Annotated in this window: 216 protein-coding genes, 3 tRNA genes and 16 pseudogenes (1 of these 235 cut by a window edge); 125 read left to right on the plus strand and 110 right to left on the minus strand. The window is 63.0% G+C overall.

The features are described from left to right. Positions 1-180 precede the first annotated feature (180 nt). Complete coding sequence (locus LK440_RS15010; RefSeq protein ID WP_005017983.1) at positions 181-957, minus strand: enoyl-CoA hydratase; 777 nt, start codon at positions 955-957, stop codon at positions 181-183. A 35-nt stretch (positions 958-992) separates the two neighbouring features. Here LK440_RS15010 and LK440_RS15015 point away from each other — a divergent pair, with 35 nt between their 5' ends. After that, the gene (locus tag LK440_RS15015; RefSeq protein WP_025341308.1) at positions 993-2,753 is read left to right on the plus strand and encodes a M61 family metallopeptidase; all 1,761 of its coding nucleotides are present in this window, start codon (positions 993-995) and stop codon (positions 2,751-2,753) included. Positions 2,754-2,763: 10 nt separating this feature from the next. Here LK440_RS15015 and LK440_RS15020 read toward each other — a convergent pair whose 3' ends face one another. Next, positions 2,764-3,651, minus strand: a complete 888-nt coding sequence (locus LK440_RS15020; RefSeq protein WP_005017980.1) for an NAD(P)/FAD-dependent oxidoreductase — start codon at positions 3,649-3,651, stop codon at positions 2,764-2,766. A 107-nt stretch (positions 3,652-3,758) separates the two neighbouring features. Here LK440_RS15020 and folB point away from each other — a divergent pair, with 107 nt between their 5' ends. Together folB and ttcA are read left to right on the plus strand one after the other, a co-directional pair. Next, entirely contained in the window at positions 3,759-4,118 is a 360-nt protein-coding gene (gene folB, locus LK440_RS15025; RefSeq protein WP_005017978.1) for a dihydroneopterin aldolase, read from the plus strand. A gap of 3 nt (positions 4,119-4,121) precedes the next feature. Next, positions 4,122-5,072, plus strand: coding sequence for a tRNA 2-thiocytidine(32) synthetase TtcA (gene ttcA, locus LK440_RS15030; RefSeq protein WP_005017976.1), 951 nt, complete (start codon positions 4,122-4,124; stop codon positions 5,070-5,072). A 38-nt stretch (positions 5,073-5,110) separates the two neighbouring features. Here the strand turns inward: ttcA and LK440_RS15035 are convergent, their stop codons facing one another. From LK440_RS15035 to apaG, 5 genes are read right to left on the minus strand one after another with little or no spacing between them, the layout of a single operon-like run. Then, positions 5,111-6,064 carry a D-2-hydroxyacid dehydrogenase family protein gene (locus tag LK440_RS15035; RefSeq protein ID WP_005017975.1) on the minus strand — a complete coding sequence of 318 codons (954 nt, stop codon included), beginning with the start codon at positions 6,062-6,064 and terminating at the stop codon, positions 5,111-5,113. 23 nt (positions 6,065-6,087) lie between these two features. Next, positions 6,088-6,867: a DsbC family protein gene (locus LK440_RS15040; protein WP_005017974.1), complete on the minus strand. Its 780-nt coding sequence runs from the start codon at positions 6,865-6,867 to the stop codon at positions 6,088-6,090. Between the two features lie 40 nt (positions 6,868-6,907). Continuing rightward, a complete protein-coding gene (locus LK440_RS15045; protein WP_005017972.1) occupies positions 6,908-8,077 on the minus strand; it encodes a UbiH/UbiF family hydroxylase in 1,170 nt (389 codons plus the stop codon). Next, positions 8,074-9,363 carry a murein transglycosylase A gene (mltA, locus tag LK440_RS15050; RefSeq protein ID WP_025341307.1) on the minus strand — a complete coding sequence of 430 codons (1,290 nt, stop codon included), beginning with the start codon at positions 9,361-9,363 and terminating at the stop codon, positions 8,074-8,076. Before mltA ends, LK440_RS15045 begins: the two co-directional genes overlap by 4 nt. 19 nt (positions 9,364-9,382) lie before the next feature. After that, complete coding sequence (gene apaG, locus LK440_RS15055; protein ID WP_005017968.1) at positions 9,383-9,757, minus strand: Co2+/Mg2+ efflux protein ApaG; 375 nt, start codon at positions 9,755-9,757, stop codon at positions 9,383-9,385. Positions 9,758-9,862: 105 nt separating this feature from the next. On the opposite strand from apaG, the gene rpe reads away from it, so the two are divergent. From rpe to trpC, 6 genes are all read left to right on the plus strand, one after another. Continuing rightward, a complete protein-coding gene (gene rpe / locus LK440_RS15060; RefSeq protein ID WP_005017965.1) occupies positions 9,863-10,588 on the plus strand; it encodes a ribulose-phosphate 3-epimerase in 726 nt (241 codons plus the stop codon). Between the two features lie 15 nt (positions 10,589-10,603). After that, positions 10,604-11,299: a phosphoglycolate phosphatase gene (locus tag LK440_RS15065; RefSeq protein WP_005017962.1), complete on the plus strand. Its 696-nt coding sequence runs from the start codon at positions 10,604-10,606 to the stop codon at positions 11,297-11,299. 233 nt (positions 11,300-11,532) lie between these two features. Further along, positions 11,533-13,053 carry an anthranilate synthase component I family protein gene (locus tag LK440_RS15070; protein ID WP_005017960.1) on the plus strand — a complete coding sequence of 507 codons (1,521 nt, stop codon included), beginning with the start codon at positions 11,533-11,535 and terminating at the stop codon, positions 13,051-13,053. A gap of 81 nt (positions 13,054-13,134) precedes the next feature. Continuing rightward, the gene (locus LK440_RS15075) at positions 13,135-13,698 is read left to right on the plus strand and encodes an anthranilate synthase component II (RefSeq protein WP_005017958.1); all 564 of its coding nucleotides are present in this window, start codon (positions 13,135-13,137) and stop codon (positions 13,696-13,698) included. A gap of 16 nt (positions 13,699-13,714) precedes the next feature. Then, positions 13,715-14,746, plus strand: coding sequence for an anthranilate phosphoribosyltransferase (trpD, locus tag LK440_RS15080; RefSeq protein ID WP_005017955.1), 1,032 nt, complete (start codon positions 13,715-13,717; stop codon positions 14,744-14,746). Continuing rightward, a complete protein-coding gene (gene trpC / locus LK440_RS15085) occupies positions 14,743-15,531 on the plus strand; it encodes an indole-3-glycerol phosphate synthase TrpC (RefSeq protein WP_005017953.1) in 789 nt (262 codons plus the stop codon). The genes trpD and trpC overlap by 4 nt, the downstream gene beginning before the upstream one ends. Before the next feature lie 177 nt (positions 15,532-15,708). Here trpC and LK440_RS15090 read toward each other — a convergent pair whose 3' ends face one another. From LK440_RS15090 to LK440_RS15100, 3 genes are read right to left on the minus strand one after another with little or no spacing between them, the layout of a single operon-like run. Next, entirely contained in the window at positions 15,709-15,867 is a 159-nt protein-coding gene (locus tag LK440_RS15090; RefSeq protein WP_005017952.1) for a hypothetical protein, read from the minus strand. Further along, the gene (locus LK440_RS15095) at positions 15,867-16,082 is read right to left on the minus strand and encodes a Rossmann-fold NAD(P)-binding domain-containing protein (RefSeq protein ID WP_005017950.1); all 216 of its coding nucleotides are present in this window, start codon (positions 16,080-16,082) and stop codon (positions 15,867-15,869) included. The genes LK440_RS15090 and LK440_RS15095 overlap by 1 nt, the downstream gene beginning before the upstream one ends. After that, positions 16,079-16,621, minus strand: coding sequence for a 2-hydroxychromene-2-carboxylate isomerase (locus LK440_RS15100; protein WP_005017947.1), 543 nt, complete (start codon positions 16,619-16,621; stop codon positions 16,079-16,081). Before LK440_RS15100 ends, LK440_RS15095 begins: the two co-directional genes overlap by 4 nt. Positions 16,622-16,831: 210 nt before the next feature. Between LK440_RS15100 and LK440_RS15105 the strand changes: the two are divergent. Beyond that, a pseudogene (locus LK440_RS15105) lies at positions 16,832-17,726 on the plus strand (LysR substrate-binding domain-containing protein). Positions 17,727-17,752: 26 nt separating this feature from the next. Here LK440_RS15105 and selD read toward each other — a convergent pair. The 9 genes from selD to LK440_RS15150 all read right to left on the minus strand — a co-directional run bounded on the left by selD (position 17,753) and on the right by LK440_RS15150 (position 28,260). After that, the gene (gene selD / locus LK440_RS15110; RefSeq protein ID WP_005017944.1) at positions 17,753-18,802 is read right to left on the minus strand and encodes a selenide, water dikinase SelD; all 1,050 of its coding nucleotides are present in this window, start codon (positions 18,800-18,802) and stop codon (positions 17,753-17,755) included. A gap of 58 nt (positions 18,803-18,860) precedes the next feature. After that, positions 18,861-18,956, minus strand: a tRNA-Sec gene (locus LK440_RS15115). 14 nt (positions 18,957-18,970) lie between these two features. After that, entirely contained in the window at positions 18,971-20,899 is a 1,929-nt protein-coding gene (selB, locus tag LK440_RS15120) for a selenocysteine-specific translation elongation factor (RefSeq protein WP_005017943.1), read from the minus strand. Continuing rightward, on the minus strand, positions 20,896-22,311 hold the full coding sequence (selA, locus tag LK440_RS15125; RefSeq protein ID WP_005017942.1) for an L-seryl-tRNA(Sec) selenium transferase: 1,416 nt from the start codon (positions 22,309-22,311) through the stop codon (positions 20,896-20,898). The genes selB and selA overlap by 4 nt, the downstream gene beginning before the upstream one ends. Then, complete coding sequence (gene fdhE, locus LK440_RS15130; RefSeq protein WP_005020364.1) at positions 22,308-23,243, minus strand: formate dehydrogenase accessory protein FdhE; 936 nt, start codon at positions 23,241-23,243, stop codon at positions 22,308-22,310. Before fdhE ends, selA begins: the two co-directional genes overlap by 4 nt. Before the next feature lie 99 nt (positions 23,244-23,342). After that, positions 23,343-23,990 carry a formate dehydrogenase subunit gamma gene (locus LK440_RS15135; RefSeq protein ID WP_005017935.1) on the minus strand — a complete coding sequence of 216 codons (648 nt, stop codon included), beginning with the start codon at positions 23,988-23,990 and terminating at the stop codon, positions 23,343-23,345. Continuing rightward, a complete protein-coding gene (gene fdxH / locus LK440_RS15140) occupies positions 23,983-24,882 on the minus strand; it encodes a formate dehydrogenase subunit beta (RefSeq protein WP_005017933.1) in 900 nt (299 codons plus the stop codon). Before fdxH ends, LK440_RS15135 begins: the two co-directional genes overlap by 8 nt. A 10-nt stretch (positions 24,883-24,892) precedes the next feature. Then, entirely contained in the window at positions 24,893-27,961 is a 3,069-nt protein-coding gene (gene fdnG / locus LK440_RS15145) for a formate dehydrogenase-N subunit alpha (RefSeq protein WP_145913103.1), read from the minus strand. Positions 27,962-28,068: 107 nt separating this feature from the next. After that, positions 28,069-28,260 carry a hypothetical protein gene (locus tag LK440_RS15150; RefSeq protein WP_161635720.1) on the minus strand — a complete coding sequence of 64 codons (192 nt, stop codon included), beginning with the start codon at positions 28,258-28,260 and terminating at the stop codon, positions 28,069-28,071. On the opposite strand from LK440_RS15150, the gene LK440_RS15155 reads away from it, so the two are divergent. From LK440_RS15155 to LK440_RS15165, 3 genes are read left to right on the plus strand one after another with little or no spacing between them, the layout of a single operon-like run. After that, on the plus strand, positions 28,259-29,089 hold the full coding sequence (locus tag LK440_RS15155) for a DUF1254 domain-containing protein (RefSeq protein WP_161635721.1): 831 nt from the start codon (positions 28,259-28,261) through the stop codon (positions 29,087-29,089). The two genes, LK440_RS15150 and LK440_RS15155, sit on opposite strands and share 2 nt — an antisense overlap. After that, complete coding sequence (locus tag LK440_RS15160; RefSeq protein WP_038543721.1) at positions 29,056-29,646, plus strand: DUF1214 domain-containing protein; 591 nt, start codon at positions 29,056-29,058, stop codon at positions 29,644-29,646. The genes LK440_RS15155 and LK440_RS15160 overlap by 34 nt, the downstream gene beginning before the upstream one ends. A gap of 38 nt (positions 29,647-29,684) precedes the next feature. Further along, positions 29,685-30,191, plus strand: coding sequence for an acyl-CoA thioesterase (locus LK440_RS15165; protein ID WP_005017915.1), 507 nt, complete (start codon positions 29,685-29,687; stop codon positions 30,189-30,191). Here the strand turns inward: LK440_RS15165 and LK440_RS15170 are convergent. The 3 genes from LK440_RS15170 to LK440_RS15180 are packed head-to-tail and all read right to left on the minus strand — an operon-like array spanning position 30,154 to position 32,938. After that, complete coding sequence (locus tag LK440_RS15170; RefSeq protein ID WP_005017913.1) at positions 30,154-31,149, minus strand: sterol desaturase family protein; 996 nt, start codon at positions 31,147-31,149, stop codon at positions 30,154-30,156. The two genes, LK440_RS15165 and LK440_RS15170, sit on opposite strands and share 38 nt — an antisense overlap. 6 nt (positions 31,150-31,155) lie before the next feature. After that, the gene (locus LK440_RS15175) at positions 31,156-31,959 is read right to left on the minus strand and encodes a polysaccharide deacetylase family protein (RefSeq protein WP_005017911.1); all 804 of its coding nucleotides are present in this window, start codon (positions 31,957-31,959) and stop codon (positions 31,156-31,158) included. Beyond that, entirely contained in the window at positions 31,943-32,938 is a 996-nt protein-coding gene (locus LK440_RS15180) for a YVTN family beta-propeller repeat protein (protein WP_025341305.1), read from the minus strand. The genes LK440_RS15175 and LK440_RS15180 overlap by 17 nt, the downstream gene beginning before the upstream one ends. 294 nt (positions 32,939-33,232) lie before the next feature. Here LK440_RS15180 and LK440_RS15185 point away from each other — a divergent pair, with 294 nt between their 5' ends. From LK440_RS15185 to LK440_RS15215, 7 genes and pseudogenes are all read left to right on the plus strand, one after another. After that, entirely contained in the window at positions 33,233-33,751 is a 519-nt protein-coding gene (locus tag LK440_RS15185) for a sigma-70 family RNA polymerase sigma factor (RefSeq protein WP_005017907.1), read from the plus strand. Continuing rightward, on the plus strand, positions 33,748-34,680 hold the full coding sequence (locus tag LK440_RS15190) for a FecR domain-containing protein (RefSeq protein ID WP_005017904.1): 933 nt from the start codon (positions 33,748-33,750) through the stop codon (positions 34,678-34,680). Before LK440_RS15185 ends, LK440_RS15190 begins: the two co-directional genes overlap by 4 nt. A gap of 96 nt (positions 34,681-34,776) precedes the next feature. Beyond that, a pseudogene (locus tag LK440_RS15195) lies at positions 34,777-37,349 on the plus strand (TonB-dependent hemoglobin/transferrin/lactoferrin family receptor). A 55-nt stretch (positions 37,350-37,404) separates the two neighbouring features. Continuing rightward, positions 37,405-38,451, plus strand: a complete 1,047-nt coding sequence (locus tag LK440_RS15200) for a hemin-degrading factor (RefSeq protein WP_005017902.1) — start codon at positions 37,405-37,407, stop codon at positions 38,449-38,451. A 7-nt stretch (positions 38,452-38,458) separates the two neighbouring features. Continuing rightward, the gene (locus LK440_RS15205; protein WP_005017899.1) at positions 38,459-39,292 is read left to right on the plus strand and encodes a heme/hemin ABC transporter substrate-binding protein; all 834 of its coding nucleotides are present in this window, start codon (positions 38,459-38,461) and stop codon (positions 39,290-39,292) included. Continuing rightward, positions 39,276-40,280, plus strand: coding sequence for a FecCD family ABC transporter permease (locus tag LK440_RS15210; RefSeq protein WP_005017895.1), 1,005 nt, complete (start codon positions 39,276-39,278; stop codon positions 40,278-40,280). The genes LK440_RS15205 and LK440_RS15210 overlap by 17 nt, the downstream gene beginning before the upstream one ends. Continuing rightward, positions 40,280-41,065, plus strand: a complete 786-nt coding sequence (locus LK440_RS15215) for a heme ABC transporter ATP-binding protein (protein WP_005017894.1) — start codon at positions 40,280-40,282, stop codon at positions 41,063-41,065. Before LK440_RS15210 ends, LK440_RS15215 begins: the two co-directional genes overlap by 1 nt. A gap of 6 nt (positions 41,066-41,071) precedes the next feature. Here the strand turns inward: LK440_RS15215 and LK440_RS15220 are convergent, their stop codons facing one another. From LK440_RS15220 to LK440_RS15240, 5 genes are all read right to left on the minus strand, one after another. Next, complete coding sequence (locus LK440_RS15220; protein ID WP_005017892.1) at positions 41,072-41,539, minus strand: MarR family winged helix-turn-helix transcriptional regulator; 468 nt, start codon at positions 41,537-41,539, stop codon at positions 41,072-41,074. Between the two features lie 47 nt (positions 41,540-41,586). Next, the gene (locus LK440_RS15225) at positions 41,587-42,561 is read right to left on the minus strand and encodes a Bug family tripartite tricarboxylate transporter substrate binding protein (protein ID WP_005017889.1); all 975 of its coding nucleotides are present in this window, start codon (positions 42,559-42,561) and stop codon (positions 41,587-41,589) included. A gap of 44 nt (positions 42,562-42,605) precedes the next feature. After that, positions 42,606-42,779, minus strand: a complete 174-nt coding sequence (locus LK440_RS15230) for a hypothetical protein (RefSeq protein ID WP_005017887.1) — start codon at positions 42,777-42,779, stop codon at positions 42,606-42,608. After that, positions 42,776-44,341, minus strand: a complete 1,566-nt coding sequence (locus LK440_RS15235; RefSeq protein ID WP_025341303.1) for an FAD-dependent oxidoreductase — start codon at positions 44,339-44,341, stop codon at positions 42,776-42,778. The genes LK440_RS15230 and LK440_RS15235 overlap by 4 nt, the downstream gene beginning before the upstream one ends. Before the next feature lie 120 nt (positions 44,342-44,461). After that, positions 44,462-44,953, minus strand: coding sequence for a DUF523 domain-containing protein (locus tag LK440_RS15240; RefSeq protein WP_005017873.1), 492 nt, complete (start codon positions 44,951-44,953; stop codon positions 44,462-44,464). A gap of 245 nt (positions 44,954-45,198) precedes the next feature. Between LK440_RS15240 and LK440_RS15245 the strand changes: the two genes are divergently transcribed. The 4 genes from LK440_RS15245 (at position 45,199) to LK440_RS15260 (ending at position 48,250) form a co-directional block, all read left to right on the plus strand. Further along, the gene (locus tag LK440_RS15245) at positions 45,199-45,927 is read left to right on the plus strand and encodes a 2OG-Fe(II) oxygenase (protein ID WP_005020357.1); all 729 of its coding nucleotides are present in this window, start codon (positions 45,199-45,201) and stop codon (positions 45,925-45,927) included. A 1-nt stretch (position 45,928) separates the two neighbouring features. Continuing rightward, positions 45,929-46,579 carry a DNA oxidative demethylase AlkB gene (gene alkB / locus LK440_RS15250; protein ID WP_005020356.1) on the plus strand — a complete coding sequence of 217 codons (651 nt, stop codon included), beginning with the start codon at positions 45,929-45,931 and terminating at the stop codon, positions 46,577-46,579. A 94-nt stretch (positions 46,580-46,673) separates the two neighbouring features. Next, positions 46,674-47,717, plus strand: a complete 1,044-nt coding sequence (gene ada, locus LK440_RS15255) for a bifunctional DNA-binding transcriptional regulator/O6-methylguanine-DNA methyltransferase Ada (RefSeq protein WP_005017870.1) — start codon at positions 46,674-46,676, stop codon at positions 47,715-47,717. A 2-nt stretch (positions 47,718-47,719) separates the two neighbouring features. Further along, a complete protein-coding gene (locus tag LK440_RS15260) occupies positions 47,720-48,250 on the plus strand; it encodes a 2OG-Fe(II) oxygenase (RefSeq protein WP_005017869.1) in 531 nt (176 codons plus the stop codon). Positions 48,251-48,559: 309 nt separating this feature from the next. Here LK440_RS15260 and LK440_RS15265 read toward each other — a convergent pair whose 3' ends face one another. Then, positions 48,560-49,780: an ISL3 family transposase gene (locus LK440_RS15265; protein ID WP_005011985.1), complete on the minus strand. Its 1,221-nt coding sequence runs from the start codon at positions 49,778-49,780 to the stop codon at positions 48,560-48,562. Positions 49,781-49,797: 17 nt separating this feature from the next. On the opposite strand from LK440_RS15265, the gene LK440_RS15270 reads away from it, so the two are divergent. After that, on the plus strand, positions 49,798-50,808 hold the full coding sequence (locus LK440_RS15270) for a GGDEF domain-containing protein (protein ID WP_005017865.1): 1,011 nt from the start codon (positions 49,798-49,800) through the stop codon (positions 50,806-50,808). Between the two features lie 165 nt (positions 50,809-50,973). After that, positions 50,974-52,215 (plus strand): Hsp70 family protein, encoded by a 1,242-nt coding sequence (locus LK440_RS15275; protein ID WP_005017848.1) that lies wholly within the window; start codon positions 50,974-50,976, stop codon positions 52,213-52,215. A 4-nt stretch (positions 52,216-52,219) separates the two neighbouring features. On the opposite strand, the gene panB is transcribed toward LK440_RS15275, so the two are convergent. Further along, positions 52,220-53,086, minus strand: coding sequence for a 3-methyl-2-oxobutanoate hydroxymethyltransferase (panB, locus tag LK440_RS15280; RefSeq protein ID WP_005017843.1), 867 nt, complete (start codon positions 53,084-53,086; stop codon positions 52,220-52,222). Between the two features lie 240 nt (positions 53,087-53,326). On the opposite strand from panB, the gene LK440_RS15285 reads away from it, so the two are divergent. Next, the gene (locus LK440_RS15285; RefSeq protein ID WP_005011985.1) at positions 53,327-54,547 is read left to right on the plus strand and encodes an ISL3 family transposase; all 1,221 of its coding nucleotides are present in this window, start codon (positions 53,327-53,329) and stop codon (positions 54,545-54,547) included. A gap of 175 nt (positions 54,548-54,722) precedes the next feature. Beyond that, the gene (locus tag LK440_RS15290; RefSeq protein ID WP_005017842.1) at positions 54,723-55,832 is read left to right on the plus strand and encodes a porin; all 1,110 of its coding nucleotides are present in this window, start codon (positions 54,723-54,725) and stop codon (positions 55,830-55,832) included. 60 nt (positions 55,833-55,892) lie between these two features. Here LK440_RS15290 and LK440_RS15295 read toward each other — a convergent pair whose 3' ends face one another. The 7 genes and pseudogenes from LK440_RS15295 to LK440_RS15325 all read right to left on the minus strand — a co-directional run bounded on the left by LK440_RS15295 (position 55,893) and on the right by LK440_RS15325 (position 63,094). Then, a complete protein-coding gene (locus LK440_RS15295; protein ID WP_005020352.1) occupies positions 55,893-56,372 on the minus strand; it encodes a YaiI/YqxD family protein in 480 nt (159 codons plus the stop codon). 5 nt (positions 56,373-56,377) lie between these two features. Beyond that, the gene (locus LK440_RS15300; RefSeq protein ID WP_005017839.1) at positions 56,378-56,641 is read right to left on the minus strand and encodes a hypothetical protein; all 264 of its coding nucleotides are present in this window, start codon (positions 56,639-56,641) and stop codon (positions 56,378-56,380) included. Positions 56,642-56,822: 181 nt separating this feature from the next. Next, positions 56,823-58,031: an NAD(P)/FAD-dependent oxidoreductase gene (locus LK440_RS15305; protein ID WP_005020346.1), complete on the minus strand. Its 1,209-nt coding sequence runs from the start codon at positions 58,029-58,031 to the stop codon at positions 56,823-56,825. A gap of 283 nt (positions 58,032-58,314) precedes the next feature. Then, on the minus strand, positions 58,315-59,217 hold the full coding sequence (locus LK440_RS15310; protein ID WP_005017831.1) for an NAD(P)-dependent oxidoreductase: 903 nt from the start codon (positions 59,215-59,217) through the stop codon (positions 58,315-58,317). Beyond that, positions 59,214-60,959 carry a dihydroxy-acid dehydratase gene (ilvD, locus tag LK440_RS15315; protein WP_005017829.1) on the minus strand — a complete coding sequence of 582 codons (1,746 nt, stop codon included), beginning with the start codon at positions 60,957-60,959 and terminating at the stop codon, positions 59,214-59,216. The genes LK440_RS15310 and ilvD overlap by 4 nt, the downstream gene beginning before the upstream one ends. Positions 60,960-60,989: 30 nt before the next feature. Further along, a complete protein-coding gene (locus tag LK440_RS15320; protein ID WP_005017827.1) occupies positions 60,990-61,769 on the minus strand; it encodes an SDR family NAD(P)-dependent oxidoreductase in 780 nt (259 codons plus the stop codon). Beyond that, a pseudogene (locus LK440_RS15325) lies at positions 61,766-63,094 on the minus strand (MFS transporter). The gene LK440_RS15320 and the pseudogene LK440_RS15325 overlap by 4 nt, the downstream one beginning before the upstream one ends. Before the next feature lie 257 nt (positions 63,095-63,351). Here LK440_RS15325 and LK440_RS15330 point away from each other — a divergent pair. Beyond that, a complete protein-coding gene (locus LK440_RS15330; RefSeq protein WP_017685835.1) occupies positions 63,352-64,308 on the plus strand; it encodes a LysR family transcriptional regulator in 957 nt (318 codons plus the stop codon). 208 nt (positions 64,309-64,516) lie between these two features. Here LK440_RS15330 and LK440_RS15335 read toward each other — a convergent pair whose 3' ends face one another. From LK440_RS15335 to LK440_RS15345, 3 genes are read right to left on the minus strand one after another with little or no spacing between them, the layout of a single operon-like run. Beyond that, on the minus strand, positions 64,517-65,485 hold the full coding sequence (locus LK440_RS15335) for a Bug family tripartite tricarboxylate transporter substrate binding protein (protein ID WP_005017824.1): 969 nt from the start codon (positions 65,483-65,485) through the stop codon (positions 64,517-64,519). Positions 65,486-65,513: 28 nt separating this feature from the next. Beyond that, entirely contained in the window at positions 65,514-66,395 is an 882-nt protein-coding gene (mmsB, locus tag LK440_RS15340) for a 3-hydroxyisobutyrate dehydrogenase (RefSeq protein WP_005017823.1), read from the minus strand. 1 nt (position 66,396) lies between these two features. Continuing rightward, on the minus strand, positions 66,397-66,786 hold the full coding sequence (locus LK440_RS15345; RefSeq protein WP_005017820.1) for a carboxymuconolactone decarboxylase family protein: 390 nt from the start codon (positions 66,784-66,786) through the stop codon (positions 66,397-66,399). A gap of 126 nt (positions 66,787-66,912) precedes the next feature. Between LK440_RS15345 and LK440_RS15350 the strand changes: the two genes are divergently transcribed. Beyond that, positions 66,913-67,815 (plus strand): LysR substrate-binding domain-containing protein, encoded by a 903-nt coding sequence (locus LK440_RS15350; RefSeq protein ID WP_005017817.1) that lies wholly within the window; start codon positions 66,913-66,915, stop codon positions 67,813-67,815. A gap of 48 nt (positions 67,816-67,863) precedes the next feature. Here the strand turns inward: LK440_RS15350 and LK440_RS15355 are convergent, their stop codons facing one another. From LK440_RS15355 to LK440_RS15385, 7 genes are read right to left on the minus strand one after another with little or no spacing between them, the layout of a single operon-like run. Beyond that, complete coding sequence (locus LK440_RS15355; protein WP_005017816.1) at positions 67,864-68,478, minus strand: TetR/AcrR family transcriptional regulator; 615 nt, start codon at positions 68,476-68,478, stop codon at positions 67,864-67,866. A gap of 27 nt (positions 68,479-68,505) precedes the next feature. After that, positions 68,506-69,288, minus strand: coding sequence for an AMP-binding protein (locus tag LK440_RS17910; protein WP_250637137.1), 783 nt, complete (start codon positions 69,286-69,288; stop codon positions 68,506-68,508). Continuing rightward, positions 69,230-70,291: an AMP-binding protein gene (locus tag LK440_RS15365; RefSeq protein WP_269465417.1), complete on the minus strand. Its 1,062-nt coding sequence runs from the start codon at positions 70,289-70,291 to the stop codon at positions 69,230-69,232. Before LK440_RS15365 ends, LK440_RS17910 begins: the two co-directional genes overlap by 59 nt. Continuing rightward, complete coding sequence (locus tag LK440_RS15370) at positions 70,288-71,430, minus strand: CaiB/BaiF CoA transferase family protein (RefSeq protein WP_005017814.1); 1,143 nt, start codon at positions 71,428-71,430, stop codon at positions 70,288-70,290. Before LK440_RS15370 ends, LK440_RS15365 begins: the two co-directional genes overlap by 4 nt. A 12-nt stretch (positions 71,431-71,442) precedes the next feature. Further along, positions 71,443-72,573: an acyl-CoA dehydrogenase family protein gene (locus LK440_RS15375; protein WP_005017813.1), complete on the minus strand. Its 1,131-nt coding sequence runs from the start codon at positions 72,571-72,573 to the stop codon at positions 71,443-71,445. Between the two features lie 28 nt (positions 72,574-72,601). Beyond that, on the minus strand, positions 72,602-73,786 hold the full coding sequence (locus tag LK440_RS15380) for a CaiB/BaiF CoA transferase family protein (RefSeq protein ID WP_005017812.1): 1,185 nt from the start codon (positions 73,784-73,786) through the stop codon (positions 72,602-72,604). A 2-nt stretch (positions 73,787-73,788) separates the two neighbouring features. Continuing rightward, positions 73,789-74,838, minus strand: a complete 1,050-nt coding sequence (locus LK440_RS15385; protein ID WP_005017809.1) for a glycoside hydrolase family 88 protein — start codon at positions 74,836-74,838, stop codon at positions 73,789-73,791. Positions 74,839-74,974: 136 nt separating this feature from the next. Between LK440_RS15385 and LK440_RS15390 the strand changes: the two genes are divergently transcribed. Beyond that, complete coding sequence (locus LK440_RS15390) at positions 74,975-76,543, plus strand: acetolactate synthase large subunit (RefSeq protein WP_005017795.1); 1,569 nt, start codon at positions 74,975-74,977, stop codon at positions 76,541-76,543. 71 nt (positions 76,544-76,614) lie between these two features. Beyond that, a complete protein-coding gene (locus tag LK440_RS15395) occupies positions 76,615-77,619 on the plus strand; it encodes a Bug family tripartite tricarboxylate transporter substrate binding protein (RefSeq protein WP_005017793.1) in 1,005 nt (334 codons plus the stop codon). 76 nt (positions 77,620-77,695) lie between these two features. Here the strand turns inward: LK440_RS15395 and LK440_RS15400 are convergent. The 3 genes and pseudogenes from LK440_RS15400 to LK440_RS15410 all read right to left on the minus strand — a co-directional run. Then, a pseudogene (locus LK440_RS15400) lies at positions 77,696-78,166 on the minus strand (integrase core domain-containing protein); the annotation flags it as partial. 5 nt (positions 78,167-78,171) lie between these two features. Further along, positions 78,172-79,122, minus strand: coding sequence for an IS481-like element IS481 family transposase (locus LK440_RS15405; RefSeq protein ID WP_005013747.1), 951 nt, complete (start codon positions 79,120-79,122; stop codon positions 78,172-78,174). A gap of 211 nt (positions 79,123-79,333) precedes the next feature. Beyond that, entirely contained in the window at positions 79,334-80,104 is a 771-nt protein-coding gene (locus LK440_RS15410) for an IclR family transcriptional regulator (protein ID WP_005017780.1), read from the minus strand. Between the two features lie 115 nt (positions 80,105-80,219). Between LK440_RS15410 and LK440_RS15415 the strand changes: the two are divergent. From LK440_RS15415 to LK440_RS15425, 3 genes and pseudogenes are all read left to right on the plus strand, one after another. Further along, positions 80,220-81,632 (plus strand): annotated as a pseudogene (locus tag LK440_RS15415) (amidase). A 50-nt stretch (positions 81,633-81,682) separates the two neighbouring features. Next, positions 81,683-82,654, plus strand: coding sequence for a Bug family tripartite tricarboxylate transporter substrate binding protein (locus tag LK440_RS15420; protein ID WP_005017777.1), 972 nt, complete (start codon positions 81,683-81,685; stop codon positions 82,652-82,654). Positions 82,655-82,775: 121 nt separating this feature from the next. Then, a complete protein-coding gene (locus LK440_RS15425) occupies positions 82,776-83,414 on the plus strand; it encodes a TetR/AcrR family transcriptional regulator (RefSeq protein WP_005017775.1) in 639 nt (212 codons plus the stop codon). Between the two features lie 23 nt (positions 83,415-83,437). Here LK440_RS15425 and LK440_RS15430 read toward each other — a convergent pair whose 3' ends face one another. After that, a complete protein-coding gene (locus LK440_RS15430) occupies positions 83,438-83,722 on the minus strand; it encodes an acylphosphatase (protein ID WP_005017772.1) in 285 nt (94 codons plus the stop codon). Positions 83,723-83,890: 168 nt separating this feature from the next. On the opposite strand from LK440_RS15430, the gene LK440_RS15435 reads away from it, so the two are divergent. Both LK440_RS15435 and LK440_RS15440 read left to right on the plus strand, forming a co-directional pair. Continuing rightward, the gene (locus LK440_RS15435; RefSeq protein WP_005017769.1) at positions 83,891-85,054 is read left to right on the plus strand and encodes an alpha-hydroxy acid oxidase; all 1,164 of its coding nucleotides are present in this window, start codon (positions 83,891-83,893) and stop codon (positions 85,052-85,054) included. 85 nt (positions 85,055-85,139) lie between these two features. Continuing rightward, on the plus strand, positions 85,140-85,706 hold the full coding sequence (locus tag LK440_RS15440; protein WP_005017766.1) for a cysteine dioxygenase family protein: 567 nt from the start codon (positions 85,140-85,142) through the stop codon (positions 85,704-85,706). 54 nt (positions 85,707-85,760) lie between these two features. Here the strand turns inward: LK440_RS15440 and LK440_RS15445 are convergent, their stop codons facing one another. Next, entirely contained in the window at positions 85,761-87,038 is a 1,278-nt protein-coding gene (locus LK440_RS15445; protein ID WP_005017765.1) for an amidohydrolase family protein, read from the minus strand. Positions 87,039-87,053: 15 nt separating this feature from the next. Next, positions 87,054-87,575: pseudogene (locus LK440_RS15450) on the minus strand (ABC transporter permease); the annotation flags it as partial. 117 nt (positions 87,576-87,692) lie between these two features. Here LK440_RS15450 and LK440_RS15455 point away from each other — a divergent pair. Beyond that, on the plus strand, positions 87,693-88,913 hold the full coding sequence (locus LK440_RS15455) for an ISL3 family transposase (protein ID WP_005011985.1): 1,221 nt from the start codon (positions 87,693-87,695) through the stop codon (positions 88,911-88,913). Between the two features lie 3 nt (positions 88,914-88,916). Here the strand turns inward: LK440_RS15455 and LK440_RS15460 are convergent. The 10 genes and pseudogenes from LK440_RS15460 to LK440_RS15505 all read right to left on the minus strand — a co-directional run. After that, a pseudogene (locus LK440_RS15460) lies at positions 88,917-89,258 on the minus strand (ABC transporter permease subunit); the annotation flags it as partial. Positions 89,259-89,286: 28 nt separating this feature from the next. Then, a pseudogene (locus tag LK440_RS15465) lies at positions 89,287-90,140 on the minus strand (IS3 family transposase). A gap of 23 nt (positions 90,141-90,163) precedes the next feature. Then, positions 90,164-90,643 (minus strand): SMP-30/gluconolactonase/LRE family protein, encoded by a 480-nt coding sequence (locus LK440_RS15470; RefSeq protein WP_005017743.1) that lies wholly within the window; start codon positions 90,641-90,643, stop codon positions 90,164-90,166. Positions 90,644-90,656: 13 nt separating this feature from the next. Beyond that, positions 90,657-91,427 (minus strand): cytochrome b561 domain-containing protein, encoded by a 771-nt coding sequence (locus tag LK440_RS15475; protein WP_005017740.1) that lies wholly within the window; start codon positions 91,425-91,427, stop codon positions 90,657-90,659. Between the two features lie 13 nt (positions 91,428-91,440). Then, positions 91,441-92,865, minus strand: a complete 1,425-nt coding sequence (locus LK440_RS15480; RefSeq protein WP_230580955.1) for a sulfatase-like hydrolase/transferase — start codon at positions 92,863-92,865, stop codon at positions 91,441-91,443. 35 nt (positions 92,866-92,900) lie between these two features. Further along, positions 92,901-93,701: a Bug family tripartite tricarboxylate transporter substrate binding protein gene (locus LK440_RS15485; protein ID WP_232826579.1), complete on the minus strand. Its 801-nt coding sequence runs from the start codon at positions 93,699-93,701 to the stop codon at positions 92,901-92,903. A gap of 48 nt (positions 93,702-93,749) precedes the next feature. After that, the gene (locus tag LK440_RS15490; protein WP_005017733.1) at positions 93,750-93,902 is read right to left on the minus strand and encodes a hypothetical protein; all 153 of its coding nucleotides are present in this window, start codon (positions 93,900-93,902) and stop codon (positions 93,750-93,752) included. 62 nt (positions 93,903-93,964) lie between these two features. After that, the gene (locus LK440_RS15495) at positions 93,965-94,894 is read right to left on the minus strand and encodes a dihydrodipicolinate synthase family protein (RefSeq protein WP_005017731.1); all 930 of its coding nucleotides are present in this window, start codon (positions 94,892-94,894) and stop codon (positions 93,965-93,967) included. 5 nt (positions 94,895-94,899) lie between these two features. After that, positions 94,900-96,072, minus strand: a complete 1,173-nt coding sequence (locus tag LK440_RS15500) for an L-rhamnonate dehydratase (protein ID WP_005017728.1) — start codon at positions 96,070-96,072, stop codon at positions 94,900-94,902. A gap of 29 nt (positions 96,073-96,101) precedes the next feature. Next, entirely contained in the window at positions 96,102-97,136 is a 1,035-nt protein-coding gene (locus LK440_RS15505) for a 4-hydroxythreonine-4-phosphate dehydrogenase PdxA (RefSeq protein WP_005017725.1), read from the minus strand. A gap of 143 nt (positions 97,137-97,279) precedes the next feature. Between LK440_RS15505 and LK440_RS15510 the strand changes: the two genes are divergently transcribed. After that, on the plus strand, positions 97,280-98,197 hold the full coding sequence (locus LK440_RS15510) for a LysR family transcriptional regulator (protein ID WP_005017721.1): 918 nt from the start codon (positions 97,280-97,282) through the stop codon (positions 98,195-98,197). Positions 98,198-98,592: 395 nt separating this feature from the next. Here LK440_RS15510 and LK440_RS18140 read toward each other — a convergent pair. After that, positions 98,593-98,685: pseudogene (locus LK440_RS18140) on the minus strand (diacylglycerol kinase); the annotation flags it as partial. 64 nt (positions 98,686-98,749) lie between these two features. On the opposite strand from LK440_RS18140, the gene LK440_RS15515 reads away from it, so the two are divergent. The 6 genes from LK440_RS15515 (at position 98,750) to LK440_RS15540 (ending at position 104,838) form a co-directional block, all read left to right on the plus strand. Continuing rightward, positions 98,750-99,340, plus strand: coding sequence for a sigma-70 family RNA polymerase sigma factor (locus tag LK440_RS15515; RefSeq protein WP_005017713.1), 591 nt, complete (start codon positions 98,750-98,752; stop codon positions 99,338-99,340). A gap of 73 nt (positions 99,341-99,413) precedes the next feature. Continuing rightward, the gene (locus tag LK440_RS15520; RefSeq protein ID WP_005017711.1) at positions 99,414-100,445 is read left to right on the plus strand and encodes a FecR family protein; all 1,032 of its coding nucleotides are present in this window, start codon (positions 99,414-99,416) and stop codon (positions 100,443-100,445) included. Positions 100,446-100,572: 127 nt separating this feature from the next. Continuing rightward, on the plus strand, positions 100,573-102,054 hold the full coding sequence (locus tag LK440_RS15525; protein WP_005017709.1) for a PepSY-associated TM helix domain-containing protein: 1,482 nt from the start codon (positions 100,573-100,575) through the stop codon (positions 102,052-102,054). Next, positions 102,051-102,341 carry a hypothetical protein gene (locus LK440_RS15530; protein WP_005017706.1) on the plus strand — a complete coding sequence of 97 codons (291 nt, stop codon included), beginning with the start codon at positions 102,051-102,053 and terminating at the stop codon, positions 102,339-102,341. The genes LK440_RS15525 and LK440_RS15530 overlap by 4 nt, the downstream gene beginning before the upstream one ends. Before the next feature lie 92 nt (positions 102,342-102,433). Then, positions 102,434-104,002, plus strand: coding sequence for a TonB-dependent siderophore receptor (locus LK440_RS15535; RefSeq protein ID WP_227944741.1), 1,569 nt, complete (start codon positions 102,434-102,436; stop codon positions 104,000-104,002). After that, positions 103,912-104,838, plus strand: a complete 927-nt coding sequence (locus LK440_RS15540; RefSeq protein WP_227944742.1) for a TonB-dependent siderophore receptor — start codon at positions 103,912-103,914, stop codon at positions 104,836-104,838. The genes LK440_RS15535 and LK440_RS15540 overlap by 91 nt, the downstream gene beginning before the upstream one ends. A gap of 78 nt (positions 104,839-104,916) precedes the next feature. On the opposite strand, the pseudogene LK440_RS17990 reads toward LK440_RS15540, so the two are convergent. Both LK440_RS17990 and glmS read right to left on the minus strand, forming a co-directional pair. Next, positions 104,917-105,114, minus strand: a pseudogene (locus LK440_RS17990) (hypothetical protein); the annotation flags it as partial. Between the two features lie 166 nt (positions 105,115-105,280). After that, on the minus strand, positions 105,281-107,113 hold the full coding sequence (gene glmS / locus LK440_RS15550) for a glutamine--fructose-6-phosphate transaminase (isomerizing) (RefSeq protein WP_005017701.1): 1,833 nt from the start codon (positions 107,111-107,113) through the stop codon (positions 105,281-105,283). Between the two features lie 147 nt (positions 107,114-107,260). On the opposite strand from glmS, the gene LK440_RS15555 reads away from it, so the two are divergent. Beyond that, positions 107,261-107,782: an Lrp/AsnC family transcriptional regulator gene (locus LK440_RS15555; RefSeq protein WP_005017681.1), complete on the plus strand. Its 522-nt coding sequence runs from the start codon at positions 107,261-107,263 to the stop codon at positions 107,780-107,782. On the opposite strand, the gene LK440_RS15560 is transcribed toward LK440_RS15555, so the two are convergent. The 6 genes and pseudogenes from LK440_RS15560 to LK440_RS15585 form a co-directional block, all read right to left on the minus strand. After that, on the minus strand, positions 107,783-108,838 hold the full coding sequence (locus LK440_RS15560; protein WP_005017679.1) for a glycosyltransferase family 4 protein: 1,056 nt from the start codon (positions 108,836-108,838) through the stop codon (positions 107,783-107,785). It abuts the gene before it with no gap. Continuing rightward, a complete protein-coding gene (locus tag LK440_RS15565) occupies positions 108,835-110,157 on the minus strand; it encodes a UDP-glucose dehydrogenase family protein (RefSeq protein WP_005017677.1) in 1,323 nt (440 codons plus the stop codon). Before LK440_RS15565 ends, LK440_RS15560 begins: the two co-directional genes overlap by 4 nt. Before the next feature lie 91 nt (positions 110,158-110,248). After that, positions 110,249-111,643 (minus strand): MFS transporter, encoded by a 1,395-nt coding sequence (locus tag LK440_RS15570; protein WP_005017673.1) that lies wholly within the window; start codon positions 111,641-111,643, stop codon positions 110,249-110,251. Continuing rightward, entirely contained in the window at positions 111,640-113,013 is a 1,374-nt protein-coding gene (glmU, locus tag LK440_RS15575) for a bifunctional UDP-N-acetylglucosamine diphosphorylase/glucosamine-1-phosphate N-acetyltransferase GlmU (RefSeq protein ID WP_005017671.1), read from the minus strand. Before glmU ends, LK440_RS15570 begins: the two co-directional genes overlap by 4 nt. A 65-nt stretch (positions 113,014-113,078) precedes the next feature. After that, on the minus strand, positions 113,079-113,843 hold the full coding sequence (locus LK440_RS15580; protein ID WP_005017669.1) for a PhaM family polyhydroxyalkanoate granule multifunctional regulatory protein: 765 nt from the start codon (positions 113,841-113,843) through the stop codon (positions 113,079-113,081). An 11-nt stretch (positions 113,844-113,854) separates the two neighbouring features. Further along, a pseudogene (locus LK440_RS15585) lies at positions 113,855-114,428 on the minus strand (glycine zipper 2TM domain-containing protein). A 126-nt stretch (positions 114,429-114,554) separates the two neighbouring features. On the opposite strand from LK440_RS15585, the gene LK440_RS15590 reads away from it, so the two are divergent. Beyond that, positions 114,555-114,782, plus strand: a complete 228-nt coding sequence (locus LK440_RS15590; protein WP_005017666.1) for a DUF3717 domain-containing protein — start codon at positions 114,555-114,557, stop codon at positions 114,780-114,782. 12 nt (positions 114,783-114,794) lie between these two features. On the opposite strand, the gene LK440_RS15595 is transcribed toward LK440_RS15590, so the two are convergent. The 5 genes from LK440_RS15595 to LK440_RS15615 are packed head-to-tail and all read right to left on the minus strand — an operon-like array spanning position 114,795 to position 118,726. Next, a complete protein-coding gene (locus LK440_RS15595) occupies positions 114,795-115,403 on the minus strand; it encodes an SCO family protein (protein WP_005017663.1) in 609 nt (202 codons plus the stop codon). 23 nt (positions 115,404-115,426) lie between these two features. Further along, entirely contained in the window at positions 115,427-116,323 is an 897-nt protein-coding gene (cyoE, locus tag LK440_RS15600) for a heme o synthase (protein ID WP_005017660.1), read from the minus strand. Positions 116,324-116,350: 27 nt separating this feature from the next. Further along, positions 116,351-117,364, minus strand: a complete 1,014-nt coding sequence (locus LK440_RS15605) for a COX15/CtaA family protein (protein ID WP_025341295.1) — start codon at positions 117,362-117,364, stop codon at positions 116,351-116,353. 4 nt (positions 117,365-117,368) lie between these two features. Beyond that, the gene (locus LK440_RS15610; RefSeq protein WP_032826675.1) at positions 117,369-117,959 is read right to left on the minus strand and encodes an SCO family protein; all 591 of its coding nucleotides are present in this window, start codon (positions 117,957-117,959) and stop codon (positions 117,369-117,371) included. A gap of 8 nt (positions 117,960-117,967) precedes the next feature. After that, positions 117,968-118,726: an SURF1 family protein gene (locus LK440_RS15615; protein ID WP_005017655.1), complete on the minus strand. Its 759-nt coding sequence runs from the start codon at positions 118,724-118,726 to the stop codon at positions 117,968-117,970. Between the two features lie 34 nt (positions 118,727-118,760). Between LK440_RS15615 and LK440_RS15620 the strand changes: the two genes are divergently transcribed. Next, positions 118,761-118,961: a twin transmembrane helix small protein gene (locus tag LK440_RS15620; protein ID WP_005017654.1), complete on the plus strand. Its 201-nt coding sequence runs from the start codon at positions 118,761-118,763 to the stop codon at positions 118,959-118,961. 52 nt (positions 118,962-119,013) lie between these two features. Here the strand turns inward: LK440_RS15620 and LK440_RS15625 are convergent, their stop codons facing one another. The 6 genes and pseudogenes from LK440_RS15625 to LK440_RS15650 all read right to left on the minus strand — a co-directional run bounded on the left by LK440_RS15625 (position 119,014) and on the right by LK440_RS15650 (position 124,726). After that, positions 119,014-119,889, minus strand: a complete 876-nt coding sequence (locus LK440_RS15625; RefSeq protein WP_005017653.1) for a cytochrome c oxidase subunit 3 — start codon at positions 119,887-119,889, stop codon at positions 119,014-119,016. 33 nt (positions 119,890-119,922) lie between these two features. Beyond that, positions 119,923-120,147 (minus strand): DUF2970 domain-containing protein, encoded by a 225-nt coding sequence (locus LK440_RS15630; RefSeq protein ID WP_005017652.1) that lies wholly within the window; start codon positions 120,145-120,147, stop codon positions 119,923-119,925. Positions 120,148-120,212: 65 nt separating this feature from the next. Continuing rightward, positions 120,213-121,829 (minus strand): cytochrome c oxidase subunit I, encoded by a 1,617-nt coding sequence (gene ctaD, locus LK440_RS15635; RefSeq protein ID WP_005017651.1) that lies wholly within the window; start codon positions 121,827-121,829, stop codon positions 120,213-120,215. A 101-nt stretch (positions 121,830-121,930) separates the two neighbouring features. Beyond that, on the minus strand, positions 121,931-122,881 hold the full coding sequence (locus tag LK440_RS15640; RefSeq protein WP_005017650.1) for an IS481-like element IS481 family transposase: 951 nt from the start codon (positions 122,879-122,881) through the stop codon (positions 121,931-121,933). A 98-nt stretch (positions 122,882-122,979) separates the two neighbouring features. Further along, a pseudogene (locus LK440_RS15645) lies at positions 122,980-123,589 on the minus strand (cytochrome c oxidase subunit II); the annotation flags it as partial. Positions 123,590-123,605: 16 nt separating this feature from the next. Further along, positions 123,606-124,726 (minus strand): IS3 family transposase gene (locus LK440_RS15650; RefSeq protein ID WP_101557886.1). Its coding sequence is split into 2 segments (ribosomal slippage): positions 123,606-124,474 and positions 124,474-124,726, totalling 1,122 coding nucleotides; the frame shifts between segments, so codons are not numbered across the junction. 447 nt (positions 124,727-125,173) lie between these two features. Between LK440_RS15650 and LK440_RS15655 the strand changes: the two genes are divergently transcribed. Next, positions 125,174-125,995: an NUDIX hydrolase gene (locus LK440_RS15655; protein ID WP_169510509.1), complete on the plus strand. Its 822-nt coding sequence runs from the start codon at positions 125,174-125,176 to the stop codon at positions 125,993-125,995. Between the two features lie 28 nt (positions 125,996-126,023). Here the strand turns inward: LK440_RS15655 and LK440_RS15660 are convergent. Further along, positions 126,024-128,606, minus strand: a pseudogene (locus LK440_RS15660) (cation:proton antiporter). Between the two features lie 231 nt (positions 128,607-128,837). Between LK440_RS15660 and LK440_RS15665 the strand changes: the two are divergent. After that, the gene (locus LK440_RS15665) at positions 128,838-129,623 is read left to right on the plus strand and encodes a metallophosphoesterase (protein ID WP_005017636.1); all 786 of its coding nucleotides are present in this window, start codon (positions 128,838-128,840) and stop codon (positions 129,621-129,623) included. Between the two features lie 314 nt (positions 129,624-129,937). Here the strand turns inward: LK440_RS15665 and rpoH are convergent, their stop codons facing one another. Then, entirely contained in the window at positions 129,938-130,825 is an 888-nt protein-coding gene (gene rpoH, locus LK440_RS15670; RefSeq protein ID WP_005017633.1) for an RNA polymerase sigma factor RpoH, read from the minus strand. A 223-nt stretch (positions 130,826-131,048) separates the two neighbouring features. Between rpoH and LK440_RS15675 the strand changes: the two genes are divergently transcribed. Beyond that, entirely contained in the window at positions 131,049-132,269 is a 1,221-nt protein-coding gene (locus LK440_RS15675; RefSeq protein ID WP_005011985.1) for an ISL3 family transposase, read from the plus strand. Between the two features lie 3 nt (positions 132,270-132,272). Here the strand turns inward: LK440_RS15675 and LK440_RS15680 are convergent, their stop codons facing one another. The 4 genes from LK440_RS15680 to LK440_RS15695 all read right to left on the minus strand — a co-directional run bounded on the left by LK440_RS15680 (position 132,273) and on the right by LK440_RS15695 (position 135,525). Beyond that, positions 132,273-132,725, minus strand: coding sequence for a DUF302 domain-containing protein (locus LK440_RS15680; RefSeq protein WP_005017632.1), 453 nt, complete (start codon positions 132,723-132,725; stop codon positions 132,273-132,275). Between the two features lie 96 nt (positions 132,726-132,821). Further along, on the minus strand, positions 132,822-133,511 hold the full coding sequence (locus tag LK440_RS15685) for a hypothetical protein (RefSeq protein ID WP_005017631.1): 690 nt from the start codon (positions 133,509-133,511) through the stop codon (positions 132,822-132,824). A gap of 57 nt (positions 133,512-133,568) precedes the next feature. Beyond that, positions 133,569-134,408 (minus strand): S-formylglutathione hydrolase, encoded by an 840-nt coding sequence (gene fghA / locus LK440_RS15690; RefSeq protein WP_005017630.1) that lies wholly within the window; start codon positions 134,406-134,408, stop codon positions 133,569-133,571. Positions 134,409-134,418: 10 nt separating this feature from the next. Further along, positions 134,419-135,525, minus strand: coding sequence for an S-(hydroxymethyl)glutathione dehydrogenase/class III alcohol dehydrogenase (locus tag LK440_RS15695; RefSeq protein ID WP_005017629.1), 1,107 nt, complete (start codon positions 135,523-135,525; stop codon positions 134,419-134,421). A gap of 169 nt (positions 135,526-135,694) precedes the next feature. Here LK440_RS15695 and LK440_RS15700 point away from each other — a divergent pair, with 169 nt between their 5' ends. Next, positions 135,695-136,438 carry a hypothetical protein gene (locus tag LK440_RS15700; RefSeq protein ID WP_005017628.1) on the plus strand — a complete coding sequence of 248 codons (744 nt, stop codon included), beginning with the start codon at positions 135,695-135,697 and terminating at the stop codon, positions 136,436-136,438. A 115-nt stretch (positions 136,439-136,553) separates the two neighbouring features. On the opposite strand, the gene LK440_RS15705 is transcribed toward LK440_RS15700, so the two are convergent. Continuing rightward, positions 136,554-137,774, minus strand: coding sequence for an ISL3 family transposase (locus LK440_RS15705; RefSeq protein ID WP_005011985.1), 1,221 nt, complete (start codon positions 137,772-137,774; stop codon positions 136,554-136,556). 353 nt (positions 137,775-138,127) lie between these two features. Here LK440_RS15705 and LK440_RS15710 point away from each other — a divergent pair, with 353 nt between their 5' ends. The 26 genes from LK440_RS15710 to tatC all read left to right on the plus strand — a co-directional run bounded on the left by LK440_RS15710 (position 138,128) and on the right by tatC (position 161,982). Beyond that, positions 138,128-142,867 carry a glutamate synthase-related protein gene (locus LK440_RS15710; protein ID WP_005017627.1) on the plus strand — a complete coding sequence of 1,580 codons (4,740 nt, stop codon included), beginning with the start codon at positions 138,128-138,130 and terminating at the stop codon, positions 142,865-142,867. 8 nt (positions 142,868-142,875) lie between these two features. Further along, positions 142,876-144,342, plus strand: a complete 1,467-nt coding sequence (locus LK440_RS15715; protein WP_005017625.1) for a glutamate synthase subunit beta — start codon at positions 142,876-142,878, stop codon at positions 144,340-144,342. A 200-nt stretch (positions 144,343-144,542) separates the two neighbouring features. Then, positions 144,543-145,178, plus strand: coding sequence for an OmpW/AlkL family protein (locus tag LK440_RS15720; RefSeq protein ID WP_005017624.1), 636 nt, complete (start codon positions 144,543-144,545; stop codon positions 145,176-145,178). A 64-nt stretch (positions 145,179-145,242) separates the two neighbouring features. Further along, on the plus strand, positions 145,243-146,223 hold the full coding sequence (locus LK440_RS15725; protein ID WP_005017622.1) for a tripartite tricarboxylate transporter substrate binding protein: 981 nt from the start codon (positions 145,243-145,245) through the stop codon (positions 146,221-146,223). Positions 146,224-146,404: 181 nt separating this feature from the next. Continuing rightward, complete coding sequence (locus LK440_RS15730; protein ID WP_005017621.1) at positions 146,405-147,241, plus strand: ABC transporter ATP-binding protein; 837 nt, start codon at positions 146,405-146,407, stop codon at positions 147,239-147,241. Further along, complete coding sequence (gene mlaE / locus LK440_RS15735; protein ID WP_005017617.1) at positions 147,238-148,020, plus strand: lipid asymmetry maintenance ABC transporter permease subunit MlaE; 783 nt, start codon at positions 147,238-147,240, stop codon at positions 148,018-148,020. Before LK440_RS15730 ends, mlaE begins: the two co-directional genes overlap by 4 nt. A 12-nt stretch (positions 148,021-148,032) precedes the next feature. Beyond that, on the plus strand, positions 148,033-148,521 hold the full coding sequence (gene mlaD, locus LK440_RS15740; protein ID WP_005017615.1) for an outer membrane lipid asymmetry maintenance protein MlaD: 489 nt from the start codon (positions 148,033-148,035) through the stop codon (positions 148,519-148,521). A gap of 64 nt (positions 148,522-148,585) precedes the next feature. Continuing rightward, positions 148,586-149,377 carry an MlaA family lipoprotein gene (locus tag LK440_RS15745; protein ID WP_005017613.1) on the plus strand — a complete coding sequence of 264 codons (792 nt, stop codon included), beginning with the start codon at positions 148,586-148,588 and terminating at the stop codon, positions 149,375-149,377. Between the two features lie 25 nt (positions 149,378-149,402). Next, complete coding sequence (locus tag LK440_RS15750; protein ID WP_005017611.1) at positions 149,403-150,029, plus strand: MlaC/ttg2D family ABC transporter substrate-binding protein; 627 nt, start codon at positions 149,403-149,405, stop codon at positions 150,027-150,029. 136 nt (positions 150,030-150,165) lie between these two features. After that, complete coding sequence (locus LK440_RS15755) at positions 150,166-150,975, plus strand: ABC transporter ATP-binding protein (protein WP_005017608.1); 810 nt, start codon at positions 150,166-150,168, stop codon at positions 150,973-150,975. Then, positions 150,972-151,769, plus strand: a complete 798-nt coding sequence (locus LK440_RS15760; protein ID WP_005017606.1) for an ABC transporter permease — start codon at positions 150,972-150,974, stop codon at positions 151,767-151,769. Before LK440_RS15755 ends, LK440_RS15760 begins: the two co-directional genes overlap by 4 nt. Before the next feature lie 3 nt (positions 151,770-151,772). After that, the gene (locus LK440_RS15765) at positions 151,773-152,018 is read left to right on the plus strand and encodes a BolA family protein (protein WP_005017603.1); all 246 of its coding nucleotides are present in this window, start codon (positions 151,773-151,775) and stop codon (positions 152,016-152,018) included. Next, on the plus strand, positions 152,018-153,283 hold the full coding sequence (gene murA / locus LK440_RS15770; protein WP_005017602.1) for a UDP-N-acetylglucosamine 1-carboxyvinyltransferase: 1,266 nt from the start codon (positions 152,018-152,020) through the stop codon (positions 153,281-153,283). Before LK440_RS15765 ends, murA begins: the two co-directional genes overlap by 1 nt. Then, entirely contained in the window at positions 153,280-153,951 is a 672-nt protein-coding gene (gene hisG, locus LK440_RS15775; RefSeq protein WP_005017600.1) for an ATP phosphoribosyltransferase, read from the plus strand. Before murA ends, hisG begins: the two co-directional genes overlap by 4 nt. Positions 153,952-153,976: 25 nt before the next feature. Then, on the plus strand, positions 153,977-155,284 hold the full coding sequence (hisD, locus tag LK440_RS15780) for a histidinol dehydrogenase (protein WP_005017597.1): 1,308 nt from the start codon (positions 153,977-153,979) through the stop codon (positions 155,282-155,284). Next, positions 155,281-156,375: a histidinol-phosphate transaminase gene (gene hisC / locus LK440_RS15785; protein WP_005017593.1), complete on the plus strand. Its 1,095-nt coding sequence runs from the start codon at positions 155,281-155,283 to the stop codon at positions 156,373-156,375. Before hisD ends, hisC begins: the two co-directional genes overlap by 4 nt. A 1-nt stretch (position 156,376) precedes the next feature. Next, positions 156,377-156,964 (plus strand): imidazoleglycerol-phosphate dehydratase HisB, encoded by a 588-nt coding sequence (hisB, locus tag LK440_RS15790; protein WP_005017590.1) that lies wholly within the window; start codon positions 156,377-156,379, stop codon positions 156,962-156,964. An 18-nt stretch (positions 156,965-156,982) separates the two neighbouring features. Further along, entirely contained in the window at positions 156,983-157,669 is a 687-nt protein-coding gene (locus LK440_RS15795; RefSeq protein ID WP_005017587.1) for an imidazole glycerol phosphate synthase subunit HisH, read from the plus strand. A 66-nt stretch (positions 157,670-157,735) separates the two neighbouring features. After that, positions 157,736-158,476 (plus strand): 1-(5-phosphoribosyl)-5-[(5-phosphoribosylamino)methylideneamino]imidazole-4-carboxamide isomerase, encoded by a 741-nt coding sequence (gene hisA / locus LK440_RS15800; RefSeq protein ID WP_005017583.1) that lies wholly within the window; start codon positions 157,736-157,738, stop codon positions 158,474-158,476. Further along, a complete protein-coding gene (hisF, locus tag LK440_RS15805) occupies positions 158,473-159,288 on the plus strand; it encodes an imidazole glycerol phosphate synthase subunit HisF (protein ID WP_005017579.1) in 816 nt (271 codons plus the stop codon). Before hisA ends, hisF begins: the two co-directional genes overlap by 4 nt. A gap of 1 nt (position 159,289) precedes the next feature. Beyond that, the gene (gene hisI / locus LK440_RS15810; RefSeq protein WP_005017577.1) at positions 159,290-159,694 is read left to right on the plus strand and encodes a phosphoribosyl-AMP cyclohydrolase; all 405 of its coding nucleotides are present in this window, start codon (positions 159,290-159,292) and stop codon (positions 159,692-159,694) included. After that, the gene (locus tag LK440_RS15815) at positions 159,691-160,041 is read left to right on the plus strand and encodes a phosphoribosyl-ATP diphosphatase (RefSeq protein ID WP_025341291.1); all 351 of its coding nucleotides are present in this window, start codon (positions 159,691-159,693) and stop codon (positions 160,039-160,041) included. The genes hisI and LK440_RS15815 overlap by 4 nt, the downstream gene beginning before the upstream one ends. Positions 160,042-160,048: 7 nt before the next feature. Further along, positions 160,049-160,417: a histidine triad nucleotide-binding protein gene (locus LK440_RS15820; RefSeq protein ID WP_005017574.1), complete on the plus strand. Its 369-nt coding sequence runs from the start codon at positions 160,049-160,051 to the stop codon at positions 160,415-160,417. A gap of 15 nt (positions 160,418-160,432) precedes the next feature. Then, the gene (gene tatA / locus LK440_RS15825) at positions 160,433-160,654 is read left to right on the plus strand and encodes a Sec-independent protein translocase subunit TatA (RefSeq protein ID WP_005017572.1); all 222 of its coding nucleotides are present in this window, start codon (positions 160,433-160,435) and stop codon (positions 160,652-160,654) included. 48 nt (positions 160,655-160,702) lie between these two features. Beyond that, on the plus strand, positions 160,703-161,200 hold the full coding sequence (tatB, locus tag LK440_RS15830; RefSeq protein WP_005017569.1) for a Sec-independent protein translocase protein TatB: 498 nt from the start codon (positions 160,703-160,705) through the stop codon (positions 161,198-161,200). 29 nt (positions 161,201-161,229) lie between these two features. Beyond that, positions 161,230-161,982, plus strand: a complete 753-nt coding sequence (gene tatC, locus LK440_RS15835; RefSeq protein WP_242697767.1) for a twin-arginine translocase subunit TatC — start codon at positions 161,230-161,232, stop codon at positions 161,980-161,982. 64 nt (positions 161,983-162,046) lie between these two features. On the opposite strand, the gene LK440_RS15840 is transcribed toward tatC, so the two are convergent. After that, positions 162,047-163,177 (minus strand): S1C family serine protease, encoded by a 1,131-nt coding sequence (locus LK440_RS15840; protein WP_005017564.1) that lies wholly within the window; start codon positions 163,175-163,177, stop codon positions 162,047-162,049. A 19-nt stretch (positions 163,178-163,196) separates the two neighbouring features. Between LK440_RS15840 and LK440_RS15845 the strand changes: the two genes are divergently transcribed. Then, on the plus strand, positions 163,197-163,973 hold the full coding sequence (locus tag LK440_RS15845) for a Nif3-like dinuclear metal center hexameric protein (RefSeq protein ID WP_005017562.1): 777 nt from the start codon (positions 163,197-163,199) through the stop codon (positions 163,971-163,973). Between the two features lie 57 nt (positions 163,974-164,030). Here the strand turns inward: LK440_RS15845 and mscL are convergent, their stop codons facing one another. After that, on the minus strand, positions 164,031-164,468 hold the full coding sequence (gene mscL / locus LK440_RS15850; RefSeq protein WP_005017560.1) for a large conductance mechanosensitive channel protein MscL: 438 nt from the start codon (positions 164,466-164,468) through the stop codon (positions 164,031-164,033). Positions 164,469-164,616: 148 nt separating this feature from the next. Here mscL and petA point away from each other — a divergent pair, with 148 nt between their 5' ends. The 6 genes from petA to LK440_RS15880 all read left to right on the plus strand — a co-directional run bounded on the left by petA (position 164,617) and on the right by LK440_RS15880 (position 168,952). Next, positions 164,617-165,258, plus strand: coding sequence for a ubiquinol-cytochrome c reductase iron-sulfur subunit (gene petA / locus LK440_RS15855; protein WP_005017559.1), 642 nt, complete (start codon positions 164,617-164,619; stop codon positions 165,256-165,258). An 81-nt stretch (positions 165,259-165,339) separates the two neighbouring features. After that, positions 165,340-166,728 carry a cytochrome b gene (locus LK440_RS15860; protein WP_005017556.1) on the plus strand — a complete coding sequence of 463 codons (1,389 nt, stop codon included), beginning with the start codon at positions 165,340-165,342 and terminating at the stop codon, positions 166,726-166,728. Positions 166,729-166,752: 24 nt separating this feature from the next. Beyond that, on the plus strand, positions 166,753-167,604 hold the full coding sequence (locus tag LK440_RS15865; protein ID WP_005017553.1) for a cytochrome c1: 852 nt from the start codon (positions 166,753-166,755) through the stop codon (positions 167,602-167,604). A gap of 152 nt (positions 167,605-167,756) precedes the next feature. Continuing rightward, positions 167,757-168,368, plus strand: coding sequence for a glutathione S-transferase N-terminal domain-containing protein (locus tag LK440_RS15870; RefSeq protein WP_005017550.1), 612 nt, complete (start codon positions 167,757-167,759; stop codon positions 168,366-168,368). 8 nt (positions 168,369-168,376) lie between these two features. Beyond that, entirely contained in the window at positions 168,377-168,814 is a 438-nt protein-coding gene (locus LK440_RS15875) for a ClpXP protease specificity-enhancing factor (RefSeq protein ID WP_005017549.1), read from the plus strand. Between the two features lie 62 nt (positions 168,815-168,876). Beyond that, positions 168,877-168,952, plus strand: a tRNA-Thr gene (locus tag LK440_RS15880). Between the two features lie 56 nt (positions 168,953-169,008). On the opposite strand, the gene LK440_RS15885 is transcribed toward LK440_RS15880, so the two are convergent. After that, positions 169,009-170,364, minus strand: coding sequence for an amidase (locus LK440_RS15885; RefSeq protein ID WP_005020325.1), 1,356 nt, complete (start codon positions 170,362-170,364; stop codon positions 169,009-169,011). Positions 170,365-170,522: 158 nt separating this feature from the next. On the opposite strand from LK440_RS15885, the gene LK440_RS15890 reads away from it, so the two are divergent. From LK440_RS15890 to LK440_RS15905, 4 genes are all read left to right on the plus strand, one after another. Then, positions 170,523-170,598 (plus strand) — tRNA-Asn (locus LK440_RS15890). A 145-nt stretch (positions 170,599-170,743) separates the two neighbouring features. Further along, positions 170,744-171,097, plus strand: a complete 354-nt coding sequence (locus tag LK440_RS15895; RefSeq protein ID WP_005017547.1) for a YkvA family protein — start codon at positions 170,744-170,746, stop codon at positions 171,095-171,097. Continuing rightward, positions 171,094-172,473 (plus strand): DUF2868 domain-containing protein, encoded by a 1,380-nt coding sequence (locus LK440_RS15900; RefSeq protein WP_005017544.1) that lies wholly within the window; start codon positions 171,094-171,096, stop codon positions 172,471-172,473. Before LK440_RS15895 ends, LK440_RS15900 begins: the two co-directional genes overlap by 4 nt. After that, positions 172,466-173,824: a GTPase/DUF3482 domain-containing protein gene (locus tag LK440_RS15905; protein ID WP_005017543.1), complete on the plus strand. Its 1,359-nt coding sequence runs from the start codon at positions 172,466-172,468 to the stop codon at positions 173,822-173,824. The genes LK440_RS15900 and LK440_RS15905 overlap by 8 nt, the downstream gene beginning before the upstream one ends. 33 nt (positions 173,825-173,857) lie before the next feature. Here the strand turns inward: LK440_RS15905 and LK440_RS15910 are convergent, their stop codons facing one another. Together LK440_RS15910 and LK440_RS15915 are read right to left on the minus strand one after the other, a co-directional pair. Continuing rightward, positions 173,858-174,715, minus strand: coding sequence for a TPM domain-containing protein (locus LK440_RS15910; RefSeq protein WP_080601047.1), 858 nt, complete (start codon positions 174,713-174,715; stop codon positions 173,858-173,860). Then, entirely contained in the window at positions 174,696-175,301 is a 606-nt protein-coding gene (locus LK440_RS15915; RefSeq protein WP_005017538.1) for a LemA family protein, read from the minus strand. The genes LK440_RS15910 and LK440_RS15915 overlap by 20 nt, the downstream gene beginning before the upstream one ends. Before the next feature lie 266 nt (positions 175,302-175,567). Between LK440_RS15915 and LK440_RS15920 the strand changes: the two genes are divergently transcribed. The 5 genes and pseudogenes from LK440_RS15920 (at position 175,568) to LK440_RS15940 (ending at position 181,068) form a co-directional block, all read left to right on the plus strand. Beyond that, complete coding sequence (locus LK440_RS15920; RefSeq protein ID WP_025341289.1) at positions 175,568-176,863, plus strand: DEAD/DEAH box helicase; 1,296 nt, start codon at positions 175,568-175,570, stop codon at positions 176,861-176,863. A gap of 30 nt (positions 176,864-176,893) precedes the next feature. Beyond that, complete coding sequence (locus LK440_RS15925) at positions 176,894-177,523, plus strand: LysE family transporter (RefSeq protein WP_005017532.1); 630 nt, start codon at positions 176,894-176,896, stop codon at positions 177,521-177,523. 25 nt (positions 177,524-177,548) lie between these two features. Next, positions 177,549-179,156 carry a peptide chain release factor 3 gene (locus tag LK440_RS15930; RefSeq protein WP_005017529.1) on the plus strand — a complete coding sequence of 536 codons (1,608 nt, stop codon included), beginning with the start codon at positions 177,549-177,551 and terminating at the stop codon, positions 179,154-179,156. A gap of 36 nt (positions 179,157-179,192) precedes the next feature. Next, the gene (locus LK440_RS15935; protein WP_005020321.1) at positions 179,193-179,870 is read left to right on the plus strand and encodes a hypothetical protein; all 678 of its coding nucleotides are present in this window, start codon (positions 179,193-179,195) and stop codon (positions 179,868-179,870) included. A 246-nt stretch (positions 179,871-180,116) separates the two neighbouring features. Next, positions 180,117-181,068 (plus strand): annotated as a pseudogene (locus tag LK440_RS15940) (IS481-like element IS481 family transposase). On the opposite strand, the gene LK440_RS15945 reads toward LK440_RS15940, so the two are convergent. The 4 genes from LK440_RS15945 to LK440_RS15960 all read right to left on the minus strand — a co-directional run bounded on the left by LK440_RS15945 (position 181,065) and on the right by LK440_RS15960 (position 183,672). Then, a complete protein-coding gene (locus tag LK440_RS15945; RefSeq protein WP_135238888.1) occupies positions 181,065-181,841 on the minus strand; it encodes a helix-turn-helix domain-containing protein in 777 nt (258 codons plus the stop codon). The pseudogene LK440_RS15940 and the gene LK440_RS15945 sit on opposite strands and share 4 nt — an antisense overlap. A gap of 36 nt (positions 181,842-181,877) precedes the next feature. After that, on the minus strand, positions 181,878-182,129 hold the full coding sequence (locus tag LK440_RS15950; RefSeq protein WP_017685842.1) for a hypothetical protein: 252 nt from the start codon (positions 182,127-182,129) through the stop codon (positions 181,878-181,880). 153 nt (positions 182,130-182,282) lie between these two features. Next, the gene (locus LK440_RS15955; protein WP_005017522.1) at positions 182,283-182,978 is read right to left on the minus strand and encodes a type 1 glutamine amidotransferase domain-containing protein; all 696 of its coding nucleotides are present in this window, start codon (positions 182,976-182,978) and stop codon (positions 182,283-182,285) included. A 91-nt stretch (positions 182,979-183,069) separates the two neighbouring features. After that, complete coding sequence (locus LK440_RS15960) at positions 183,070-183,672, minus strand: TetR/AcrR family transcriptional regulator (RefSeq protein WP_017685843.1); 603 nt, start codon at positions 183,670-183,672, stop codon at positions 183,070-183,072. A 487-nt stretch (positions 183,673-184,159) separates the two neighbouring features. Between LK440_RS15960 and gstA the strand changes: the two genes are divergently transcribed. The 16 genes and pseudogenes from gstA (at position 184,160) to LK440_RS16040 (ending at position 195,780) form a co-directional block, all read left to right on the plus strand. Next, the gene (gstA, locus tag LK440_RS15965; RefSeq protein ID WP_005017518.1) at positions 184,160-184,750 is read left to right on the plus strand and encodes a glutathione transferase GstA; all 591 of its coding nucleotides are present in this window, start codon (positions 184,160-184,162) and stop codon (positions 184,748-184,750) included. A gap of 53 nt (positions 184,751-184,803) precedes the next feature. Continuing rightward, a complete protein-coding gene (locus LK440_RS15970) occupies positions 184,804-185,829 on the plus strand; it encodes a type 1 glutamine amidotransferase domain-containing protein (RefSeq protein WP_005017514.1) in 1,026 nt (341 codons plus the stop codon). A 31-nt stretch (positions 185,830-185,860) separates the two neighbouring features. Beyond that, on the plus strand, positions 185,861-186,292 hold the full coding sequence (locus LK440_RS15975) for a nuclear transport factor 2 family protein (RefSeq protein ID WP_005017513.1): 432 nt from the start codon (positions 185,861-185,863) through the stop codon (positions 186,290-186,292). 13 nt (positions 186,293-186,305) lie between these two features. Continuing rightward, a complete protein-coding gene (locus tag LK440_RS15980) occupies positions 186,306-186,767 on the plus strand; it encodes a nuclear transport factor 2 family protein (protein ID WP_005017510.1) in 462 nt (153 codons plus the stop codon). A gap of 104 nt (positions 186,768-186,871) precedes the next feature. Then, complete coding sequence (locus LK440_RS15985; RefSeq protein WP_080601045.1) at positions 186,872-188,311, plus strand: ferritin family protein; 1,440 nt, start codon at positions 186,872-186,874, stop codon at positions 188,309-188,311. Between the two features lie 5 nt (positions 188,312-188,316). Next, entirely contained in the window at positions 188,317-188,604 is a 288-nt protein-coding gene (locus LK440_RS15990; RefSeq protein WP_005017507.1) for a toluene-4-monooxygenase system B family protein, read from the plus strand. Continuing rightward, entirely contained in the window at positions 188,601-188,921 is a 321-nt protein-coding gene (locus tag LK440_RS15995) for an MmoB/DmpM family protein (protein ID WP_005017505.1), read from the plus strand. The genes LK440_RS15990 and LK440_RS15995 overlap by 4 nt, the downstream gene beginning before the upstream one ends. Continuing rightward, positions 188,918-189,952, plus strand: a complete 1,035-nt coding sequence (locus tag LK440_RS16000) for a ferritin family protein (RefSeq protein WP_005017502.1) — start codon at positions 188,918-188,920, stop codon at positions 189,950-189,952. The genes LK440_RS15995 and LK440_RS16000 overlap by 4 nt, the downstream gene beginning before the upstream one ends. A gap of 6 nt (positions 189,953-189,958) precedes the next feature. Continuing rightward, positions 189,959-190,288 carry a Rieske (2Fe-2S) protein gene (locus LK440_RS16005; RefSeq protein ID WP_005017499.1) on the plus strand — a complete coding sequence of 110 codons (330 nt, stop codon included), beginning with the start codon at positions 189,959-189,961 and terminating at the stop codon, positions 190,286-190,288. Further along, positions 190,285-191,529 (plus strand): NAD(P)/FAD-dependent oxidoreductase, encoded by a 1,245-nt coding sequence (locus LK440_RS16010; RefSeq protein WP_005017497.1) that lies wholly within the window; start codon positions 190,285-190,287, stop codon positions 191,527-191,529. Before LK440_RS16005 ends, LK440_RS16010 begins: the two co-directional genes overlap by 4 nt. Positions 191,530-191,558: 29 nt before the next feature. Next, positions 191,559-191,807 (plus strand): annotated as a pseudogene (locus tag LK440_RS18145) (uL22 family ribosomal protein); the annotation flags it as partial. Between the two features lie 106 nt (positions 191,808-191,913). After that, on the plus strand, positions 191,914-192,276 hold the full coding sequence (locus LK440_RS16020) for a metal-sulfur cluster assembly factor (protein WP_017685845.1): 363 nt from the start codon (positions 191,914-191,916) through the stop codon (positions 192,274-192,276). Between the two features lie 12 nt (positions 192,277-192,288). Beyond that, positions 192,289-192,678, plus strand: coding sequence for a nuclear transport factor 2 family protein (locus LK440_RS16025; RefSeq protein WP_005017495.1), 390 nt, complete (start codon positions 192,289-192,291; stop codon positions 192,676-192,678). 84 nt (positions 192,679-192,762) lie between these two features. Beyond that, positions 192,763-193,053: a putative quinol monooxygenase gene (locus LK440_RS16030; protein ID WP_005017490.1), complete on the plus strand. Its 291-nt coding sequence runs from the start codon at positions 192,763-192,765 to the stop codon at positions 193,051-193,053. A 220-nt stretch (positions 193,054-193,273) separates the two neighbouring features. Continuing rightward, complete coding sequence (gene gabD / locus LK440_RS16035; protein WP_005017489.1) at positions 193,274-194,716, plus strand: NADP-dependent succinate-semialdehyde dehydrogenase; 1,443 nt, start codon at positions 193,274-193,276, stop codon at positions 194,714-194,716. A gap of 167 nt (positions 194,717-194,883) precedes the next feature. After that, positions 194,884-195,780 (plus strand): SphA family protein, encoded by an 897-nt coding sequence (locus LK440_RS16040; RefSeq protein ID WP_005017487.1) that lies wholly within the window; start codon positions 194,884-194,886, stop codon positions 195,778-195,780. A 122-nt stretch (positions 195,781-195,902) separates the two neighbouring features. On the opposite strand, the gene bfr is transcribed toward LK440_RS16040, so the two are convergent. The 4 genes from bfr to rpoN all read right to left on the minus strand — a co-directional run bounded on the left by bfr (position 195,903) and on the right by rpoN (position 199,583). Then, positions 195,903-196,379, minus strand: coding sequence for a bacterioferritin (gene bfr, locus LK440_RS16045; RefSeq protein ID WP_005017484.1), 477 nt, complete (start codon positions 196,377-196,379; stop codon positions 195,903-195,905). 313 nt (positions 196,380-196,692) lie between these two features. Then, positions 196,693-197,601, minus strand: coding sequence for a DMT family transporter (locus LK440_RS16050; protein ID WP_005017483.1), 909 nt, complete (start codon positions 197,599-197,601; stop codon positions 196,693-196,695). 135 nt (positions 197,602-197,736) lie between these two features. Continuing rightward, positions 197,737-198,015 carry a (2Fe-2S)-binding protein gene (locus LK440_RS16055; protein ID WP_005017481.1) on the minus strand — a complete coding sequence of 93 codons (279 nt, stop codon included), beginning with the start codon at positions 198,013-198,015 and terminating at the stop codon, positions 197,737-197,739. Positions 198,016-198,164: 149 nt separating this feature from the next. Next, positions 198,165-199,583 (minus strand): RNA polymerase factor sigma-54, encoded by a 1,419-nt coding sequence (gene rpoN, locus LK440_RS16060; RefSeq protein WP_005017479.1) that lies wholly within the window; start codon positions 199,581-199,583, stop codon positions 198,165-198,167. A 16-nt stretch (positions 199,584-199,599) separates the two neighbouring features. Here rpoN and LK440_RS16065 point away from each other — a divergent pair, with 16 nt between their 5' ends. Both LK440_RS16065 and leuA read left to right on the plus strand, forming a co-directional pair. Beyond that, positions 199,600-200,322: a hypothetical protein gene (locus LK440_RS16065; RefSeq protein WP_005017476.1), complete on the plus strand. Its 723-nt coding sequence runs from the start codon at positions 199,600-199,602 to the stop codon at positions 200,320-200,322. A 370-nt stretch (positions 200,323-200,692) separates the two neighbouring features. Continuing rightward, positions 200,693-202,402, plus strand: a complete 1,710-nt coding sequence (gene leuA, locus LK440_RS16070) for a 2-isopropylmalate synthase (RefSeq protein ID WP_005017473.1) — start codon at positions 200,693-200,695, stop codon at positions 202,400-202,402. Positions 202,403-202,465: 63 nt separating this feature from the next. Here leuA and LK440_RS16075 read toward each other — a convergent pair whose 3' ends face one another. From LK440_RS16075 to LK440_RS16085, 3 genes are all read right to left on the minus strand, one after another. Continuing rightward, complete coding sequence (locus LK440_RS16075; protein ID WP_005017470.1) at positions 202,466-203,755, minus strand: amidase; 1,290 nt, start codon at positions 203,753-203,755, stop codon at positions 202,466-202,468. 439 nt (positions 203,756-204,194) lie between these two features. Then, positions 204,195-204,512, minus strand: a complete 318-nt coding sequence (locus LK440_RS16080) for a hypothetical protein (protein WP_005017468.1) — start codon at positions 204,510-204,512, stop codon at positions 204,195-204,197. Between the two features lie 85 nt (positions 204,513-204,597). Beyond that, on the minus strand, positions 204,598-204,936 hold the full coding sequence (locus tag LK440_RS16085; RefSeq protein ID WP_005017466.1) for a DUF1840 domain-containing protein: 339 nt from the start codon (positions 204,934-204,936) through the stop codon (positions 204,598-204,600). A 184-nt stretch (positions 204,937-205,120) separates the two neighbouring features. Here LK440_RS16085 and argS point away from each other — a divergent pair, with 184 nt between their 5' ends. The 4 genes from argS to LK440_RS16105 all read left to right on the plus strand — a co-directional run bounded on the left by argS (position 205,121) and on the right by LK440_RS16105 (position 209,881). After that, on the plus strand, positions 205,121-206,806 hold the full coding sequence (gene argS / locus LK440_RS16090; RefSeq protein ID WP_005017465.1) for an arginine--tRNA ligase: 1,686 nt from the start codon (positions 205,121-205,123) through the stop codon (positions 206,804-206,806). A 6-nt stretch (positions 206,807-206,812) separates the two neighbouring features. Then, positions 206,813-207,505, plus strand: a complete 693-nt coding sequence (locus LK440_RS16095) for an SPOR domain-containing protein (protein WP_005017462.1) — start codon at positions 206,813-206,815, stop codon at positions 207,503-207,505. 58 nt (positions 207,506-207,563) lie between these two features. Then, positions 207,564-208,199 (plus strand): thiol:disulfide interchange protein DsbA/DsbL, encoded by a 636-nt coding sequence (locus LK440_RS16100; protein WP_005017461.1) that lies wholly within the window; start codon positions 207,564-207,566, stop codon positions 208,197-208,199. Between the two features lie 122 nt (positions 208,200-208,321). Beyond that, on the plus strand, positions 208,322-209,881 hold the full coding sequence (locus LK440_RS16105; RefSeq protein ID WP_005017458.1) for an EAL domain-containing protein: 1,560 nt from the start codon (positions 208,322-208,324) through the stop codon (positions 209,879-209,881). An 8-nt stretch (positions 209,882-209,889) separates the two neighbouring features. Here the strand turns inward: LK440_RS16105 and metC are convergent, their stop codons facing one another. After that, positions 209,890-211,080 (minus strand): cystathionine beta-lyase, encoded by a 1,191-nt coding sequence (gene metC / locus LK440_RS16110; protein ID WP_005017456.1) that lies wholly within the window; start codon positions 211,078-211,080, stop codon positions 209,890-209,892. A gap of 151 nt (positions 211,081-211,231) precedes the next feature. Between metC and LK440_RS16115 the strand changes: the two genes are divergently transcribed. Next, the gene (locus LK440_RS16115; RefSeq protein ID WP_005017454.1) at positions 211,232-211,858 is read left to right on the plus strand and encodes a LysE family translocator; all 627 of its coding nucleotides are present in this window, start codon (positions 211,232-211,234) and stop codon (positions 211,856-211,858) included. 7 nt (positions 211,859-211,865) lie between these two features. Here the strand turns inward: LK440_RS16115 and LK440_RS16120 are convergent, their stop codons facing one another. Further along, complete coding sequence (locus LK440_RS16120) at positions 211,866-212,927, minus strand: MBL fold metallo-hydrolase (RefSeq protein WP_005017452.1); 1,062 nt, start codon at positions 212,925-212,927, stop codon at positions 211,866-211,868. A 72-nt stretch (positions 212,928-212,999) separates the two neighbouring features. Between LK440_RS16120 and LK440_RS16125 the strand changes: the two genes are divergently transcribed. From LK440_RS16125 to LK440_RS16145, 5 genes and pseudogenes are all read left to right on the plus strand, one after another. Next, the gene (locus LK440_RS16125) at positions 213,000-213,380 is read left to right on the plus strand and encodes a MerR family transcriptional regulator (protein ID WP_005017449.1); all 381 of its coding nucleotides are present in this window, start codon (positions 213,000-213,002) and stop codon (positions 213,378-213,380) included. A gap of 233 nt (positions 213,381-213,613) precedes the next feature. Next, positions 213,614-214,792: an isovaleryl-CoA dehydrogenase gene (locus LK440_RS16130; RefSeq protein ID WP_005017445.1), complete on the plus strand. Its 1,179-nt coding sequence runs from the start codon at positions 213,614-213,616 to the stop codon at positions 214,790-214,792. 164 nt (positions 214,793-214,956) lie between these two features. Continuing rightward, a complete protein-coding gene (locus LK440_RS16135) occupies positions 214,957-216,138 on the plus strand; it encodes an acetyl-CoA C-acetyltransferase (RefSeq protein WP_005017444.1) in 1,182 nt (393 codons plus the stop codon). Between the two features lie 119 nt (positions 216,139-216,257). Next, the gene (locus LK440_RS16140) at positions 216,258-217,865 is read left to right on the plus strand and encodes a carboxyl transferase domain-containing protein (protein ID WP_005017441.1); all 1,608 of its coding nucleotides are present in this window, start codon (positions 216,258-216,260) and stop codon (positions 217,863-217,865) included. 25 nt (positions 217,866-217,890) lie between these two features. Further along, positions 217,891-219,749: pseudogene (locus LK440_RS16145) on the plus strand (ATP-binding protein). A 14-nt stretch (positions 219,750-219,763) separates the two neighbouring features. On the opposite strand, the gene LK440_RS16150 reads toward LK440_RS16145, so the two are convergent. The 3 genes from LK440_RS16150 to LK440_RS16160 all read right to left on the minus strand — a co-directional run bounded on the left by LK440_RS16150 (position 219,764) and on the right by LK440_RS16160 (position 222,401). Next, complete coding sequence (locus LK440_RS16150; protein ID WP_005017439.1) at positions 219,764-220,009, minus strand: DUF1653 domain-containing protein; 246 nt, start codon at positions 220,007-220,009, stop codon at positions 219,764-219,766. A gap of 56 nt (positions 220,010-220,065) precedes the next feature. Beyond that, complete coding sequence (locus LK440_RS16155) at positions 220,066-221,256, minus strand: acetylornithine transaminase (protein WP_005017437.1); 1,191 nt, start codon at positions 221,254-221,256, stop codon at positions 220,066-220,068. Positions 221,257-221,387: 131 nt separating this feature from the next. Then, positions 221,388-222,401, minus strand: a complete 1,014-nt coding sequence (locus LK440_RS16160) for a DSD1 family PLP-dependent enzyme (RefSeq protein ID WP_025341286.1) — start codon at positions 222,399-222,401, stop codon at positions 221,388-221,390. Positions 222,402-222,711: 310 nt separating this feature from the next. Between LK440_RS16160 and LK440_RS16165 the strand changes: the two genes are divergently transcribed. From LK440_RS16165 to LK440_RS16175, 3 genes are all read left to right on the plus strand, one after another. Next, a complete protein-coding gene (locus LK440_RS16165) occupies positions 222,712-223,671 on the plus strand; it encodes a TAXI family TRAP transporter solute-binding subunit (RefSeq protein ID WP_005017433.1) in 960 nt (319 codons plus the stop codon). 100 nt (positions 223,672-223,771) lie between these two features. Then, positions 223,772-225,799, plus strand: a complete 2,028-nt coding sequence (locus LK440_RS16170) for a TRAP transporter permease (RefSeq protein ID WP_005020308.1) — start codon at positions 223,772-223,774, stop codon at positions 225,797-225,799. A 183-nt stretch (positions 225,800-225,982) separates the two neighbouring features. Next, positions 225,983-227,133: the 5' portion of a TonB-dependent hemoglobin/transferrin/lactoferrin family receptor gene (locus tag LK440_RS16175; protein WP_005017424.1), read on the plus strand. It continues 1,051 nt past the right edge of the window; the window shows 1,151 of its 2,202 coding nt (coding positions 1-1,151); its start codon is at positions 225,983-225,985; its stop codon lies beyond the right edge, outside the window.

The raw sequence follows: 227,133 nt of genomic DNA on the forward strand, positions 1-227,133 counted from the left end.
CTGACCTGCAACAGAGTGCAATGCAAAGGTTTCAACGGGCAACATCCCCGGGCCGGCCGCCACCCCGGGCCACCGCGGCTCCTCGCCTGGCCTCCATAGACAAACCGCCTGCGGACCGAGGCCGGCAGGCGGTTCAGGGGCGTGGCAACCAAATGCCACAGCACGTAACGGATAAGCGTATCAGCGGTGCTTGAAATCGGGTTTCCGCTTCTCCGTGAAGGCCGCCATGCCCTCTTTTTGGTCATCGCTGGCAAACAGGGAATGAAAGACGCGGCGCTCAAAGAGCAGGCCTTCGTTGAGCGACACCTCGAAGGCGCGATTGACGCACTCCTTGGCCATCATGACCGACGGCAGGGACATCGACGCGATGATGGTCGCGGCGTCCAACGCTTCTTCGAGCAGTTTGTCGGCCGCCACCACGCGAGAGACCAGACCGCTGCGCTCGGCTTCATCGGCATGCATCATGCGGGCGGTGAGTACCAGATCCATGGCTTTGGACTTGCCCACCGCGCGCGTGAGCCGCTGCGTGCCGCCCGCGCCCGGAATTACCCCCAGCTTGATCTCCGGTTGCCCGAAACGCGCCGAGTCTGCGGCAATCACGATGTCGCACATCATGGCCAGTTCGCAGCCTCCGCCCAGGGCATAGCCGGCCACCGCGGCAATCACGGGTTTGCGGATGCGCTTGAGCGTCTCCCAGTTGCGCGTGATGTACTCGCTGCCATAGACATCCATGTACGACCAATCTTTCATGGCACCAATGTCCGCGCCGGCGGCAAAGGCTTTTTCACTGCCAGTGATGACGATGGCGCCGATGTCGGCATCCGCGTCGAACGCCAGCAAGGCCGCGCCAAGCTCGTCCATGAGCTGGTCGTTCAGGGCATTGAGGGCCTTGGGGCGGTTCAGGGTCAGCAGACCCACTCGGCCGCGGGTTTCGACCAGTACAAACGACTCGCTCATGGAATGTCTCCTGCGAAGAATATGAGAAGTAAGATATGCGAATGAACGCCGCACCCGTAATTTACCGCCTCGAACCCCATGATCCGGTCGGCCATCGCTACCGGATAACCCTAACGGTGCAACAGCCCGACCCGCAAGGCCAGCGGCTGTCGCTTCCGGCCTGGATTCCGGGCAGCTACCTCATCCGCGATTTTTCCCGCCAGATCGAGACTCTGTCGGCCCGCGCCGGCACGAGCCCGGTCGCCGTCGTGAAGACGGACAACCACAGTTGGCAACTGGCGCCTTGCACTGGGCCGGTGGTCATCGACTACACGGTGTATGCCTGGGATTTGTCGGTGCGCGGCGCACACCTGGACGAAAGCCACGGTTTTTTCAACGGCATCAGCGTATTTCTGCGTGTCCACGGCCAGGATGATCAGCCCTGTCTGCTGGACCTGGCCCCGCCGCCGGGCATCGCCGACTGGAAGGTCTACACCAGCCTGCCGCAGGCCGGTGCGCGCCGGCACGGCTTTGGCCGCTACCAAGCTCCTGACTATGATGCCCTGATCGACCACCCCGTCGAAATGGGTACGCCGCAGGTGGCGCGTTTCACTGCCCATGGCGCCGAGCACGAACTGGTTTTCACGGGCGTGGCCCCGCGCCTGGATCTGGCGCGCATCGCCGGCGACGTACAGAAAATCTGCGAAACCCAGATTGCCTTTTTCGAGCCGCGCACGCGGCGCGCGCCCTTTCTGGACAGCGCCAGCCGTTATGTGTTTATGACCATGATCACCGGAGACGGGTATGGCGGCCTTGAGCATCGGGCCAGCACGGCCCTGATGGCCGCCCGAAAGGATCTGCCGGTGCTTGGGCAACAAGGCCAGGGCGAGGGTTATCGCAGCTTCCTCGGGCTGGTCAGCCACGAATACTTCCATACCTGGAACGTCAAGCGCATCAAACCGGCAGCCTTCGCTCCTTACCACCTGCAGCAGCCCGACCTGACGCGCCTGCTGTGGATCTTCGAGGGCTTTACGTCGTACTACGACGATTTACTGTTGCTGCGCTGCGGCCTGATCGGGCGCACCGACTACCTGGGCCTGCTGAGCAAAGCCATCACCGGCGTGATGCGCAGCCCCGGCCGTCACAAGCAGTCGGTCGCCGAAAGCTCTTTCGATGCCTGGACGCGCTATTACAAGCAGGACGAAAATTCTCCCAATGCGCTGGTGAGCTACTACACCAAGGGCTCGCTGGTGGCGCTGGGTCTGGATCTGCTTATCCGTCGTCAGACGCAAGGCCAGCGCAGCCTGGATGACGTCATGCGTACGCTATGGCAGCGCTACGGCCGCGATTTTTATCGCGGCCGGCCTCAGGGGCTGGGCGAGGAGGAGTTCCCGGCGTTGGTGCGCGACGCCACCGGCGTGGACGCACGGCGCTTCATCCAGCGCTATGCCTATGGGCGCGCCGACGTACCCCTGGCCGAGTTGCTGGCGCCGCAAGGCATCGCGGTGCGCTGGAAGACCGCCAGCCCCATCCCGAGCATGGATGTGCGCACGCGCAAGCAAGGCGATTCGCTGGTCCTGGCCACGGTGTTCGAAGGAGGGGCGGCGCACCGTGCCGGGCTGTCGGCAGGCGACGTCCTGGTGGCCATCGATGGCCTGAAGGTTGAGGCTGCGTCCGGACTGGATGTCCTGCTGTCGCAATACCGCCCCGGCGAACGCGTTCTGGTGCATGTATTCCGACGCGACGAGTTGCGCGTCTATCGCCTGCGCCTGTCCGCGCCACAAGCCCTGGACTGCGTGCTGAGCGACGCGGCCTGAGGCGCGCGCCTCAGGCGCGCTCCCAGCGCCGCTGGATATCCTTGGCCGCCACCACGCCATCGGCCATGGCAGTGACCACACAGGGGTGCGCACGATTGGCGACTTCGCCAATCGCATAGACATCCGGCAGACTGGTGCGCGCGGTGGCACCGTCGGTCTGGATGTAGCCGTGCGCATCGCGGGCCAACTCAAGCCCGTCAGCGAAATCGGCTTGAGGCTCCCACCCATAGAACACCAAGATCAGGTCGTAGTGCTGCCCATTGACGCAGCGTGCCAGCGGATCAACCTCGTAGGCGCCGACCGTCACACCCTGGCCGCCGGCACGCTGGACCCATTGTTGCTGCGCTCGCACGCTACGCGCATACAAGTGGACCTGGCGCGCCCCCCGATTGCGTACATAGACGAAATTCTCGAAAGCATTGTCGCCGCCGCCCAGCACCGCCACTGACAAGCCTGAGTAATCCTGGGCCACGATGGGCGAACCTGGCCCGATCAGGACACCAGGCCATCGGGTCTGCGGCGGCTGGCCCGGCAGTCCGCGAGCACGAACGCCGCTGGCAATGACCAGGCACCGCCCACGCACGGGCGGCGCCGCGCCTGCCACGCTCAGCTCGATACCCCCTTTGCACGGCCGCACTTCGCGCGCGGCGGCGTTGAGCTGCAGCGGCACGCGGGCCCGAGCCAGGCTCTCGGCAATCTGGCCGGCGATCTGCTGCCCGGTGCGCCCGGGAGCCGCCACGATCCAGTCATCGGCAAAGGGATTGTCCGCTGTCAGTCCGCCCACCCGAGCGCTCGCTTCCACCAGCATCGGCGACAGCCCCAGCCGGGCGAGCCAGACCGCACAGGACGCACCGGCCGGACCCGCTCCTACTATGACCGCATCGTAAAACTGCTGCATATATCCCTTTTTCGCGCTGCCAACGGGCGCGATGCCCGAATTGTAGTCAGACCGCGAAAACCCGCCGTGCGACTTACAATTCAGCTTCTCCCCGCCTTGAGTTCATTATGCCTACTCGCCGTATCTTCATTTCGGGCCTTGCCCTGGACGCCCGCATTGGCATCCTCGAACACGAACGCCGCGCCACACAGCCGTTGCACATCGACGCCGAGTTCGACATCGACATCACGCGCAGTGTGGACGATCACGACATCCAGAGCGTGCTGGACTACCGCAGTCTGCGCGAGGCCATTGTGCACGAATGCACCCAGGCCCACGTCAATCTCATCGAAACGCTGTCGGAACAGGTCGCCGCTCGCCTGCTGGCCGAGTTTCCGGAAGTCCGTACGCTGCGCCTGCGCATCAGCAAGCCCATGGCCTTTTCAGACTGCAATGCGGTAGGCGTGGAAATCCAGATCAGCCGTTAAACCATGAGCACCACCGACATCGAATTCCGCAGCCCGGCCGAGGAAAAGGCCCGCCACGAAGGCAACAAACTGAGCAAGCGGCTGGCGCGTGAAACGACACGCGCGCTGTCTGACTACAACATGATCGAGGAGGGCGACCGCGTCATGGTCTGTCTGTCCGGCGGCAAGGATTCCTATGCCATGTTGGACATCCTCTTGGCGCTACAGAAGCGCGCGCCGTTTCGCTTCGAGCTGATTGCCGTCAATCTGGATCAGAAGCAGCCGGGTTTCCCTCCTGAAATCCTGCCCAACTATCTGAGTGCGCTGGGCGTGCCCTTCCATATCGAGACACAGGATACGTACTCCATCGTCACCCGGGTGGTGCCGGAGGGCAAAACCATGTGCTCGCTGTGTTCGCGGCTGCGCCGCGGAATTCTGTACCGCGTGGCCGACGAACTGGGCGCGACCAAGATCGCCCTGGGCCATCACCGGGATGACATCCTGGGTACGCTGTTTCTGAATCTGTTCTACGGCGGCAAGCTCAAGGGCATGCCGCCCAAGCTGGTGTCCGACGATGGTCGGCATACGGTCATCTGGCCGCTCGCCTATGTCCCCGAGACCGACCTCATCGCCTACGCTCAGCTCAAGCAGTTTCCCATCATTCCCTGCAATCTGTGCGGCTCGCAGGAAAACCTCAAGCGCAAGGAGGTCACGCGCATGGTGCAGGAATGGGACAAGAAATTTCCTGGCCGCTCCTGGAATGTCTTCAATGCTCTTTCCCGCGTGGTGCCGTCGCACCTGATGGATCGCGAGCTGTTCGATTTCGTCGGGCTGCGGCCCACCGGCGTGCCCGATGCAGGAGGCGATATCGCCTTTGACGAACCCGAAGATGACGATGATCAGGCCTGTGGAACCCCCGCCGACGATCCGGCGAGCCTGGCCGAGCAGAAAATCGTTTTTAATCGTCCGGTTTGAACCCTCCGGCCGCCACAGGCGGCCGGGCAGTTACCCGATCAGCCGTTGAGCACCTGCACGGGATTGCCGTCCATCCAGGCCCGCACGGCCTTGACCGCATTGCGATAGAAGGCTTCGAAGTTGGACTGGCTGACATAACCCAGATGCGGGGTCAGGATGACGTTGTCCAGATCGCGCACGGCATCGGTAGGAGAGAGCGGCTCGACCGGATAAACGTCCAAGCCGGCGCCGCCGATGCGCCGCTTTTGCAAAGCGTCATACAGCGCATCCTGGTCAACCAGGCCCGCACGCGACGTATTGACCAGATAGGCCGACGGTTTCATGGCCGCCAGGGCCGCATCGTCGACCACGTTGCGCGTGCGCTCGCTCAGAATGAGATGGATGCTGATGGCGTCGCAGCTCGAGAAAAACTCGTTTTTGTCCAACCGCTTCACGCCGACCTGGGCGGCGCGTTCGTCGGTCAGATTGGGGCTCCAGGCCACCACATCCATGCCGAACGCTTGACCGACCCGGGCCACGGCCTGTCCCAGTTTTCCCAATCCCAAAACGCCCAGGCGCTTGCCGCTCAGGGGCTGCGGCATGCCGGTCTGCCACATGCCGCGACGCATGGACGCGTCTTCCTGTGACAGATGCTTGAACAAGGCCAGCAGGTGCGCCCAAGCCAGCTCCGCGGTGGCCGTATTGGCGTCGGCACTGCCTGGCGCTCCACACACAGAAATGCCGCGCGCCGCGCACGCCTGCATGTCGATGGCGTTGTTGCGCAACCCGGTGGTCACCAGCAAGCGCAGATTGGGTAACGCGGCGATCAGTTCCGCTGGGAACGCCGTACGCTCGCGCATCGCCACGATGACATCGAAAGGTTGGAGCACCTGGGCACGACCCGGCCCTTCGGGCAAGGCATCGCGAAATGCCGTGACGTCCGCCGCCAGGCCGCTCCAGTCGGCATAGCTCAAGGCCACTTCGTGATAGTCATCCAATATGGCGATTTTCATGGGTTGTTTCCTGGCAGTCTTTGTCAGTGGCTGGTGGCCAGTCTTTGCTGCAATTGGGCCAGAGGCAGCGCACCGCTGGCGCGCGCGCCATTCTCGAAGAATATCGTCGGCGTGCCACGCACCATCAGCCGGCGGCCCAGCGCCAGCATGTCTTCGATGGGCGCATCGCACTGAGCCGTGGCTGGCCGCTTGCCGTCTATCATCCAGTCGTCCCAGACTTTGCCTTTGTCTTTGGCGCACCACACATCCCGCACCTTGACCGACGAGTCGGGCGACAAAATGGGGTAGAGGAAGGTATAGATCGTCACGTCATCGACGTCCTTCAGGGTATGCCGCAGTTGCTTGCAGTAGCCGCAATTGGGATCTTCGAAAATGGCAATCTTGCGCGTGCCTTTGCCCTTGACCTGCTTGATGGCCAGCTCGAGCGGCAGATCCGAAAACTGGATGGCGCTGAGCTTTTCCTGGTTTTCGCGCGTGACATCGCGCCGCGTGGCCGCATCGATCAACGGCCCCTCCATGACCCACGTCACGCCTTCGTCGGTGTAGATCATGTCCGGTCCGACCTGGACCTCAAACAACCCATAAGGCGTGCGCCGCACTGCCGTGATTGCCATGTCGTTGAAACGCAATTCAAAACGCTTTTTGACGGCGTCGGCCACCGGATCGGCCGGTTGCACTGACTTGGTGGAGTAGACCTTGTCCTTGCCGCCGGCCGGCTGCGTAGTGGACACCGATTTGCCATCCTGGGCATGCGCGGTGCCGCACAACAGGCCGACCAACAGGAAAACGATGCGTACATTCATAGACCACTCCTGAAACCAGTATCGGATCCCATCGCGCTGATCAGTTGCGCGAGGCATCCTCGATGAGACGGCGTTTGAGAAAAGGCAGGGCATCGACCAGCCGCATGCCGGCATTGCGTACAAAAGCCGCAGGCGCGTTGTGCGCGGCAAACAGGCGGTGCAACCCATCGGTTGCCAGCCGCATGGCCAATACCGGCTCGGCGCGGGCGCGCTGATAGCGCCGCAACACACGAATGTCGCCCGCCTCGCGATAGGGTTCGCGCGTGGCCACGGCATGCGCCAGTGCCTCCACATCGCCCAAGCCGAGGTTCAACCCCTGGCCGGCCAGCGGATGCAGGCGATGCGCGGCGTCGCCGGCCAGCGCGATACCGGGTGCGACCATCTGTGACCGCTCCAGCGTCAACGGAAAACCATGCAGCCGACTGCGCGCGTCCAGCCGGCCCAGACGTCCTTCGCTGGCCAGGAACAAACGCTTTTCGAGTTCGGCCGCCTGCTCGGTGGCGGGCATATCCAGCAATTGCCGGGCCCGTTCCTCGCGCATGGACCAGACCATGGACACCTGCGCGCCCTCGCGCGTATCCGGCAGCGGCAGCAAGGCCAGCACCCCGTCATCACGGAACCACTGAAAGGCGGTCCCCAGATGCGGCTGCTCGGCGTTCAGGTGCATGACCAGCCCGATGTCACCGTATGACTTGCTTTCATGCTTGAGGCCAGCGGCGGCGCGCAGAGGCGATGCCGCGCCGTCAGCGCCGACGAAGAGTTCGGCCGCCAGACGCTGCCCGCTTTCCGTTTCGATTTCACCGTCATGCCAGGCAAGCGCGCGCTCTTCGATCCAGGGAATCCCGAACATGCGCGCGGCCTGCACGAGGACGCGCTCGATTTCGCCGGACTCGACGATCCAGGCAAGCTGATTCTGCGCGGCCTGCCAGGCGTTAAGTTCTACCCGGCCATCGGCGTCGCCATGGATCTCCATGGCCATCACCGGCGTCAAACGCGATGCCGGCATCGCATCCCAGATGCCAAGACCGGCCAGAAACCGCTGGCTGGCCGGCGATATGGCGTAGACGCGCGGATGGTAGAAGTCCGGTTCGGCCGGTGCGACCTGCGTACGCGGGGCCAGCACCGCGACGCGCTGCTGCCGCCGGGCCAGCGCCAACGCGGTCGACAGGCCGACGATACCTGCGCCACAGACCACTATCTGATGTTTCATCGTGCAGAGGGCTCCCCGGCCTGTTTTGGCCACAACAACCACATCTGGCCGCGTTGTTTCATGCGCCCAGCCTGTTGTCCGGCCTCGTCACCAAAGCCCCAGTAAAAGTCGGCCCGCGCCGCGCCGCGTATGGCAGTGCCCGTATCCTGAGCGAACACCAGACGCTGCAGTGGCCGCTCGGACGCGGGATATGACGTGGACAGATAGACCGGTGTACCAAGCGGCACGAAGGCGGCATCGACGGCGACGGAGCGGCCCGGCGCCAGCGGTATGGCATAGGCGCCCTTGGGCCCCTGCTCGGGATCGACCACGGGCTCTTCACGGAAAAACACCACCGCCGGATTGGCGTTGAGCATCTCCTGCACACGTGCAGGATTGCGCTGAGCCCAGGCACGGATGTTCTGCATCGATGCCTGATCGGCCCGAATTTCGCCCCGGTCGATCAGCCAGCGGCCGATGGACACATAGGGCTGACCATTATGGTCGGCGTAGGCCACACGTATGGTCTTGCCGGCGTCAGGGCCTTCGGTGAGCTGCACCCGACCCGACCCCTGTACCTGAAGAAAGAAGTTGTCCACCGGGTCGTCCACCCAGACCACCACCGGTGGCTTGCGGCTGGAAGCCTCGATGCCGGCGCGCGTGTCATACGGCACGACGCGGCGCCCGTCCAGCTTGCCGCGCACCCGCTTGCCCGCCAGCTCGGGGTAGACGGCTCCCAGATCGATGGTCAGCAAGTCTTCCGGCACGCCGTACAAGGGCCATTGGTGCCGCCCGCCGCGCTCGCGCGAGCCCCGCACCAGCGGTTCGTAATAGCCCGTCACGGTATTGACGGCCGCACGGCCGTCGGTGCCATTGAGGCGCCACGGCTGCAGATACGTCTGGAGGAAGCGGCGCACGGCCGCCGCATCGCCAGGCGCTGGGGCGCGCGCCGGATCCGCCACGGCCGCGCACACCGGCTGCCAGGCGCGCGGCGTGGCCCGTGCCGGGGCGGCCAGATTACCCGAGGTCGGGCGCATCAGGCCCTTGCAATTGCGCACGACCAGAGGCCACACACGCGACAGGTCGTCGGTTTCCCAACCAGGCAGCTCGCTCCAGGCGGCCCGCTGGTAATGCCCGGCCAGCGCACGCGCCGGTGTATCGGGCAGCGCCGAGACCGCGGGCACGGTCAACCCGGTTTCGGCGGCAGGTGAGCTGCCGCGCCCGCCATCCTCAGGCGGAATTTCCGTTGTGGTGGAGCATGCCGCCAGCAGCGCCGACAGCAAGGACACGCAAAGTAGACGTTTCATGTAGACGGATGGGGTCCGGTCAGTGCAGCGTACGGGGCATGGCGAGCAGAAACTCCGCAATCGGCACCTCGAAAGGAATGCCGTTTTCGCCAACGCAGTGATAAGTGCCCCGCATCGTGCCGACCGGAGTCGGCAGCGGACAGCCACTGGTGTATTCGAAAGTCTCGCCCGGCGCCAACAAAGGCTGCTGACCCACGACGCCCAGTCCACGAACCTCCTGCACGCGCTGATTGCCGTCAGTGATGATCCAATGTCGGCTGATGACCTGGGCGGGATGCGCGCCGGTGTTGGTGATGCGCACCGTATAGGCGAAGACGAACTGTTGCTGACTTGGATCGGACTGCTCCGGTACAAAACGCGGAGTCACGGATACGGTCAGATCGTAGGGTTTCACAGGCCTTTCCCGGTTTGGCTCTCGACAATGCAATACAGGCGGGCCAGGGCGTCTTCACAAACCAGTAACGCAAGCCTGGGCGCCAAACTGCAATAATTGCACATTATGCCTTTGGAAACTTCGAACACCATGTCCGTCCCGGCCTCCACCCGCATCGCTCCCAGCATTCTATCCGCCGACTTCGCCCGCCTGGGAGAGGAAGTCCGGAATGTCGTCGCCGCCGGTGCCGACTGGATTCACTTCGACGTGATGGACAACCATTACGTTCCCAACCTGACCATCGGGCCCATGGTCTGCGCCGCCATCCGTCCCCATGTACAGGTCCCCATCGATGTGCACCTGATGGTCGAACCGGTCGACGAGATCGTGCCACTGTTTGCCAAGGCCGGCGCCGACATCATCACCTTCCATCCCGAAGCCAGCCGTCATGTGGACCGCACGCTGGGCCTGATCCGCGACAACGGCTGTAAGGCCGGGCTCGTCTTCAATCCGGCCACGCCCCTGTCCTACATGGACTACGTGATGGACAAGATCGACGTGGTGCTGCTGATGTCGGTCAACCCGGGCTTTGGCGGCCAGGCCTTCATCCCGGCCACGCTGGCAAAGCTGCGCCAAGCGCGGGCTCGCATCGACGCCTGGACCCAGGCCGGCGGCCAACCCATTCTGCTGGAAGTCGACGGCGGCGTTAAAACCGATAATATCGCCGAGATCCGCCGCGCTGGCGCCGACACGTTCGTGGCCGGCTCGGCCATTTTCGGCAAACCTGACTACACCGCCGTCATCAAGGCCCTGCGCGAAGAAATCGCCCGTGGCGAAACCCTGTCTGCCTGAACCGAGAAAAAGCCCATGAGCCACTATCGCGCTGCCTTGCTGGATCTGGACGGCACCTTGCTCGACTCGATCCCTGACCTGGCCATGGCCGCCAACGCCATGCGTGTCGAACTGGATCTGCCGCCGCTGCGCGACGACGTCCTCGCGACGTTCGTAGGCAAGGGGGTGGACAACCTGGTGCGCCGCACGCTGGCGGCCAGCCGCGACGGCGGCGAAGTCGAGGACGCGCTGTTCGCCAAGGGCCGCGAATCCTTTCATCGGCACTACCATCTGGTCAACGGTGACCGCGCCCGCGTGTTCGACGGCGTCATCGACGGTCTGAAACTCATGCGTGACATGGGCCTGAAACTTGCCGTAGTGACCAACAAACCCACCGAGTTCACTGTGCCATTGCTGCAGCGCACGGGGCTGGCGGGCTTTTTCGAACAGGTGGTTTGCGGCGACACCTGCGCGCGCCGCAAACCGGACCCGGATCAGGTGCTGCATGCCTGCGAGCAACTCGGGGTGAGCCCACGCGAGGCGGTCACCATCGGCGATTCGGTCAACGACGCCCAGGCTGGCCGCAGCGCGGGCACGGCAGTGCTGGCGGTGCCTTATGGGTACAACGAAGGCATGGACGTGCGTTCGCTCGATGTCGATGGTATAGTTGACTCGCTAGTCGAGGCCGTAGCCTGGATCAAGCGCCAGTCCGAATCCGGCCGGCCGCTCTGATGCTGCGGCAACCGTAAGCCTTTAACCGGTACCACCCAATTCAATGAACACTCGCCTCCTGACCCAAATGCGCAACGCCTCGTGGCGTTGGTGGCGTTTGTCTTCCGGGTGGCGATGATCTCTCCCCGGCCCTAACCGCGCGTGTCGCGGTAGTGCCCAAAGCCAAGCCCGGAACCGCCAAGGACCGGGCTTTTTTTTTTGCGTGCCTGGTCCCTCAAACATCGAGACCTGACATGACCGAACTGGAATTCAAGGCGCTTGCCGCCCAAGGCTACAACCGCATCCCGCTGGTGGCCGAAACCTACGCTGACCTGGACACCCCACTGGCCATCTATCTAAAGCTGGCGCATGCCGGCCCTCAGAACGGCCGCATGAGCTGCCTGATGGAATCTGTCGTCGGCGGCGAACGCTTCGGGCGCTATTCTTTCATCGGCCTGCCGGCGCACACTGTCATCCGCGCCAGCGGCCGCAAGACCGAGGTGCTGCGCGACGGCGTCGTCGTCGAGACCCACGACGGTGACCCGCTGGCCTTCATCGAGCAATATCAGGCCCGCTTCAAGGTGGCGCTGCGTCCGGGCATGCCACGCTTTTGCGGCGGCCTGGCAGGCTACTTCGGCTACGACACCGTGCGCCACATCGAGCCGCGCCTGGGTCCGGCGGTTAAGCCTTTCCCCAACGGCATGGAAGAGGGCACCCCGGACATCATGCTGCTGCATGTCGATGAACTCGTCATCGTCGACAATCTCGCGGGCCGCACCTATCTCATGGTCTACGCCGATCCGGCTCAGCCAGAAGCCTACAACCGCGCCCAGGAGCGCCTGCTGGAGTTGCGCGCCCGTCTGCGCAAGCCGGTGGACATTCCCTACAGCCATGCCAGCATGCAGACGGAAGAGCGCCGGGACTTCGCCAAGCAAGACTACCTGGCTGCCGTGCGCCGCGCCAAGGAGTACATCGCCGCGGGCGACTTGATGCAGGTGCAGGTCGGACAAGTCATCGCCAAGCCTTTTCGCGATGCGCCCCTGTCGCTGTATCGCGCGCTGCGCTCCCTGAACCCCTCGCCCTACATGTATTTCTGGAACTTCGGCGATTTCCAGGTCGTAGGCTCTTCGCCTGAAATTCTCGTGCGCCAGGAGCAGATCCGGGAGGACGGGCAGCTCAAGTCGCAGATCACCATCCGACCGCTGGCAGGCACGCGCAAACGTGGCGGCACGCCCGAAGAAGACATGGCCCTGGCCGCCGAACTGCGCGCCGACCCGAAGGAAATCGCCGAACACGTCATGCTGATCGATCTGGCGCGCAACGACGTCGGCCGCGTCGCCGAGGTAGGTTCGGTCAAGGTGAGCGATACCATGGCCATCGAGCGCTACTCTCATGTCATGCACCTGGTCTCCAATGTGACGGGCACGCTCAACCCCGGCATGAGCAGCATGGACGTGTTGCGCGCCGCCTTCCCGGCAGGGACGCTGACCGGCGCGCCCAAAGTGCGCGCCATGGAGATCATCGATGAGCTCGAGCCGGTACGCCGCGGCATCTACGGCGGGGCGGCTGGCTACCTGAGCTACGGCGGAGAAATGGATGTGGCCATCGCCATTCGCACGGGCGTCATCAAGAACGGAACATTGTTCGTGCAGGCCGCCGCCGGTGTGGTTGCAGACTCGGTGCCCGAACTCGAGTGGGCCGAAACCGAGGCCAAGGCGCGGGCCGTTCTGCGCGCCGCCGAACAAGTGCAACACGGCTTGGATGACCCCATCTGAGGTCCAAGGCAAGCCGGCCCACCGGCCGGCGCCCGCATCCATGCTCTGTTTTGCCCATCATTTCTTTGAGGTTGCCCAGCCATGCTGCTGATGATCGACAATTACGATTCCTTTACCTATAACCTGGTGCAGTACTTCGGCGAGCTCGGCGAAGACGTGCGGGTCGCCCGCAATGACCAGATCACGCTCGAAGAAATTACGGCGATGGCCCCGGATCGGATCTGCGTTTCGCCCGGTCCCTGCTCGCCCGCCGAAGCCGGCATCTCGGTGCCCGTGATCCGCGCATTCGCCGGCAAATTGCCCATCCTCGGTGTGTGCCTGGGCCATCAGGCCATCGGGGCAGCCTATGGTGGTGACATCGTTCGAGCCCAGACCATCATGCACGGCAAGACCGTGCAGATCCGCCATACCGGCACGGACATTTTTCAAGGCCTGCCCACACCGTACACCGTCATCCGCTACAACTCGCTGACGATCGACCCGGCCACACTGCCGGACGTCCTGGAAGTCACGGCCACCGCCCCCGACGGCGACATCATGGGCGTGAGACATAAAACGCTGCCGCTGTACGGCGTACAGTTCCACCCCGAATCCGTGCTCAGCGAGCATGGCCACGCCATGCTGCGCAATTTTCTGAATATCTAAAAACGGCGAATCCACCATGACGATCACTCCGAACGAAGCCTTGACGCGCTGCATCGAACATCGCGAGATCTTCCACGACGAAATGCTGCATCTGATGCGCATGCTGATGCGCGGCGAAATGTCGCCGCAGATCGCCAGTGCGCTGTTGATGGGCCTTCGGGTCAAGAAGGAAACCGTAGGAGAGATCACCGCCGCAGCCCAGGTCATGCGCGAATTCGCCACCCCGGTCGTGACACCCAATCCGGCCGATCTGCTGGATATGTGTGGCACGGGCGGCGACGGCAGCCACACCTTCAATATTTCCACCACGGCCATGTTCGTGGCCGCCGCCGCCGGTGTGCCGATTGCCAAACACGGCAACCGCAGCGCCTCCTCGTCGTCCGGCAGCGCCGATGTGCTCGAAGCCTTGGGCGCCAATCTGCAGCTCTCACCCGAAGAGGTGGCCGAATGCATACAGGCTACCGGCATCGGCTTCATGTTCGCGCCGGCCCACCATGGCGCCATGAAGAACGTCGCTGCCGTGCGCAAAGAGCTCGCCGTACGCACCATCTTCAATATTCTGGGCCCCCTGACGAATCCGGCCGGCGCCGCCAATCAACTGATGGGGGTATTCCATCCTGATCTGGTGGGCATTCAGGTCCGCGTACTCGAGCGCCTGGGGTCGCGCCACGTGCTGGTGGTGCATGGCAAAGACGGCATGGATGAAGCCTCGTTGGGCGCGGCGACGCTGGTCGGCGAACTCAAGGACGGCGTCGTACGCGAATACGAGATACATCCGGAAGACTACGGACTATCCATGATGTCCAATCGCAGCATCAAGGTGTCCAATCGCGAACAATCGCGTGAACTTGTCATGGAAGCATTGGATAATGTCGAAGGGGCAGCGCGTGATATCGTCGCGCTTAACGCTGGCCTGGCGATCTACGCTGGCAACAAGGCCGACAGCATCGAGTCAGCGTTGGCGCTGGCTTTTGAAACGATCACCAACGGGGCGGCACGCGCCAAGTTGGAAGAATTCTGCGCATATACCCGGAAATTTTCAAAATGAACGACATACTTGCGAAGATCCTCGCCATCAAGGTCGAGGAAGTCGCTACCGCTCGCCAATTACGTAGCGAAGCAGAATTGCTGCGTGAAGCCCAGGCGCGCCAGGACGTGCGCGGCTTTGCACAGGCCATCGAAGACAAGATCTCGCAGGGTAAGGCAGGCGTGATCGCCGAAATCAAGAAAGCATCGCCGTCCAAGGGCGTGCTGCGCGAGAATTTCAACCCCGCCGAAATCGCCGCCTCATATGCCGTACACGGCGCGGCCTGCCTGTCAGTGCTGACCGATGTGCAGTTCTTTCAAGGCTCGCACGATAACTTGCGCCGCGCACGCGCGGCCTGCTCGCTGCCGGTACTGCGCAAAGACTTTATTGTCGACCCCTACCAGATCATCTCGGCCCGGGCCATGGGCGCGGACTGCGTGCTGCTCATCGTCGCCGCGCTCACGCCGGCGCAACTGCGCGACTACGAAGCCCTGGCCCTGGACCTGGGTCTGGACGTACTGGTCGAGGTGCACGATGAACGCGAACTCGAAATCGCGCTGTCGATGAAGACCCCGCTGTTGGGTATCAACAACCGCAATCTGCGCACCTTCGAAACCCGGCTGGACACCACGCTGAATCTGTTGCCGCGTGTGCCAGCCGGAAAACGTGTCGTCACCGAAAGCGGCATCCTCAACCCCGAGGATGTCCAGCTCATGCGTCAACACGACGTCCATGCTTTCCTGGTCGGCGAAACCTTCATGCGCGCCGACGATCCCGGTGTGGAGCTGGCCCGGCTACTGGGCTGATCCGCTCGCAGAGCGGGGGATGCCGCCAAACGGACGCTGCAGCGCGGGCGCCGGCGTCAACGCCGTCCATCGGATCACCAAGGCCCGCCGGGCCATGTCCCTGAACGGCTCCGGGCTGTGCCGGCCACGACACGCAAAGGTCAGATTGAACGCTCCGCCGTGCTCGTGGCGGCGGCCTTAACCCGGGGCTTTGCTGCCTTCGTCTGTCGGCGGCACGGCCGCTTCGTCCTGCCGCCGGCGCCAGTGAAACGCCACGCGCCGGATGCGCACGCTGCGGAATTGGGTCAAGGAGCGGCTGCCCGGCATGGGCAACGCGCGATGGGGATTGTTTTTCATCATCCGCCTGAAACGTCAATCGATGAGGCAATGGAGCAAAACGCCGGCGGAGAGCGCCGGCACATGATGCCCGCGGCGACCTCTTCGGCCGAGCCGCCGCGCGGCATGGGCAAGGCGTGCCTGTGCCCGCCCACACGACCGGGCTCACCGCCCGGCGCCTGCATGTCGCTGTGAACGTGCGCGCCCTCGGTGATCACCATGACGGGCTGGCTCATGCCTGCCTGCCGTCACGCGCCCATTGCAGCGCGTCTTCGAGTCTGTCATTGCCCCAGAACATTTCATCACCCACCAGAAACGTCGGGGCACCAAAAATGCCATGCTGCCGAGCCCGATCAACCTGTTGGCGCAAGGCTTCCTTGGTGGCCTCGGTTTTGGCGCGTGCTATCCAGTCCGTCGCGTCCAGGCCGAGATTCTGCAGAATTTCCCGCATGACGTCCTCGTCCTGAATATCGCGGTCTTGCGCAAAATTCGCACCGAAGACGGCTTGGCAGAAGTCCAAGCCCCACGGCTGGCTTTTGCCCAGTAATGCCAGGCGGGCAATGTCGCGCATCATATATGCGCCCTTGCCCGGGTAGAGCCGAAAGGGGCTGTCGTTCCAGCCCTGCGCCTGAAAGATGGGACCAAGCAAAAATGGCTGCAACTCGTACAACACGGCTGCCTGACTGGCCAGCACGTGAACGCGGGCCATCGCCAGATAGCTGTAGGGACTGGCGAAATCGAACCAGATCTGAACCACGGGTGCGGCAGGCGTCATCAAGGAGCGCTCCGGCAAGAGAAACGGGCACGGCCGAATGGCCGCAATCGGCGGGTGTACCAGCGGGCCGCAAGCACAGCCTGCGCACACGACAGCATGCGATCTGCACGTCAGAACCCCGCTGCTTTTTTCGCCGCTCGTCGGCTATTGGACGCGCACGAGTACTATTGCTCAAGCGACTTTCACGGCCTCATGACATGAGTTTTTCGAATGCCACTCACCCTCGCTAAATTGCCACCTCTCGATCTTGTGCGCGGTTTTGTGGCCGTCGCGCGCCGCATGAGCATCACGCAGGCGGCGCAAGACCTGCATGTCACCCAATCGGCGGTCAGCCGTCAGATCCGAAGCCTGGAAACCCATCTCGGCGTGGCGCTGCTCAAGCGCGGCTTTCGCAGCGTGTCTCTCACTCCCGAAGGCATGCAGTTATTTCGACTGGCCGCCCCCTGGATGATCGAGCTGGCCGAGCTGTGCGCACAGTGGCGCACCCCTGGCAGGCGTCTGCCCATCACGGTCACAACCACCATAGGTGTGGCTTCGCTGTGGCTGCTGCCGCGTTTGGGAGCTTTCCAGGCTGTCCACCCGGACATCGATGTCCGGGTGGCGGCCGACAACCGTCTCATGGACCTGGATCGCGAGGGCGTGGATATCGCTATCCGCTACTGCACGGCCGAACAGGCCAGTGAGGACGCCTTGTGGCTGTTCGGCGAGTCTGTCTTGCCGGTGGCCCATCCGGCATTGCACCTGGACCGGCTGGATCAGCACAACCTTCACGAACAGGTTCTGCTCGAATTCGACGACCCTGCGCGCCCCTGGCTGCAATGGGACAGTTGGCTGCAGGCACGCGGCCTGGACCGTCTGCGCCCCCGCAGCATGCTGCGCTTTAACCAATACGACCAGGTCGTGCATGCCGCCCTGGCGGGCCATGGCGTAGCCCTGGGGCGCCAGGCCCTGATCGCTCCGATGCTGGCGGCCGGCAGGCTGCGCGCCCTGAGCAGCGAGGCCGCTGGCGTATTGGCTGGTGCGCAATCCGCGCCGGCCGTCGCGGGAAGCCGGCATCGTGGCCGAATGGTTGCGCGCCCAGGCCCTGTCGGCAACGGACTCGTAGATAGGCGGTCCTGTCTACGAACCCGGTTAGACCACCTCGACCCGGCCCTCGCCGGCGGCCATCTCACCGATGATCGCAGCCTGGGCAAATCCGCCGGCCGCGAAGACCTCCAGCACCCGAGCGGCCGCAGACGGCGCGCACGACACCAACAGACCGCCCGATGTCTGTGGATCCGTCAACAACGCCCGATCGCTGTCAGTGATACTGGAACCAAGATGCACCGAGCCGCCGTAGGAGGCCCAGTTGCGCCCGGAGGCGCCCGTCACCACGCCATTGGCGGCCAGGGCGCGTACGCCCGGCATCCAGGGCAGATCCGCGAGTCGCAGTCTGGCGGTCAGCCCAGCGCCGCGAACCATCTCCAGTGCATGACCCAACAAACCAAAGCCGGTGACATCGGTAATGGCATGCACGCCGGGCAGTGCGCCCAGATCGGGACCCGGACGATTGAGCTGGGTGGTCGCCGCGATCATGGCGGCATAACCGACTTCGTCCAGAAGGTTTTTCTTCAGCGCGGCAGACAGCACACCGACGCCCAGGGGTTTGCCCAGGATGAGTACGTCGCCAGCGCGTGCATCGGCATTGCGCTTGATGCGGTCCGGATGCACCAGGCCCATGGCGGCCAGGCCATAGATGGGTTCGACCGAGTCGATGCTGTGCCCGCCTGCGATCATGATGCCGGCCTCCTGGCAGACGGATTCGCCGCCGCGCAGGATGTCGGCGATCACCCCATGCGGCAAGACATTGATGGGCATGCCCACAATGGCCAGCGCCATGATGGGTGTGCCGCCCATGGCATAGATGTCCGACAGCGCATTGGTCGCGGCGATTCGCCCGAAGTCGAAGGGATTGTCGACGATGGGCATGAAGAAATCGGTGGTGGCGATCAAGGCCTGCTGATCGTTGAGGCGATAGACCGCAGCGTCGTCGGAAGTCTCGGTGCCCACCAACAGATTCGGGTCGTTGCGCTGCGGGACGAAACGCGCCAACAGCTCTGACAACACACCTGGCGCGATTTTGCAGCCGCAGCCGCCGCCATGAGACAGCGACGTCAGGCGCGGGACGGTATCGGTGGACATACGCAACCTCCATCAAATCAGGGACGCAGAAAGCATAGCATCGCGGCCGTGCAAGAGATGGCGGAAGGCAGCAGGAGTCGAACCTACCTGGGAGTGTCTGACACCCCCAACTGGGTTTGAAGCCCAGCCGTGCCACCGGGCACGCATGCCTTCCCTTGGCATAGCGCCCTATGATAGCGACTCGGCCCCCGTTTGTGGATAAAGATAAAGCGCACTGTCGGCGCGCAACACATGTCCGTCCCGCAGACGCCGCGTATACCCCACGCGGTCGAAGAACTCGAGGATTTGGATGGCGCGCTTGCGGCCAAGGCCCGTCATATCCCGAAACGCTGCGGCCTCGGCGCTGCCATGTTCCTGGCACAGCCTGGCCACCATGGCCGCCAGGGCCTGCACCGAATCGCGGTGATAAAAGAGATCACGCACCACCTGCACGACATCGCCACGACGCATCAGCTTGCGCAGCAGGCGGCGCATGTCCTCCTCGGAAACATGCAAGCTGCGGCCCAGATCGCGTACCCAGGGCGGGTCGTAACGTCCTTGCCGCAACTGCGCAAGGACGTGTTCAGCCAATAGGACTTCGGCCTGGCTCAACGCCACGCCATGATCCGGCAACTGCCACCAGACACCATTGCGCCGCACCAACTCCTGTTGCGCGGCACTCTCAAGCAACGCCTGCCAAAGCACGGGCGTGGCCTGCGGCCGGGCCATACGACGCAACCTGCCGGCGTCGGCGCCGGGCTCATCGGGGAATTGCGCATGAAACGCGGCCAGCGTCGCGCGCAGGTCCTCGTGCAGAGCCTGCCAGCACGCCTGGTCGATCAACACGCGCCCCCCGCCTTGGCGCGGTGCCACCCAGTGCGCTTCAGGCGGGATGCGTTCGACTGCCCCCAAGCGCAATACCATCCGCTCTGAAATGCCCAAGGGAGCCTGGGCCAGCACGGGCCGCAGATCACCATTGGACAGATACGCGGCCAGCGCATCCAACCAGGCCAGGCGTTCGGGTGAGCGACGTTTGCGGTCCGGCGCATTGGCGTCGAGCACCTGCCCACCCCCGACGGTGCGGCTGGCCTGCGCGTTACGCACGATGTAGCGGTCACCCGGCATGGCGCACATGGCCGCGCCAAATACCAGTTGCACGCGCCCGCTCTGCCCGGGTGCCAGCACTGACGGCGCCAACGGCACGGCGTGGGCCAATGCCCGCGCCGACCCCAGATGCACGTGCAACGGCGTCCAGGCAGTCAGCGCCGTGTCCCCCTGCCAGCGCAATTCGACGTCGAGATGCTGCGAGGGCGTGAAGCAGCGCGCATCGGCCACCCAATCGCCGCGCGTGATCTCGTCTTTATCCACGCCAGGCAAGTTCAGCGCGCAGCGCTGCCCGGCAGCGCCGGTTTCGCTGCTGCGATTCTGTGCATGGATACTGCGCACCCGGACGGGTCGAGCGGCGGGCATGAGGCGCAGATCCGCCTTCTCATCGCCGACGCGGACTGTACCCCCATGCACCGTCCCGGTGACCACTGTGCCGTGTCCGGCCAGCGTGAAGGCTCGATCAATGGCCAGGCGGAACAGGCCGCTAGCGGGCCGCGGGGCCAATGCCTGCGCCTGGGTATCCAGCCAGGCCTTGAGTTCGCTCACTCCGGGATCGTCAGGCTGGCTTGCCGCCACCACGAACACCGGCGCATCGCGCAGGAAGCCATCGGCGACCAGCGCGCGGACCTCATCCTTGACGACCTCGACTCTGGCGGCATTCACCCTGTCGGACTTGGTGATGACAATCGCGCCGAGGTCAACGCCCAGCAAGGCCAAAATGGCCAGATGCTCGCGCGTCTGGGGCATGACGCCGTCATCTACCGCCACCACCAATAACCCGAAATCGATACCGCTGGCCCCGGCGGCCATGGTGTGCACCAGCTTTTCATGGCCAGGGACATCGATAAAGCCCAGGACATCGCCATTGGCAAGCGGCGTGTAGGCGTAGCCCAGTTCAATGGAAATCCCGCGGGCTTTCTCTTCCTTCAACCGGTCGGTATCGACGCCGGTAAGCGCTCGCACCAAGGTGGTTTTGCCGTGATCGATGTGCCCGGCGGTTCCGACAATCATGCCAGCGGCTCCGATAGCTGAGAGGCGAACTCGGCCTCGTCGCATTCTTCGAGGCAACGCAGATCGAGCCAGAATACGTCGTCATCGACACGGCCTACCACCGGCCGGGCCAGGCCGCGCAGGCTGGACTGCAAGCGCTCCAGGTGCCTGCCCGGTCGGCCTCGGCCAAGGTAGCGAATGGCCAGCCCGAAACTGGGCAATTGATCGATGGGCAACGCGCCACTGCCGATCTGGCTGAACATCGGCGCGCCCTCGACGCCAAACTCAGGACCGACGGCATGCTGCATGGCGGGGCGCAAGCGCTCGGCCTGCAGCTGCATCTGGCGTTGCGGGCGCGTGAGCAAGCGCAGCGTGGTCAGCCGCTCGGCCAGCATTTCCGGCGCACGATACAAGGCCAGCACGGGCTCGAGCGCGGCCAGCGTCAGCTTGCCCACGCGCAACGCGCGTTTGAGTGGGTTCTTCTTGATCTTGCGGATCAGGTCGGCCCGCCCGACCAGCAAACCGGCCTGTGGCCCGCCAAGCAACTTATCGCCACTGAAAGTGACCAGATCGGCGCCGGCCTCGATCGTATCGCGCACGGTGTCCTCCCGTGGCAGGCCCCACTGCGTCAGATCCAGCAGCGTACCGCTGCCCAGATCGACCGTGGCCGGCAACCCCTGCGCATGCGCCAGGGCCGCGACTTGCGCCACGCTGACGCTCTTGGTGAACCCACTGACCGCATAGTTGCTGCAATGCACTTTCATGAGCATGGCGGTGCGCGGGCCGATCGCATTGCTGTAGTCGGCAGGATGTGTCCGGTTGGTGGTACCCACTTCGACCAGACGCGCGCCGGCCCGCTTCATGATGTCGGGGATGCGGAACGCTCCCCCGATCTCGACCAATTCGCCACGCGAGACGATGACCTCCTTACGGTCGGCCAGGGCATTGAGCATGAGCAGCACGGCAGCGGCGTTGTTATTGACCACGGTGGCCGCTTCCGCACCGGTCAGCTCGCACAGCAGATTCTCGATGAGGTCGTCGCGATCGCCGCGCGCGCCCGTCTCCAGATCGAACTCCAGATTGGCCGGCTGCGTGAGCGCGCGCACCACGGCCTGTACCGCCGCATCCGGCAGCAAAGCCCGTCCCAGATTCGTGTGCAATACCGTACCGGTAAGGTTGAACACCGCCCGCAAGCGCGGCGCATTGCGCGCGGCCAACGTCTGCTCGGTGACCGTGGCCAGCGCTGCCGGCTCGAGCTCGGCGTGATCCAGACCGCCGGCCTGCGCCCGCTCGCGCAACTGCTGCAACTGCTCACGCAGGGTGGCCACTACCTGGCTGCGGCCGTAGCGCTGTTGCAGCGGCGCATAGACAGACTGGCCAAGAAGACGGTCCAGCGCAGGCAGATCGCCCGGGGTAGCCGGCCGCGCGCTCATTCTGCCGCCTCCTCGTGCCAGAGCAAAGGATTGCCGTTGGCACGGTGATAGCCGGCTTCTCCCATCAATACGTCCAACGCCAGACTGGCCAGATCATCGGCCACCGGATCGACATGCAGGTCTTTCTCCTGATAAAAAATCTTGCGGTAACTATGGCAGCTATCGCAAGACTCGGCCTTGATGGCCTCGGAGCGGCCTTCGATGTTGTGATACGCGATGTCTTTGGTGCCCTGGCACTGACTGCAGGTCACGCGCACCAGATGCCACTCGCACGAGCACAGGCTGCATGACAGATACCGCAACCCATCGGATTTGCCGCCCACGCGCACCACGCTGGCCACGGGCAGGCTGCCGCACATGGGGCACACACCGAAGGGGCTTGCCACCGGCATGGCCTTGGGATCGAAACGGCAGGCCATATCGGTCCAATAGACTTGCAGCGCGGCCATCACCAGGGGCGCGGCGGCGCTGTCCACACCGACGGCGCGCTCGGCCAGCACGGCGTCGGCCAGCGCCTCGACGGTCTGTGGATCGCGGGCCAGCACATCGCGCCAACGCTCGCACACCTCGCGCGCCGCTGCTGCAGTGGTCGGCAACGCCGCCACGCGAGCGAGCAACTGATCAAGCAAGCCGCGCCACGCCGGATCGCGCTCCCAGGCAACGGCCTGCAGGGGAGGCATGCCATGGGCCTGGGCCAGCTCGATGCGATCGACCGGGGGGCCTTCGAAATGGCTGCCGGCCAACAGGCTCTGCTGGGTATCGGCCACATCGGCCATCAAACGCAGGTAATCGGCAATCGGGCTGTCTTCAGCCAGGGCGCGCAAGCGCGCGGCGCGGGCGCTGAAAACCGTCGTGCGCTCAGGCTGACGCAGGCGGGCGATAGCGGTGTGGTCCAGGGATTCGATCTCACCACGCGGCAAAATTCGCTGCAAAGCACTCTCCAGAGAAACAAACACGGCTGCCAATGCGCCAAGTGGCACATCGCAGCCGTGCGACGGACCCGCAGGTCCGATGGGTGCAGCCGACGGGGATTACTCGCCGCCTGGCGACTCCTTGCGAACCGTACGGAACCAGGCGCGATGATGCTTCCAGGCCCAGCCCCAGCTCACGGTGCCCCGCACCATGGCCTGGATCGAGCCCTTGACCCAGATCGCCGCATAGATATGCACAATGATCGCGCAAATCAGCACAAAAGCAAAAGCAGCATGCAGCAACGAGGCAGCCCGCACCGCCCAGATCGGGAAGTACATCGAGAAGTAGGCGCGCCACATCACGATCCCGGTCAGGATCAGACCCAGCATGCACAGGATCAACACATAGAACAACAACTTCTGGCCACCGTTGTACTTGCCGACCTCGGGCAACCTGTCCTCGCGGTTGTTGACCACGTCGCCCAACTGACGCAACCACTGGACGTCATTCTTCGTCATCAAGTTGTTGCGCCACATGTGGCAGGCAAAGACAAAGAAGCAGACAAACATGACGACCCCGATGAAGGGGTGCAGAATCCGCGTCCAGGGTCCTCCGCCCAGCAAGGCATAGAGCCAGGAGAAGGCTGGATGAAAGAGCGCCAGCCCCGAGAGGGCCAGCAGGATGAAGGTCAGGGCGATCAGCCAGTGATTGGTACGCTCACCGGCCGTGTACCGCTGGATCAGCTTGGGATGACGGGGTTCAGCCATGACGCGCCTCCTCTTCTGCCTTGCGTTCATCTTCTTCGTCGGTTTCGTTGGGCCCGACACGGATGTAGTGCATGAAGCCGGCCAACGCCGTCAAGGCCATCGCGGCCACGCCCAACGGCTTGGCGATACCCTTCCAGAGCGACACCATGGGGCTGATCTTGGGATCCTTGGGCAGGCCGTGGTAGAGCTGCGGCTGGTCGGCATGATGCAGCACGTACATGACGTGCGTGCCACCCACCCCCTGCGGATCGTAGAGACCGGCGTTCTCGAAGCCGCGCGACTTCAAATCCTCGATCCGCTCCGCGGCCTGCTGCTTCATGTCCTCTTTGGTGCCGAACTCGATGGCACCGGTAGGACAGGTTTTGACACAGGCAGGCTCTTGTCCGACGGCCACGCGATCCGAACACAAGGTGCACTTATAGGCCTTGTGGTCTTTCTCCGAAATGCGCGGCACGTTGAACGGACAGCCGGTGATGCAGTAGCCGCAGCCAATACAGTTTTCTTCGTGAAAATCCACGATGCCATTGTTGTATTGGACGATGGCGCCCGGCGAGGGACAGGCTTTCAGGCAGCCCGGATCCTCGCAGTGCATGCAGCCGTCCTTGCGGATCAACCACTCCAGATCGCCTTTGTCGTTTTCGTACTCCGAAAAACGCATGACGGTCCAGGAATGCTCGGTGAGGTCGGCCGGGTTGTCATAGACCCCCACATTCACGCCGATCTCGTCGCGCAGATCGTTCCATTCCATGCACGCCACCTGACAGGCTTTGCAGCCTATGCACTTGGAGACGTCGATCAGCTTGGCGACGCTGCCCGTCGAGGGCTCGCGTACGCCAGGCGCAGGAGTGGTGGTGGCCGAGCGCCGTTTGATGTCCAGTGATTGCATCGACATAACTTGACTCCTATGCCTTCTCGACCTTGACCAGGAAGGACTTGAACTCGGGCGTCTGACTATTGCCGTCGCCCACGAAAGGCGTCAGCGTATTGGCCAGAAAGCCGGGTTTTGCGATCCCCACGAAGCCCCAGTGAATGGGAATGCCCACCTGGTGCACGGTGCGGCCTTCGACGGTCAGCGCCTTGATCCGCTTGGTCACCAGCGCCACGGCCGTGATATGGCCGCGTTTGGACGAGACTCTCACTCGTGAACCGTTGGCGATGCCCAGTTCCTTGGCCAGCGCCTCGCCGATCTCGACGAATTGCTCGGGCTGCAGGATGGCATTGAGCCTGACGTTCTTGGTCCAGTAATGGAAATGCTCGGTCAGGCGGTAGGTGGTGGCCACATACGGAAAGTCCTCCACTCGGCCCATGGCTTCGAGGTCCGACTTGAACACGCGCGCGGCCGGATTGCTGATGGCCAACGGCTGCTTGGGATGCAGCGGGTTGTAACCCAGCGGATTCTCGAAGGGCTCGTAGTGCTCGGGGAAGGGGCCTTCGGCCATGCCGCCGCGGGCGAAAAAGCGAGCCACACCCTCGGGGTTCATGATGAAAGGACCCATGCCACCGGCAGGATTCTCGTCGCCCTTGAAGTCCGGAATATCGGCACCCGTCCAGGCCTTGCCGTTCCAGGAGATCAGGCTGCGGCGCGGATTGAAGGGCTTGCCTTCGACGTCGCAGGACGCACGGTTATAGAGCACCCGGCGATTGGCCGGCCACGCCCAGGCCCAGTTCAGGGTCTGCCCGATGCCGGTGGGATCGCTATTGTCGCGGCGAGCCATGAGGTTGCCGGCCTCGGTCCAGGCACCCGCGAAAATCCAGCAGCCGCTGGCGGTCGTACCGTCGTCGCGCAATTCGGCAAACCCGGCCAACTGCTCGCCGCCCTTGCGCGTCACGCGGGTGGGATCCTTGGGGTCGGTCAGGTCAACGAGCGCACGGCCGTTGTACTCCTTGGCCAACTCCACCGCAGTGGGGCTTTCCGGATTGGAATACGGCCAGGACAGGTTGACGATGGGATCGGGATAAACGCCGCCATCCTTGCGATACATCTCGCGCATGCGGGTATAGAGATCGGACATGATCTCGATATCGCTGCGCGCCTCGCCCGGAGGCTCGGCCCCCTTCCAATGCCACTGCAACCAGCGGCCGGAATTGACCAATGCGCCTTCTTCCTCGGCAAAACAGGTGGTGGGCAACCGGAAGACTTCAGTCTGGATCTTGCTCGAATCGACGTCGTTGTGCTCGCCCACGTTGCGCCAGAATTCCGACGTTTCGGTGGCCAGCGGATCCATGATGACCAGGAACTTGAGCTTGGAGAAGCCCGCGGTCATCTTGGCTTTATTGGGCGCGGCGGCAAGCGGATTGAAGCCCTGGCAGATATAGCCATTGACCTTGCCCTGATTCATCAGCTCGTACGTCTGCAGCATGTCGTAGAGCTTGTCCAGCTTGGGCAGATAGTCGTAGCCCCAGTTGTTTTCCGCCGTGGCGGCTGCGCCCCACCAGGCCTTCATGAGGCTGACGTGGAACTTCTTGTAATTCTGCCAATAGCTCAACTGGTTGGGGCGCAGCGGCTTTTGCGCACGTACGTCGATGTACTTGCCGAAATCCTGCTCGCCCTCATTGGGCAGCGTCATGTAGCCCGGCAGCAGATTGGATATCAACCCCAGATCGGTCAGCCCCTGGATGTTGGAGTGGCCGCGCAGCGCATTCATGCCACCGCCAGCCACGCCGATATTGCCCAGCAGCAGTTGCAGCATGGCGCCGGTGCGAATGATCTGCGAGCCGATGGAGTGTTGCGTCCAGCCCAGTGCATACAGGATGGTGGCTGCCCGATCGGTCGTGGCCGTCGACGCGAGTGTCTCGCAGACGTGATGGAACTTGTCCACCGGCGTGCCACAGACGCGCTCGACCATCTCGGGCGTATAGCGCGCATAGTGCTGCTTGAGCAACTGGTAGACCGAGCGCGGGTGCTGCAGTGTCGGGTCGGTCTTGACGAAGCCGTCCTCACCGCGCTCGTAATCCCACGAGGCTTTGTCATAACTGCGCTTCTCGGGGTTGTAGCCCGAGTAGATGCCATCTTCGAACGCGAAGTCCTCGCGAACGATGAACGAGAAGTCGGTGTAGTTGCGTACGTACTCGTGCTGGACCTTGTCGTTTTCGAGCAGGTAATGGATCACCCCACCCAGAAAGACGATATCCGTTCCGGTACGTATGGGCGCGTAGAAATCCGCCACGGACGCCGAGCGCGTAAAGCGCGGGTCCACGACCAGCAATTTGGCTTTGTTATGGGCTTTGGCTTCCGTGACCCATTTGAACCCGCAAGGGTGGGCCTCGGCGGCATTGCCACCCATGATCAGCACTACATCCGCATTCTTGATGTCGACCCAATGGTTCGTCATCGCTCCACGGCCAAACGTCGGGGCAAGACCTGCCACCGTCGGACCATGTCAGACACGAGCTTGGTTGTCGAATGCAAGCATTCCCATGCTGCGCACAACTTTGTGCGTGATGTAGCCGACCTCGTTGCTGCTGGCCGACGCCGCAAGCATGCCGGTGGTCAGCCAGCGATTGACGGTCTTGCCGTCAGCCGTCTTCTGCACGAAGTTGGCGTCGCGGTCGTCCTTCATGAGCTTGGCGATGCGCGTCATCGCCTCGTCCCAGGACACACGCTGCCATTTATCCGAGCCCGGCGCGCGGTACTCCGGATAGGTAAGGCGATTGGGGCTGTGAATGAAATCGATCAGGCCAGCCCCCTTGGGACAGAGGGTCCCGCGGTTGACCGGATGATCGGCATCGCCTTCGATGTGAACGATACTGGCCTTGGCGTTCTTGGCGCCGTGGCCAAGCCCGTACATCAAGATGCCACAGGCGACCGAACAGTAGGGACAGGTGTTGCGCGTTTCTTTCATGCGCGCAAGCTTGTACTGGCGCACTTCGGCCATGGCGTTGCCGGGCGCGACGCCCAACATTGCCAGGCTCGAACCGGCCAGCGTCGACCCTGTCACCTTGAAGAACTGGCGGCGATTCATGTTGAGCATGAAGCACTCCCTTCTGGGTGGAGGAAACTGACGCCCGCTTCTGCCTCTTGTAAAGACACGACAGACGTCGGTGATACAGGCAGTATAGGATGCTTGCAACGCCTATATCAATTGCGCACCGCACAAACAACGATATAGATCAAGAAGGCGGTGTATTCGGCGATTTTAGCGCTGCGCGGCACTGATACGATGCCGGCCATGCCTCCCTCTTTTTCGATGCGAATGGGAAGAAAATTCATTATTGATTCTGCCGCTCGGATGCGCGGGCTGTGCGCGGCGGCTCTGACGCTGGCCGTCATGCTTGCGCCCGCGCCAGGCCAGGCTCACGCCGCGCCCGCATCCGCGCTCTCGCCCGCCGCCGCCGAGATGCAGCGCCTGGCGCTGGACGCCTACGTGTATCTCTATCCTCTGGTGTCGATGGACTTGATGCGACGCCAGGCCATCTCGCCCAAGACAGCCCAGCTGCCCGGGCACGCGGCGGCCAACCGCTTCTGGATGCAGCGCGGCCAGGCCGCGGGCTCGGCCTGGCCCCATGCCGACATGCTGCGCCTGAGCGCCTGGCTGGACTTGAGTGCCGGCCCAGTGGTGATTTCTGTGCCGCCCACTCAAGGCAGGCTCTATACCCTGACGCTGCATGACCTCTGGAGCGATGCCTTCGCCACGGTGGGCAAGCGCAGCACCGGCACGGGGCGCGGCAATTACGCGGTGGTGCCACCCGGCTGGATGACACCATTGCCGGCGGGCATGCAACGCATCGGCGCGCCGACCCCGCAGGTCTGGCTACGAGGTCTGTTGCAGGCAGGCGAGGCCGGCGAGACGCAGCAATTGCAGGACGCCTTCATTCTGACGCCGCTGCAGGACTGGAATCGAGGCGCGCAATCCATGCAGTTGACTTCCGATCCAAAGCTGGATGCGACCACACCGGTCGCTCAGTTGCTGGCTACGATGCCGGCCGACGCGTTTTTCAGCTATGCCGCGGAACTGCTGCGCAAAACACCGCCCCACGCCATCGATCAACCCATGCTGGCACGCTTGCGCCGTGTCGGTGTCATCCCCGGTCAGCAGTTTGATTTCGCGCGCGCCAGGACAATGGCGTGCAGCAAGCCCTGCGCCATGCCGCTAGCGTAGGGCCGGCATACATCGCAGCCCTGGCGCCGCAACCGGCCGCGCACGGATGGGTGGCCGAACGGCAGGCGATAGGTGCCTACGGCAGCGCCTACCTCAAGCGGGCAAACATGGCTTGGCGCCAACCCGGCGTGGAACTGGCCGAGGATGTGCTGGTGCTGCGCTTGGCAAGCGATGCCGATGGGCTGCCCATCGATGCCGGCAAGCGCTATGTCCTGCGCTTCGAACCCGACGAGCTGCCGCCGGGAGACGGGTTCTGGAGGCTGGCCGCCTTCGATGCTCGGGGCCAGCCGCTCGCCGATGCGCCCCGGCGCCAGAGCGTGGGCGACCGGGATCCGTTGCGCTTTAATCCCGACGGATCGCTGGAGCTTTATCTGCAGGAGGCGCCCCCACCCGAGGCCGACCGCGACAATTGGCTGCCCCTGTCCGGACCAGACGTCAACATCTTGCTGAGGGTATACCTGCCCGCGGCGGCGGCACTGGATGGCCGCTGGAATCCGCCGGCGCTGCGCGCCGCGCAGCCGATAAGCACGCCGGACGGCACCGCCACGCAGCAATAGCCGGGTACGATAGCCGCTTTCCCACTTGCAAGATCATCATGGAAGACGCTTTCAGCCACCAGCTTTCGATGACCATCCTGATGACGCCGGACATGGCGAATTTCTCAGGCAATGTGCACGGCGGCACCATTCTCAAATATCTGGATCAGGTGGCCTACGCCTGTGCGAGCCGGTACGCCGGCCACTACGTCGTCACGCTCTCGGTCGATCAGGTGGTGTTTCGCGAGCCCATCCATGTGGGCGAGCTGGTCACGTTCCTGGCCGCGGTCAATTACACCGGGCGCACCTCCATGGAGGTGGGCATCAAAGTCGTGACCGAGGACATCCGGCGCAAGCTGGTGCGCCACACCAACAGCTGTTATTTCACCATGGTGGCCGTCGACGAACAGGGCCAGCCCACCGCCGTACCGGCGCTGGAGCTACGCACGCTCGAGGAACGGCAACGATTCGAAGCCGCCAAACAGCGCCGCGCCCTGCGTCAGGAAATGGAAAACCGCCACGGCGCCATCAAGAAGCAGGCGCACGATCCGAGCGCCGCGACCTAGACCGCGCACATAGCCGTTTCATGCCCAGCCATTGCTGGGCCCAGAAACCTCGTCCGTAGTCCCGGCTGCCGCCTTGCGGCAACTGGTCATGTATGCCGGTTGGCCCATAGTCGCCATCGAAGCGTGCGGTGCGAAACAGCATGTCCCAGACCGGGAACAGGGCGGCAAAGTTGTAGCCGCCCGCCGGCCCCGGCGCCGGCGCCGAAGCGTCATACGCGATCGAATGATGCTGACGATGAAAGCGCGGCCCGACGATCAGGCGCGCACCCAGCCACCCAAAGCTGGCGCGCAGATTGGCATGCGACAGGCTTTCGGTGAGCTGCGTGATGGCGACTACCGCCACGAACTGCGCCGGTGGCACGCCGATCAACTGCGAAACCAGCACGATGACTACATCGCGCAACATGTCATCGAGAAGATGGTTGCGGTTGTCGCTCCAGAGTGTCATCTGCTGCTGGCTGTGATGCAACGCGTGCAGCGCCCAGAGCCAGGCGAAACGATGCTGCGCGCGATGGTAGAAGTAATCCACCAGGTCGAAGATCAACAGGTAAAGCAGCAGGCTGGTCCAGGGCCCGTCGGTGACCCCGGGCCATATCTGATCAAGCTGGAAGGTTGCCAGGCCCCAGGTATGCAGCGTACCGAAAACGCCATCCCAGAGCGGCTCGATCGTGAAGAACAACAGAATCCGGAACAGCCCCAGACGATGCACCAGGGTGTACAGCACGTCCACGAAAACCTGCTGGCGATCACGTACCGCCTCGACGGGCCTCCAACGCTCCAGCGCCCCGAACACCGTCACCATGATGACGATCTGAATCAGGCCGACCAACAGCCACATCGTGCCGTCATAGGCGTCTTCGATGATGCTGGCCAGGCCAAGATGAAAGAGCAGCGGCTGCACAACGGCTTCGAACAGCCATTCCTGGCATTGTGAAAACAGCTGGCTGAGTGTTTCCATGGGGGATCAATGATGCGTGGCAAGCCACGAGACATACGCCGGATGCGTATCGAGCGTGGCAAAACAAAAGCCCTTGGCCTTCAAGCCGGTGATCAAGGGCTCGAGCACTGCCGGCGCCCACGGATCCTTGCGCGACCAGATGCCCAGGTGCGCAAGCAGAATATCCCCTGGCCGGATGCGTCGCAAGGCTTGCTCGAGCAACGCGGTGTTGGGGTACTTGTCGCTGGGCAGCTCGTCTCCCAGGAATCCGGCATCGGCCCAGCCAACGTGGGCGAAACCGCATTGGCGAGCGGCCGCCAGCAGGGCGGGCGATGCTTTGCCGCCCGGCGCGCGGTATAGCGGCAACAGGGTCTTGCCCGTCATCTCAGTGAACCGTTTCGCAGACCGTTTGATCTCGTCGCAGTACTGCGCCGCGGTCCAGGTCGCGGTCTTGCCATTGTCGGGTCCGGCGCTGGGACGCACACGGAACCTGCCGTCCGGCAGATCGCCACGCCAATAGACATGATCGTAGGTATGAGACCCGAACACATGCCCCTGGGCCGCCATCGTCTTCCACCAGGGCGCCCATTGGGCATCCAGGCTGCTGCCGTCGGTGAGCGTGCGCTCATTGGCCAAAAAGAAAGTGGCGCGCACGCCCTGGCGCTTGAGCACCTCGGCAATATGCCTGGCCACCCCCATGTGTCCGGTATCGAAAGTCAGATAAACCGGCTTCTCACAGACGGCCGCCGCAGGCGCGGCCAGGGTTTGCGAGAACGCGGCGGCCAGCAGGCCGGCCGCCAGACTCCGGTGTCTGTCAGCGCGCCGGCGCATGATTCAGCGTCCATACCCCGTGCGGGGACTTGCCCACGCGGACCTGTTTGCTGACGGTTTTCTTCTCGAGATCGATGATCGTCAGCTTGCCCGCCCAGCGCGACGTGACAAACAGCAGTTTGCCGTCCTTGGACACATCCATGCAATCCGGGCCGCCGGGCGCAGCGAAGGTATCCGTCACCTCCAGCGCACGCGTGTCGATGCGGCTGATCGTGTTGGCGCTGCGGTTGCTCACGAACAGATGGCGGCCATCTCCCTGGGCACGGAAGGCATGCGCGCCAGCGCCGGCCTTGATGCGCTTGATGAGTTTGGCCGGTCTGGCCGTCAGGTCGTACGCCTCGACATAATTGTCGCCGGTCAGCGCCACCAACAGTGTCTTGTCATCGGCGGTGATGAAGACATCGGCCGGCGTCTTGCCCACCGGTATCGTCCACAGCGGCTTCTGCGTGGCCAGGTCTATCGCCATTACCTGATCGCTGTCTTGCAGTGACACATAAGTGACCTTGCTCTTGCTGTCGATGGCGATATGACTCGGCGTCTTGCCTGCCGACACGCGCTTGACCAGTTTGAGGTCGAATCCCTTGCCCTGACCTAGCGGCTTGTACTCATAGATGTCGATGTGGTCCAGACGGTTGGCTGCCGTGACGAACCACTTCATGTCGGGCGAAAAGCGCAACTGATAGGGATCGACAATGCCGGTGAGCGTGCGCTGGATTTCGCCAGTGCGCGGATCCATCAACGTGATGGTATCGCTCAGGGCGTTGGCCACCATGAGCGATTTCTCGTCGGGAGTCAGATAGAGGTGATGCGGCTCCTTGCCAGTCGGCACACGCCGCAACTCGGTATAGGTGGCAGGGTCAATGATGCTGACGTTGGCGTTCAGCGAGTTGAGCACGAAGATCGGGGCCGCGGCCGCGGACAGGCTCAACAGCATCCCCGCGCTCGCCAGAGCGCAGCGGATCAAATGCAGGGGCTTCAAGGTGGGGTAATACCTAAAAAGGTCAGCGGCAACAGGGCCGGTGTGGCGCCATTTTCGCATAGCCGCCTGGGGAAAAGAACAACGTCCGACGCGGCGGAAGCTTTACGCGTCGTCTGTTGCGACTTGGCAACAGCGGCTGAAACAGCCCCCGGCCAAGAGCCGGTTTTCCCTCTCAGGCATCCGCCGCAGAAGCCCCGCACCACTTGGGACGAGGACGGATGCCCGGCAGGGAGGGACAAATTCCGATTGCAGTTTCGCCATCATTTAATAGAATGAGAGTTATTTTCATTTACAATGGGCGCTTACGTGTTTTCCGCCTCCCAAGACGACGTCCATCGTCTCTACGCCGAGCACCACGGCTGGCTCAATGGCTGGTTGCGCAAGAAACTCGGCAATAGTTTCGATGCTGCCGACCTCGCTCAGGACACTTTCCTGCGCGTGCTGCGCCATCGCCGCGAGCTGTCCGCCGTGCGCGAACCCCGGGCATATCTGGTCACGATCGCCGGGCGCCTGCTGCTGAACCACTACCGGCGCCGCTCGCTGGAGCGCGCCTATGAAGAGGCGCTGGCGGTGCTGCCGCTCGAATGCGCCCCCTCGCCTGAGCAGCGCCTGCTCGTCCTCGAAACCCTGGATCAGATCGACGCCCTGCTCGCCGCCCTGCCGGCCAAAACGCGTACGGCCTTCCTGCTGGCTCAGATCGAGCACCTGTCCCATGCCCAGATCGCCGAGCAACTGCAGATTTCGGTGCGCACCGTGCAGCGCCATATCCTGCGCGCCTACGAGCAGTGCATTCTGGCGCTGAACGACGCATGAATCCCGAAGGCACGATAGACCGCCGCGTCGCCCGCGAAGCCGCCCGCTGGCTCATGCAACTGGCCTCGGGGCAGGCCAGTGTCGAAGACATGGCCGCCTGCGAACGCTGGCGCGCGCGCAATGCGCTGCACGAACAGGCCTGGCAACGCGCCCAGCGCGTCAGTGATCTGCTGGGCGGCCTGCCGCCCGAACTGGCCCGCGCTACCCTGGGCCGGCCGGCCTTCAAGGCCCGCCGCGCCGCCCTCAAATCCCTGGCCGGCCTCATCCTGGCCACGCCGGCGGCCTGGGCCGCCTGGCGCGGCGGCGAGCAGGCCGGCCTGTTCGCCGAATACCGCAGCGCGCCCGGCGAGCGGCGCGACATCACGCTGCCCGACGGCGCCCAGATCACGCTCAACAGCGCCACGGCCCTGGATCTCACCCCCGATGGCCTGCGCCTGCGCGTGGGCGAAATCTATGTCCGTGCCGGCGCCCGCGCCTGCGTGGCCCAGACGCCGCAAGGCCAGGTCATGGCGCAGCAGGCGCGTTTTGCCCTGCGCCTGCAGGACGATGGCTGCCGCGTGGAAGTCTACGAAGGCCATGTGCGCGTCCAGCCCGCGTTCGGCTCACCCGCCACCATGCCCGCTCCGCGCACCGCCTGGTTCGACAGCACGGCTCTGCACGCGCTGCCCACGGTCCCCGACAGCCAGCCTGCCTGGCTGCGCGGCGTGCTCCAGGCGCGCGACATGTCGCTGGCCGAGTTCGCGGCCGAAATCGCCCGGCACCGCCGCGGCATCGTGCGTTGCGATCCCGCCGTGGCGCAACTGCGCGTCTCGGGCACCTTCCAACTCGACAACACGGCCGGCGTGCTGCGCGCCTTGCCCGCTTTGCTGCCGGTCACCGTCCACACCCGTACCCCTTACTGGGTCACGATCGGGCCCCTGGAAACCTGAATGATTCCTGTTACAAAAAAGCGGGGCATAAGCTGTCCGGTTTGAACTGCTCAACGGTCATGGGAAGCAACGGCTACCTCTGATCGGAACGACCTCATGGCACCTGTAACTCCTCCCGCAGCTTCTTTCTCCTCCGTCCGCTCGCTCAGACTGGCGCGCGCCACGGCCCTGACAGCTCTGGCCCTGGCGCTGGGCTTGTCCGTGCCCGCGCTGGCCCAGCAGACGGTCCCGCGCAGCTATCAGATCGAGGCCGCGCCGCTGGCTGACGCGCTGGCCCGCTATGCCGATCAGGCCGGCCTGACGCTGCTGTACGAGCCCTCGGCCGTGGCGGGGCTCAAGAGCCCCGGCCTGCACGGCAACTACACCCCCGAGCAGGCGCTGGCCCGACTGCTGGCCGGCACCCCGCTGGTGGCCACCCGGCAGGGCAATGGCACTTACGTCGTCCGCCCGGCCGGCAACGTGCCCCAATTGCCCCCGTCTCCGTCGAAGGCGAGAGCACGCGCGCCGATCCCGCCTGGAACACGGTCACCACGCGGCCCGAACTGGACGCCGCCATGGCCTACAGCTGGAGCGACGTCAGCAAACGGCTGGACCCGGGCGTGACGTTCAACCGCCAGAACAACAGCATCAACATCCGCGGGCTGGACCAGGACCGCGTGCTGACCCGCATCGACGGCATCCGCCTGCCTTTCCTGGACGACGGCGCGCGCGGCGTCAAAGGCGGACTGGAGGCGGTGGACTTCAACACCCTGTCGCGGCTGGATATCGTGCGCGGCGCCGATTCGACCAAAGCCGGCTCGGGCGCCCTGGGCGGCATGGCCGACCTGCACACCCTGGATCCCTCCGATCTGCTGCGGGACGACCGCAACTTCGGCGCACTGGCCAAAATCGACTATGACTCGGCCGATACCAGCCGCGGCGCCAATGCCGCGCTGGCCGGACGCCTGCAGGAAAACACCTCGTGGCTGATTCAGGCTGGCGCGCGCGCCGGCCACGCGCTGGACAACCGCGGCGATGTCGGCGGCTACGGCCCCAAACGCGACGAACCCACGCCCGAGAACTACACCCAGCAGAACTTCCTGGCCAAGCTGCAGCAAAAAATCGACGGAGGCCATCGCTTCGGCCTGACCGGCGAGTACTTCAAGCGCAAAGGCACGCTGGACAATATGTACGAACAGGGGCCCGGCACCAGCTACCTGATCGGAGGCAACTCCACCGTCAAGACCACCAAGCGCGAGCGCGTCTCCCTCGACTATCAATACACCGCGCCAACGGCTGGCGGCCTGATCGACAGCGCCACGGCGGACATCTATTGGCAACGGGTCACGCTGGACAACGCGCTCGACGGCCAGCGCAGCGTCGACAGCCGCGCCTCCATCATCCCGCGCGATCCCTACCTCTATGGCTACCCGTCGGGCGCATACGGCCGCAGCAATTCCATCCGCGAAGCGCTGTTCGGAGTCAGCGGCGAAGCCAGCCACCGTTTCGAGGGCACGGTCGCCCAACGCGTGACACTCGGTGGCGAGTGGATGGGCAACCGCACGCAGCAGTATTCCGACGGCTACGACAACTGCCCGGCCATTCCGAGCGGCATGCGCGCGCCCTTCGGCCCGCGCCTTTGCGATCTGCTGCACACCAATCAGGCCGACATGCCGCACGTCAAGGGCAGCCAGTTCGCCTTCTGGGCGCAAGATGAGTTCAGCTTCGCCGATGGCCGCTACACGCTGACGCCTTCGCTGCGCTACGACCACTACGAGCAAAAGCCCCAGTCCAGCGATGGCTACGACAGCAACGCCAACTCGCAAGGCACGCTGCCGCCGTCGTCCTCGGGCGGACGCTTCTCGCCCAAGCTGCTTGGCACCTGGAAAGCCCAGGAGCAGGTCACTTTCTATGCGCAGTACGGCTTTGGCTACCGTGCGCCCAACGCCAGCGAGCTCTACACCAACTATGGCGGGGCCGGCACCTATCTGCGGGTGGGCAACCCCTATCTCAAACCCGAAACCAGCAAGGGCTGGGAGCTGGGCACCAAACTGGGCGACGAGGCCCTGGGCGGCGCGCTGTCCTTCTTCGACAACCGCTACCAGAACTTCATCGACAAGAACGTGCCCATCGACGCCAGCTCGCTGCAATGGCAGCCGGGCTGGGCCGGTCAGTATCCGCTGGGCGTGACCGGTATCGTCAATCGTGACCGCGTGCGCATCTACGGCGCCGAAGCCTCGGCCCACTGGAAGTTCGCCCCCAACTGGCGCACCTGGGGCTCGCTGGCATGGGCCGTGGGCAAGGACCAGGGCACGGGACAATACCTGAACTCCATCCCGGCGCTCAAGGCCGTGCTGGGCCTGGGCTATGCCCGCGATCAGTGGGGGGTGGACGCCACGCTCACCGCCGCGCGCAAGCACAACAAGGTCGAGTATCCGGATGCCTCCAGCGCCACGCCTTATCCAGACTTTCAGGCGCCCGGCTATGGCGTTGTGGATCTGATGGCCTACTGGCGCCCGGCCACTGTCAAGGGCATGCAGGTACAGTTGGGCGTATTCAACCTGTTCGATAAAAAATACTGGGAAGCGATCAATGTACCGACGGCCGGCGCCACAGCCATCGCGCGCCCGGTAGACTGGTACACCGAACCCGGACGCAGCGTCCGCCTGTCCCTGACCTATCAATACTGACCCCCCCTTGCGCGGGCGGGGCCAGGCTCCGCCCGCCGGATCTAGGAGAAAACGCATGAACCATGTTTCTTTTGACCAGCGCGCCCATGATCTGCGTGCGCGCCACGACGCTTACGCGGCCAGCCAACCGGCGCAACGTGCCCGCAACGCTGCCCAGGCGCTGGGCGTGAGCGAAGCAGAATGGGTTGCCGCCGGCTGTGGCGGGGCCCGCGTGACCGCCCTGAACGGCGAGGCCCAAGCTATTTTCCGCGAACTGGGCACCCTCGGCGAAGTGATGGCCCTCACGCGCAACGAGTGGTGCGTGCACGAGCGCCACGGCCGCTACGAAGACATCCAGGCGCAAGGCGCGGTGGGGCTGGTGCTCGGCCCGGACATCGATCTGCGCGTCTTCTTCAATTGCTGGCGTTCGGCCTGGGCCGTCGAGCAGGATGGGCGCCACAGCTTGCAATTCTTCGACGCCGAAGGCGTGGCCGTTCATAAAGTCTATCGCACTGAAAGCACCGACCTGGCCGCTTGGCAGGCTCTGGTCGACACGTTCGCCGCAGCGCCTGTCTGGCCCGTCCCGCAACCGATTGCCGCCACCGCCGCAGAAGACCGCGTGGCCGACCCGCAGGCACTGCGCCAGGCCTGGCTGGCCATGAAGGACACGCATGAGTTTTTCCCGCTCTTGCGCAAGTTCAACGTTGTGCGCCAGGCCGCGCTGCTCGCTGCCGGCACCGATCTGGCCCAGCAGGTGCCGGCCGATGCCGCCGAACGCATGCTCACACAGGCGGCCGCCAGTGGACTGTCCATCATGTGCTTTGTCGGCAACCGCGGCATGATCCAGATCCACACCGGCGCGGTGCATAATCTGCGACGCACCGGCCCCTGGTTCAATGTGCTCGACCCGCGCTTTAATCTGCACTTGAATACCGACGCCATTGCGCAGGCCTGGGTGGTCAACAAGCCGACTTCCGATGGCTGGGTGACGTCGCTGGAAATCTATGCGTCCAACGGCGATCTGATCGTGCAGTTTTTTGGCGAACGCAAACCCGGAAAGCCTGAGCTGCCCGCCTGGCGAGAACTTATGACAGGCCTTTGCGCTGAGCCGCTGGCCGCTTGAGCTGTATATGAAAAGACTGTTCGGCGCCGTACTCGGAGCTTGCCTGAGTCTGTCGGCACAGGCGGCTGACCGCGTCGTCACTCTGGGCGGAAGCGTGACGGAAATCGTCTACGCGCTGGGCAAGGGAGACAGGCTGGTCGGCGATGACCTCTCCAGCCTCTACCCCGAGGCTGCCACCCGGCTGCCGCGCGTGGGCTACTACCGCAGCGTGCCGATCGAGGGGGTGCTGGCGCTCAAGCCAGATCTGGTGCTGGCTTCCGAGCAGTCCGGACCACCCGAGGCACTCAAGCGCCTGAGCGAAGTTGGCGTCAAGGTCGTCCATGTCTCCGACGAGCCGTCGGTACAGTCGCTCGAAAAGCGCATCGACCAGGTTGCCCAGGCGCTGCATGCTGGCCCCGAGGGCGAAAGACTGCTCGCCCAGGTACGCCAGAACCTCGCCGCGGCGCAGGCGCTGCCTGCCTCCGGCAAACGCGTGGTACTGCTGCTCAATCGCACCGGCACCCCTCAGGCTGCCGGCGGTGGCACGGCGGCCGATATGGTGTTGCGCATGGCAGGCCTGGAAAATGTCATGGCCACCCAGCAAGGCTACAAACCCCTGTCGGCCGAAGGCATCGGCGCTCTGGCCCCGCAAGTCATCATCGTGACCGAAGCCTCTGCCGCGGCGTCGGGAGGCTTGTCCAAGCTGGCGCAGCAGCCCGGCCTGTCCGGCACGCCGGCCGCCCGCAATCAATGCATCATCGCCATGGACGATCTGCTTGCCTTGAGCACCGGCCCGCGGCTGGGCCAAGCCATCAGCTTCCTCAAACAGCAACCTTGCATCCAGCATGGCACAGGCCACTGAGGCGGCCCGAGCGCGCTGGATATTCGCTGGCCTCGCTAGCGCATTGGTCGTGGTGGCACTATTGGCCACGGCCAGCGGCGCGGTCTCGATTCCCCTGTCGGCGCTGCCGCGACTGCTTACCGGTCGAGGCGGGGCCGACGATGCCCTGTGGCAGAACATTATCTGGGATATCCGGCTGCCCCGCGTGGCGTTTGCCCTGGTGGCCGGAGCCGCACTGGCCATCTGTGGTGCGACCATGCAGGCCTTGTTTCGCAACCCCCTGGCCGAGCCTGGCCTGGTGGGCATTTCGCTCGGCGGTGCCCTGGGTGCCGTGGCCGCCATCGTGCTGGGCGCGGGCGGTTTTTTCCTGACCGCTTCGGCCGCCTTCGCAGGCAGCCTGGCGGCAACGGCCTGTGCGTATGTGCTGGGCCAGCGCGTTCAGGGCGTCTCTGGCCTGCTGTTAGCTGGCATTGCCATCAACGCCATCTGCGGCGCCGTCCTCGGGCTGCTCACGTTCATTGCCAGCGATGCGCAATTGCGCGACCTCACCTTCTGGAACATGGGCAGCCTGGCCGGCGCACGATGGTCCATCCTGGCGTTCCTGGCACCCTGGACCTTGTTCTGGTGCGTCTGGCTCATGCGGCAATGGCGGGCCTTGAACGCGCTGCTGCTTGGCGAGCGGGAAGCCCAGCATCTGGGTTTCGCTTTGTCACGGCTGCGCCGCAAGCTCATCCTCGTGACCGCGCTGGTCGTCGGCCCCCTGGTTGCCGCGACCGGCGGCATTGGTTTTGTCGGATTGGTTGTGCCGCATCTGGTGCGCATGGGTTTGGGGGCCAACCATCGGCTGCTGCTGCCTGCCTGCATACTGGCTGGCGCCGTGGCGCTGGCTCTGGCCGATTGGTTGGCTCGTATCGTGGTCGTCCCCGCCGAGCTACCCATCGGCCTGGTGACCGCGTTGGTTGGTGGCCCGTTCTTCCTTTGGCTGTTGGCGCGAGGACGGCGCTTCTGATGACACTACACGCCCATCAAGTCACTCTGGAGCGCGGCGGCGAGCGTGTCCTGACCGACGTCTGCCTGACGTTGATGCCCGGCCAGATGCTCGGTTTGCTCGGCGCCAACGGCGCGGGCAAATCTACCCTGCTGGCCTGCCTGTCCGGCGAACTGACGCCCATCGCCGGCAGCGTCGATCTCAACGGGCGGCCTTTAGCGCAGATCAGGGCCGGCCAACAGGCCCGCCAGCGTGCGGTACTACCGCAGAAACCCTCCTTGTCTTTCGATCTCGGCGTACACGAAGTGGTGGCCATGGGCGCCTACCCCTTTATTGAACTGAGCACGCAGCAGGTCAACGAGCTGTGCGACAGCTGCCTGCAGCAGGCTGGCGTGAGCCATCTGGCACAGCGTCGCTATCTGGAACTGTCCGGCGGCGAACAGCAGCGGGTGCAGTTTGCCCGCGTCCTCACGCAATGCCAGGCCGCACCGGACGGCACACCGCGCTATCTGATGCTCGATGAACCCATCTCCAACCTCGACCCGCGGCATCAGATCGATCTGCTGCGCACCGCCCGCAATCTGGCGCGGGAGCAGGGCGTGGGCGTGCTGGTCATCGTGCACGATGTCAACCTGGCGGCGCAATGGTGCGACCGCATCATGCTATTGACTGACGGCACCCGGGTGGCCGAGGGAAGTCCCGCCGAGGTGCTGACCCCGGCCAATCTGTACGATGTCTATGGTGTCCAGGCCGACGTGCTCCCGCACCCGAAGCAGCCGGGCGCGTTGCTGGTGCTGATGCACTGACCCCGCTCAGGCGTCTTCAGGACGCAAGTGCGAAATGATCTTGTCCAGCATGCGGCTGAACTCTGACTGCTCGCGAGCAGTCAGGCAGCCAAAGATTTCTTCGTTGCGCGCGGCGATCAGCTCGATGAGCTGGCGGTAGCGCCGCTGCCCCTTCGCCGTGGGGCTCAGCACCACGCCGCGCCCATCGCTGCTGCTGACCGACTTGCGAACAAGACCGGCGTCGCTCAGCGCCTGTGCGCATCGGCTGGCCTGACCCTTGTTGAGGTTGGCGGCCCGCGCCAGATCATTGACAGACAGCGGTGCAAAGCGGCCTATGGCCGCCAGGCACCGTCCCTCGCCGATGGGCAACTGATAGTGATCCGCATAGGCCTGGGCACTGTCCCGATCGCTGATCTTGTTGATGACGTGCAGGCGATAGGTCAGAAAGCGATCCAACGCGGGCAGATCATCGTGGTCGACGTCATCGTGGGTCATGGCGTACCTCTATGGGAAGCTGCGAGTGTGCCACAAGCCGGCCAGGATCAATCCACCCGGATGTCGGCCTCCTTGATCACCTTGGCCCATTTGCGTTGCTCGTCCGCCGCATAGGCGGACATGGCGTGAGGCGTACCTGGCAGCGTCTCCAGGCCCATGGCGGAGAAACGCTCCTGCACGGAGGGCTGGGCCAGTGCCTTTTGCAGGGCTTGGTTCAATGCCGTGACGACCTCGGGCGGCGTGCCTTTGGGCACGACCAGCCCCTGCCAGGCATAAGCCTCGAAATTATCGAGGCCGGACTCGATCAGCGTAGGCACTTGGGGGAAACCGGCGGGCCGCTTGTCGCTGGCCACCGCGATCGGACGCAACTTGCCCGACGCGATGTACTGCATGCCCGTGGCTGAGTCGACAAACATCATGGGCACCTGTCCGCCCACGACATCCTGCACGGCGGGCGCCGCCCCCCGATACGGTACGTGTACCAGATTCAGGCCCGTGCGTGCGCGCAACGACTCGGTAGCCAGATGGTGCGGGCTGCCCGAGCCTGGCGTCGCGTACGGCACGCCGTCTTTCTGCGTCTTGGCCCAGGCGAGAAACTCATCATAGGTTTTGACGGGCACCGACGGATTGACGACCAGGATCATGGAAAAACGCGTCATCAAGCCCACGGCATCGAAATCGCGCTGCGGCTGATAGGCCAGCTTGGGATAGAGCGAAGGATTGGCCGCCAGGGTTGCCGTGTCGCCTGTCAGCATGACATAGCCGTCGGGCTTGGCGCGCGCCGCATAATCGGCGCCGATGGCCGTTGCCGCGCCGGGCTTGTTGGAGATGATAAGTGTCTGCTTGAGCTCGCGGGACATGGGCTCGGACAAGGTCCGGGCCACGATGTCGGACCCGCCACCCGCCGGATAGGGGACGACCCATTCGATGGGACGTTCGGGGTACCCGGCCGCCTGGGCGGCAGCGGCAAAGACAGACAGGGTAAGGCTGGCGGCAAGGGCCGCCGTGTATCGCAATGTCATGATGTCTCCTCGGAGTTTTTGTTTTCTTGCTTTATGGACTGCGCCTAGAGCGCTGTCTCGGCCTGTCGGATGATCTCCAGGGCCGCCTGGCTTTCACCCTGCCTGCCCAGCAATGCCAGGCAGACCATGGACAGCAAGAGGGGTGCGCGATCCTGCCCCACGCGTGCCAACGTATGAGCCAGTTCGGTGTAGACCTGATCGAGTTCTTGGTGGGTCATGGCGTTTCGCCTCGGATCCCAAACGACGCCAAGGCCTGGCGCAGGGCTTGCAGGTCGGGCTTCTTCCAGCGACCCATTACATAACCATCGGGCCGGATCAGATAAAGCTGTGCCTGTCCGTAACGCTGACGCAGTTGGCCGGTGTCGCGCACTGCCGTGTGTTGCCCAAGGCACAGAACCTGCACATTCTGCCCGGCATCGAATTCCGGTACATCATCGCCCAGCACCAGAACCGTGAACCGCTGCCCAAACCATTCGGTGAGATGACGCGTTCGGCCGTCTTCGCTCAGTTCGCATTCGGGCGCAGGCATGCCCGGGGCCGCCTGGTCGCCGGCATCCGCAGCGCCATCGGGCAGATTCAGCGCGCTTCCCTGGTAGCAGACCGGCTCCGACTGCCGCGGATTGATGAGCGAGCGCACGCTCTCTTCGTGCAAGGCAAGCCGCAACGTCGCCTCGCGCAGAAGGTCAAAACCATAGTTCGGCGGCGCCATGAACTCGGTACTCTTTGCGCCGTAGGCGATATTCATGCGCGCTGCCGCCACACGCTCCTGGCTGTAGGTATCGAGCAGGGTGTCCGGCGCGCTGCCGGCAATCACACCGGCCAGCTTCCATGCCAGATTGGCCGCGTCATCCAAACCCGAATTCAAACCACGCACGCCAAAGATAGGCACCAGATGCGCCGCATCTCCGGCGAACAGAATTCGGCCTTGACGGTAGTTGTCCAGCGTCAGGCACTTGGCGTTGTAGATGGATATCCACAACGGCTCCCAGGGCTCATCTTCGCCGATCATCTCGAGATGGCTGCGCACACGCGGCAGCACATTCTCTGGCTTGACCGCCTCGACAGGATCTTCATCGTCGCGGACCTGATAGTCGATGCGCCAGACGTCATCGGGCTGCCGGTGCATCAGCAGGGTCGACCCCGGGTTGGATGGCGGGTCGAACCAGGCCAGGCGTTCGGTTGCGCGCTGACTCTTCTGACGGACGTCCACGATGACATAGCGCCCCTCGTACTGCATACCCTGCAAGGGCAGGCCGCAGAGCTCACGCACCGTACTGCGGCCGCCGTCACAGGCCAGCACCCAATCGGCGTGCAGCTCGCGGGTCTGTCCGCCCGTCTGGACCGTGACAACGACACCGTCGGCGTTCTGCTGCACGCCGGTCACCCGGCTGCTCCACATAACCTGGGCGAGGTCGCCGTGCTCGCGCAATGCCTGATCGATGTATTCCTCGATGTAGAACTGCTGAATATTGATCATGGGCGCAAAACGCTGGCTGGGCTCGTGCGGCATCTCGAAATGCAGCACTTCGCGATCGCCGTAATAACTGCGGCCACCGCTCCAGGCCAGCCCCTTTTTCAGTACCAGCTTATCCACGCCTGCCCAGGCCAGTATCTCCATCGAACGACGCGACATGCATATCGCACGGCTGCCTTCGCAATAGAAAGGATCGGCCTCTATGGTCACCGAGGCGATTCCATGGCGCGCCAGAAGCAGCGACATCATCAGACCTACTGGTCCGCCGCCGGCTATTACAACGGGAACATGATCGCCTTTCGGCATGCTTGTCTCCATCCGTCAATTTGGTTGTTTGCGCAACTATATGCGCCTTTAGTTGCGTTCGCAACCAAATAGGGAATACCCTGACCGGCAAACCATGGCTTCAAGCAAGTGGGGGAATACTCAATCGTGCGCGCGCATCACCGCGTCGGCGGCTTCGAGCCCCAGCTCACTGAATACCGGCACGCCCGCCTGCGCAAGACAGGCCGCTGTCACGCCACTGCCGGGCACTCGTCTGCCCTGAAAACGGCCGTCGTAAATGTGGGCCGTGCCGCAGGAAGGACTCCCCTCTTTGAGAACGGCCGCAACGATGTCGTGGCGTTGGATCAACGCCAGTGCCTGCCGCGCTCCACAGACGAACGCCTGGCTGACATCCAGGCCCTGCCGCGTGAGCACGCGCGCTGCCCCCTTCCAGACGGCCAGGCCACCGCCCCCCGGCTCAATCTCGGCCGCTGCCCGCGGAATCGGCAGGCCGCCCGCCACTTCGGGACACAGTGCGACGATGCGGCCCTCGTCGGCCCAGCGCTGCAAGAGGGGGGAATGACGGGCGGCATCGCGCCCGTCATAACGCACGGGCTGGCCAAGTAGGCAGGCACTGATCAGTATTCGCTTCAAGATTCAACCTTGGGGCCGATTCCGTATCGGCGGCGTTGGCACTAAAAAGGCAACAAGCACATCGTGACTTTTGCAACGCAAGGAGGTTCCATTGTCCTCCAGAACCCGCTCCGACCCATTGCGGGCCCGCAATGCCGTCAGCCACGCGCTCACCCGTCCCCCGCCCAGGAATTCGAGCGCAAGAAACAGGATGTCCATCTGCCGCATCTGCGGGACACTGCCTGACCCGTACTATTCAGCCTGCCGTGACCACCGATCTCGCCCACCGAATCGATCGACGCCTTGACGCTCATGATTGGAACGCGGTGCGCCTTAGCCTGGACGGCGCAGGCCGCGCGGTGCTGCCTGGCCTGCTGCGACCGGGCGAGTGCAGACAATTGGCGCAGGCGTATGACGCGGGCGGCGACCGTTACCGTAGCCGCATCGTGATGGCCCGCCATGGTTTTGGCCGAGGGGAATATCAATACTTTGCCTACCCTCTGCCAGAAGGGCTGGCCGTCTGGCGGGTAGCGCTTTATGCTCGACTCGCGCCCATCGCTTGCGAGTGGGGTGCCCGGCTGGGCCTGTCTGCGGACTATCCTGCTCACCATGCTGACTATCTCGCCCGCTGCCATGCCGCCGGGCAGAATCGACCCACGCCGCTCATCCTGCGCTACCGTGAAGGGGACTACAACTGCCTGCATCAGGATCTCTATGGCGCGGAAGTCTTTCCTCTGCAATGCGCGGTGCTGCTCTCGGCACCGGGCCAGGACTTTGAAGGTGGCGAGTTCGTCATGACCGAACAACGTGCAGGCCACCCCGCACAGGCCGATGTGCTGCCCTTGCAACAGGGCGACGCGCTGGTCTTTGCCGTCCATCACCGGCCCGCCGCCGGGCCTCGCGGCTGGCATCGACGCGCCATGCGCCATGGAGTGGCTCCGGTGCGCGCAGGCGAGCGTCATACGCTAGGCATCATTTTCCACGATGCGACCTGACATGCAGACTGACCTTTTCGCCGACGACCACCGCATCGCCCTGGGCCCGCAGGCCTGTCTGCTGCGCGGCTGGGCGCTGCCCCAGGCCGAAGCCATCCTGGCTGCGCTGACCGCTATCGAAGCCAATGCACCGCCCCGTCAAATGGTCACGCCGGGCGGTTTGAGTATGTCGGTGTCCATGACCAATTGCGGGGCGCTCGGATGGACGAGCGACAGGCAGGGTTACCACTATCGTCGGCTCGACCCTCAAAGCGGCAAGCCCTGGCCCCCGATGCCGGCGCTCTTGGCGCAGCTGGCCAGCGAAGCCGCCGCGCAGGCAGGGTTTGCCGCTTTCCGTGCCGATGCCTGCCTGATCAATCATTACACGCCCGGCGCACGCATGAGCCTGCACCAAGACCGCAATGAGCAGGACTTCGCCGCGCCCATCGTGTCGGTGTCGCTGGGTCTGCCTGCAATATTTCTGTTTGGAGGCCTGCGCCGCGACGACCGCAGCGCCCGCATCGTGCTGCAGCACGGCGACGTCGCCGTCTGGGGTGGCGTAGACCGGCTGCGCTTTCACGGGGTGTTACCGTTGGCCGATGGCCGGCATCCCATGGTGGGGCGGCAACGCATCAACCTCACCTTGCGCCATGCCGGCCGTCCGGTAAAGTGAATCATGAGAAGGCGAATTCGACCGCAAGCGGCGGAGTGCGGCCGCCGCCGTGCCGGCCTACAGTGGTTGCACCATGATTTTCCACGAGCCCACCATGACACCGCACCAGACTGACCTCGATCCCCGCTGGGCTGCCGTGCTTGCCCGCGACCCGCACGCCGACTTCGTCTACGGCGTCAAGACTACCGGCGTGTACAACCACCCCGCCAATCCGGCGCGCCTGCCCCGCCGCGAGAATGTCGAGTTCTTTGCCTCGGCCAGCCTGGCTGAGGCAGCCGGTTACCGGCCCAGCCATATCCAGAGCCGGGTCAGCCTGGCCCATGCCAGCTGGGTGGCGCAAGCTTGCCACCGCCTGGAGACCGCCGACCCCCTGCCATCATTGCGTGAATTGGCGGCAGAGCCGGGGGTCAGCAGCTATCACTTCCATCGGGTGTTCAAAGCCGCCACCGGTCTGACGCCGCGCGCTTACGCCCAAGCGCATCGCGCCAGACGCGTGCGCGGCCAACTGGACAGGGGAGAACGCGTCACGACTGCCCTGTATGCGGCCGGTTTCCAGTCCAACAGCCGCTTTTACGCCAGCGCCGACAGCATGCTGGGTATGAAGCCCAGCGCCTACCGGGAAGGCGGCGCCAATGCGCGGCTGTACTTTGCGCTCGGCCAGTGCTCGCTGGGAGCCATTCTGGTGGCACAAAGCGAACGCGGGGTCTGCGCCATCCTGCTGGGCGACGACCCCGAGGCCTTGTTGCAGTCCTTGCAAGACCGCTTTCCCAACGCCGAACTGATAGGCGGGGATCCTGGTTATGAAACCCTGATGGCCACCGTGGTCGGCATGGTGGAAGCCCCCGCGGCGGCCGTGGACCTGCCGTTGGATGTGCGCGGCACGGCGTTCCAGGAGCGCGTCTGGCACGCACTGACCCAGATTGGCCCGGGCCAGACGGTCTCCTACAGCGACATCGCACAACGCATCGGCCAGCCCAAAGCCGTGCGTGCCGTAGCCCAGGCTTGCGCGGCCAACATGCTGGCAGTGGCCATTCCCTGCCACCGCGTGGTACGCAACGACGGCTCACTTTCGGGCTACCGGTGGGGGGTGGCACGCAAGCGCGAACTGCTGCGCCGCGAACAGAGCCAGGCGACATAGCCATGAAGGTGCCGCAGGAGCTGCTCGACGCGCAAGGCTGGGCGCTACTGGAGCGAAAACTGGACGCCCTGGCCTGTGAGGCCTTGCGTAATGGCCAGATTCCCCCTTGGGTCGCCGCGCTGCGCGAGCCGCTCGAACCCCTGGCCCGGCGCTGGCTGGCCCACAGCGGCGCTGCCAGCGGCCAGGCCCGGGCCAACCAACCCTGCCTGCAGGTCCAGACCCTCACGGCGGGGCAGGGCCAGCCCCTGGCCGCCAGCCACGCGCCCGATTGCTTTCCGCTGCAGGTGCTCATCCTGCTGAGTGCGCCGGGGCGCGACTTCACCGCCGGGCATGCCATTGCCGTGGAGCAACGCCCCCGCATGCAGTCACGCCCCACCGTACTGCCGCTCGAGCAAGGCAGCATCGCCCTCTGCGCGACCGGCCCCCGGCCGTTGCAGGGCCACCGGGGCCCCTACAACACTTTGCTGCGCCTGGGCATCGGTTCGGTGCGCAGCGGAGAACGACTGTCTTGCGTGTTGCGCTGGCGGATCTGAACCACAGATTTTCCTTCGACGATCACAGATACCCCATATTGGTCTTGCGACGGTCATCGCGGCAGGCTATACCACTAGCTCGCCAGTCACGAACACCAAGCATGCTTCCTACCCGCAGCATCTATTCCGCGCCGACCTGGCGCCTGACCAAGTGGCTCGCCGACCCCGGGCGCAACGTTCCGCCTGAGATTCGGGGCGCCATGATCGGGGGGCTGTTTGGAACCCTGCCCATTTTCATTGGCGGCGTACTCAATAGCTTGCTGATAGCTGCCGTCCTGGCCTGGCGTCTCGGGACGCCCATTTTTTGGTTCATCGAGGAATACCGGGGAATGCAGACCGGATCTTGAGGAAGAAGTACTCCTGATCGCGGTAGCCGTAGGCGCGGCGCTTGATGACTTTGATGGTGTTGTTGATGCCCTCGACGATGCTGGTGTTGAGCCGGTGGCGACAGCGAGACAGAATCCCGTGCAGATAGGCTTTTAGCTTGAGCGCGAAGTGAGCCAAGGCGGCGATGCCGCTGCCCTGAGCCTGTTGCAGCCAGTGATCCCATGCCTGGCGGGCGTAGCCGGGGTGTTGGTAGAACCACAGCTGTTTGAGCTCATCGCGCATCAGATAAGCGGTGAGCAAGGGCTGGTTGGCCTGGAGCAACTCGTCCAACTTTACCGATTGGCACGGATCGAGGTTTTTGCGATTGCGCAGCAGTAGCCAGCGACTGGACTTGATCACCCGGCGGGCCGGCTTGTCGTGCCGCAACTGGTTCGCTTGGTCTACACGCACCCGGTCTATCACTTCACGGCCGTACTTGGCCACGACGTGGAACAGGTCGTAGACGATCTCGGCGTTGGGGCAGTTGGCCTGGATCTCCAGCTCATAGGCCGTCGTCATGTCGATCGCTACGGCCCGGATCTGCTGGGCAACCCCAGTTGGCAGTTGTTCGAAGAAGGCTCTGGCCGTCTCGCGCGAGCGGCCATCACCGATCCATAGCACCTGACGGCGGATCGGATCGACAACGACCGTGGCATAACGATGGCCCTTGTGTAGAGCGAACTCGTCCATCGCTAGGTAGTGGATCTGACTCCAGTCCGGCTCTTGGATCGCCCGTCGCAGCAGGGCCTTGTCCAGCGCCTTGACCGTGTGCCAACCCAGTTGGAAGAAGCGCGCCACGGCCAGAATGTTGCTGGACTCAAGCAACTGGCTGACCGCCTCGGCCAGCCGGTCGGTCACTCGCTGGTAACGGCCCAGCCAGCTCAGCCTCTCCAGATGCGGTCCACCGCACTGCTCGCACCAGACCCGCCGACGCGGCACTACCAGCGTCACTCGCAGCGCCATTAGCGGCAGATCCCGCACCCGGCGCGTGGTCGTCTCATGCACCTGCCGACATCGGTTGCCGCAGTGCTCGCAGTGCATCGTTCGCGCTGAAGGCTTCAGGTAAATCGTGACCGTCCGGCTCTCACCTTCAGGCCACACGACCCGCTCCACCCGATAACCTTCCCACCCACCCAACCTCTCGATCGTCTTGCGGTCCAGCATGATCCCGGCCTTGATCCTTGAAAAATCAAGGATCAAGCGTAACGGCAATCAAGCACGGCTCCACGCTATTCCGCGATGAACCCATTTTTTACGGCTGGATCGCACTGGAAGTCTTCATCTGCCTGTCGCGCGGGCTCATTCTGATGTCGGCGCGCCGGAATGTGCGCCGGGGCGGCCCCACGCATACCGATGTCTATTTGTTGCTCGCCGTGGCCTGGGCCGCCAGCGTCGGCTACGGCGTGACCATCAGCGCACTTAGTGGCGATTGGATCGCCATCACCATGACCTGCCTGTCGGCAGCGGCCATGGTGGGAGGCATCTGCTTTCGCAATTTTGGCGCCCCGCGACTGACTGCCGTGATGGTCGTGCTGGCGCTGGGGCCTTGCATCACCGTGCCGATCTTCAATTCGGCCTGGCAGCTCTGGATGATCGCCTGGCAACTGCCGATGTACATCGCCAGCATGACCGTTGCCGCCTACAAGCTCAACGCCATGCTGGTGACGACCATGCGGGCCGAGCGTGAAAACGAGGAGCGGGCCCGGCGCGACTTCCTGACGGGCGTGCTCAATCGGCTCGGCCTGAGTCTGGCACTTGAGGAAGCCACGCTCCTGGTCCGCGAGCGGAACCAGCAATACGCCTTGCTCTATCTCGATCTGGATGGATTCAAGGCGGTCAACGACACCCTGGGCCACGCCAGCGGCGACCGGCTGCTGCGTGAAGTCGCGCAGCGGCTGTGCCAGCTCGCCCCCGGAGGCACGGCCATTGCACGCATCGGTGGCGACGAGTTCGTGCTGCTGCTGCGCACCGAACGCACCTTCGATCCCGGAGCCCTCGGCCAGCGCCTCATTGCCGAAGTCAGCCAGCCTTACGACTTGGGCGAGTCCACCCCGGTGACCATCTCCAGCAGCCTGGGCATCGCTCTCATCCCCCAGCACGGACACGACATGCCCGACATCCTCAAGGCCGCAGACCGTGCGCTGTACCAGGCCAAAAGCAGTGGCAAAGGCCGCTGGGCCATCGCCAGCTAAGCGCCAGCACCGGCGGCAACCGAGAGTCTCAGCGCATGCGCGTGACCTGCACGCCGCATGCGCGAGAATCACGCAAGAAGGCCACACGGCGTCCAGGCTCCATTCCTGCATACCCTAGGCAGGCGCGGCGTGGGCTACACTAGGCCGCTTTTTTCCTGGTTTGCCATGACTGCCTGCGGAATCGACTTCGGCACCTCCAACTCCACCGTCGGCTGGATGCGCCCCGGACAGCACGCCTTGCTCGCGCTGGAAGACGGCAAAGCCACCTTGCCCTCGGCCATCTTCTTCCATGACGAAGATGATGAGGTCAGCTACGGTCGCGCAGCGATCGCCGACTACGTGGCCGGCTATGACGGCCGCCTGATGCGATCCATGAAGAGCCTGCTGGGCAGCTCTCTGATGGAAGGCCACACCGAAGTGGGTGGCCGCGCCGTGCCATTCAAGGTGCTGCTCACGCGCTTTATCGCAGAACTCAAGGCCCGCGCCGAACGCACCGCAGGCCGGCGTTTCGAGGCGGCCGTGCTTGGTCGCCCGGTGTTTTTCGTCGATGACGACCCCAAGGCCGATCAACTCGCCCAGGACACCTTGGGCGAGATCGCCCGCTCGGTTGGCCTGCGCGATATCGACTTTCAGTATGAGCCCCTGGCTGCCGCCTTTGACTACGAGTCGCAAATCTCGCGCGAAGAGCTGGTGCTGGTCATCGATATCGGCGGAGGCACCTCCGATTTTTCGCTTATCCGCCTGGGTCCGGATCGCGCCGGGCGGGCCGACCGCCGCCAGGATATCCTCGCCCATGGTGGCGTGCATATCGGCGGCACCGACTTCGACAAACAGTTGAGCCTGGCACATGTCATGCCTTTGTTCGGTCTGGGCGGGCAATTGAAGACCGGCAAGGATGTGCCCTCCACCCAATATGCCAACCTGGCGTGCTGGCACACCATCAACCAGGCCTACACCCGCAAGGCCGCCGAAACCTTCGCCTTCATCCAGGCTCAGGCGCTCGAGCGCGACAAGATCGAACACCTCATGACCCTCATCAAGAACCGCGAGGGACACTGGGTCGCCATCCAGGTGGAAGAAGCCAAGATCGCCCTGTCGGAAGCGCCAGCCACGCGCATCGAGCTGGCGCGCATCGCCTCCGGGCTGGCCGCCGACATCGACCGGCCTGCCTTCGACGTTTCCATGAACGGCCTGATCGACCGCGTCGAAACCACGGTGGCGCGGCTGCTGGCCGACGCCGGTGTCAGTACGGTGGACACTCTGTTTTTCACCGGCGGCTCCAGCCGCGTGCCCTGCCTGCGCGAACGCGTCTCAGCGCTGGTGCCCCAGGCACGCAGCGTCGAGGGCGATCTGTTTGGCAGCATCGGCGCCGGCCTGGCACTGGATGCGCAACGCAAATTCGGCTGATCGACTACCAGGCGTGCACGCTGTCCTCGGGAAAACGGCCTGCGCGCACGGCTTGCGCATAGGCTTCAAATGCCTCGCGCACGCCGGCATTGCCGGCCAGAAAGTTTTTCACAAAGCGCGGAGTCTTGCCCAAGCTTGCGCCCAGCATGTCGTGCATCACCAGCACCTGACCCGCCGTGCCTGAGCCTGCGCCTATCCCGATCGTGTGGCAGGCCGGCAGGGCCGCGGTAATGCGTGCTGACAACGCAGCCGGCACCATTTCCAGCACCAGCATGGTCGCGCCTGCATCGGCCAACTCGCGCGAATGGCGCTCCAGCAAGGCGGCCCCCTGCTCATCACGCCCCTGCACCCGGTAGCCGCTCAGGGCATGCACCGTCTGAGGAGTCAGCCCCAGGTGCGCGCACACCGGCACGCCACGCTCGACCAGAAAACGCACCAGCGGCGCCGTCCAGCCACCGCCTTCCAGCTTGACCATGTGCGCGCCAGCCTGCATCAGACGCACCGCATGGCGCAAAGCGTCGTCCGGCCCGCCGTGATAACTGCCAAACGGCATATCCGACAGCAAAAGCGATGCGGCTCCAACCGCAGACAGCCCACGAGCGACAGCCTGCGTGTGATAGACCATGTCATCCATCGTGACCGGCACCGTGCTGTCGCGTCCCTGGCACACCATACCCAGCGAATCACCCACCAGCACCACATCCACCCCTGCCTGCCCCGCCAATCCGGCAAAGACCGCGTCGTACGCAGTCAACATGACTATTTTCTCGCCGGTGTCGCGCATTTCCTGTAGACGCCGGGGAGTGATCTTACGGGGAGCTACCACAGCGCCGTAGGGTGCGGTGGACTGTTGCGGGGTGCTGCTGACCATATCCTCTCCTTGTTGGAGCGCCAAGGCTACACCAGCCGGCCATGTAACAACGAGCGACGCCAAAAGGAGCAGGCCTGCGCCCGGGCAGCCGGCGGTCAGCGCAGACCGCGCTCGCCCTCAGAAAGTCAGAAAGACCGTGACGCAGAATCCTTAATTTAGGTTCATCGCGGAATAGCGTGGAGCCGTGCTTGATTGCCGTTACGCTTGATCCTTGATTTTTCAAGGATCAAGGCCGGGATCATGCTGGACCGCAAGACGATCGAGAGGTTGGGTGGGTGGGAAGGTTATCGGGTGGAGCGGGTCGTGTGGCCTGAAGGTGAGAGCCGGACGGTCACGATTTACCTGAAGCCTTCAGCGCGAACGATGCACTGCGAGCACTGCGGCAACCGATGTCGGCAGGTGCATGAGACGACCACGCGCCGGGTGCGGGATCTGCCGCTAATGGCGCTGCGAGTGACGCTGGTAGTGCCGCGTCGGCGGGTCTGGTGCGAGCAGTGCGGTGGACCGCATCTGGAGAGGCTGAGCTGGCTGGGCCGTTACCAGCGAGTGACCGACCGGCTGGCCGAGGCGGTCAGCCAGTTGCTTGAGTCCAGCAACATTCTGGCCGTGGCGCGCTTCTTCCAACTGGGTTGGCACACGGTCAAGGCGCTGGACAAGGCCCTGCTGCGACGGGCGATCCAAGAGCCGGACTGGAGTCAGATCCACTACCTAGCGATGGACGAGTTCGCTCTACACAAGGGCCATCGTTATGCCACGGTCGTTGTCGATCCGATCCGCCGTCAGGTGCTATGGATCGGTGATGGCCGCTCGCGCGAGACGGCCAGAGCCTTCTTCGAACAACTGCCAACTGGGGTTGCCCAGCAGATCCGGGCCGTAGCGATCGACATGACGACGGCCTATGAGCTGGAGATCCAGGCCAACTGCCCCAACGCCGAGATCGTCTACGACCTGTTCCACGTCGTGGCCAAGTACGGCCGTGAAGTGATAGACCGGGTGCGTGTAGACCAAGCGAACCAGTTGCGGCACGACAAGCCGGCCCGCCGGGTGATCAAGTCCAGTCGCTGGCTACTGCTGCGCAATCGCAAAAACCTCGATCCGTGCCAATCGGTAAAGTTGGACGAGTTGCTCCAGGCCAACCAGCCCTTGCTCACCGCTTATCTGATGCGCGATGAGCTCAAACAGCTGTGGTTCTACCAACACCCCGGCTACGCCCGCCAGGCATGGGATCACTGGCTGCAACAGGCTCAGGGCAGCGGCATCGCCGCCTTGGCTCACTTCGCGCTCAAGCTAAAAGCCTATCTGCACGGGATTCTGTCTCGCTGTCGCCACCGGCTCAACACCAGCATCGTCGAGGGCATCAACAACACCATCAAAGTCATCAAGCGCCGCGCCTACGGCTACCGCGATCAGGAGTACTTCTTCCTCAAGATCCGGTCTGCATTCCCCGGTATTCCTCGATGAACCTTAATTTAGCAACGCAATGTTTCACAATGAGCGCATATTACACACAATTGCCAGAAATAACCCATTTTTGACCTACACTTGCCCGAAGGGAACCGCGTCATCCGCTGTTCCCTTCTTTTTTGCGCCGGCTGGAGCGGCGCAACACCTCAACCCCTGCACGGAGATTTCTCGGATGGAAAAGACGTTGCTCGCAACGGCGCTGGGCCTGTCACTGGCCGGCATTGCACAGGCAGACACGTCAGTCACTCTCTACGGTGTCATCGACACCGGCATTGGCTACAACAAGATCAAGGGTCCGGGCTTTGACGGCAGCCGCGCCGGCATGATCAACGGCATCCAGGAAGGTTCGCGCTGGGGTTTGCGCGGAACCGAAGATCTGGGAGACGGACTGCGCGCGACCTTCAAACTCGAAAGCGGCTTTGACTCCGGCAACGGCAGCCGCGCACAGGGCGATCGGATGTTTGGCCGCCAGGCCACCATCGGGCTGGCCAATAATGCGTGGGGCTCGCTGGAATTCGGCCGTCAGGCCACCGTGGGCTCGAACTACCTGGCCGACATCGATCCTTTCTACACCAGCTACACCCAGGCCAATATTGGCGCCGGTTTCAGCGCCGCCAATACGATGCGTTGGGACAACATGGTCATGTACAAGACCCCGTCGTTCAATGGTTTTGAACTGGGCGTGGGGTATTCCTTCAACGTGGACAGCAACGACGCCAGCCAGTCGGGTTTCCGCACGGCTGACAACACCCGCGGTATCACTGCCGGTCTGCGCTACCTGCAAGGCCCATTGAACGTCACGCTGACCTATGATCAGCTCAATGGCGCCAACCGTTCTTCCACCATCAACAACGACGCCACGCCGCGCCAGTACGCCGTGGGTGTCAGCTACGATCTGGAAGTCGTCAAGCTGGCGGCAGCCTACGGACGCACCACCGACGGTTGGTTCGTGGGCCAGGATCTGCCCAGCGGCACGCCCTACAGCAACGAGTTTGGCAACTATCGCTTCGAAGATGGTTTCAAGGCCAATTCGTACATGGTCGGCGCGACGATGCCGGTTGGCGGCGCAGGCAGCCTGTTCGGCTCCTGGCAGATGGTTGACCCTTCCAACGATCGCCTGACCGGCGGCGACGAGAAGATGAACGTCTTCAGCCTGGGTTACACCTACGATCTGTCCAAGCGCACCGATCTGTATGCCTATGCGTCCTATGCCAAGAACTACGCCTTCATCGACGATCTGAAGAGCACGGCCGTGGGCGTGGGCCTGCGCCACAGCTTCTGATCCTGCAGCAGGCAACACGAGCGCATGCCGCAAGGCCTGCGCTCAGCACAAACCCTCCAGTCACACGGAGGGTTTGTTATTTGCGCTGCCGGTGCGCGCGTGCCGCGCCAACAGCGCGTCCAGTTGATTGGCGAAAGCCTTGCGGTCGGCCTGGCTGAACGCGGCCGGCCCTCCGGTTTCCACGCCCGCCGAGCGCAGCTCTTCCATCATGTCGCGCATGGTCAGGCGCTCGCGGATGGTTTCCGGCGAGTAGCGCTCCCCCCGCGGATTGATCGCCATGACCCCTTTGGCCAGCACATCGGCAGCCAGCGGGATATCGGCGGTGATGACCAGGTCGCCGGCCACGGCATGCTGCGTGATATGCGCATCGGCCACATCGAACCCGCGCGGCACCTGCACGGCGCGAATCCAGGGCGACGGCGGCGTGCGCAGCATCTGGTTGGCCACCAGCGTCATCGGCAGCTGCCAGCGCGTGGCGGCCCGATAAAGAATGTCTTTGATGACCACCGGGCAGGCGTCGGCATCGACCCAGATCTGCATGCGGATCAGGCGTCCAGCGCTTTTTGCAGCAGTTCGGCGACGACGTCGTTGGTCGACACGCCGCGCTCCTGGGCCAGGGCGCGCACGCGCTCGGCCTGCGCCTGCGGCAGCTTGAGCGCGAAGGGCACCAGGCCGGCGGCCTGATCCAGCTTGCGCTGCTCACGCCGATCGGGCGGCAGCTCGGAGCCAAAGCGGCCGGGCGTGCCGGCCTGGCGCAATTGGCCAGCCAGTTTCAAGGCTTTGTTCTTTTCGAGGCCGTATTTTTTCATGAGAATTCCAGGCAGGGTGCGCCATCATAGCCTTGTGCGACGCCCCCGTCCCTGTCATCGCGAGAAACGGCTCGCCGCCCGATCGATCACCTCCAGCTTGTGCTGGGCAATCGCGGCCGAGCAGCTCGCTGGCCAGGTCCTTCTGGTTGACGACCCCGATGCCGCGGCGCGCGACACCGCTTCAGCAATGCGTCTTCAATGCCACAGCCGGATCGAGCAACACTTCAGCAGGCGGGTGGTCAGCCAGTTCGAGCAGCTTGCGCGCCGCCATATGATCGAGTGGCGCATTGATGGACTCCACGCACATCAGACGTCCATTGAGAAAGTGCAGCACGGACAGCCTGCCCGGCTTCAGACCCGACCGGATGCGGCGCTCGCAGCCGGCTGGCGCTATCCCGGCGATCTGCAGGCGCAAAGCGCCTTGTTCTGACCAGAACCAGGGCAGAGCGGCGTACTGCGCCGGTTGGCCGCAAAGCACGGCCGCCAGCACGCGGGCCTGATCGTTGGCGTTCTGCACCGACTCCAGGCGCATGGCCCGTCCTTGGCGCAGATACGGAAATGCCGTGCAGTCCCCGATGGCATAAATATGCGGATCGGACGTTCTCATCTGGCTGTCGACCACGACACCATTGTCTACCGCCAGCCCCGCCGATTCAGCCAAACGGGTTTCGGGAACGGCGCCGATGCCTGCAACCAGCAGCTCGACGGGATGCGACTGCCCGCCTGCACGCAACGCGCGCACCTGCCCCCCGGCCACCTCGACCTCTTCGACTGACACGCCCAGATGCAGGCTGATCCCGGCCTCGCGCAGATTGGCACTGACCAGATCCGAGATTTCCGGCGAGACCGAGCGCGCCAACAAGCGGCTCTGGCTCTCGAACACGGCGACCTGTTTGCCCAGTGCTGCGGCCGTGGCGGCAACCTCCAGGCCGATGAACCCGCCTCCCAGGACCGTCACGCTGGCCGCAGCAGCCAGGGCGTCGCGCAAACGTTGAGCGTCCGCCACCGTGCGCACGTAATGCAGATTGGCCGGGGCGGGTTCGAGGTCCGGCAAGCGACGGGCCCGCATGCCCGTGGCCAGCACCAGCTCGTCATAAGCGAGCACCGTGCCGCTGGCCAGCGTCACCGTTTGACGGTCACGGTCGATCGAGACCGTCGTCTCTCCCAGCAACAACTGCACACCGGCATCCGCATAGGCATTGGCCGGGCGCAGCAACGCAGGCTCGGCAGCGGAATCTTTGATGAACGCCTTGGACAAAGGCGGACGGTGATAGGGAAGATGCGCCTCTTCGCTGATCAGCGTGATGGCCAGTTCCTGAGCGCTCTCGGCCAGACTGCCGCAGAGTTGTGCGGCGGCGTGACCGCCGCCGATGATGACGATTTGGCGCATGAATGCCCTCCAGAAATGCGAGCCAGTCTTACGCTGCCGCCCCGCGCACGGGCCGGATCCATTGCCGCGCGTATGACTGAGCGTATGAAGTCAGCCGCGAACTCTACCCGATATCCACCCCAAACAGCGAACGTGCCCTCTGCAAGCAGCAACCATACCGGCCTCTGATTCGAGAGCCGTGGACTCCCCTGCGCATCGCGCCCGACCGGGCACTCGCTCGCCAGGAAGCCGCAAGCCCCGCCTCCCAACCGCTGCGGCGCGACCCAGGACAGCCTGTGTCGAATCAGCCGGCGGGCTGACTGGCCTGCGCGCTTTCCTCCGCACAGATCCGGAATACCTGCGACAAATCCTCATCGCCCCAGCCGCGCGCCATGGCCGTCTGAAGCAGCCCCCGCACGGCGGGCAGCACCCGCAGCACCGTGCGGCTATCCGCGGCCAGCTCCGCAATTGCATCCAGGTCCTTGAGCAGGACGCGGATCGTCCCCGTGGCCTGTTCAGGCGGCTCGACCATACGCGGCCAAAGCGTTTGCAGCAGCACCGAATCGGCCCAGCCACCTTGCAAGGCGGCCGGCATCGCCGCGCTGTCTATCCCGTTGCGTGAGGCAAGGACAAAGCCTTCGGCCAAGGCCGACAGGGTGGTGGCCACAATCATCTGGTTGGACAGCTTGCTCGTCTGCCCGGCCCCGACCTCGCCCATGCGGGTGACTCGCGCGGAAAACGCCATGAGCGCCGGCGTCACCGTGGCGATGGCCTGGGCCGGCCCGCCGGCGATGACCGCCAACGTGCCCCGCTGGGCGCCAGCCATGCCGCCCGATACCGGCGCGTCGATCCACTGACCGCCCGTTGCCTCGGCCCAGCGGTGTGCCAACGATTGGGTCAATGCGGGCGACAGCGTCGAATGGTCCACCACGAACCGTGGCGGCGTCGCTGCCTGCGCCAGGCCCGCCTGGCCGAACACCACGTCCTGCACCGCCTGTCCATCGCCCAGGCAGAGCAACACCGCATCGACGCCGCTGGCCAATTCGGCCGGCGTCTCGCACTTGCGAGCGCCCAGGCCAACCAGCGGCGCGACCTTGCCAGCGGAGCGATTCCACACCGCCACCTCGTAACCAGCCGCCAACAGGCGGCGCACCATGGGGTCGCCCATGCGGCCGATGCCGCAAAACCCGATACGCGGCCCGGTCATCGCGCACCGTCCCCGGCCGGCGAACCCGGCTCCTGCGGCGTGTCGTACGGCCAGTCGACCGCGCCCGAGTGCGTCACAGCGCCCAGCGCCGCCGGGCGGACCAGTGCCTCGTATTTTTCCAGCACCCCGCCGAGCCGGCCTCGCACAAAGGGATGCACCTGAGCGGCGCGCGCGGCCAGCTCATCGTCGGACAGTTGTACGTCCAAACGTCCTTTGAGCGCATCGATGTGAATACGGTCGCCATCGCGCAGCAAACGAATCGGGCCGCCCGCCGCCGCTTCGGGGCCGACATAGCCGATGCACATCCCGCGCGTGGCGCCGGAGAACCGTCCGTCGGTCAGCAGGGCTACTTTTTCGCCCATGCCCTGACCGTAGATGGCAGCCGTTACGCTGAGCATTTCGCGCATGCCGGGTCCCCCCTTGGGGCCCTCATTACGGATCACCAGCACGTCGCCTTCCTGGTAGCCCTGCGCGGCCACCACGGCCATGCAATCCTCTTCGGTCTCGAAAACCCGCGCCGTCCCGGAGAACACCAATTGCTTGAGCCCCGCGGTCTTCAGGGCCGCGCCATCGGGCGCGAGATTGCCGCGTAAGACAACCAGCCCGGCATTGGGCGACAGGGGTTCGTCATGCGGCTTGACCACACGCCCGTCCGGGCCGGGGAAAGCCTGCAGAGCCTCCTGCAGCGTCTGGCCGCTTTGCGTCAAGGTATCGCCATGAATATGTCCGCCGGCCAGCAAAGCATTGAGCACCGCCGGCACGCCGCCGACGTTGTGCAGATCAACCGCCAGATAACGCCCGCCGGGCTGCATATCGCCGATCAACGGCGTGCGCGCCAACACTTCGGACACATCGTCGAGCGTAAAGCGTATGCCGGCCTCGTGCGCGATGGCAGGGATATGCAGCATGGCATTGGTGGACCCTCCCGTGGCCGCCACGGCCGCACAGGCGTTCTCCAGGCTTTTGCGCGTGACCAGATCACGCGGCAGCGGACCGCCGCCGCGCAAGGTGCGCATTACATTCTCGCCTGCACGCCGGGCGATGGCGATGCGCTCGCTATAGACCGCGGGCACCATGGCCGATCCCAGCGGAGCCAGGCCCAGCACCTCGGCCACCATGGCCATGGTGTTGGCGGTGAACTGCCCGGGACAGGATCCCGCCGTCGGGGTGCAGCGCTTCTCGATGCCGGCCAGCGTTTCGGCAGACATCTTGCCTTGCTGCGCCGTACCGACGGCTTCGATGGCCGTCAGGATGGTTGCTTGCGTGCCGTCGGGCAGGGTGCCGGGCAGCATGGCGCCGCCAAACAGAAAAACGCCCGGCACATTGACCCGCACCATGCCCATCAGAATGCCTGGCAGCGTTTTATCGCAGCCGGCCACGCCAACCAGCGCGTCGTAGCAATGCGCCCGCACGAACAGTTCGACGCTGTCGGCGATGGTTTCGCGCGATACCAGGGAAAAACGCATACCGGCGTGATTCACGGACGTGCCGTCCGACACCGAAATCGCCGAGCCACGGATGGGCACGCCCCCGCCTGCGGCCACACCCAGCCGCACATTATCCGAGATCTGATTCAAGGACATGGAACAGGGCGTGTTCTCACCGAAGGTATCGACGATGGCCACGAAAGGCTTCGCGATCGCCTCATCATCCAGACCCGTGGCGCGCAGAAAGGCACGATGCGGCGTGCGGGTCACACCCTCGGTCACGATGCGCGAGCGGTGTTTATGCAAGTCTTTCATGGTCAGCATCCTTAAGTGTCGCCACGGCGATCATGTGTTCAACAACAGGCCGTTCTCAATCGCCAGCACCTGGCCCGTCATGGCCGGCGCCTGCGCAGCCAGAAACCAGCACAGGTCCGCGATTTCACCCGGCGATGCCACCCGCTTGAGCGGCGCGTTCTCCCGCATGCTGGTCAGTACGCGGGCATATGCCTCGTCGCCGAGGGTGCGCCGCAGCAGGCCGTCATCCACCATCCCTGGCGCAATCGCATTGACCCGCACCTGCGGAGCCAGTGTGCGCGCCAGCGACAACGTCAGCGCATTCACCGCACCCTTGGAGGCGGCATACGCGATGGAGGAGCCCGTCCCATTCAAGGCGGCAAGCGACGAGATATTGATCACCGCTGCCGAGCATTCATGCGCCGCACGCGTGCGCAACAGATCCGCTGCGGCGCGCGTCATCTGAAACATCCCGATCAGGTTGACGCGATAGACGCGCTCGAACTCCTCGGCGTCGACGCCGTCGAGGTCTGCGTGCGCAATGACTCGGGTCGTACCCGCGCTATTGACCAGACAATCCAGCCGGCCCCAGCGCTGCGCCACCGTCTGCACCAACGAGCGGCAATCCTGATCCTGGCCAACATCGGCATCGAGGATCACCGCGTCAGCGCCCCGGGCATGGCATTCGGCGGCCGTGGCTTGGGCCGCCGGCCGGGTACTGTCATCAAAATTCGTGATCGCCACGGCCCAGCCTTCACGCGCAAAGCGCAGGGCCGTGGCCGCGCCGATGCCTGTCGCCCCGCCGGTGACCAGGCAAACGGGCGCGCTCACGAGGCGCTCCGCACGGGCTTCATCGACACCGAAATCACCGCGCCGCAGACAAGAGCCAACGCGAGCACGATCATGCCCGGCAGCAATTGACCCGTGCTGTCCTTCAGAAAGCCGATCAGGTAGGGGCTGGCGAAACCGGCCAGATTGCCGATGGAATTGATCAGCGCAATGGCCGCGGCCGCAGCGGCGCCGCCGACCATGGCGGTCGGAATTCCCCAGAACACCGGCGCGATGGAATTGATACCGATCGCAGCCACGATCAGCGCCACAATGGACCAGACCATATGATCGACCAGCAGTACCGATGCCAGCATGCCTCCGGCGCCCAACAGACAGCAGATCGCCACATGCCAGCGGCGCTCATTGTGGCGGTCGGCGTGGCGGGCGATCAGAATCATGGCCACCGCGCTGATCAGCGACGGCACGGCCGACAGCAAACCAATATTGCCCAGATCGGCCACTCCTGTGGATCGGATCATGGTCGGCAGCCAGAACACCAGACCATAATTGCCCATGGCAATGCAGAAGTACAACACACTGAGCAACCACACCTTGGGATTGCGAAACACCTCGCGCACACTGTGATTGGCTCGCGTGCCCGCATCGGCGGCCAGGCCGTCGGCCAGCAGACGTTTCTCATCGTCGCTCAACCACTTTACGGTTTCGATGCGATCCTGCAACACGAAAAACGCGGCAATACCCACCAGCAGTGAGGCAATGCCCTCGATCAGAAACATTCACTGCCAGCCCGCGAGGTCATGCACCCCGCCAAAGCTCTGCATGATCCAGCCGGACAGGGGGCCGCCGATAGCCCCGAACACCGGGATTGCGACCATGAACAGTGCAATGATCTGCGACCGGCGGCTGGAGGGAAACCAGGTCGCCAGATACAACACGATGCCTGGGAAGAAACCCGCCTCGGCCACGCCCAGCAAGAAGCGCAGCACATAAAAGGACGTCGCGCCCTGCGTGAACATCGTCAAACAGGAGATGATCGACCAGGTCACCATGATGCGCGCAATCCACATCCGCGCACCCACCCGATGCAGGATCAGATTGCTTGGCACCTCAAAGATGAAATAGCCAAGAAAGAACATGCCGGCGCCGGCCCCATAAACCGTCTCAGACAACGACAGATCGGAGAGCATTTGCAGCTTGGCAAAGCTGATGTTCACCCGGTCGATATAGGCCACGATAAAGGCCAGAAACAGAAAGGGGATCAAGTGCAGCGTGAGTTTGCGATACAGGGCATCGCGCGCGCCGGCGTCGGCGGTTGCGCTCACGCCAGCGCGCACGGGTGCGCCGCCGGTAAGGGACGAGCTCATGAATACTGTCTCCGTAGATGCGTGCCTCATGGCACGTCGTTTCGTCGCAGCACCCCGCGTTGGTTATATGTGGCCTCGCAGCCCGAGCCCGCCGGCCGGCCCTCGAGGCCGCCTGCAGCTGCCCGATCGTCCCGCGCAGTTGTGCTTTCCGCCGCAAGATTACGATTGCCGCTCTCGGAGAACAAATCACCGTTCCCGCCAAAAACATAACCATTTGGTTATGATTGCCGCTGCTCAACCTGCCCGAAAGGCACGCCATGCCAGCTCCTGACGCTTCCCTGGAACGTTTCTTTCGCAGCGGACTGAAGCTCGGGCATTTGCGCATGTTGGTCAGCCTGGCCGAACTGCATCAGGTCACGCGCGTGGCAGCGGCCTTCCACGTGACGCAGCCTGCCATCTCCAAACAGATTGCCGAGATCGAAGAGGCACTGGGTGCGGCTGTAACCCGCCGCGCCGGTAACGCGGTGGAACTGACCAGCATCGGGCAGGTACTCGTCGAGCGTGGCCGCGAAATTCTGCGGCAACTCGAATTAGCGCAACGTGATGTCAGCGCCCTGAGTGCGGGCACCGCCGGCCACGTCCGCCTGGGAGCTGTCGTCACCATTCCCCAGCCGGTCATCGAGCATGCCGTGGAGCTTTTCACTCGGCGCGCCCCCACGGCCACGTTGTCCTTTGTCGAGTCCACGCTGGACCGGCTGCTCAAGATGATGGACGAGGGCAATCTGGACCTCGCGCTGGGCCGCAATCGCGTCGCGGGCACCATCCCGGAAATGCGGCAAGAATCTCTGCACCACGAACCGTTCGTCTTCGTCGTCGGATCCCACCATCCCCTCGGAGGCAGTGACACCGTAGTCCGGACACAGGATCTGCAAGACGCGCGCTGGATCACCCCGATGCGAGCCTCGCCGGCCTACGCCACCATGATGCAGGCGCTGGCCGAGCATGGCGTGACACTCGGCCAGCCCGCCATTGAGTCCAGCTCGCTGGCACTGAACCTGTCGTTGCTGCGGCGGGGGGACTATATCTCCATCCTGCCCCTGTCCTTGGCCAAGCGCTATGTGCAGCGCGGCTCCATGCGAGTGCTGCCGCTCGAACCGCTCGCCCCCCTGGGCGAAGCCATCCTCTACTGGCGCGCGGACACCATCACCCCCGCGGTGGCGTTGTTCGCCGCCTGCCTGCGGGAGTCGTCCAACGAACGGATTACGCCATCGTAGTGCTGCGAACACCTCCAGCTTTCGCGCCGGCCGCCCCCCTGCCACGCCAGCGCAGCGCTACGAAGTGCAACGCGCGACAAGACAGGGGGTTACCGGCCGAGGCGTAAAAAAAGCCTCAGACCGGAAGTAGGCCGATCCCAGGCTCTTGGGCTTGACGTCGCTCACCGGTGCGTCACCACCGACTCACCGCACCGCACACCGTACGCCATCAGTTCGACAGATCGATGCCCGACGTCTCGACCACCTTCTTCCATTTTTCGCTCTCCTTGTTCAGGAATGCCGAGAACTCGGCTGGGGTATTCGGATCCACATAAGCGCCCAAGGTTTTGAACTGCGCCTGAAATGCGGGGCTCGCCACAGCTTTCATGACGGCGGCGTTCAACTTCTCCACAACAGCCGGCGGCGTACCTGCCGGCGCTGCCAGGCCAAAATACGAGGAGATCTCGTACTGCGGATAACCTGACTCGGCGACGGTCGGCAGTTCGGGGAATGCATCGGATCGCTTGGCCCCGGTGACGGCCAGCGCTTTCAGGTCGCCATTGCGGATCATGGGCGCGGCCGTCGACAAGTTATCGAATGCCGAGGTGACGTCGCCGGCTCGTACCGCCATCAACGACGGACCACTTCCATTGAAGGGGACATGGAGTATCTCCGCGCCGGTGGCCTGCCGAAACAGTTCTCCGCCAAGATGAAGCGAAGATCCAACGCCGGGCGATCCATAGGACACGGCTTTGGGATTCGCCTTGGAGTACTCGACATATCCCTTGACGTCACTCACAGGCAGGTTCTTGTTGACCACAAGAACGTTAGGAACCTGCGCGACAAGCGCGATGGGCGCGAAGCTGTCGAGCGTGTACTTCTGGCCCTTGTACAAATACTGATTGACGGCCAATCCGAAGGGAACCATCAGCAGCGTGTAGCCGTCTGCTGCAGCCCGAGCCACATAGGTATGCGCCACGTTGCTATTGGCTCCGGGCTTGTTCTCCACGATAAAAGACTGCTTGAGCTGATCGGAAAGCTCTTTGGCCAACGTTCGTGCCAGCAAGTCCGTGCTGCCTCCCGCGGCAAAGCCAACCACGATGGAAACGGGTCTCGTCGGATAAGTGTCCTGAGCCCAGGTGCTGGTTGAAGCAGCGAACAGAGCCGCTGCAACCAGGGTTTTCTTCATGCCGTTCATTTGTGTCTCCTCAGGGCCTGTGGCGGTCTTATGCCGACTTGCCCGACAGATATTGGTAGATGATGCCGTTATCACGTTCACCGAGACCGGCATTGGCGCACAGCTGATAAAGGTGGGTGGCCGCCCCTCCGAGAACGGTCGCAGCCCCACTGGCCATGGCTGCTTCTTGCGCCAAAACCATGTCCTTGAGCATCAGATTGGTGGCGAAGCCGTTGGTGTAGTCGCGGCTGCTGGGAGAATTCTCCACCAGTCCTGGCACGGGGCAGGTGCGCGTCAGCGCAAACGACTGTGCGCTGCCTGCGGCGGCGACTTCGAAGAAAATCTTTTCGTCGACGCCTAGCTGTCGTGCCAGAACGAAGGCTTCACTGATAGCAATCTTGATAATTCCGGCGGCCATGTTGTTGCAGATTTTCACGGCCTGACCGTTTCCCGCGGCACCGGCATACACCAGCTTCGAGCCCATGCTTAACAAGACGTCACGCATGCCAGCGAAGACTGTCTCGTCGCCCCCAACCATGATGGTGAGGGTTCCTGCCTGGGCACCGGCCACGCCGCCGGTAACAGGTGCATCGAGCACCGCGACGCCCCGATCGGCCGCCATCGCATGCAACTTCCGTGCGCTCGGTACACCGATGGTCGAGCAATCGATGAGCACTTGTCCGCGCCGAGCGTGAGCCAGCACCTGACTTTCGGCCACCTCAAGGACTGCCGGGCCATTGGGCAACATGGTGATGATGATGTTCGCCTCGGCCACCAGGTCTTTAACTGTACCCGTCACCCGCCCGCCTGCCTGTACGAAGGCGGGACGATCCTGTGTATCGAAACCGATGACGGGATAGCCCTTGGCCAGCAGGTTAACAGCCATGGGCAACCCCATGGCGCCCAATCCAATGAACCCGATACGCTGCATATCAGGCCTTCTTTTCGATCAGATTTTCAGCCGCAAGCACCTCTTCCGTCGCCCGGAACGCTTCGACGCCGGCAGGCACTCCACAATAAACCATGGCCTGCAGCAAAACCTCTTTGATTTCCTCCACGGTGCATCCGTTGTTGAGCGCGCCTACGACGTGCATCTTCAACTCAGCCCCCTTGCCCAGCGCGGTCAACATGCCGAGCAATATCAAACTCCGGGTGCGATCGGGTAACCCCGGACGGCCCCATATGGCACCAAAGCAATAGGTCTCGACGAGTTCTCGTGCGTCGTTATTAAAGGCATTTCGGCCAGCTTCGCGCTTCTCGAAGTACTGCTCACCCAGCACGCGGCGCAATACATCACGGCCCGATTTTTGAAGGTCACTCATGTTGTCTCCTGGTCGCGGCCTGCGTATCCGGCCGCCTCGCGGCTATTCTATGAACGATGGCACGTTCGCAGATATGCAATTAACGCGGCGGGTATAGCTGCAAGACATAGACGAAAGAGGACAAAAATGAAATTCAAGCTGCGCCACATGGAAGTTTTTCGGGCAGTCATGCTGACCGGTTCGACCAGTGCAGCCGCGCGCATGCTGTTCGTTTCCCAGCCAGTTGTCAGCCGCACTCTGGCCAACATCGAGACCAGCCTCGGCCTACCATTATTCGAGCGCAAAGTCGGAGCGCTGTTACCCACCGAAAATGCGCGCGTCATCTTCCGGGAGGTCGATGATCTGTACAGCGCTGCGGCGCGGATCGACGGTCTGGTGGAAAATCTCAAAGGTCACCGGCAAGAGCGCATCAGCTTCTCGAGCAGTCCGGCACTTGGACTGCGAGTCGTGCCAAAGGCGATCAAGCACTATCTCGCCACTCAGCCACCGGCAGCCTTCTCATACAAGACCAGCTTGATCAAGGAAATGCCCGCTGATCTGCTAGGCAAGGTGGTCGACTTTGCGCTGTCGATCTGGCCTATTGACCACCCCAATCTACGCTGCATACCCTTGTTCGATGGCAAGATCTGCCTCGCGGTCCCGAAGGGCCACCCATTGTCGCAGCGCCGATTGATCAAGCTCGAAGACCTGACGGGCTTGCCCCTCATTCTCTATCAGCAAGAAATGCCCATAGGAGCATTGATCCGCGAACGGCTGCGTGCGGCTGGCGTCGAAGATGCGCCTCTTGTCGAAATCAACCGCTCTGAGCAGGCCTGCGCACTCGTGCACGAAGGCGTGGGTGTGGCGCTCATCAACGAGCTCTGCGTCGACGAGGAGTTGTGGAGTGGGCTGGTCGCCAGGCCGGTGGATCTGGATTTTCCGGTTGCGGTCTACCTCATCACCTCGGCGTTCGAGACCTTGCAGTCCGGATGCGAGACCTTCCTGCAGATGCTGGTACGTCAGCAAGTAGAGGCACTCAATACCCGGTGAGCGGACGCACGCTCGCGGTGCGCTGACCGGTGGGCCCGCCCATTTGAATTACATCGCGTTCGCCCCGAACTGACGGACCGCATTGCAGGACGACTGCGTCAGCATTCTGCCGACTGCCGGGTCCCGGCCGCTGCGGTACCACAGCAGCATATTGCCGTCATGGCGGGCCATATTGGCCAGCACCGTGGTTTCGATGTCCAAGGTTCTGGACAGCTCACCCTTGTGCACGCCGGCAGTGAAGATTTCGGTCAACACCTCGGTCATGATGGCGTAGTAGGCCCGCACGGCCTGCCTGGCTGGGGTATCCGTCTCACGAAACTGCAGGCTGGTCAGGATCAGGATCACCAGATCATCCGGATACTTGGCGGCCCAGCCCGCCTGTTTCTGCACAAAGGCGACCAGTTTCTCCACGGCGCTGCATGTGAGCTCGCGGATATGCTGTTGCGTCAGCACAATGGAGCGCTCGCGGATCCGATCCAGCAAATACACCAGCAGGGCTTCCTTGGTCTTGAAATAGTAATAGACCGCCCCTTTGGTGAAACCGGCCTCATCCGCGACCTGCTCCAGGCTGGTTTCGGTGTAACCCTTGCGCGCAAAAAGCATCAGAGCTGCCCGCTCGATTTTCTCTACGCTCGCTTCGCTGTCTTGTTTTTTCTTTGCCATCGCTGAATCAGCCAGAAAGTCCCGCCATCACACGGCAGGCCGAGCATCCTCGGCCGCGTTTGGCCGGTCCATCAGGTCGCGTAAGTTGACCCCCTCACGCTTGCGGTCCCACAACTCCAGGCTCAAGGCGGTGTTTTTGACCGACACACGCTGCAGTTTCCCGGTAACGGTTCGCGGCAAGGCCGTCATCTGACAGAGGAACCGCGGCATCATGAAGTGCGGCAGTTGGGCCATCAGAAAGCGCAGCAACGCCAGGTAATCCATGCTGACGCCCGGCCTGGGGACGACGCAAAGCAATATATCATCGTCGCCCTCGAAGCCAGAATCCACACCGACCGCAGCCGATTCGACGATGTCCGGATGCAGCAGGGCGGCGGCCTCGATATCACTGGCCGAAATATTCTCGGCGCGCCGACGGATGCGTTCCTTGGCCCGGTCCACAAAATACACCGCGCCCGACTGATCCACATAGCCGCAGTCGCCGGTGTGAAACCACAAGTTGCGCCAGGCCTGCACGGTCTGCTCCGGCATACCCAGATAACCTTGCATCGTCGTCCAGGGATGGCGCGGGCGAACCGCAAACTCACCGACCTGGCCGGCAGGAACCGGACGGTCGCAGACATCGAGCACGGCGAGTTCGAAGTTTTCCTCGTCGACCCGGCCGCAGGAGCCCACCTGTAATGCTTCGCGATGATCCGTCCAACAGGGAATCCCGATTTCCGTCATACCCCAGACCTCCATGCCCCGCACGCTAAAGCGCTGTTCGAAAGCGGCGGCAATACGTTTGGGAAAGGGTGCGGTGCGTATCAACCTGAGCTGGTGCTGGCTGTCGGCAGGCGAGGGGGGGTTGGGCGTAGACCATCTCGAGCATCGGTCCATGCGCGGCGGTCACGGTGGCGCCGTAGTCACGAATGCGGCCCAGCCATTGGCTGGCATCGAAGCCCGAGTCCAGCACGACCTTGCCGCCAGCCACCATGGTGGCGAGCACCGACATGAATTTCCCCGCCATGTGATACATGGGATAGAAGGAGAAAAAAACGTCGTGCTCGGTGAGATCCATTTTCTCGGCCGAACGCCTGGCCAGCAGAGCGATCTGCGCATGCGGCAGCAGCACACCTTTGGCAGGACCGCTGGTGCCTGACGTGTATATGATCGACGCAATATCGGACGGCTCGGCGTGATGAGCCAATGTGTCATGGATGGGTGCTGCCCTGAGGTCCGCACAGCGAACGACCCGCAGAGTGTCGGGGACGCTCCCTTCGTAAACAGCGTCATCGAGCAGCACGATGGTGCGCAAGTGCGTCAACCGCGGTGCGCAAGGCAGAATCACCTGGAGAAACGCTGCGGTCGTCAGCATCACCTGGGCTTGGCTCAGATTCGCCGCATGTTCCAGGCTTGCGCCCTTGTATCCGGTGTTGATTCCGACATCGACGGCATTGAGCTGATTGGCCGCCAGCCAGGCGTGCACGGCGCCATGGGAGTTGGACAGCATGCTCAAGACCCGATGCCCGGCGCGCACACCCAGACCATGCAATCGCGCGGCCAACTCCGTGACGTGCCGGCCGGTCTGTGCATAGCTCTCGCATGCGCCGCCGGCCACCTCCAGAAACGGTCTTTCCGCAAAAAGCGCCACGGCATGCGCCACAATGGCCGGCACGGTCTGGCCGGTCCCCACTACGTCGTTGGCGAGCGCGTCGCTCACCTGATTATGTCGATCAGCGGCCATCATATCCGGGCGTGAATTCAGGGAGAGCGCCAGTATACGTGCATCATTTGCGGCCGCTGCCTGGCTGCGCCGGGCCTGAGCGCTCATGCGTTTTCTTCCTCGGCGAAGACGTCGGCCCGGTCGGCATCCAGGGTAGGCGGACCGCGCCGGATGGTAGCCGGTGTACGGGACAAGCGGATCGGGCTGCCTACGAAACGCATGTCCTGCTGGCCGGCCACGGGTACCGTGGCGATGAGCTCATTGGCTTCGGTCTGAGGGTGGGCCAATGCCTGATCAAAATCCAGAATAGGCGCGGCCAGCACGCCCGCGCCCTGCAGTTTTTCCACACTTTGCTGCACAGTGAGCGGGAGAAAATGCGGCTGCAACATGCGCGCAATCTCTTCTTTGCCTGCGGCTTGGCCGTACTTGTCTTCCCAGCCCGGCGTTACGGACAAATCTTCTATCCCCAGCCCCTGGCAGATCAGTTGAAGGGGGTTATCCCGGAAGAAGCCGATGACCGTCAGCCAGCCGTCGCTAGCCTGAGCCGTGAAGTTCAACGCCCGCTCAAACCAGCGTGTCTCATAGCGGTAGTTGAGCGCCGTCGCCGCTTCAAGGCTTTGCATTGCCATCAAGGCGCCAAACAGAGAGACATTCACCTGCTTCCCCCGGCCTGACGTATGGCGCTCCATCAGCGCCAGCAGAATGCCTTGCGCCAGAAGCAGTCCGGAAGTGAAATCCGCGATGGGAACATTGATGAAGGTCGGCGCGCCCGCCGACGCAGTGGTCTTCCAGGCGATGCCGCTAATAGACTGGATCAGGAAATCCTGCCCGGCCATGCCGGCCAGCGGTCCCGTCTGCCCGAAGCCGCTGGCCTCGGCGTAGACGAGACGCGGATTGATGCGCTGCACTTCCTGATAACCAAACCCCAGGCGTTCGAGCACGCCCGGCCGGTAGTTGTGCATCAGCACATCCGCCTCTTGCAGAAGTCGCCTGAAGATCTGTTGATCGGTGGGGCTCTTCAGATCTAGGCAGACTGATCGCTTATTGCGATTAACTGCCCCGAAGTAACTTCCCATCGTGCCCTGGGCATTGGCGACGGTGTCGCTGTGCCTGAGCGAATCGCCACGACCAGGACGCTCGATCTTGAGCACGTCCGCGCCATAGTCGCCCAGGATCTGGCCGGCCAGCGGGCCCTGGAATACCTCGCACAACTCCAGCACTTTGATGCCATCCAGAACTGTGGACATCGTTGTCTCCCACTAGCTTTTGTAGACTTCTTTGGCAATCATCAAACGCTGAATCTGATTGGTCCCTTCCCAGATCTGCGTCACCTTCGCGTCGCGCAGCATGCGTTCGACCGGGTAGTCCTTCAGATAGCCGTAGCCGCCATGCAACTGAACCGCATCGGTAGCCACGGACATCGCGGCATCGGTGCACAGCACCTTGGCCATGGATGCGTACTTCCTCGCGTCGGGCAGATTGTTGGCGGTCAGCGTGGCCGCGTGCATCAGCATGGCGCGGCCAGCCTCCACCCTCATGGCCATGTCGGCCACCATGCCCTTGATCATCTGGAAGTCCGCGATGGGCCGGCCGAACTGTTCGCGCTGCTGCGTGTAGGCCACGGCTTCATCCAGCGCGCCCTGCGCGATACCCAGTCCGTGCGCGGCATACTTCAGGCGCGAGGCCAGCAAACCTGCACGGATGTATTCGCCGCCGCGACCCGGTTCGCCAATCACGCGATCCAGCGGAATCTCGCAGTTATCCAGGATCACGTCGGAGGTCGGGCTGCCACGCAGGCCCATTTTTCGTTCCGGCGCCCCGAACGAGACGCCCGCATCCTGCTTGCTGACCAGGAATATCCCGAACTGTTCGTCTTGCGTGCGCGCGAAGATCAGATACCAATCGGCCCAGCCGCCATTGGTGATGAATCGCTTGGTCCCATTCAACACCCAGCCGTTGGCGCTGCGCTTGGCCGTGGTCACCACCCCCATCAGATCCGAGCCGCCCTTGGGCTCGGTCAGCCCCCAGGCCGATCGGTGTTCGCCGCGAACTACGGGCTCGATGATCATCTGTTGCTGGGCCGCGCTGCCGAATCGTTGCACCAGCATCATGATCCAGCAGGTCGACACCGTGGTGGCCGTGGCCGCGCACACGCGCGCCAGCTCCTCGACCGTGATGATCTGCGTGAAAACGTCGCCGTCCTGCCCGCCCAAGGCCTCGCTAAAAGGCAGGCCGGGCAGCCCGAGCTCCAGACTGGCTTGCAGCGCCTCTGTCGGCGGACGCGCCTCGTCGTCCACAAGCGCGGCATATGGCTTGACCTTTTCTCGGGCAAAACGCCGTACCTGCTCACGAAACGTCGTGTATGTATCGTCATACTGAGATATCAGCATGCTTGTCTCCTGTATCCGTGTCTGGGCGTCAAGGTGTGTGGGTCATCTTCGGAGGCCAGGTGCGCGAAGGTATCCGCTGGCGTTCACTCTGCGGGCTGGCCTGCGCGATCTCCTCAGGAAACAGCCCGGCCTGCGCAAGGATCTGATCTGATCGGTCCGTCGTATCAGTGGGCGGCGCGGGGAAAGCCCGCGTGCCAAACCGGGGGATGACCGGAACGCTGTCCGCGTTGGCCGTCCCATGCCGAGCCACGATATGCGGTTGCCGCCAGACTTCCTCGGGGCTGAGCACCGGCATCAGGCAGGCCTCTTTGCCCGCGAAAAGCCCGGCCCACTGATCCCGAGTCTTTTCCCGGAAGCGGGCATCGAAACGCTCACGAATAGCCGGCCACAGGCGCATATCCATGTGGTCGGGCGGCTCGCTCTCGAACAAGGTGCGCCACAGGTTGATGAAAAACTGCGGCTCCAGCGCGCCTACGGACACGTATTTGCCGTCAGCGCACTCGTAGCACCGATAATAGGGCGCGCCGCCAGCCAACAAACCCTGGCCGCGGGCCGGAAGAATGGGCGTCTGCCACACGGGCCAATGCATAGCCAGCAGCGACAGACACCCATCGATCATGGCCGCATCTACATATTGTCCTTTGCCCGTGCGCGTGCGGTCGAAAAGGGCCGCCACGATGCCCAACGCCGCAATAAAACTTCCCGCCGCAAAATCGGCCAACAGGTTCAGCGGCACCGAAGGTGGGCCGTCTGCAGGGCCGATGGCGCCCAGCACGCCGGTCAGCGCCAGATAAGAGATGTCATGTCCGGCTTCCTGCGCCAGTGGGCCGTCCTGACCGTAGCCCGTCACCGAGCAATAGACCAGACCGGGATTCTGCTGACTCAAGGTCTCGTAACCCGCGCCCAGCCTGTCACACACCCCAGGCCGGAAGCTTTCGACGAACACGTCCGCGGTCTGGCATAAGCGCTGCAGGGCAGCTTGTCCGGCCTCGGTCTTGAGATCCAGTTTGATGAAATGCTTGCCTCGCGAAAACGTCGCGATCGGATTGCCGGCGCGCCCGCCGCCCACCACGATCACTTCCGCGCCGAGGTCAGCCAGCAGCATCGTGCAGTAGGGGCCGGGTGCCAACCTCGACATGTCGATGATCCGCACACCCTCGAGCGGTTTGCGGGGCGGCTGATCGGCAGAAGATGGGGGGATCGCTGCGGTCATCTTCAAACCTCCAGACCGTGCAGATGATCACGCAGCGCATGGGCGGCGAGCAGAAAGAACCCCTGGCCGAACAAGGTCCAGCCAAAGGGCACCCCAGGCCCGCCTGGCACCATGGCCACACCGGGCACACGACCGCAACTCTCGACACTGCCGGCCACCACCGTAAACGCCTTTATCGCCCGAGCGCGCAATTGCTCAGCCGGGCAGGCGGCCACGGGCACATCCAGTTCGATGGCGCGCTCAGCCGCATAGGCAAACATCAAGGTCGCCGAAGCTTCCAGATTGGATAGGGGGTCATCGAGAACGTGGAAGAAGTATCCCGAGGCGTCCTGCATGCCGGCCATGGCCCCCAACACCCTGGCGTAGGTGTCGCGAACAAACGGTGCCTGCGCGTGATCCGGGGCAATCGTCAGCAACTCGGCACAGCACGCCAGCAACCAGCCATTGCCGCGCGCCCAAAAGGTCGACTGCGGGAAATGATTGGGCTTTTCGCACCAGGCATGGCGCGCGAGATGAAATTCGCTGTCCACCAGGCGCACGACATGAACGCGAAACTGCGCGAACGCCTCGTCCACCGCCGCCGGCTCGCCTGCCAGTTTGCCGTAGTCCGCCATGAAGGGGCACATCAAGTAGGTGAAGTCGATCCATAACTCCGGGCCTTCGCCGCGCGACCAGATCCCGCCCTCAGTCGTGCGGGGGGCATCACGCAGCGCCTGATACTGCCTGGCGGCACTTTCCAGATAGCGGGGATCGGGATGGCGGCGGTGTAACTGCATCATCGGCGCGCCCACGGCGGCGGTCTCGCTGGCCAGGGGGGTGAACGAGCGTATATGGCCGCCGCTGGAGGTATGCCAGTCACCGTAACTGAGGTTGCCGTCCGACTTCTGCGTGGCGACCGCGCGGTCGATCCACCGTTTGGCCAGCGGCTGAAATTCCGCCATCTCCCACACCAGCAGCCCTGAAATCTCCGCCGCCTTCTGCCAGCAATCGCGCTCGTTGGGGTTGTCCCGAATAAACCCGCTGACGCGCTGAACCAACTCCTCCAGGCCCATATTGACTTCTCCATTTTCGATACATACTATGTGGCTAGTATGTCATGTACGACGTTTCCGGGTGTCAAGCAACTGGATCACCCGTCCGGCATCCTGCATGTCCAGACGCCCGGTCAAGACCACGGAGGAGTTCCGCATGAATGGCTCGGAAGCAATGGTTCACACCCTGCTGAACCATGGCGTTTCAGTATGTTTTGCCAACCCCGGCACCTCGGAGATGCACTTCGTCTCCGCGCTGGACCGCCTGCCTCAGATGCGGTGCATACTCGGCCTGTTCGAAGGTGTGGTCACCGGTGCGGCTGACGGGTACTACCGCATGACGCGTCAACCAGCCGCCACCTTGCTGCATTTGGGATCAGGCCTGGGCAATGGGCTGGCAAATCTGCACAATGCCAAACGCGCGCGCTCGGGCATCCTCAATATCATTGGCGAACATGCGCAGGACCACATCGCCAATGACGCTCCTCTTACCTCCGATATCCAGGCTATCGCACGGCCGGTTTCGCACTGGGTGCGCACCTGCGCATCGGCGGCGACCGCCGCGGCCGACACCGCCGCGGCCGTGCATGCGGCCAGTGGCGCGCCCGGCAAGGTGGCATCTCTGATCCTGCCCGCCAACGCCGCGTGGGAGCCCTCTGCGGGCGGAGCCGTGCGGCCACAGCGGGCGCGGCCAGCGCCCTCGCCGGCAGCCAGCGTAGTCGACGCCATCGCGCAGGCCCTGCGAACGCCTGACGTGCGCCCGGAAGAAATCGCCCTCTTGCTGGGCGGGCGGGCCATGCTGGGTGAGGGCCCTCGCCTGGCGTCCCAGATCGCCGCGCGTGTCGGATGCCAATTGCTGGCCGAAACCAAAAACGCGCGCTCGCAGCGCGGCGCCGGGCACGTCAACATCCCGCAGATACCTTACCCCTTGAACGGCGCGCTGCAAGCCCTGTCTGGCGTGCGACTGCTCATTCTCGTCGATGCGGTGGCGCCGGTCGCTTTCTTCGGCTATCCGGACAAACCGCGCTTTCTCACGCACCCGGACTGTCGCATCGAGACCCTGGCCACCGCCGAAGAGGATGCGATGACGGCGTTGGCCGCGCTCAACGACGCCGTGGGCGGACGAGCCGATCAAATGGTGCTCGTCGGTTCGGGGGCCCGCGACCAGCCATGGGATGAGCAAGCCCGGCCCAACTCCCAGGACATGGGCCGGGTCATGGCGGCTCTGCTGCCCGATCACGCCATCGTCGTCGATGAGGCGATCACCACCGGACGCCAACTGCAGACCGGCGCGGCGGCCGGTCTGGCCCACGACTGGCTGGAAATCACTGGCGGCGCCATCGGCTACGGACTGCCATGCGCGGTCGGCGCCGCCGTCGCTTGTCCCGACCGAAAAGTGGTCGCAGTCATCGGCGATGGCAGCGCCATGTACACCTTGCAATCCCTCTGGACCATGGCCCGCGAGGGGCTGGATATCACGGTCATCATCTGCGCCAATCGCAAGTACCAAATCCTGCAGGGCGAGCTCTCCGCCATGGGCGGCCCGCCGCCAGCGGCCAACGCCACACGCATGCTCACGCTAGACGCACCCTGCCTGGACTGGGTCAAGCTGGCCGAAGGCCAGGGGCTTAGTGCCACGCGCGTGGCCACCATGGCGGGCTTCGCCACATCTTTAGCTGCGGGCCTGGCCAGCGGCGCACCGAATCTGATCGAGGTCCTGATCTGAGACACCCCGGGCGTGATTGCCCGCTCGTTTTCACCACGTAGAACAAAACAAAGCCACCAAGGAGACAACCCATGCAACCGAACAAGCCGCACAGCGGCGTCAAACACCTCGTGGCCGCGGCGCTGGCTACCGCCGCGACCTGGGCACCCCTGTCAGCCAGTCTGGCCGCCTACCCCGAGAAGCCCATTGTGATTGTCGTGCCCTTCTCGCCGGGCGGCTCGACCGACCAGATCGGCCGTTTCGTCGCCGAGCATCTGCAAAAGCAATTGAAAACGCCGGTCGTGGTCGAGAACAAACCCGGCGCCAACGGGACCGTCGGCAATGGCTACGTCGCGCGCGCCAAACCGGATGGCTACACACTGCTCATCGGCGGCACCGATATCGCGGCAAGCCCTTTTCTGTACAAGAATCTGCCCTACGATCCCAAAGACTTCATCCCTCTCGGCTTGGCCGCAGAGTTTCCCTTCGTGATGCTGACCAGCAAGAAGAAGGGCATCACCACGGTGCAACAGTTCGTCGACTATGCCAAGAAAAATCCAGACAAGGTCAGCTTCTCCTCGGCCGGCATGGGCAACTCCACCCACCTGGCTGGCGAAACATTCAAGAAGTCCGCGGGCCTGGACGGCATGCTGCATGTCCCCTTCAACGGCAGCCCCCAAGCCTTGACCGCCGTCATCAGCGGGCAGGTCGACACCGTATTTGATACCGCCATCACGGCCGTGCCCATGGTCACGGGCGGCCAGGCCAATGCCCTGGCCGTGATCGCACAGCAACGGCTTGCGCTGTTGCCCGACGTACCCACCATGACCGAACTCAACTACACCGAGTTCTCCAAACTCGTCCCCTGGTCATGGAAAGGCGTCTTCGCGCCCGCGGGCATGCCGCCCGAAGTGGTCAAACAGCTGCGCGCCTCGCTCGCAGCACTGGTGACCGACCCGACGTACAAGCAGCGTATCGAGAATGCGGCGTCGTTGACGGTGCCGCCTAAATCCCCCGAAGAACTGGAGAAGTTCCTGGCGGATCAGCGCGTGGGATGGGAGCGCGTCATCAAAGAAGCTCAGGTGCAGCCCCAATAAACGGCCCCAGGCCACAGTCCCGACTCAGCTATTGTGGACCGAGCGCCCCATGCTCGGCCCTGACCTGCCCCCAGATTTAGTACGGCACCGACATAGAGCCCAGGGGTAAAAGACCTTCTTTCTGATGAGCCTGCACGAATTGCGCCGGCGTTAAATATCCGAGCGCGCTGTGAGGCCGATCGGTGTTGTACTCGACTCGCCAGTTTTCGATCAAGCTTTTAGCCTGTCGCAGGGACAAGAACCAGTGCTCGTTAAGGCATTCGTCGCGGAACTTGCCGTTGAAACTTTCGATATAAGCGTTCTCCACCGGCTTACCCGGCCGAATAAACGACAGCTTTACGCCTGCTTGGTAGGCCCAGGCGTCCAAGGCTCTTCCGGCGAACTCTGGCCCGTTGTCCACGGTAATAGATCGCGGCAGGCCACGCATCTCCGCCAGCCGTTGCAGCACCATGGCAACACGCAGTCCCGGCAACGACGTATCGACCTCGATGGCCAGGCATTCGCGAGTGTAGTCATCGACGATAGTCAAACAGCGGAATCGGCGGCCATAGGCTAGGTGTGAACTGTCAATAGGTTGTATTCGTCCAGGTTGAGTCTGGAGATGGGTACAGCGCGCCCGATGCCTTGGTGGGGTCGATGCCAGTTGTAGTGGTGTAGCCAGGATTTCATGGCATCGGCTCGGTGTTGGGAGTTCTGGTAGGTGTGAGCGTAAGCCCACTCACGCAAGGCCGACTGGATGAAGCGTTCGGCCTTGCCATTGGTCTGTGGGCGGTAAGGTCGGGTAAAGCGGTGCTTGATGCCCAGCTCATGGCACAGCGCGGCGAAGGCGCGGCTGCGAAAGGCCGAGCCATTGTCGGTGAGCAAGCGCTGGATGGTCACGCCCAGGCGCTGGTAGTAGGCCACTGCGTCCTTGAGGAACTGGACGGCGCTGGGGAAGCGCTCGTCGGGGTGGATGTCGGTGAAGGCCACGCGGGCGTGGTCATCGATGGCCACGAAGACGAAGTCCCAGCCGGCCCCCTCAACGGTATCGCGTCGGTTGCCCGTGACCCGGTGGCCAGGGCGCTGGATACGTCCCAGCTTCTTGATGTCGATGTGCAGCAGATCGCCGGGGGCCTGATGCTCGTAGCGCACCACCGGCTCGGCCGGCTCCAGGTCGGCCAGGTGCGACAGACCGGCGCGGGCCAGGACGCGGCTGACGGTGCTGGCTGACACGCCCAGCGCCTGGGCGATGCGCGCTTGGGTCAGCCGCTTGCGGCGCAGCTCCACGATAGCCAGCGCCTTGGCCGGCGCAATCGCTCGGGGCGAGACCGTCGGGCGCGAGGACGCATCGGCCAAGCCCGCCTGGCCCTGAGCCAGGAAGCGGCCCAGCCATTTGCGCACAGTCGGCGCGGTGACCCCATAGGCGCGGGCCGCTTCAGGCACACAAACTTGATGGGCGATCAATTGCTGGACCATTTCGAGTCGACGTAGGAAGGTCAATCGGGCATGCTTATGGGTGTTCATCCGGCCGGGCTCCTTGAGTGAACTGGGGGGTTGGCGATTTCCAGTTTCTCAAATCCGGTTCGGATGAACCATGCATACAACCTATTGAATCTTCACAGCTAGGCGTAGCTACCTACGCGACTCTCGTCGCACTGCATCAGGCCGGCCCGTGCCTCCGATGCGGACCAAGCCCCTAGCGCCAGCCACGCGGTTGGCTGGGCATGCGGCAGTGTCAGAGGGTGCTGCTGATAGCGTAGGCGGTTTGCAGCAGCAAAGGGACGATCTCTTGCGTCAGGCGCGCCAAGGGGTAGTCGGTGGCCGAGGCCGTGACGTTGATGGCCGCGCGAGCCTGACCGGGCACCTGACGCAACAGCACGGCCGCCCCGACCTGGTTGAGCAATACCTGATCCTGTGTCAGCGCGTGCCCATCGCGACGCGCCTGGGCGATGGTTTGTCCGAGCGCGAGAAGGTCGGTGGTCGTGCGCGGCGTGTAGGGTTGGATGTCGGACTGCGCCAGAAAACGGGCAACGGTGTCGTCGTCAAACGGCGTGAGCAACATGCGCCCTGCGCTGTTGCACCAGGCGGGCATGCGGCGCCCGGGCAGCATCTCTGCCAGCGTCAATTGGCGGCTGGGAAGGCGCAGCAGGTAGATCATGTCCTGGCCATCGAGCACGCTCATATTGACCGCCAGGCCGCAGCGCTCGCGCAGGGCGACCAGGTGCGGCGCGGCCTGGGAGATGAGACGGTCGCTGCGCAGAAAGTAATAACCGAGTTCGACCACGCGCGGGCCCAGGACGTAGCGGCGTGATTGCGGGCTTTTGTCCAAGTAACCCAGGCGCTCCCAGGAGTGGACGATGCGCTGCACGCTGCTTTTGCCCAGTCCGGTAAGCCTGACCAGATCAGTCAGGCCGAGCGAATCGTGGGCGTGGCGAAAAGCCTCGAGCACCTGCATGGATTTGCCCAAGGAAGCGATGTAGAGCGGATCGTCGTCGGTGGCTGGCATGGGCGCGTGTTTACCCGCATTGTCCGGGAGGCGGCAGCGGTTTATAAATATCAAATACGTGTACTTTGTATTGTATAGCGATGCTTTCAGTGTCGCAATGTTGTGAGGATGTTTTATGAGCTGGCAATCCCTGTGCGAGATGACCGCAGTGCAGATGCGTGCGCAGATCGCCGCCGGACAGTTAAGCGCGCGCGAGGTGACCGACGCGCATTTAGCAGCCATTGGCCAACGCAACCCGGCTGTCAACGCCATTGTGACCCTGGATGAGCAGGCCGCGCGCGAGCAGGCGCAGGCCGCCGACGATGCGCAGGCCAGGGGGGCGGAGCTTGGCTTGCTGCATGGGTTGCCTGTGGCGCATAAAGACTGTTTTTTGACGGAAGGCATGCGCACGACATGGGGTTCGCCCGTGCACCGCGACTTCGTGCCTGCGCAGTCCAGCCTGATTGTCCGCCGTCAGCGTGCCGCCGGAGCCATCACCCTGGGCAAGACGAATATGCCGGAGTTTGGTGCAGGCTCGCAGACCTTCAATCCTGTCTTCGGCGCCACGCGCAATCCTTATGACTCGGCGTTGACGGCAGGCGGCAGTAGCGGGGGCGCGGCCGCGGCGCTGGCCTGCCGCATGCTGCCGCTGGCCGACGGCACGGATATGGGAGGGTCGTTGCGCAATCCGGCCAGTTTCTGCAATGTGGTGGGTTTGCGCCCGTCACCCGGGCGGGTGCCGCAGTGACCAAATGCCGCTGCCTTCAACAGCCTGACCGTGGCCGGGCCCATGGCCCGCACCGTGGGCGATGTGGCCTTGTACCTGGCGGCGATGGCGGGCCCTGACGCACGAGACCCTTGGTCGTTGGACCAGGATCCGCTGCGTTTTGCGCGCAGCCTCGATAGCGATGTGCGTGGCACGCGAGTGGCCTACGCGCCGAATTGGGGCGGGCTGCCCGTCGAGCCCCGGGTGCGTGACGTGTTGCAGGCGAGTCTGCCGGTGTTCGAGTCCCTGGGCTGCGAGGTGCGTGAAGCCTGCCCGGATTTCAGCGGCGCAGACGCGGCTTTTCACGCGTTGCGGGCCCTGGCCTTTGCCGTGACGCAGGGCCCGACGCTGGCTCGCGAACGCGCCCGCATGAAGGACACAGTGGTCTGGAACACGGAGCTGGGCCTGAACCAGGCGGGTGCGGTGTTGGCGCAGGCCGAGCGAGATCGTGCGTCCTTGTTCACGCGCATGCATGCCTTTATGCAGCAGCACGACTTTCTCGTCGGTCCGGTCAGCCAGGTGGTGCCTTTTCCGGTCGAGGAGCCTTATGTGCGCGAGATCGATGGCACGCCGATGGAGAACTACATCGACTGGATGCGCTCGGGCTACTACCTTTCTTTGACCGGGCATCCGGCCATCTCCCTGCCCTGCGGCTTTACGGTAGAGGGGCTGCCCGTGGGCATACAGATCGTTGGCCGTTATCGCGATGAACTCGGACTACTGCGTCTGGCCCATGCCTACGAGCAGGCCACGGGTCTGTGGCGGCGTGCGCCGGCGTACTAGGTATTCATAACCGCGGAGCCAAGCTTCGCTTCAGAATGGGGAAAGCAGTTATGTTGTATCGAGTGTTGCAGCGGCTGGCCGTGGTGGGCCTGATCAGTGTGGCCGCCCTGTCTGGGACGGTGGCGGCGACTGCGTCGTGGCCGCAAAAGCCGGTCACGCTGGTCGTGCCCTTCCCGCCCGGCGGGTCGACAGACGTGCTGGCGCGACTGTTTGCCGCCACGTTGGGTGAACGCCTGGGCCAGAGCGTGGTGGTCGAGAACCGGCCCGGCGCCAATACGGGGATAGGCGCGGCCGCCGTGGCTCGGGCAGCGCCGGATGGTTATACGCTGATGATCACGGGCGCCCCGACGTTTACGACCAATTGGCTGCTCTATCCCAATATCGGCTACGACCCGGTCAAGAGCTATGAGTACGTGGCCATTGCCGGCAGCGCCCCTTTTGTGATTCTGACCAACCCGCAAACGGGATTGACGTCGGTGGCCGATGTCATCAAGGCCAAGGACGCACAAAGTTTCGGCTCCTTCGGGACGGCATCGACGCCGCATCTGGCTGGAGAGTTTCTGGCCCAGCGCACCGGCGCGAAGCTTCTGCACGTGCCTTACCGCGGTAGCGCACCAGCCATGACGGACCTGATCGGCAATCAGATCCCGCTGTCGATCGAAACGCTGGTGGCAGCGCTGCCGCAGATCCGTGCCGGCAAGGTGCGGGCGCTGGCCCTGACAGGCGCGCAGCGCTCCTCCCTCGTGCCGGAAGTCCCCGCGGTGATCGAGTCCGGCGTGCCGGATTATGACTTCATGACCTGGTTTGGTCTGGTGGCGCCTCGCGGCACGCCGGCGCCCGTCGTGCAGCATCTGGCCCAGGAGGTGCAGGCCATGTTGGCGGAGGAAGGCACGCTGGCCAAGATGCGTGAGTTGGGTTTTGAACCCTTCTATGCTGATGCCGCAGCCTTTCACACGCGTGTCGAGCGGGAGCTCAAACGTAACGCCGAGGTGATCAAGAGCGCAGGTATCAAGGTCGAGTAAGCCACGGTCTGTGGATAAATCATGGCCCGAGGAGCGATACACTGGCCATGATTCTTTTGCGCGACGGCCCGCCGGGGCTTGGCTACACTGGCGAATCCCCCGCCCTCTGGAGATCTGCCGCATGACCACGCCTACGCCGACAGCCGCGCGCGACGACGGTATGGGGAACATCGCGCTGCTCACGGCTGCGGCCGAATGCTTCATGGAGCAGGGGTTCTACGCGACCAGCATCGACGACGTGGCGCAGCGGCTGGGCGCGACCAAGGGGCGTGTCTACCACTACTACCGCTCCAAGACCGACCTGTTCTTCGATGTGCACCGCGAAGGGATGCGACGCAACGTCGAGGCTGTGCGTCCTGCCATGCAAGCGGGCAGCAACGGCGCAGAGCGACTGGCGGCGATGTTTCACCGGCATGCCTTGACCATGATGGAGAATCTGGCGTTCGAGACGGTCGTGGTGCATGGCGTGCACATGCATCGACAGGCCGCGATCACGCTGGCTCAACGCCGCACGCTCGATGAGCTGATGGTCATACGCGATGACTTCGAGGCGTTGTTCAAGACGGTGGCCAACGAGGGCGCGGCGGACGGGTCGCTGCGGACGGATGATGCGTCGGTGGCGGTCAAGGCCGCGCTTGGCGCGATCAACTGGATGGCCATCTGGTACCGGCCCAGGCAGGGAGAAACGCGGCAGGACCGCGAGGCGCTGGCGGGCAAAATCGTCAGCGGTCTGATGTCCGGACTGGCGGCGCGGCGCTGATCGCGCCGCACGACGCAAGGGGCTCAGTGTTGGGCGAAATGCTTGAAGCGGCGCTCGCCGTCGTCGCGCCGTGACTCGAGGTCGGTGACCACGGCCGCAGGCGGGCCGCGCCGCATCCACTCCAGCATCTGGTCGATCTGATCCGGCGTGCCCTGCACCATGGCTTCGACGGTGCCGTCTTCCATGTTCTGCACCCAACCGGTCGCGCCGATCAGGTGTGCGCGGCGTACGGTGGCATGGCGATAGCCCACGCCTTGGACTTTGCCGCGTACGACGACGAACACGGTTTCGATATGGGGGTCTTGCATAACGGATTCCTGTAGGAGCTATGTTGCAGGGCAGCATGGCCGCGCATTGGCCCGAATTATCGGGCCGTGCGGCCTGCAGCGCCAAGCTGCCATCGTATACTTCCCATCGATTCCGGGATGTCCCGGAGACGTCAGGCGGTGCGCCCAGCCGCATTATCCCGAGCATCCATGAGCCAGAATCTCTCCACGGTGACCTGCATCGAAGATCTGCGAGTTGTCGCGAAACGGCGTGTGCCGCGCATGTTCTATGACTACGCGGACTCTGGCGCCTGGACCGAAGGAACTTACCGTGCCAATGAGAGCGAGTTCCATAAGATCAAGTTGCGTCAGCGTGTGGCGGTCAACATGGATGGCCGCTCGCTGGCAACCACGATGGCGGGTATCGACGTCAAAATGCCCGTGGCGCTTGCGCCTACGGGCCTGACGGGCATGCAGCACGCCGACGGTGAAATTCTCGCCGCGCAGGCGGCTGCCGAATTCGGCGTGCCGTTTACCTTGTCGACCATGAGCATCTGCTCTATCGAAGATGTCGCGCAGGCCACACAAAAGCCGTTCTGGTTTCAGCTGTATGTGATGCGCGACCGCGAATTCATCGGCAATCTGATCGATCGTGCCAAGGCCGCCGGCTGCTCGGCGCTGGTGCTGACGCTGGATCTGCAGATCATGGGCCAACGGCACAAGGACATCAAAAACGGTCTGTCGGCGCCGCCTAAGCCCACGTTGCGCAATATGCTCAACCTGGCGCTCAAGCCGCGCTGGTGCCTGGGCATGGCAGGCACCAAGCGTCGCACCTTTGGCAATATCGTCGGCCATGCCAAAGGCGTGACCGATCTGGCGGCGCTGTCGTCGTGGACGGCAGAACAGTTCGACCCCCGGCTCAGTTGGGACGACGTGGCCTGGATCAAGGAACGTTGGGGCGGCAAGCTGATCCTCAAAGGAATCCTGGACGCTGAAGATGCGCGCCGCGCGGCCGCTACCGGTGCCGACGCCCTCATCGTCAGCAATCATGGGGGTCGCCAGCTCGACGGCGCGTTATCGACCATCGAGGTGCTCCCGTCCATCGTCAGCGAGGTGGGTTCGCAGATCGAGGTCTGGCTCGACAGTGGTATCCGCTCCGGACAGGACGTGTTGAAGGCCATGGCGTTGGGCGCGCGCGGCACCATGATCGGCCGCGCGTTTCTGTATGGGTTGGGGGCGTACGGCAAGGCGGGCGTGACGCGTGCGCTGGAAATCCTCTACAAGGAAGCGGATGTCACCATGGCGCTATGCGGCCGACGTAATCTCTCCGAGGTTGACACGAGCATTCTCGTCCCAGGCACCTACCCGCGATAACACGCAGGCGGCCGGAAGCGGCGCTATCGCGTGGATCTGTGGTCCGCCGGGGGCGGATGCGAATGAGCAACCCCAAGGAGACGACATGGACAGCATGCCTGCGAAATACCTGGACTTCTCGCGGCGTTTTACCGCGCTGATCGACGCGGCGGCGAGCGACGAGCAACGCATACTCGATCGTGGCGCAGCCATGTTGGCCGAGTTGATCGCCGTTGATGACTGGTTGCCCGAGGCGTTCGCGCAGCCGCATCCTCGGTACTACCAGCAGTATTTGCTGCACGCCGACCCGCAGGATCGGTTTTCAGTGGTGAGTTTTGTCTGGGGTCCCGGGCAGACGACGCCCATCTATGATCACACCGTATGGGCCATCATCGGCGTGCTGCGGGGCGCCGAGTGTTCGGAGATGTTCAGCCCTGGGAAGGTGGGTCAGCCCATGGTGGCCGGGCCGACCCAGACGTTGCGCGCGCGCTCGATAGAGACGCTGTCGCCAGCGGTTGGCGACATCCATCGGGTCTCCAATGCTTTCGTCGACCAGGTCTCCATCAGCATTCATGTCTACGGCGGCAACATCGGCAAGATATCGCGCCATGTGTTCAACCCGCAGACCAGCGAGCCCAAGGCCTTTGTGTCTGGCTACTGTAACGCGCCATAAGCCGGTAATGGCCGGCACGGGTGCGTAGCTGCTGCCACGCGCCCGGGTTGTGCGTTAGCGTTGCAACTGAAAATCCACGCTGGCCGGGCGACCCGGCAGATCGAGGCTGGCGCGGGCCGGTGGCGTCGTGGCGATGATGCGTCCGGCGCGCAGCACGGCCAGGCGCGTGGCGCGCAGGTGCAGGGCTTCGACGGGGTCGCGCGCCTGCAGCAGCACCAGGTCGGCGCGCTTGCCGACTTCCAGGCCGATGTCTTTCAGGCCCATAATCGCCGCCGGCGTGGTCGTTACGGCCTCAAAGCAGGCACGCATGGCTTCGCGCCCGGTCATCTGCGCAACATGCAGGCCCATATGGGCGACTTCCAGCATGTCACCGCTGCCCAGGCTGTACCAAGGATCCATTACGCAATCGTGGCCGAAGGCCACCGGTATGCCCGCTGCGAGCAGTTCGGGGACGCGCGTCATGCCACGCCGTTTGGGATAGCTGTCGTGGCGGCCCTGCAGGGTGATGTTGATCAGCGGGTTGGCGATGGCCGCCACACCGGCTTCGCGCATCAGCGGTAGCAGCTTGGACACGTAATAGTTGTCCATCGAGTGCATGGACGACAAATGCGAGCCGGTCACACGGCCTTGCAAGCCAAGACGCTGGCTGTGATAGGCCAGACTCTCGATATGGCGCGACAGAGGATCGTCACTTTCGTCGCAGTGCATGTCGACCAGCAGGCCGCGTTCGGCGGCTATCTCGCAGAGGATGCGCACGGACTCGGCGCCGTCGGCCATGGTGCGTTCAAAGTGCGGAATGCCGCCCACCACATCGACGCCCATGTCCAGGGCGCGTTGCAGGTTCTGTAAGGCGTTGGGAGAACGAAGCAGACCGTCTTGCGGGAAGGCGACCAGTTGCAGATCCAGATACGGTTTGACCTGTTCGCGCACGTGCAGCAGGGCCTCGACGGCCAGCAGACGCGGGTCGCAGATGTCGACGTGGCTGCGAATGGCCAGCAGGCCGCGCGCGACCGCCCAGTCGCAATATGCCAGGGCACGGTCGACCAGCGCTTGCTGAGTCAGCAGCGGTTTGAGTTCGCCCCACAGCGCGATGCCTTCGAGCAGCGTGCCGGATTGGTTCACGCGCGGCAGCCCATAGGACAGCGTCGAGTCCATATGGAAGTGGGCGTCGATGAAGGGCGTGGTGACGAGTTGGCCGTCGGCCTGCAGGGTCTGCCCGGCCTCGGCGGCCAGTTGCGTGGCGATGACGGCAATGCGGCCGTCTTGCACACCGATGTCCAGCGGACCACGTCCGTCGGGCAGCATGGCGTTGCGGATGATGAGATCAAGCATGGATAGTCCTTGGAATCAGCGCTCGCCCTTGCGATAGGGCTTCATCAGGGCCTGGGGATAAGCGGCGCGGCGCGCCACGATGACCAGAGCCAATATCGAAAGAAGGTAGGGCAGCATCAGGTAGACCTGATAGGGCAGCGCCGGCAGACCCGGCAAGGCGCCCTGCTGCAGGCGCAGTTGCAGCGCATCGAAAAAGGCGAACACCAAGGCGCCTAGCAAGGCCTTGCCCGGGCGCCAGGAAGCGAAAACGACCAAGGCAACGCAGATCCATCCGCGGCCGTTGATCATGTTGAAGAAGAAGGCGTTGAAAGCAGCCAGCGTCAGGAAGCTGCCCGCGACGCCCATGAGCGCCGAGCCGGCCACGATGGCTCCCATGCGCAGCTTGATGACCGACAGCCCCTGCCCTTCTGCCGCAGCGGGGTTCTCCCCCACCATGCGTAGCGCAAGCCCCAGGGGCGTGCGATTGAGCAACCAGGCGATCAGCGGCACGGCAATCAGCGCGCCCAGCGTCATCGGCGTCAGGCCGGCCAGCACCGGGCCAATAACCGGTATGCCGGCCAGGGCTTTCATTTGGTTCATCGCGGAATAGCGTGGAGCCGTGCTTGATTGCCGTTACGCTTGATCCTTGATTTTTCAAGGATCAAGGCCGGGATCATGCTGGACCGCAAGACGATCGAGAGGTTGGGTGGGTGGGAAGGTTATCGGGTGGAGCGGGTCGTGTGGCCTGAAGGTGAGAGCCGGACGGTCACGATTTACCTGAAGCCTTCAGCGCGAACGATGCACTGCGAGCACTGCGGCAACCGATGTCGGCAGGTGCATGAGACGACCACGCGCCGGGTGCGGGATCTGCCGCTAATGGCGCTGCGAGTGACGCTGGTAGTGCCGCGTCGGCGGGTCTGGTGCGAGCAGTGCGGTGGACCGCATCTGGAGAGGCTGAGCTGGCTGGGCCGTTACCAGCGAGTGACCGACCGGCTGGCCGAGGCGGTCAGCCAGTTGCTTGAGTCCAGCAACATTCTGGCCGTGGCGCGCTTCTTCCAACTGGGTTGGCACACGGTCAAGGCGCTGGACAAGGCCCTGCTGCGACGGGCGATCCAAGAGCCGGACTGGAGTCAGATCCACTACCTAGCGATGGACGAGTTCGCTCTACACAAGGGCCATCGTTATGCCACGGTCGTTGTCGATCCGATCCGCCGTCAGGTGCTATGGATCGGTGATGGCCGCTCGCGCGAGACGGCCAGAGCCTTCTTCGAACAACTGCCAACTGGGGTTGCCCAGCAGATCCGGGCCGTAGCGATCGACATGACGACGGCCTATGAGCTGGAGATCCAGGCCAACTGCCCCAACGCCGAGATCGTCTACGACCTGTTCCACGTCGTGGCCAAGTACGGCCGTGAAGTGATAGACCGGGTGCGTGTAGACCAAGCGAACCAGTTGCGGCACGACAAGCCGGCCCGCCGGGTGATCAAGTCCAGTCGCTGGCTACTGCTGCGCAATCGCAAAAACCTCGATCCGTGCCAATCGGTAAAGTTGGACGAGTTGCTCCAGGCCAACCAGCCCTTGCTCACCGCTTATCTGATGCGCGATGAGCTCAAACAGCTGTGGTTCTACCAACACCCCGGCTACGCCCGCCAGGCATGGGATCACTGGCTGCAACAGGCTCAGGGCAGCGGCATCGCCGCCTTGGCTCACTTCGCGCTCAAGCTAAAAGCCTATCTGCACGGGATTCTGTCTCGCTGTCGCCACCGGCTCAACACCAGCATCGTCGAGGGCATCAACAACACCATCAAAGTCATCAAGCGCCGCGCCTACGGCTACCGCGATCAGGAGTACTTCTTCCTCAAGATCCGGTCTGCATTCCCCGGTATTCCTCGATGAACCTTTCATTTCGGCATAGGGAACGATCGTGGGGGGCGTTTCGACTTTGGGGAAGGTCACGCGATAGGCGAAGTACGACAAACTGGTCGCCAGCATGGTCACACCCAGGCCGGAGACGTGTTGCGACAGTCCTAATGGGACGGTGAGCACGGCATGCAGCAGACCGAAGATTGCACCGGCCAGCGCGGCGGCGAGCACTCCAATGTATAGCGGTGCGCCCAGATAGACCGCCAGCCAGCCGGTGAAGGCACCGACCACCATGATGCCTTCGATGCCCAGGTTCAGTACGCCGGCACGCTCGCATATCAATACCCCGAGGGTGCCGAGTATGAGCGGGGTCGCCAGCCTGAGCGTAGCTGACCTGCCCCCAGATTTAGTACGGCACCGACATAGAGCCCAGGGGTAAAAGACCTTCTTTCTGATGAGCCTGCACGAATTGCGCCGGCGTTAAATATCCGAGCGCGCTGTGAGGCCGATCGGTGTTGTACTCGACTCGCCAGTTTTCGATCAAGCTTTTAGCCTGTCGCAGGGACAAGAACCAGTGCTCGTTAAGGCATTCGTCGCGGAACTTGCCGTTGAAACTTTCGATATAAGCGTTCTCCACCGGCTTACCCGGCCGAATAAACGACAGCTTTACGCCTGCTTGGTAGGCCCAGGCGTCCAAGGCTCTTCCGGCGAACTCTGGCCCGTTGTCCACGGTAATAGATCGCGGCAGGCCACGCATCTCCGCCAGCCGTTGCAGCACCATGGCAACACGCAGTCCCGGCAACGACGTATCGACCTCGATGGCCAGGCATTCGCGAGTGTAGTCATCGACGATAGTCAAACAGCGGAATCGGCGGCCATAGGCTAGGCCGTCGGCCACAAAGTCCATTGACCAACTCTGATTCGGCGCGATTGCCGCTGGGCGAACCACGCGCTCGGTCATTAATGTCCTGACCGCCTCGCGTTTGGCCTGCGGGCTGACTACTTTCGGCTTAGCAGATCCTGAAGCGCCGCCTTGTCCAGCATCGACTCGGCCAACAGCTTCTTGAGCTTGTTGTTCTCCTGCTCCAGCTCCTTGAGCCTCTGAGCGTCCGACACCGTCATGCCACCGAACTTCGCCTTCCAGTTGTAGTACGTTGCCTCGGAGATTCCGTGCTTGCGGCACAACTCTGCGGGCTTGGCACCTGCATCGGCTTCCTTGAGCACGCCGATGATTTGCTCTTCCGTAAATCGTTTCTTCATTGCCATTCCTTTGGGAACGGACTCTACATCGATTTCGTACTAATCACGGGGAGCAGGTCAGGATCACTGAACCAGATTCTTCCGACGGCATCGACCACCACATCGTTGGGGGAATTCAGGCGCCTTCCCATGTACCGATCGACAACGATCTGGTCAGCGGTGTCCGCCAATACCCCGGCCGTTGAAAGAGGCGTGCGCACGATGGCCCGTCGGCCGTGGGAGCAATGCAGCAGATCACCGTTGCGATCACGTGTATGACCGTTCGTGAACTCGACATTGCTGCGCCAGACCGTCATTCCGTCGAGCGATGACCATCTGAGCATGCGGTTATTGGGGATATCGCTCCAGAGCAGGCTGTCGTCTTCCTCCATCCATACCGGTCCCTCGCTCCATTGGGCCCCCGTACAGAGGCGCTCGAGCGCGTGGCTTGCGACCATCCGTCGCAGTCTGGGATCGAAGGTATCCAAGTCCGGCTGAGGAAGATCGCCGATGGGCCTGGTCATAGTTTCAAGAAGCTCATGGCTTTTCCTGTGTGATTTCACTGGCATGGCAAGGTGGGAACCGCTGAATACCCACCCCAACGACCGGCAATGCGTTGCCCGGATGCGTCAACTCCGGCCCCCAGATGGCTTGGTAGGTGTCCAGACAGCGGCCGTGACGCTGCAACCAGACGAATGTGTAAACAAACGCGGACCACCAGATGGAAAGGCCCAGCCACATCCAGCGCGGAGCATCGGCGACCCACATGCCAAGCAAGACCGTGATCGCCGACAGGGTCAGTGCGGTGTATCCGGCCGCCTTGTGCACACGCTCGAACCAGACCCGGCGCGCAGTCATATCGTAGTGGTCACCGCGCAGATCAATGGAATTGTCCTGCGCATCACGTCTTGGGTCAGTGGGGCCCCCTTTGGATCCCCGCAGTTGCCCGCCGAGCGCTTGTGCAACGCCCAGGTCGACGATGCTCCATCCCAGCCAGCCGTGCAGTGCCCGAACGCTGCCCGCGTAAGCCTCTGCCCCCCAAACCAGATACGCGCCCACGCAGGCAAGCGCAACCGCGCTGTAGTTCAACCCCCTGTGCACGTGCCACCAGAACTTGTTATCGAGCTCTTGCGGCCAACGTTGGCGGCGCGTGACTTTAAAAAAACGCGCGACCAGGATAGCGATCGGGACCAGGCCGCCCCATGCGACCGACATGGTGCGGCCATGCCACGACACCGAAGCGGAAACCGCGTGATCAGCAGCGCCGCTGATGGGCATCACAAGCCACTGCAAGGCATCGGCGAACATCGGCATTCTGACGTCAAGCATTGCCGATCAGTTGCACGGCTTCACCCGGAATAGGCGTGTAGCTGCTGCCGCCGCGAGCCAGTATCTTCTCCACGCCACCATGCGCGGCGATCAACCTGGCCTGATCCTTCTTGGCGTCGAGATCTGTCGCGTCCGGATCGCAGATCGCACGCAACTGCCGATCGAAGTCGTGCAGCACGTCCTGGACCTGCGGCTGCGTGGCGATGTCATGGACCTCTTCGGGGTCATGCGCCAAGTTGAACAGCTCCGGTGCGAAACCGGTGTAATGGATGTACTTGTAGTCCCCTTGGCGCAGCATGTATGCCGCGCTGACGCCGCCGGCGGCATGGTACTCACTGAACACCGTACGCGCAGGATCGTAGGGCTCGGCCGCGATGTCGAACAGAGAGCGTCCAGGCAGGTCAGGCGGGATGAGGCTCGAGGCGCCGACGGTCTGCAGGATTGATGGATAGCAATCCACATGCGAGACGGGGGTATTGACCCGACGGCCTGGCGCGACTCCCGGCCCGCCGAGGATCATCGGCACACCCGCTGACTCTTCATACATCGTCGACTTGCCCCACAGCGCGCGGGCACCAAGATTGTCGCCATGGTCGGACAGAAAGATCACCCGCGTCGTATGAGCAAGACCTGTTTCTTCGAGTGCATAAAGAATTTTTCCAACATTCGAATCCAGAAACGAACACAGGCCGAAATACGATGCGATGGCAATGCGCCGCTGATCATCACTGCCAAAATGCGAATCGAACCCATAGCATTTGTTCCACGCTTGGATCCAGGGGTGATACTTGACGTCCTTGCGCGGCAACTCGATGCTGCGGGCGTCGTACATTGCGTAGAACTCGGGCGGCGCGATCAGCGGCGAGTGCGGCGAAATGAAAGATGAATACAGCACCCAAGGTTTGTCGTGCGACTTGCGTCCCTGCGTGTTGAGCCAGTTGACCGTTTTTTCGGTGATATCCCGGTCGTAGCGGATGTAGCTGCTTTCGCCCGGACCGATGCTGCGTGCCAGGTCAGCCGATTGGTGCCGTGTGGGCAGTGGATCGCGGATCAGCCCATAGAGATCACCGACACCCGCCTCGATGTGCATGGGAATGATCTGCTCCGAAAATCCCCCGTCTATCTCGTCGCTGCTGTAGTGCAGCTTTCCAATGGACGTGACGCAGTGACCTGCATCGCGCAGCACGTGGGCCCAGCTTGGCATCGTCCCATCATAGGCAATTGCGTTGTCCCAACATCGGTTGTCGTGGACGTACCTGCCGGTCGCAAACGCTGCGCGCGCAGGCACGCAGATAGGAGAACTGGAATAGGCATTCGCCATGACCGTGCCGCGTGCGGCGAGCCTGTCCAGGTTCGGCGTCTTGACCACGGGATGGCCGTTGTAGCCGAGCACCTTTTTGTTGTGCTCGTCATCCATGATGATGAGAATGTTCTGGGCGGAATCAGTCGAAGTCATTGGTCGGCCTTCAGCTTGTTGTCGGTGATAACTTTCTTCCAGCGAGCCGTTTCGGCCGCGACCGTGGCCCCAAGCGCCTTGCCTGTACCGGGTGCGGCTTCCGCTCCTGCGCCAAGAAAACTGGTCTTCAACGCGGGGGCTTCGAGGGTTTCGATCAATGCCGCTTCAAGCTTTGCCTGCACCTCGGCGGGTAGGGCTGCAGGGGCAAAGAGGGCATGCCAGTTATCGATTTCCATGCCCGGAAGACCCGCCTCGGATGCCGACGCGACATCCGGCATCGCCTTCATTCGTGCATTCGATGTAACGAACAGAGGCACGACCTTCTTGGCTTGGGCCAGGCTTGCGGCGGCCGGAATGCCCGCGAACGCCAACTGAGTCTCGCCGGAGGCGACGGCGGTAATCGCGGCACCGCCGCTCTTATAGGGAACATGCAAGAGGGGGGTATCGATCTGCTTTTGCAGAAGCACTCCTGCCAGGTGCTGCGGACCGCCGAAGCCGGGCGAGGAGTAGGCGTAACCCCCTCCTTTGGCGCCCTTGCCGCTTTTCATCGCGGCGATGAGCTGCGCGTAGTTTGACGCGCCCAGACTCGGGGATGCCACGAGCACCAACGGAACGTTCGCAACCATGCCAATGGGCGTGAAGCTGGTGACAGGGTCGTACTTGACCGGGTAGAACGATGGCGCCAGGGCGATGTTCGACACGGTCCCCATCAAGAGCGTATACCCGTCGGCGGCGGCGGTGGCGACGTTAGCCGCGCCGATTGTGCCCGTAGCGCCCGGACGGTTCTCGACGATCATGGACTGCCCGAGTACCGGGCCCATCTTTTCGGCGACCATCCGTGCAAGCTAATCGGGTGCGCTGCCCGCCTCGGAACCGACAATGATCCTCACGGGACGTGAAGGGAAAGCGTCAGCCGCAAAAGCCTGGCCTGCAGCCATCGACAGGCCGAGGCCGGCAAGCCACAGGGTGCGTGTGCATACGCCGATGTATGTATTCATGGGGGTCTCCGGTCGTTGTGATTATGGGTTCTTGAATCTTCAGAGGACGGGGTGCATCCCGATCACTTTGCCCATCGCAGAACGAGCGGATCGAGTCGCCGTGCTGTCTCCAGCAAACCGGATCTGACTGCTGGAAGCATCTCCGGCCAGGGATGTCGCGGCGCGTCGCAAGCAATGACACCGCCCTCTTTCATCAGCGCTTTTGCGGTAAGGATGCCCGACTGCCGATTCTCGTAATTGATCAGGGGCAGCCATCGTTGATACAGATCGAAGGCCAGGTCTCGATCCCCCTGGCGATGGGCTTCGATGATGGGGCGGATCCCATCCGCGAAGGCGCCGCCGGTCATTGCGCCGGTGGCGCCAGCGTCCAGGTCCGGCAACAGCGTGATGGCTTCTTCTCCGTCCCACGGCCCTTCTATGGACTCCCCACCCAGCCGGATCAGTTCGCGCAGCTTGCTAGCCGCGCCTGCGGTCTCGATCTTGAAGTAAGAGACCTGTTCGATCTGCTGTGCCATCGTTGCCAGAAATCCCGGCGAAAGCGTGGTCCCGCTCGCAGGAGCGTCCTGGATCATGATCGGAACTGAGATCGCATCCGATACGCCTCTGAAAAACTGGTGAATGTGCAGTTCCGGAACACGAAAGGTCGCGCCGTGATAAGGAGGCATGATCATGACCATTGCGGCACCCATATCCTGGGCGCGGCGGCTGCGCTCGGCGCAGACCCGAGTACTGAAGTGCGTGGTTGTCACGATCACGGGCACGCGGCCACTCACGTGTTCCAGCACGGTTCGCGTCAGCACTTCACGTTCGTCATCCGCGATCAGGAACTGCTCTGAGTAGTTGGCCAGTATGCAGATGCCGTCAACACCGGAGTCGATCATGAAGTCGATGCAGCGCTTCTGGCTCTCCAGGTCCAGGCGCCCATCGGCATGGAAGGTTGTCGGAGCGACAGGGAAGATGCCGCGGTATCGAGGGTGCGAGAGGCTTGCCATGTCTGTCATCCGATGATGTTGAATTGGTCGAGATATTTCTCGTTAAGCGTCAGGCAAAGCCCCGGGACATCGTCGCGCAACTGAACAAACCCTCCTTCAGCGACCGGCTCACCTTCGAAGATGTAGTAGAAGAGTTCGTTTCCGACCTCCACGTCATGCATCGGGAAGTACTCGCTCATGGGCGAGGCGAGCGTGCTCATGGTCAGGTGGTAGTTGTGCATCTGCCCTGCGTGGGGGATGACCGGTACCGAGTAGGCTTCGCACAGCGCGTTGATCTTATGCGCGGCAGTGATCCCTCCCACGCGATTGGTGTCGTACTGCACGACGCTTACCGCGCGGCGATCCAGCAACTGCTTGAATCCGTAGAGGCTGAATTCGTGCTCACCGCCTGAAATCGGGATACTGCCCAGTTGGTTGAGCTCGGCATAACCGTCAATGTCATCGGCAATGACGGGCTCTTCAAGCCAACGGGGTTCGTATTTTTCGAGCTTGGGCAACATGCGTTTGGCGTACTCGAGATTCCAACCCATGTAGCATTCGAGCATCAGATCGTTGTCGTAACCGATCACTTCCCGTATGGCTTGTACGGACTTCAGGTTCTCGCTCACGCCATGCTGAAGGTGCGCAGAACCGTAACCGAATCGCATCTTGAAGGCAGTGAAGCCTTGGTCAAGGAACCGCTGAGCCTCGTCCTGCATCTCCTTGAGGTCTGTCCGATACAGCTTGGAGTAATAGCAAGGGATCTTCTCTTTCGTTCGTCCGCCTAGCAGTTTAAAGACCGGTTTTCCAACGCTCTTGCCCAGGATGTCCCAGATCGCCAGATCGACGGCCGAGATGGCGGCCATCGTGACGCCCTTGCGTCCCCATGCGTGCGTGGCGCGGTACATGCGTTGCCACAAGTATTCGTAATCCCAAGGATCATGGCCGATGACAAGCGGGGCGAGGTACTGGTCGATGATGGCTTTGGCGATGGCCGGGGCAAGCGCCACATTTCCCAGACCAACGATGCCATCGTCGGTTTCGATTTCGACGACCGTCCAGGAATGGAACCGGAACGTGCTCATTGACTCCTGCGGAGCGTAGAGCAGGTCCATCGCGTTGGAGCAAAAGTTGCCTTGCGGCGGAACCGTTTTTCCCTTCCACTGAAAAACGCGCGCACGAACGGATTTGATCTTCATGTTGTCTCTTCGGTTTGAAGGTGATTGCTTCAGGCGGCAAGAAGAGCATCGGCGCGGGCCGACCCACCCATGCGGCAGGCGAGCTGAAAGGCTTGCCACGTTGCCTCGACGTTGGCCGTTCCCTTGCCTGCTATGTCGAAAGCGGTCCCATGCGCGGGTGTCGTGATCGGTATAGGCAAACCGCCCTGAACGGTGACGCCTCGCGAGAAGCCCAACAGCTTGATCGCGATCTGCCCTTGGTCGTGGTACATCGTCACGACCGCCTGATACTCGCCCGCGACAGCCTTGAGAAAGATGGTGTCGGCCGGAAACGGGCCATGAAAGGGCGAGGCGGTTGGCCACTGCCGCGCCTGGAGAGCCTTGACCGCGGGTTCGATGATCTCGACTTCCTCGCGGCCGCACAGGCCGCCATCGCCCCCATGGGGATTGAAGGCGGCGATCGCAATCTTCGGTGCCGGCACGCCGCTACGCAACAACGATCGATAGATAAGCTCTGCTGCCTGCTCGATGCGCTCCACACCGAGGTATCCGGCGACGTCCTTGAGCGGAACATGCGAAGAGATACGGGAAGTCCAGAGGTCGCCCAAGGTGTTGAATTCACAGAAGTAGCCCGATACACCGAGGTACGCCGCAAAATCGTGCAGCTCGTCTTCATGCTGCATGCCGCCAAGCTTCATAGCTTGCTTGTTCAACGGAGCAAAACAGATGGCATCGATACTTCCGGCAAGCGCTGCGTCCATACATCGGTCAAGAATGCGCAGGACCGACTGTCCACATGCTGGCTGAGCCTTGCTGCGGACAACGGTTTCTTGCTCCAGCGTGTCCATGGCGAGAAAAGCCGCACGGCTCGTATCTGATCTCGCTCGGACGTTGTCCAGGCTTGAGATCAACTCGGTTTCAGGAAGGGGCGTCCCGGCGATGCGGTTGCCTTCCTCCCAAAGCCAGTAATCCCCGATCAAAACGACGTTAGCGAGTTGCGTGGTCTCAGGCTTGGCAAGCAGCTTGACGACCAATTCGGCGCCGATCCCGGCCGCGTCCCCTAACGTTACCGCCACGACCGGCATGTCCGAACGGCTGCGATTTGAAGTTGTGGTGCTATTCATGTCGTCTCCTATGCGGTGCATGGTAGGTGGACGATTGATCGCCGTATACTGAAAATGTTTGATGCTTTTATATCTAGAAGTTATCAATTCGAAGCTGGAGCCCCATGAACAACTCACCCGTGCCACAGTTGTTGAACCGCCTGCGGATGCGCCAGGTGGCTTTGCTGCTTGCCATCGACGAAAAGCTCACACTGCGCGCGGCCGCTCTCGCGTTGGGGCTGTCGCAGCCCGCAGCGACAAAGATGCTCCACGAGCTCGAGGACACGCTCGGCCAGCCACTTTTCGAACGCATTGGAAGAGGGTTGCGAGCCACACCGGCCGGCACGCGCGCGACGGCGTACTTCCGCGGTGTCCAGGGAACAATGGAGTCGTTGAGCCGCGAACTCTACGAAATCAAGCGCGGAGGCTCGGGCCGCTTGCGCTTGGGCAGCATCATGGCAGCGTCACCCGCTCACCTGACCGACACCTTGGTGCGGACCAAAGAGCGGTTTCCGATGCTCGAGATCACGATTGATATTGGAACCAGCGATCGCCTAATGGAGATGCTGGATGAAGGACGGCTCGACCTGGCGATCGGTCGCGTACCCACTAACGCAGGAAGGCATTACGTCTTCCGAGCCATTGCTGAAGAGGAGCTATCGCTCATCGTATCGACACGGCACCCCCTGGCGGGTCGCCGCAAGGTGGAGTTTGCCGAGCTGCAAGCCTATCCCTGGGTGCTTCAGCCCCTTGGCAGCCCGATGCGCGACGTGATCGAACAAGAATTCCGGGCCTACCACATGCCTTTGCCGCCGGGCCTGGTGGAAACCGCTTCGGTACTCACCACCACCGACCTCATTGCGAAGTCGCAGATGATTGCCGTCATCTCCTCGGTGGTCGCGGCACGACACGAAGAGCATGGCCTGCTTCATGTACTGCCTTGCCCGCTTCGGCACAAGCTTGCCTCTTATGGCTCGGTTGTGCGGGCAGACCGCCCAACCAGCGGCGCCGTCGCGCATTTTCTCGAACTATTGCATTCGTAGCGCGGCACCGAAAGCCTATCGCAACGGCGCGGGCTCCTCGCTGCCGACATGTGCAAGCAAAGAAAAGGAGCCGCCTCGGCGGCCCCAGTGAATTACGCGCTACGTGAAAACGGGTGATACGAAAATAACACCGAGAACAGGATGCATCGCCCCGGGTTTCTTAGACAGTCCCGTTCATCAAAACGTAGCGCCGTTCGAACTCTGCCGGAGAAACCTGACCGATATAGCTGTGGCGCCGTCATAGGTTATGGAACAAAGCAAGTCATCCGCGTCTGGAGATTACCGCTGTACCTCCTCCGATCGAGAAGGCGAACTTTCTTCCCGATGCTCTGCCCAGGACCATCCGTCGCTAGAACGCTCGCCAGCGCGAGCTCCTGGTGGAAAGCGGCTTCCTATTTGACGGCGGCTTTCAGGTCCTGCCAGCAGTAGCGCGGGACGTTCAGAATGCGGCGCAGGCCGCCGGAGCTTTTATAGGGCGGGGGATGTGGGCCACTCCCGGGGGAAGAGGGCGCTGTCTGTCGGCTGCAACAGTGGCCTCCGGCGAATTTGAGCATGATTCTCATTTGCGTATATACTCGCCGCCGTCCGGTGACGCACACCGGCTTCGATGCCAAGGCCGCTGTGGTTGTCCGCTATTACCGTGAACTGCTCAAGTTTTTGCACCGGTCCGTCAACGACAGCGATGTCGCGGCAGATCTGGCGCAGGAGAGCTATGCGCGCGTGCTGGCGGTGCAGCAATCCGGCCAGGCGGTGGCCGAGCCACGCGCCTTGCTCTACCGCACCGCACGCAATCTGGTGATAGACCAGCACCGGCGCGACAGCGTGCGCGGGCAAACCGTGGCGCTGGACGACGATGAAGCCTTGCAGCCGTCCTTGCAACCCTTTCTGACCGCGCCTGAAGCTCTTGAACCCGAGACGGCCGCCATCTCGGCGCAGAATACCGAGGCGCTGCTCAATGTCATCGGCAGCCTGCCGCTGCGTTGCCGCGAGGCCTTCATTCTGCATAAATTCGATGCTCTGCCACAGGCCGAGGTAGCCCGGCAGATGGGTATCTCGCTGACCATGGTCGAACGCCATATCAAGACCGCCATGCTGGTCTGCCGCCGTTGCCATGAAGGCGATGCGGCCAAGGGTGCGCGATGATGTCTCTGCACCGCCGGCAGAAATCCACGATACTGCGGCCTGTTTTCTCCGCTGTTGCCAAGCGAGCTGCCGCATGACGCCACTTTCCAACCCTGACCGCCGCGATCTCGATGCCGAGGCGCTGGATTGGTTCGTGCGTTGCGGCGAGCAGCCCACGGCCGAGCTGCGTGCATGGTTGGATGCGGATCCCGCGCACCGTCAGGCCTATGAGCGCTGGACCCGGGAGTGGTCGCAACTGGACGCCCTGCCCAGCGCCGGCGTAGACGGGCTGCGGCGGCAATTGGCGGCCGACAAGCGCCAGGCCGATAAACCACGAGCTCGCGGCCGGGCTTTCTGGCTGGCGGCACTGAGCCGCTGGACGCCCGCCATCAGCGCGCTGATGGTGGGCGGCATGGCGTATCTGGCCTGGTCACAATGGCATACGCCGCCCGCGCTGTATGCCGAGACCTTTGTCACCGCGCGCGGCGAACAGCGCGATGTGACGCTGCCTGATGGCAGCTTGCTGCGTCTGGATACGGCGACCCGGGTCGAGGTCAAACTGTATGAGAAACGGCGCGTTGTCAGCATTCCGGACGGCCAGGCCGTGTTTCAGGTGCAGGGCGACGCCACGCGGCCCTTCGATGTGCTGGCCGGCCCTTTGAAGATCACCGTCGTCGGCACCCGCTTCTCGGTGCGCCACACCGTGGGCGTGCCCGGCGACGATGGCGTGCGTGTGGCGGTAGACGAAGGCAAGGTCAAGGTGGCGCGTGCCGAAGGCTGGGGTGCCTATTTTGCCGCAGCAGAAGTGCTGACACCGGGCCAGCAATTGAGCGCCTCCGCCGATGGCGACATGGCGCCGGTGACGCCCGTGGCATCAGCCGGTATCGCCCCGTGGCGCGACGGCATGGTCTCATTCAATAACACGCCACTTTCGCAGGCGCTGGCCGAGTTTGAGCGCTACGGCGCGACCGGTTTGCACGTGCGCAATGCAGCGGTTGGCGCCCTGCGGCTGACCGGCACCTTTGACCCGCGCAACCTCGGCAATTTCAAACGCAATCTGCCCAAGGTTCTGCCGGTGCAGTTGCTGCCGCAGGGTGACGTCATGGAGATCGCCCCGCTTTCCTGAACCAGGGTTGGGATTTTCCGGCCTCGTGCGTCTACTCAGTAGGCCATGAGTTTTCCGGAGTTTCTTTGTCACATTCAGCGCTGCCCGCGCCCGTCCTCGCGCCATGAAGCCAGCACTGCGCCCCGCCATGTCATGGCTGCACACCTGGACAGGCCTGTTCTGCGGCTGGCTGCTGTGCGCCATTTTCTTCACCGGTACTCTGAGTGTGTTCCGCGAACCGATTACGCGCTGGATGACGGCCGAACCCACGCTGCCGGCCGTGGCGTCCGTCCACCTGACGCCACTGGAGCTGGCGCTGCGCTATCTCGAATCCGCGGGCAGCGGCGCGCGCTTCTGGCGAATCGAATTACCGGCGCACGAAGGCGGAGCCATGACGGTGGCCTGGGCGGGTCGCGGTGGTGTAGAAGAGCTCAAGCTGCATCCGGGCAATGGCGAGGTGCTGCCGCAGCCATGGGGGCGCGATACGCAGGGTGGCCGTCACTTTATGTCTTTTCACTACACGCTGCATCTGCCGGTGCTGGGCTATTGGCTGGTCGGCCTGGTGTCCATAGGCATGCTGGTGGCGCTGCTGACCGGCGTCATCATTCACCGGCGGATCTTTCAGGATTTCTTTCTGTTCCGGCCAGGCAAAGGCCTGCGTACCTGGATGGATGCGCACAACGTCAGCGCCGTGCTGACCCTGCCGTTTCTCTTCATGATCGTCTACACCGGGCTGGCCGTGTTTTACCTGAGCTATATGCCGTGGCCGCTGCAAACCCTGTTTGGCGATTACGGGTACTCGCGCTATCAGGCGGCGCTGCATGGCGATGCGCCGGCCAGCGGCCCGCGTTTTGACGGCCTGCCTGCCATGGTGGCAGGCACTGAGTCGCTGACACGACAACGTGCAAGCATGGTGCTGATCGAGTTTCCGGACCGGGTCAGAGTCTTTGGCACGGTGGACCCCGGCAAGCCCGCACTGACGCTGGGCAACCCCATGGCCATCGCCAGTTTTGCCGGTGGCCAGTTGGTCAAACTGAACACCCCACATGACCCCATGCATGCCGAGGCCGTCCATGGCGTGATGGAGTCTTTGCATCTGACGCGCTTTGCCGGCTGGGGCTTGAAGTGGCTGTACTTTCTGTCGGACCTGCTGGGTACCCTGATGCTGGCTTGCGGCAATGTAATGTTTCTCAGCAAGCGAGCCCGCAAAAGCCAGCATGAGTTTGGTCCAGCCACGCCGCGTTTTTATCGCCTGACGGCAGCCCTAAATGCCGCCACCATGGCGGGCATCTGCTTGGCCAGCATCGCTTACTTTTATGCCAATCGCTTGATTCCGGCCTCGCTGCCCGGGCGCGCCGATTGGGAGATTAGAGTCTTTCTGCTGGTATGGCTGGCGGCCTTGCTGCACGCCCTCTGCAGGCCTGCAGAACGTGTCTGGCACGAACAGTTGTCGCTGACGGCCGTGCTTTGTCTGGGCTTGCCGCTCTTGAACTACGTCAGCACCGGTCAGCATCTGGGTCTGTATCTGGCGGGGGGCGACGGCCAGCGGGCTGCTGTTGAGTTGATCTCGCTGGCCTTCGCCGTGGTTCTGGGCGGCCTTGCTTTGCGACTGCGGCGCAGCACCTCATGAAGACCGACACCTCTTATCGGCTGGGCGTCCTGAGCCGCACGCTGGCGGCCATTGTGGGCGGATATAGCGCCACTGCCTTGATCACCTCGGCGCTGGCCTTGCTGTTGTCGCGCTCGATCGCTCCCGCCACCAGTGTACTGGCGAGCAGTCTGCTGGCCTTTGCTATTTATGCCCTGCTGGTGCTGCCGGTGTTCCGCGTGGCGACGGCGTTGCGGGCCTGGATATGGGTAATGGCGTGGGCCGCCGGCGCCGCGCTGTTGCTGCTTCTTTTACGTGTTTTGTCGTGACGCTGAAATTTTTTTCGAAACAGGGTTGGGTTACGCAGACCTGCTGCGTCTACTTGAGAAGGATTCTTAATCTACTTTCAGGAGACCCACGCATGTCCCGCTTCCGCATCCGGCCAGCTCCCTTGGCCGTCAGCATCGCCTTGCTGTTTGGCGCTGCCACGGTTCAAGCCCAATCCGCGGACACCGTCGAGATCAGTATTCCGGCGCAACCGCTGGCGCTGGCGCTGGACGCGCTGGCCCGCCAGGCCAAGCTGGAGCTGATGGTGCAGCCGACCTTGATCGCCGCCAAATCGGCGCCGGCGCTGCAAGGCCGCTACACCGCACGCGAAGCCTTTGAGCGCCTTCTGGCCGGTTCGGGCTTGCGTGCCGAGATCGAAGATGGCCTGGTCACCATCTATCCGGTAGGGCGTGGCGATGTGACGCTGGAACCGGTACTGGTCACCGGCCTGACGTCGCTGAGCGCCACCACCGAAGGCACGGAGTCGTATACCTCGCTGGTAACCACCATAGGCAAGGGCACGCAATCGCTGAAAGACATTCCGCAGGCCATCAGCGTGGTCACGCGTGAGCGGATGGACGAGCAGGGCATGACGTCGATCTATGACGCCCTGGCCAACACCACCGGCATTACACTGCAGCAAAGCCCGCAGCTCGGCAAATATGTTTTTTCGCGCGGCTTTCGCAACACCTGGTACCAGTATGACGGTGTTCCGCTAGAACGTGGCGCCTACGGCCGCGCCAGCAATTACACCGGCGGTACAGCCATCTATGACCGGGTAGAAGTGCTGCGCGGCGCCTCCGGTTTGCTGCAAGGCGGCGGCGAGCCCAGCGGCGCCGTCAACTTCGTGCGCAAGCGTGTGCTGGCCGAGCCGGGCTTCAGTGTCACCACCACGGCCGGCATGTGGAATCGCTTTGGCACCCAGCTCGATGGCGGCGGTACGCTCAATGAAGAGGACACGCTGCGCGGACGTGCGGTGGTGGATGTCGAGAAGGCCGGCTCCTTCATTGACCACGTCAACAGCACCAACCAGACCTATTACGGCACGCTGGAGTACGACATCACGCCGCTGACCCAGGTCAGCCTGGGTCTGGCCTATGAGGTCACTGACGGCACGCCCAATGTGCGCGGTCTTCCGTCGTACAGCAATGGAAAAACACTCGACGTGGTGCGTTCGTTCTCCATGGAGCCCAGCTGGAACAAGCGCCACTCCACCACGCAGACCACCTACTTTGATCTGACGCACCGCTTCAATGACAACTGGCAGGGCAAGATCACGGCGGTCAATATGCGTGAACGCCTGAACATGAAGTTCGCCAGTTCGGTCGCCGAAGTGGACCCCAGTAATAACTTCGGCGCTATGTACGCTGAAACCACGCGCAATGACATCAAAATCGGCGGTATCGACGCCAACCTGATCGGCAAGATCGACGCCTTTGGTCTGCAGCATGAGCTGCTCGTGGGCGCCAACTACGCTCGCAACACCATCGCCACCGATTACGGCGGCCTGTCGAATTACTACGTGGGCGATATTTTCAATATCCCCAATCTGCGCGAGCCCAGCCAGAAGAGATGGACGACAGCTCTCTCGAACACCGCGACGGCAAGAGCGAGCAATACGGTGTTTACACGGCCGCCCACCTGCAACTGGCCCAGCCGTTGAGGCTGATTCTGGGTGGCCGCATGAGCTGGTATGACATCGTCTGGGACACCAAAACCACCGGCCGCTATACCGAAGATTCGGTTTACAAACAGCGCGTTTCCGCCGAATTCACGCCTTATGCCGGTTTGATTTTCGAACTGACGCCGCAATGGTCGCTGTATGCCAGCTACGCCGATATATTCAAGCCGCAAAGCGAACGCGACAAAGGCGGTGCACAGTTGAAGCCCATCCTGGGTTCCAACTACGAAATCGGTTTGAAGGGTGAGTTGCTCGACGGCAAGGTCAACACCACGATCGCCCTGTTCCGCATTGACCAGAAAAACCGCGCCCAGACCGACTACAGCAGCGATCCCGAATGCGATATGGGATGGTACTGCTCTGTGGCCTCGGGCAAGGTGCGCAGCCAGGGCGTGGATGCCGAAATCAGTGGTGAAATCATGGCCGGCTGGAACCTCTTTGCCGGCTACACCTTCAACACCACCAAGTATCTGCAGGACCAGAACAACGAGGGCAAGACGCTCAACGGCTTCACGCCCAAGCATATGCTGCGCCTGTGGAGCACCTACCGTCTCCCGGGTGAATGGAACCGCTTCACGCTGGGTGGTGGCGTCAATGCCGAAAGCGGCAGCTATGACACCGGCTCGGTGCGTTTTGACAACCCGGGCCGGGCCGTCTGGAGCGCGTTTGCGCGCTACCGCATCAACAAAAATTGGGCTGCGTCGGTCAACGTCAACAACATTTTCGACAAGCGCTACTTCACCAACGTCGGCACCAATAACGGTGGCTTCTATGGTGACCCGCGCAACGTCATGCTGACCCTGCGCGGCACTTTCTAAAACTAGCACCTTGCCCAGGTTCAGAAACCAACAAGGCCCGCTCGCGCCCGGTTTCTGAACCAAAGATGAGGTTTTCTCTCAGGCAGAGGCCGCCGCAGCAGCCTCGCCCTCAACCCGCCGGGCCCGCAGCGCGCGCTGCCGCGTCACCACCGCGCCGAAGAAGAAAATCTGCGCCGAGTAATAAATCCACAGCAGCAAAGCCATCAGCGAGCCGACCGCGCCATATGCCGGCGCCGCCCTCACAATCGCGCCCGGCACCACATGCCGCCAAGGCACCGTGGTTCACCTGATGCCCGACGTAAATAAGGCCGCGCGAGCGGCCTTATCTACTTTTACGAGTGAGATTGCGACAAGAAAAGAGCAAATGGCGGGAGAACGGCGCTATTGACCTCGCGACCGACTTTATTTCTCGTTGTCAAAATCCGTCCAGCCACCCAAAACTTCACTCCACCGTCACGCTCTTGGCCAGGTTGCGCGGTTTGTCGACGTCGGTGCCGCGTACGCAGGCCGTGTGATAGGCGAGCAACTGCAGCGGGATGGTGTGCAGGATCGGCGACAGCACGCCGTAGTATTCGGGCATGCGGATGACGTGCATGCCTTCTTCGTTGACGATCTTGCTGTCGGCATCGGCAAAGACGTAGAGCTCGCCGCCGCGTGCGCGGACTTCCTGCATGTTGGATTTCAGCTTCTCGAGCAACGCGTCCTTGGGCGCGATGGTGACCACGGGCATGTGCTCGGTCACCAGGGCCAGGGGGCCATGCTTGAGTTCACCCGCCGGGTAGGCTTCGGCGTGGATGTAGCTGATCTCCTTGAGCTTGAGCGCGCCTTCCAGCGCGATGGGGTAATGCATTCCCCGGCCGAGGAACAAGGCGTTTTCCTTGGTGGCAAAGCGATCGGCCCAGGCCATGATCTGGGGCTCAAACGCCAGTACCGAACTGATGGCCGACGGCAAGTGGCGCAGGGCCTTGAGGTAGTCCGCTTGCTGCTGTTCAGTCAGCAGGCTGCGGGTCTGCGCCAATGCCAGGGTAAGCAGAAAGAGGGCGGTGAGCTGGGTGGTGAAGGCCTTGGTCGAGGCCACGCCGATTTCGACACCCGCCCGGGTGATATAGGCCAACTCGCATTCGCGCACCATGGCGCTGGTGGCCACGTTGCAGATGGTCAGGGTGTGGGGCATGCCCAGCGAGCGCGCGTGCTTGAGTGCGGCCAGGATGTCTGCTGTTTCGCCCGACTGCGAAATGGTCACCACCAGAGTCTTGGGGTTGGGCACGCTGTCGCGATAGCGGTATTCGCTGGCGATCTCGACGGCGACCGGGATCTTGGCGATGGATTCGATCCAGTACTTGGCTGTCAGGCCGGCATAGTAGCTCGTGCCGCAAGCCAGGATGAGCAGACGATCGATGTCCTTGAAGACGTTGTAGGCCTCGTCACCAAAGAGCTCGGGGGTGATGCTTTCGATGTCCTGCAAGGTGTCGCCCACGGCGCGCGGCTGCTCGAAGATTTCTTTTTGCATGAAGTGCCGATAGGGGCCGAGTTCGGCCGCGCCGGTATGCACTTGCACGGTGTTGACCTTGCGCTCGACCTGTTTGCCGTCATGATCGGTGATCCAGACACGGGCCAATTGCAGATCGACGACGTCGCCGTCTTCCAGATAGATGATCTGGTCAGTGGTGCCGGCCAGCGCCAGCGCATCGGAAGCCAGGAAGTTCTCGCCCTTGCCCACGCCGACGACCAAGGGGGAGCCCTGGCGCGCGCCCACCACGCGGTGCGGTTCATCGCGGCAGAACACGGCGATGGCGTAGGCGCCATGCAAGCGCTTGACGGCCTGCTGCACCGCGTCGAAGAGGTCGCCGTTGTACAGGTGATTGACCAGATGCGCGATGACTTCGGTGTCCGTCTGGCTTTCAAAGACAAACCCGGCCTGTTGCAGCTCGGTGCGCAGTTCGGCGTAGTTCTCGATGATGCCGTTGTGCACCAGCGCGATGCGCGGCTCATCCTTGCCCAGTGCCGAGAAGTGCGGGTGAGCGTTATAGGTCGCGGGCACGCCATGGGTAGCCCAGCGGGTGTGCGCGATGCCCGTAAAGCCGGCTAAACCTTCCTGGGCCACTTGCTCGGCCAGCTCGGAAACACGCTGAGTGCTGCGCGTGCGGCGCAGATGCCCGTCCATGTAGACGGCAACACCGCAGGAGTCGTAACCGCGATATTCCAGACGGCGCAGGCCTTCGACCAGCACCGGAGTGATGTCGCGCTGGGCGACGGCGCCAACAATACCGCACATGAGCGTAGCTCCTTAAAAGATAGTGTGCGCATTGTGCGCGCAGCATCAAGAAATTAGATTTCTATATTCTCACTGTTATGAAAGTTTATTTTTTTACAAATATGTGATTAACTATTCTTTCGTTATTGGCAAGTTTATGAAAAATAAATGCAGAAAACCCAGGAAATGACACCCTCGACGACCGCATTGCCGGTTCTGGATGATCTGGACCGACGCATCCTGGAACAACTGCAACGCGATAGCGCACTTACCAATCAGGAGTTGGCGCTGCGCGTGCACGCGTCGCCACCCACCTGCCTGCGTCGCGTACGGCGGCTGACCGACACCGGCATCATCGCGCGCCAGGTGGCGCTCTTAGATGCAACCCGTTTGGGCAGCTCGCTGACGGCAATAGTGGAGATTACGCTGGATGTCCAGGCAGCGGAACGCCTGGATGAGTTCGAGCACTTGATGCTGGCCGAGCCTGCCGTGCTGCAGTGCTACCGGGTCTCGCCCGGCCCGGACTTCGTGGTCATCGTGCTGGTGCGAGACATGCCGGCCTATCACGCCCTGGCCCATCGTGCTTTCACGGCGCATGCCAATGTGCGCAATGTGCGGACGTTTTTCTCTGTACACCGGGCCAAGTTCGAAACCCGGGTGGAGCTGCCGCCGGCCACGCCGGCGGCCTGATCAGCGGCGCAGGCGTTCGAACTCCGCCAAGTAGCGGCGGCCCATTTCCGTGACATCGTGCTCGGTGCGCACGTAATCGTAGGCACGTTGCGTGACCTCGGCCCGAAAGGCCAAATCGTCCAGGCAGCGCGCCATGCCGGCCGCCATGGCCTGGTGGTCGCCCACGGCCACCAAGACTCCGCGGCCATCAGCCAGGCTTTCTTTCAGGCCCCCAGCATCGGTGGAGACCACCGGCACTTTCTGCAAAAAGGCATCCAGCACACTGCTGCCTAACGCCTCTTCGCTCGACGCCATGACAAAGACGTCCATGATGCTGTAGAAGTCTTCGACGCCCTTGCGAAAGCCCGTAAACAGATAGACATCGCCGATGCCCAGCTTCTGGACTTCGGCACGCGCCTCGGCTTCGCGATCCCCGCCCGCACCAAAATGCAGAAACACGACATCACGCCGCTGGCGCGCCAGTTCGCCCACGGCCCGCACCAGCGTCACGGGATCCTTGTCGCGGATGAGGGCAGCGGAGGTGGCCAGTACCTTGCGGCCGCTCAGGCGGTACTCCTGCACGAGGCTGGCCACATTGGCCTCATCGATGACATGTGGCTCGACGGCGCTGCGGATGATGACCGGCTCGATGCCGAGGCGGCGCGGCTCGCTGGCGGCCATTTCGCTGATGGCGACCAGCAGATCCACATGCCGCCATTTGAAGCCGGTTTTCCATTCTTCGCCGGGCTCGACCACGAACGAAGTGCGGCGGGAGAACACGACCGGACGGCCGTGCAAAGGCTTGGTCAGCACGGCCCAGGTATTGGTATTGGCCGTCTGGGAATGCAGCAGGTCGAAGCTGCGCCCGTGGCGAGCCAGAAAGACCAGTTGCCCGGGGACATTACGCACGCCGTGGGCCGTGAACCCTTCGGCGCGAGCACGGGCTTGCAGAGGCCCACCTTCACGGCAGAGAATCTCGACCTCATGCCCGGCCTTGCGAAACGCACGCATGCAATAAAGCGTCTGCCGTTCGCCGCCGCGCCAGCCTTTCTCGAAGTTCAGCTGCAGAATCCTCATGCCCGGCCTATGCCCTGGTACTCAAACCCTTGGTCACGCATCTCCGCGGGTACCCAAAGGTTGCGTCCATCGATGATGAGGGCACGCGTGAGCAGGCGTTTGACCCGCTCGAAGTCGGGCGCGCGGAATACCTTCCATTCGGTGGCGATGAGCAGACCATCGGCGCCATCGAGGGCCTCGTACATATCGGCCGTCAGGGTCACGTTCGGGTTGTCGGCCAGCAGCGGCCGCGCCTGCTCCATGGCCACCGGATCGAAAGCACGCACCTGGGCGCCACGCTGCGTCAGATCGGCAATGATGCTCAGGCTGGGCGCCTCCCGCATGTCGTCCGTGTTGGGCTTGAACGCCAACCCCCACAGTGCAAAACGCCGGCCAGCCAGATCATCGCCATAGATGGCCCGCACTTTCTCGGCCAGGCGCAGTTTCTGCCGCTCATTGGCCGCTTCGACCGCCCGGATGACCTGCATGGACTCGCCATGCTCGGCGCCCGTGCGCACCAGGGCCTGCACATCCTTCGGAAAGCACGAGCCACCATAGCCCACACCCGGATAGAGAAACTGATAACCGATACGCGGATCCGCGCCGATGCCGCGGCGCACCTGCTCGATGTCGGCACCGAGCTTCTCGGCCAGGTTGGCCATTTCGTTCATAAAGGAAATCCGCGTGGCCAACATGGCGTTGGCCGCATACTTGGCCAGCTCGGCCGAACGGATGTCCATGACCATCAGGCGCTCATGGGTGCGCTGAAAGGGGGCGTAGATGCGGCGCATGACATCGATGGCGTGCGCGTCATCGGCGCCGACGATGATGCGGTCCGGGCTCATGAAATCGGCGATGGCCGCGCCTTCCTTGAGAAACTCAGGGTTGGACGCCACGGAGAAAGACAGGTCCACGCCACGGTTGGCCAGCTCTTGCGCCATGGTGGCGCGCACTTTGTCCGCTGTGCCCACTGGCACGGTGGATTTGTCGACCACAACCTTGGGTGCGGTCATGTGCCGCGCCACGTTGCGCGCCGCGGCCAACACGTACTGCAGATCGGCCGAGCCGTCCTCCCCCGGCGGGGTGCCCACGGCGATGAATTGCACGCTGCCAAAGGCCACGCTCTGGGCGACGTCGTCGGTAAAGTGCAGGCGCCCACCGGCCACATTGCGCCGGACCAATTCTTCCAGGCCGGGCTCGTAGATGGGAATATGGCCCAGGCGCAACTGGGCGATCTTGTCGGCGTTGGTGTCCAGGCACATGACTTCATTGCCCATGTCCGCCAGGCAGGCGCCCGACACCAAGCCCACATAGCCGGTTCCTATGACCGTGATTTTCATGCGCGCAGCCTCGTAAATCTCCGCGCCTCCCAAGGAGGCACTTCCGGCGGCCATTATAGAAGCCGGCCGACCGGAAGCTGGGCGCGGCGTCTTAGCGCTCGGGCTGGCCGATGCGCTTGGCGATACGCACCGAATTCACGCCGATGGCCAGACTGGCGCAAACGGCCGCAGCGATCAGCCCCAGGGTCGGGCCGTGCGCAGCGCTCAGGCCAAAGGCAATGGCCACCAGGGCCGTGCCGAAACTCTGGCCGAATACCCGTGTGGTGGCCTGCAGACCGCCGGCCGCGCCGCTGCGATGGCGGGGCGCGCCTGCGAGCATGGCCCGATTGTTCGGCGTCTGGAAAAACCCGAAACCCACGCCGGCGATGAACATACCCACCATCAGGCGTGGATTGGAAGCGTCCAGCGGCGAACACACCAACCACAACAGGCCCACCACCATGGCGCCCGCCCCGGCGCATGACAGCACGGCGGCCGAATACCGATCCGACAGAAAGCCGGCCACAGGCGCAATCAGCCCCGTGCCCAGCGGCCAGGCCGCCATCAGCAAACCGACCTCCAGGTGCGGCCGCCCCAGGACATGCTGGAAGTAAAACGGCAATGCGACATAGGAGGACATCTGGGCCGCGAAAGTGCTGGCCGATGCCATGACGGCGAAACCCACCGTACGAATACGCAGCAGATCAATGGGCACCAACGGCGATGTCTGCCCCCAACTGCGGCGGATGAGCAGCAGCCCCGACACCACGGACACGGCGATCAGCCCCAGACTGCGCAATACGTCCTGCGCCAGAGAGTCCACCCCGGAGATGAAACAGCCCAGCGTGACCATGGACAACACGGCCGACACATAATCCATGCGCGCGGTATTGCGCTGCACCTCAGGCAGAAAACGCAGCCCCATCATCAGCACAATGCCGATGGACAGGTTGACGGCGAAAATCCACCGCCAGTCCGCCACACTCAGAATGAAAGAACCTATGGTCGGCCCCAACACCGACATCAGGGCCACCGTCGTGGCGTTGATGCTGATACCCCGGCCCAGCAAGCTCGTGGGGTAGATGTTGCGCACCAGGCCGCCAAACATGCACATCAGCGTGGCCGCGCCTATACCCTGCACCATGCGCGCCAGACTCAACTGCAACAAGGTACTGGACACGGCGCAGGCCAACGACGCCAACGTGAACAGCGTCAGCCCGATGGTGAACATGCGACGAAAGCCGATGCGCTCGGCCACCGCCGACATCGGCAGCAGCATGGTGACCACCGCCAGGTTGTAGGCGTTGAGCACCCATACCGCCGCCGATGGCGGTGCGTTCAGATCAGCGGCGATGGTGGGCAGCGCCACATTGGCGATGGTGGCATCGAGCACCGAAAGGCTCATGCCCACTACCACGGTGGCGGCTGCGTAGTAGCGCCGCGGAACGGGCAGGCCGTCCGGCGCGCTCTTGCCCGGCGCGCCGTTTGCGGAGGTGCCCGCGGTCACGATTTCTTGACTGGGCGCTTCCAGCCTGCCACGGTCGTCTGGCGCGTGCGCGACAGCGTCAGTGTATCGGCCGGCGCGTCACGCGTGAGCGTGGTGCCCGCCCCCAACGTGGCGCCGCGGCCAACGCGTACGGGCGCCACGAGCTGAGTGTCCGAGCCGATGAAAACATCGTCTTCGATGACAGTGCGGTGTTTGTTCACGCCATCGTAATTGCAGGTGATGGTGCCGGCGCCGACGTTGACGCGCGCGCCGATATCGGCGTCACCGATATAGGCCAAATGATTGGCCTTGCTACCTTCGCCCAACACCGCATTCTTGATCTCGACAAAATTGCCGACGTGCACCCCGGCCGCCAGATCGGCCCCCGGCCGCAGCCGGGCATAGGGTCCGAGACGGCCGTCCGCGCCTACCTTGGCCTGTTGCAGATGGCTGAAGGCGTCGATCTGTGTGCCTGCGGCGATCTGCACGTCACGCAAGACGCAATGCGGGCCCACACGCACGCCATCGCCCAAGGTCACCTTGCCTTCGAAGACGCAACCGACGTCGATGTAGACATCACGGCCGCACTCCAGCGCGCCGCGTTGATCGAAGCGGGCAGGGTCGGCCAGCGTCACGCCGGCGTCGAGCTGGCGGCGCGCCAACTCCTGCTGCCAACGGCGCTCCAGCTCGGCCTGCTGCACGCGGCTGTTCACGCCCAGGGTCTCCCAGTTGGCGCCCGGATGCGCGGCGTGCACCGGCACCCCCTCGGCGACGGCCAGACCGATGATGTCCGTCAGGTAATACTCGCCTTGAGCGTTTTTGTTGTCGATGCGGGCAAGCCAGTCTTTCAGTTTGGCCGTGGGCGCGATCAGGATGCCGGTGTTGACCTCCTGGATGGCACGCTCTTGCTCGCTGGCATCCTTATGCTCGACGATGCGCGCGATCTGGCCTTGCGCGTCTCGCACGATACGGCCATAGCCGGTGGCATCGGCCAGCACTTCGGTCAGCACGGCAACACCCTGGCCACGCGCCTGCATCAAACGGCGCAGCGTCTCGGGTTGCACCAGCGGCACATCGCCATACAACACCAGCGTCGCATCGTCGGCGCCATCGCCATCGACCAGTTGCGGCACGGCCTGCTGCACGGCGTGTCCGGTGCCCTGCTGAGGCCGTTGCAGGGCAAAACTCAGGCCCGCTTCGGCGGCATAGGCGGCCTCGACACGCTCGGCCCTGTGGCCGACGACGACGATGATGCGGGCCGGATCGAGCTGCCGGGCACTGTCGAGCACGTGACTGAGCATGGGGCGGCCAGCCAGGGTGTGCAATACCTTGGGCAGATCGGACTGCATGCGTTTGCCCAGTCCGGCAGCGAGAATCACGACATTAAGCATAGAAGACATACTCTTAAAAATGACACGGGCGCCAGGGCGCCCGTGATGAGGCTGACAGGGTGCGCCTAGCTGGCGCGCGGAGTTTTGCGGACGGCCTTGCTGGCCGTTCGAGCGCGGCGTGGGGTGGCCGTTGACGGAGCCGAATCGGCGGTTTTTGCCGTTTTGCGAGGCGCAGCCTTCTTGGGCGCGGCGCCCGCGGCGGGTGCCGCAGGCTTACCCTGGGTGCCAGCGGCACCCGCCTGGGCCATGGCATCCATGCCCGGCATCATGGAGGGCAGACTGGCCGCCGTGGCCGCCGTGGCCGCGGCGATCTGGCTGAACTGTTGGTTCAGCAACTCCCACCAGGCGCGCGAGGCCGATTGGGCCGCCTCGTTGATGGGCTCGGACGCGGCGGCGTCGGCACTGTCGGCGGGCGCCTCGGGCTTGACGGTCTGGGCCGGCTTGTCGGTCTTGGCTGACCGAAGACCCAACGCGACTTCGAGCGGCGAAGGCTCACCCTCGCTGTTCGATGCCGTGGCCGCTGCCGAACCGACGAAGGAACGCAAGGTCGCAATGGTGGCGCGCTGCACCTCCATCCCCTGGATGGAACTGGACAGCATTTGCAGGTTCAGCCGCAGCCACCCTTCGACGGTGCGCAGCTCGGCGATGCGGCGCTCCAGATCTTCGAGATTCATGGGCGGGGTCATCGGCAGGCTCTGGCCCAGCCCGCCCGGACCCGCCAGGCCAGCCCAAGCCTGACGCATCATTTCCATGCTGGCCAGCAAGGGATTGCCAGAGAGCTCGGAATCCTGGCCCATGCCAGGCAGGACGAAGGGGTTGGAATCAGTCATTCGGTCTCCCGTCAACGCGGCAGCAATTGATTGTTTTCGACTCGGACCGCATCGCCCTGGCCATAGGTGAACGGCTGCGCGCTGTGGAACAGGCGCTTGCTGCCGTCGGCCATGCGCACGGTCAACTCATATTGAGTCACGGTGTCTTGCTGCCTAATATTACGCTCGACTTCACGCCCTGCCAAAGCGCCCCCCCACCGCACCCAGCACGGTCAGCGCATCCTTGCCATGGCCACCGCCGAACTGATTGCCCACCACGCCGCCCACCACACCTCCGGCCACCGTGCCGATGATGTGGTTGCTGTTGTCGCGTTTGGGTACCTGAACCTGCCGCAGTGCCGCGACGACACCGCAACTGGGGCAGGCGGCCGCGGGAGCCAGGTTGGCGGCTTCGGGGCCGCTGACAGCGGCCTGCTCGGCACGCATGGCCGCGGAGGGTTGCGGCACGCCGTCTTGCGCCGGGCTGCCTGGCAACCACCCCAGGATGGCCGCCACACCCACCGAGCAAAGCACGATGATGGCTATTGCCGCGGCGGCAAGCAAGGGATGGATCCGGCGCGAGCCGATCGGAATCTTGGCGCTCATGATGTTCTCTTGGAGGACTCGACGGCCGTTGTATAGCAACCGTCTGTCATTTCGGCTTATTGCGATGGTGACGCTTTGCAAAGCCTTCCTGATGGACAGAAAACGGCATTCTGGGACAATGAGGCCATGGATACCGTCATCCCGCTCAACGACCTCGAACAAGCCATCAACTATTGGCGCAACCTGCGGCCCGCCCAAGGGGAAGAGGCCCGGTTGTGCGCCGAAGCCGCCGCTCTGGCCACGCCTTACGCGATGATGATCATGGCGCGGCGCCAGACGCTGGGGCTGGACGAACTGGGTCCGGCAGCCCGCCAGGCCTATGATGCCTGGCGCGCGGCCATGCAGACGCCTTGAGACAGCACGGGCTCAACGCCCGTCGAGCAGCAGCTTGATGTCGTTGGCCAGGGCCTGGGCACCCAGCGTATTGTTGGCCAACACCCGTGACTCGCCCTTGCCATCGATGAGGTAAAACGCCGCGGTGTGGTCCATGGTGTAGCCACCGTCTTTGGTGGGCACCTTGGCGTAATAGGCCTTGAACGCGGCGGCGGCCTGACGCAACTCGTCGGGGCTGCCGGTCAAAGCCAGGAAACGTTTATCGAAGCTGGTTACATATTCCCGCAGAATTTCCGGGGTATCGCGCTGCGGATCCACGGTCACCAACAGCACCTGCACCCGATCGGCATCCGGACCCAGCAACTGCATGACCTGCGCCATTTCCGCCAGCGACGTGGGGCAAACATCCGGGCACTGCGTAAACCCGAAGAACACCACCGTCACCTTGCCCGCGAAATCCTTCAGCGTGCGCGGCTGACCATTCATGTCCGTCAACGCAATGCTCTTGCCTAACTGGGTGCCCGTGATGTCGCTGCCCTTGAAGGGCGGCGGTGCTTCGCCACATGCGGCCAGAGCGCCCGCAACGGTGATAGCGGCTATAGCCTGCAGCGCCTGGCGGCGGGTGAACGAAAACACAGACATCAGGCAAATCCCCGTCAGATAGATCAAACCAGAAGCGCACTGACCCAGTGATCCACCAGCAGCGCGCCGAACAGCAGCGCCAGATAGAGGATGGAATAGCGGAACAGGCGCCGCGAGCGCTCATCGCTGTAATGGCGGTACAAACCCACCGCATGGGCCACGAAAATGGCGCCTAGACAGACGGCGGCCAACAGATAAAGCACACCACTCATGCGCATGGCATAGGGCAGCAGCGTCACGGCAAACAGCGTGAAGCTGTAGAGCATGATCTGCAAACGGGTGTATTTGCTGCCATGGGTGACCGGCAACATGGGCAGCCCGGCTTTCACGTAATCCTGGGTGCGGTAAAGCGCCAGGGCCCAGAAATGCGGCGGCGTCCAGATAAAGATGATGAGCACCAGCACCCAGGCTTGGGCCGGCACGGCATTGGCCACCGTGGCCCAGCCCAGCGCCGGCGGCATCGCACCGGACAGCCCGCCGATGACGATGTTCTGCGGGGTGCGCGGCTTGAGGATGACGGTGTAGATGACCGCATAGCCGACAAAGGTAGCAAAGGTCAGCCACATGGTCAGCGGATTGACCAGGTGATAGAGCACCAGCATGCCCGCGCCACCCAGCAAACCGGACAGACTCAGAACCTGCGTGTGCGAAATCGTGCCACGCGCCGTCGCGCGGCGGGCCGTGCGCGCCATGCGGGCGTCGATTTCCTGCTCGATCAGGCAGTTGATAGCGAAAGCAGCGGCAGCCAGCAGCCAGATCCCGATGGTGCCAAACAGCACGCGTTTGAGATCGGGCAGGCCGGGCACCGCCAGGAACATCCCGATTACGGCACAGAACACAGCAAGCTGTGTGACTCTCGGCTTGGTCAGCACGAAATACTGGCGCAGCAATCCGGGTTGGGAAGCAGCGATGGACGTCATGATTTGCCTATTTTAGCGCCCCCGCGCTCAAAGCCTGCGCAGGGGTGGGCCGCCGGCCGTCGCCAGCCGCACCATAACCAGAACCGAGGCCAGTACCAGGCCGGCCGCTCCCCCGTTATGCAGCACCGCGATCAGCAGCGGCCACTGGAAGAAAATCGTGGTCAGACCCGTCACCAATTGTGCAGCCAGCAGCAACAGAATAAGTCTGGCCGGTCCCGACAGACCGGACAGACTGCGCATACGCCAGGCCAAGATCCCCATATAGACGAAGACAACAAGGGCGAAATTGCGGTGCACCCAATGAATGGCCGTCAACGCGCTCTGGGAGATCATGGCGCCGGAAGGCAGTTCGCCCAGGGCGCGGATCACCGAAAACCCGCCGTGAACATCCATCTCGGGCAGCCATTGGCCGTGGCAGGTGGGAAAATCCATGCAGGCCAGCGCCGCGTAATTGGTACTGACCCAGCCGCCCAACGTGACCTGAACGCCCAACAGGATCAGGCCCAGCGCCATCCACGGCCGCAGACCTGCGGCGAGGGCCGGCACCGGCAGATGAGGCCGCTCACGAGCGGCCAGCCACGTCATCAGGGCCAGCAGCGACAGGCCCAGCACCAGGTGAGCCGTCACCACAGCCGGCATCAGCTTGTGCGTCACCGTCCAGGCGCCGAAAGCGCCCTGGACACAGACCGCCACCAATGCGGCCGTTGCCAAGGCCGGCGAACGACCCAACTGGCGCCGGTAGCGCCAAGCCATGTAGACGATGGCGATAATGAGCAGGCCCAGCAGCGCGCCCACATAACGGTGGATCATCTCGATCCAGGCCTTCGACAGCGTCATCGGACCGAAGGGCATGTCGCTGGCGGCTCGATGGATGTCGGACAGGGCGCCCAACGGCGTGACCTTGCCGTAGCAGCCCGGCCAGTCGGGACAGCCCAGCCCGGAATCGGTCAGGCGCACGAAGGCGCCGAACATGATCAGGTCCAGCGTGAGAAACCAGGTAAAGAAAACCAGTCGGCGATAACGCTCAATGATGCGGTCCATGAACTCAGCCAATACGCGAGTTATACAAAAGCCTGCTGAGATCCTTGCGCACCTTGACACCATCGGCGTCGGCGGGGAACTGCAACATCAGGTTGCCCAGCGGGTCAACCACCCAGATAGGGCCCAGGATGCCGCCGGCCGTATCGGGCGGCAGAAAGCGGGCCAATTGATCGGCGCGCGCACGCAGCATAAGGGTGCCTTGATAGGCATCGAGCACCTTCTGGGGAATGTCCGCCTCGTCCGTGACGAACCACACCCGCGTGACGCGATCGACATTCTTGCCCTGGCTGGCATGCGCATTGCGCGCGACGAATAGTTTACGCGCACACGCCTGAAGACACTCGCCATGATCGGCCGAGATCAGCAGCCACTGCCCTTTCAGAGAAGCGGGATCGAAGGCTTTGCCGTCCAGCGTGGTCAGTTGCAGCTCGCGCCCGGAGGGCAGGGGACGCTGCGGCTGGACCAGGCTGCCGTAGTTGCTGGCATCCTGCGGCCACCACTGCGGGTTGTGGTAGACCAGCACGGCTCCCAAAATAGGGGCCAGGGCATAGAGAAAAATCAATACCAGAGGTAGCAAAGAGGCTTTACGTCGCATGGCGGGCTTCACGTTGATGGCCGGGCCCGGCGGCGCCAGGCACGCCAGGCCACCGCCACCCAGGCCAATGCGGCAATGGTCGCAAAGGAAAACCATTGCAGGGCATAGCCCTGATTCTGGTGGAAGTCGACCGAAGGCTCAGGCCACGCGCGCAGCAGTCCGTCTTCGGCATCGGAGGTTTGCATCAGCACCATGGGCAGCAATTTCAACCCGGTCGCCTGCGCATACGCTTGCAGATCGAGATTTTGCACCGTGGGCAACTGTCCGGGCGCCAGACGCACGGGCAACGTGGCGCCGCCGCCCATGTTCCAGAGCTCGAACAGGCGCGGCACATGGCTGGCCAGCTCGCCCTGCACCGTCACCTCGGCCGCAGGCGTGGCAGGCGCCAGCGGCGTAGCACCGGGCTGACGCGGCACCCAGCCGCGCAACACCAGCACGGCGGTGGCCTGCGGTGCCAGCACCAGAGGCGTGGCCAACCAAAACCCTGGGCGCCCGTCCTGGTTGCGGTTATCCAGCCAGACACTGTATTGCGCCAGCCATCGGCCCTGAGCACGCGCCGGGCGCCAGGCCGAAAAATCGCCGGATCCGCCTGCCGCGTTCAAGGTCACGGGCGGCTGGCTGCGGCCGCGTTCGATGGCCGACGACACCGCCTTGCGCGCTTCGGCGCGGCGCAATTGCCAGGCGCCCAGCGACAAACAGGCTGCGACAACGGCCGCCAGCAGAAACAGGGAAATCAGGGTAAACCGGGGCGAATGCGGGCGTGCCATCTCTGCAATAATTTTGTTTTCAGCGGAGGCCGGAATGCGCGTCATTGTCATCGTGGCCTTCATCGGTATCCTGGTCAGCCTGGGGTCGGCCTTGTTCTATCTGATGAAGGATAAAGGCAGTACCAACCGCACAGTCAATGCGCTCACCGTGCGCATCGGACTGTCCGTGGCGCTTTTTCTGTTCGTGCTCCTGGCCAATCATTTTGGCTGGATACAAAGCACGGGCTTGCGCTGATGCCAAACGCGCATGCCCCCGCCGTCGGAGGGCATGGCGCTGCGGCCGGCGGTCAAAACCAGTAAACAAACAGGTACAGGCCCAGCCAGACCACATCCACGAAATGCCAGTACCAAGCCGCGCCTTCAAAACCAAAATGATGGTTGGCGGTGAAATGCCCACGACACAAGCGCACCAGGATCACGGTCAACATGGTTGCACCCAGGATCACATGAAAGCCGTGAAATCCGGTGAGCATGTAAAACAGCGAACCATAAGCCCCTGAATTGAACTTCAGGTTCAGTTCGGTATAGGCATGGTGATATTCGTAAGCCTGACAGATCACAAAGACAAAGCCCAGCAGCACCGTGGCCGCCAACCAGCATACGGCCGTACGGCGGTGATCCGCGCGCAGCGCATGGTGCGAGATGGTCAGCGTCACGCCCGAGGTCAACAGGAGCGCGGTATTGATGGTGGGCAACCAGAACGGACCGACCGTCTGGAAATGCTCGACCACGCCTGCCGGCCCGAAGTTGGGCCACACTGCCTGGAAATCGGGCCACAGCATCAGCCGGTGGTCCATATCGCCCAGCCAGGGCGTGGTGATGGTGCGTACATACCAGAGCGCGCCGAAAAAGCCCGCGAAGAACATCACCTCCGAGAAGATGAACCAGCCCATTCCCCAACGGTAGGAAAGATCCACGCGCTTGCTAAACAGCCCGCTCTCGGACTCGGCGATCGCATCGCCAAACCAGAAATACAGCACCGTAACCACACCCAGGAAGCCGGCCAGAACGGCCCACTTGCCCCAGCCCACCCCGTTGACCCAGGCCGCCGCGCCCATGCCGACGACCAGCAGGGCCAGTGCGGTGCGCACGGGATGGCCGGAGTCGGCCGGCACGTAGTAGTACGGCGCATCTTTGCCTTGAGCGGAGTGACTTGCACCCATGGTTGTCTCCCTGCAACGAAAGTATTGAGTTGCTTATGTCAGGCTGCTGACCGCCCAACGCACGACCATCACCAGCACGATAACGAACAGCCCTGCACCCAACAGGCCGGCCAGAATCACATGAACGGGATTCAACCGGGCGATGTCTTCGCGGTAACCCGCGCCCTTGCGCACACCGAAAAACGCCCAGGCCACCGCTTTGAGCGTCTGAAAAAAACTCAGCTTGCGTTGTGCGGCCTGATGCAGATCCTCGCTCATGGTTCTACTGCCCTGCCATCCGGCGATCCGATTGCGGCGACGCTGCTGCGCAGTCATGACCGGCTTCATTTGACTTGCGGCGGCGTTTCAAAGGTGTGGAAGGGAGCGGGCGACGGCACCGTCCATTCCAGCCCTTCGGCGCCGTCCCAGGGTTTGGCCGGTGCGATTTCGCCCTTGCCACGGTAGCAGCGGATCACCGCCCACAGGAATATCAATTGCGACAACCCGAACCAGAACGCACCGATCGTGGCGATCTGATGGAAGGTCGTGAACTGCGCGGCGTAGTCGGCGTAGCGACGCGGCATGCCGGCCAGACCGAGAAAATGCATCGGAAAGAAGGTCACGTTGAATGAAATCAGCGACAACCAGAAATGCAGTTTGCCGAGCTTCTCGCTATACATATGCCCGGTCCACTTGGGCAACCAATAATAGGTGCCCGCAAAAAGGGCAAAGAGCGATCCGGCCACCAGCACGTAATGGAAGTGCGCCACCACGTAATAGGTGTCATGCACCTGGATATCGATGGGCGCTACCGACAGGATCAGCCCCGTGAACCCGCCCATGGTGAACACAAAGATAAAACCCACCGCAAACAGAATCGGTGTCTCGAACGTCATGGATCCGCGCCACATGGTCGCGACCCAGTTGAAGACTTTCACCCCGGTCGGTATCGAGATCAGCATGGTGGCATACATGAAGTAGAGCTGACCCGTCACCGGCATGCCGGTGGTAAACATATGATGCGCCCACACGATGAACGACAGCACGGCGATGGAGGCCGTGGCATAGACCATCGAGGCATAGCCGAACAGCGGTTTGCGCGCCAAAGCCGGCACGATGGCCGAGACGATGCCAAACGCCGGCAGGATCATGATGTAGACCTCGGGATGCCCGAAGAACCAGAACACATGCTGGTAGAGCACCGGGTCGCCGCCTGCTGCGGCATTGAAAAACCCCGTACCAAAATGCCTGTCGGTCAGCACCATGGTGATGGCCGCGGCCAGCACCGGCAACACGGAGATCAGAAGAAACGCCGTGATCAGCCAGGTCCAGCAAAACAGCGGCATCTTCATCAGCGTCAAGCCAGGCGCGCGCATGTTCAAGATGGTCACGATGATGTTGATGGCCCCCATGATGGACGAAGCGCCCATGATGTGCATCGCGAAAATCGCCAGGTCCATCCCCGGGCCCATCTGCGCCGACAGCGGCGCGTACAGCGTCCACCCCGCGGCCGTGGCCCCTCCCGGCACGAAGAACGACACCGTCAGCATGAGGCCGGCCACCGGCAACAACCAGAAGCTGAAGTTGTTCATGCGTGCAAAGGCCATGTCCGACGCACCTATCTGCAGCGGAATCATCCAGTTCGCAAAGCCCACAAAGGCCGGCATGATGGCGCCAAACACCATGATCAGACCGTGCATGGTCGTGAATTGGTTAAACAGTTCGGGCCGGAAGAATTGCAGGCCGGGCTCGAACAGTTCGGTGCGCAACAGCAACGCCAGCGTGCCACCTTCGAGCAACATGACGAACGAGAAGATGAGATACATCGTCCCGATATCTTTGTGATTGGTGGCGAACAGCCAGCGGCGCCACCCGGTTGGGACGGCGTGGTGGTGGTCATCGTGCTGATGGTCGTCGTGGCCTGCACCGGGCGAGACGTGATCGACTATGACGCTGCTCATGGTGGACTCCTTCCTGCTGATCCACCGATCCCTGTCCAGGGGGACCGGCGTTATATCTGTATCGATGGAAACAGCTTCTTAAAACAGCGGGGAGGCCGCGCCTAGCTGTGAACTGTCAATAGGTTGTATTCGTCCAGGTTGAGTCTGGAGATGGGTACAGCGCGCCCGATGCCTTGGTGGGGTCGATGCCAGTTGTAGTGGTGTAGCCAGGATTTCATGGCATCGGCTCGGTGTTGGGAGTTCTGGTAGGTGTGAGCGTAAGCCCACTCACGCAAGGCCGACTGGATGAAGCGTTCGGCCTTGCCATTGGTCTGTGGGCGGTAAGGTCGGGTAAAGCGGTGCTTGATGCCCAGCTCATGGCACAGCGCGGCGAAGGCGCGGCTGCGAAAGGCCGAGCCATTGTCGGTGAGCAAGCGCTGGATGGTCACGCCCAGGCGCTGGTAGTAGGCCACTGCGTCCTTGAGGAACTGGACGGCGCTGGGGAAGCGCTCGTCGGGGTGGATGTCGGTGAAGGCCACGCGGGCGTGGTCATCGATGGCCACGAAGACGAAGTCCCAGCCGGCCCCCTCAACGGTATCGCGTCGGTTGCCCGTGACCCGGTGGCCAGGGCGCTGGATACGTCCCAGCTTCTTGATGTCGATGTGCAGCAGATCGCCGGGGGCCTGATGCTCGTAGCGCACCACCGGCTCGGCCGGCTCCAGGTCGGCCAGGTGCGACAGACCGGCGCGGGCCAGGACGCGGCTGACGGTGCTGGCTGACACGCCCAGCGCCTGGGCGATGCGCGCTTGGGTCAGCCGCTTGCGGCGCAGCTCCACGATAGCCAGCGCCTTGGTCGGCGCAATCGCTCGGGGCGAGACCGTCGGGCGCGAGGACGCATCGGCCAAGCCCGCCTGGCCCTGAGCCAGGAAGCGGCCCAGCCATTTGCGCACAGTCGGCGCGGTGACCCCATAGGTGCGGGCCGCTTCAGGCACACAAACTTGATGGGCGATCAATTGCTGGACCATTTCGAGGCGACGTAGGAAGGTCAATCGGGCATGCTTATGGGTGTTCATCCGGCCGGGCTCCTTGAGTGAACTGGGGGGTTGGCGATTTCCAGTTTCTCAAATCCGGTTCGGATGAACCATGCATACAACCTATTGAATCTTCACACCTAGCGCGCGGCCGCGACGTCCTTGGGCTGGACCGCGGGGTCCTCTCCCTTGCCTGCATTGCTCCAGGCATTGCGCGTATAGGTAATGGCCGCCGCGATGTCGACGTCGTTCAACTGGCCACCAAAAGCAGCCATGGCCGTGCCAGGCCGGCCTTTGAGCACGGTAGCGATCTGAGCGGCCTTGGGGCCGAGCACGACGGGGTCGCCGTCCAGGGCAAGGAACGAGCCCGGGATGCCCTTTCCGTTGGCCTGATGACAGGCCACACAGGAGCCGGTGTAGGCTTTCTCGCCGCGCGCCATCAGCTCTTCTTTCGTCCACGTTTTATTGGGATCGTCGGCTTGCGCGGCCATGAGCTTTTTCTGCTCGGCCCCCCCAGGCGTCATAATCCTCCTGCGACTTGACCTCCACCACTATGGGCATGAAGGCATGATCCTTGCCACAGAGCTCGGCGCACTGGCCACGATAAGCGCCCACTTTGTCGGCACGAAACCAGGTGTCGCGCAGAAAGCCCGGAATGGCATCCTGCTTGACGCCGAAGTCCGGCACCATCCACGAGTGGATCACATCGCCCGAGGTCAGCACCACCCGCACCTTCTTGTTGACCGGAACTGACCTGCCCCCAGATTTAGTACGGCACCGACATAGAGCCCAGGGGTAAAAGACCTTCTTTCTGATGAGCCTGCACGAATTGCGCCGGCGTTAAATATCCGAGCGCGCTGTGAGGCCGATCGGTGTTGTACTCGACTCGCCAGTTTTCGATCAAGCTTTTAGCCTGTCGCAGGGACAAGAACCAGTGCTCGTTAAGGCATTCGTCGCGGAACTTGCCGTTGAAACTTTCGATATAAGCGTTCTCCACCGGCTTACCCGGCCGAATAAACGACAGCTTTACGCCTGCTTGGTAGGCCCAGGCGTCCAAGGCTCTTCCGGCGAACTCTGGCCCGTTGTCCACGGTAATAGATCGCGGCAGGCCACGCATCTCCGCCAGCCGTTGCAGCACCATGGCAACACGCAGTCCCGGCAACGACGTATCGACCTCGATGGCCAGGCATTCGCGAGTGTAGTCATCGACGATAGTCAAACAGCGGAATCGGCGGCCATAGGCTAGGCCGTCGGCCACAAAGTCCATTGACCAACTCTGATTCGGCGCGATTGCCGCTGGGCGAACCACGCGCTCGGTCGCCGCGATTCGCTTACGCTTTCGTTTTCGCACGCTTAACCCTGCCAGACTGTACAGCCGCCAGATTCGCTTGTGATTTGCTTGCCAGCCTTCGCGACGTAAGAGCACATGGATCCTCCGATAGCCGTAGCGTCGTTTCGCCACTGCCATCTCTTTCATGCGCTCGGTCAGCGCAGCATCGCCTGAGCGTGTGCTCTCGTAGGCAAACAGCGACCGCGAAATTCCTACCAGCCCACAGGCCCGGGTAACACCCATGCTGCGCTCGGTCATTAATGTCCTGACCGCCTCGCGTTTGGCCTGCGGGCTGACTACTTTCGGCTTAGCAGATCCTGAAGCGCCGCCTTGTCCAGCATCGACTCGGCCAACAGCTTCTTGAGCTTGTTGTTCTCCTGCTCCAGCTCCTTGAGCCTCTGAGCGTCCGACACCGTCATGCCACCGAACTTCGCCTTCCAGTTGTAGTACGTTGCCTCGGAGATTCCGTGCTTGCGGCACAACTCTGCGGGCTTGGCACCTGCATCGGCTTCCTTGAGCACGCCGATGATTTGCTCTTCCGTAAATCGTTTCTTCATTGCCATTCCTTTGGGAACGGACTCTACATCGATTTCGTACTAATCACGGGGAGCAGGTCACTACAAGTAGTGCACCAGCTCCCAGCAACCCTCTCCACATCTTCATGCTTACCTCGAAACATGGCGCGGATGGCCCAATACCGCCGCACGCCGTACGGGCCGCCGGAAGGCAGGGAACGCGCAATTATTAGACGGTAGTCACGAACCAGGCGAAAGACAACAGACCCTGTCGCTCCCACACATAACACATCTAAAACCGCGGAATTATAGCTACAGGTTAAATCTTGTGTAAGTTCTAGATAGCGAGACTTGCCTGCCGGCTATTTAAATGCCATGCCTGGATAATGCCTCTGAATAAACATGGCTTGCTGCGCCTGTTTGCGCCGTTGGCCATCGCGGCCCGGCCCAACCGGGCCCTAGACTATACCGTGAACTAAACTCCGCTTCATGCTTCGACTGCCTTCTCTTCCTGCCCCCGATCGACTGGATCGTTTGTCGGCCACGTTGCGCGACAAGGCGATTCAGCCGCCGCCCGAGCAAGCCAGGCCGGTATACATCGCCGGCCAGCGCTGCGGCTGGGCCACGCTGGCCGCCTGCGATGCCTTGCGCGATAGTGGTCTGGTCAACATCGACGACGATGCGCTGCACCTGCTGCCCGAACTGGCTCCGGGCCCGGCCTTGGATGCCGCGCTGGCCAAGGTGGCCCAGACCCTGCGCCAGGCGCGCTGCCTGCGCGGCTGGCGCGATGAGTTGCTCGACATCACGGCCGAATCCCTGCATTTGGGCGCCATCGAGCGCGCCGCCATGCGGCCGCTGGGGCTGCCCACCTTTGCCGTGCACCTGAATGCCTGGACGGCGGATGGCCGTCTGTGGGTGGCGCGACGGGCACTCTCCAAATCCACCGACCCCGGCATGTGGGACACCCTGGTGGGCGGGCTGGTGGGCAGCCAGGAGTCGCTGGACCAGGCCCTGGTGCGCGAATGCGCCGAGGAGGCCGGCCTGGAGCCCGAGCAGATCCGCCAGCGCAGCCCCTTGCGTACCGTATTGCGCATGCAGCGGCGCTTGCCGGAGGGCTATCAGGTCGAAGCCCTGCTCAACAGCACGTGTGTGCTCGACGACGCCACGCGTCCCGCCAACCGGGATGGCGAAGTCATGGAGATCGCCACACTGGAGGTGGGGCAGGTCGTTGACCGCATCGAGGCGGGTGAGTTCACGCTGGAAGCAGCGCTGGTCATCCTGGATGACATCCGGTATCGCAGCGCAACATGAATACGGCCGCCCTGAGGCGGCCGGGTCGTCAATCCGACTCCGCACGCGGGCCGTCTGGGGCCGTGTCCGCTGATGCTTCCTTGACCGGCGGCTTGACCCCGGGAGGATAGACTTGGCCGGTTTCCGAAAACTGGCGCCAGACCTCGATTGCCCGCAGCCGCTGCTTGACCACCTTATCGATACGCTCGCGCAGATCCGGGTCACGCGCCAGCACGGCATGCAGGTCGCGCGCCGAAAGCATCAACAGCTTGCTGTAGCCCAACGACCGCACATCGGCATTGATGTGCTCATCGCCCAGCAGCGCCAGTTCACCGAAAAACTCGCCACTGCCCAACTCCACCGTCGTATGGTCGGGCAATTGCACCACCACCGCGCCCGAGGCCACAAAGCACATCTCCTGCCCGTGATGCCCATGGGCAAGAATGCGCTGGTCGGGCAGAGCGAGCCGCGGCTTGAGCAGTTTGCAGATCGCGCGCAAGGAGTCCGGACTCAGCCCCTCGAAAATAGGCACCCGCTTGATGAGCTCGGCCGAACTCAGCTCGATATCCAGGGGCGGGTGATGGTCGATATGCTCCCAGCGCGTTTTCAGTTGCGCCATCAAATCCGCATACACCTAACCGCTGATCAGGAACTGTTCGAGCATGTCGCGATAACGTATGCGCTCGAGCTCACGCGCCACGCGGTCGAGGTAGCTTTCCTGCAGCCACAGCGCATAGCTCGGGTACTGCAAATTGAGCGCCTGCAGCGCGTTGTCAACCAAATCCAGGCGCCGCTGATGCGCCGCGACAATCTGCTGCGCGGCATCATCGCCAAGCAACGGCCCGATCTGCTCGCGCGAGAACTGCATCAGGCGCTGCGCCACCGAACGCTTGGTCTGCAGATTGGCAAACCGTTGACTGAGCTCGCGGGCCAGCCATCCCTGAAAGCCGAAGATGTAATGCACCCGCAACGCCAGCCGAAAGCCATGTGAATAACGCACATCGGCCACGATGGCCTGCTCGAAACCGTTGACGCCGCCCGTGCGCACGGCGTCCTCCAGACGCTCGGCGCGCGCCAGCAAGCTTTCTGCCATGCGCCAGTCGACGATCTGGGCCTTGAGGATGTCGAAGAACATTTCTTCTTCGTGCCGCGCCACGATGGCCAGGCCCACCGCCGTGCGCTGCTCCACGCTCATGCGCGCCACCTGAGTGTCATGCACGGCCGTCAGGCTGGCATCGAACACGGCGTGGATGCGATCGCGCGCCTCAGGCGCGATATGGTCATCCTTGGCAATCTCATCCGTCTTGCCTTGCAGGGTTTCCAGCGCGACCGACAGCGCCTGATTGCGTATGGCTCGCTCGACGGGCGAGAGCTGGTTCAAACCCAGCATGCGGATCAAGGGCCGCAGGCTGATGCCGTTGATGAACAAGGTCGCCAACACAAAGCCGGTCGTGGCCACGGCCACGAACTGGCGGGCCTCCTCCGGCACCGTGGTCTGTTCGGTGACGGCCAAAGCCAGCGCCAGAGAAACGGCGCCCCGCAGCCCTCCCCAGAGCATGACGCTCTTATAGGGGTTGCTCACCTCGGCGCCAATCTTGAATATCTGCAACAGCGGCAACAAGCCGAAGACCACGATGGCACGCGCCACGAGGGTCGCCACAAACACCACCACCACGAGCAGCAGTTCCTGCCAATCGGCTGCCGCCATCAGCTTGGGAATGAGCATGGCGGCAAACACGAAAATCAGCGAGTTGGCCCAGAAGCCGAATTGGCCCCAGAAGTTGGACAGGTATTCGAAGGTCGTAGGCGACATACGCGTGCGGCCCGTCGACCCGACCACCAGCCCCGCCACGACGGTGGCCACCACGCCGGAAACATTCAAATAATGCTCGGAGATGAAAAAAGACAGGTAGGCCAGCGTGAGCGTGAGCGTGATCTCGGCGGTGGGATACCCGCGCAGCCAGGCAAACAGCGAGCAGACCAGGCGTCCCATCAGCCAGCCGGCCAGTCCGCCTCCCAGAAAGTGGACGATGAAATCATTGAAAACGGCGCTCGCCGAAATTTCTCCCGAGCCCCCCAGGGCAGCCAGCAGCACCGAGTACAGCGCGATGGATGCCGCGTCGTTGAACAGGCTCTCGCCCTCGACCAACGTGGTCAGCCGTTTGGGCGCGCCCACTTCACGGAAAATCCCCACCACCGCAGCAGGGTCCGTGGTCGCTACGATCGCGCCCAGCAACAGGCAGACCAGCAGCCCATAGGAAGACACGGCGTTGACCGCCACTCCCACCACCAGCGTGCACACGACCACGGCCACGATGGCCATCATCAGGATGGGGCCGATATCGTTCATCAAGCGGCGCACGTTCATCGACAGCGCCGTCTCGAACAACAGCACCGGCAGAAAAACCATGAGAAAGGTTTCGGAAGAAATCTCGAAGCGTTCAATCGTGTCGAGCAGGTCGCCCAGTACCGGCGGCGCCCAGCCGTGCAGGTGGATGCCGATACCCAGCAAACAACCCACGATGGCCAGCAGCACGGAGAAGGGCAGCCCCAGACGGCCAGCCAACGGTGGCATGAAGCAGATCAGGGTCAGCAAGCCGGCGAGGCCGAAAACGAGAAATCCAATATCCATGGGAAGGCGCGGTGGCGCAAGAGGTCAAGGCCCAAGGATAGCGTCTTTTTCCCATGAACCCGCCGCGTGTGCGTTGCGCGCTGACCGGCAGACGCCCACACTTGGTTACGCCTGTCGCCGTGGCAAACCACGCCTATCGACCGTTTTTTCGCTAACGTTGGCGCTTTCCAATACTGGGAGAGGCCTTTGCTCTCTGCTCCGCTCGACGCACGCCCCCAGGATGCACCGGCCTTGCTACTGCAATTGACCGACTCGCATCTGCTGCAGGATCCGCAAGCGCGCATGTTCGGCGTCAATACGGATGCCAGCCTGCGCGCCGTGCTCGACCTCGCCCGGCGGCAAGAGGGCAGCCCCGATCTCATGCTGCTGACCGGCGACCTCGCCCAGGATGGCAGCGCGGCGGCCTACCAGCGGCTGCGCGCGCATCTGCGGGACGTGGCACACCCCGTGCGCTGCGTGATGGGCAATCACGACGCCGCCGGCCAGATGCGCCAGCAGTTGAGCGATTGGTCACAACCCGTACACGATCTGCCGGGCTGGCGGATCATCATGTTGGACTCCACGGTCCCCGGGCAAGATTTTGGCCACATCGACGCGGGGCAGTTCGCGCTGCTCGACCAAGCCCTGCGGGAAGCGGGCGAGCGCCATGTTCTCGTTGCGCTGCACCATAACCTTGCCCGCGTCGAAGGCGCCGAACACGACACCCTCATGGTCGACAATGCCGCGGCGGTCTTCGCGCGCCTGTCGGATCATCCGCAAGCGCGGGTCGCGCTATGGGGCCATATCCACCAGGAGTTCGACTGCCGGCATCATCACCTGCGCATGCTCGGCACGCCATCGACCAGCTTTCAGTTCCGTTTGGATAACGGCCACTACGCCGTCGACCCGCAAGCGCCGGGCTACCGTTGGCTCAAGCTCTACGCCGACGGCTCGATTGCCACCGGGGTTCGACGCCTGGATGCCGCGACCTGGGCCGCCCTGCGCGACGAACCCCTGCCGCTCGAAAGCGCGGCGTGAGCGGCAGGCGCGTGGATCCCAGACAATAAAAAACGGGGCACCGATATGCGTAGGTGCCCCGTAAACCGTCCGTCTCATAGGGGAGGGGAAAGAGGAGAAGCCGAGACGGACGACAAAACGGCAAGACAAACCCAGCTTGCTGTCTATGCTTATTAGTCCTGGCCGCGGGCCATAAGTTTCTGGCCGAGGTCCCTGATCGGCGCCGATTTTGTATCAATCAGTGTCGGACCCCCAAGGCCTGCTGCCGTATTCATGCGCCGCAAATGAAAAATGCCTGCCCGAAGGGGCAGGCATTTCGCTTGGCAAGGCAGCGATCAGGCAGCCGCCAGCGTGCCACGCATTTTTTTCAGCGCCGCCGCCTCGATCTGGCGGATGCGCTCGGCCGACACCCCGAACTCCGCGGCGAGTTCATGCAGCGTGGCACCGCCGTCGTCCTGCAGCCAACGGGCTTCGACGATGCGGCGCGAGCGCGCATCCAGCGCCTTGATGGCATCGGCCAGGCCCTGGCCCTGCAAATCATCGCGCGCCTTGCGCTCAAGCACACGGGTGGGCTCTTCGCGGCATTCGTCCGACAGATACGCGATGGGCGCATAGCTGTCATCGTCATCGTCCTGATTCTCGAGCGAAAGATCGCGGCCCGACAGGCGAACCTCCATCTCACTGACATCCTCGCGGCGGACGTTGAGTTCGCGGGCGATACGGTCGACCTGCTCGGTATCGAGCGTCTGACCATCCGGGCGCATGCTGCGCAGATTGAAGAACAGCTTGCGCTGGGCCTTGGTGGTGGCCACTTTGACCAGGCGCCAATTGCGGATGATGTATTCGTGGATTTCGGCCTTGATCCAATGCACGGCAAAGGAAACCAGACGCACCCCGCGCTCGGGGTCGAAACGTTTGACGGCCTTCATCAGGCCGACATTGCCTTCCTGGATGAGGTCGGCATGCGGCAATCCGTACCCCAGGTACTGACGAGCGACCGACACCACCAGGCGCAGGTGCGACAGCACCAGTTCGCGGGCGGCTTCGAGGTCGTCACCATCGCGCAGACGGCGCGCCAGCGAGGACTCTTGCTCGAGCGTGAGAACTGGCAGGCGATTGACCGTCGAAATATAGGCATCGATCGTGCCCAACGCACCGGGATTGGCAACCGCCAAGGCCAAGGCGTTGCCCGAGGTGGCCAACGAGGGACTGGCTGAATTCATATTGCGGCCTCCATGGAACGAGGGGTAAACGGGCATCAGCTTGATGTTAGCACTCCAAATCTTTGAGTGCTAATTCGACCCCTGCACTGCAACAAAGTTCCGGTTCCAACGGGTTGCAGCAGCCGCGTCCCTATTATTTTTGGTTCATCGCGGAATAGCGTGGAGCCGTGCTTGATTGCCGTTACGCTTGATCCTTGATTTTTCAAGGATCAAGGCCGGGATCATGCTGGACCGCAAGACGATCGAGAGGTTGGGTGGGTGGGAAGGTTATCGGGTGGAGCGGGTCGTGTGGCCTGAAGGTGAGAGCCGGACGGTCACGATTTACCTGAAGCCTTCAGCGCGAACGATGCACTGCGAGCACTGCGGCAACCGATGTCGGCAGGTGCATGAGACGACCACGCGCCGGGTGCGGGATCTGCCGCTAATGGCGCTGCGAGTGACGCTGGTAGTGCCGCGTCGGCGGGTCTGGTGCGAGCAGTGCGGTGGACCGCATCTGGAGAGGCTGAGCTGGCTGGGCCGTTACCAGCGAGTGACCGACCGGCTGGCCGAGGCGGTCAGCCAGTTGCTTGAGTCCAGCAACATTCTGGCCGTGGCGCGCTTCTTCCAACTGGGTTGGCACACGGTCAAGGCGCTGGACAAGGCCCTGCTGCGACGGGCGATCCAAGAGCCGGACTGGAGCCAGATCCACTACCTAGCGATGGACGAGTTCGCTCTACACAAGGGCCATCGTTATGCCACGGTCGTTGTCGATCCGATCCGCCGTCAGGTGCTATGGATCGGTGATGGCCGCTCGCGCGAGACGGCCAGAGCCTTCTTCGAACAACTGCCAACAGGAGTTGCCCAGCAGATCCGGGCCGTAGCGATCGACATGACGACGGCCTATGAGCTGGAGATCCAGGCCAACTGCCCCAACGCCGAGATCGTCTACGACCTGTTCCACGTCGTGGCCAAGTACGGCCGTGAAGTGATAGACCGGGTGCGTGTAGACCAAGCGAACCAGTTGCGGCACGACAAGCCGGCCCGCCGGGTGATCAAGTCCAGTCGCTGGCTACTGCTGCGCAATCGCAAAAACCTCGATCCGTGCCAATCGGTAAAGTTGGACGAGTTGCTCCAGGCCAACCAGCCCTTGCTCACCGCTTATCTGATGCGCGATGAGCTCAAACAGCTGTGGTTCTACCAACACCCCGGCTACGCCCGCCAGGCATGGGATCACTGGCTGCAACAGGCTCAGGGCAGCGGCATCGCCGCCTTGGCTCACTTCGCGCTCAAGCTAAAAGCCTATCTGCACGGGATTCTGTCTCGCTGTCGCCACCGGCTCAACACCAGCATCGTCGAGGGCATCAACAACACCATCAAAGTCATCAAGCGCCGCGCCTACGGCTACCGCGATCAGGAGTACTTCTTCCTCAAGATCCGGTCTGCATTCCCCGGTATTCCTCGATGAACCTTATTTTTGGCCCATGCTCCTGGCCACCAGATCGGCGGCCGCGGCCAGTCCGCCTTGCCGGTCGGCCGGCAACCCCGGACTGGGCAACCTGTGCATCAACACCTCAACCCGGCCCGCACGCTCCCGCACCAACACGCGCAGCGGCAAATCCAGCGCCAAGTCGGGTTCGGCCAGCATCAATGGCGTGCCCGCCTTGGGGTTGCCAAAGATGAGCACCCGCGTCGGGGGCATGTCCAGACCGGCAGCCTGGGCGGCAGCGGCATGGTCGATCTCGGCAAAGACCGTCATGCCATGCGCTGCCAGGCCGGTGCGCAATTGCGCGACCGTCTGGCCAACGTCACGCGTGCTGGTGAAGGTAATCAGGGCATCCTGCGCCTGCGCGCCCGCCCCCAGGGTGAGCGCGGCCGACACCGCAGTCAACCATCGCCGAGCGGCGTGAACACCGTGTTGCATGGGCACTCCTGTGCGGATGAGGAACTGCCCCAGTGTAGAAAGCCACGGGTACGCATGGGCGCGCCGCGGGGCCACAATTGGACCAAGCGCCAGCGGCTACCAGCCGCGCTGCCTCAAGCCCGCTTCCGTGGCCGCGTCGGCAGGACGGATGAACAACGCGCCGCGCGCATCGAACAACACCTGGTAGCGGGCCCCCTCGAAAAGAGGCATGTATGCCGCACTGCCATAGGTGACGTCCACAAAGGGCAGCCATCCCGGCAACCAGCCTTTGACAGCGCTGATATCCGGCACAGGCCAATCATCCAGGGCGTACACCGAGCGGGTGCCACTTTGCTCGCGCTGCACGTCGCGATAACGGCCCGACAGCCGCTCCAGGCGGTATAGCGGCGGAGCGCCCGCCATCAGCGCCGGCAACCGCCAGCGAACCACCTTGGCATCGATCTGCCATTCGTCGCCATAAAGGGTGTAGTCGCGCTGCCCCAGCCCCTCGGCCCGCGCCGACACCAGGTATTGATTGTCGTTCTGGCGGCTGACCTGGATCTCGGCAACCGGTTGATCGGTCGTCAAACGGAAGAACTGCAGCAGCGACAACGCCAGCAGAACCGAGACACAAGCCAGCGCGGCCAGCAGCAAGCCGACAACGCGCCGCACGGGCCGCAGACGGAAGGTCTTGCGGCCCATGTCGTCACGCCCGCCACCGCTGCCCAGCAGCATGCCCAGGCCAAGCAGAAGCACGATGACCGCCACCAGGGCGGTCCACACGAAAGGCGTCAGCAGATCAGTCAAGGACAGGCGCTCCAGTCAGGGGTCGCGAAAGTATAAAAGCGGCCCGCCGGCCAGGCCTTAACGCAAGCGCTCGACGTGAAACCGGATGTGATCCGCCATGAAGGTCGAGATGAAGTAGTAGCCGTGGTCATAGCCTTCGTGGCGGCGCAAGGTCAGCGCCTGGCCGGCATGCTGGCAAGCCGCTTCGAACACCTCGGGATACAGTTGCTCGGCCAGGAATTGATCCGACAGCCCTTGATCAATCAATATGCCCTGCGGATAGGGATTTTTCAGGCCAAGCATCAGCTCGCTGGCGTCGTGCTGCGCCCACCCCGCACGGTCCTGCCCCAGATAGCCCGAGAAGGCCTTCTGGCCCCATGGGCAGCGCATCGGCGCGGCGATCGGCGCGAAAGCCGAAACGCTTGCCCAGCGCCCGGGATGACGCAGGGCCAGGGTCAGCGCACCATGCCCGCCCATGGAATGGCCAAAGATGCCGGCGCGCGCGGCATCGCCGGGCAGTTCACGGGTCGCCAGATCGAACAGCTCCTGAGCCACGTAGCTTTCCATGCGGTAGTGCGCCGCGTACGGCTCACTGCTCGCATCCAGATAAAAGCCCGCACCGACGCCAAAATCCCAGTGCTCGGCCTCACCCGGCGCTGCCGCACCACGCGGGCTGGTGTCGCAACTGACCAGCATGAGGCCGTGCTCGGCGGCCAGACGCTGGGCGCCAGCCTTGATCATGAACGTTTCTTCGGTGCAGGTCAGCCCGGCCAGATAAAACAGCACTGGCACGCGGCCGTTTTCGGCCTGCCGGGGCAGAAAGACCGAAAACCGCATGGGCAGGCCGATCGCGGTGGAATCATGGCGGTAAAAGCGCTGGCGTCCGCCGAAAGCCCGGTGTTCAGAGAGCAGTTCCATAGCCTGTCCGTCAGTAAAGCACGACCGAACGGATGGACTCGCCACGCTTCATCAGGTCAAACCCCTCATTGATGCGATCCAGCGGCAGCGTATGGGTGATCAGATCATCGATGTTGATCTTGCCTTCCATATACCAGTCCACGATCTTGGGGACATCGGTACGGCCACGTGCGCCGCCGAAGGCCGAGCCCTTCCATTCCCGCCCGGTCACCAGTTGGAAGGGGCGGGTGCTGATTTCGGCGCCCGCCTCGGCCACACCGATGATGATGGACTGGCCCCAGCCCTTGTGGCAGCACTCCAGCGCCTGGCGCATCACCTTGGTGTTGCCGATGCACTCGAAGGAATAATCGGCGCCGCCATCGGTCAACTGCACGATGTGATCGACCACGTTTTCAACGTCGCTGGGATTGACGAAGTGGGTCATGCCGAACTTGCGTGCCATGGCTTCCCGCTCGGGGTTCAGATCGACACCGATGATCTTGTCGGCGCCCACCATTTTGGCGCCCTGGATGACGTTCAGCCCGATGCCGCCCAGGCCGAACACGACGACGTTGGCGCCGGCCTCGACCTTGGCCGTATAGACGACGGCGCCGATACCGGTGGTCACGCCGCAACCGATGTAGCAGATCTTGTCAAAGGGTGCATCCTCCCGCACCTTGGCCACAGCGATCTCCGGCACCACGATGTGGTTGGCGAAGGTGGAGGTGCCCATATAGTGAAAGATGGGCTTGCCGTCGATGGAAAAACGCGAGCTGCCGTCGGGCATCAGGCCCTTGCCCTGCGTGCTGCGAATGGCCTGGCACAGATTGGTCTTGCGCGACAGGCAGAATTTGCACTGGCGGCATTCGGGGGTGTAGAGCGGGATGACGTGATCGCCCTTGCGCAGCGAAGTCATACCCGGCCCGACATCGACGACCACACCGGCGCCTTCATGACCCAGGATGGCGGGAAAAATACCCTCCGGGTCTGCACCTGACAGCGTGTAATAGTCGGTGTGACAGATGCCGGTGGCCTTGACTTCGATCAGCACCTCGCCGGCACGCGGGCCGTCCAGGTCGACTTCTTCGACGGTCAACGGGGCACCGGCCTTCCAGGCGATGGCGGCTTTGGTCTTCATGCGAGGCTCCTAGGTGTATCTGCGAGTACTGAAAAACAGTTCCAGATGTTAACCTGACCAGTCGCGTGCCTCCGGAACCGAAATCGCGGGCTTGACCGCAGGCGATGGTGGCACTATTTATATAGGGTATATAGCTCCCTAACGCGCTTGCGCCACCGCGAGACTTCCTATGGCCCGTCTGCCCCGTCTGTATGCTCCAGGGCTGCCCCAATTGGTGCAGGCCAACTTTGTCCAGTCGCTGGCATCGCCTTCGCAGCCCGCACCCTCGGACATCCTCAATCAGCTGGCCGGTTGGTTAGGCGAGTCTGCGCAGCGCCACAAAGTCGCCGTGCACGGCTGGGTCCTGGCCAATGACCGCATCTTGTTGCTGGCCACGCCTGCCGACGAAGAAGGTCTGCCGCGCCTGATGCAGACGCTGGGCCGCAATCTGGCCGCCCGGCTGCGAGGCGGGCGTGTGTTCGCTGGACGCTACCGCTCGGCCCTGCTCGAGCCAGGCGTCTGGGTGATGCCCTCACTGGTCTGGCTTGAAACTTATCCCGTACGCAGCGGTTCGTCCGTCGAGGCCGACACCTGGCCCTGGTCTTCCGCGGCCAGCCATACCGGCGGCTCCAGTGTGGCGGCCGCGCAGTGGCAATCCGATCATGCGGACTACTGGTCTTGCGGCAATACGCCATTTGACCGCCAGGCCAATTACCGCAAGTTGCTGCATGACGGCCTGTCGCGCGACCAGACGCAACGCATCGAGCAGGCCGTCTCTGGGCAATGGGCGCTGGGTGGGCCGGACTTCATCGCCAGCCTCACGCACACCGCCAGCCGCCGGGTCGCACCTGGGCAACGTGGGCGTCCGCGCAAAAAACCCGCTTCGCTCTCGCCAGAGGGCTCCGACGACCTGCCGCCTGGCACGCCCAACTGACCATTACCCGGCCCCCTGGCCGGGTAATGTTTTTTGGTTGGCACGCCATCGCCATGGCATGTCACGGCCCCCGAATTTGTGCGCCTGCCACGTCAGCACAGCGCCTTTTTTTGGTTCATCGAGGAATACCGGGGAATGCAGACCGGATCTTGAGGAAGAAGTACTCCTGATCGCGGTAGCCGTAGGCGCGGCGCTTGATGACTTTGATGGTGTTGTTGATGCCCTCGACGATGCTGGTGTTGAGCCGGTGGCGACAGCGAGACAGAATCCCGTGCAGATAGGCTTTTAGCTTGAGCGCGAAGTGAGCCAAGGCGGCGATGCCGCTGCCCTGAGCCTGTTGCAGCCAGTGATCCCATGCCTGGCGGGCGTAGCCGGGGTGTTGGTAGAACCACAGCTGTTTGAGCTCATCGCGCATCAGATAAGCGGTGAGCAAGGGCTGGTTGGCCTGGAGCAACTCGTCCAACTTTACCGATTGGCACGGATCGAGGTTTTTGCGATTGCGCAGCAGTAGCCAGCGACTGGACTTGATCACCCGGCGGGCCGGCTTGTCGTGCCGCAACTGGTTCGCTTGGTCTACACGCACCCGGTCTATCACTTCACGGCCGTACTTGGCCACGACGTGGAACAGGTCGTAGACGATCTCGGCGTTGGGGCAGTTGGCCTGAATCTCCAGCTCATAGGCCGTCGTCATGTCGATCGCTACGGCCCGGATCTGCTGGGCAACCCCAGTTGGCAGTTGTTCGAAGAAGGCTCTGGCCGTCTCGCGCGAGCGGCCATCACCGATCCATAGCACCTGACGGCGGATCGGATCGACAACGACCGTGGCATAACGATGGCCCTTGTGTAGAGCGAACTCGTCCATCGCTAGGTAGTGGATCTGGCTCCAGTCCGGCTCTTGGATCGCCCGTCGCAGCAGGGCCTTGTCCAGCGCCTTGACCGTGTGCCAACCCAGTTGGAAGAAGCGCGCCACGGCCAGAATGTTGCTGGACTCAAGCAACTGGCTGACCGCCTCGGCCAGCCGGTCGGTCACTCGCTGGTAACGGCCCAGCCAGCTCAGCCTCTCCAGATGCGGTCCACCGCACTGCTCGCACCAGACCCGCCGACGCGGCACTACCAGCGTCACTCGCAGCGCCATTAGCGGCAGATCCCGCACCCGGCGCGTGGTCGTCTCATGCACCTGCCGACATCGGTTGCCGCAGTGCTCGCAGTGCATCGTTCGCGCTGAAGGCTTCAGGTAAATCGTGACCGTCCGGCTCTCACCTTCAGGCCACACGACCCGCTCCACCCGATAACCTTCCCACCCACCCAACCTCTCGATCGTCTTGCGGTCCAGCATGATCCCGGCCTTGATCCTTGAAAAATCAAGGATCAAGCGTAACGGCAATCAAGCACGGCTCCACGCTATTCCGCGATGAACCTTTTTTTGGCCGTTTTGTGGCTATTTAATCAGGGACGAATCAACGGGATTTTCCGCTTGCTACCAAATTAAACTAGGGACGCATTAAAGGGAGAAATTCCAACCCATTGATATAACGTCAAATTAATGTCGTCCCCAATTAATTCCAAACTAAATTAGCAGGAATATATTTAGGGACAAAACATCAAAATACAACTTGCACTCGCTCCTTGCAGGGGGTAACTTCACCGTGCACTGCACCATTTACGACGCAGGCCACTGCGGAGCGCGTTATGTCCCATACCCCCCAAAAAGAATCCTGTCGCCCGGTTGCGGCGGTTGCCATCGATGCCTCGCGCATCGGCCTGCCTGCCGCACAAGGTCTGTACAGCCCCCTGAACGAACATGACGCCTGCGGCGTCGGCTTTGTCGCCCATATCAAAGGCCGCAAAAGTCACGCCATCATCCTGCAGGGTCTGAAGATCCTTGAGAACCTCGACCATCGTGGCGCCGTCGGTGCCGACAAACTGATGGGCGACGGCGCGGGCATTCTGATTCAGATTCCGGACACGCTGTACCGCGATGAAATGACGCAACAAGGCGTCACCCTGCCGCCTCCGGGCGAGTACGGGGTGGCCATGGTGTTCCTGCCCAAGGAAACCGCCTCGCGTCTGGCCTGTGAGCAAGAGCTGGAGCGGTCGGTGCGCGCCGAGGGCCAGATCGTGCTGGGCTGGCGCGACGTGCCCGTGGACCGCGACATGCCCATGTCGCCGACCGTGCGCGATTGCGAACCCGTCATCCGCCAACTGTTCATCGGCCGTGGCGCCGACGTGATGGTGCCCGATGCTCTGGAGCGCAAGCTCTATGTCATCCGCAAAACGGCCAGCCATGCCATCCAGAACATGCGTCTGGCGCATGGCAAAGAGTACTTTGTCCCGTCGGCCTCAGTGCGTACCGTGGTCTACAAGGGTCTGCTGCTGGCCGACCAGGTCGGCCGCTACTACCGCGACCTGGCGGATCCGCGCACCGTGTCGGCCCTTGCCCTGGTGCATCAACGCTTCTCGACCAACACCTTCCCGGCCTGGCCCCTGGCTCACCCCTACCGCATGATCGCCCACAACGGCGAAATCAACACGGTCAAGGGCAACTTCAACTGGTTGCGCGCCCGTGAAGGGATGATGCAATCGGCCGTGCTGGGCGACGATCTGAAAAAGCTCTATCCCATCGTCTACGAAGGCCAGTCGGATACCGCCACATTCGACAACTGCCTCGAATTGCTGGTCAACTCCGGCTACTCGCTGGCCCACGCGATGATGATGATGATCCCGGAAGCCTGGGAGCAGCATACGCAGATGGACCAGAGCCGTCGCGCCTTCTACGAGTATCACGCGGCCATGATGGAACCGTGGGACGGCCCGGCGGCGGTGGCCTTCACCGATGGCCGCCAGATCGGCGCCACCCTGGATCGCAATGGCCTGCGTCCGGCACGTTACTTGGTCACCGATGACGACATGGTCATCATGGCTTCCGAAGCCGGCACGCTGTCCATCCCCGAAAACCGCATCGTCAAGAAGTGGCGCCTGCAGCCAGGCAAGATGTTCCTGATCGACCTGGAGCAGGGCCGCATCATCGACGACAGCGAGATCAAATCCCAGCTGGCCAACAGCCGTCCCTATCGCCAGTGGATCGAGCGGCTGCAGATCAAACTGGAGTCGCTGCCCGCGCCGCGTTCCAACTCGCCTGCCACGCAGACCCCGGTGTCTCTGCTGGATCGCCAGCAAGCCTTCGGCTGGACTCAGGAAGATTACAAGTTCATCCTCGAACCCATGGCGAACACCGGTGAAGAAGTCATCGGCTCCATGGGCAACGATGCGCCGCTGGCCGTGCTGTCGAACCGCGCCAAGCCGTTCTTCAACTACTTCCGTCAGCTGTTTGCTCAGGTAACCAACCCGCCGATCGATCCGATCCGCGAGCAGATGGTCATGTCGCTGGTGTCCTTCATCGGCCCCAAGCCCAACCTGCTGGACATCAACAACGTCAACCCGCCGCTGCGCCTGGAAGTCTCGCAGCCGGTGCTGGATTTCGCCGCCATGGCGCAGATCCGTGACATCGATCAAGTCACCGGCCAGAAGTTCCGCAGCTACGAACTGGATATCACCTATCCGGCGGCCTGGGGTTCGGAAGGCATCGAAGCCCGCGTGGCAGCCTTGTGCGCCCGCGCCGTCGATGCCGTGCAAAGCGGCTACAACATACTCATCGTCTCCGACCGCCTGGTCGACAGCGAACGCGTTGCCATTCCGGCGCTGCTGGCCACCTCGGCGGTGCACCAGCACCTGATCCGCGCCGGCCTGCGCACCAACACCGGCCTGGTCGTGGAAACCGGCTCGGCCCGCGAAGTGCATCATTTCGCGCTGCTGGGCGGCTACGGCGCCGAAGCCGTCCACCCCTACCTGGCGCTGGAGTCGCTGGGCCGCATGAGCAGCCCTGAAAAAGCCGTCAAGAACTACATCAAAGCGGTAGGCAAGGGCCTGAACAAAGTCATGTCCAAGATGGGCATTTCCACCTTCATGTCCTATTGCGGCGCGCAGATTTTCGAAGCGGTCGGCCTGCAACGCGAGCTGGTCGAAAAGTACTTCACCGGCACGGCCTCCAACATCGAAGGCATCGGCATTTTCCAGGTCGCCGAGGAAGCGTTGCGCATGCACCGCGCAGCGTTCAGTGCCGACCCCGTGCTCGAGAACGCGCTGGACGCAGGCGGCGAGTATGCCTTCCGCGTCCGCGGCGAAGAGCATATGTGGACACCGGACTCGATTGCCAAGCTGCAACACGCGTCGCGCTCGAACAACTACCGCACGTACAAAGAGTACGCGCAGATCATCAATGACCAGAGCCGGCGCCACATGACGCTGCGTGGTCTGTTCGAGTTCCGTGTCGACCCGGCGCGTGCGATCTCGCTCGACGAAGTCGAACCGGCCAAAGACATCGTGCGCCGCTTTGCCACGGGCGCCATGTCGCTGGGGTCCATCTCCACCGAAGCCCACTCGGTGCTGGCCGTGGCCATGAACCGTATCGGCGGCAAATCCAACACCGGCGAAGGCGGCGAGGACGAACTGCGCTATCGCGCCGAAATGCGCAAAGGCAAGAGCACGATCAAGGACGGCGACACGCTTGCTTCGCTGCTGGGCAGCGACCGCATCGAAGCCGATGTGCCGCTCAAGAAGGGCGACTCGCTGCGCTCGCGCATCAAACAGGTGGCATCGGGCCGTTTCGGCGTGTCCGCTGAGTACCTGTCGAGCGCCGACCAGATTCAGATCAAGATGGCGCAGGGCGCCAAGCCCGGCGAGGGCGGCCAGCTGCCTGGTCACAAGGTGTCCGAGTACATCGCCAAGCTGCGCTATTCCGTGCCTGGCGTGGGCCTGATTTCGCCGCCGCCGCACCACGACAGCTACTCGATCGAAGATCTGGCTCAGCTGATTCACGATCTGAAGAACGTCAACTCGCGCGCCTCGATCTCCGTCAAGCTCGTCTCCGAGGTGGGTGTGGGCACCGTGGCTGCCGGCGTGGCAAAGGCCAAGGCCGATCACGTCGTGATCGCGGGTCACGACGGCGGCACGGGCGCCTCGCCCGTCTCGTCCATCAAGCACGTCGGCACACCCTGGGAACTCGGCCTGGCCGAGACCCAGCAGACGCTGGTGCTCAACCGCCTGCGCAGCCGCATCCGTGTGCAGGCCGACGGCCAGATGAAGACCGGCCGCGACGTCATCATCGGTGCGCTGTTGGGCGCCGATGAGTTCGGCTTCGCGACGGCCCCCCTGGTCGTCGAAGGCTGCATCATGATGCGCAAGTGCCACCTGAACACCTGCCCGGTGGGCGTGGCCACGCAAGATCCGGAACTGCGCAAGAAATTCCAGGGCAAACCCGAGCACGTCGTGAACTACTTCTTCTTCGTCGCCGAGGAAGTGCGCGAGATCATGGCTCAACTGGGCATTCGCAAGTTTGAAGACCTGATCGGCCGCACCGATTTGCTCGATATGCGCACCGGCGTCGAGCACTGGAAAGCGCGCGGCCTGGATTTCCAGCGCGTCTTCCATCGGGTGAACTCCGACAGCGCCGTGCGCCACGTCGAAGAGCAGGATCACGGCCTGGCAGGTGCGCTGGACCACCAGTTGATCGAACGCGCCCGCCCTGCCATCGAGCGCGGCGAGAAAGTGTCCTTCATCGTGCCGGTGCGCAACCGCAACCGCACGATCGGCGCCATGCTCTCGGGCGCCGTAGCGGCACGCTATGGTCACGATGGCCTGCCTGACGACACTATCCACATCCAGTGCAACGGCACGGCGGGCCAGAGCTTTGGGGCCTTCCTGGCGCATGGCATCACCATGGACCTGGTGGGCGAAGGCAACGATTACGTCGGCAAGGGCCTCTCGGGTGGCCGGATCATCGTGCGCTCGCCCAATGATTTCCGCGGCTTCGGCCCGGATCACATCATTGCCGGCAATACGGTCATGTATGGCGCGCTGGCTGGCGAAGCTTTCTTCAACGGCGTGGCTGGCGAACGCTTCGCGGTGCGCAACTCGGGGGCGGCGACAGTCGTCGAAGGCACGGGTGACCACGGCTGCGAGTACATGACAGGCGGTACGGTCATCGTGCTGGGCGAGACCGGACGCAACTTCGCCGCCGGCATGTCGGGTGGCGTGGCCTATGTCTGGGATCCGGACGGCACGTTCAAGCACCGCTGCAACCTGTCCATGGTCGAACTCGAGGCGGTCGTTCCGCACACCGAGCAACAGGCCTTGGGCAATATCGAAATCTGGCACAGCGCTCAACGCGGCGGCGAGCGCGAGACAGACGAAACCATACTGCGCCGACTGGTGGAAGACCACTTCCGCTACACCGGCAGTTACCGCGCCCGTGAAGTACTGGGTGACTGGGAAGCCTCGCGCGGCAAGTTCGTCAAAGTCATGCCGACGGAATACCGCCGCGCCCTGGGTGAAATGTGGCGTGCAGCCAACCCGCAACAAATGGCTGCTTGAGGACCGACATGGGAAAGATCACTGGTTTCATGGAGTATCAACGCCTGCAAGAGGCGTCGGAAGCTCCGCAAAAGCGTCTGAAGAACTGGCGCGAGTTCGTTCTGCACTTGAACGATGATCAGGCCAAGCAGCAGGCGGCACGCTGCATGGACTGCGGCATTCCGTTCTGCAACAACGGCTGCCCGGTCAACAACATCATTCCGGACTGGAACGACCTCGTCTACCACCAGGACTGGCGGGCAGCGCTCGACGTGCTGCACTCGACCAACAACTTTCCGGAGTTCACCGGCCGCATTTGCCCGGCGCCCTGCGAAGCTGCCTGTACCTTGAATATCAACAGCGACGCTGTCGGCATCAAGTCCATTGAGCACGCCATCATCGACAAGGGTTGGGCCGAAGGCTGGGTGATCCCCAAGCTGCCCACGCGCAAGACCGGCAAGCGGGTCGCCGTCGTGGGCTCAGGCCCGGCCGGCCTGGCCTGCGCTCAACAGTTGGCCCGCGCAGGCCACGCCGTGACCGTGTTCGAGAAAAGCGATCGTATCGGTGGCCTGCTGCGCTATGGCATCCCTGACTTCAAACTCGAGAAGTCGCAGATCGACCGCCGGGTCGTGCAAATGGAAGCCGAAGGCGTGGAATTCGCGCCCTCGACCTTTATCGGCAATGCCACGGATCCCGCCGCCGACGGCCTGAGCGTGCGCAGCCCGCAGTCGCTGCTGGACGATTTCGATGCCGTGGTCATGAGCGGCGGCTCGGAGTTTCCCCGCGATCTGCCGGCTCCCGGACGCGAACTCGAAGGCGTCTACTACGCCATGGACTTCCTGCGCCAGCAGAACAAGGCCGTGGCCGGCGACCGCCTGAGCAATCAGACGCTGGCTCGCGGCAAGCATGTGGTCGTCATCGGCGGAGGCGACACCGGCTCCGATTGCGTGGGCACGAGCAACCGTCATGGCGCCTTGTCCGTGACTCAGTTCGAACTGATGCCGCAGCCGCCCGAGCAGGAAAACCGCGCCATGGTCTGGCCCTACTGGCCGCTTAAGCTGCGCACGTCGTCCTCGCACGAAGAGGGCTGCCAGCGAGATTGGTCGGTCACGACCAAGGCGTTCAAAGGCGCCAATGGCAAGATCGAGAAGCTCGTCGGCGCCCGTGTGGAATGGGTCAAGGACGAAGCCACGGGTCAGATGAAGATGCACGAGGTCGAGGGCTCGGAGTTCGAGGTCAAGGCTGACCTGGTGCTGCTGGCCATGGGCTTTGTATCCCCGGTGCAAAGCGTGCTCGACGCCTTTGGCGTGGACCGCGATGCGCGCGGCAACGTGCGCGCGAACACCGATGACTATCAGACCAATGTTTCCAAGGTCTTTGCCGCCGGCGATATGCGCCGCGGGCAGTCCCTGGTGGTCTGGGCCATCCGCGAGGGCCGCCAGTGCGCCCGATCGGTCGATGCCTTCCTGATGGGAAGCTCCGAGCTGCCGCGCTAAGCCGCCGGGACACGCACGCACGAGCCGGCCTGCGCCCTGCGCAGGCCGGCTTTTTGCTTTCCGGCGGTGCAAACCGGCTCCGTTGTGGCGGGATAAACACGCTTGCCGCATCAACGTCTAAGGGTTTGACCCAGGTCAAGGCCGGCCGGCGTTGGCTCTGCCAACCTGTACTCCTGCACCAAGATATCTGGAGAGAGGAAATGGATTCGGTTTTCAGGCACGCCCGCGCTATTGCCCTGGCCACACTCTGTGGCGTGGCCCTGTCCGCCCCCGCGTTGGCCCACGAGGAGGGCGACTGGCTCTTCAAACTGGGCGTGTCGCAAGTCCGCCCGAAGTCCAACAACGGCAGTGTGCTCAACGGCACGGTGGGGCTGGACGTCAACAACAATGTGCGCCCGTCGTTCACCGTCACTTACATGGCCACCCGTAACGTGGGTATCGAATTGTTGGGCGCCTGGCCGTTCCAGCACGATATCAACGGTAGCGGCCTGGGCAAAATCGGCAGCACCAAGCAACTGCCTCCCACGTTGAGCCTGCAATGGCATTTCCTGCCCGACAGCACGGTACAACCCTATGTCGGTGTGGGTCTTAACTACACCCATTTCTTTGACACCAAGGCGCGTGGCGCATTGGCCGGTTCAGATCTCAAGCTCAAGGACTCCTGGGGCGTAGCCGGCCAGCTCGGCGTAGACATCAAGTTGAACGAACGCTGGTTCGTCAATGCCGACCTGCGCTATATCGACATCTCGTCGAAGGTCAAACTCAATGGCGATCGCGTCGGCACGGCGCGCATCGATCCCTGGGTCGCCTCGGTTGGTGTGGGCTACCGTTTCTGACGCTGGCTTGCCGGCAGCGCATAATGCGCGGATCTAACTCAAATAACAGAGAGGAGTTCCGCGCATGCGTTTCTTTCGCCCCCTGCTTGCCGCTGGCCTAATCGCCGCCGCAGCCGGCGCCGCCCACGGTCAGGACACGGGCAACTGGCCCCGCGCCAAACCCATCACCCTGATCGTGCCCTATGCGCCTGGCGGCTTTGCCGATACGCGCGTGCGTATCCTGGCGCGCAAACTCGGCGAGGCGCTCCAGCAAACCGTCGTGGTCGAGAACAAGGCGGGCGCCGGAGGGGTCATCGGCACCAACCTCATTGCCAAGGCTGCACCCGACGGCTATACCATCGGCACGGGTAACCTGGCGCCGCTGACGGTCAACCCTTCGCTCATGCCCGATGTGCCTTATCAGGTCGACAAAGATCTGGCCCCGGTTATCCTGATCGAAAACAGCCCGCTGGTGCTCAGCGTCAACAACGAGGTCCCGGTCAAGAATCTGGCCGAACTCATCGCCCTGGCCAAGACCTCGCCAGGCAAGCTGACCTTCGGTTCGTCCGGAGTGGGCGGCGCTCACCACCTGTCGGGAGAGATGTTCCGCGAGCAGGCCAATATCGATATCGTGCATGTGCCCTACAAAGGCGGCAGCCTGGCGGCCACCGATCTGATGGGCGGCCACATCACCATGATGTTTGAAATGGGCTATTCGGCCCTGCCGGCCATCCGGGGCAAGAAAATCCACCCGATCGCCGTGACCTCGGCCAAACGTCTGGACGTCCTGCCCGAGGTGCCCACCATGGCCGAGTCAGGCGTGCCAGGGTTCGAGTCTTACAACTGGCAAGGGATTGTGGCGCCTGCCGGGACCCCCGCGCCCATCATCGCGCGGCTCAATACGGAGTTCAATCGCATTCTCAAGGATCCCGAGGTGCAAAAAGCCATCTCCGATACGGGCAGCCAGGCAGGCGGAGGCTCACCCGAGGCGTTCGGCACCTTCATCCGCGACGAAACCGCCAAGTGGGCCCGCGTCATCAAGGCCGGTAACATCACGCTGCAATAGCGATTTCCGCCCAGGGGCTGCCTTGATACCGGCCATGGCGGCCCCGTCCGGCGGAAAACACTGTTCCACCGGTGAGTCACCCTCGCGATGCACGAGGGGCTCGGGCTACAATGCCCCCTTTGCCAACCCCGCACGTGCCTTGGAGTCGTCTCAGGGCCGTCCAGTCACCCACCCGCTGCCCATGCCCGTTTCCACAAGCAACAGCTCGGATCTCGTACTGTCCTGCAAGGACGTGGCGCTGGGGTATGGCGACTTCACCGTGCTCTATGGCATCACGCTCGAGGTCAGCGCCGGCGAAGTCGTCGCCATCATGGGCGGCTCCGGGTCTGGCAAAACCACACTGCTGCGCGCAGCAACCGGTCAGATCGTGGCGCAGCGCGGCCAGGTACTGGCCTTTGGCCAGGATGTCGCGGCGGCCTCCGCCCAGACGCTGCAGGGCCTGCGCAAGCGCATGGGCGTGCTGTTTCAGCAGGGTGCGCTCTTTACCGACCTGAACGTCTACGAAAATGTTGCCTTTCCCCTGCGTGAGCACACCTCATGCAGCGAGGCCGAGATTCTCGATAAAGTGCTCGACAAACTCGACGCCGTTGGCCTGCGGGCCGCCGCGCATCTGCGCGTGGCCGAGATCTCCGGCGGCATGGCGCGCCGGGTAGCCCTGGCGCGGGCGGTCGTCCTGGAACCCGAACTCATTCTCTATGATGAGCCTTTCGCCGGGCTGGACCCCATCTCGATGGGCATCACCGCGCGCCTTATCCGGCATCTTTCCGACCGGCTGCACTGTGCCTCGGTGCTGATCACCCACGACATCCAGGAATCTTTCGCCATTGCCGACCGGGTCTACCTGGTGGGTCAGGGCCAGATGAAGGCGTGGGGCACCCCCGAGACGCTGAGCGGCTCCGAAGACCCCTATGTCCGCCAGTTCCTGGATGGCGCCCCCGACGGACCGGTCGCCTTCCGTTACCCGGAAACGCCCGCCTTCGAGGCCTGGCTGGGGCAACAGCAAGGACGCAAATCATGAGCGCCCGTTTCATTTCCGCCATCGGGGCCGGTGTCGGCAACGCCATCCGCAGCGTGGGCTATTTCACCCGGTTTTTTGGGGCTGTGCTCGCCCGATCGGGCATCGCCTTGCAGCGCCCGCGACTGGTCTCCCAACAGATCCACTTCATCGGCAACTATTCGTTGCTCATCATTGCCGTGTCCGGCATGTTCGTCGGGTTCGTGCTGGGCCTGCAGGGCTACTACACTCTGAATCGCTATGGTTCCGAGGAGGCGCTCGGCCTGCTGGTGGCCTTGTCACTGGTACGCGAGCTCGGCCCGGTCGTGACCGCGCTGCTGTTTGCCGGGCGTGCCGGTACCTCACTGACCGCCGAGATCGGCCTCATGAAGGCCGGCGAGCAGCTGGCTGCCATGGAGGTCATGGCGGTAGACCCCATGCGCCGTGTACTGGTGCCGCGCTTCTGGGGCGGCGTCATCGCCATGCCCATTCTGGCCGCCGTCTTCTCCATGGTGGGAATTCTGGGCGGCTGGGTGGTCGGCGTCGTAATGATAGGTGTGGATACCGGTGCATTCTGGTCGCAGATGCAAGACGGCGTCGACGTCTGGAATGATGTCGCCAATGGCGTCATAAAAAGCCTCGTTTTTGGTGTCACCGTGACCCTGGTGGCGCTGTATGAAGGCTGGCAGGCCCGCCCCACGCCGGAAGGCGTGGCGCGCGCCACCACCCGCACCGTGGTGGTGGGCTCGCTGGCCGTGCTGGGCCTGGACTTTCTCCTGACTGCCCTGATGTTTGGCAATTGATACGGATTCATCATGTCACGTGAAAAAACCGATTTCTGGGTGGGCCTGTTCGTGCTGCTGGGCGCTGCGGCGCTGGTATTCCTGGCGCTGCGCGCCGGCAATCTGAGCAGCTTCTCTTTCGCGCCCACCTACACACTCACCGCCAGTTTCGACAATATCGGTGGCTTGAAAGTACGCGCGCCGGTCAAAAGCGCCGGGGTAGTTGTCGGCCGCGTCTCGCAGATCAGCTTCGATGACAAGAGTTTCCAGGCCGTAGTCACCATGAACCTGGAAGTGCCCTACCAGTTTCCGTCCGACTCTTCAGCCAGCATCCTGACCTCCGGCCTGCTGGGTGAGCAATACATCGGCGTGACCCCGGGCAGCGAGGAAGAAAATTTTGCCGATGGCGGCAAAATCCGCTATACACAAAGCGCTGTCGTGCTGGAGCAACTGATCAGCAAGTTCCTCTACGGCACGGCTGAAAAGCAGGGCACGGCTGCAGGCGAGTCCGGCGCTCAGTAACTCCGCGCTGCTCAGCGGCCCGATATCACCACCCTACGAATACCTCTCGAAGGTGCGCTACACCATGAAGATGCAAGCCCTCACCCGCCTGACCACCATCGCAGCCGCCGGCGCCGTGCTGGCCGGGTGCGCCGCGTCGCAGCACCCGGACCCCAAGGACCCCTGGGAGGGCTTTAACCGTGGCGTGTACAAGTTCAACGACACGGTAGACCGGGCGCTGTTCAAGCCCGTCGCCCAGGGCTACACCTACGTCGTGCCGTCCCCCGTACGCACCTGCGTGCACAATGTGTTCAGCAACCTGGGCGATATCTGGGCCGGCGCCAACAGCATGCTGCAAGGCCGCGGTCACGACTTCATCAATACCCTGGGCCGCTTCCTGTTCAACTCCACCATGGGCATCGGCGGTTGTATCGACGTCGCCTCCATGAACGGCGCGCGCAAGATTCCCAATGACTTCGGCACCACGCTGGGCGTCTGGGGCTTCGGCCAGGGCCCATACCTCGTGCTGCCGTTCTGGGGCGCGAGTTCCGTGCGCGACGGCGTAGGCCTGATTGGCGACTGGAACGGCAACCAGTTAGCCACGGTCGGCCGTATCACCAACATCCCGCTGCGCAACTCGCTCTGGGGCCTGGAAGTCGTCGATGCACGCGCCAATCTGCTGGACGTGACCAACACCGTGGACCGCGTTGCGCTGGATTCGTACAGCTTCGTGCGCGACGCCTATCTGCAACGCCGCGCTTCCCTGGTGCGTGGCGACCGCGTCGGCGATGACGCCGATCTGCCCAACTACGATGACGACGACGAGGACGATACGCCTGCCCAGGTGACCCCCGCCGCTACCCAACCGGCCAAGTAACGCCGGGCAAGAAGAAGGAGTTTTCATGCAGTTTTCTGTCTTTACCTTTGTGCAACGCGTATTTCTGGCCTGCGCCCTGATCGTCAGCGGCGCTGCCGCAGCCCAGACGCCTGACCCCAAGGGTGCGCCCGACCAGTTCGTCCTGAATGCCGCCGACCACGCCATCAACGTGCTCAAGGCCGATCGCGGCGTCAAGTCTGGCGACCTGAACCACATCAACCAGGTGGTCAACCAGAACATCCTGCCTTACGTCAATTTCGAAAAAACGACCCGCCTGGCCGCCGGCCGCTTCTGGCGCCAGGCCAGCGATGACCAGAAAAAACGCCTGGCCGAAGCCTTCCGGGGCACGCTGGTGCGCACCTACAGCGGCGCGCTCAAGAACGTCGACAACGGCACCACGATCAAGCTGCTGCCCATGCGCGGCGACCCCAACGCCGATGACGTGGTCGTGCGCTCGCTCATCAGCCAGAGCAACTCGCAACCCGTGCAGGTCAATTACCGCCTCGAGAAAACCCCGCAAGGCTGGCGCATCTATGACCTGAACGTCGAAGGCATCTGGCTCATCGAAAACTACCGCAATCAGTTTGCGCAGCAAATCAATCAGACCGGCATCGACGGCCTGATCAATGCACTGAACCAGCGCAACCAATAGTGTTGCCGCCAGGCCGGCAGGCCTGGCGCCTGAGCCGGGGCCGTGCGCAGGCCGCTCGCCCCGGCCCCTCTATAATGACGGTTTCGCTCTTTCCGGGCGCCAACCGGGCCATGCCCCGGGAATCTCCGCCGCATTTATGCCAGCCGTCAGCCTCGAACACATCTCCAAAATCTACCCGCCGCGCCGGCAAGGGTGGAAAAGCCTCCTGGGCGCGACGGCCGGACCGGGCTTTCAAGCCTTGAACGACGTGAGCCTGCGTATCGAGCATGGTGAGTTCTTCGGCCTGCTCGGACCCAACGGCGCCGGCAAAACCACCCTGATCTCCGTACTGGCCGGCTTGGCGCGCGCTACCGCGGGCCGGGCCAGCGTCTGCGGTTATGACGTCGTCGACAACTACAAGGAAGCCCGCCGCGCGCTGGGCGTCGTGCCTCAAGAATTGGTGTACGACCCTTTTTTTACCGTGCGGGAAACCTTGCGTTTACAGTCCGGGTACTTCGGCCTGCGCAACAACGACGCCTGGATAGACGAGATCCTCTTTAACCTTGGCCTGGCCGATAAGGCCGACGCCAATATGCGCGCGCTGTCAGGCGGCATGAAGCGGCGCGTGCTGGTCGCGCAGGCGCTGGTGCACCGGCCACCGGTCATCGTGCTGGACGAACCCACCGCCGGCGTGGATGTGGATCTGCGCCGCACGCTCTGGGAATTCATCTCGCGCCTGAACCGCGCCGGGCACACCATCATGCTTACCACCCACTACCTCGAAGAAGCCGAGGCGTTGTGTGGCCGCATCGCCATGCTCAAGGCCGGCCGCATCGTCGCGCTGGACACCACCCAGGCACTGCTGGCGCGCGTCGGCGGCGTCGATCTCGAGGATGCCTTCGTGCGCATCATGCATCAGGATGATCCCCTGCCTGCCGTATTGAACGACGAGGAGACCCTGCCATGAGCTCGTCCGAACCGCTGGTGCAGCCGCGCCTGGATGCCGGCTCCGGTTTTCCGACCCTGTTGCGCAAGGAACTGCTGCGCTTCTGGAAGGTGGGTTTCCAGACCATTGCCGCGCCCGTCATCACCGCGGTGTTGTATCTGCTGGTTTTTGCCCACGTGCTCGAAGGACGGATGATGGTCTACGGCTCAGTGCCGTACACCGCATTCCTGATTCCGGGGCTGATGATGATGAGCATGCTGCAGAATGCCTTCGCCAACCCCTCGTCTTCGCTCATCCAGAGCAGGATCACGGGAAATCTGGTATTTGTGCTGCTGCCGCCGCTGTCACACCGCGAGATCTTCGCCGCGTACGTCATCGCCGCCATTGCCCGCGGCATGGCCGTAGGCGTGTGCGTATGGTTGGTTGCGATGTTTTTCGTGCCGCTTGTCCCGGTCCAGCCGCTGTGGGTGCTGGTCTTTGCCGTTCTGGCCTGCGGCATCATGGCCGTGCTGGGCGTAGTGGCCGGACTCTGTTCGGAGAAATTCGATCAGCTGGCTGCATTTCAGAACTTTCTCGTCATGCCAGCCACCTTTCTGTCGGGCGTGTTCTACTCTATCCACACGCTGCCGCCGTTCTGGCAGGCAGTGTCTCACTGGAATCCGCTTTTCTACACCATCGACGGTTTCCGCCACGGTTTTTTTGGCATCTCGGATGTCTCGCCCTGGCAAAGCCTGGCCGTCGTGGCCGGCGTCTTCGTCGTATTGTCTCTATTCGCGCTGCGCCTTCTGGCACGCGGCTACAAGCTTCGGAACTAATTCATGCTTCCCACCCCTGAGCAAGTCCGCCAATACATCGTGGACGGACTGCCCTGTGAACACATCGACGTGCAAGGCGATGGCTCGCATTTCGATGCCGTCATCGTCAGCCCTGCCTTCGAGGGTAAGCGCCTGATCGCCCGCCATCAGCTGGTATACGCCGCACTGGGCGACCGCATGAAGGCCGAAATCCATGCGCTGTCCATGCGCACCCTCACGCCTGAAGAGTTCAAAAAGGCGGGCAGTTGATGGACAAGCTGCGCATCACCGGCGGGGCCCGACTGGAAGGCGAAATCGCCATCTCCGGCGCCAAGAACTCGGCGTTGCCCATTCTGTGCGCCAGCCTGTTGACGGCCGAGCCGCTGCACCTGGCCAATGTGCCCGAACTGAACGACACCCGGACCATGCTGCGCCTGCTGGGCCAGATGGGCGTGAAGACTGCCAGCTCAGGCACCGAGGTCACGCTGCAGGCCGATCAGGTCGACAGCCTTGAAGCGCCCTATGAACTGGTCAAGACCATGCGCGCCTCCATCCTGGTGCTTGGCCCGCTGCTGGCACGTTTTGGCCAAGCGCGCGTCAGCCTGCCTGGCGGCTGCACCATTGGCCAGCGTCCGGTTGATCAGCACATCAAGGGTCTCGAGGCGCTGGGCGCTGACATCACTATGGAGCATGGCTTTGTGGTCGCGCGCGCCAAACGCCTCAAGGGCGCCTCGGTGCGCACCGACATGGTGACGGTCACCGGCACCGAGAACCTGCTGATGGCCGCCGTGCTGGCAGACGGCCAGACCATCCTGGAGAACGCCGCGCGTGAGCCCGAGGTCGTCGACCTGGCTGAACTGCTCATCAAGATGGGCGCGCGCATCCAGGGGCATGGCACCGACCGCATCGTCATCGACGGGGTGCAGCGTCTGCACGGAGCGACCCACACGGTGATTTCCGACCGCATCGAGGCCGGCACTTTCCTGTGCGCGGTCGGCGCGACCGGCGGCGACATCATGCTGCGCAACACCGATGCCGCCATCATGGGCGCCACGCTGGACAAGCTGGGCGAGGCCGGGCTGAACATCACGACCGGCCCGGACTGGATTCGCGCCAGCATGGACAGCCGCCCGCGCGCCGTTGGCGTACGCACCCACGAGTATCCCGGCCTGGCCACCGACATGCAGGCCCAGATCATGGCCCTGAATGCCGTGGCTGAAGGCACGGCCATCGTGGTGGAGAACATTTTCGAGAACCGCTTCATGCATGTCCAGGAGCTCTGCCGGCTCGGCGCAGACATCGACATCGACGGCCATACGGCTGTGGTGCGCGGCGTCAGCCAATTGTCCGGCGCCAAGGTGATGGCCACAGATCTGCGCGCCTCGGCCAGTCTGGTCATCGCCGGCCTGGCTGCCGACGGCGTCACTCAGATCGACCGCATCTATCATCTGGATCGCGGCTACGATCGCATGGAAGTCAAACTGCGCAATCTCGGCGCGCGTATCGAGCGCGTCTCAGGCAAGGAAGAGGAATGAGCATCGCCCCCGCGCCCCTTACACTGGCCCTGTCGAAGGGGCGCATTTTCGAAGAGACCATGCCCTTGCTGGCCGAGGCCGGCATCGAAGTGGGCGAGAGCCCCGAGAGCTCGCGCAAACTGATCCTGCCCACCAGCGACCCTGGATTGCGCCTGATCATCGTGCGCGCATCGGATGTGCCCACCTACGTGCAATATGGTGCGGCCGATTTCGGCATTGCCGGCAAAGACGTGCTGATCGAGCATGCCGCAGGGCAGGCGGGCCGTCTGTACCAGCCCATCGACCTGGATATCGCCAAATGCCGTCTGAGCGTGGCGGTGCGTCAGGACTTCGATTACAGCGCCGCCGTGCACCAGGGCGCGCGGCTGCGTGTGGCCACCAAGTATGTCCAATCGGCCCGCGAGCACTTCGCCAAAAAGGGCGTCTACGTCGACATCATCAAGCTGTATGGCTCGATGGAGCTGGCGCCGCTGGTCGGGCTGGCCGACGCCATCGTCGATCTGATCTCGACCGGTGGCACGCTGCGCGCCAACGGTCTGCGCGAAGTCGAAGCCATCATGCCGATCTCGTCGCGCCTGATTGTCAATCAGGCCTCGCTCAAGACCCGCCGCGACCGCCTGCAACCGCTGCTGGACGCCTTTGAGCGCGCCTCAACCCGACAGGATTGACCTGCCTTTCCCGAAGACCGATGCCATGGCTCTGATCAACCGACTCGACTCCCGCGCTGCGGACTTCCAAGCCGCACTATCCCGCCTGCTGGCTTTCGAAGCCTCCGAGGACGAATCCATAGACCGCGCCGCGGCCGGCATACTGGCTGATGTACGGGCCCGAGGCGATGCGGCGCTGCTCGAATACACCCAGCGTTTTGACCGGGTCGCCGTCAGCGACGCGGCTGCACTGGAGATCCCCAAATCGGCGCTGCACGCAGCGCTGGCCAGCCTGCCGGCCGCGCAACGCAATGCTCTGGAGGCGGCCGCCGATCGGGTGCGCGTCTATCACGAGCATCAGCGCGCCGAAACCTGGACCTACACCGACGCCGAAGGCACCCTGCTCGGCCAGCAGGTGACCGCCCTGGACCGTGTAGGTCTTTACGTACCCGGCGGCAAGGCTGCCTACCCGTCCTCCGTGCTGATGAACGCCATTCCGGCCAAGGTGGCCGGCGTCCCCGAGCTCATCATGGTCACGCCCACGCCCGACGGCCTGCGCAATCCCATCGTGCTGGCGGCTGCGGCCATCGGCGGCGTGGATCGGGTCTTCACCATCGGCGGCGCCCAGGCCATCGCCGCACTGGCCCACGGCACGGCCACCGTGCCTGCCGTCGACAAGATCGTCGGCCCCGGCAATGCCTATGTGGCCGCGGCCAAGCGACGTGTCTTTGGCGTGGTGGGCATCGACATGATCGCCGGGCCAAGCGAGATTCTGGTCATCTGTGATGGCACGACGCCGGCCGACTGGATCGCCATGGACCTGTTCTCTCAGGCCGAACATGACGAATTGGCCCAATCCATTCTGCTGTGTCCCGATGCGGCTTATATCGACGAGGTCGAAGCGGCCATCGAACGCCTGCTGCCCACCATGCCACGCGCCGATATCCTGCGCGTGAGCCTGGCGAATCGCGGCGCGCTGATTCTGGTGCGCGATCTCGAAGAAGCCTGCGCCATCGCCAACACCATCGCCCCGGAACACCTGGAGATCTCCACCGAGCAGCCCGAAGTCTGGACCGCCCGCATCCGCCATGCCGGGGCCATTTTCATGGGCCGCTACAGCTCCGAGTCGCTGGGCGACTACTGCGCCGGTCCCAATCATGTCCTGCCCACCGCGCGCACGGCACGCTTCTCGTCGCCGCTGGGTGTCTATGACTTCCAGAAGCGCTCCAGCCTCATCCAGGTATCGCGGCAGGGCGCCCAGACACTGGGACGCATCGCCGCCGAACTGGCGCTGGGCGAGGGCCTGCAAGCACACGCTGCCAGTGCCCAGTACCGTCTCGACGAGCAACCATGACCACCGCTGCCAGCCGGGCTGCCCGCACGGTACGCGCCGATATCCTGGCGCAGACGGCCTATCCGGTAGCCCCCAGCGCTGCGGGCGTCATCAAGCTCGACGCCATGGAATGCCCCTATCCCTTGCCGGAAGGGGTGCGTCAGGCTATCGCGCACGCCGCGCAGGACACCGCACTGCACCGCTACCCGCAAGCAGATCTCACCGCACTGAAGGCCGAGGTGGCCAACGCGTTTGGCGTGCCGCCCGGGGCCGACCTGCTGTTTGGCAATGGCTCGGATGAACTGATCCATTTGCTGATCCAGGCCTGTTGCGAACCCGGCGATACCGTGCTGTCACCCTGGCCGTCGTTCGTCTATTTCGAGATGGCGGCGCGTTTTGATCATGCGCATTTCGAAGGCGTGCCGCTGACCGCCGACCTGGAGCTGGACCTGCCAGCCATGCTGGCGGCCATCGAACGCCATCAGCCCAAGATCGTCTTTCTGGCCCTGCCCAACAACCCCACGGGAGGGCTGTGGCCTGACGAGGCTGTCGACGCCATCCTCGAGGCCGCCCCCGGGCTGGTCGTCATCGACGAGGCCTACCAGCCGTTTGCCGGCCACAGCTGGATGCCGCGCGTCGCCGGACTGCCCAATGCGGTGGTCATGCGCACCGTCTCCAAAATCGGACTGGCTGGACTGCGGTTTGGGTATCTGGCCGGGCATCCGGACTGGATCGCCCAGATCGACAAAGTGCGCCCGCCCTATAACGTCGACGTACTGACCCAGGCGGTGCTGCACGTGGTCCTGCGTGACAAGGCCGTGCTGGATGAGCAGGCTGCGCGATTGCGCGCCGATCGCCAGCCGCTGGCCCAGGCGCTGGCCGCCCTGCCAGACGTCAGGGTCTACCCGAGTGCCGGTAATTTCGTTCTCGCCCGCTTTAGCGGCAAGCTTGACGGCAACGCCGTGCATCGCGCCCTGAAAGCGCGCAAAATACTGGTCAGAAACTTCTCCGACGCGCATCCGCTGCTGGCCAACTGCCTGCGCATCTCGGTTGGCACCCCCGACGAAAACGCGGCCCTGCTGGCCGCCCTGCAAGACATACTGAGTCCCTGACATGCGTACCGCAGAAATCATCCGCAACACCAACGAGACGCGCATCCGCGTGGCCGTCAATCTGGACGGCACCGGCAAGCAGAGCATAGACACCGGCGTACCCTTTCTGGACCACATGCTGGATCAGATCGCGCGCCATGGCCTGGTCGACCTGGACATCAAGGCCGAGGGTGACTTGCACATCGATGCTCATCACACCGTGGAAGACGTCGGCATCACGCTGGGCATGGCCATCGCCCAGGCCATCGGCAACAAGGCCGGCCTGCGTCGGTATGGCCATGCCTACGTGCCGCTGGACGAAGCGCTCTCGCGCGTGGTGATCGACTTCTCCGGCCGTCCCGGCCTGGAATACCACATCGACTTCACGCGCGCGTGCATTGGCAATTTCGACGTCGATCTGACGCGCGAGTTTTTCCAGGGCCTGGTCAATCACGCCCTGATGACGCTGCATATCGACAATTTGCGCGGCTTTAACGCCCACCATCAGGCCGAAACCGTCTTCAAGGCCTTCGGTCGTGCGTTGCGCATGGCCATGGAGGTCGACCCTCGCATGGGCGACGTCATCCCGTCGACCAAGGGCGTGCTGTAACACCGAGGCCTACACGAATTGAGCACCATCGCCATCGTCGACTACGGAATGGGTAACTTCCACTCCGTCGCCCGCGCGCTGCAATATGCCGCGCCCCAAGCCAATATCCGCATCTGCAACCGCAACGAGGATATCGATGCGGCCGACCGCGTCGTCTTCCCCGGCCAGGGCGCCATGCCCGACTGCATGCGTACCTTGAACGAATCGGGCCTGGCCGAATCCGTGCTGCGCGCGGCTCGCAACAAGCCTTTGTTGGGCGTCTGCGTGGGCGAACAAATGCTGTTCGCCTCCAGTCAAGAGGGCGACACGCCCTGCCTGAACATCTTTCCCGGTCAGGTGCGCCGATTCGCCGGGCCGCGCTTTGCCGACGTCGTGACCGCAGATGAGCAGGGCGATACCGGTCCGGTCAGTTCCGACACGCGCGAAGAACGCCTCAAAGTGCCGCATATGGGGTGGAACAAAGTTCGTCAAACACGCTCCCATGCGCTATGGGACGGTATTCCTGATGGAGCCCACTTTTATTTCGTCCACAGTTTTTACGCCGTTCCCGAAGACCCGGCTTTGACAGTCGGGGAAAGCGATTACGGACTTGCCTTTACCTGCGCGGTGGCCGCCAGTAACATTTTCGCGGTGCAATTCCACCCCGAAAAGAGTGCCGAGCATGGTTTGCGCCTATATCGCAATTTTGTAGACTGGCAGCCATAGCCGTCTGCGGACGAGCCCCGGCCGGCCCTTTTTCTCAACCGAACTTTTCTACGCTCGCTATCCACCATGCTGCTGATCCCCGCCATCGACCTCAAAGACGGGCGCTGTGTGCGCCTGCGCCAGGGTGACCTGGACGATGCTACGGTGTTCTCCGAAGACCCCGCCGCCATGGCCTCGCATTGGCTTGCCCAGGGAGCCCGCCGGCTGCATCTGGTCGACCTGAACGGCGCCGTCGCCGGCAAGCCCAAGAACGAAGCCCCCATCAACGCGATTCTGGATGCCGTGGGCGATGACATCCCGGTGCAGATCGGCGGGGGCATCCGCGATCTGGACACCATCGAGCGCTATCTCGATGCCGGCATTTCCTACGTGATCATCGGCACTGCTGCAGTCAAGAACCCTGGTTTTCTGCATGATGCCTGCGGCGCCTTTCCGGGCCAGATCATCGTGGGCCTGGATGCACGCGACGGCAAGATCGCCACGGATGGCTGGAGCAAGCTCACGCGCCATGACGTCCTCGATCTGGCCAAAAAATTCGAAGACTATGGTTGCGAAGCCATCATCTACACCGACATCGGCCGCGACGGCATGCTCTCGGGCGTGAACGTCGAGTCCACGGTGCGCCTGGCTCAGCACGTACGCATTCCGGTGTATGCCTCGGGTGGCATTGCCGGCCTGCCCGATATCGAGGCGCTGTGCGCAGTGGAGCCTGACGGTGTCGAAGGTGCCATTCTGGGCCGCAGCATCTATGAAGGCACGCTGGACTTCCAAACGGCGCAGACCCGCGCCGACGAACTGACAAAATGACGCAAACCCAGGGCGCTGCCGGCGCCGGCCTTTCTTCGGCGCTCACGCGCCGCATCATTCCCTGCCTGGACGTCACGGCTGGCCGTGTCGTCAAGGGGGTGAACTTCGTCAACCTGACCGACGCCGGTGATCCGGTCGAGATCGCTCGCCGCTACAACGAGCAGGGCGCCGACGAACTCACGTTTCTGGACATCACCGCCACCAGCGATGGCCGCGATCTCATCCTGCCCATCATCGAGCAGGTCGCCTCTCAGGTCTTCATCCCGTTGACCGTCGGTGGCGGCGTGCGCCAGGTCGCAGATGTGCAGCGTCTGCTCAACGCCGGCGCGGACAAAATCAGCATCAACAGCGCCGCAGTCGCCAATCCGGAGTTGGTGCGCGCGGCCGCAGCCTATCACGGCTCGCAATGCATCGTCGTGGCCATCGATGCCCGTCGTGTCAGCCCTCCGGACCAAGCCGCCCGCTGGGAAGTCTTCACTCATGGCGGCCGCAAAGCCACCGGCTTGGATGCGGTAGCCTGGGCGCGCCGCATGGCCGCCTATGGCGCCGGCGAAATTCTGCTCACCAGCATGGATCGCGACGGCACGAAATCAGGGTTTGATCTTGAACTGACCCGCGCCGTCTCCGATGCCGTGCCCGTGCCGGTCATCGCCTCGGGCGGCGTCGGCAACCTGGAGCATCTGGCCGAAGGGGTGACCACCGGCCGTGCCAGCGCCGTGCTGGCCGCCAGCATCTTCCATTTCGGCCAACATACCGTGCGCGAGTGCAAAGCCTTCATGGCCGAACGCGGCATCGACGTCAGACTGGATTGATATGAGCACAGAACCGGATTGGATGGCCGACGTCGTCTTCGACACTGATGGCCTGATTCCCGCCATTGCCCAGGACGCCGAGAATGGCCAGATCCTGATGGTGGCCTGGATGAACCGCGAAGCCCTGGCTGAAACTGCCGCCACCGGCCGCGCCGTTTATTGGTCGCGGTCGCGCAAGAAACTCTGGCGCAAGGGCGAAGAATCGGGACACGCGCAGCAAGTGCACGAACTGCGGCTGGACTGCGATGGCGACGTCATCCTGCTCAAAGTCCATCAGAACGACGGCATTGCCTGCCATACCGGGCGGGCCAGTTGCTTTTACCGCCGCTTGGACGGCCCCTCGGCGCGCGCGACCTGGGTGAGCGTCGACCCTGTCCTGAAAGACCCCGAGCTGATCTACAAATGAGCCTCTCACCTGCTTTGAGCGCCGACGTGCTTGTGCGCGTGGCCGACACCCTGGAGTCCCGCCGCCCGGAAAATGGCGGTGATCCGCAAACGTCCTATGTGGCTAAGCTCTTTGCCAAGGGTCCGGACGCCTTCTTGAAGAAAATCGGCGAAGAAGCCACCGAACTCGTCATGGCCGCCAAGGATGGGCAGCCCGAACGCATCGTCAGCGAAACCGCCGACCTCTGGTTTCATTGCCTCGTCACGCTGGCTCACTACAATCTGCGCCCCGAGGACGTGCTGGCTGAACTGGCACGCCGCGAAGGGCTGTCGGGACTGGAAGAAAAAGCCCGCCGGCCCGCCGACTGAGAACCATATGAGCGAAAACTGTATCTTCTGCAAAATCGCGCAAGGCACCATCCCGGCCAGCAAAGTCTATGAAGACGACGAGTTCGTCGTTTTCCGTGACATCAACCCGGCCGCGCCCGTGCACCTGCTGCTCATCCCGCGCCGGCATATCACCTCGATGCAGGACGTAACTGCCGAGGATGCCGGCTGGTTGGGTAGAATGATGACACTCGTGCCTCGCCTGGCCCAGGAAAACGGCTGCAATCCCGGGCCCGAAGGCGGCTTCCGGCTGCTGGCCAATGCTGGCGCCGAAGGTGGCCAGGAAGTTCCGCATCTGCATTTCCACATTATTGGCGGTTCGCGTCCCTGGAACGGCCGCGCAGCCCCCGAAGCCTAAACACGGAGAGTTGTCATGGGTAGCTTCAGTATCTGGCATTGGCTGATCGTTCTGGTCATCGTTGCCCTCATTTTCGGTACCAAGAAACTGCGCAATATGGGCTCGGACCTGGGCGGCGCGGTCAAAGGCTTCAAGGAAGGCATGAAAGACGCCAATGGCGACAAGCCCGAGCAGGTCACCCAGCAGCGCGCCGATGACACCATCGACGTGCAAGCGAAAGAAAAACACAATTCCTGAGCTCCAGGCGGGCGCTCAGCCCGCCTGATCTAACCAAGCGGCAGACGCATGTTTGATGTCAGCTTTACGGAACTGGTCGTAATTGGCGTCGTGGCGCTGATCGTGCTGGGACCCGAACGCCTTCCCAAAGTCGCCCGCACCGTCGGCCATCTGCTGGGCCGTGCGCAGCGTTACGTCAATGACGTTAAATCCGATATCCAGCGCGAAATCGAACTGGATGAGCTGCGCAAGTTCAAACAAGAAATGGATAGCACCGCGCAGGACGTCAATCAGTCCCTGAGACAGGCCACCGACTCGATACGCTCGGCAGGCGACACCCTGCGCGTCGAGCTCGATGAGACGACCCGTGCCGTCAATGAGGCCGCAGCCGATGCCGAACGCAGCATCGCGCCCCCGGCCACCACGGCGGTCGCCCATCCGGACGCATCACCTGCCGCCACGCCCCCCAGCTCGCCCATCCTCCACAGCGAACCCGCGGTTGCCACCGACGCGCCGGTCGTGGACCCGGCAGCTCCCAAGACCCCGCCCACCGGTAACGCAACGTGAGTCAGGACAAGCAACCTCTGGACGAAGAGATGCAACAGGAAAGCTTCATGTCGCATCTGGTGGAGTTGCGCTCGCGCCTGTTGAAGGCCGTGGGTGCGGTAGTGGTGGTCTTTTTGATCCTCTTTGCCTACCCGGGCGCCTCGACGATCTACGACATCCTGGCGCAACCCATGCTGGCGTCGCTGCCGGAAGGCACGCGCATGATCGCCACGGGAGTCATCACGCCTTTCATGGTGCCCGTCAAGGTCACCATGATGGCCGCCTTCATCGTCTCCTTGCCCATCGTGCTCTACCAGGCGTGGGCCTTTGTCGCTCCCGGCCTGTACCGGCACGAAAAGCGCCTGGCGCTGCCGCTCATCGCCTCGAGCACCATGCTCTTTCTGTTGGGCATGGCGTTTTGCTATTTCTTTGTCTTTCGCACGGTCTTTCACTTCATCGCCACCTTCGCGCCGCAGTCCATCACGCCCGCGCCGGATATCGAGGCCTATCTGAGCTTTGTCATGACGATGTTCCTGGCCTTCGGCATCACCTTCGAGGTGCCCGTGGCCGTGGTGCTGCTGGTCAAGACCGGCATCGTCGACGTGGCCAAGCTGCGCCAGGCGCGCGGCTATGTCGTGGTCGGCGCGTTCGTGATTGCCGCCGTGGTCACCCCGCCTGACGTGGTGAGCCAGTTCATGCTGGCCGTGCCGCTGTGCCTGCTTTACGAAGTCGGTCTGATCTGCGCGCGCATGATCCGGCCTCGCGCACAGCCCGGGGGCTCTGAATTGGCCGAACGCGACTGACGCCGGCGCACACGTGAAAAAAACCAGGCATGCCTGGTTTTTTTCATAAGGCAGCCATTCGCGCCTATTTGGGCCGGGTAGGGCGGGTGCCCATGACGACCTTGATCTCCATTGTCTTGCCGCCGCGCAGCACCTGCAAGGTGGCATTCTGACCTGGCGTGACCGCCGCAATCTGTGCCAGCAGGCTGGTGGTGCCGTTTACGGCCTGACCATCCAGGGAATGCACGATATCGCCCACGCGCAGGCCGGCCTTGTCGGCCGGGCCGCCGCGCAGGATGCTGGCGATGATCACGCCCGTGGCGGAACTGTCCAGGTGGAAAGAGCGTGTCAGCTCGGGCGTCAGGTCCTGGAGCTCGATACCCAGCCAGCCACGGCGCACCTTGCCCGTCTTGATGATCTCGTCCATGACGCGGCGCGCGGCATCGATGGGGATCGCAAAGCCGATACCCATGGATCCGCCTGTCTCGGAGTAGATGGCCGTATTGATGCCCACCAGATTGCCTTGGGTGTCGATGAGCGCGCCGCCGGAGTTCCCGGGATTGATGGCAGCGTCGGTCTGGATGAAGTTCTCGTAAATATTGATGCCCAGGCCATTGCGACCCAATGCCGACACAATGCCTTGTGTCGTGGTCTGTCCGACCCCATAGGAGTTGCCAATGGCCAGCACTACGTCGCCCACCCGCAAGCGGCGGCCTTCGGCATAGCTGGCAACAGGCAATTTATCCAGTTTGCCTTCCAGTTTGAGCACGGCCAGATCCGTCTCGGTATCCGCGCCCACGACCTTGGCCGACACCTGCCGGCCGTCGGCCAAGGCGACTTCGATCGCGTCGGCGGCATCGACGACGTGAAAATTCGTCAGCACATAGCCTTGCTCACTGACGATGACACCCGAGCCCAGGCTGTTGGTCGACTCACGCCGCGACAGGCCCGGGATACTCCCGACGAGTTGTTGCAAGGCAGGATCATCCGGCAAGGGCACCACGGGCACGTTGACATGTTTGGTCGTGTAGATATTGACCACGGCCGGCGCGGCGTGCGCCACAGCCGGCGCATAGCTGTCTACCGTCACCATTGGGGCGGTCTGCGGGCCAGGCCCGCCCAAACGCAACCATTGCGGCCGCAGGGTGCTCACGGCGAATAGAATGGCCAGACAAACCGTGACAGTCTGGGCGAAGATCAGCCAGAGGCGGCGCATATTTTCCACAGGACGGACAATGAATAAGGTCGACATCCGCACACTGACAGCGTGGCTGGATGCCACGCTGCACACCGCGCGATTCAAGGATTACGCTCCGAACGGCCTGCAGGTCGAGGGCAAATCCGACATAGCGCACATTATCACCGGGGTCACCGCATCCGAAGCCCTTTTGCGTGCTGCCATCGAGCGCGGCGCCGATGCCGTGCTGGTGCATCACGGCTGGTTCTGGCGCAACGAAGACCCGCGCATGATGGGCCAGAAGCGCCGGCGCCTGGCGCTGACTCTGGCTCACGATCTCAATCTCATCGGCTATCACCTGCCGCTCGACGCCCATCCCACGCTGGGCAACAACGTCCAACTGGCCCGGGTATTGGGCTTCGAACCCGCGCGCGATGAAGACGGGGTACCGCTGACCTGCGGCAAAGACCAGTTGATCTGGCTGGGCGAAGCCCCCGGTGTGGCCACCTTGGGCGAGCTCGGTGCGCGCATAGGCCAACGCCTGGGCCGTCAGCCCCTGATCGTGGGCGAGGCCACGCAGCAGGTCGGCCGCATCGCCTGGTGCACGGGGGGTGCCCAGAGCATGATGGCCGAAGCCGTCGACGCCGGCGCTACGGTGTACATCACCGGCGAGGCCTCCGAACCCAACGCGCATCTGGCGCGTGAAACAGGCGTAGGCTTTGTCAGTGCGGGGCACCACGCCACCGAACGCTACGGCATCCAGGCACTGGGCCAGGCGGTGGCAGCTCAGTTCGGCATCAAGGTCGAGTTCGTCGATATCGACAACCCGATCTGATGCCGCAAGGCGGTGCGCCGCTGGCGCCGCGCAAGGCCCGCGGCGGCGACGGCCTCCTTACTTCTTGAGCGAATCGCGGATTTCGCGCAGCAGAACCACCTGCTCGGGCGTTGCGGGTGCGGCCTCTTCCTTGGGTCGGCGTGCGCGGTTGATCGCCTTGACCATCCAGAAGATGACAAAGGCCAGCAACACGAAATTGATCAGAATGGTGAGGAAATTGCCCCAGGCCAGGACATTGGCGCCGGCCTTGCTCAGCTCCGCATACGTCATCGGACCCGTGTAGTTATCGGGCATGGACAACACCAGAAACTTATTGGTGAAATCCACCGATCCGCCCAAAATGAAATTGATCACGGGCATGACCAAGTCTTTGACGATGGAGTCGACGATCTTGCTGAACGCCGCACCGATGATGACACCAACGGCGAGGTCGATGGCATTGCCCTTGACGGCAAAATCGCGGAACTCTTTGAGAAACCCTGTCGCTTTACTCATGCGCTTTCCCTTCCCTAATAACAACACACCACGATGGTGGGCTAGGACTATAATACGCGGTTGCTATGCTGTCTGTTACACCTTCCCGCTAAACGGATGACGCGAGACTGATCCTAAAGCAGTCCTTGCGCACCAACAAGGATAGGAAATGAGTGAAGATACGCTGATGCACGATGAAGAAGGGGCGGTCGATCCCAAACTGCCACCCGATCCTTCGCGACGTTTCTGGGTAACCACCGCCTGTGCGGTGGGCGGCGTAGCCGGAGTTGCTACCGCTGTCCCCTTCGTAAGCACCTTTGCTCCATCTGCCAAGGCCCGCGCTGCGGGCGCGCCCGTCGAGGTCGACATCGCGGACCTGGCCCCCGGCCAGATGCGCACGGTCGAATGGCGCGGCAAGCCGGTGTGGGTCATGCGCCGCACCGACGAACAGCTCAAAGCCATCAAAGCGCAAGACCCGCTGGTGGCCGACCCTGAGTCCAACCGGCCCGGCTTCACTCCGGCCTACGCCAAGAACGAGTACCGCTCCCGCAAGCCCGATCTGCTGGTCTGTGTCGGCATCTGCACGCATCTTGGGTGTTCTCCTACCCCTCACTTCGAAACTGGATCGGCCGCGGGCATGCCCGCCAGCTGGCAAGGCGGCTTTCTCTGCCCCTGCCACGGCTCGACCTTCGATCTGGCCGGCAGGGTCTACAAGAACAAACCCGCGCCTGACAATCTCGAAGTTCCACCGTATCAGTATTTGTCCGAAGGCCGCATCATTGTCGGCGTCGACGAAGACAACAAAGCCTGACCGTCTGCCCCTGCGCAGAACGACCAGGCGTTGTGCTGCACAAATACGCCACGTATAAGAGACAAGAGAAGGAGCCGTTAGATGGCTGGCGATAAAACCGTCGAAACGACAGGCCTGCTGGGCTGGCTGGACCGACGCTTTCCGGTGACGTCCACCTGGAAGGCGCATCTGTCAGAGTACTATGCACCCAAGAATTTCAACTTCTGGTATTTCTTCGGATCGCTGGCGCTACTGGTGCTGGTCATCCAGATCGTGACCGGTATTTTCCTGGTCATGCATTACAAACCGGATGCCGAGAAGGCCTTCCAGTCCGTCGAATACATCATGCGCGAGGTCCCCTGGGGCTGGCTGGTGCGCTACATGCACTCGACCGGCGCCTCGATGTTCTTCGTGGTGGTCTACCTGCACATGCTGCGCGGGCTGTTCTATGGCTCGTACCGCAAGCCCCGCGAGCTGGTCTGGATCTTCGGCGTCGCCATCTTTCTGTGCCTGATGGGCGAGGCATTCTTCGGCTATCTGCTGCCCTGGGGCCAGATGTCGTATTGGGGTGCACAGGTCATCGTCAATCTGTTCTCGGCCATCCCGTTCATCGGGCCGGAACTCTCGATCTGGATACGTGGCGACTACGTCGTGTCCGACGCCACACTCAACCGCTTCTTCGCTTTCCACGTGATCGCCATTCCGCTGGTGCTCATCGGGCTGGTCGCCGCGCACCTGATAGCCCTGCACGAAGTCGGCTCCAACAACCCCGATGGGGTGGAAATCAAAGACGGCCCCAAAGACAAGTACGGCCGGCCCCTCGATGGCGTGCCCTTCCATCCTTTCGACACCGTGCATGACATCATGGGCGTGGCCGGCTTTCTGCTGGTGTTCGCCGCCATTGTGTTCTTTGCCCCCGAGATGGGCGGCTACTTCCTGGAATACAACAATTTCCTGCCGGCCGACTCGCTCAAGACCCCGCCACACATCGCGCCGGTCTGGTACTTCACGCCGTTCTATTCCATGTTGCGGGCCACCACCGATGAGTTCACCTGGGTGCTGGCCGGCGCGGCCGTCCTGGGCGCGATCGCCCTGCTGCTCAAGAGCCAATTCAAAGGCCTCGCGCGGCTGGCGCTGCCGGTGCTGCTCATCGTCATCGCAGTGCTTCTGCGCACCATAGACGCCAAGTTCTGGGGCGTGGTGGCCATGGGAGGCGCCGTAGTCATCCTGTTCTTTCTGCCCTGGCTGGATCACTCCCCGGTCAAATCCATCCGCTACCGACCCACCTGGCACAAGTGGTTCTACGGCATCTTCATCGTCAATTTCCTGGTGTTGGGATATCTGGGCACACAGCCGCCCAGCGATGCGTTCAACCTCACGTCGCAGATCGGCACGCTGATCTACCTGGGCTTCTTCTTCCTGATGCCCATCTGGAGCCGTCTGGGCACCTTCAAGCCGGTGCCCGATCGCGTGACCTTCCATCGCCACTGAGTCCCACCAGGAACCGGAACGACCATGATCAAAAAACTGATGGGTGCCCTGGCTTTGCTGCTCTCGTGCACCGCGACCCATGCCGCCGAAGGCGGCTTCCCTCTGGACCGGGCGCCCAATCTGGTCAATGACCTGGCCTCGCTGCAAAACGGCGCCAAGCTGTTCGTCAACTACTGTTTGAACTGTCATGGCGCCAACGCCATGCGCTACAACAAGCTGCAGGAGATCGGCCTGACCGACAAGCAGATCCAGGACAGCCTGTTGTTCAGTGGCGAAAAAGTCGGCGACCTGATGAAAATCGCCATGACACCGCAAGAAGGCAAGAAGTGGTTCGGCACCGCGCCGCCGGACCTGTCGGTCATCGCCCGGGCCAAGTCCATCAACGCCGGCCCCAGCGGTTCAGACTACATCTATACCTATCTGCGCACGTTCTACCGCGACACCGAACGCGCGACGGGCTGGAATAATCTGGTTTTTCCCAATGCCGCCATGCCGCATGCCCTCTGGCAGCGGCAGGGGCCGCGCGAGTTGACCCTGGTGGCGATGCGGCCGACCGAAGCCTCGGATGGCACGAAAAGCTGGGAAAGGGTGACAACGTTGTATGATGCGCAAGGTTATTCCACGACAAAGGTGGAACCCGTTGCCCATTTCAGTGGCCATGCGGGACCGCCCGAGGCAAAGTTCAAGGCCCTGGATCCCGCGCGCGTGGCCGCTTATGACCGCGATGTCGCCGATCTGACCGCCTTTATGACCTGGATGGCCGAGCCCGTTCAACGCTTCCGTGTCCGTCTGGGCGTGGGGGTGATGATCTTTCTGGGCTTGTTCCTGGTGGTTGCCTGGCGCCTGAACGCCGCCTACTGGAAACACGTACGCTAACTGATAACGCCCCGCCGAACCGATCCGGCCCCAACAGGCCGGATCGTCTGCACAGATAGGACCACTCCCTGTCGTTGCCTGGCATTCGGGGCCAGCACCTGCTATGTTAGAGGACGCTGGCCTTTCGCTTTTCAATACAAGGACTTACCGCCATGATGGTGCTCTACTCCGGAACCACTTGCCCGTTTTCGCAACGCTGCCGCTTCGTGCTGTTCGAAAAAGGGATGGATTTCGAGATCCGCGACATCGACCTCTATAACAAGCCGGAAGACATCTCCGTCATGAATCCCTACGGCCAGGTTCCCATCCTGATCGAACGCGATCTCATCCTGTACGAATCGAACATCATCAACGAGTACATCGACGAGCGTTTTCCCCACCCGCAGCTCATGCCGGCCGATCCGGTCATGCGCGCGCGCACCCGCCTGTTTCTCTTCAACTTCGAAAAAGAGCTGTTCATCCACGTCTCGACGCTGGAAGACCGCAGCGCCAAGCCCGATGACAAGAAGATGGTGCTGGCCCGTCAGGCCATCCGCGACCGCCTGGCTCAGCTCGCGCCGCTGCTGTTGAAGAACAAGTACATGCTGGGCGAAGAATTCTCCATGCTGGACGTGGCCGTGGCTCCGCTGTTGTGGCGCCTGGATCACTATGGCATCGAGCTGCCCAAGAATGCCGCCCCGCTGCAAAAGTACGCCGAACGCATCTTCTCGCGTCCGGCCTACATCGAAGCGCTGACGCCGTCCGAAAAAGTCATGCGTCGCTAAGGCAAGTCATGGGCGAAACGTCGACCAAACCCTATCTGATCCGCGCCCTGCACGAATGGTGCACCGATAACGGCTATACGCCCTATCTCACCGTGCAGGTCGACGAGCACACCCGGGTGCCCATGGCCCATGTGCGCGACGGACAGATCACCCTGAACGTCGGCACGCTGGCGACCAATAAATTGCTCCTGGGCAACGAGTACATCGAGTTCCAGGCGCGCTTTAGCGGCGTGACCGAGACTGTCATGGTGCCGGTTGCCGCCGTCAGCGCGATCTATGCGCGCGAAACGGGCGCCGGCATGGGCTTTGAAGTCCAACCTTATGAACCGCCGGTGCGAGAAGACGCGCCAGAAGAGGGCGAGGCCGTTGACAGCGGCGACGCCCCCGAGGCCGACGAAGAGGCGGGCGCCGACACCAAGCGCCCCCATTTGACCATCGTAAAGTAAACCGGCGGCCAAACTTTGTTTACAATGCCGCTCCCGTGTCAAAAAACACGGCAGCGTGCATGGCCGGTGTAGCTCAGTTGGTAGAGCAGCTCACTTGTAATGAGAAGGTCGAGGGTTCGATTCCTTTCACCGGCACCAGATGCATCCCGCAACGCCCCGCCTGACGGCCGGGCTTCGCTATCGGCGCGCGCCGCTCACCCCCGAGCCGCTGCCAGTGCGGCCTCGATGGCCAAGCCGATGAACAGCACACGGCGGTCATTGCCGTTCGAGCTGGCGATCATCAGCCCTACGGGCGCCTCGCCCGGCGCCTGGCAGGGCAGCGACAGCGCGCAGCCATCAAGAAAATTAATCAAAGTGCAGTTACGCAACATGGTCAGATTCATGCGCGTGAACGCCTCGTTGGAGGCTTCCAGCGGTGCGATGGCGGGAGCCACCTGCGGCACCGTAGGCAAAACCAGCGCGTCGTAATGCGCAATGCGCGCATCCACGCCAGCCACCCAGATCTGGCGCGCGCTCAGCAAGTCGATGTAGTCGGCAGCCGTCATATCCTTGCCACGCAGAATGCGCGCAATCACGCGAGGGTCGTAGCGGTCGCCCTTGCGCGCAAGCAAGCTCCGATGCCAGGCATACGCCTCGGACGCCGTAAAGCCGCCCTTCGCATTGATCTGCGCCAGCTGGGCGAACTCAGGCACGTCAATGCGTTCGATCAGGGCGCCAGCCGCCGACAGGGTGGACAACGCGGCATCGAAAGCCTGGGCCACCGTGTCGTCCACGTCGTCCAGGACGATCGCGGTAGGCAGGGCCAGCCGCAAGCCGCGCAAAGGCAGGGCATCGGCCGGCAGGGCCGTGTCGTCGGCCAGAACGGCATCCAGCGTCGCGCAACAGGCCACGCTGGATGCCAGGGGGCCGATGGAATCAAGACTCGTTGATAGGGGCAGGGCGCCTGCCATCGACACGCGCCAGGCGCTGGGCTTGAAACCGGCGAGCCCGCACAAGGCAGCGGGTATCCGCACGGACCCGCCCGTGTCAGAACCAATGGCCGCCAGCGCCATGCCGTCGGTCACCGACACCGCCGCCCCCGAGGACGAACCGCCCGGGATGCGGCCCGTGGCGCGATCCCAGGGATTGCGCGGCGTGCCGTAGTGCGGATTCAAGCCCAGGCCGGAATAGGCGAACTCGGACATATTGGTCTTGCCCACGATCACCGCACCGGCAGCAACCAGGCGGCACACCACGTCGGAGTCTGCCGTGGCGGGGGGTTCGCCTTCACGCGCGATCGACCCGGCCATGGTGGTCTGGCCCCGCACGTCGAACAAATCCTTAATGCTGATGGGCAGGCCGTCGATCGGCGAGCGCTCGATGCCGGCAGCGCGCAACGCATCAGCGGCGCGCGCCTGCGCCCGGGCGGCCTGCGGATAGAGCCGGGTGAACACCCGCCCACCCTCGCCAGCCGGGTCCTGCGCCCGCTCCAGCGCGGCCTCGGTCAAATCCAGCGCCGTGACGCGGCCCGTGCGCAGCGCCTGCATGTGTTCGTGCAAAGTGGGCAACATGGGTGAATCCTAGGTTGAGCATGCCGCAAGGCGCTTAGGCGCGCCGTGCGTGTCCACATGATAGCGCCGGCCCTGGCTGCGGCCGCGCAAGGGGCGCGCTGCCTGCCATCGTTTGCGAGGGCTATTTTTTTGGTGCATAATTGCGCCCCTCTACCTCTTCCCCGATAGCTCAGTCGGTAGAGCGACGGACTGTTAATCCGCAGGTCGCTGGTTCGAGCCCAGCTCGGGGAGCCAAATTCCAAAGGCCCACATATTCCCTATGCGGGCCTTTTGCTTTGCGCCGGGCGGCTTTGCCGCGGAACCGTCTACAATGAAACCGGGTCTATATCCACATCGCCCACCGCCGCGCCTGCGTGCGGCCCTCTTCACGGGAAACGATATGGCTTCGGCATCTACCTCCTACGAAAACGCCTATTCCGAGCGCCGCTTCTGGCACAAGCTGGCCGGCCACGCCAAGGCTTCCGGCCGCCAAGTGCTCGAAAAAGCCCTCTGGCTGTACTTCGCACTGCAGGATCCAGCCACCCCCAAATGGGCGCGCCGCGTCATCTATGGCGCACTGGGTTACTTCATCCTCCCACTGGACGCCATCCCCGATTTTGCGCCGCTGGTCGGCTACACCGACGATCTCACTGTGATGACGACCGCTCTGGCGACGGTGGCCTTCACCATCAATGACCAGGTCAAGGCGCAGGCGCGCCAACGCCTGGACGGCTGGTTCGGTCCTGCCGGATGAGCCGCCAGGCTTCGGGTGGCCTGACGGCCCAATGGCTGGCTGAATCCCTGCGGCTGCGCGAAGAACACTGGGGCCCGCTTGAAGACCACGACGAAGCCCGCCGCGCCCGGCTGACAGAGGGCGATTTTTCCGCACGTGTGCTCGAGCGCGCCAGGTTGTTGGCCAGCCGCGAACACCTCGACGATGTGCTCCTGCGCTGGCGCCAAGGTGCGGTCTTCGCCCTCTTGATACTGCTGGTCATCGTCCTGGCCTCGGGCGCAGGCGTGGCCTACGGCGCGCTGGGCGACGGATCCCGTCCGGTCAACGTGCTGTGGGCATTGGGCGCGCTGCTGGGCCTGCACGGCTTGATGTTCCTGCTGTGGCTGGCAAGTTTTCTTCTGCCTGCCGGGCGCGCAACCGGGCTAGGGCGGTTGTGGCTGTGGATCACCCGAAAACTGGCGCGCGGCCCCGACAGCGCACTCATTCCCCAGGCGCTGCTCAACCTGCTGGCGCGCTCCGGCGCGCTGCGATGGCTGCTGGGCACGGTCAGTCATCTGCTGTGGCTGGCGGCATTGTGCTCGGCGCTGGGCGCGCTCATCGTCATTCTCTCCACCGCCAGTTATCGCTTCATATGGGCCACCACCTTGCTCGGGCCCGAGGCCTTCGTTCGCCTGACGGCCTGGGCAGGTTGGCTGCCGGCGCAACTGGGCTTTAGCCTGCCCCATCCGGACATCGTGCGTGCGAGCGACGGTCAGCAGGTTCTGCCCGCAGCGGCCCAGGTGCAGTGGTCGGTCTGGCTGATCGGCATGGTGGTGTGCTGGGGTATCGTGCCGCGTCTGCTCGCGGCCTTGCTCTGCCTGACCATGAGCGCGCGCGCCCTGGCAAAACTGCGCATCGATCCTGAGCTTGCGGGCTATGCAGCCCTGCGCGACCGGCTCACGCCGGCAGCACAGGCCAGCGGTATGGATCGCCCCGCAGACCCGTTGCGTACACCACGCATCACCCATACCGCTGCCATCGGCGGCAGGCCGGTGTATGCCAGCCTGGAGCTGCCCGCGGAGCAGAACCGGCCCGTGCCGGCGACCGAGACCGTCTTCGATGCGGGCAATCTGGATACCCGCGAGCAGCGCAATGCCCTGCTTGACGCATTGGCGGCCAGCCCGGCATCGCGCCTGCTGCTGGCATGCGATGCCCACCAGACGCCGGACCGCGGCTCCCTGGCGCTGATCGCCTCGCTCTCGGCCCATGCGGGTCAGACCCGCATCTGGTTGCTGGGCGCAGGCGAGCGTCTGGCCCAATGGCGCACCCGCCTGCAAGACGCCGGCCTGCCCGCTGCCGCCATTCTCGATGCCCAGGAGCCGGCCCTGCAGTGGCTGGAGCGAGGGTCGAATGACTGAATCCCTGCGCATTGCCGTCGTCGGCCACAGCAACACCGGCAAGACATCGCTGCTGCGCACGCTCACGCGCGACGCGGACTTCGGCGAGGTCAACGATGCCGCTGGCACCACGCGTCACGTCCAGAGCGCACGGCTGCGCGGCCATGCCGGCATCGAGTGGTTCGACACCCCGGGGATGGAAGACAGCGTGGCGCTGCTGGAGTATCTGGATCACATTGCTCCGCTGGCCCAGCGTATGGACGGGCCCACGCGCATACGGCGCTTTCTGGACTCGCCCGAGGCGCATGGCCGCTACGAACAGGAAGCGCGCGTACTGAACAAACTGCTGGATTGCGATGCCGGTCTATACGTCATCGATGCACGCGACCCGGTGCTGGGCAAACATCGCGACGAATTGGCCCTATTGGCCGCGTGTGCGCGCCCACTTCTGCCCGTACTGAACTTCGTGCATGCGCCCGGCCACCGCGCCGACCAATGGCGGCAAGCCATGTCACGACTGGGTCTGCACGCCGTGCTCGAGTACGACACCGTGGCGCCGCCGCTGGACGGCGAACAACAACTCTATGCGCGTCTGGCCGTGTTGCTGGACAGGCAGGCGAGCATGCTGGCCGATCTGTCCAGCGCGCTGGGCCGCGAGCGCACCGCGCGCCGCCAGGCGGCTTACCGGTTGGCCGCCGAGCTGCTCATCGACGCCGCCGCGCTGCATCTGCCAAGCCCGCCCCAAGCCTTGGTGCAGACGCTTGAGCGGCTGCGCGACACGATTCGCGACCGGGAGCAAGCCTGCGTCAACGCCTTGCTCAAGCTGTACAACTTCCATCGCCAGGATTACCGCTCCGATGCGCTGCCGCTGGAGAACGGGCGGTTCGGCATGGACCTCTTTCATCCGCAGGCGCTCAAAGACATGGGCGTGCAGTTAGGCGTGGGTGCGGCCGCCGGCGCCATGGCCGGAGCCGCCGTGGACCTGCTCTCGGCAGGCCTGAGCCTGGGCACGGGCATGCTTATCGGTGCGGCGGCAGGCGGCCTCTGGCAGGGCGTGGGCCGGCTGGGCAAACGCGTATCAGGCAAGCTGCGCGGCTATAGCGAAGTGAGCGTGGACGACGGCGTGCTGCGCCTGCTGGCCCTGCGCCAACAGCAATTGATCGAGGCGCTCGAACGCCGCGACCATGCAGCGCGAGAACCCATTGTGCTGTCGCAGGCAGCCCAATGGCAAAGCGGCCCCTTGCCGGCGCCGCTCAAAGAGGCCCGTAGCCGGCCTGAGTGGTCGGCCCTGGCCAATGGCTATGTCGATGACGACAGACGCAAGCAGCAGATAGCCGCCCTGGCGGACATGCTGGCGCACACGCTGCCCTGACGCTTGCGCGCCCGCTGCCCGGCAGACCTGCTGCTACCAACGACCCGACGCACCACCGCCACCACTGCGACCGCCCCCGCCCCCAAAACCGCCGCCGCCGCGTCCCCCGCGACCGCCACGGCTGACCAGCGCTTTTTTCAGACCGGTCACGCCAAGCAGAAAACTCAGTCCGCCTACGATGACCGCGGCGATCCCGCCCATTAGCAGGCTGCCGCTCATGATCCCGGCGGCCACGCCGGCGACCAGCGCGCCCAAAATAGGCGGGGCGGCAATCAGCAACACCAACAAAAACAGCCCCACGTCGAGCAGGTCCCCCCACTCGAAACCACTCGAACCCGAGTCCCGTCCCGCGCTGGCCACCGCAGCAGGCAGGGGTTCGCCATCAATCAGTTTGGTCAAGGAGTCCACTCCGGCCTCAATGCCCGCGGCGTAGTCGTCCCGCTTGAAATGCGGCACCACCTGCTCGCGAATGATGCGCGCGGCCATCGCGTCGGGCACCGCCCCCTCCAGGCCATAGCCCACCTCGAAACGCAAGGTGTGATCATTCTTGGCCACGACAAAAAGGATGCCGTCATCGACCTTCTGGCGTCCTAGCTTCCACGTATCGAAGACCCGGGTGGCAAACTGCTCGATCGTATCCGGCCCGGTCGTGGGCACGATGAGCACCGCGACCTGCGCCCCCTTGCGTTGCTCGAGTGCGGCCAGCTTGGTTTCCAGCGCGGCCTGCTGCGACGCATCCAGCGTGGAGGTCAGATCGGTCACCCGCTTGGACAACGTGGGCACCGCAACCTCCTTGGCCTGCTGGGCCTGCACGGGCGTGACCAGCCACAGCAGGCAGGCCAATGCCCAGCCCAACACCGCCCACCAGGGCTTACGGCTTGCGCGATTCATTGCTGAACTTCACTTCCGGCGGCTTGGCGATGGCGGCCTCATTGTCCACGCCAAAATTGGCCTTGGGTGCATATCCGAAAATCTTGGCCGTAATCACGCCCGGGAACTGGCGCACCAGCACGTTGTACGCCTGAACGGACTGCACATAGCGGCCACGCGCGACGGCGATACGGTTCTCGGTCCCTTCGAGCTGCGCCTGCAGATCGCGGAATATCCCATCGGCCTTGAGCTGCGGATAATTCTCCGACACCGCGATCAGGCGCGACAGCGACGAGGTCAGCGCGGACTGCGCCTGCTGAAAGCGCTGCACTGCGGCCGGATCTTCGAGCTGATCCGCCGTGATCTGCACGCTGCCCACCTTGCTGCGTGCCTCGGTGACCTGGGTCAACACCTCGCGCTCATGCGTCATATACGCATCGGCCACTTTGACCAGCTGGGGTACGAGATCGGCGCGGCGCTGATATTGGTTGAGCACCTCCGACCAAGCGGCCTTGACCTGCTCGTCGGCAGCCTGCATGTTGTTATAGCCACAACCCGAAAGCAGAACCGTCATCGACATCAACCAGGTCCATGCCAGCAATCGCATCTTTCTCATAGTGTTCCCTCGCGGTGATTTCCCTCGGATTACAGCACCAATAGCGCATACAAATGTATCGGCGTTTGTTACAACTTAGTCCATAGGCAACGGGCGCATCGGGTACACTCCCGTCCTGTGTGCATTGCCAATCAGCACACGTCCCACGGCGGTCTGCCGCCGGCCGGGCATCCGCCCTGCCTATTCTGTTTCTCCTCGTTCGTCCGCCTCGATTGGAGTCTCTCAACTTGAGCGACAGGCTGCCGCTGGAGTTGTTTTTGACTACCTCTTCTTCTTTCGCCGACCTCGGGCTGGCTGATACCCTTTTGCGTGCCATCGCCGAGACCGGCTATACCGCGCCCACCCCCATTCAGGCTCAGGCCATCCCGCAGGTACTGCGCGGTGGCGATCTGTTGGCCGCTGCTCAGACCGGAACCGGCAAGACCGCCGGCTTCACGCTGCCCATTCTGCACCTGCTGTCGCAGACCAAACCCGCCAAGCGCCAGCCTGGGCGCCCGCGCTGCCTGATCCTGACGCCGACGCGCGAGCTCACCGCTCAGGTAGCCGAGTCCGTGCAGGTCTATGGCAAACATACCAGCCTGACATCGATGGTGATGTTCGGCAGCGTCAACATCAACCCCCAGATCTCGGCGCTACGCAAGCCGGTCGATATTCTGGTGGCCACCCCGGGTCGCCTGCTGGACCATGCGGGTCAGCGGACCGTCGACCTGTCCGGCGTCGAAATCCTGGTGCTCGACGAAGCCGACCGCATGCTTGACATGGGCTTTATCCGCGACATCCGCAAGGTGCTGGCGTTGCTGCCAAAATCGCGTCAGAACCTGCTTTTTTCGGCTACCTTCTCCGAGGAAATCCGCGAACTGGCTCGCGGCGTGCTCAATAATCCGGGCGAGGTGTCCGTCACGCCGCGCAATACCGCCACCGAGCTCGTCACCCAGACAGTGCACATCGTTGACCAGGCCCATAAGCGCGATCTGGTCAGCCACCTGATCCGCGAAAGCGGCTGGCATCAGGTGCTGGTGTTCACGCGCACCAAGCACGGCGCCAATCGCCTGGCCGAAAAACTCGTCAAGGACGGCCTGTCGGCGGCGGCCATTCATGGCAACAAGAGCCAATCGGCCCGTACGCGCGCTCTGGCCGGCTTCAAGGATGGCAGCGTCGCCGTTCTGGTGGCCACCGACATCGCCGCACGTGGCCTGGACATCGACCAACTGCCCCAGGTGGTCAATTTCGAGTTGCCCAACGTGCCCGAAGACTACGTGCACCGCATCGGCCGTACCGGCCGCGCGGGTGCCACGGGTGCGGCGGTCTCGCTGGTCGACAACAGCGAGATCAAACTGCTCAAGGCTATCGAACGCCTGATCAAGAAAACCATCGACCGCAAAACGGTCGAAGACTGGACGCCCCCGGTAGGCGTGGCTGCCGAAGCCGAACCGCACGATGACGAGGAGCGCGGATTTGGCCGTCGCAACGGCCGCGGCGGCTCGAGCGGCCGCAGCAATGGCAACGGCAACCGCGGCAACGGTCCGACCCGCGGCGTTCTGCTCGGCAAGTAAGCGCAGCACGCCACCCGCAGGATCTCCGCCATGACGCTGTCGACCTGGTTGACCTTTTTCCTCGCCTCTTGGGCGATTTCCTTCTCGCCCGGCGCGGGCGCCATTTCGGCCATGTCGTCGGGGCTGAAGTATGGCTTTGCACGCGGATACTGGAACACGGCCGGCCTGATCATGGGGATTCTGTTCCAGTTTCTCGTCGTGGCGGTCGGCCTGGGCGCCGTGCTGGCGACCTCGGAGCTGGCCTTCACGATCGTCAAGTATCTGGGTGTGGGCTATTTGATTTTTCTGGGGCTGCGCCAGATTCGCACCGATGCGGCCCCCGTGGCCGTGGATACCGGCGATCCTGGCAAGGCCTCGATCCGCGAACTCGTCATGCGCGGCTTTCTGATCAATACGATGAACCCCAAGGGCACGGTGTTTTTGCTGGCCGTCGTGCCGCAATTCGTTGATCCTGCCCGGCCACTGGCAGGGCAGTACGTCGCGCTGGCCGGCACCCTGGCTTTCACCGATCTGGTGGCCATGGGTTTCTATACTCTGTTGGCCGCCAAGGTACTGCGCCTGTTGCGCAGCGCCCGGCACATCCGCTGGATGAACCGCGTCTTTGGTTCGCTCTTCATCATCGCAGGGGTCTTCCTGGCGACTTTCCGCCGTCACGGCTGATCGCGAGCGCCTCCTTCTCATCGCTATGAACATTCCTCAAGAAGTCGCACGGCGACGCACCTTCGCCATCGTTTCCCACCCTGACGCGGGTAAAACCACGCTGACCGAAAAGCTCCTGCTGTTCGCCGGTGCCATCCAGATCGCCGGCAGCGTCAAGGCTCGCAAAGCCTCACGGCATGCGTCCTCCGACTGGATGGAGATCGAAAAGCAGCGCGGTATTTCCGTGGCCTCTTCGGTCATGCAGATGGAGTACCGCGATTGCGTCATCAACCTGCTGGACACCCCGGGCCACCAGGACTTCTCCGAAGACACCTATCGGGTTCTGACGGCCGTCGACGCCGCGCTCATGGTGATCGATGCGGCCAATGGCGTCGAACCCCAGACCATACGGCTGCTGCAGGTCTGCCGCGCACGCAATACGCCCATCATCACCTTCATCAACAAGATGGACCGTGAAGTCCGCGAGCCGCTTGAGCTGCTCTCGGAGATCGAAGGCCACCTGGGCATGGATGCCGTGCCGTTTTCCTGGCCCGTCGGCATGGGCAAGGCCTTTGGAGGCGTGTTCGACATTCGCCGTGACCGCATGCGCCTGTTCCGCGCCGGCCAGGAGCGCCGCAATGACGACGATGAATTCATCGAAGGCCTGAACAACCCGGAGATCTCGCAACGCTTCGGCCAGGCATTCGAGCAGGCCAGCGGCGAGATCGAACTGATCAACGAAGCCGCCCCGGCGTTCGACCACGCTGCCTTTCTGGCCGGAAAGCAGACCCCGGTGTTCTTCGGTTCGGCCATCAATAACTTCGGCGTTCAGGAAGTGCTCGATGCCCTGGTCGAACTGGCGCCCAAGCCAGGCGCCCGGCAGGCGCTCGAGCGCGAGGTCAAACCCGAAGAGCCCAAGTTCACCGGCGTCGTGTTCAAAGTACAGGCCAATATGGACCCTGCTCACCGCGACCGTGTGGCCTTCGTGCGCGTGAGCTCGGGGCGCTTTGAGCGCGGCATGCGTCTGAAGGTGGTGCGTACCAACAAGGAAATGCGGCCCAACAACGTTGTGTCCTTCCTGTCGCAACGGCGCGAGCTGCTGGATGAGGCCTATGCGGGTGATGTCATCGGCATCCCCAACCACGGCGTCCTGCAACTTGGCGACGTGCTCACCGAAGGCGAAGCGCTGCATTTCACCGGCCTGCCTTTCTTCGCGCCGGAACTGTTCCAGGCCGTCGAAGTCAAGGACCCGCTGCGCACCAAGCAACTGCGTATCGGCCTGACCCAGTTGGGCGAAGAGGGCGCCATCCAGGTGTTCCGTCCCGAAGTCGCCGGCGGGGCCTTGCTGCTGGGGGCGGTCGGTCAATTGCAGTTTGAAGTCGTGGCCCACCGCCTGAAAACCGAGTATGGCGTCGATGCCCGGATGTTGCCTTCACGCTATACGATGGCGCGCTGGATCACGTCGGACAATCCCAAAGCGCTGCGCAAGTTCATGGATGCCAATGCCGCTCATATCGCCTATGATGTGGTCGATGCGGCGGCTTTCTTGATCGGCTCGTCGGCGCAATTGCGCGTCGCCGAAGAACTGTATCCGGATGTGAAGTTCCATGCCATGCGCGAGCATGGTGGCAAGGTTTTTGGAGACAAAGCCTAAGCCCGGTCAAACACCGCAGAGCAAACGAGGTTAGCAATGTCTTGGCGTTTATTGTTCGCAACGCTTCTGGTCGCCCTGGCTGCAGCCGCCTGGGGCGGCGTGCAGCTCGGAGATTGGCTGGTGGCTCATGCCCCGGCGGCCAGCGAGTCCCCGGACCAGGAAAAGGGCGACGCGGATCAGGCCGTCCTGGATGCCAATGGGCGTCCGTATGTGGCGCAGCCCCCCCAACCCCGCACTGACGGCACGCTGGGCGTGCCCGAGCAACCGGCCACCCGTGAGTGGGCCGTCAACACCGTATCGCTGTTTGACACCAACAGCGACCCGTCGGTGCAGATCTCGCGCGACAGCATCTCCATGGACCGCGCGCGCGAGCTGGCCGCAGATTCGGAGGTGCCGCTGCCTAATGGCCCTTCCGACGTCTCGACGCTGGACCTGCAACAGACGGCGCTGCCCGGCATTGCGCCGCCGGCCGCGCCGCCCGTCCAACAGGCCGGCGTCACACGCGTCAATCCCCCGGTGGCGCTGAACACTCCCCAGACCCAGGCCCCGCGCGCGCCCGCCAACTGGCAGCAGCAACTGCGCAGCGAACTCGATCACTGCGCGACGCTCGGATTCTTCGAGCGTCCCAGCTGCTCCTGGGCCGCTCGTAATAAATACTGTGCCCCCAATCGCGCCTGGGGCTCCTCGGCCGACTGCCCGAGACGGCCCGAGTAAGCTCTGCCAATCTTGAAAACCTCCTTTCGCGCGAAAGGGGGGGTTTCCGCTGGCGCGTCCAGTCCAGGGCCATTGAGCCCGCGGCCGAACATCCACGCACGGGCGCAGGTAGCGCTGGCCACGCGCGCGCGTGGCCAGAGCGGTCTAGCTGTGAAGATTCAATAGGTTGTATGCATGGTTCATCCGAACCGGATTTGAGAAACTGAAAATCGCCAACCCCCCAGTTCACTCAAGGAGCCCGGCCGGATGAACACCCATAAGCATGCCCGATTGACCTTCCTACGTCGACTCGAAATGGTCCAGCAATTGATCGCCCATCAAGTTTGTGTGCCTGAAGCGGCCCGCGCCCATGGGGTCACCGCGCCGACTGTGCGCAAATGGCTGGGCCGCTTCCTGGCTCAGGGCCAGGCGGGCTTGGCCGATGCGTCCTCGCGCCCGACGGTCTCGCCCCGAGCGATTGCGCCGGCCAAGGCGCTGGCTATCGTGGAGCTGCGCCGCAAGCGGCTGACCCAAGCGCGCATCGCCCAGGCGCTGGGCGTGTCAGCCAGCACCGTCAGCCGCGTCCTGGCCCGCGCCGGTCTGTCGCACCTGGCCGACCTGGAGCCGGCCGAGCCGGTGGTGCGCTACGAGCATCAGGCCCCCGGCGATCTGCTGCACATCGACATCAAGAAGCTGGGACGTATCCAGCGCCCTGGCCACCGGGTCACGGGCAACCGACGCGATACCGTTGAGGGGGCCCGGCTGGGACTTCGTCTTCGTGGCCATCGATGACCACGCCCGCGTGGCCTTCACCGACATCCACCCCGACGAGCGCTTCCCCAGCGCCGTCCAGTTCCTCAAGGACGCAGTGGCCTACTACCAGCGCCTGGGCGTGACCATCCAGCGCTTGCTCACCGACAATGGCTCGGCCTTTCGCAGCCGCGCCTTCGCCGCGCTGTGCCATGAGCTGGGCATCAAGCACCGCTTTACCCGACCTTACCGCCCACAGACCAATGGCAAGGCCGAACGCTTCATCCAGTCGGCCTTGCGTGAGTGGGCTTACGCTCACACCTACCAGAACTCCCAACACCGAGCCGATGCCATGAAATCCTGGCTACACCACTACAACTGGCATCGACCCCACCACGGCATCGGGCGCGCTGTACCCATCTCCAGACTCAACCTGGACGAATACAACCTATTGACAGTTCACAGCTAGCGTGCCAGTGCGAGCGCCTCGTTACTGCCGGGCGCCCCTGATGGCTCATCCTGACTGACTGCCTCACGCAAGAGCGTCACAGAGGGCAGCTCACCAAACAGCGCACGGTAATGGCTGGAAAACCGTCCCATATGATCGAAGCCCCAACGAGTGGCGACCTGTGATACGTTGCCCTGCTGGGGGGTGGCGAGCAACAGCTCACGGCGGACACGGTTGAGCCGTACGTTACGGGCGTAGGTCACGGGGTTGGCTCCGAGCGCGTGCTGAAACGTTTGATTCAACGTGCGCCGACTGATGCGCAGCATCAGACACAACTCGCCAATGGAAGGAGGATTGTCTGGCCGCTCCAGAATACAGTCACGAACGCGGTCGACGATATACCGCTGCACCTTGCTCTGGCGGGCGACGCGATGATCGCGGGTGCCCATCATTGCATCCACGCACAGGGCCAGCACATCCAACTCGAACTGGCTGTACCCGCTGGGCCCGCACTCAAACAAGGGTTCGTCCCGCCCGCTGATGCTGCTCAACGCATTGGCGAATCGCAGGCGCATGCGTTCGGCCTGCGACGCAGGAATCGGCTCAACGGACGCGCGGGCGCGCAACAAGGCACGCCAATCGACCTCCTCGACCGTCTCAGCATAGGCTTCGATAATGTTTGACCGCACGGCTGCTGCCGTGATTTCAGAGACCTCGGCCGTCCTGAAACTCAATGTCGTTCCCACATCCAGCGTTATCACGGCATCGAGTGGCATATGCAGGTTGTTCCACAACGATGCGCCCTGAACCACGGACGGAACACCGATTACCTACGTTCCCTGGGGCGCGTAAGCCTGCTCATCCACCGCCCGATTCATGCTTTCGCGAAAGACCTGGAGATTAGGCATCGATACGCTGTCGACGCTCCCCCTGAAACTCCCGGCACTAAGTTGGGTGTAGTCCTGCTGCCAGAACGGCAAGGCGTCCGCCTGTTCGACGACGTCGCTGCAGTTGGCTCGGGCAATGAGGTTCTTCGCAGGCAATGCCGACTCTTGCTTGGGGCGAGTCAAGGGTTGGTTCATCGCTGTCTCCGTTCGTGTTCTTATGAAATGAGCGTAGAGCTCAGTTCTTACGTTTTTCGGTCAATGACGGTGCGAAACGCTCGGGCTGGGCGATACAACAGCCAGCCTGGCAGGGCGCGGTGATGAACGTGAGCGCATCACCGCCGCTGCGACTTACGCCTTGGCGCTTGCGCCTGCCAATTGCTTGAGCAGCAACGCCGCCGTTGCGTGCGAGGAGGCAGGATTTTGCCCCGTGATCAGCAGACCGTCGGCCACCGCATGAGGAGTCCAGTCTGCGGCGCGCGAGAACTTGCCCCCCTTGGCCTTGAGTTCATCCTCCACCGAGAAAGGCACGATGTCCGTTGCTCCTGCGGTGACCTCTTCGCTGTTGGTAAAACCCGTCACCTCGCGCCCTTGCACCAGGGGCTGCCCGTTCGCAGCCTTGGCGTTTCGCAACACACCGGGGCCGTGGCAGACCAGAGCAACGGGTTTGTTCGCCGCGAGAAAAGACTCGATCAGCGCGATGGATGTCGGGTCCTGCGCCAGGTCCCACAAGGGGCCGTGGCCACCCGGATAGAACACGCCATCAAACTGGTCCGAAGACACCGAATCCAGACGCTCTGTATTGGCCAGTTGAGCCTGAGCCAGGGCATCGTTCTCGAAACGGCGGCTATCGTCAGTCTGATAGGTCTCGTCCTGACTCAAAGGATCGACCGGCGCCTTGCCTGCCTTGGGGGAAGCCAGCACGACCTGCGCACCTGCCTCTTTGAAGGCGTAATAGGGCGCGGCCAGCTCTTCGAGCCACAGACCGGTCTTGCGACCTGTGTTGCCGAGTTCATCGTGCGAGGTCAGGACCATCAGGATTTTCATGGGGTTACTCCAGATTGAAATTAAATTAGACCGGTCGTATATAAAACACTGACAAAAAAGGCGCTTCACTAGAAGCGCATCCCGCCTCTGGTCAGGCGGGCAGATGCAAAGCTAGGCGAGTCGCGGCCAGTGCGCTCTCGAAGGGTTGTGTACTGCGCACGATTTTGGCCATCACGCTGGCGCCGACCCACAACTGATACAGCGTTTGAGCGACCTCTGCCGGTTTGCCGTCAATGGCTACCGACCCCTCCAAGACACCTTCTTCAATGGCTTGCGCCAGACGGGCAATCACACTGGTCGACCCCCGCTTGAGCGATAAACGCATCGCCTCGGACAGGTCGGCCACTTCCGCGCCGAGCTTGACCGTCAGGCATTTTCCCTGGCACCCGGAGAAAGACTGAACCTCCTGCCATTCCTGCCAATAATTCATCAGCCGCTCGGCCACGCTCTGCCCAGGCGCAGTCAGCGTGGCTTCCAACCCTGCGAGATACTCCTCGAAATAATTTTCGAGAAGTGCCTCTCCGTAGGCATCCTTGGAATCAAAGTAGTGATAGAACGACCCTTTGGGAACCCCTGCGGCAACCAAAATCTCATTGATGCCGACGGCGGCAAAACCTTTGCCGGACATGATGCGTTGCCCGTTGGCGAGAATTTTCGCGCGGGCGTCGGTACTCCTGGAGGTTGCGGTGTTCATGCAAGCAGTGTAACGATGACTAGACCAGTCGTCTAGAAAAAATTCACGCCCAGCGATGGCACCCGAACAAGATGCCTCGCCACTCACACCGATTCATTCCCGTGTATGGCGCTTTCTCGCAGCGTCGTGCCCACGTCGCGCAGCGACGGCATACCCCAACGCCACCACTGGCTCGGCCTGAATCGGATCATCCAAACGGACTGACCACCGACCTGCAGCAGCGTCACGCACGCTCTCTGGCCGATCAGGACGCATGACTGGCAGCGCACGGCTTGGCGAACCCGCCATGCGCATGCTGTGTGGGAAAGGTTTGTCATGGAACGACAAAAAACGCCACCACCGCAAGCCTTGCACGCTCGAGCGCGAGCCTCGGATGGGAAAACCCTAGGCAGCCTGATGCCGATTCTGGCTAACGACGAAAGCGCTGCGGAATCAATACTTCGCAGCCATAGGCCTATCAACACGATCAACTACGCGAGACTCATCCATGAAGCTTTACTACAGCCCCGGCTCCTGCTCGTTGGCTCCACATATCGCCCTACAGGAAGCGGGGATCGATTTCGAACTGGCCGAGGTGTCACTCGATGCCCATCAGCTCGATGACGGCGGCGACTACTTCGCCATCAATGCATTGGGATATGTCCCGGTGCTCGAACTACCCGATGGCACGCGACTGCACGAAACCCTGGCGATTCTTCAGTTTCTGGCCGAACACACCGCTTCGGGCAACATCGATGCCGTGCGCCGTGCACAGTTGGCGCAATGGCTGGCCTTCATCGGAACCGAACTTCACTCGGTTTACTACATCCTCTTTTCACCCGACGCCGACGAAGCCTTCCAACAGGCCACCCGCGCCAAGCTGCGCGCACGCTACGAATGGGTGGAAAGCCAACTGCAACATCACGACCACCTCACCGGCGCGAGCTTCAGCGTGGCCGACGCTTACCTTTTTGCCGTCACGAACTGGGCCGATGCCGTCGGCGTGGATCTGAAGGGTCTGCCGCGACTGCAGGCTTGGCTCAAGCGTGTCGCTGAGCGCCCGGCGGTTCAGGACGTTTTGCGCCGAGAAGAGGGCTGAGCGCTGCCGACGGCGCCAGCAAGCCAAGATCCTTAAATTCGAAGGAACACCACATGCCCCGCATCGCATTTCTCGTGACGAGTGCCAACGCCATCGACCTGAAGGAAAGTTCGGCGCATCCGACTGGCTATTGGGCCGAAGAAGCGCTCAAGTCGTACGAGCGATTTGTCGCAGCCGGCTTTGACGTCGTCGTACTGACGCCGGACGGCAACAAACCGGTACCTGACCCCTACGGTCTGGAACATTTTTTCCACTATCCAGACGTCGACCGCGACTACTTCGCCTCGGTATACCGCACGTTCCACCATGATCCCGATGACATCCGGATCACCCTGCATCACACGACCGAACAAGAGCTCGTGGCCTCACGCCGCCTCGCCGAGCGTCTCGTTGCAACGGGCAGCACGCCACAGCAGGCTCACGAACTGCTAAGCAAGGCCGCCAAGATCGCATGGCGCCAAAAGCGCCTGCTCAGCGAAGTCATGCTCCAGGAAGGAATGTCCGGGGGGCTGCCAGAATCAACGATACGTGCAGCGATCGACGAGCTGAAGGCAGCCTCGCAAGCGGTGGCCGATGAGCGCGCGGCCAAGTTGGCGGCACTGACCAGCTTCAACAACCCCGTCGCCCTCTCGTCGCTGACGGACGCCGCCATGGCAGAGTTTGACGCGCTATTCGTACCTGGCGGTCATGGCCCTATGGTGGACCTGCCCGACAACCCGGATCTGAGTCGACTGCTGCGCATTCTCCATGCCGACGGAAAGATCATCGCTTCGCTGTGTCATGGCCCGGCGATGCTGCTTTCGGCCCCGGACCGCGCCGACGGCCAATGGCTGTTCGAGGGGTATCGCATGACCTCTTACACGAATGATGAAGAAGATCAGAACCGCATCGGCCAACTTGGCATGACCTGGTACCTCGCGGACGCCTTGCAAAACGCAGGCGCTATTTTTGACGACGCGCCCTACGCCTGGGCATCGCACGTCGTCGTCGATCGGAATCTGATCACCGGCCAAAACCCTAATTCGACCGAAGCCACCTCAGAAGCTGTCGTCAAAGCGCTGTCCAGTGCCTCTGCCTGAAGACAGCAGCCAAGCTCATAAGGAGACATCAATGTCCGATACATCAGGCCAGACGGTCAACCGCTTCTTGAACGCGTTGCATGCCAAGGACGTCCCGGCTGCTCTCGAACAGGTTTCTGAAAATGCCCAGATCACCGTATTTCCCATGCAGATTCGCAAAGGTCCGAAGCTCGTCATTGACACGTTGCTTACCGACATCGTGCGCGCGTTTCCCGATGTGCTGATTACGGTCCGCAATGTCATCAGCGTGGGCAACGTGGCCGTGGCCGAATTCAAACTCGAAGGCACCCAGTCAGCCGACTTCCTGGGCGCCATCAACCAGGAAAAGCATCTCGACCTGGACACCGCCTGGCGCTTTACGGTGGAGGCCGGCGCAATCACCGGTATCGACGCGTACTGGTGTCAGAACCAACTCTACCGACGTCTGGCCATCAAACGCCAGGATCACGTCACGATAGTTTGACTGGAGCCTCTTCATGAACACCACCGTCACTCAAACCCCCGTCGAGATTGCCACCGAGTTCTTCGATCGTTATCGCGACCACGATGTACCCGGCATGTCTGATCTCTGTACCGACAACGCCAACTTCGAGTACATCCCGTTCGAAGTCTGGGCCAAACAACGCGTCGTACGCGGCGACGGAAAGGTCCGTACCGTCGGCCGGGTGATCTGGAGCGGCCTGATCAACGCATTTCCTGATCTGGGCAACACGATCTTCCATATCGACGGCAACGAAGACGGCGACGTCGTCGTTGCTTGCGACATTACCGGCACACAAGACTCAGCCTGGGGCTTCATCAGCGCCAAAGGCCAGTACTTCGCCGAACCTCATCTTTTCATTCTGCACGTCAATGAAGAGGGCCTGATCGACAACATAAGAGCTTATTGGGACAACGCCGGCGTGAATCGTCAGCTTGGCCACTTTGAAGTTGACTGAGCTGCCGTAGAAGGAGACAAGAAATGACATTACTCAAGCGTGAAGAATGGCAGGGATTCGTCCGTGATGTGGACTGAACGCTTTCCTATGTAGACGACGAAGCCGTGTACCCGGACTGGCTAACAGGCACAGGTAAAGTCCCGCGCGAAGCCTGGTTGAAGTGGGAAGAGGGCTACAAGGTCAGCTACCCGGAGTACGTTTACACGCAGCGTGAAAAAGAAGCGGCAACCTATGGCGTGAAGGCAGCGTTGCAGCGAACCAAGACCTTTGACCACCTCGACGAAGGCTGGAAGTCCGGAACGAAGCAGCACTTCGGTGGCGTGGCGCAAGTCGAGTATGCCGCGACGCTGGCCGAGCTGAAGATGGCACGCTTTGGCCTGAATGGCGCCTGGCGCAACATGGCCATATACGGTCATCTCGATGAGCTGCGCCACAATGCGCTGAACACGTTCTTTGGTCACGAACTCGTAGCCAAGGATCCGCAGTTCGACTGGACGCAGAAGACCTACAGTACGAACGATTGGGTGCCGGTTGCACTGCGTACGCTTTTCGATGGTTTCATGACCACATCGAACGCCGTGGATTGCGCACTGATGCTGCCACTCACCTTCGAGACGGGATTCACCAACCTGCAGTTCGTCGCCCTTGCGGCGGACGCGCTCGAAGCCGGCGATGTCAACTTCGCCAACATGATCTCCACTATCCAGACCGACGAGGCACGACACTCTCAGCAAGGAGTGGCCACACTGGAGATTCTGATCGAGCACGATCCGCAGCGCGCTCAGTGGGTGATCGACAAAGGCTTCTGGGCCAACGCGCGAGCATTTGCCGCGCTGACGGGTCCAGTGATGGACTACTACACGCCGCTGGAGCACCGCAAGCAGTCGTTCCGCGAATTCATGGAAGAGTGGATTGTCGACCAGTTCATCCGCACGATCGAAGACTACGGCCTGAAAAAACCGTGGTTCTGGGATGAATTCATGCGCGGCCTGGACACCTGGCATCACAGCCTGCACATGGGCCTTTGGTGGTGGCGGCCAACGCTGTGGTGGAACCCACGCGCGGGTGTATCAAAGGACGAGCGCGAATGGTTGCGTGAAAAATACCCCAACTGGGAGAAGGTCTACGGCGACAAGTGGGACGTCATCATCGACAACGTCAACGCCGGAAACATCAACCCGACCTTGTTACCCGAGACGCTGCCCTGGTTGTGCGAGACCTGCCATCTTCCGATGTGCAACCCGACGCAATCGCGCGATGGCAAATGGCGCGTCCGCGATCATTCACTGAACTACAACGGCAAGATGATGCACTTCTGCACCAACGGCTGCCGGCAGATCTGGTGGAAGGACAGGGACAACGTCAATCATAAAACCCTGGTGACACGTTTTCTGTCGGGTGACATTCAACCGCCGACGGTGCAAGGCATTCTCGACGACATGGGGATCACACCCGATGTCATGGGCGAAGAGGTCGACTATCACGCCTGGGCCAAAGACTACGTGGGCCGGGAAGCAAAAGGCATCATCCAGACAGGAGCGTGACGACCATGACAGATCAGCAAGCCACCCCCGAGGTCGTTCCTCTGAACGCCATTTTTTCTACCGATTTCGTAGCCATTCTCGTACCTGTGACCACGGCCAACACCATGGATGAGGTCGCCGTCGCAGTGGCCTATCACTCGGAAGGCCGCCGCGTACGGGCACGTCCCTATCCCAAGGTCGTCATACACCACGGAAAGAAGCTGCCGGGACACCTCACGGTAGCCGAGGCCAACATCAAACCACTCGATCACATCGCCGTGGAATACGAACTGCCTGCAGGAGTTGCAGAATGAAGAATCCCGTAGGTCCGGTGCTTCGCGTCAGCGATGAGACCGACAAAATCGTCGCCGCGATCGAAGATGACAACCCCGATCGCGAGATCGAGATCATCGACCGTGGCGCTTATCTGCGGGTTCAAGCCGAGGACCGGCTGGTTCTGACCGAGTCGTCCTTACAGAACTACCTCGGCTCCGACTACCGCATCCGCTCGCTGGAGGCTGTGCTGTCATCGTTCTTCGGTCGTGTGGCAACTGAAAGCGATTCTATTACCTGGTACAGCGGAGCGGCCGCCCGCACGAACGGCGACGCCCGGCAAGGAGACAAACAATGAGTGCACAGCCCAACGACAACGCGGCAGCCAAACAGCGAAAAATGCGCACTTTCAGTGCCTTTGGCAATGTGCGGCGCATGCCGAGCGAATACGAAATCGTCACGCATGCGCAGAACTGGAATGCTCGCGGCCGCGTTCCCGGACGTAAGAACGTATTCGAGCAGAATCCGTCCTCGCCCGGCAATCTGTGGTTCATGACCTACCGTGAACACTCCCCCTTGCAGACAGATGACTGGGATGGTTTTCGCGACCCGGACCAGATTCATTACCGTGCCTACGTCAACCTGCAGGCTAACGAGCAGACCAAGCTCGACGGCGTCCTGGACCAATATGGCGACTCCGGTTCCGATGCCGGGTTATCTAGCGCTCAAGTAAGAATACTGGCGCAAGCACTCGCGCCTCAGCGTTATCTCGTACACGGGTTTCAACAGGCGCAGGCGTATCTCGGCTATATCGCGCCAAGTTCGTATATCACCAATGCCGCGTGCTATGCGAGCGGTGACTTTCTGCGTCGGGTGACGACCATCGCCTATCGAACCCGTGCGCTGCAGATCGCTCATCCCGACTCGGGCATCGGGGTCAATGAACGCGAACTATGGGAGAAAAACCCCGCCTGGCAGCCGACTCGCGAAGCGATCGAACGCGCGCTCATTACCTACGATTGGGGCGAGGTACTCACTGCGCTCAATCTCGTTCTCGGCCCCACCTTGGACAACGTCCTGCTGCATCAGCTCGGAGAGGTCAGCCGAAACAACGGCGACGAACAAAACTGGTTGGTGTCCAAACTGCTGGCAAAGGACAGCGCACGGCGAAACCGCTGGAGCAGTGCATTGGCACGCTACGCCATTACCAAACGCGAAACGAACGTCAAGCCATTACAGAAGTGGATCGGCAAGTGGTCCGCGATCGCCGATCGCGCTGCGGCGGGTTTGGCTCCTCTTCTTGATCGATCTTCCGACGAAGTGGTGGCAACGGCGCGTGCAGCCCGCGAAAAGCTGCATACCGAGTTTTTCGGCAGCCAAACGGAGTAGAAAACCATGAGCGAAGCATCCACCAAATTGCAATGGCATGAGGTCTCCCACATCGACGACATCTGGGAAGGCGAGATGACCGGGGTCGAAGTCAACGGCAAGAAGGTTCTGTTAATCAATACCGACGGCGACATACATGCCTATCACGACCGCTGCCCGCACCAGCAATGGCCGCTGCACGATGGAGATCTCAGCGACGGCGTGTTGACGTGCGCCCAACATCTTTGGCAGTTCGATGTCACCACGGCCAAAGGCATCAATCCGTCTACCTGCCAGCTGCACAAATACCCCTGCCAGGTAGACGACTCCGGAAACATCCAAGTGAGCGTCGAATGAAGCGATTCATCTTCATTGGCGGTGGCGTGGCCGCGGTGACGGCCGTCAAGGAACTTCGCGATGCAGGCTTCGATGGAGAGATCGTGATCGTCACCGACGAGCCCGACCTACCTTACGAACGTCCGCCCTTGTCCAAAGACTGGCTTACCGGCCAGTTCGACCGTGGCCAGTTCCGCATCAATCCGCAGCAGTGGTACGCCGATAATCAGGTCGACGTGCTCTTGTCGACCAGAGCCGTTCGTATCGACACTGAAAAGCGGGAGGTCGAGCTGTCGGATGCGCGCTCATTGACCTACGATGCCCTGATTCTGGCCACAGGCGTGCGCGCCAAGACTCTGCCAGGTTTCGCCGGCGACCGGGTGCATGTGATGCGGTCGCTGTCGGACGCCGAGCGCCTACGTGAGCGGCTGGTACCTGGCCACCACCTGGCCGTTCTCGGAGCGGGGTTCCTCGGTTGCGAGGTCGCGGCCTTCGCCGTGGCCAAAGGCCTGCGCGTAACCGTTTTCGATCCAGGTGCGCTCCCCCTGGGCCGTGCCGTCTGTCAGGAAATAGGGCGTGCGATGATCGATATCCACCGAGAGCACGGTGTGCAAATGCGCACCGGCGAGATCGTGGCCGCCATTAACGAAACTCCGACCCACGTAGAGTTGACCACCGGACGCGGCGAAGTGGTGATCTGCGACGACGTACTGGTCGCCATCGGGTCGGTGCCCAACATCGAGCTGGCGGAGCAGGCGGGCATCGAGGTCGACGGCGGCATCCTGACCGACGAATACGGGCGTACCAGCGCCCCTGATGTTTACGCCATCGGCGATGTGGCCGCGCGCTTTCATCCGGTCTACGGCCGTATGTTCCGGGTCGAGCATCACGACACGGCCATGCGCCATGGCGTAAACGTCGCGCGCAACCTGCTCGGGCAACCCGTCCCGTTTACCGAAGAGCATTTTTTCTGGTCACAGCAGTATGAACACAGCCTGCAGGCTTATGGGCAGGCGGTCGGCGACTGCGTGGAAGTGATCCGAGGCTCCGCCAAGGAAAAATCGCTGTCCGTGTTCTCGCTGGATGGCAAACGCATCAAGGCCATCACGTGCCTGAATCGGCCTCAGGACTTGATGCAGGCGCGCAAGATCATGGCAATCCCCCATGAGGTCACCAAGGAGCAGCTCGCCGATCCCGCCTTTGAGCTCAAGAGTCTGCTGCCCAAACCCGCACGTCCGCAGCGACGGGAGGTAAACGCATGAGCACGGTAGCCGAGGCGATAGACGTCATCATGGTACGTGAGCCCCAACTCAGGCTCGCACAGTCAGAGGCCGCCGTCGCGCTGAAATGGGTGATCAATACCCAGGCGGGCAAGGCTCGCCATCGCCTGCGCTTTGGTCCGGGCCCCACTTGCGAACAGCTCGCCCGCCTGCTGGACAAAGCGCTGGTGCAAGCCGAACAGGCTGGCATCGACCCGGATGCGTTGGTATTGAGCCGCGCGCGCGTCAAACAGGCCGAACACATCATCCGTATCCGGCGCAAGGCCCATGGTCTGGCCGATTGGATAAGCAGTCCAACCAGCGACGTAACCTTGACGCTTACGCCCCCCCGGACAGGAGCCCGGTATCGAGGTCGACGCCACCGAGGTGGGCCAGGGCGTGCTCGATGGCGCGCCATCATGGACACCTGCTCCGGAAACGGAGGCGGAAACCACCATCCGTCAAGCGCTGCAGGCCGTCCTCGATCCGGATCTCGGCGTCAATATCGTCGACATGGGTTTCGTGCGTCAGGTAAGGCTTCGAGACGACGGTGTGGCAAAGATCACGATGACACTGACCTCTCCGGCCTGCCCCTTGGCCAAGGTAATGACCGACCAGATGCGGACCACACTGGCGGCACAGGACACGGATTTCGAGGTCGAGTGGGTCTGGCAACCCAGTTGGCGGCCCGCCGACATCACCGCTTCCGGCCGCGAGCAACTCGCCGCCATCGGCTTTAACAAGTTCTAGACAGGCAGAATCATGAGCCAACCCGAGCACGTTTCCATCGACACATTGGACGCCATCATGGCGGCATTCAACTCTCACGATCTCGACGCCATCATGGAGTTTTTCGCTGACGACAGCATATGGGAGGCGTCAGCCGGCCCAGAGCCCTGGGGCAAGCGCCTCGTTGGCAAAGCCGCCATCCGCGCAGGATTTGCCGCCGGGTACGCGCTGTTGCCCGATGCCCATTACAAGCCCGAGGGCCATTGGGTGTCAGGCGACAAGGCAGTTTCCGAATGGGCGCTCACCGGAACGCTGGCCGATGGCGCAAAACTGTGTGTACGTGGTTGCGACCTGTGGGAGTTTTCCGGACAGAAAATCGTCCGCAAAAACTCCTACCGCAAGGGCGTCACTCCACGCGATTGATTCTCGAATGAAGCACCGGCGCAGCGGCCAGCACTCGCCGCCGCTCGACGGGGCCTACTGACTGCTTAGCTCACGGAGTTATCCATGGCACTTCATGTCATTGCCTCTTTTGCCGCCCGGCCCGAATCATTCAAGCAGGTGCGCGAGCTGCTCATCAGCCTGATCGAGCCGATTCGACAGGATCCGGGCTGTATCCAGTGCGACCTGGTCACATCCGCCGACAGACCGCTGGAGCTGCTGTTTGTCGAACAATGGCGCGGAGCCCCTGAACTCGAAAGACATCTTGCGGACCCAGGCATCGCCTCTGTCGTCCAGCAGGCCGCGCCGATGCTGGCACGCCCCTTTTCTCTGGAACGATTCACACCGGTAGGCTGACCTACCCAGGCCACATGCTCCGCTGCGTCAAACGCCTCGCCGTTGCGCAGTGGAGCATCCGTTAAGCGCCTGACACGTATCTGTTGTATCGACGCAAGACCACGGCCAAACGGGCCGGGCTTTGTTGCGCCCTGCCACTTCGTGGGCGCCTCGGCCCAGACCGGCCCAAGCGGCAACAGCGGCCCAAGATGGCCATGAAGGATGCAAGGACTGAATCACCATGAACGCCCTCACGCTACTCAGAGAACAAGCCTATATCGACGGGCAATGGTTGCATGCCAAAGACCACGCACAGCAGGAGGTCAGAAACCCTGCCACCGGCGACAGGCTCGGAACAGTCCCCCTTATGGGCACGACGGAAACCCGTCATGCCATACAGGCCGCTAACCGGGCCCTGCCTGCCTGGCGAACGCTGCCTGCGAAGACCCGTGCCATCAAGCTGCGCAAATGGTTCGAACTGATGCTCCAGCATCAGGACGAGCTGGCCTATCTAATGACGATCGAGCAGGGCAAACCCCTTGCCGAAGCACGTGCCGAAATCGAGTACGCCGCGGCCTATGTGGAGTGGTTCGCCGAGGAAGGGAAACGTCTTTACGGCGACGTGATTCCCGCGCCTCAGGCAGACAAAAAAATGCTCGTACTCAAGCAGCCCATCGGTGTTGCGGCTGCGATCACGCCCTGGAACTTTCCCAGTGCCATGATCACCCGCAAGGTCGCCCCGGCACTTGCCGCCGGTTGCACGATCGTACTCAAACCCGCACCGCAGACGCCGTTCTCGGCATTGGCGCTGGCCGCGTTGGCAGAGCAGGCGGGCATCCCGGCGGGGGTCTTCAATATCGTCACCGGTCACGCGATCGAGATTGGCGCTGAGTTGACCAGCAACCCTATCGTGAGAAAGCTGAGCTTCACGGGTTCGACACAGGTCGGCCGGCGCTTGATGGCGCAGTGCGCCCACGACATCAAGAAGCTCTCTCTGGAGTTAGGTGGCAATGCCCCGTTCATCGTTTTCGAGGATGCCGATCTGGATGCCGCCGTGGCCGGCGCCATGATTTCAAAGTATCGCAACAACGGGCAGACCTGTATCTGCGCCAATCGACTGTATGTCCACGACAGTGTCTACGGCGACTTCGCGCAACGACTCACACAGGCCGTCGAAGCCCTGCGTGTCGGCAATGGCCTGGACCGCGGAGTCACGCTAGGCCCGTTGATTGACCAGGCCGCCGTAACGAAAATCCAGTCGCACATCGATGACGCGGTCGACAAGGGCGCCAAGGTGCTGCTTGGCGGCAAGCCTCATGCCTTGGGTGGCACCTTCTTTGAGCCCACCATCCTGACCGACGTGCCGGCCGACGCGGCCGTCGCCACGGCAGAGACATTCGGTCCGCTGGCGCCCTTGTTCCGTTTTCATGACGAAGCAGAGGTGCTCGCCCGCGCCAACGACACGGAGTACGGCCTGGCCGCTTATTTCTACACACAGGACGTCAAACGAATGTTTCGTCTGGCCGAATCGCTGGAGTACGGCATGGTCGGCATAAATTCCGCCGCCATCTCATCGGAAGTCGCGCCCTTCGGTGGCGTGAAAGCCTCGGGCCTGGGACGCGAAGGCTCGAAGTATGGCATCGAGGAATACATCGAAATCAAGTACGTAAACCTCGGGCTGTAGCCCCCTCCTGCCGCTCGGCGCCTACCGCTGGCACGTAGGTCCGCCGGGTCACCAACAGATTTCAAAACAGCGACACATCGGGCGCTGGGGGGTCGCTTTGACTCTTGAATCCCGACGTTTATCCGTTTCGGATAGCTCCAACAGATCACAAGGAAGGAGACAACCTCATGCACGCGAAAAACCGTATCACGGCCAGCCTCCTGGCCCTCTCGAGCGCCTTGGCAATGACAGGCGCACACGCCGACGGCCACTATGTGCCAGGCGTAGAAGGCATACAGGCGGCCAGCGCCCCCCCGCCTGGCGTCTACTACGTAGGCTATCTTTTGAACTACGACATCGATCACTTCCGCGCGCCCGGCAGCAGCGACAATCTGCCTGGCCACAACACGGGAACCGTAACGGCGCTGGCCAACCGCTTCGTCTGGATGACTAACCAGAAATTTCTCGGCGCGGACTACGGCATGGAGGCGATCGTACCCATCATACGTACCTCGTTGACCGTGAACGCAGCAGGCATTTCCGACTCACGTTCGGGCGTAGGCGATATTTATCTGGGCCCGCTTCTGCTGGGCTGGCACGGCACACAGTGGGACGCGGTGGCTGCTGCCGGCCTCTGGTTGGATAACGGCAGCACCAGCCACCCGGCTTCGCCCGGCAAAGGCTATAAAAGCACCATGCTCACCGGTGGCATGACCTATTACTTCGACAGCGCCAAAACCTACTCCGCTTCCGCCTTGATGCGCTATGAACTCAACCGCAGCAACAGCGACGGCTATCGTTCCGGTGACCAAATGACTGTCGAATGGGGGTTAGGCAAATCCTTCGGAGCCTTCTCCGCCGGCCTCGTCGGCTACAGCCAGTGGCAGACACGTGATGATCGTGGCAGTGGCGCCACGTCAGACAAGGCCTCGCGCCATGCGATTGGCGCAGAGTTGGTGTATCCGATCGCCAGCGCCGGGCTGGTTCTCAAGGGCGCGTTCTACAAGGAAGTCAGCGCAACCGCCGGCAGTGGTGCGCTTCCCAAAGGCTCTTTGGCACGCCTGACGTTGGTCAAGGCCTTCTGATGGACCGAGGCCCGCAGCACGTGCTGCGGGCCTCGGGAATGCCAAAGCGTGACCATCGCCCCCGACACGGCCGCCGCGTACGGGACACCGTACAGCGAGGGCGGCGGCAATGCCGCGGCGTCTCAGCCGGCGACTTCCATCTGGCTTTGCAGATAGTTTTGCAGGCCAACCTGATCGATCAGGCCGATCTGGGTTTCGAGGTAGTCGATGTGATCCTCGGTATCGTCCAGAATGCCTTGCAGCAGGTCGCGCGAGACGTAGTCACGCACGGACTCGCAGTAGGCGATGCCGTCTTTCAACGTGGCCTGGGCGGTCTGTTCGACCTTGAGATCACAGGCCAGCAATTCGGGCACGTCTTCACCGATCAGCAGCTTGTGCAGATCCTGCAGATTGGGCAGGCCGTCGAGCATGAAGATGCGTTCGATCAGGCGATCGGCATGCTTCATTTCTTCGATGGACTCTTCGTATTCGTGTTTGCCGAGTTTATTCAGGCCCCAGTGATTCAGCATGCGTGCGTGCAGAAAATACTGGTTGATAGCCGTCAGTTCGTTGGTCAGTTGCTTGTTCAGAAACTGAATAACCGTTTTATCGCCTTTCATATTTATGGACTCCTTGATCTGGCGGGGCCGCTAGCTTGAGCGTGGAACCCCGGCAGACTAACATCCCGGCAATGCCTCGCATAGTGTTTGCCCGCATTTGGTAAATCGCTTTGCGAGTGCAATAAGAAAGCGATAAAAGAATGAGAATGAATCTCTGTTTTTAATGCAATGTCCGCGCGATGACGCATTGACGTGCGCTGCGGCGCCATGGCGGACGAAAACACGTGCGTATTTGCAGGCGGAACGGCCGGCAAAATCCCCCGGCAATGCCCCATTTACACCGCGAATTCGCCACCGACAATAAACAACAAACTCAGACGTTGCGTCGTGTCGCCAGCCAGATCCCGAAGGCAATGGGCACAATGCCCAGCATGTCGAGCCACGAAACGGGTTCTCGCAACACCAGCCAGCCGAAGAACAGGCCCAACGGCGGCATGAGGAAATGCAACGCGCTGGCCGAGGTGGCGCTGCTGCGGCCCAGGATCAGAAACCACAGGTAGTAGCTGCCCATGGAGACCGCCACAATGGTGTAGCTCATGCTCAGCACGAGGCTTAACGTCAACCGCGCCTGCTCAAGCGTCTCGTAATGCAGGGCAAAAGGCCAAAGCGCCACGCCAGCGGCCAGCGCCTGCACTCCCGTGGCCATCCAGAGATTGGCGGCAGGCTTGAGTTTCTTGTAGGCCAGCGTACCGGCGACCAACGCGATCAGGCCGCCGAGCACGAGCAAGGTGCCATGGACGTCCTCATGCGCGCCGGCACCGGCCAAGCGAGAACGCAGCATGACCACGACGCCAGCCAGCCCGAGCAGTAGCCCGACCAATTTTCGCCAACCCAGCCGCTCGCCCAACACGGGCCCGGCCAAGATGCCGATGAGCAACGGGTTGGTGCTGATCAGCACCGACGTAAAGGCCGAGGACAACGTGGCCATGCCGCTCCAACTCAAACCCAGATAAAGCGCGTTGTTCAATAACCCCAAGCCAATCAGCGCGGCCAGGTCGCGGCGTGATGGCAGACGCAAGCCGCCCGTCAATGCCGCCATACCCATCATCAACACTCCTGCGATGCAGAATCGTACGGCCAGCAAGGTCAGAGGAGGGCAGTCGCGAACGGCGATCTTGGCCGCTGCGAAGGCAGAGCTCCATAGCACACAGAAAAGCGCGATGGAGCCCCAGGCCGTGCGTTCGGGCGCGGCGGCGGCGGATGAATCGACGCTGGTTTTCATGGCTGAGGCAGGTAGGGAGAATGCAAGGCATTCTCCACCGGCCGAGCCACTATGACAAACCCAAGGTGGGAAGTGGCCGCCTGCAACAGACGAAAAAAACGCCCCGCAGGGCGTCTTGACGGGCGCGCACCGCCTTCAGGCGGCGGCCACCAGGGGAATGGGAAACGTATTGGCTGCAGGCCGGTCGGCTTCGAGCATGGCCGCGGGGGGATTGGCCGGCACGGCAATGGAGCGCACGTCGCACACGCTGGAGGCGCGTCCGCCGGGAAGATATTCGCTGGCCGTGGCGGCGCAGCAACCGCAGCAGGAGGCAACTCCCAGCTCGAATTGCAGATCGCCCAACGAATTAGCGCCCGCATCCACGCAGGCGCGGACTTGGCGTTCGGTAACGGCATTGCATATGCAAACGTACATGCGAATGATTATCGACAAAAATTAAAGCGCAAGCAAGCCAGCCAGCCAGCCAGCCGGAAAATATTTTTCAGCCTGGCGCCCCGCACGCAACTCCTTGAAAAAAGTGACGAATCACCCCCCGTGCGACTCGACCCGCTGCCACCACGGGTTCAGCGCGCGGCGGCCTGGGCCTTGCGCACGGCGGCCGGGGCAATGCGCAAGGCCTCGCGGTATTTGGCCACGGTGCGGCGGGCAATGACGATGCCCTGACCGGCCAGGCGCTCCATGATTTGGCTATCCGAAAGCGGCTTGGCACGGTTTTCGTCGGCCACCATCTGCCGGATGTGCTCCTGAACGGCCGTCGCCGAGGCCGAATCACCGCTGTCCATGGCCACGCCCGTGCCGAAAAATCGTTTGAGCTCCATGGTCCCAAACGGAGTGAGCATGTACTTCTGCGTGGTGGCCCGCGAGATCGTCGACTCGTGCAGCCCGAGCTCGCCCGCGATGTCTTTGAGAATGAGCGGCCGCATCGCCGCCGGGCCACGGGTGAAGAACTCGGCCCGGTGCGCGACGATGGCCTGCGCGACGCGCAAAATGGTGTCGAAGCGCTGTTCGACATTGCGGATCATCCAGCGCGCCTGCTGAAGCTGGGCATTCAGCCCGGCATAGGCAGCCTCGCGCTGATTGGACAGCATTTGCGCGTACAGGCCGTTGACCTGCAGGCGCGGCATCACCGCGCTATTGAGCACCGCCTGCCAGCCTTGCCGCGTTTTGCGCACCAGCACATCGGGCACGGCGTACTCCGCCGCAGGCACCGTCCAGGCCCGGCCCGGCCGGGGCTCGAGCCGAACGATCAGCGCCCGCGCGGCGCGCAGCGTGGCCTCATCGACGCGCAGCATCTCCCGCAGGCGCGCCGGATTACCGGTGGCCAGCAGCGCCAGATGCTGGCCACAGAGTTCGCGCGCGCACCCCAGCACGGCGGGCGATGCGGCTTCGGGCAGCCGCGCGACGTCAGGATGGCGCAATTGCAACAGCAAGCACTCGGCCATGTCGCGCGCACCGATGCCGGTTGGGTCGAAGGACTGCACCAAGCTCAGCGCCGCACGCAGCTCATCCTCATCGACCTCGAGCTCGGCGGGCAGCCATTGCAGGATTTCACTCAGCGGCGAACCGAGATAGCCGTTATCGTCCAGCTCGTCGATGAGCAATGCGGCCAGCGCGGCGTCGCGCACACCGGCGCGGGTCAGCGCCAGTTGCTGCAACAGATGCTCGCGCAAAGTGTCGCTGCGGGCCGGCGAGTCGCTGTCCTCATCGGGGTATACGCCGCCCGAACCCGGCATGTCGTCAAACCGGATTTCCGTGTCCGTCACCGAATCGGCAGTGTCGAGACTGGCTTCGCGCTGCGGATCGCTGTCGATCTGCTCGGCCGGCGTTTCGTCGCGTTCGAGCAACGGATTCTCTGCCAGGGCTTGAGAGATTTCGGCCTCAAGATCCAGCGAAGACAGCTGCAGCAGCCGGATGGACTGTTGCAGTTGCGGGGTCAGGGTCAAATGCTGACCAGGCCGAAGTTCTAAGGCGGGACGACTCATAGGTACAATATTTTGCATGATGAATCCCACTTCGCCCGAACGCATTCGCCAGGATGGCCGACTGATAGGTCAAACGTTGCTCAAACTGGCGCTTGCGCGACTGGTGTTCAGGGCAATCGTGCTGGCTGTCATTGCCATCGTCTGGTTGCTCGCCAGCTCCTGGCTCCTCGGCTTCGGGAAAACCCTTGCCTTCGACGGCCTGCACAGCATGGGCCAGCAAACCGTCGATATGCTCGCCCGGGTCAATCCGTATTTCTGGTGGGGTGTGGTCCTCATCTGGACGCTGATCGTGTTCTTCAGCACACGCAGCTGGCTGTATGGCAGTCTAGCCGCCGGCAGGGCGCAGGTCGTCCCGCGCGACGTCCTGGCGCAACTGCGGTCGCGGCTCAGTGAAGAGGCCGTGGATGTGCTGCGCTGGGTCTGGGGAGATCGCGAAGAACCTTTCACGGTAGGCGACTTGCAACGCAGCCGCCGTGAGTTGCGCCACAACCGGATCGGCAAGATCGCCCTGGTCCGCGAACAGGCCGCCATTCTGGATCTGCCCGGCAGCACGCCGCGTGAACCGATGCCGGAATCTGCGCGCGCAGGCGTGCATCAGGCCAGTCGCCCGGCCGAACGCGAGCGCTCGCCGCAACCCATCATCGAGGCGCCACGCGCCAGCGCGCCGCGTGAGCCAGGCCGCTCGCCCTGGCGCCAGGAAGACGGCCCGCGCGAACCCAGCCTGGGGCCGGATCGCTGACCTGGTTGCGCGTTCGATTTGCGCGCCGCGCCGAAATATGTTTGACTTACGGCTATGGCTGACAAACACCACACCCCATTGACCGCTTCCGGATGCGCATGCGCACCGGCATCGGCCGTGGCTGCGTGTTCGTTTGCATCCTCCCTCCAGGGCGGCGTCGCCACCCTAGCGCTATCGCTATACCTACCGATCGGTTGCCGGGCCTAGTGCCCTGTGGTAGCTCGGCACCCACACGTTCGCCACTCGTCTTTCCCCCGTTTTAATCCGTGAATTCGGTCCCACTGCGACCGACGCAGGCACAAAACCGCCATCCTGGTTTGCCGCGCCCGAGATAGCCGGGATTCCGTCGAAACCGATTGAGGTGTTACCGATGCTCGCCAACCCCGCCACCAAATACGTGCCGTTCCAGCCCTTTGCTCGTGACTACTCCGAGCGTACCTGGCCCAGCCGCCGCATCACCAAAGCGCCGATCTGGATGAGCACCGATCTGCGTGACGGCAACCAATCGCTGATCGAGCCCATGAGCGTGGAGCGCAAGATGCGCTTCTTCGAGCAACTGGTGAAAATCGGTTTCAAGGAAATCGAAGTCGGCTTCCCGTCAGCGTCGCAGACCGACTTTGACTTCGTGCGCAAACTCATCGACGAAAAGCGCATTCCCGATGACGTCACCATCATTGTCTTGACGCAGGCCCGTGAAGACCTGATCACACGCACTGCCGAAGCCGCCGCCGGCGCCAAGCAGGCCATGATCCATCTCTACAACGCCTGCGCGCCGGCTTTCCGCAAGATCGTCTTCAACATGAGCAAAGACGAGATCAAGAACATTGCGCTGACTGGCACGCGCCAGATCAAGGCCGCCATGCAGCGCTATCCGCAAACGCAGTGGCGCTACGAATACTCGCCCGAGGTGTTCAGCACGACCGAACCGGAATTCGCGCTCGAGGTGGCCGACGCCGTGGCCGAAGCCTGGGACGCCACGCCCGAACGCAAGCTGGTGCTCAATCTGCCGGCCACCATCGAAGCGACCACGCCGAATCTCTACGCGGACCAGATCGAGTGGATGCACAAGAACCTCGCACGGCGCGACAGCATCATCCTGAGCGTGCACCCGCATAATGATCGCGGCACAGCCGTGGCCGCCGCCGAGTTCGCCGTCATGGCGGGCGCCGATCGCATCGAAGGCTGCCTGTTTGGCAGCGGCGAGCGTACCGGCAATGTCGACCTGGTCACGCTGGCCCTGAACCTCTACACGCAGGGCGTACACTCGGGCCTGGACTTCTCCGATATCGATGAAGTGCGCCGCTGTGCGGAGTACTGCAATCAGTTGCCCGTGCACCCGCGCCACCCCTATGCCGGGGACCTGGTATTCACTGCCTTTTCCGGTTCGCACCAGGATGCAATCAAGAAGGGCTTGTCCCAGCAGCGGCCCGACGGTGTCTGGGAGGTTCCCTACCTGCCCATCGACCCGGCCGACCTGGGCCGCAGTTACGACGCCGTCATTCGCGTCAACAGCCAATCCGGCAAGGGTGGCGTGTCCTATCTGCTCGAACAGGAACATGGCCTGGTCTTGCCGCGTCGCCTGCAGATCGAGTTCAGCCGCGCCATTCAGCGCGTGACCGATGAAACCGGCAGCGAAGTCACCAGCGAAGACGTCTATTCCATTTTTGCCTCCGAGTACCTCGAGCAACGCGGTCCCTGGAAACTGGTGCGTCACCGCATCGACGGCAACCCCAGCGCAGGTGAGGGCAAGCAGTTCGCCATCGAAGCCGAACTGGAATACGACGGCGAGCGCCGCATCGTGCGCGGCAACGGCGATGGCGCGATCTCCGCTTTCGTGGCGGCGCTGGATGTGCCTGTGCGCATCATGGACTATCACGAGCATGCCATCGGCACCGGCACCGACACCCGTGCCGCCAGCTACGTCGAGGTTCGTGTCGGCGAATCGCCCACTGGCTTTGGCGTTGGCATCGACCGCGACATCGTGACGGCATCCTTCCGCGCGGTGCTCACGGCAGTCAACCGCCACATCCAAGCTCAAGGCGACGCCGCGGCAGCGGAACCCGAGGCCGCGACGGCCTGACATCCTGCCGCAGAAATGAAATGCCCGGCTCAGCGCGAGCCGGGCATTTTTTCGACCACACCCTCAATCAGTTGACTGCAAGATGCCGTGCATCCAGCGTGCTGCCGCAAGCAGCCTGTGATCGGTGTGCGGCGCACCCACGGCCTGCAAGCCCACAGGCAGGCCTTGCGGGCCGACGGCGAAGGGAAGATGCACGGCCGGAAAGCCAAACAGCGACCAGACACGGCAAAAAAGCGGGTCCCCCATGCCTTGGTCAAAGAAGGGCGCCTCGCCCGCCGTGCTGGGGGCCAGGATCACGTCATAACGCTCGAACCACTGCAAGGCCCGAGAGCGCGACTGCCGCGCCCGCAAGAGGCGCTCCTCGTGATCGTCGGCCCGGATGGCCGCCCCGGCATCCAGCATGGCAAGCAGGCGGCTACACAGCTGCGCGCGGCAACGGGTGCGTTCGTACGTCAAGGCCTGTGCCGCCTCGAAGGCCATCACATCGGCGTGCAGTTGAACCAGGCTGCAATCCTGTGCCGGCAGGACGACCTCTTCGACCTCGGCGCCCGCGCGCGAAAGAAGGCGCGCGGCCTCTTCATAGGCATTGCGGGTTTCAGGCAGAGCCTGCCTCCACTGAAACGTGCGCAACATCCCCACGCGTGGCCGCTCGAATTCCTGCAGATCGCGCAGACGTGTATCGCCCATGATGACCGACGCCAACAAGGCGACATCGTCGACGCTGCGCGCCAGGCCACCGATCGTGTCCAGATTTTCGGCCAGGGTCTTCATGCCGGCGCGAGGCACCCGACCGAATGTCGGCTTGTAGCCCACGATGCCGCAATAGGCCGCGGGCCGGATGAGAGAGCCGGCCGTCTGCGTACCCAGCGCCAAAGGCACCATGTCATCGGCGATCGCCGCGGCAGATCCGCTTGAGGATCCACCCGGCGTGTAGGCCGTATTGCGCGGGTTGCGCGTGGGACCGGGCTGGTCGGTGGCGAACTCCGTCGTGACAGTCTTACCCAACACCAGGGCGCCTGCCTCGCGGCATAGCGCCACGGCAGCGGCATCTGCTGGCGGCTGATGAGTGCTGTAAATGCCAGAACCGTAACGGGTGGGCAGATCATGCGTATCCAGCACATCTTTGACACCCATGGGCAGACCATGCAGGATGCCTTGCACACTGCCACTGTCCAACGCCTGGGCATGCGCCAGGACGTGGGCCGGATCCAGCGCCGCCCAGGCCTTCACCGTGGACTCACGTTGCTCGATGCGCGCCATGCAGGCGCGGGCCATTTGCACGGCCGTCAGTTCGCGGCGCTGCAAGCGCCTGACGGCCTCCAGCGCACCCAGTTGATTCAAGGCTTTCGCCATCCCCAATTCCCTATATCGCCGTGCGCTTTGTTTGTCGCATGCAGCTAGCGCATCAATAGCCGCAGTTTAGAAGCAAGCGACGGGCATATGCAAAGACGTAAACGCTCTGGAACCTAGGACTTTCCCGCTGATCGTGCCGACGTCCTGACCGCCAACGTGAATATCCCGCGTTCGGCACAGACGCCGGGGCTGACCGCATCATCAGACCTCTACGAGCCCATTTGCATCTGCCACGACACACGTCCGCGCGGAACAAACCGTCTCCGCGCCTGCCGCCTCACGGCCAGGAAATCATCGTCGTATCGATGCCAGGGATAGCGAAAATCTAGCCGCAGGTGCTGCGAGAGGCGAGCGGTCGCAGGATGGTGCATGCGGGGCGGTGTGCGCGGCGATTCGCCCCCCCCCGATCAAGGCATGCCGGCGGCCACGCAAAGCCGGCTCAATAGCCGATGGACAACCCCGGCAGGTCCACGATGACGCGCGCCCGCTCCAGCGCCAGCGCAGCGTTGCGGGCGAATTCTTCGGCCTCTTTGGCATCACTGGACAACGTGTCGTAGCCAAGCGCGTCGGCCACACCCATGATCTTGTCCAGTAACAGCACTTTGCCACTGGGGCGCAAGGGCTCGCAACCCATCAGTTCCCAGGCACTGTCGAACCAGTCGCGCGCGGCCAGCGCAGCTGGCCCGGAAGGCTCGACCTGGACGCTTAGGTCCACCGAGCGCCGGGCGTCAAAGATCACGGTGACGTCGCTACGCATGAGAATCTCCTGGAATCGAAAGAAACGTGGCCCGCGCAGTATGCAGAAAAAACCGGTCTGGCATTGTCAGACCGGCGACATTGCCTCACCAGCCCCGGCTGACTTCCCAGGTCAGATCGGCATGGGCGGCCAGCGACTGGCGCATCATGTCCAACAGCGGATAAGCGCGCTGCTGCATGCCGACCTCGCGGTCAACCGGATGCTTGGGCTCCTGGTCGGGGTTCTCGTCTTCCTCGGGCGTGGGCTGGCCAGCCACGGCGGCTTCCAGCGCGGCGATCGCCGCAGGCAACTGATCCGGTGTAAAGACGCCCCGCTCGGGAATGTTGCCACCCGTCAGCTTGCCCGTAGCCTGAAGAAGCGGGGCCGCATCACCAGTGCGCATCAGAACTTCGGCCGTGGCCTTCGAGTGAAAGGTAATCAGCATCTTATGTCTCCCAACAGGATAATTTCATACACTACCTGATCGGTCCCCCTCTGCCAACCATACTGCCCCCGGCCCGCCAGGCATGGATAAACCGGGATCGCGCTATCATTTAGGCACTTTAGCGCGAGCGTCCCGCCTGGCGCGGGGCCAGCGTCCGCCTCCTGACATTTTCTGCCGACCGCCCATGCTCCCTGAGCAACACCACCAACTCATCTCCCTGCTCGCCCGTGCCGTTGCCAGCCTCCTGCCTGAGGCCCAGCCCGACATCCAGCTCGAGCGCCCCAAAGTGGCTGCCCACGGCGATGTTGCCACCAACGTCGCCATGCAACTGGCCAAGCCGGCCAAGCGCAACCCGCGCGAGTTGGCGCAGGGAATTGTCGAGGCGCTGCTGGCTGACCCCGAAGCCCGCGCCATCGTCGACAGCGCCGAGATCGCCGGCCCGGGTTTCATCAATCTGCGTCTGACCTCCGCTGCCCGCCAGGCGGTGATCGCGGCCGTGGCCGATCAGGGTGCCGACTTCGGCCGCGCCGCGCGGCTGGGTGAAAAGGTGCTGGTCGAGTTCGTGTCGGCCAACCCCACCGGCCCGCTACACGTCGGTCATGCGCGCCAGGCCGCCCTGGGCGATGCGTTGTGCCGGCTGTTCGATGCCACCGGCTGGGATGTGACGCGCGAGTTCTATTACAACGACGCCGGCAATCAGATCGAAAACCTGGCCATCAGCGTCCAGGCACGTGCCCGCGGTATTGCCACGGATGCCCCCGAATGGCCAGCCGACGGTTACAAGGGCGATTACATCGTGGATATTGCCCGCGACTACGCCGCCCGCGCCTCGGTGCATGCTGCCGACGGCCATGCCGTGCAGGCCAGCGGCGATATCGACAACCTGGACGACATCCGCGCGTTTGCGGTGGCCTATCTGCGCCACGAGCAGGACCTGGACCTTCAGGCTTTCGGCCTAACGTTCGACAACTTCTACCTGGAAAGCTCGCTCTACACCTCGGGCCGCGTCGAACGCGCCGTGCAGACGCTGGTCTCCAACGGCCACACCTATGAGCAGGACGGGGCGCTATGGCTGCGCACCACCGAGCTTGGCACTGGTGACGATAAAGACCGCGTCATGCGTAAAAGCGAGGGCGGGTACACCTATTTCGTACCTGATGTCGCCTACCATCAGGCCAAGTGGGAGCGCGGCTTTCGCCAGGCCATCAATATCCAAGGCAGCGACCATCACGGCACGGTGGCGCGGGTGCGCGCCGGCTTGCAAGGGCTGGACGAGGGCATTCCCAAAGATTTCCCCGCCTATGTCCTGCACAAGATGGTCAAGGTCATGCGCGGCGGCGAAGAGGTCAAGATCTCCAAGCGGGCCGGCAGCTATGTGACGATGCGCGATCTGATCGAGTGGGTGGGACGCGATGCGGTGCGCTACTTCCTGATCCAGCGTCGCGCCGACACCGAGTTTGTGTTCGACATCGATCTGGCCCTGTCCAAGAGCGACGAGAACCCGGTCTATTACATCCAGTACGCCCACGCCCGCATCTGCAGCATGATTGCCAGCTCCGGGCTGGATGAGGCTGCCATCATTGCGGCTGACCCCGCACCGCTGACCGCGCCGACCGAGTTCGCGTTGATGCAGCGGCTCGCGGAGTTCCCCGGCGTGGTCAAGCTGGCAGCGCAGGAGCTGGCACCGCACCATATCGCCTTCTGGCTGCGGGACTGCGCGGCGGACTTCCATGGCTGGTACAACGCCGAACGCGTCCTGGTCGACGACCCGGCCGTGAAGCTGGCGCGACTGCGCCTGGCGGCCACCACGCGTCAGGTACTGGCCAACGGCCTGGCCCTGCTGGGCGTGACCACGCCCCAACGCATGTAAGCGCCCATGGCCAGCAAGCGGAAATCCAGCTCCCAGGGCGGCAGCACGTTGTACGGCGTGTTGGCCGGTCTGCTCATCGGTCTGATCCTGGCTGCCGGGGTGGCTTTCTATGTCACCAAGGCACCCGTACCCTTCGTGGATCGGGCCACGCGCCAAACCAGCGGTACCGAACGCGCCGTCGATCCTCGTGACGCTCCCGACCCCAATCAGGGGCTCTACGGGCGCGATGGCGCGGCGGGCACGGCTCCGACCGGACCCACTGCCTCCGCGCCCACACCCTTGGCCGACGGCAAGACCGACGACCTGGGCGCATTGATCGCCAGCTTGCCCAGCGCCGGTCAGGCAACCGCGCCGGCCTCGCTGCCCGTGCCCGCGGCCCCGCCTGCGGCAATCAAACCGGCAACAACGGCCAAAGCCCCCGAGAAGACCGCAAACGCGGCACCCTCGTCGGCTTCGCAACACGCCAACGGCAATTACTATCTGCAGGCTGGCGCCTACCGGGGGCAGGCCGATGCCGAATCGCTGCGAGCGCGCATTCTGTTGCTGGGGCTGCCGGTCAATGTGACGCGCGCCGAAGTCAATGGCGTGCAAATCAATCGGGTGCGCGTCGGACCTTTCGCGCGGCTGGACGACATGAACCGGGCACGCAGTCGTCTGGGAGAAGACAAGATCGAATCCACCGTGGTCAAGCAGCAATAAACTCTTGAACTTCCGGGCCTGGCCCGGGTCTGTAACGCTTTTCACTCCAGGAATACGTATGCCGTCTCCGTCGATTTCCCGCTTGCTGGCCGCCGCCGCCCTGGCCGCGACAACCTTCTTCGCGCCCGCCAGCCACGCACAGGGCAACAACAATGGCTATGTCGCCATCTCGCCCGCGCTGCCCACCGACACCCCGGGCAAGATCGAAGTCCTGGAATTCTTCGCCTACACATGCCCGCACTGCGCGGCCATCGAGCCCATGGTCGATGATTGGGTCAAGACCAAGCCGCAGGATGTCGTCTTCAATCAAGTGCCCATCGCCTTCAACGCGAGCATGAAGCCGCTGCAGCAGCTGTATTACACGCTGCTGGCACTGGATCGCCCTGATCTGCACGTCAAGGTCTTCAATGCCATCCACGGCGAACGCAAGCGTCTGTTCGACAAGAAGACCATGGGCGAGTGGGTCGCCGCGCAAGGCGTGGATCGCGCCAAGTTCGACGCCGTTTTCGACTCCTTCAGCGTCCAGACCCAGGTGCAACGCGCCAACCAACTGGCCGAGGCCTATCGCATTGACGGCACGCCCTCGTTTGCCGTCGGCGGCAAATACATGACCTCGCCGGTCATGGCAGGCAACAGCTACGAGGGCGCCATCAAGGAAGTCAACAAGCTGATTCCCATGGCGCGCGGCCAGTAATCCCGCCGTCAATCTGTCTTCAGCCCCCCAAGGCCCATGCCGGCCTTGGGGGGGTTTTCATGGCGGCATACAATGGCCCGGCAAGTGCCCGTCACTCATAACCCGGAAGCGTCGGTCGCCCAATGCCGGCCACCAAGCATCGCCACCGCTGGAGCCTCTTCGTCGCCCTGCTGGCGATGGCGCTGCCACCGTTACTGATGGCTCCCTTGATCTGGTGGATGGCCGAAGACCGCGCCAGTGGCGAATCGGCGGTCACGGCCGCGACCATACAGCGGCAGATGGACACCACCCTGGACATCGTGTTTGAACATGTCCACCAGGCGCTGGGGCTTTTGGCACAACCCTGTCCGGACGCAGCACCCGAGCTCGCCCGCCAGGCCAACACCACGGTCTATTACCGTTCGCTGACGCTGATGCAGCGCGGAAAGATGTATTGCTCTTCGCTGATCGGCGAGATCAACTTCACCCCGCGCGATATCTTCGATGGCCTGCAGGCGCTGCCCGCCGGCCACGCCATCACCCCCATCATGGGCACGCTCCTGGTGCCGGACCGCATGGCCATCGTGGTATCCGAGTCGACCGCGCCAGGCACCGGGGCGCTGGCCATCATCGAAGGCCAGTATCTGGTGGCCATACAGAAAGCGGCCTCCAACCGGGGTGCCTTCCGTGTGGAGATCGCATTGAGCGATACCGGGCAACCGCTCTCACCCAGCGTACCGGAACACGACGTCACCGCCTTCAGTGACCGCGCTCGCGCACAAGCGCAGTCCTCGCGCTACCCCGTGCTCGTGACCGTGGCACCGGCGCTGGAGATCATCGCCGAGCACCGGGCCTATCTGTGGCACCACCATGCGCCCTTTGTCGTCATCGTCTCGCTGCTGGTTGGCTTGCTGGCCTATCACTACAACCGCCGCCTGTCTCTGATCAGCGAAATCGTTCGCGGTATGCGCCGCGGCGAGTTCTCCATGGTCTATCAACCTGTCATGCACCTGCCCAGCGGCAAAATGAGCGGGGTGGAAGCCTTGATCCGCTGGCACCGCCCGGACCTGGATCTGGTCAGGCCCGACCTGTTCATTCCTTTGGCGGAACAACACGGCCTCATGCCCGCCTTGACGTGCCATATTTTTGAATTGCTAGCCGCGGACCTGCCCTTTCTGCATCTGGGCCCGCAGGACCACCTGGCCATCAACATCAGCGGCTCTCACCTGGCCACGCCTGGCTTTGCGCAGGACGTCGGCCGGCTGATGGCCGCGCTAGGGCCGGGCAGGCCCCGGGTCGTACTGGAGTTGACCGAACGCGAAGCCGTGCTGCGCGACCAGCAGACACTCTCGAATATCCAGCAGGCCCGCAACCTGGGTGTGCTGTGGGCGCTGGATGATTTCGGCACCGGGCAAAGCGCCTTGGCCTACCTGCGCGAATTCGACGCCGATTTCATCAAGATCGATCGCAGCTTCGTCATGGGCATAGGGACGGACTCGGTCAATGCCGTCGTACTGGAAGCCATCATCTCGCTGGGTCGACGCCTGGAATTGGAGCTTACTGCCGAGGGCATCAAAACCCGCGAGCAGGCCGACCACCTGACCGGCCAGGGCGTGCAATGGGGCCAGGGGTATCTGTACTCAAAACCCTTGCCTGCGGAGATACTCGCGCAATGGCGCCGTGACCGCGAGGCAGGGGCATGACGTGGTCTCTAGCGGCCTGCAGCGCGTTGCAGCGCCTGCGTAAGGTCGGCGATCAGATCGGCGGGTGATTCCAGGCCGATATGCAGACGCACGAGCGCGTCCTGCCCTCCCTTCCAATAATGATGAGGCGCCAACTCGCCTGGCGTGACCAGCTGCACCAGCGACTCGAAACCGCCCCAGGAGTAACCGATACTAAAGAGGTTGAGCGCGTCGACGAAGGTCCGCGCAGCGTGCACCGACAGGCGCAATTGCACCGCCAGCATGCCGTTCGAACCGGAGCAGTCACGTTTCCAGAGCGCGTGCCCTGCGTCGCCGGGCCAGGCCGGGTGGTAGATGGCCGCCACTTCGGGGCGGCTTTGCAAAAACTCGCAGACCTCCAGAGCATGGCGGGCATGCTGCGCCATGCGCACCGGCATGGTGCGAACCCCGCGCAAGGCCAGCCAGGCATCGTCGGCACTGACCGAATACCCCATGGCGTACTGTGTGCGGTTAAGACGTTTGGCGATGGCCTCATCATTGGTGATGACCGCGCCGAGCATCAAGTCGGAATGGCCCCCCACGTATTTCGTGCCGGCGATCACCGACACCTGCGCGCCCAACGCCAGGGGTCGATAGATGTAGCCGGAGCCCCAGGTGTTGTCGGCGGCCAGCACCAGGTTGTGCCTGCGCGCAAAGCTGGCCAAGGCAGGCATGTCCAGCATCTCGAACAGCAAGGAACCCGGCGCCTCGACATACAGCAGGCGCGTATTGGGCTTGACCAGCGCCTCCAGATCATCGCCTGCGTGGTAGAACGTCACGTCGATGCCCAGGCGTGACAATACCGCGGCATTGAGCTCATGCACCGGGCCATAAACGCAATCGGCTACCAGCGCATGATCGCCTGCCGACAGCAGCGCCATGAAGGCCAGGGTAATGCCGCCCAGCCCCGAGGAGGCCAGGTAGCAATGTGTGCCTTGCTCGAGCTGGCAGAACACCTGCTCCAGCGCGGCATGCGTCTCCATACCCATGCGACCGTAGGCGACAGCGCGCTCACCGGCGGCTTTGCGTTGCTGGGCGTTTTCCAGCGCCTCCAGACTGGCAAACCGCACCGTGCTGGCACGCATGGAAGGCAGATTGACCGGCGCGGCTCCGGTCTGGGGATCGAAAGGCGCGGTACCCAGGCGCTGAAGCAGGGTGTCGATATGCTCGGAGGAGGACATGGCAGCGGGTAGACAGGGGAAAGAATGACAGAGTAGCAGGCACTGATCGGTCTGCAGGTTGGATCGATATTACCCAACCGTCGACGCTGGGCTGGCCTATGATGCGGAAAGCGCGCCTGGACGCGACACTTCATTTCCCGTGTGTAGGCTCATGCTGCCCCTCGACACTCTGATTGCATTTTTCGGCATCGCCGTACTCTTGGCCCTCACACCCGGGCCAGACAATCTGTTCGTGCTGATGCAATCGGCCCTCTGGGGCCGCAAGGCCGGTTTTCTGGTCGTACTGGGCCTGTGCACGGGGCTGCTGGGGCACACGGCCGCCGTGGCCCTTGGGCTGGCGGCGGTATTCGCCACCTCGCCCATGGCCTTTGTGGTCCTCAAGCTGGCCGGCGCGATCTATCTGCTCTATCTGGCCTGGCAGACTCTTCGCGCGCCCACGGGCGCAAACCGCAGCCAGGCGCCCGCGCCGCTGGGAGCGGGCGCACTGTATCGGCGCGGCATCATCATGAACCTCACCAACCCAAAGGTTCTGCTGTTTTTCTTCGTTTTTCTGCCGCAATTCACGCAGATCGGAGCCGGCCCCCTGGCCTGGCAGATCATCGAACTCGGCGCCGTCTTCATGGCGGCTACGCTGCTGATTTTTGGCGCCATCGCCGTGTTTTCAGGCGGGTTCGGACAGTTGCTGCAACGCTCGACCACCGCTGAGCGCTGGCTCAACCGGCTGGCGGGCGTAGTGTTCATCGGGCTGGCACTGCGGCTGGCCACCGCCAGCCGCTGACGCGAGATCAGGCCGCGCGGAATCGCACGATGCCGTCTGCATCGGTTGCCCGGGTCAGGCGCCCTTCGAAATAGAGCGCGTGCAGATGGGCCAGCGCCTCGCCCATGGCAAAGGTCAGTTGGTGCAGATCGAGCTTGCGCCGAAAGAGTACCGGCAGAATGTCGGTGGTCGATTGCGGGGCAAGCCCGCAAGCCTGCACAACCTCCTCCAGACGCTCGGCATGGTGTTGCTGCTGCTGTGCGACACGTTCATGCAAGCCACGGAAAGGGCGGCCGTGCGAAGGCAGCACCAGCGTGTCCTGGGGCAGGTCCGCGTAGGCATTGAGCGAACGCAAGTACAGCGGCAGGGGATTGGCGTGCGGCTCGTAATCGAACACACTGATATTGGTCGAGATACGCGGCAACACCATGTCGCCCGAAATCAGCACATTCAGGGCTGCACAGAAAAACGACATATGTTCCGGCGCATGGCCATAGCCTACGATGGCGCGCCAATCGTGACCGCCGATGCGGATCAGGTCGCCGTCCATGATCCGGGTATAGCGGGCCGGCATGGCCGGGACCAGACTCGGGTAGTAGCCTGCCCGCTGGCGAATTTGCTCCTGCGCCGCGGGGTCGGTCAGACCGTGGCGTGCAAAATGGGCGACCGCGCCTTCGCCGCCTGCGCCGCTGCCCCCACTGCGGCTGGACCACAGCGAAGCCACCATGAAGTCCGTCATGCTCATCCACAGCGGTGCCTGCCAGCGCTGACAGAGCCAATCGGCAAGACCGACGTGGTCCGGATGCATATGCGTGACCAGCACGCGCAACACCGGCAACCCTTCCAACTCGTGCTCGAACACCTGCTCCCACAGCGCCTTGACTTCGTCGCGCGAGATGCCGCAATCCACGATGGTCCAACCTTGACGCCCCTCGATCTCATCGCGCAAAAACCAAAGATTGATGTGATCCAGGGCAAAGGGCAGCGGCATGCGCAGCCATTTGACGCCCGGCGCCACCTCCTGAGCCCGGGCAGGCTCGGGTTGTGTATCGCCCCAGGGGTACTGCAGTTTCTGCTCATTCGGGTTCATGTCTTGTCTCGCAGGCTTGACGTCCGGGTCAAGGCGTCATAATTTACGTTTACGTAAACTGCCACATACCGCATGTCCTCGTCAACCTGGACCATCTCCGAGCTCGCCCGTGAGTTTGACATCACGCCTCGCACGATCCGTTTCTATGAGGATCAGGGCATCGTCAGCCCGCAGCGAGAAGGCCGCAACCGCATTTACGGCGCGCGCGATCGCACGCGGCTGAAACTGGCGCTGCGCGGCAAGCGGTTAGGCCTGCAATTGTCGGAGATCCGCAGCCTGATCGATATGTACGACGGCCCGAGCGACAACGCCGCACAGTTGCGTCAGTACTTGTCGGTGCTGGCCCAGCACCGCGCCACGCTCGAACAGCAGCAGCGCGATATCGAAGATACGCTTGCCGAAATCAGCGCGCAGGAGCAGCAGTGCCATAGCCTGCTGGCCAGCAAACGCTGAGCACGCCACTGACTGAAGCCACATGCCACGGGGCCGGCGCAGGCCCCTGACCGGTTGGCACCGCTTTGCCTGTGGCCTGTCGTGCCCGGCGCGCCTGCACCCATTCATCCGCCTAGGGGAAAACCCGACTGAACTTTACGTTTACGTAAACGTAATATTTGCACTGCGTCATTCATCCGAACCGACCGCATCGTCCCTCGCGCCTGCAAGCACTCACTATCACGGAGACTTCGATGAACCTTCCCGGCCTGAACTTCGATCTGGGTGAAGATCTGGAGATGCTGCGCGACGCGGTGCGTAGTTTCGCCTTGAGCGAAATCGCCCCGCGGGCTGCGGAAATCGACCGCAACGATCAGTTCCCCATGGATTTATGGCGCAAGTTTGGCGAGCTCGGGGTGCTGGGCATGACCGTGAGCGAAGAGTATGGCGGCACCAGCCTGGGCTATCTCGCGCACATGATCGTGATGGAAGAAATCACCCGTGCGAGTGCCTGGGTAGGGCTGTCATATGGCGCCCACTCCAACCTGTGCGTCAATCAGATCTACCGCAATGGCACCAACGATCAGAAAGCGCGCTATCTGCCCAAATTGATCTCGGGCGAGCACGTCGGCGCCCTGGCCATGAGCGAACCGGGTGCCGGTTCGGATGTCGTGAGCATGCGCCTGCGCGCCGAGAAAAAAGGCGATCGCTATGTCTTGAACGGCAACAAGATGTGGATTACCAATGGACCGGATGCCGACACACTGGTGGTCTACGCCAAAACCGACCCCCAGGCGCACCAGCGCGGCATTACGGCCTTTCTGGTCGAGAAAAGCTTCAAAGGCTTCTCGGTAGCCCAGAAACTGGACAAACTGGGCATGCGCGGCAGCCATACCGGCGAACTGGTTTTCCAGGACTGCGAAGTGCCGCAGGAGAACATCCTGGGTCAGCTCAACGGTGGCGTGAAAGTCCTGATGAGCGGCCTCGATTACGAACGTGCCGTTCTGTCCGGTGGTCCCCTGGGCATCATGCAGGCCGTCATGGATGTGGCCGTGCCCTATGTTCACGATCGCAAGCAGTTCGGCCAGGCCATTGGCGAGTTTCAGCTCATCCAGGGAAAAATGGCCGACATGTACACCATGCTGCAGGCCAGCCGCGCCTTCTGCTACACCGTGGGCAAGAATCTCGACCGCCTGGGCCGCGAACATGTCCGCCAAGTCCGCAAGGACTGCGCCGCGCTCATTCTCTATACGGCCGAACGCGCCACATGGATGGCGGGCGAAGGCATCCAATTGCTCGGCGGCAATGGGTACATCAACGAGTACCCCGTCGGGCGCCTGTGGCGCGACGCCAAACTGTATGAAATCGGCGCGGGCACCAGCGAGATCCGCCGCATGCTGATTGGCCGCGAATTGTTCAACGAAACCACCTGATTCAGAAAAGCGCGCCACTCAGCGTCCCGCAACCCGGTTTACCGCAAGCGCGTCAAGCGCGCGGCCGGGTTGGCGCTGGACGTGGGCCACTTTTCTTTTACGATACCGGCAGGGCCCGGCTCGACCGGGCTACGTAGTCCTGTCCCGATTTAAAGGAGCAAGTGATGTCCGACCCTATCGTCATCGTTTCCGTTGCCCGTACGCCCATGGGCGGCATGATGGGCAGCCTGTCCGGTCTGTCCGCCCACGAGCTGGGTGCCATCGCCATCAAGGCTGCTGTCGAGCGCGCCGGCATCAAGCCGGATCACGTCAATGAAGTCATCATGGGCAACGTGCTGCAGGCCGGCCAGGGCCAGGCGCCCGCCCGCCAGGCCGCGCTGGGCGCCGGACTGCCGCTGGGCGTCAGCTGCACCACCATCCACAAAGTCTGCGGTTCGGGCCTGAAGGCGGCCATGTTCGGCCACGACCTGCTGCTGGCCGGCACCGCGGACGTGGTGGTCGCCGGTGGCCAGGAAAGCATGAGCAACGCCCCCTATCTGCTGCTCAAGGGCCGCCAGGGTTACCGCTACGGTCACAGCACCGTCTACGACCACATGGCCCTCGACGGCCTGGAAGACGCCTACGACCGCGGCAAGGCCATGGGTGTATTCGCCGAAGACTGCGCCACCAAGTACAGCTTCAGCCGCCAGGAACAGGATGAATTCGCGCTGGAGTCGCTGCGTCGCGCCCGCGCGGCCACCGAAGACGGCAGCTTCAAATGGGAAATCACTCCCGTGACCGTGGCCGGCCGCAAGGGCGACACGGAGATCGACACCGACGAAGCGCCAACCAAGGCCATGCCGGAGAAGATCCCGACCCTCAAGCCGGCCTTCAAGAAAGACGGCACGGTGACAGCCGCCAACTCGTCGTCGATTTCCGATGGCGCCGCCGCCATGGTTCTGATGCGCGCCTCGACCGCGCAAAAGCTTGACGTCAAGCCGCTGGCGCGCATCGTGGCCCACACCCAGCACTCGCAAGAGCCGCAATGGTTCACCACGGCTCCGGTGGGCGCACTGAAAAACCTGTTCGCCAAGACCGGCTGGAAAGCCAGCGATGTAGATCTGTACGAGATCAACGAAGCATTTGCCGTGGTCACCATGGCCGCCATGAAGGATTTCGATCTGCCGCATGACAAGGTCAACGTCCACGGCGGCGCCACGGCGCTGGGCCACCCCATCGGCGCATCTGGCGCCCGTCTGATGGCCACCCTTATCGGCGCGTTGCGTCAGAAGGGCGGCAAAAAAGGCGTGGCCACGCTGTGCATCGGCGGCGGTGAAGCCGTCGCCATGGCCATAGAAATGCTCTGATGGACCTGCGGCCTGCCCTGGCGGGCGGGCCGCGTCGATAACAGGCTGGCAAACGGCCGCCGAGACAAACCGCGCCCCTGCCGGGTGCGCCTCTATTCCCAACCCAAGCCAGGACGGCCATGCCCATCATCGAATCCCGCATCGATACGCGCGGCGCCGATTTCGCAGCCAATGCGAGCGCCATGCAAACGGTGCTTGACGACCTCGAACGCCAACTGAGCGCCACCGCGCTGGGCGGCAGCGAAAGCGCGCGTGCCAAACATGTGGCTCGCGGCAAACTGCTGCCACGCGATCGCGTCGAGCAGCTCATCGACCCCGGCAGCCCGTTTCTGGAGTTCTCGCCGCTGGCCGCGCACGGCATGTACGACGGCGAGGCGCCGGGCGCGGGCCTGATCACCGGCATCGGCCGTATTGCGGGGACCGAATGCGTCATTGTGTGCAATGACGCGACGGTCAAGGGTGGCACCTACTATCCGATGACCGTCAAAAAACATCTGCGAGCGCAGGAAATCGCGCAGCAGAACAACCTGCCATGCGTCTATTTGGTCGACTCCGGCGGCGCCAACCTGCCGCGTCAGGATGAAGTCTTCCCGGACCGGGACCACTTCGGCCGCATTTTCTACAACCAGGCGGTGATGTCCTCTCAGGGCATCGCGCAGATCGCCGTGGTGATGGGCTCGTGTACCGCCGGCGGCGCGTATGTCCCGGCCATGAGCGATGAGTCCATCATCGTCAAGAATCAAGGCACCATCTTTCTGGGTGGCCCGCCCCTGGTCAAGGCGGCAACCGGCGAAGAAGTCAGCGCCGAAGACCTGGGCGGAGGCGACGTGCATACCCGGCTGTCGGGCGTGGTGGACCATCTGGCCGCCAACGACCGCCACGCATTGGAGCTGGCACGCAACGCCGTCGCCCGGCTCAACCGCCGCAAACCGCAGCCGCTGGCGCCGGCCGAGCCGCGCGAGCCGCGCTACGACCCCGCCGAGCTCAATGGCATCATCCCCGCGGACACGCGCAAACCCTTCGATGTACGCGAGGTCATCGCACGCATCGTCGACGGCTCGGAGTTCGACGAGTTCAAGGCGCGATACGGCACCACACTGGTCACCGGGTTTGCGCATATCCACGGCATGCCGGTGGGTATCGTGGCCAACAACGGCATCCTGTTTTCCGAATCCGCCCAAAAGGGGGCCCACTTCATCGAGCTGTGCGCACAGCGCAAGATCCCGCTGGTTTTTCTGCAAAACATCACCGGGTTCATGGTGGGGCGCAAGTACGAAAATGAAGGGATCGCGCGTCACGGCGCCAAGATGGTCACCGCGGTGGCCACCGCCAATGTGCCCAAGTTCACCGTCCTGATCGGCGGCTCCTTCGGCGCGGGCAACTACGGCATGTGCGGGCGGGCCTATTCGCCTCGCATGCTGTTCATGTGGCCCAATGCGCGGATATCCGTCATGGGCGGAGAGCAGGCGGCCAGCGTGCTTGCCACGGTCAAGCGCGATGGGCTGCAGAGCCGCGGCACCACGTGGAGCGCCGAGGAAGAAGAGGCCTTCAAAGCACCGATTCGCGCGCAATACGAACGCGAAGGCCATCCGTACTACGCCACCGCACGCTTGTGGGATGACGGCATCATCGCGCCGGCTGACACCCGCCGTGTGCTGGGACTGGCGCTATCAGCGGCGCTGAACGCCCCTATCGAAGAAACGCGCTTCGGCGTGTTCCGCATGTAAGCCACGCCGCACCAAGGAGTCGCTCGTGTTTACCACGCTCTTGATTGCCAACCGCGGCGAGATCGCCTGCCGCGTCGCCGCCACTGCCCGCCGCCTGGGGATGCGCACCGTGGCGGTTTATTCGGATGCTGACGCCAACGCGCGCCATGTCGCCGCCTGCGATACGGCCGTGTACATTGGTGGGGCCGAACCCCGCGCCAGCTATCTGCGCGCCGACGCCATTTTGCAGGCGGCACTAGCCACGGGCGCGCAAGCCATTCATCCGGGCTATGGCTTTCTCTCCGAGAACGAAGCGTTCGCGCAAGCCGCCAGCGACGCGGGCATTGCCTTTGTCGGTCCGCCGGCGGCGGCGGCAAAGGCATGCGCGTGGTGGAGTCAAGCGGCACCTTCCTCGATGCGCTGGCTTCCTGCCAGCGCGAGGCGCGTGCCAGTTTCGGTGACGATCGCGTACTCATCGAGCGTTACCTGCAAAAGCCGCGCCATATCGAAATCCAGGTGTTTGCCGACAGCCAGGGGCAATGCGTCTATCTGTTTGAACGCGACTGCTCCGTGCAACGCCGCCACCAGAAAGTCATCGAGGAAGCGCCTGCGCCTGGCATGACGGAGCAGCGGCGGCAGGCCATGGGCGAGGCGGCGGTGGCTGCCGCCAAGGCCGTGGGCTATGTCGGCGCAGGCACGGTGGAATTCATCGTCGAACCCGACGGACGCTTCTATTTCATGGAGATGAATACGCGGCTGCAGGTCGAGCATCCTGTCACCGAGATGATCACCGGCCTGGATCTGGTCGAATGGCAGTTGCGCGTGGCCGCGGGCGAGCCGCTGCCGCTGACCCAGCAAGCGCTGCAGATCGACGGCCATGCCATCGAAGCACGCATTTATGCCGAGAATCCGGAGAAAGGATTCCTGCCCTCCATCGGTACGTTGAGCTATCTCGCACTGCCGCCACACACGGCGTTTGCCAATGGCGACATCCGTGTGGATGGTGGCGTGCGCATGGGCGACACCATCACACCGTTCTACGACCCCATGATCGCCAAACTGATCGTGCGTGGCGCAGACCGCGATCAGGCACGCGCGCGCATTGTGCAGGCGCTGGCACGGACGCAGGCTGTCGGTGTGCAGACCAACGTGGCGTTTCTCACCCGGCTTATGCAGGATGATGCCTTCGCCCAGGCAGACTTGGACACGGGCCTGATCGAACGCCGTCGCTGCTCGCTGCTGCCGGATGCCCAGCCGGCGAGCCTGGAATCCCTGGCCCTGGCCAGCGTGGCCATACTGGTCAAGGAGGGCCTGGCCAACGACGCGCAGCGCAGCACGGCCGCCTCCGACCCCTGGAACGCGCGCGACGGTTGGCGTCTGAGCGGACACTACCGTCGTCTGTTGTCCTGGGATGATCAGGGTCAGATCCGCGAGGTCATCCTGCAGCGCAACGCAGCGGGTTGGTCTCTGAGCGCCGGCGACACTCCGGTGACATTGCAATGGCGCGCGCATCCCAGCGCCAATCCCGAACTCGCCTACGATCTGCGCCTATCGCTCGATGGCCGGGACGTCAGCGGCAATGTCGTGCTGCATGGCGAACGTGCGCATATCTTTCGCCAGGGCACCACCGTCGTTCTGGAGCGTCGCGACAAATATGTCAGCGACGACCAGGAAGGGCACGGCGGTGGCCTGACCGCTCCCATGCCAGGCAAGATCATCGCCATTGCCGTCCAGGCCGGCGACAGCGTTCAGAAGGGGCAGGCCTTGCTGGTCATGGAGGCCATGAAGATGGAGCACACCATTACCGCGCCGGCCGCGGGCGTGGTGAGCAAGATCTTCTATGCCCTGGGGGATCAGGTCACCGACGGCGTGGCGTTGATCGCGCTAAGCGAGACTGAGCAGTAAGGTGACGTGGGGCGTCAGGCCGCTGGACTGGCCGGCCCCACATAGCTGAAGCGCGGCACGTCGCCCGCCTCGGAGCCGACCGTCTCGTTCCAGATGCGCAACAGGCGCGTGTTCATGGGCAGGCCGTCGCGGGGATAAAGCCTGACGTAGACGACGACGATGTCGTCGGTCTCATCGGCCCGGGCCAGGCCCAGCGCCAGATAATGCTGACCCTTGTAGTGGCGATAAACGCCGGGCCGAAAGTCGTCGATGGCTGACATGGCATCTCCAAAGCAAGACAGCCGCATGACGCGGCTGTCGGAGGATACGAAAACGTTTACTTGCGAACGGTGGCGATCAGATGATCGAGCTGCTCCAGCATGGTGGCCGTTTCCGCCTCGGTCACGTTCAGCGCGGGCATGAAGCGCAGCAGATTGCCGCGCGGAGCATTGAGCAGCAGCCCTTGCGGTTCTAGTTGACGTGCTGCCTCGACGATGGCCGGACCGTAGTCGCCATCGAGCTTGAGTGCACGCAACAGGCCCATGCCACGCTCGCCGCACAGGCCGAACTTCTGCGACAGAGCCAGAAGACCTTCGGACAATTGACGGCCGCGATCCTGCACGCTTTCCAGGAAGCCCGGTGCGGCCAGCACGTCGTACACCGCTACCCCCACTGCCGTGCACAACGGGTTGCCGTTATAGGTCCCGCCCTGTTCACCGTGCGAGAACACGCTGACCGATTCGCGCGCCAGCAACGCCGCCAGCGGCACGCCGCCGCCGATCCCCTTGCCCAGCGTCATGATGTCGGGCACCACATCAAACTGCTGATAGGCGAACATGGTGCCGCTGCGGCCCATGCCCGTCTGCACTTCGTCGACGATCAGCAAAAGGCCATGCTCGTCGGCCAGCTTGCGCAGGCCCTGCATGAACTCGCGCGACGCCGGGATGACGCCAGCCTCGCCCTGGATGGGTTCGAGCATGATGGCGACCGTCTGCGCATCGATGAGTGCACGAACCGAATCCAGGTCGTTCAGATCGGCCTTGGGAAACCCATCGACCTGCGGGGCGAACATCGTGTCCCAGCCCGGTTTGCCCGAGGCCGACATCGTCGCCAGCGTGCGGCCATGGAAGCCGTGGTCCATGGTGATGATTTTGTAGGCGCCGTTGCGATGCACACGGCCCCATTTGCGGGCCAGCTTGATGGCCCCTTCGTTGGCTTCGGCGCCGCTGTTGGCGAAGAAGACACGATCGAACACCGAACCGGCCGTCAGGCGTTGAGCCAGTTCCAGCGAGGGCAGGTTGTAGAACGCGGGCGAGGGATTCATCAGCAGGCCGGCCTGCGTGTGCAGCGCCTGCTGCATCTCGGCCGCGCAATGTCCCAGCGCGTTGACGGCCCAGCCCTGCACGAAATCCAGGTATCGCTTGCCCGCCTGATCCTCCAGCCAGGAGCCCTGACCGCGCACGAACACCAGGTCCGGACGGGAGGTGATCTCCATGAGGTTATTGACATTCAACTGGCTGAATTCCATGGCAGTTCCGCAAAAAGAAACAGAAAGGGTGGGGGAGAAAAACAGAAATTTAGCACCTTGGCGAGGCGCCCCCGTTTTCGGGCCGCAGAAACGGGGGCAACACCGGCCAGGATCACGGTCCCGTTGCGGCGCTATCGACTCAGGCCGCGCGCGGCGATCGGCCAGACATCCACGACCACGCCCTCGCGCAACACCACCACATTGTCATGCAGGTTGAAGGCTGGATCGACGTGCGGCAGCACCAGCAGCAAGGTCTCGCCCAGCGCCGGCGCCGCGGTGCCTTCGTCGACGCGCACGATGCCGTGCTCGTCATTGGCCGCCGCGTATAACAGGCCGGGCCGGCCCTCGATGCGCGGCAGGCCGGACTCGATGGTGGCGGACTTCAGGCCGGCGTCCAGGATGATGCGCCCGGCAGCCGGCGTGCTCATAACCGAGGACAACAGGTGAAGACTCGTGCCGAAAGTCAGCGGGCCGACCCACTCATTGGCGCCGTAATCGCCGTCCATAAAGGCGTATGACCCGGCCTGCAATTCGGTATAGACGCCGCTGGCGGCGTCGAACTCCACGCTGCCAGTGCCACCTCCGGTAATGCGCTCGCAGGTGATGACATGGGCCCGCAACAGGGAGGCATAGCCTGCCGCACGGGCGGCGGCCTGCGCGCACCGCGCGGCGCGCTCGGCGTGGCCGCGCACATGCTGCACCGAGCCGTGGTAGGCCTGCAGTCCGCCAAACCGCAGGCCCTGCATGGCCTCGGCGGCGCGTGCCAGCGCCAGCACGTCGTGGTCATCGACCACGCCGCAACGCCCTTGGCCGACATCGACCTCGACCAACACGGTGATGCGGGCGCCGGCTTGCGCCATGGCCGCGGCCAGCGCCTGCAGGTTGTGCATGTAGTCCACGCAGACGCTGACATCGGCCTGCACGGCGATCTGCGCCAGAAGGGCCAGTTTGGCCGCGCCGACGACCTCGTTGCTGATGTGAATATCGCGTATGCCCGCCTGCAAAAAGGGCAGTGCCTCGCTCACCTTCTGGCAGCAGATGCCGCGCGCGCCCAACGCCATCTGGCGACGCGCCACCTCCGGGCATTTATGCGCTTTGGCATGCGGTCGCAAGGCCACACCGTGACGGTCGGCCCACTGCTGCATGACGCTCAGATTGGTCTCGAACACATCGAGATCCAGCACCAGACTGGGCGTATCGACCTGCGCCAGGAGCTGGCCGGGCAGGGCAGGTTCAGGCAAGTAAAGATCGTTGGAAAGACGTGTGGACACCAGCGTTTGCTCCGCGCATGACCCCGCATCCATAACAAAACCCGGGGCAATCATAACCATAGGGCCCAGTGGCCCCCAGGTAAACCATACCCTTCGGGTCATTGGCTAAGCAATCCCCGCGTGACACACTGGCGTTGTTAAACACACAACAATCACAGAGCCAGTTTTCACGGAGAAACTTTACATGTCGCTCAAAACATGGATCAAAACCCTGACGCTTGCCGTTGCCATCGCGGGCACGGCCACTTCGGCTCAGGCACAGCAGTTCTTCCGCATCGGCACGGGCGGCACGGCTGGCACCTACTACCCCATCGGCGGCATGATCGCCAACGCCGTTTCGCAGCCGGGCAAACTGATCGCCACGGCCGCAGCCTCCAACGGCTCGGTAGCCAACATCAATGGCATTCTGGGCGGCTCTTTCGAGTCCGGTTTCACGCAATCCGACGTGGCGTACTGGGCCTACAACGGCAGCGGCACGTTCGAGGGCAAGCCCAAGGCCCAGGACCTGCGCCTGGTGGCCACCCTCTATCCGGAAAGCATCCATCTGGTCACTCGCAAGGGCTCCGGCATCAAATCGGTGGCCGACCTGCGCGGCAAGCGCGTCTCCATGGATGAGCCGGGCTCGGGCACCCTGGTCGATGTGCGTCTCATCCTGGGCGCCTACGGCATGACCGACAAGGACGTCAAGGCCGAGTACCTCAAGCCCAATCAGGCTGGCGACAAGATCAAGGACGGCGGACTGGACGCCTTCTTCTTCGTCGGCGGCGCCCCGGCAGGCGCCATCGCCGAGCTGGCCTCGAGCGCGGGCATCGAAATCGTGCCCCTGGTCGGGCCGGAGATCGACAAACTGCGCGCTGACCAGCAGTTCTTCACGCCTGACATCATCCCGGCCAATACCTATCAAGGTGTGGGCGAGACCAAGACCATTTCGGTCAACGCCCAGATGGTGACCTCGGCCAAGCAGCCCGAAGAAACCGTCTACGAAATCGTCAAAGCCATGTATAGCGATCCCACCCAGAAAACCCTGGCCGCCGGCCACACCAAGGGCAAGCTGATCAACAAGGAAAACGCCGTCAAGGGTGCCGACATTCCCTTCCATTCGGGCGATGAAAAGTACTACAAGGAAGCCGGACTGCTGAAGTAAGCCGAACTCCCAGCTCGACCCCAACAGGCCACGGCATGCCCAGCAGCCGTGGCCCTGTCTTTATCCGGTGGGCCTTGCCCACCTGCGAGATGCATTGGCCATGGAAATAGACCACGACAAAACCCAGAAGCTGGCCGAACACTATGATTCGGAGATCCGCTTCCGGCCGCTGGACAAGACCGCTACCTGGATCGTCTCACTGCTACTGGTGACGCTATCCGTGTTCCACTACTACACGGCAGGCTTTGGCCTGTTGCGCGAAGCCACCCACCGAGGTGTGCATCTGGCCTTCGTGTTGAGCCTGATCTTTCTGGTCTTCGGGTTCAGCAAGGCGCACTACCAGCGCGAACCGAAGTCGACCTGGTACAGCCCCGGCGGCGTGCCGCTGTATGACTGGATCATCGCCATCGTGCTGGCGCTAAGCGTCCTGTACATTCCCTACATCTTCGAAGACCTGGCGTTCCGCGTGGGCAACCCGCTGACCATGGACGTGGTCATGGGCAGCATCCTCATTCTGGGCCTGCTCGAAGGCACGCGCCGCGCCATGGGCTGGCCGCTGCCCATCATCGCGTTGGTCTTTCTGGCCTATGCTGCGTTCGGCCCTTACTTCCCCGGCCTGCTCAAGCATGCAGGCAACAGCTGGTCTCAGATCGTCAACCACATGTACCTCACCAGCCAGGGCATTTATGGCGTGGCCGTTGGCGTGGTGGCGACCTACGTGTTTCACTTCGTGCTGTTTGGGGTGCTGGCCACACGCATTGGCCTAGGGCAGCTGTTTCTTGACATCGCCTCCACCATCGCCGGCCGCTACGCGGGCGGCCCGGCCAAAGTGTCGGTGTTCGGTTCCGCCATGTTCGGCATGCTGTCGGGCTCGTCAGTGGCCAATGCCGTGACCGTGGGGTCGCTGACCATCCCGGCCATGATTCGCATCGGCTACCCGCGCCACTTCGCCGGCGCAGTCGAGGCAGCATCGAGCACCGGCGGACAGATCACGCCGCCCATCATGGGCGCGGCGGCCTTTCTGATGATCGAGTTCCTGGGCATCCCTTATCAGGACATCGCCATCGCGGGTATTTTCCCGGCGTTTCTGTATTTCTTTGGCATGTTCATGCAGGTGCACTTCGAAGCCAAGCGCGAAGGCCTGCGTGGACTGACCGCCGAAGAAATGCCCAAGCTGCGCGCCTCGTTCAAGATGCGCTGGCCCACGCTCATCCCGCTGATTCTGCTCATCGGTGTTCTGGCCAGCGGCCGCACCCCGTATCTGGCCGCTTTTGCGGGCATCACGGGCTGCATCGTGGTCGGGCTGCTCAATCCGTTCCAACGCCTGCGTTGGCGCGACCTGTACGAAGCCTTTGAAACCGGAGCCAAGTATGCCCTGGCCGTGGGCGCGGCCGCCGGCACCGTGGGACTGGTCATCGGCGTGGTCACGCTGACCGGCGTAGGCTTCAAGATCTCCTATATCGTGATTATGGCCTCACAGGTCATCGCATCCGGAGTGGGAAGCGTCATCCCGGAGGTGGTCGCCAACGCCCAAAGCCTGACGCAGATCGCTGCGTTGGTGATGACAGGCATCGTCTGCGTGATCATGGGTTGCGGGGTGCCGACCACGGCCAACTACCTCATCATGGTCGCGGTTGCCGCCCCCACGTTGGTGCAGTTGGGTGTACAACCGATCGCGGCACATTTCTTTGTGTTCTATTTCGGCATCCTGGCCGACATCACGCCCCCGGTGGCGCTGGCCGCCTACGCGGCGGCCGGCATGGCGGGCAGCGATCCCTTGAAAACCAGCGTCACCGCCTTCAGGCTGGGGATCACCAAACTCATCGTGCCCTTCGTGTTCGTGTTTTCGCCGTCGCTGCTGATATCGGTCAAGGGCTTCACCTGGCACGATTTCGGCGTGACGTTGGTGGGCTGCATGATCGGTCTGGTGCTGCTGTCGGCGGCGTTCTCGCGCTACTTCCTGGTGCCGATGAAGTCCTGGGAACGCTGGCTGTTCACGATCGGCGCGCTGCTGACCATCGTGCCTGGCGCTCTGAGCGGCATCATTGGGCTGGTGCTGTGCGTGCCAGCTTTCTTGAGTCAATGGCGCGGCTGGAACCATCAACGCAGCGCTGCGGCGCCGGCCTGACACACGGTTTTACAGGCAAGGCCAACGAAAACCCCCATGCGGGGTTTTCGTTTTTTAAGGCCGGCGACTTCTCCCACAGTACAAAACGAAACGCGCTGCAGTAATCGGTCCGCCCAAAAATTAGTATGGCGTCTCACGCGTTCTTAGTGTGCAGCGCGCTCGCGCCTGACGTTGTACCCGCGCATGTTTGAGCCCAAACCCCTGGCCCTGGCTGCCCTGTTTCTTCCCTCCCTGGCCATCAGTTCTCCCAACGACGACGCGTCCGACTCGCGGCTGATCTTCACATTGCCTGCGCAGCAGGTCGTAGCCGACAGCGTCGAACTCAGCCGCTCCGAGCTCAACCAGACCGATATCGACCGTGCCCAGGCCGACAACTTCGCCAGCCTGGTCGACCGGTTACCCGGCATCGCGATGGCCGGCTCTGCGCGGCCGGGTGGGCAAAGCCTGAACATCTGGGGCTTGGGCGACACCGAAGACGTCAAGCTGGTACTCGATGGCGCCCCCAAGGGGTTTGAAAAATACCGCCAGGGTTCCGTCTTCATCGAGCCCGAACTCATCCGGCGCATCACCGTGGACAAGGGGCCGCACAACCTGTTGGACGGCACGGCGGGCTTTGGCGGCACGGTTCGCATAGACACCAAGGATGCCGGCGAACTCCTCGCACCTGAGCAACGCTTCGGCGGCCTGGTCAAATACGGACGCCACAGCAATGACGGGCAAGACATCTACAGTGGCGCGCTGTTTGGGCGCACCGATCACGCCGATGGCCTGATCTACGTCAATCGCCGCGATGGCGGCAACCTCAGGCGCCCGGATGGCAGCCGCTTCCCCTTTTCCGGCAACAATGCTCAGTCCTATCTGGCCAAGACCAACCTTTATCTGGGCACCAGTCATAGCCTGAGCGTGTCGGCGATGCAATCGACCGCGCATGGCTGGCAGCCCTTTGCCGCCAAACGCGACGATCTGCCTGCTCCCTCGTTGGCGGACATCCGCCGCTGGGGCCTGACCGGAGCCTGGCGGCGGCGGCTGGTGTATCGCGACCAGAGCGACCGCACCCTGAGCGCGCGCTACACCTATGCCCCGGCCGACCAACCCTGGCTCAACCTGACGCTGTCGTATGCCCATTCGCGTACGGCCCAGCATGACCGCCGGCCCGACAACGCCTCGCGCAGTGCCTTTCTCGGCACGCTGGGTAATCGCAGCTGGGTTGACTACCGCGATCGCGTGCTCGAACTGCGCAACCTCGCCAGCATTGCTGCAGGCAGCGTCGAGCATGGCCTGCTGCTTGCCGCACGCTGGCACCAGCATGATCGCGACACCTTGATGTACTACCC

This window comes from Bordetella holmesii (genome assembly GCF_020735985.1).
GTDB lineage: Bacteria > Pseudomonadota > Gammaproteobacteria > Burkholderiales > Burkholderiaceae_B > Bordetella > Bordetella holmesii.

Coding starts and splice junctions, on each gene's coding strand:
- LK440_RS15070 (WP_005017960.1), top strand. CDS start 11,533: ATGACCGAACTGGAATTCAAGGCGCTTGCCGCCCAAGGCTACAACCGC.
- LK440_RS15495 (WP_005017731.1), bottom strand. CDS start 94,894: ATGGCAAGCCTCTCGCACCCTCGATACCGCGGCATCTTCCCTGTCGCT.
- LK440_RS15010 (WP_005017983.1), bottom strand. CDS start 957: ATGAGCGAGTCGTTTGTACTGGTCGAAACCCGCGGCCGAGTGGGTCTG.
- LK440_RS15560 (WP_005017679.1), bottom strand. CDS start 108,838: ATGAGGATTCTGCAGCTGAACTTCGAGAAAGGCTGGCGCGGCGGCGAA.
- gabD (WP_005017489.1), top strand. CDS start 193,274: ATGAACGCCCTCACGCTACTCAGAGAACAAGCCTATATCGACGGGCAA.
- tatA (WP_005017572.1), top strand. CDS start 160,433: ATGGGTAGCTTCAGTATCTGGCATTGGCTGATCGTTCTGGTCATCGTT.
- LK440_RS15470 (WP_005017743.1), bottom strand. CDS start 90,643: ATGACCAGGCCCATCGGCGATCTTCCTCAGCCGGACTTGGATACCTTC.
- ttcA (WP_005017976.1), top strand. CDS start 4,122: ATGAGCACCACCGACATCGAATTCCGCAGCCCGGCCGAGGAAAAGGCC.
- LK440_RS15350 (WP_005017817.1), top strand. CDS start 66,913: ATGAAATTCAAGCTGCGCCACATGGAAGTTTTTCGGGCAGTCATGCTG.
- LK440_RS15090 (WP_005017952.1), bottom strand. CDS start 15,867: ATGAAAAACAATCCCCATCGCGCGTTGCCCATGCCGGGCAGCCGCTCC.
- hisC (WP_005017593.1), top strand. CDS start 155,281: ATGACCACCGCTGCCAGCCGGGCTGCCCGCACGGTACGCGCCGATATC.
- LK440_RS15900 (WP_005017544.1), top strand. CDS start 171,094: ATGAGCCGCCAGGCTTCGGGTGGCCTGACGGCCCAATGGCTGGCTGAA.
- LK440_RS15375 (WP_005017813.1), bottom strand. CDS start 72,573: ATGCTGATATCTCAGTATGACGATACATACACGACGTTTCGTGAGCAG.
- LK440_RS16080 (WP_005017468.1), bottom strand. CDS start 204,512: ATGCGTAGCGACGTCACCGTGATCTTTGACGCCCGGCGCTCGGTGGAC.
- LK440_RS15995 (WP_005017505.1), top strand. CDS start 188,601: ATGAAGAATCCCGTAGGTCCGGTGCTTCGCGTCAGCGATGAGACCGAC.
- mscL (WP_005017560.1), bottom strand. CDS start 164,468: ATGAGTAAAGCGACAGGGTTTCTCAAAGAGTTCCGCGATTTTGCCGTC.
- LK440_RS15555 (WP_005017681.1), top strand. CDS start 107,261: ATGCAGAAAACCCAGGAAATGACACCCTCGACGACCGCATTGCCGGTT.
- rpe (WP_005017965.1), top strand. CDS start 9,863: ATGCCTTTGGAAACTTCGAACACCATGTCCGTCCCGGCCTCCACCCGC.
- LK440_RS15405 (WP_005013747.1), bottom strand. CDS start 79,122: ATGAACACCCATAAGCATGCCCGATTGACCTTCCTACGTCGACTCGAA.
- LK440_RS15520 (WP_005017711.1), top strand. CDS start 99,414: ATGACGCCACTTTCCAACCCTGACCGCCGCGATCTCGATGCCGAGGCG.
- LK440_RS15565 (WP_005017677.1), bottom strand. CDS start 110,157: ATGAAAATCACGGTCATAGGAACCGGCTATGTGGGCTTGGTGTCGGGC.
- LK440_RS15760 (WP_005017606.1), top strand. CDS start 150,972: ATGAGCTCGTCCGAACCGCTGGTGCAGCCGCGCCTGGATGCCGGCTCC.
- LK440_RS15525 (WP_005017709.1), top strand. CDS start 100,573: ATGTCATGGCTGCACACCTGGACAGGCCTGTTCTGCGGCTGGCTGCTG.
- LK440_RS15885 (WP_005020325.1), bottom strand. CDS start 170,364: ATGTTGCCCACTTTGCACGAACACATGCAGGCGCTGCGCACGGGCCGC.
- LK440_RS16160 (WP_025341286.1), bottom strand. CDS start 222,401: ATGCAGCAGTGGGCCGACCGTCACGGTGTGGCCTTGCGACCGCATGCC.
- LK440_RS15875 (WP_005017549.1), top strand. CDS start 168,377: ATGGGCGAAACGTCGACCAAACCCTATCTGATCCGCGCCCTGCACGAA.
- LK440_RS15500 (WP_005017728.1), bottom strand. CDS start 96,072: ATGAAGATCAAATCCGTTCGTGCGCGCGTTTTTCAGTGGAAGGGAAAA.
- tatB (WP_005017569.1), top strand. CDS start 160,703: ATGTTTGATGTCAGCTTTACGGAACTGGTCGTAATTGGCGTCGTGGCG.
- LK440_RS15275 (WP_005017848.1), top strand. CDS start 50,974: ATGACTGCCTGCGGAATCGACTTCGGCACCTCCAACTCCACCGTCGGC.
- LK440_RS15765 (WP_005017603.1), top strand. CDS start 151,773: ATGCTTCCCACCCCTGAGCAAGTCCGCCAATACATCGTGGACGGACTG.
- LK440_RS15290 (WP_005017842.1), top strand. CDS start 54,723: ATGGAAAAGACGTTGCTCGCAACGGCGCTGGGCCTGTCACTGGCCGGC.
- selA (WP_005017942.1), bottom strand. CDS start 22,311: ATGAGCGCGCGGCCGGCTACCCCGGGCGATCTGCCTGCGCTGGACCGT.
- glmU (WP_005017671.1), bottom strand. CDS start 113,013: ATGCTTAATGTCGTGATTCTCGCTGCCGGACTGGGCAAACGCATGCAG.
- LK440_RS16065 (WP_005017476.1), top strand. CDS start 199,600: ATGATGAATCCCACTTCGCCCGAACGCATTCGCCAGGATGGCCGACTG.
- LK440_RS15510 (WP_005017721.1), top strand. CDS start 97,280: ATGAACAACTCACCCGTGCCACAGTTGTTGAACCGCCTGCGGATGCGC.
- LK440_RS15295 (WP_005020352.1), bottom strand. CDS start 56,372: ATGCAGATCTGGGTCGATGCCGACGCCTGCCCGGTGGTCATCAAAGAC.
- LK440_RS15235 (WP_025341303.1), bottom strand. CDS start 44,341: ATGCCGAAAGGCGATCATGTTCCCGTTGTAATAGCCGGCGGCGGACCA.
- LK440_RS15230 (WP_005017887.1), bottom strand. CDS start 42,779: ATGACCCACCAAGAACTCGATCAGGTCTACACCGAACTGGCTCATACG.
- mmsB (WP_005017823.1), bottom strand. CDS start 66,395: ATGCAGCGTATCGGGTTCATTGGATTGGGCGCCATGGGGTTGCCCATG.
- LK440_RS15380 (WP_005017812.1), bottom strand. CDS start 73,786: ATGACCGCAGCGATCCCCCCATCTTCTGCCGATCAGCCGCCCCGCAAA.
- LK440_RS15445 (WP_005017765.1), bottom strand. CDS start 87,038: ATGCTTGATCTCATCATCCGCAACGCCATGCTGCCCGACGGACGTGGT.
- LK440_RS15505 (WP_005017725.1), bottom strand. CDS start 97,136: ATGCCGGTCGTGGCGGTAACGTTAGGGGACGCGGCCGGGATCGGCGCC.
- LK440_RS15300 (WP_005017839.1), bottom strand. CDS start 56,641: ATGAAAAAATACGGCCTCGAAAAGAACAAAGCCTTGAAACTGGCTGGC.
- LK440_RS15725 (WP_005017622.1), top strand. CDS start 145,243: ATGCGTTTCTTTCGCCCCCTGCTTGCCGCTGGCCTAATCGCCGCCGCA.
- LK440_RS15365 (WP_269465417.1), bottom strand. CDS start 70,291: ATGAGCGCTCAGGCCCGGCGCAGCCAGGCAGCGGCCGCAAATGATGCA.
- LK440_RS16000 (WP_005017502.1), top strand. CDS start 188,918: ATGAGTGCACAGCCCAACGACAACGCGGCAGCCAAACAGCGAAAAATG.
- ada (WP_005017870.1), top strand. CDS start 46,674: ATGACACCGCACCAGACTGACCTCGATCCCCGCTGGGCTGCCGTGCTT.
- LK440_RS15975 (WP_005017513.1), top strand. CDS start 185,861: ATGTCCGATACATCAGGCCAGACGGTCAACCGCTTCTTGAACGCGTTG.
- LK440_RS15860 (WP_005017556.1), top strand. CDS start 165,340: ATGGCTGGCGATAAAACCGTCGAAACGACAGGCCTGCTGGGCTGGCTG.
- LK440_RS15170 (WP_005017913.1), bottom strand. CDS start 31,149: ATGGAAACACTCAGCCAGCTGTTTTCACAATGCCAGGAATGGCTGTTC.
- LK440_RS15045 (WP_005017972.1), bottom strand. CDS start 8,077: ATGAAACATCAGATAGTGGTCTGTGGCGCAGGTATCGTCGGCCTGTCG.
- LK440_RS15705 (WP_005011985.1), bottom strand. CDS start 137,774: ATGCTGGACCGCAAGACGATCGAGAGGTTGGGTGGGTGGGAAGGTTAT.
- LK440_RS15915 (WP_005017538.1), bottom strand. CDS start 175,301: ATGCGATTGCTGGCATGGACCTGGTTGATGTCGATGACGGTTCTGCTT.
- LK440_RS15540 (WP_227944742.1), top strand. CDS start 103,912: ATGGACGACAGCTCTCTCGAACACCGCGACGGCAAGAGCGAGCAATAC.
- LK440_RS15480 (WP_230580955.1), bottom strand. CDS start 92,865: ATGGATGACGAGCACAACAAAAAGGTGCTCGGCTACAACGGCCATCCC.
- LK440_RS15640 (WP_005017650.1), bottom strand. CDS start 122,881: ATGAACACCCATAAGCATGCCCGATTGACCTTCCTACGTCGCCTCGAA.
- LK440_RS15845 (WP_005017562.1), top strand. CDS start 163,197: ATGAATAAGGTCGACATCCGCACACTGACAGCGTGGCTGGATGCCACG.
- LK440_RS15895 (WP_005017547.1), top strand. CDS start 170,744: ATGGCTTCGGCATCTACCTCCTACGAAAACGCCTATTCCGAGCGCCGC.
- LK440_RS15990 (WP_005017507.1), top strand. CDS start 188,317: ATGACAGATCAGCAAGCCACCCCCGAGGTCGTTCCTCTGAACGCCATT.
- alkB (WP_005020356.1), top strand. CDS start 45,929: ATGCAGACTGACCTTTTCGCCGACGACCACCGCATCGCCCTGGGCCCG.
- glmS (WP_005017701.1), bottom strand. CDS start 107,113: ATGTGCGGTATTGTTGGCGCCGTCGCCCAGCGCGACATCACTCCGGTG.
- LK440_RS15720 (WP_005017624.1), top strand. CDS start 144,543: ATGGATTCGGTTTTCAGGCACGCCCGCGCTATTGCCCTGGCCACACTC.
- hisF (WP_005017579.1), top strand. CDS start 158,473: ATGACGCAAACCCAGGGCGCTGCCGGCGCCGGCCTTTCTTCGGCGCTC.
- LK440_RS16170 (WP_005020308.1), top strand. CDS start 223,772: ATGGAAATAGACCACGACAAAACCCAGAAGCTGGCCGAACACTATGAT.
- LK440_RS16100 (WP_005017461.1), top strand. CDS start 207,564: ATGCCGTCTCCGTCGATTTCCCGCTTGCTGGCCGCCGCCGCCCTGGCC.
- LK440_RS15210 (WP_005017895.1), top strand. CDS start 39,276: ATGGCACAGGCCACTGAGGCGGCCCGAGCGCGCTGGATATTCGCTGGC.
- LK440_RS15615 (WP_005017655.1), bottom strand. CDS start 118,726: ATGGCACGCCCGCATTCGCCCCGGTTTACCCTGATTTCCCTGTTTCTG.
- LK440_RS15330 (WP_017685835.1), top strand. CDS start 63,352: ATGCCAGCTCCTGACGCTTCCCTGGAACGTTTCTTTCGCAGCGGACTG.
- LK440_RS16095 (WP_005017462.1), top strand. CDS start 206,813: ATGGCCAGCAAGCGGAAATCCAGCTCCCAGGGCGGCAGCACGTTGTAC.
- ctaD (WP_005017651.1), bottom strand. CDS start 121,829: ATGAGCAGCGTCATAGTCGATCACGTCTCGCCCGGTGCAGGCCACGAC.
- LK440_RS15910 (WP_080601047.1), bottom strand. CDS start 174,715: ATGAATCGCGCAAGCCGTAAGCCCTGGTGGGCGGTGTTGGGCTGGGCA.
- mlaE (WP_005017617.1), top strand. CDS start 147,238: ATGAGCGCCCGTTTCATTTCCGCCATCGGGGCCGGTGTCGGCAACGCC.
- LK440_RS16005 (WP_005017499.1), top strand. CDS start 189,959: ATGAGCGAAGCATCCACCAAATTGCAATGGCATGAGGTCTCCCACATC.
- LK440_RS16135 (WP_005017444.1), top strand. CDS start 214,957: ATGTCCGACCCTATCGTCATCGTTTCCGTTGCCCGTACGCCCATGGGC.
- LK440_RS15435 (WP_005017769.1), top strand. CDS start 83,891: ATGAGCCAGAATCTCTCCACGGTGACCTGCATCGAAGATCTGCGAGTT.
- LK440_RS16085 (WP_005017466.1), bottom strand. CDS start 204,936: ATGCTGATTACCTTTCACTCGAAGGCCACGGCCGAAGTTCTGATGCGC.
- trpD (WP_005017955.1), top strand. CDS start 13,715: ATGACGATCACTCCGAACGAAGCCTTGACGCGCTGCATCGAACATCGC.
- LK440_RS16120 (WP_005017452.1), bottom strand. CDS start 212,927: ATGAACCCGAATGAGCAGAAACTGCAGTACCCCTGGGGCGATACACAA.
- LK440_RS16155 (WP_005017437.1), bottom strand. CDS start 221,256: ATGGAATTCAGCCAGTTGAATGTCAATAACCTCATGGAGATCACCTCC.
- tatC (WP_242697767.1), top strand. CDS start 161,230: ATGCAACAGGAAAGCTTCATGTCGCATCTGGTGGAGTTGCGCTCGCGC.
- LK440_RS15580 (WP_005017669.1), bottom strand. CDS start 113,843: ATGACTGATTCCAACCCCTTCGTCCTGCCTGGCATGGGCCAGGATTCC.
- LK440_RS15730 (WP_005017621.1), top strand. CDS start 146,405: ATGCCCGTTTCCACAAGCAACAGCTCGGATCTCGTACTGTCCTGCAAG.
- selB (WP_005017943.1), bottom strand. CDS start 20,899: ATGATTGTCGGAACCGCCGGGCACATCGATCACGGCAAAACCACCTTG.
- LK440_RS15590 (WP_005017666.1), top strand. CDS start 114,555: ATGGATACCGTCATCCCGCTCAACGACCTCGAACAAGCCATCAACTAT.
- hisB (WP_005017590.1), top strand. CDS start 156,377: ATGCGTACCGCAGAAATCATCCGCAACACCAACGAGACGCGCATCCGC.
- ilvD (WP_005017829.1), bottom strand. CDS start 60,959: ATGAAAGACTTGCATAAACACCGCTCGCGCATCGTGACCGAGGGTGTG.
- LK440_RS16130 (WP_005017445.1), top strand. CDS start 213,614: ATGAACCTTCCCGGCCTGAACTTCGATCTGGGTGAAGATCTGGAGATG.
- mlaD (WP_005017615.1), top strand. CDS start 148,033: ATGTCACGTGAAAAAACCGATTTCTGGGTGGGCCTGTTCGTGCTGCTG.
- rpoN (WP_005017479.1), bottom strand. CDS start 199,583: ATGAGTCGTCCCGCCTTAGAACTTCGGCCTGGTCAGCATTTGACCCTG.
- LK440_RS15165 (WP_005017915.1), top strand. CDS start 29,685: ATGGAAGACGCTTTCAGCCACCAGCTTTCGATGACCATCCTGATGACG.
- LK440_RS15675 (WP_005011985.1), top strand. CDS start 131,049: ATGCTGGACCGCAAGACGATCGAGAGGTTGGGTGGGTGGGAAGGTTAT.
- LK440_RS15260 (WP_005017869.1), top strand. CDS start 47,720: ATGAAGGTGCCGCAGGAGCTGCTCGACGCGCAAGGCTGGGCGCTACTG.
- LK440_RS15595 (WP_005017663.1), bottom strand. CDS start 115,403: ATGTCTGTGTTTTCGTTCACCCGCCGCCAGGCGCTGCAGGCTATAGCC.
- LK440_RS15185 (WP_005017907.1), top strand. CDS start 33,233: ATGGGCGCTTACGTGTTTTCCGCCTCCCAAGACGACGTCCATCGTCTC.
- LK440_RS15700 (WP_005017628.1), top strand. CDS start 135,695: ATGGCCCGTCTGCCCCGTCTGTATGCTCCAGGGCTGCCCCAATTGGTG.
- LK440_RS15485 (WP_232826579.1), bottom strand. CDS start 93,701: ATGATCGTCGAGAACCGTCCGGGCGCTACGGGCACAATCGGCGCGGCT.
- hisI (WP_005017577.1), top strand. CDS start 159,290: ATGAGCACAGAACCGGATTGGATGGCCGACGTCGTCTTCGACACTGAT.
- hisA (WP_005017583.1), top strand. CDS start 157,736: ATGCTGCTGATCCCCGCCATCGACCTCAAAGACGGGCGCTGTGTGCGC.
- hisG (WP_005017600.1), top strand. CDS start 153,280: ATGAGCATCGCCCCCGCGCCCCTTACACTGGCCCTGTCGAAGGGGCGC.
- LK440_RS15950 (WP_017685842.1), bottom strand. CDS start 182,129: ATGAACCAACCCTTGACTCGCCCCAAGCAAGAGTCGGCATTGCCTGCG.
- LK440_RS15625 (WP_005017653.1), bottom strand. CDS start 119,889: ATGGGTGCAAGTCACTCCGCTCAAGGCAAAGATGCGCCGTACTACTAC.
- LK440_RS15395 (WP_005017793.1), top strand. CDS start 76,615: ATGCAACCGAACAAGCCGCACAGCGGCGTCAAACACCTCGTGGCCGCG.
- LK440_RS15530 (WP_005017706.1), top strand. CDS start 102,051: ATGAAGACCGACACCTCTTATCGGCTGGGCGTCCTGAGCCGCACGCTG.
- murA (WP_005017602.1), top strand. CDS start 152,018: ATGGACAAGCTGCGCATCACCGGCGGGGCCCGACTGGAAGGCGAAATC.
- LK440_RS15215 (WP_005017894.1), top strand. CDS start 40,280: ATGACACTACACGCCCATCAAGTCACTCTGGAGCGCGGCGGCGAGCGT.
- LK440_RS15630 (WP_005017652.1), bottom strand. CDS start 120,147: ATGAGCGAGGATCTGCATCAGGCCGCACAACGCAAGCTGAGTTTTTTT.
- LK440_RS15535 (WP_227944741.1), top strand. CDS start 102,434: ATGTCCCGCTTCCGCATCCGGCCAGCTCCCTTGGCCGTCAGCATCGCC.
- LK440_RS15150 (WP_161635720.1), bottom strand. CDS start 28,260: ATGACGGCCAGCGTCAGAGCCGCCGCGCACAGCCCGCGCATCCGAGCG.
- metC (WP_005017456.1), bottom strand. CDS start 211,080: ATGTCCTCCTCCGAGCATATCGACACCCTGCTTCAGCGCCTGGGTACC.
- LK440_RS15620 (WP_005017654.1), top strand. CDS start 118,761: ATGCGCGTCATTGTCATCGTGGCCTTCATCGGTATCCTGGTCAGCCTG.
- LK440_RS16050 (WP_005017483.1), bottom strand. CDS start 197,601: ATGAAAACCAGCGTCGATTCATCCGCCGCCGCCGCGCCCGAACGCACG.
- folB (WP_005017978.1), top strand. CDS start 3,759: ATGCCTACTCGCCGTATCTTCATTTCGGGCCTTGCCCTGGACGCCCGC.
- LK440_RS16025 (WP_005017495.1), top strand. CDS start 192,289: ATGAGCCAACCCGAGCACGTTTCCATCGACACATTGGACGCCATCATG.
- LK440_RS15430 (WP_005017772.1), bottom strand. CDS start 83,722: ATGCAAGACCCCCATATCGAAACCGTGTTCGTCGTCGTACGCGGCAAA.
- rpoH (WP_005017633.1), bottom strand. CDS start 130,825: ATGAATTCAGCCAGTCCCTCGTTGGCCACCTCGGGCAACGCCTTGGCC.
- LK440_RS15425 (WP_005017775.1), top strand. CDS start 82,776: ATGACCACGCCTACGCCGACAGCCGCGCGCGACGACGGTATGGGGAAC.
- LK440_RS15205 (WP_005017899.1), top strand. CDS start 38,459: ATGAAAAGACTGTTCGGCGCCGTACTCGGAGCTTGCCTGAGTCTGTCG.
- selD (WP_005017944.1), bottom strand. CDS start 18,802: ATGTCCACCGATACCGTCCCGCGCCTGACGTCGCTGTCTCATGGCGGC.
- LK440_RS15410 (WP_005017780.1), bottom strand. CDS start 80,104: ATGCCAGCCACCGACGACGATCCGCTCTACATCGCTTCCTTGGGCAAA.
- LK440_RS16075 (WP_005017470.1), bottom strand. CDS start 203,755: ATGGCGAAAGCCTTGAATCAACTGGGTGCGCTGGAGGCCGTCAGGCGC.
- LK440_RS15970 (WP_005017514.1), top strand. CDS start 184,804: ATGCCCCGCATCGCATTTCTCGTGACGAGTGCCAACGCCATCGACCTG.
- LK440_RS16140 (WP_005017441.1), top strand. CDS start 216,258: ATGCCCATCATCGAATCCCGCATCGATACGCGCGGCGCCGATTTCGCA.
- LK440_RS15955 (WP_005017522.1), bottom strand. CDS start 182,978: ATGAAAATCCTGATGGTCCTGACCTCGCACGATGAACTCGGCAACACA.
- LK440_RS15040 (WP_005017974.1), bottom strand. CDS start 6,867: ATGAATGTACGCATCGTTTTCCTGTTGGTCGGCCTGTTGTGCGGCACC.
- LK440_RS15455 (WP_005011985.1), top strand. CDS start 87,693: ATGCTGGACCGCAAGACGATCGAGAGGTTGGGTGGGTGGGAAGGTTAT.
- LK440_RS15420 (WP_005017777.1), top strand. CDS start 81,683: ATGTTGTATCGAGTGTTGCAGCGGCTGGCCGTGGTGGGCCTGATCAGT.
- argS (WP_005017465.1), top strand. CDS start 205,121: ATGCTCCCTGAGCAACACCACCAACTCATCTCCCTGCTCGCCCGTGCC.
- LK440_RS16125 (WP_005017449.1), top strand. CDS start 213,000: ATGTCCTCGTCAACCTGGACCATCTCCGAGCTCGCCCGTGAGTTTGAC.
- LK440_RS15815 (WP_025341291.1), top strand. CDS start 159,691: ATGAGCCTCTCACCTGCTTTGAGCGCCGACGTGCTTGTGCGCGTGGCC.
- LK440_RS16105 (WP_005017458.1), top strand. CDS start 208,322: ATGCCGGCCACCAAGCATCGCCACCGCTGGAGCCTCTTCGTCGCCCTG.
- LK440_RS15710 (WP_005017627.1), top strand. CDS start 138,128: ATGTCCCATACCCCCCAAAAAGAATCCTGTCGCCCGGTTGCGGCGGTT.
- LK440_RS15840 (WP_005017564.1), bottom strand. CDS start 163,177: ATGCGCCGCCTCTGGCTGATCTTCGCCCAGACTGTCACGGTTTGTCTG.
- LK440_RS15905 (WP_005017543.1), top strand. CDS start 172,466: ATGACTGAATCCCTGCGCATTGCCGTCGTCGGCCACAGCAACACCGGC.
- LK440_RS15200 (WP_005017902.1), top strand. CDS start 37,405: ATGAACCATGTTTCTTTTGACCAGCGCGCCCATGATCTGCGTGCGCGC.
- LK440_RS15745 (WP_005017613.1), top strand. CDS start 148,586: ATGAAGATGCAAGCCCTCACCCGCCTGACCACCATCGCAGCCGCCGGC.
- LK440_RS15935 (WP_005020321.1), top strand. CDS start 179,193: ATGTCTTGGCGTTTATTGTTCGCAACGCTTCTGGTCGCCCTGGCTGCA.
- LK440_RS15035 (WP_005017975.1), bottom strand. CDS start 6,064: ATGAAAATCGCCATATTGGATGACTATCACGAAGTGGCCTTGAGCTAT.
- LK440_RS15390 (WP_005017795.1), top strand. CDS start 74,975: ATGAATGGCTCGGAAGCAATGGTTCACACCCTGCTGAACCATGGCGTT.
- LK440_RS15605 (WP_025341295.1), bottom strand. CDS start 117,364: ATGGACCGCATCATTGAGCGTTATCGCCGACTGGTTTTCTTTACCTGG.
- LK440_RS16165 (WP_005017433.1), top strand. CDS start 222,712: ATGTCGCTCAAAACATGGATCAAAACCCTGACGCTTGCCGTTGCCATC.
- LK440_RS15175 (WP_005017911.1), bottom strand. CDS start 31,959: ATGCGCCGGCGCGCTGACAGACACCGGAGTCTGGCGGCCGGCCTGCTG.
- LK440_RS16055 (WP_005017481.1), bottom strand. CDS start 198,015: ATGTACGTTTGCATATGCAATGCCGTTACCGAACGCCAAGTCCGCGCC.
- LK440_RS15820 (WP_005017574.1), top strand. CDS start 160,049: ATGAGCGAAAACTGTATCTTCTGCAAAATCGCGCAAGGCACCATCCCG.
- mltA (WP_025341307.1), bottom strand. CDS start 9,363: ATGAAACGTCTACTTTGCGTGTCCTTGCTGTCGGCGCTGCTGGCGGCA.
- LK440_RS15135 (WP_005017935.1), bottom strand. CDS start 23,990: ATGGCTGAACCCCGTCATCCCAAGCTGATCCAGCGGTACACGGCCGGT.
- LK440_RS15680 (WP_005017632.1), bottom strand. CDS start 132,725: ATGCAACACGGTGTTCACGCCGCTCGGCGATGGTTGACTGCGGTGTCG.
- LK440_RS15440 (WP_005017766.1), top strand. CDS start 85,140: ATGGACAGCATGCCTGCGAAATACCTGGACTTCTCGCGGCGTTTTACC.
- hisD (WP_005017597.1), top strand. CDS start 153,977: ATGGCTCTGATCAACCGACTCGACTCCCGCGCTGCGGACTTCCAAGCC.
- petA (WP_005017559.1), top strand. CDS start 164,617: ATGAGTGAAGATACGCTGATGCACGATGAAGAAGGGGCGGTCGATCCC.
- LK440_RS15305 (WP_005020346.1), bottom strand. CDS start 58,031: ATGCGCCAAATCGTCATCATCGGCGGCGGTCACGCCGCCGCACAACTC.
- gstA (WP_005017518.1), top strand. CDS start 184,160: ATGAAGCTTTACTACAGCCCCGGCTCCTGCTCGTTGGCTCCACATATC.
- LK440_RS15715 (WP_005017625.1), top strand. CDS start 142,876: ATGGGAAAGATCACTGGTTTCATGGAGTATCAACGCCTGCAAGAGGCG.
- LK440_RS15355 (WP_005017816.1), bottom strand. CDS start 68,478: ATGGCAAAGAAAAAACAAGACAGCGAAGCGAGCGTAGAGAAAATCGAG.
- LK440_RS15925 (WP_005017532.1), top strand. CDS start 176,894: ATGACGCTGTCGACCTGGTTGACCTTTTTCCTCGCCTCTTGGGCGATT.
- LK440_RS15075 (WP_005017958.1), top strand. CDS start 13,135: ATGCTGCTGATGATCGACAATTACGATTCCTTTACCTATAACCTGGTG.
- LK440_RS15655 (WP_169510509.1), top strand. CDS start 125,174: ATGCTTCGACTGCCTTCTCTTCCTGCCCCCGATCGACTGGATCGTTTG.
- LK440_RS15155 (WP_161635721.1), top strand. CDS start 28,259: ATGCTTGCGCCCGCGCCAGGCCAGGCTCACGCCGCGCCCGCATCCGCG.
- LK440_RS15960 (WP_017685843.1), bottom strand. CDS start 183,672: ATGAACACCGCAACCTCCAGGAGTACCGACGCCCGCGCGAAAATTCTC.
- LK440_RS16010 (WP_005017497.1), top strand. CDS start 190,285: ATGAAGCGATTCATCTTCATTGGCGGTGGCGTGGCCGCGGTGACGGCC.
- LK440_RS15265 (WP_005011985.1), bottom strand. CDS start 49,780: ATGCTGGACCGCAAGACGATCGAGAGGTTGGGTGGGTGGGAAGGTTAT.
- LK440_RS15755 (WP_005017608.1), top strand. CDS start 150,166: ATGCCAGCCGTCAGCCTCGAACACATCTCCAAAATCTACCCGCCGCGC.
- cyoE (WP_005017660.1), bottom strand. CDS start 116,323: ATGACGTCCATCGCTGCTTCCCAACCCGGATTGCTGCGCCAGTATTTC.
- bfr (WP_005017484.1), bottom strand. CDS start 196,379: ATGAAAGGCGATAAAACGGTTATTCAGTTTCTGAACAAGCAACTGACC.
- LK440_RS15515 (WP_005017713.1), top strand. CDS start 98,750: ATGATTCTCATTTGCGTATATACTCGCCGCCGTCCGGTGACGCACACC.
- LK440_RS15100 (WP_005017947.1), bottom strand. CDS start 16,621: ATGACGCCTGCCGCACCCGTGGTTCAGATCTGGTTCGATTTCGCCAGT.
- LK440_RS15865 (WP_005017553.1), top strand. CDS start 166,753: ATGATCAAAAAACTGATGGGTGCCCTGGCTTTGCTGCTCTCGTGCACC.
- fdxH (WP_005017933.1), bottom strand. CDS start 24,882: ATGTCGATGCAATCACTGGACATCAAACGGCGCTCGGCCACCACCACT.
- LK440_RS15095 (WP_005017950.1), bottom strand. CDS start 16,082: ATGAGCCAGCCCGTCATGGTGATCACCGAGGGCGCGCACGTTCACAGC.
- fghA (WP_005017630.1), bottom strand. CDS start 134,408: ATGGAACTGCTCTCTGAACACCGGGCTTTCGGCGGACGCCAGCGCTTT.
- LK440_RS16115 (WP_005017454.1), top strand. CDS start 211,232: ATGCTGCCCCTCGACACTCTGATTGCATTTTTCGGCATCGCCGTACTC.
- trpC (WP_005017953.1), top strand. CDS start 14,743: ATGAACGACATACTTGCGAAGATCCTCGCCATCAAGGTCGAGGAAGTC.
- LK440_RS15695 (WP_005017629.1), bottom strand. CDS start 135,525: ATGAAGACCAAAGCCGCCATCGCCTGGAAGGCCGGTGCCCCGTTGACC.
- LK440_RS15980 (WP_005017510.1), top strand. CDS start 186,306: ATGAACACCACCGTCACTCAAACCCCCGTCGAGATTGCCACCGAGTTC.
- LK440_RS15610 (WP_032826675.1), bottom strand. CDS start 117,959: ATGCGACGTAAAGCCTCTTTGCTACCTCTGGTATTGATTTTTCTCTAT.
- LK440_RS15345 (WP_005017820.1), bottom strand. CDS start 66,786: ATGAGTGACCTTCAAAAATCGGGCCGTGATGTATTGCGCCGCGTGCTG.
- LK440_RS15220 (WP_005017892.1), bottom strand. CDS start 41,539: ATGACCCACGATGACGTCGACCACGATGATCTGCCCGCGTTGGATCGC.
- LK440_RS15930 (WP_005017529.1), top strand. CDS start 177,549: ATGAACATTCCTCAAGAAGTCGCACGGCGACGCACCTTCGCCATCGTT.
- LK440_RS15020 (WP_005017980.1), bottom strand. CDS start 3,651: ATGCAGCAGTTTTACGATGCGGTCATAGTAGGAGCGGGTCCGGCCGGT.
- LK440_RS15285 (WP_005011985.1), top strand. CDS start 53,327: ATGCTGGACCGCAAGACGATCGAGAGGTTGGGTGGGTGGGAAGGTTAT.
- LK440_RS15190 (WP_005017904.1), top strand. CDS start 33,748: ATGAATCCCGAAGGCACGATAGACCGCCGCGTCGCCCGCGAAGCCGCC.
- LK440_RS15310 (WP_005017831.1), bottom strand. CDS start 59,217: ATGACCGGGCCGCGTATCGGGTTTTGCGGCATCGGCCGCATGGGCGAC.
- LK440_RS15475 (WP_005017740.1), bottom strand. CDS start 91,427: ATGTTCGCCGATGCCTTGCAGTGGCTTGTGATGCCCATCAGCGGCGCT.
- LK440_RS15385 (WP_005017809.1), bottom strand. CDS start 74,838: ATGGGCCTGGAGGAGTTGGTTCAGCGCGTCAGCGGGTTTATTCGGGAC.
- LK440_RS16150 (WP_005017439.1), bottom strand. CDS start 220,009: ATGTCAGCCATCGACGACTTTCGGCCCGGCGTTTATCGCCACTACAAG.
- LK440_RS15225 (WP_005017889.1), bottom strand. CDS start 42,561: ATGACATTGCGATACACGGCGGCCCTTGCCGCCAGCCTTACCCTGTCT.
- LK440_RS15015 (WP_025341308.1), top strand. CDS start 993: ATGCGAATGAACGCCGCACCCGTAATTTACCGCCTCGAACCCCATGAT.
- LK440_RS15065 (WP_005017962.1), top strand. CDS start 10,604: ATGAGCCACTATCGCGCTGCCTTGCTGGATCTGGACGGCACCTTGCTC.
- LK440_RS15870 (WP_005017550.1), top strand. CDS start 167,757: ATGATGGTGCTCTACTCCGGAACCACTTGCCCGTTTTCGCAACGCTGC.
- LK440_RS16030 (WP_005017490.1), top strand. CDS start 192,763: ATGGCACTTCATGTCATTGCCTCTTTTGCCGCCCGGCCCGAATCATTC.
- LK440_RS15490 (WP_005017733.1), bottom strand. CDS start 93,902: ATGAATACATACATCGGCGTATGCACACGCACCCTGTGGCTTGCCGGC.
- LK440_RS15750 (WP_005017611.1), top strand. CDS start 149,403: ATGCAGTTTTCTGTCTTTACCTTTGTGCAACGCGTATTTCTGGCCTGC.
- leuA (WP_005017473.1), top strand. CDS start 200,693: ATGCTCGCCAACCCCGCCACCAAATACGTGCCGTTCCAGCCCTTTGCT.
- LK440_RS15335 (WP_005017824.1), bottom strand. CDS start 65,485: ATGAACGGCATGAAGAAAACCCTGGTTGCAGCGGCTCTGTTCGCTGCT.
- LK440_RS15370 (WP_005017814.1), bottom strand. CDS start 71,430: ATGTCCACAGTTCTGGATGGCATCAAAGTGCTGGAGTTGTGCGAGGTA.
- LK440_RS16040 (WP_005017487.1), top strand. CDS start 194,884: ATGCACGCGAAAAACCGTATCACGGCCAGCCTCCTGGCCCTCTCGAGC.
- panB (WP_005017843.1), bottom strand. CDS start 53,086: ATGGTCAGCAGCACCCCGCAACAGTCCACCGCACCCTACGGCGCTGTG.